The organism is Solwaraspora sp. WMMD406 (assembly GCF_029626025.1).
GTDB lineage: Bacteria > Actinomycetota > Actinomycetes > Mycobacteriales > Micromonosporaceae > Micromonospora_E.
Genome location: NZ_JARUBF010000001.1, coordinates 6857985 through 7088670 on the forward strand (window position 1 = coordinate 6857985; position 230686 = coordinate 7088670).

Sequence of the window (230686 nt, forward strand, 5' to 3'; positions counted from 1 at the left end):
CGAGGGTGGACAGCTTCGTGGTCGCCATCCGGGGCTCGTCCGGCTCGCGGCCCCGTGGGCTGACCCCCGGCGTGGTCACGGTCGGGCCCGTACGGTCGTGATGATCGACGAAGGTACGTTCACTGTGCCGACTCTAGCGGCAGATCCGGTCGCGGGCGCAGATCGCACAGGTCGGCGGCGACCGGTTCGCGGGACAGCAGATCGGTCAGCCAGCCGTGTCCGGGCAGTCGACCGTACGGTTGGATGTCGATCCACGGACGCAGCACGAAGGCGCGCAGGTGGGCCCGGGGGTGCGGCAGGATGAGGTCCGGCTCGTCGCTGTACACCGGTGTGCCGTCGTCGGCCCAGACCGCGACGACGTCGACGTCGAGGCTACGCGGACCGTACGGCCGGTCCGGATCGCGCACCCGGCCGGCGGCCTGTTCGAGGGCCCGGCAGCGGTCCAGCCAGTCGTGGGCGGTGGCCTGCGGGTCGGCGGCGAGCAGGACGGCGTTGAGATAGTCGGGTTGCCCGGGATCGCCCCAGGGCGGTGTCTCGTAGACGCCGGAGACCACCAGCGCGACGTCGTCGAGTTCACGGACCGCCGCGCGCAGCCGCGCGTGGCGGTCGCCGAGATTGCTGCCCAGGGCGAGTACGGCCTGACTCACGTACGGCTCCGGGTGAGCGTGACGGACACGTCGGTGAAGTCGTGCGGGATCGGTGCCTGCGGCTTGTGGACGGTGACGCGGGCCGTCCAGACCCGGTCGTCGGCCAGGCAGGCGGTGGCGATCCGGTCGGCCAGGGTCTCGATCAGGTTCACCGGTGGGCCTTCGACGATCTCGACGATCCGGCCGGCCAACTCGCCGTAGTGCACGGTTCGTTCGACCTGGTCGGTGACGGCGGCCGGAGCCAGGTCCAGCTCCAGCGTCACGTCGACGACGAAGTCCTGGCCGGTGGCGCGTTCGGCCGGGTAGACACCGTGCCGGCCGAACGCCCGCAGGCCGGTCAGCTGAATCTGGTCGCTCGCCGAGGTGATCGGATCGCTCGTCGGCTGGCTCTGGTCGGTCAACGGTGTCCTCCGTCGCTCTCGGCGGGCCCGACCCGGGGACTGCCGCTGGCCTGCCAGACAGCCAGCGCGTCGACGGTGTCCCGCACGTCGTGCACCCGTACCCCCCATGCGCCGGCCGCGACGGCGAGCACACTGGTCGCGATGGTGGCCGCGGCCCGTTGATCGACCGGGCGCGGCGTGCCGGCCGCATCGGTGAGCAGCCGGCCCAGGTAGGACTTGCGGCTGGCGGCGAAGAGCACCGGGTAGCCGAGGCTGATCAGATCGGACAGGTTGGCGGTGAGTCGCCAGTTGTGTTCGGGTCGTTTGGCGAAGCCGATGCCCGGGTCAACGATGATCTTGTCGGCGGCTACTCCGGCGGCGAGCGCGTCGTCGACCCGGGCGGCCAGCTCGGTGCGGACCTCGCCGACGACGTCGTGGTAGTGGGCCAGGTCCTGCATCCGGTCGGAGTGGCCGCGCCAGTGCATCAAGATCCAGGGGCAGCCGGCCGCCGCGACCACCGTACGCATGAGTGGGTCGGCAAGTCCGCCGGAGACGTCGTTCACCACCGAGGCGCCAGCGGCCAACGCGGCGTCGGCGACCGCCGACCGCGTGGTGTCGATGCTCATCGGCACACCGGCGGCGGCCAATGCCCGGACGACCGGCAGCACCCGCGCGGATTCGGTTTCGGCGTCGACGCGCACCGCGCCGGGTCGGGTGGACTCGCCGCCGACGTCGATCAGGTCGGCGCCTTCCTGGTACAGGCGTACCCCGTGCTCGACGGCGGCGTCGAGGTCGGCGTAGCGGCCACCATCGGAGAAGGAGTCGGGGGTGACGTTGAGCACGCCCATCACGACTGGCCGGGTCCCCCGCAGCAGTTCCGTCACGACTAGACCGTACCGACGGGTGGCGTCGGCGGTCCGGGCGAGGCCGGTCGGACCGCCCCGCGGTGGGCCGGCGGCGGGTCCACGGCTGGGTACTCTCGAACCAGACAACGGCCCCACCGGGGCGCCGCCGGTCAGGTTCCAGGCAGCTTGTACCAGACAGGGGTGGCCCGTACGCTTTGCATTTGCGGGCGGGCAGTGAGGCCGAAGGTCGAAGAGAAGGGCCGAAGTTGGACATTAAGCCCATAAAACGTCACCTTACGCGGTGACAGGCAGACGCAGGGTCAACTTCGCGGCGTGACCCGACCGTCCGCGAAGCGCGACCACTGACGTGCCCCGGCCAGGCCGGCCGCACACCGGGGAGGTTCCCAATGATCGACATAGCGCTCGTCGAAACAGCCCGCGACGCGATGGCGTCCGTCATCGACGCGGCGGCCGTACTGGCCGCGCCAGCGGGCGAGCCCGAGCCGGACACCCCGACCGGTTTCAACACCGAGGGCGTCGTCTCCTTTCTCGCCAGCAAGGTCGCACCGATCCTGCTCGCCGTGCTCGGCGTGATCTTCATCGGACGAGCCAGCAAGGGCGAGATCTCCAAAGTGCTGACCAGCTCCGCGATCGCGATCGTGGGTTTGGCGTTCATCGCCGGAGCAGCGACGCTCTTCTTCGTCGGCGATTATCTGATCAATCTGATGTTCGAATAGAGCGCGGGGCACGAGATGCGGCTGCGTACCGACGACGACATCTACCGGGCTCGCCTGGTCTACCTCGGCCCGCCCGGCTACACGTTGCCGATCCACCTGCCGTATGCGCAGTACGGGGTTTTCATCCTGTTGGTCCCGTTCTACATGTTCGTGCACTGGCTCTTCACCTTCAACGTGGAGCTCTTCCCCGCCTGGGAGATCGCGCTGGCGATCGTCACGACGTCGTTCATCTTCCGGTACGTGGATCCGGACCGGCCAGCGCGAATGGTCGTCCGGACCGCCCTCACCGACTGGCGCCGCACCCGGGAGCCCGCTACCGAACAGCGGGATCCGCGCCTCGTCGCCAGCCACATCAGGATCCGGGAGGAGCTGGCATGACCCGCACCCCGATCGCCCGGCCGGGAGCCCACGGGACCGGCGGCACCACCGCCGCGCGCCCACACCCCGGCGACCACCGCGACGGCCGCTCCGGCGAGGCGATGGCATGAGCCGATCATTCCCGCCGGGCTCCGCTCGCCCGGCCGGTCAACCGGGCGGCAACAGCGGTAACGTTAAGCAACCGATCGACTACCATTCCTCCGAGCCGGAGGACGAGTCGGCGGCCGAGGCCGAGCTGGTGACCAGCCCTCGCCACGGTGCGGTCGCCGTGTTCCAAGCACCGCAAAACGCCCGCGCCGCCCGCACCGCGCCGACCCCGCAGCCCACCACCGGGGCAGGACCGGTCCCCGGGCCACGATCGGGTCGTACCAACGATCCGACCGACATCGACTCGCCTTTCCTCGACCTGTTCGCCGGAACCAACCCAGGTGGTACGGCGTCCCGCGCCCCACGGGCCGTCGGCGGACCACCCACCCGGGCCGCCATCCGCCCGCCGGAACCCAGCCCGCGCGAGGTCAGCACACCCGAGGCCAGCGCGCGCGAAGCCAGCGCGTCCGAACCGCCACCGGTTCGGCCTGCGCCGCCCTCGCCCCCACGCCAGGCCGGACCGGTGCCCGACCCGGCCGCCGGCAACGGCAACGGCAACGGCAACGGCAACGGCAACGGCAACGGCAACGGGGCAGTGTCGTCCAATTTCCCCGCCGCCTCCCGTCAGCGACCGGACGGCGCACCGCCCGGACCACGGGTCGGCCACTCGATGCCTCATCCTGCGACTGACCTGACCACGCGGCCCGGCACCCGACCCGTCACCAGCGCCGATTCCGGTGCCCCGGCATCCGGGCCGCCACTCGCCGCTTCACCGGCTTCCGGCTTCCCGGCATCCGGTGTCTCCGCACACCGAGACGGCAGTGACCTGGCGGAGCCGGCGTTCCCGTCACCCGCCGAACGGTTTCCGGCCGACGCCGCAGCACCACCCGCACAGCGCCCACCCGCGCAACACGAATCCGCGCAGCACGAATCCGAGCAGCACCCACCCGCCGAACGCGCCGAACGCGCCATGCGGCGGACCGCACCGCCGCAGCGCACCGAGAACGCCGCCGACATCACCGGACATCCGACGCAGACCGCCGCCGCCCACCCGGCGGGACCGACGCTCGCCGGCGAACACCCGGGCGGACCTGCTCCGGCGGCATACCCGGTCGACCCGGCCACCCCGGCTCCGGCGCCCACCCGGCCCGCCGTACGGCCACTGTCGACCCCACCGGGGATCGACCGCTTCGACCACCCCGAGTACCTCGACCGCCCGGCACCGGCCGCCGCCCGGACGACCGCCGACCTGCCTCCGCAGGACCGGGCGGGTACCGACCCGGCGCCACCAGCCAGAGACCGGGACAAGCGGGCGGCCAAGGCCCGGGAGACGTCGTCGGTCACGATCCGGGACAAGCGGGCGAGTCGGCGGGCCAGGGCCGAGGCCGGCAAGCCGATCAAACCCGCGCCGATCAAAGCCCCGAAGGTCAAGTTCACCGACCGGGACCCGGCGGCGGAGCTGGCCATCACCGAGATCGCCGGCCACCTGACGTTCACCCCCAACACCGTCACCGCCTGGTACTGGCTACCGGAAGTGCGCTGGGCGTTCCGGCCGGACGCCGAGCGGGAGGTGCTGCTGTCGGCCATCTCCGAGCAGTACGCCGGGCTCTCCGGCTTCCGCCTGCATCTGCGCCGCACCACCCGGCCGTTCCCGGCCGACGAATGGGCCCGCACGATCGACTCGCTCACCGGCAGCCCGCTGCCCCAGGTGCCCGGTGCCGCCTCCTGGTCGGACCATCTGGTCGCCGCCCAGCGGCACCTGATGTCGGTCAACCACGCCGAAGGACAGACCTACCTGGGCATCACCTTCGCCCGCCGGTCCCTGGGCGACTCCCTGACCGAACGCGTACTGCGGGTCTTCGGCCGAGGCGTGGCCGAAAGCGAACGCCGCCGGCTCGGTCGGATGGTCGAACAGTTCGACGAGGTGCTGGGCGCCTTCGGGATGCGCGGCCGGCGGGTCACCGCCGGAGAACTCGAATGGCTGCTCTACCGCTCGGTCGCGCTCTGCATGGCCCCGCCGACCATGCTTTCGCCGGTCCGCGACGGCAACTGGGACCGTGGTGACCTGCTCGCCCTCACCGAACAGATCGAGCGCTACCGCACCCCGTACGGCTCCACGCTGAAGCTGGTCAACCGGATGACCGGCGAGGAACGCCACGTCGCCGTACTGGCGGTCGGCCGGATGGAGCCACTGGAGATCCCCGAACGGCACGAGCCGTGGATGCACTTCCACGAACGCCTGCCCTGGCCGATGGAACTCTCCTCCCGGGTCGACCTGCTCGGCTCGACCGACTCGTTCCGTAATCTCGAACACCGGCTGCGGATGATCCGCTCCCAGCAGCTCGACTACGCCGAACACGGCATCGACGCCCCACCCGAGCTGGAGCGGCTGGCCAAACGGGCGCTGCACATCGGCGACGAGATGACCACCGGGCTGCCGGTCGAATCGGCCCGCGCCCACGGGTGGCACCGAGTCGCGGTCGGTGGGCGTACCCGCGAGGAATGCCTCGAACGGGCCCGGCGGCTGATCCAGCTCTACTCCCGGGAGATGCGCATCTCCCTGCAGCACCCCAAGAACCAGGACTGGCTGGCCCGGGAGTTCATCCCGGGTGAGCCGGTGGCCAACACCGGCTACATCCGACGGATGCCGGTCAAGTTGCTGGCCGCCGCGCTGCCCCAGGCGGCCTCGACCGTCGGCGACCGGCGCGGCGACCTGATCGGACGGACCGCCGGCACCTGCCGCCGGCCGGTCTTCCTCGACCTGCACTTTCCGATGGAGGTCCGGGAACGATCAGGGCTCGCGGTCTTCGTCGCCGAACCCGGCGGTGGCAAGTCGACGCTGCTCGGCGCGCTCGGCTACCTGGCGGCCCGCCGGGGTGTGCAGGTCACTCTGCTCGACCCGTCCGGTCCGCTGGCCCGGCTGTGCGCGATGCCGGAGCTGCGGCCGTACTCGCGGGTGTTGAACCTGACCGGTTCGGAACAGGGCACGCTGGCGCCGTACTCGCTGATTCCGACCCCGATCCGGACCGAGTTCGCGGCCGGCACGGCCGGCGACCGGGAGTACGAGATCGCCGTCTCCAACTCCCGCGCCGAACGCCGGATGCTGGTCCAGGACATCTGCATGATGCTGGTGCCGCCGCAGGTCGCCCGGGAGTCGTCGACCGCGACGCTGCTGCGACACGCGGTCCGGCAGGTGCCCGCCGAGGAGACGTCCACCCTCGACGACGTGGTGGCCTGCCTCAACGGGCTCGACGACGACGGTCGGGAACTGGCGAACCTGCTGCTCGACACCGCCGAGATGCCGCTGGCGCTGCTGTTCTTCGGCTCGCCGGAGCCAGGCCTGCTCGGCGCGGACGCCGCGCTGACCGTGATCACCATGGCCGGGCTGCGGCTGCCCGACCTGAAGATCGAACGAGAGTACTGGTCGGCCGAGGAGGCGCTCGCGCTGCCGATGCTGCACACCGCGCACCGGCTGGCGGTACGGCGCTGCTACGGCGGCTCCATGGGGTCACGCAAACTGGTCGGCCTGGACGAGGCGCACTTCATGGAGGGCTGGCGGTCCGGCCGGTCGTTCCTGGTCCGGCTGGCCCGCGACTCCCGGAAGTGGAACCTGGCCGCGCTGGTCTCGTCGCAGAACCCGAAGGACATCCTCGGCCTGGACGTGCAGAACCTGGTCTCCACCGTCTTCGTCGGCCGGATCGCCGAGGACCAGGAGATCGCCGCCGAGGCGCTGCGGCTGCTGCGGGTGCCGGTCGACGACGGTTACGAAGCGACGCTCGCCTCGTTGTCCAGCGTGGACAGCTCATCGGCGAGTCGGCTCGGCTTCCGGGAGTTCATCATGCGCGACGTCGACGGACGGGTGCAGAAGGTACGGGTGGACGTCTCCTACGTCGACGGCCTGCTCGACCATCTGGACACCACGCCGGGAACACCCCAGGCGGCCCCGGCCGGTCTGCCGTCCGCGCTGAGCGACCTGGAGGTGTGACATGGCAAGGACCGCGAACCGGTGCGCCGCACTCGTACTCGCCGTCCTGGTCACCGCCGTGGCGAGCATCTCCTGGCCGATGCTGGCCGCCGCCCCGGCCCAGGCCGCGCCGATCGGGCCGCTGCCGGCACAGGCGGCGAACGATCTCTGCTCGGTCGAGGCCTGGCAGGCCGACTTCCGGTCCTGCCTGGATCGGTTGCAGGGGGTCAGCGCGGCCCGCGCGCAGTGCCTGAAGCCACCCGCGCCCAGCGCCCCCGACTCCGGCTTCGGCGGCTGGTTCGCCACCCAGCCGGAACAGGTCGACGGCCCGATCGGGCTGTACACCACCTACGGGTACGCCGGCTACCGGTTTCCGACCTACGACCTGGACGGCGGCTGCGCGTCCGGGGTGGTCAACGCCGACGTCAGCGCGTTCAACGGCGTCGCCAACTTCGAGATGATGGTCGCCACCGCGATCATCGGCGCGTCCAACGCGATCCGGGAGCGGGCCTGGGATCCCGGCACCATGTACGCCTGGGCCGATCCGCTGGTGGAGCAGGCCACCACCGCCATCTACGAAGAGGTGTTCACCGTCTTCGGCCTGATCACGATCTGTGTGGTCGGGCTCTACCTGATCTGGCGGTCCCGTCAGTCGGACATGAGCAACATGATCACCACGGCCGGCTGGGCGGTCCTGATCATGGTGGTGGTGACGGCGATCGCCGCCTGGCCGGTCCGCTCGGCGAACCTCGCCGACGGCGCGCTGACCAGCACCCTGGGCGTGGTCCACGAGGCGGTCGGTCCCCGGGCCGTCGAGCTTCCGGCGGAGGACTGCCTCGACGAGGACGAAGAGCAGTGTGCCGACCAGCGCCCGCCGGCGGTACGGGCCAGCGACACCATCACGTCGTCGATGCTGTACCGCAACTGGCTACGCGGGGTGCTCGGATCGGCAGACAGCCCCACCGCGCAGAAGTACGGCTACGCCCTCTACGACGCCCAGGCGTTCAGCTGGTTCGAGATCGAGACCATTCGGGCCGACCCGGAGCGGCGCGAGGCGATCATCGCGCAGAAGAACCGGCAGTGGATGGTGGTCGCCGAGCAGATCCGCACCGAGGACCCGGAAGCCTACGAGCACCTGCAGGGCGTCCGGGACATGGACCGGGTCGGCACCGGACTGATCGCGATCTTCGCGGCGGTCATGTTCGCGATGTTCGACCTCGCCGCCTCGCTGCTGGTGCTGCTCGGCTTCCTGCTGTTCCGGTGGGTCGTGGTGGCCGCGCCGATCCTCGGCACCATCGGCCTGCTCCGCCCGGCCGGCGCCGGGATGCGCCGGCTCGGCAACGCGGTCGTCGCCGCGATCTTCAACATCGCGATCTTCGGCACCGGCGCCGCCGTCTACCTCTTCGCCGTCGACCTGATCATGAGTACGCCGACCCTGCCCGGCTGGCTGCAGGTGGTGCTGATCTGGCTGTGCGGGATGGTGGGCTGGCTGCTGCTGCGCCCGTACCGCCGGATCACCGACCTGGGCGGCGGCTCGGATCGCAGCGGCGGCAACTCCTGGCACATCCGCTACTTCCGGGGGAGCCGGGAGACCCGTGAGAGCCGCGAGCCCGAACAGGTCGTGGTGAAGTCCAAGGATCGGCAGGGCGTCACGGTGACCTCGCAGTCCACGGTGCGTCCCGAAGCCCGGCTGGAGGACCCGAGCAGCGACCGGCCGCGCACCGAGGAGACGACGACCGCGCCGGCTCGGGAACGCCCGGACGGGCGCGAGTCGGGCACCGACCCGGCCCCCGAACCGGCGACGACCCGGCCGGCGAGTCGCCCGCGCCGGTCGCCGACCTGGACCCCACCCGACGTGCCGGCGGAGGAACAGCAGTACGCCGTCTACCGCCCGGACAGCGCCCGCAAGCGGGACGAGGCACCGGCGCCCCGGATCCGGTCCGAGGCACGGTGACGTCACATGAAAGCGATCATCGCCTTCGCCGTCCGGTTCCTCTTCCGGTCCCGGCTCGGGTTCGCGGTCCTGCTGCTGGTCGTGGTGGTCAGCGTGGTCGGGGTCGGACAGGTGGCCGGGCAGGTCGGCGGCACCACTGGAACGGTTCTGGGTGACCCCGCGCCGGGACCGGCGCTGACCGTCGACCCGACCGAGGGTGACGACGGCATCCAGTCGCTGCGGCCGGAGCCCGAGCCGGTCACCGCCGCCGACGCGGACCGGCCGGAGGCGGTCGCGTTGGCGTTCGCCACCGCCTGGATCGACCGCTCTCTCGACCCGGACCGGTGGCACGCCGGGCTGCGCCCGTACATGACCGACGACCTGGCGGACAAGCTGACCGGGGTCGATCCGGTCGTGGTGCCCGCCGAACGGCTGACCGGCGAACCGGCGCTGATTCCCTACGCGACGAACCTGGTCGAGGTGGTGATCGAGGTGGACTCCGGCAAGCTACGGTTGCGACTCAGCGGCCCGGACGGGCACTGGCTGGTCGACGGCGTCGACTGGGAGCGAGGTTGACCGCCCCGCCGCCGAGCGTCCGGTCCCGCGCCGCCCGGCACGTCGCCCTCACCTTGGCCCTGACCGCGACCCTGGTGCTGCTCTGCTGCACCGGTGGGATCGGCGCGGTCCTGTTCACCGACGACGAGCCGGACCAGTCGGCGTTGTTCCGCGCCTTCGGCTGTGGTCGGGAGGGTCCGGTCCGGGCCGACGACATCGACTTCCGGATCGGCCCGTACGGTCCGGAGCAGCTTGGCAACGCGGCCGTCATCATCAACGTCGGCGCCGAGATGTCCGTCTCGCCCCGGGGCTGGGTGATCGCGGTCGCCACCGCGATGCAGGAGTCCACCCTGCGCAACCTCGGCCATCTCGGTTCCCGCAACGACCACGACTCGGTCGGGCTGTTCCAGCAGCGTCCCAGCCAGGGCTGGGGTACGCCGGAACAACTCCAGGACCCGGCGTACTCGTCGCGGAAGTTCTACGACAAGCTGCTCACCGTCGACGGCTGGGAGACGATGACGCTCACCGCGGCCGCGCAACGGGTGCAGGTCAGCGCCTTCCCGGACGCGTACGCCAAGCACGAGCCGCTGGCGACCAGGATCGTCAACGTCCTCACCGACGGGGCGGCCCGGGCGGTCGTCGGCCCGGACGGGCTGCGGTGCGCCGGCGACGGCGAGATCGCCGCCTCCGGGTGGACCCGGCCGGTACCGGGCAACGTCGGCTCCGGCTTCCGGACCAACTCCCGACCCGGACATAACGGGGTGGACATCGCCCAGCCGAAGGGGGTGCTGATCCGGGCGGCGTCGGCGGGCCGGGTGATCGTCTCGCGGTGCGACCCCGACCAGTTCGGCAGGCTCGACTGCAACGTCGACGGCTCGCCCCGCAAGGGTGGCTGCGGCTGGTTCGTCGACATCCTGCACGCCGACCAGGTGATCACGAGATACTGTCACATGGTCAGCCGGCCGGACGTGGCCGAAGGCGACCAAGTCGACGCCGGGCAGGTCATCGGCAAGGTCGGCTCCAGCGGCAACTCGTCCGGCCCACACCTGCACTACGAGGTGCACGTGGGCGGCGACCGCAGCAGCCATGGAGCTGTCGACCCGGTGCCGTTCATGCGGGAACGCGGCGCACCGCTCGGTGAAAGCGGTTGACCGAGGTGGAGGTGAACTGCGGTGAGCCCGGAACCGATGCCGGATCCCTTCGCGGACCAGCCCGACTGGGCACCTCGACCGCCTCGGCCGGTGGCCCTGGTCCCGGCCGCGGCCGAACGGGAGCTACGCGGGAAGCGGCTGCGGATCGGGCTGCCCGGCACCGGTTGGCGGGGCGATCTGCGCGGCGACGAGAAGGTGGTGCAGCGCAGCCGGACCTACGTTCCGGTCTTGCCTGAGCAGGAGTGGTACCGGGCGGAGTCCGAGGACGTCGAGGTGTTCGCGCCGCTGGTGCCGGCGGACCGGGTCTGGGTGGAGCGCACCGACGACACGCTGACCGCGCCGGTCCGCGACGACGTGCTGTCCCGGCTGGTGTCGTTGGACGCTCCGGCGCCGCTGTTCCCGGTGCCGGTGGTCGACGCCGGCCCGCTCACCGGGCGCCGTCTGGTGCACATGGACGACGGGATGGAACAGCGTGATCTGCGGGCGGTGACCGAGCTGCACACCGGCGCGGACGGTGACATCTGTGTCCGGGCCGCCCAGGAACTGGCGTGGTACCGCTGGGTCTGGACCGGCACACCGCCGGAGACGATCGAACTTCCGGTCCATCTGCTCTGGGTCGAGTGACGTGGGCCGGACGGTCGAGTGACGCGGTGCTCTGGGGTCGAGCGACGCGGACCGGACGTCAGTCCAGCGGACCGGACGTCAGTCCAGTCGCTCGGCCGCGCAGACCCGCCAGCCGTCCTCGTCCACCGTGCCGAACCGCCAGCGGTCGATCGACCGGTTGATGATCCCGCCGGAACCCATCCGGCGTTCGATGGTGACGACGGAGGTCGCCGCGTCCTCGGTCGTCAGGTCGGTGGTGATCTGCCCGATCGACATCACCGCCGGCGCGTTCCGACGGCGCTCCCACTCGACGATGGCGGACCGGTAGTCGTCGATCGCGTCCAGCGACGGCCGCGCGCAGACATACTGGCCGGCGAGCGCGTCGTCGCGTTGCAGCAGGTGCGCGTCGAGGAAGTTCAGTACGGCCGACTCCGGGGTGCCCCGATCGGGGGCAGTGACGTTGGCGTAGAGGACGAAGGCGACCCCGGCACCGCCCAGGCAGAGCAACACGGTGACGCCGGCGGCCAACACCAGCGCCAGGCGCAACCGCCGGCCGGGCGGGACGGCCGTCGGCGGCACGACGCCCGGAGCGGTCCGCTGCCGGGGCACCCGACCCCGGCGTACGGGGGTCGCCGGTCGCGTCTGCTCCACCCTTCGACAGTATCCGTCCTCAACATGAGACTGAATAGTCGAGCGACGTCCTCATTGGTCACATATCCGGCGAAGTACCCTGGCGGGTCTTGATCATTGACCAAACGTCGGTTGCCCGCCGCGAGCCGTCAGACCGCTGGGATACCGTCTCAGGGCTGAACTCAACCGACGCCCGAGCTCGACGGGCGTCCAGTCGCGCGGTGAGCGGGTGATCACGATGGGCACGGACCTGGAGCGCGCGGCCACACTGCACCGGTCCGCCGCCGCCACGGCCGCCGCACTCGGGCTCGAGTCGACCGGACGCCTCGCCCCCGCCGGTGCCGCCGCCGGCGGCGGCACCGCCATCGCCTCGAACCAGCACGAGATCGCCGAACAACTCCGCAGCCTCGCCGCCCGGCTGGCACCCGGCTGGTGGGGCGCGCCACTCGACGCGCAGACCCCCGCCATGCCGCTCGGCGACCTGGAACACATCGGCTACCTGCGGATCGGCATCGCACAGCCACTCGACGACGCCCGGTTCCCGGTCGTCGTGCCGTTCCTCGGAGCAGGACATCTGGCGATCGACGGCGACGTACGGGACCGGCGGGTGGCCGGGCTACTGCGTGCCACACTGCTGAGGCTGCTGGCCGCCGTACCGCAGCGACGGCTGGTGGTGCGGACCGTAGACGGCATCGCGACGGCCCGCCAGGGTGTGCTCGCGCCGTTCCAGCGGCTGATCGACACCGGTGTGCTGCGCCCGGCGGCCACCGAACTCGTCGGGCTGCGCACCGCGCTGGCCGAAGCCGAACAGTGGATCCGGCCCGCCCGGCCGATGGTGAGCCGCCACCACCGGCAGGGACGCTTCCTGGTCCTGCTGATCGCCTCCCTGCCGGAGTCGACCGATGGCGGCGACCTCCACCGCATCGCCCGGCTGGCCCAGGTCGGCCCGGAACACGGCCTGCACCTAGTGGTCGCCGGCTGGCCGCCACCACCGTTGACTCCCGAGCAGTCCCGCGCCGAACTGCCGCGCGGCACCACCATTCGGCTGCGGAACCCGCACGTGCTGGTCGGCGACCCGCCCGGGGAGAGCTTCACCGATCAATCGGCGGTGGCGGCCGGCCAACCGGGCGGGCTGCACGCGCCGACGTACCTGGACGCCGGGCCACCGCAGCAGCTGATCGACCAGGTCGGGGCCGAACTGGCGGCGGCGGTCGACACCGGGGCCCGCCCGACCCTGGCCGACTCGCTTCCCGACCCGGCGACGCAGTTGTGGACCGAGTCCACCGCCGACGGACTGTCCGCCGGCGCCGGCTTCGACGGGCACCGGCAGGTGGTGCTCAGATTCAACGACCTCACCCCGCACTGGCTGGTCGCGGGGCGGGCCGGGGCGGGCGTCGACGAGTTCGTCACCACCGTGCTGTACGGGCTCGCCGTCCGGCACCGGCCGGCGGAGCTCGCCGTACACCTGGTGGACCTGTCGCCCGGGGAGTCCTTCGCCGGGCTGCTGCCCACCGACGCCGACCCGGCCTGGCTGCCGCACGTGGCCACGGCCGGGGTCGAGGCCGACCCGGAGTACGCGCTGTCCGTGCTCCGGCTGCTCGCCGCCGAGATCGACCGACGCGCCTGGCTGGCCGGCCGCAACGGCACGAACACGTTCGCCGAACTCGCAGCGGCCGTCGACATCGGCCGAATCCTCGGTGTGATCAAGGATCCGGCCCCGTTGTTCGATCCGGCCGCGAGCACCGCCGCCGAGGCGCTCGAACTGCTGCAGCGCATCGCCCGCAGCGGCCGGGGCTGCGGCATACATCTCCTGCTCGCCGACTCGGGCGGCGACCCGGGTGGCCGCCCACCGCCGGACGGCGCCGCCGCCGGCTGGTGGTGGCGCGGCGAGTCCCTGGCGAGTCAGTTCCCGGTACGGGTGGCGCTGCCCGGTGGGGACTGGCTGCTGGAGCCGAACAACGACTCGGCGGTCGGCCTACCAGTGGGTCGGGCGGTCGTCAACACCGCTGGCGGGCTTGGCGGGCCCCGGGGTGCCGTCCGGGGTCACGAACGTACCGTGAGTTTCCCGGACCCGTACGCCGATCTGCCCGGGGCGACCCGGCTGCGTCAACTGATCTGGTCCCACCGGGACACGTCGGCCCGACCGCCGCAGGTCTTCGCCGGATACCGGCAGCCCGATCTGGTCTCGGAAGCCGGCTACCAGCAAGCGCTGACCGGGACCACCGAACCGGCCGGGACCACCGAACCGGCCAGCGTCGACGATCCGGCCGGCGCTATCGATCCACCGGTCTGTCTGCTCGGTGAGGCCGTCGAAGTGCCGCGACGGCCGGCGGAGTTCCGGTTCGAACGTGCCCCCGGACGGCACCTGGCCATCTTCGGCTCCCACGACCGGACGACCGACCTGCTGGCCACGGCAGTACTCAGCCTGGCGGCACACCATCCGCCCGGTTCCGCCCGCCTGCTGTTCGTCTCCTTCGGCGAGCACGATCAGGCGCAGCTGGCCGCACTGGCCGCACTGGTCGGCGGCCGGCAGCCGACCGAGGTGGTGGATCTGGACATCTTGCGCGCGTTGGGGGACGCGACCGGGCCGGCGTACCTGGTCGTCGCAACGGCCGACGTGCTGGAACTCGGGGGACCCGCTTCGGCCCGGCTGCGTAACCTGCTGGATTCCGGGCCGGCCCGGGGCATCCATCTGCTCTCCTGCTGGCAGCAGGAAGCCGCGTTCGCCGCGTTCCTCGGCCCCAGTCCAGAGTTGATCGCCGGCATCGTGCTGCTCGACCTGACGGTGGAGCCGGCGGCCGGCCAGCCCGGGGCCGCCGATCGGCTGCCCCGGTGGCGTCCGCGTGATCAGCGCGGCCTGCTGTACGACGGTCAGACCGACCGACGCACAGTCTTCGTTCCGTTTCGTCCGATAGCGGCGGCCGGTCCTGAACGGGAGGTACGGTGATCCCCGCCGACGCGACCGATGCGACCAGCTCGACCGATGCGACCAGCTCGACCGACTGGGCAAAGTACGCGGCGGCGGCCCGCCGGCTCGCCCGGCTCCGACAGCCGCCATTCCGGGCCAACCCGCCGGGGCACCCCAGCAGCCCGCCGGGGCACCCCAGCAGCCCACCGGGGCCGGTGGACAGCCCGCCGACCGGGCACGCGGGCGGTCTGCCGGCCGACGTCACCGATGACCTGTCCGGCATCGGCGAGAGGCTCGCCGCCGGGCGGCAACGGCTGCTCGGGTTCGGCGTACCGGCGGTCGCGCTCGATCCGACGCCGTCGGAAGTCGCCGCGCGCCAGGCAGCGCTCCAGGCCGGCGGCGCCGCGGCCCGGCGATCCGCCATCGAGCGTGCCGTCGCCGAGGTCGACGCCGCGACCGCAGCGTTGGCCGGGTGGCCGGCCGGACCGCCGGCTGGGCCATCCGCCGGCTGGTCGGTCACGCCGTCGGCACCGAGCGGACATCCGGTGTGGCTGCGCAACCTGCTGGTCTACGGACCGTTCGCGGTGATCGTGCTGGTGATCCAGATTGCCTTGTTCGTCGCGGCCGGCGCCAGTGCCCCGCTCGGCTACGTGCTCGGCTGCGGTCTGATCATGCCGCTGGCCGCGTTCGTACTCGGCTGGCTGGCGGTGGGCTTCGTCTTCGCCGTACCCGGCCAGCGGGTCGACCGTACGCCCCTGGTCGGCGCGGCCGCGTGCGCCGCTCCGCTGCTGCTGACCTGCGTACTGTCCGTCATCGTCGGGCTGACCCGCTGACCCGCTCACACCCGGCGACCCTGGCGACCCGGCGACCGACCCAACGATCCGGTTCAGCCGTGGATGATCAGGCTCATCGCCTCGGCCCGCGACTTGGCGTCCCGCTGAAACACGCCCCGTACGGCGGACGTGATCGTCTTGGCACCGGCCTTCTGGATGCCGCGCATGGCCATGCACATGTGCTCGCACTCCAGCACGGTGACCACGCCCCGGGGTTCCAACCGGTCCATCAACATGTCGGCGATCTGCGCGGTGAGCCGTTCCTGCACCTGGAGGCGACGGGCATAGACCTCGACGAGCCGGGCGAGCTTCGACAGCCCGGTGATCCGGCCGTTGGCGCCGGGGATGTAGCCGATGTGCGCCACACCCCGGAACGGGAGCATGTGGTGTTCGCAGAGCGACATCATCTGGATGTCGCGCACCAGCACCAGCTCGTCGTGGTCGGCCTCGAAGGTGGTGGTCAGCACCTGCGCGGGGTCGGCGCGCAGGCCGGCGAGCATTTCGGCGTAGGCCCGCGCGACCCGGGCGGGGGTCTTGAGCAGACCGTCCCGGTCCGGATCCTCCCCCACCGCGATGAGGATCTCCCGCACCGCCCGTTCGATCCTGGGCAGGTCGACAGCACCTTCGACAGGGCTGCCGTTGAGTCTGCCGTTGATCAGGCGGGCGGCGAGGTAGTCCAGCGCGTCGTCGTCCGGTTCGGTCGACGACGCGCTGGCCGGGGACTGGCCGTTCAGGACGTGCCCTCCGAGTTGGCGGACAAACCGCCGCCGATCGGGGCCTGGGCACCGTCGGTGGCCATCTGGACGTTGAGGCTCTGCTTCTCGGCCGGCGTGAGCACCGGTGGCTCGGTCGACGGCTGACGCTTGCCGAAGCCGTTGAACGGTGCCATCGGCGGCCGCTTGACCACCCGCTCGCAGATCCGCGCCATGTCGGCCGTGGAGAGTGTCTCCTTCTCCATCAGCTCCAGCACCATGTTGTCGAGCACGTCGCGGTATTCGACCAGGATCTCCCAGGCCTCGTCGTGCGCCAACTCGATCAGTGCCCGTACCTCGGCGTCGATCTCGGCGGCGACGGTGTCCGAGTAGTCCCGCTCGTGGCCCATGGTCCGGCCGAGGAACGGCTCGTCACCGCTGGTGCCGTACTTGACCGCACCGAGTTTGGCGCTCATGCCGTACTGGGTGACCATCGCCCGGGCCAGCGCGCTGGCCTTTTCGATGTCGTTGCCGGCGCCGGTGGTGGGCTCGTGGAAGACCAGCTCCTCCGCCGCCCGGCCGCCGAGGGCGTAGGCCAGGGTGTCGATCATCTCGGCCCGGGTCTGGGTGTACTTGTCCTCGGTCGGCAGCACCAGGGTGTGGCCGAGCGACCGGCCCCGGGACAGGATGGTCACCTTGTGCACCGGCGCGGCGTGTGGCAGCGCCCAGGCCACCAGGGCATGCCCGCCCTCGTGGTAGGCGGTGATCTTCTTTTCCTTGTCGCCCATCACCCGGGTCCGCCGTTGCGGGCCGGCGACCACCCGGTCGATCGACTCCTCCAGGGCTTCGTTGGTGATCGCGCGGGCGTCCTGCCGGGCAGTCAGCAGCGCCGACTCGTTGATCACGTTGGCCAGGTCGGCACCGCTGAATCCGGGAGTACGCCGGGCCACCGCGTCGAGGTCGACGTCGGGAGCGAACGGCTTGCCCCGGGCATGCACCCGCAGGATCGCCTTGCGGCCCTCCATGTCGGGGGCGTCGACCGGGATCTGCCGGTCGAACCGACCGGGACGCAGCAGCGCCGGGTCGAGGATGTCGGGCCGGTTGGTGGCCGCGATCAGGATCACGCCACCCTTGGTGTCGAACCCGTCCATCTCGACCAGCAGCTGGTTGAGGGTCTGCTCGCGCTCGTCGTGACCGCCACCCATGCCGGCGCCACGGTGCCGGCCGACCGCGTCGATCTCGTCAACGAAGACGATCGCCGGAGCGTTCGCCTTGGCCTGCTCGAACAGGTCCCGGACCCGGCTGGCGCCGACACCGACGAACATCTCGACGAAGTCGGAACCGGAGATCGAGTAGAACGGCACCCCGGCCTCCCCGGCGACCGCGCGGGCCAGCAGCGTCTTACCCGTACCGGGCGGGCCGAACAGCAGCACACCCTTGGGGATCTTGGCACCGAGCGCCTGGTACTTCGCCGGGTTCTGCAGGAAGTCCTTGATCTCCTGCAACTCCTCGACGGCCTCCTCGGACCCGGCCACGTCGGCGAAGGTGGTCTTCGGCGTGTCCTTGGTGATCACCTTGGCCTTGGACTTGCCGAAGTTGAGCACCCGGGAGCCGCCGCCCTGCATCTGCGACATGAACAGCAGCAGCAGGATCACCAGGATCGCGATCGGCAGCAGGTTGACCAGCAGCGTGAGGAAGATGCTGTCCGAGGAGACCTCGGCCTCCACCGGGCCGTCGATTCGGCCGGCGGCCTCGGCGGCCTGCACGTCGGCCCAGATCTCGGCGCCCACCTCGTAGGGGAACTGTGCCTCGATCCGGTCGGTCTCGGTGTCACCGAACTGTTCCGGCTCCGCGAGATCGAGACGGAGCGTCTGCTCCCGGTCCTGGAATATCGCCTTGGCGATGCCGTCCTGCTCCAGCCGGGCCAGCGCCACCGAGGTGTCCACCTTGTGGTAGCTGGGGCCGTTGGTGAAGAAGGAGCTGAGCGCAATCGCACCGATGATCACCAGGATGATCCAGACCACCGGCCGGCGGAAGAAACGCGTACGTTCCATACGTATGTCGAGCGCCGCAGCGCCCGGACCCTCCTGATCGACGTTCTGACCGTCTAGGTTTCTGACCGTCTTGGTTAGCGACCCCGAGGCGCCAACCTCGCGCCACGGTCATTCGAAGGTACACCGTGGGGGCGTGGTGCGCGCCCGCGAGCCGGTCGGTCCGGTCGGGACGGGTCCCTCGCCGATGCGGTCACTGCTCTCCGCACCACCCGATACCGTAGCGCTGTTTCCTGAGAGTGGACTGTACGTCCCGGCGAGTTCAGCTACACGCACCGCCCCGAAGGGACCGGTCGGCGTACCCGACACCACGGACCGGCGTACCGGACCGGAGTCAGGGGTCCGGTCGGGAGCAGCTCAGGCTCAGGCTCGGGCGTACACCTCGGGCTTGAGGACGCCGACGTAGGGCAGTTCCCGGTAGCGTTCGGCGAAGTCCAGCCCGTAGCCGACCACGAACTCGGTCGGGATGTCGAAGCCGACGTACCGGACCGGCACCCGGACCTTGACCGCGTCGGGCTTGCGGAACAGGGCGACCACCTCGACGCTCGCGGCGGACCGCGATTCCAGGTATTTGAGCAGCCAGGACAGCGTCAGACCGGAGTCGATGATGTCTTCGACCACGACGACGTGCCGGCCGGCGACGTCGCGTTCGAGGTCCTTGAGGATCCGCACCACACCGGAGGACGTGGTGCCCTGCCCGTACGACGAGACGGCCATGAATTCCAACTCGACGGGCGGACCGTGCCGGCCGAGCGCACGGGCGAAGTCGGCCATGAACATGACCGCGCCTTTGAGCACGCAGACCAGCAGCAGCCCGCCGCCAGCGGAGGCGTAATCGGTGGATACCTGCTTGGCGAGTTCCGCAGTCTTCTCGCGGATCTGTTCCTCGGTGATGATCACGTGGTCGATGTCGGCGTCGTACCAGGAGCCGTCAGCCATGCCCTAAGCCTGCCGTATCCGGCTGGCCGGCCGTCACCGGGGCTGGCGGCTACCGTCGCGGCTGGGTCGCCAGTCGGCGGAGTCCCGGCTGTCGCGGGTCAGACCGGCGGCGGAGGCCACGCCGAGCAGTACGAAGAACAGGACAACAACGAACAATTCCATGGCGGCTGTCACCTTTTCGCTGGTGGTTGCGGGTTCTGCCGCCGGTGCGCACCGGACGTCACAGTCAGTGTGCGTCCGTGCTCCCGCGCCCGACAGTGGCAGAAAAGCCACTGACCCTCGAATTTCTGCCACGCTTCGACTAGCCTGGTCGACATGATTCGTACCGTCGCGGTGTCGACATGATCCGTACCGTCGCGGTGATCGCCCTCGACGGCGTCGCCGCCTTCGAGCTCGGCGTGGTCTGCGAGGTCTTCGGTCTCGACCGCACCGCCGACGGTTTCCCCGCCTACCGGTTCGACGTCTGCACCGCCGACGGCCAGCCGGTACGCAGCACCTCGGGATTCGGCATCACCCCGACCGCTGACCTCGACCCGGTGGCCGACGCGGACCTGGTCGCGGTGCCGGCGGCGACCACCCGGCCCGTCGTACCGCCGGCCGTGCTGGACGCGTTGCGCGCCGCCGACCGGCGCGGCGCCCGGATCCTCAGCGTCTGTTCGGGTGCCTTCGTGCTCGGCGCCGCCGGCCTGCTCGACGGCCGGGATTGCACCACCCACTGGAAGTACGCCGACGAGCTGGCCCGCCGCCACCCACTCGCCCGGGTCCAGTGCAACTCGCTCTACGTCGAGGACGGCAACCTGCTCACCAGCGCCGGCACCGCCGCCGGGATCGACGCCTGCCTGCACCTGATCCGCCAGGACCAGGGCTCCGCGCTTGCCACCAAGTTGGCCCGCCGCATGGTGGTGCCACCACACCGGGACGGCGGCCAGGCCCAGTACATCGAGACACCGATCCCGAGCGGCCCGCAGGCCAGTTCACTCGAACCGGTGCTGAGCTGGCTGACCGCCAACCTCGACTGCCAGGTCAACGTCGACGAGCTGGCCGCCCGTGCGCACATGGCGCCACGCACCTTCGCCCGACGGTTCCGGGCGGAGACCGGCACCACCCCGCACGACTGGCTGACCGGACAGCGGGTGCTGCTCGCTCGACGGCTGCTGGAGGAGTCCGCTCTGGGCGTCGAAGCGGTCGCCAGCCGATGCGGATTCGGCGACGCGGCGACCATGCGACATCACTTCAGCCGGCGGGTCGGCGCGACCCCGCAGGCCTACCGGACCACCTTCCGCGATCGACTCGCGACCGGCTGACCGGCGGTATCGCCGACCGCCACCGACCGATCAACCGCTTCGCCGATCGCCACCGGCTCGCCGGTCGCCCTGGTCGCCACCAGCACGCCGTCGCGGCGGACCACCTCGATCGCCCCCGGCAGATACACCGCCTTCTGCCCCCGCCACCGGGTCACCAGCGCGTCGAGGGCGTCGATATGGCGGGCGGCCAACGCCGACCCGGGCGCGCCAAGCTCGCGAGCCCAGCGGTGCAACATGCGGGTACGGACCGCGCTCGGGTGCGCGGCGAGCACCGAAACGGCGATCCCGGACCCGGCGCCGTCGGACCTGGCCTGGTCCAGCGCGGCCGCCGCGAACCCGTCCAACGCCGCGTTGTCGGCCGCCAGCAACGCGGCGGTACGCGCGAGATTGTCGACCACCCCGGCACCCAGCGCGCCGACCAGAGTCGGCAGCACGTCGGCCCGGACCCTCGCCCGGGCGTACGTCGGGTCGACGTTGTGCGGATCGGCCCACACGGTGAGCCCCAACTCGGCGCAGACGGCGTTGGTCTGTGCCCGGCTCACCGCCAGCAACGGCCGGACCATCCGGACACCGTCGTGTTCGCGTACCGCCGGCATGCCGGACAGGCCAGCGGGCCCGGCGCCACGGGCCAGCGCCAGCAGCACCGTCTCGGCCTGATCGTCGCGGGTGTGGCCGAGCAGCACCGCGTCGGCCCCGTGCCGGTGGGCCGCCTGCGCCAACGCGGCGTAACGGGCCGTCCGCGCCGCCGCCTCGGGACCACCCTCGCCGGTCACCCGCACCGCGACAGCCTCGACCGGATCGAAACCGGCCTGTTCCGCCCAGTCGGCGACCCGCCGCGCCTGGTCCGCCGAACCGGGCTGCAGGTCGTGGTCGACTGTCACCAGGCCGGCACGCACCCCGCTGCGCGGCGCGACGAAGGCGACCGTCGCCGCCAACGCCAGCGAGTCCGGGCCGCCCGAGCAGGCCACCAGCACCGTACGGCCGGAGTAGTCGCGCAGCGTCCGGCGGACCGCGACACGCAGCGCCGCCACCGCAGGGGCGAGTCTGGCCACCGGTCGGGTCAGACGACCGTCTGGGTCGACCCGGAAACCGGACCGTGCACCCGGGCCACCCAGGCGTCCGGGTCGGCGAGTTCCTCCAACCGGGGCAGGGTCAACGGTGAGCTGAACACCTTGTTGAAGCCGGCCATGCCGACCCGTTCCACGACGCCGTGGACGAACTTGCGCCCCTCGGCGTACTGGCGCATCTTGACGTCGACGCCCAGCAGCCGGCGGATCGCCTTCTCCAGCGGATTGCCGGCTTCGCGACGCCGGTTGAACCCGGCCCGGATCTGCTCGACGGTGGGGATGACCTCGGGACCGACGCCGTCCATTACGAACTCGGCGTGCCCTTCGAGCAGGGTCATCAACGCGGTCATCCGGTCGAGGACCGCCCGTTGCGCGGGTGTCTGCACGATGTCCAGCACACTCGCCCGGCTCTCCGGATCCCGGATCGCGTCGGCCAACGTGCTGACCCCCCGGCGGATCCGGTCGACCAGCTGGTCACCGCCGGCCTGGGAGGCGTCGACGAACGCCTGCACCTGGCCGAGGAAGTGGCCACGCATCCACGGTACGGCGGTGAACTGGGTCCGGTGGGTCACCTCGTGCAGGCAGACCCAGAGCCGGAAGTCGCGGGGGTCGGCCTGGAGCTTGCGCTCCACCTCGACGATGTTGGGGGCGACCAGCAACAGCTGGCCGGGGTCGCCGGAGAAGACCTCGTACTGGCCGAGCACCCGGCCGGAGAGGTAGCCCAGCACCGTACCGGCCTGCACGCCAGTGACCCGGGAGCCGATCGCGTCGGTGAGCGCGCCGGGTTGCCGGTCGCCGGCCGCCCGGGACACCAGCGGGGTGATGACGTCACGGAGTCCGGCGATGTTGGCGGCGGCCCAGTCCCGCCGGTCGACCACCCGTACGGGTGGGTGCGCGACCTGCGACTGCAGCCCGGTGTAGGCGACGACGTGCCCGGCCGCCTCGTCGGTCAGTCGACGAAGCTCGTTCACCACCTCGGTCGCCTCGTCGAGAGATGCCTTCGGGCCCGACTTGCTCAGCGCGCCGGCGGTAGCGGCGGCCAGATCCCAGTCCACGAACTGCGCCATGAGACCCACCGTACCCGCGCCGCGCCCGTCGACCCCGATGATCATGCCCTGGTACGGCGCAGCGGCCCAGTTCCGGCGCGGTGCTACCGCCGTCACTCGGCGACAGCGGTGCCCCGAGTCAGCTGAGCGACAGCGGTGCACCGCTGTCGCTCAGCGGCAGCCGCAGGTCGCCAACGTGCCCGCTATCCGGTCCAGCGCTGCTTGAGCGGCGTCGATGTACAACGGCACCGCGTCGGCGAGCACCGCGAACGCGAGAAGTCTGCCGTCGGCGGTGGTGACCGTACCGGCCAGGGAGTTGACCCCGGACAGTGAACCGGTCTTGGCCCGGATCATGCCCGCGCCGGCCTGGTCCGGGTCGGCCGATCCCCGGTATCGACCTTGTAGCGTGCCGGACCAGCCGGCCACCGGCAGCCCGGAGAAGATGCTGGTCAGTTCGGGCCGGCTGCCGCCGCCGGCGAGCACGATCAGCTCGGTGAGCAACGCCGGTGACACCCGGTTGAGCCGGGACAGGCCGCTGCCGTCGCGCAGGTCGCTCTGGTCGGCGTCCAGCCCGATCTCGGCCAGTACGGTGTCCATCGCGGCGGCGGCGCCGGCGAACGACGCCGGTTCGCCACGGGCGATGGCGACCTGCCGGGCCAGCGCCTCGGCCACCACGTTGTCGCTGTCGGCCAACATCACCTCGACCAGGCTGACCATCGGCGGCGACTCGACTCGGGCGAGCTCCAAACCAGGTCGTACGGTGTCGGGTCCGCCGCTCGGGTCGGCCGTCGCGGAACCGCCGGGTGCCGGGTTCCCGGTCGGGTTCTGCCCCGGAGCTCCGGCGACCGGTCCGGTACCGCCGGACGGGTCGGCCGTCGGCCCGGCGAGTTGGTCGGTGTATCCGGCCGGCGCCGCTGTCACCGCCTCGGGCGGCAGGCCGAGGGCGCGGGCGAAGGCGCGGCCGGCCGCCAGGTCCGGCGCCGAGGACCGCTGGGCCCAGCCCTTTCCGGCCGTCGGGTTGGACCGCCCGCCGTCGACCATCAGCGCGGTGATCGCGGCGGCGTAGCCACCGGTCGGGATGTCGTCGTCCCAGCCCGGGCCGAAGGCGGGGCCGGTGAAGAGCGTGGCGTCGATCGTCACCTTGGTCGGCGCGACGTCGCCGAGCGCGGCACGGGTGCTGGCCGCCAACTCGTCGAGCCGGGCCGCTCCCGGGTAGAAGGCGGTCTCGTTGATGCCGAGGGTCGGATCGCCCCCGCCCACCAGGACGACCTCGCCGGGTGCCGCACCGGCGACCACCCGGGTGGCGATCCGGTGGGCCGGTCCCACGGCGGCCAGTGCGGTCACCGCCGTCACCAGTTTGGTGGTCGACGCCGGCATGGTCGGCACGGTCGGCCCCGCGCCGAACAGCACCGTCCCGGTCGCCACGTCCCGCACCGAGACGTGCACCCGGCTGCCGAGGCCCGATGCGGCGAGCACCTGCGGCAACACGTCGGCGAGCTGGGCGGGGCTCGGCATCGGGGCGTCCGTGGCGAAGCCAGCGAGCACCGGCCCAGGGGTTGGTTCGACGGACGGGCTGGGACTCGGGCTGGCCGGTGCCGCGCCGAGCCAGTCGGCCACCGGCCCGGGCCGCAGCACCACGACCGTCGTACCGCCCAGCAGCAGGAGGGCCGCCGTGACCAGGGCGACCAGCAACGAGGTCCGCGATGGTCGGGGCGGTCGGCCGGCGGGCGGGGCCGCAGGCGCTACGGGGGCCGCAGGCGGTACGGGGGCCGCAGGCGGTGTCACCGGCGCAGACCGGGAGACCGGGGCGCTCGGCGGCCGTTGAGCGGCGGACGGCACCGTGACCGGTCGAGCGGTACCGCGTACCGGGACCGATGCCCGACCGCGTTGGGTGGCACCGGTGCCGAGTCCCGCTCCGGGCTGGGCGACGGTCGCTCGGCCAGCGATACCGCTTCCTGGACCGGTCACGGCGGCCCGGCCAGTGGCCGGTGACACCGGAGCCGGTGGCGTGGCGGCTGAAGCCGGTGGGGCGGCCGGCGCGGCGGACAGTGGCGGTGGCGGCTCGTGCCTCTCATCCGTCGTCGGCGACTCAGGCGACTCATCTGTCGTCGTCTGCGACGCGGTCCGCGCAGGGTGGTCCGGTGGCGGCGGTGACACCGCGGTATCGACCACCGGCTCGGGTGCCGTCTTGGACGCGGTCTCCTCGGCTCCAGCGGTTTCCGCTCCAGCGGTTTCCGCTCCAGCGGTTTCCGCTCCAGCGGTTTCCGCTTCGGCGGTTTCCGCTTCGGCGGTTTCCGCTCCAGCGGTCCCGGCTTCAGCGGTCCCGGCGGAGACCGGCTCTTCGGTCGCCGCCGGGTCAGCTGGCGGCTGTTCCGTCGCCGAGTCTGCTGCTGGCGTACGCACCGAAGTCGAGTCGACTCGTGGATCGGAATCGGTTGGTTCGGTCGATGGCGGAGCCTCGTCGGCGGCCTGCTTCTCGACGGACGTCGCTTCCGGCTGCTCGGCAGCTGTCTCAGTCGGCACGTCGACCGGCACCTGTCCCGGTTTCTCGGCCGGCTCTTTCTCCGACTTTTCGACCGACTTCTCCGCCGACTTCTCGGCCGAGGGGATCGCGGACATCGGCGCCGACCCACCTTCACTCAGAGTCAAATCAACTTCACTCTCGGGCGATACGACCGGGCTGACAGGGGTGACTGGCACATCCGAGGTCCCCACCGACTGTGAATCATCCCTCCCCACTGGCCCCACCTCCCACGCGGCGAACCGACTACGCGACACTACTTGCGTACACACAACGAGCGGCAGCCGGAACGTGCGGGCGGGGCAACGTCCGCGCGACGGTACCGCTCTGTTTCCGTAGCCAGCGCGGGCGACGAGGGGGCGAGATGGATTTCGACGTCACGGTTGAGATCCCTAAGGGTCACCGGAACAAGTACGAGGTCGATCATGCGACCGGCCGGATCCGGCTGGACCGCACATTGTTCACCTCGACGCAGTACCCAGCGGACTATGGTTTCATCGAAGGCACCCTCGGGCAGGACGACGACCCGTTGGACGCCTTGGTGCTCGTACCAGAACCCACCTTCCCAGGATGCCTCATCCGATGCCGGGCGATCGGCATGTTTCGGATGAAAGACGAAAAAGGCGCCGACGACAAGGTGCTGTGCGTTCCCTACGAGGACCCTCGCCAGGAGCACCTGCGGGACATCCACCACCTCGGCGAGTTCGATCGGCTGGAGATCCAGCACTTCTTCGTCGTCTACAAGGACCTGGAGCCCGGCAAGTCGGTGGAGGGCGCGACCTGGGTCGGCCGGGTCGAGGCCGAGGCCGAGATCCGGGCCTCGTTCCGTCGCCGAGAGGCCGCCCTCGAACGCGGCGAAGCGGCACACTGACCGAACCTCCGGGACCAACGGCGTCGCCCACCGGGTCAGCCGAGCAACCCGGAAGCCCACGAATAGAGCCCCAGAACCGCACCGGCCACCGGGACGACCGACACCACCAGGCCGGTCTCCAGCACGTCGGCGGTGCGACTCAGGTACGGCGACGGCGGGCGGGTGGCGTAGCGACCACCCGCCGCCACCACCGCCAGCGCCAGAACTCCCGCCGCCAGCGCCAGGGACCGGACCGCCTCGGGACCGGCCGGCGCCAGCACACCCACCCCGAGCACCACGACGCCCAGCACGCCACAGGTGATCAGCGGCAACCGTTGCCGTACCGCGACGAAGGTGCGCGACCGCAGCAGCAGCGCCACCGCGCCGACGCCGACCAGCACCCGCCCGGCCGACCCACCGGCCGACACCAGTACGACGCTCGCGCCCACCGCCGACACGGCGTACCCGGCGAGCATGCCGGTCAACAGTTCCTCGGCCCGCGACACCGACCGGAGCACCGACCGCTCCCGAACCGCGAGCTCGTCCGCCGACCCACGACCGGACCGACCCACCACCGGGTCTGGACCGACGTCGTCCGACACCACCGCGAACCCGGTCGTGGCCCGCTCGTCCACGTGCGGCGACACGGCCGGCGACACGCCCGGAACCGGGACCCGGCCAAGCTTGACCGCGAGCAGCGGCAGCAGACCGATGCCGCAGACCACCACGACGAGGAGCAGCGTCGCCGCACCGACCGAGTCGGTGACCGTCGCCGACACCGTGGCCGCGATGCCGCCGAGGACCGCGACGGTCACCGCTGCGGCGAAGACCGGCAGCCCGGCGGCGATGCCGACGATCGACGACAGACCGCCGATCAGGAGCAGCACCGACCCGGCGAGCACCTGCGTCGAAGTCGGCCCCAGCAGGTCGGTCGGCCCGATCAGATCGCCGGAGGATCCGGTCCGGCCGGAACCGCCGTGCAGGACGCCCGCGGCGAAGAAGTACGGCAACGCGTAGCCGCCGAGGACGACACCGACGCTCCGGTCCCCGTACGCCCGAGCGGCCAGCACCCCGGCGGCGGTGAGTCCCGCCGCGATCGCTAACGCCGTCGACGAGGCCTGGGCGAACCCGTTCCGCAACAGGACCAGCCAGGCCACCCCCAGGAACAGGCCCGCGACGGCCAGTGCGCAGACGCGGGTGACCGACGCGGACCAGACTCTGGTGTGCCGCCGGGCGGCGTCGGCGATCGACTCGACGACGTCGTCGTACTCGGGCTCCGGCCACTGGTCCCACCCCGGCACCAGATGCAGCACCTCACCGTCCCGGACGCCCTGCTGGCGCAACGGCCGCGTCACGACGAGCCGGCTGCCATCCGCTCGGCACAGCACCCATCCACCATGCCGTTCGCCCTCGTCGGCGAGCCCGTCACCGGCGTGGCGCAGCATCTCCGGCAGCAGTTCGGCCACCGGGACGTGCTCCGGTAGCGCGAGGTCCAACCGACGCCGGGGCCCACGGATGGTGACCCGGGCAAGCGGCACGCTCATCGATCCTCCGTAAGGCACACTGGACCACCGGCAGCCGAACGCCCGCACTTTACCCACCGTCACGCGAACGCCCCGTACCGAACACGCCGGATTCCGATCGTGGACGGGGTTTCGCGCACACCGTCCGAAGTGTTAACTGGCGCGATGGGTAGCACCGTCCTCAAGCGACCTCAACGCCGGCCGGCCCCGGAGATCCCGACCGGGGAGATCCGGCTCGCGCCACCGCCGGAGCTGCCAGCCCAGACCGGGGCACGCTGGCAGCAACTACTGATGCTGCTGCCGATGCTGGGCGGCTCGGTCGCGATGGCGATGATGTTCGGCCGGGGCGGTGGGACGTACTCGTACGTGGTCGGCGCGGTGTTCGGCGTCTCGTCGCTGGCGATGCTGGCCACCGCGTGGGGCAACGGCACGACCGCCCCCCGCAAGGCAGAGATGATCGCCGCCCGGCGCGACTACCTGCGCCAGCTGGCCGGCCTGCGGCGACAGGTACGGCGGGTAGCCCTCCGGCAACGTGTCGGGCTCTACTACCGGCACCCGAACCCGGACCAGCTCTGGTCCACGGCGACCAGCTTCCGGGTCTGGGAACGACGCGGCCTCGACGACGATTTCGGGGTGATCCGGATCGGCGTCGGGCCACAGCCGCTCGCCACCACCCTCGTCGCGCCACCGACCCCGCCGGTGGAGGACGTGGAGCCGCTGACCGCAGATGCGCTACGGCGGTTCCTGGATTCGTACACGGTGGTGCCGGACCTGCCGGTCGCGGTGGCCCTACGGGGATTCGCCCGGATCATCCTCCTGGCCGGGGCGACGACGGACCAGGCCGGGGCGACGACCGATCGGGCCGGGGCGTTGGCCCGGGCCATGCTCGTCCAGCTCGCTGTCTTCCACGCGCCGGACGACCTGCGGATCGCGGTGTGCGCAAGCCCCGACCGGCGCGGCCACTGGGAGTGGGTGAAGTGGCTGCCGCACGCGCGGCATCCCGGCCGTACCGATGCCGCCGGACCGCTCCGGCTGGTCACCAGCGACGTCGCCGAGCTGGAAGACCTGCTGGAGCCGCTGCTCGCCGGCCGGGGACCGGTCCGGGCGGGGAGCACCAGCACCGGCCCGCACCTGGTGGTCGTGCTCGACGGGACCGCCCTGGTGGATTCACCGGCGGTGGTGGCGGACGCCGGCTCCGACAGCGCGGAGAGCCCGCGCCACGGTGGCGTTCCCGGTGGCGTTCCCGGTGGTGTCCCCGGTGGTGTTCTCGATCGTGAGGGCGGCGTCGAAGGCCTGACCGTCATCCAGGTCGGCGGACCCGCCGCACGCCTGCTCGACCGTGCCACGTTGGCGCTGCGGCTGGGGCCCGACGGTGAGCTGACCAGCCAGAGCCTGGACACGACGACCGACGTCGGCATCGCCGACAAGCTCAGCGTCGTCGAGGCGGAGGTGGTCGCCCGCCAGCTCGCCGGTCTGCGGCTACCCGGACCGGTACGGCCGGCCCCGGCCGCGACGGCGATCGAACCCGACCTCCTCCGGCTGCTGAACAGCCGCACGTCGATCAACGGGCGGTCCGGCGACGCCACGGACCGGCGGCAACTGCGGGTGCCGATCGGCGTCTCGGCGGACGGCGAACCCGTGGAGCTCGATCTCAAGGAGTCGGCGTTCGGCGGGATGGGCCCACACGGACTGGTCATCGGCGCGACCGGGTCAGGCAAGTCCGAGCTCCTGCGTACGCTGGTCCTCGGCCTGGCGATGACGCACTCGCCGGAGGCGCTGAACTTCGTGCTGGTCGACTTCAAGGGTGGGGCGACCTTCTCGGCGCTGGAGCGGCTGCCGCACACCGCCGCGGTGATCACGAACCTGGCGCGCGAGTTGCCGATGGTCGACCGGATGGCCGACGCGATCAACGGCGAGCTGGTCCGCCGGCAGGAACTCCTCCGCCGCGCCGGCGACCTGGGCAGCCGGCGGGACTACCTGCGGGCCAGGGCCGCCGGGGCCGACCTCGGGCCGCTGCCGGCGCTGGTCGTCGTCTGTGACGAGTTCTCCGAGCTCCTCTCCGCCAAGCCCGACTTCATCGAGTTGTTTCTGCAGATCGGACGGCTCGGCCGCTCCCTCGGGGTGCATCTGGTGCTCGCCTCGCAGCGGGTGGACGAGGGACGACTACGTGGGCTGGACACCCATCTGTCGTACCGGATCGGGCTGCGGACCTTCTCCGCGTTGGAGTCCCGCGCGGTACTCGGCGTCCCCGACGCCTACCAGCTTCCGCGCGAACCCGGGCACGGTTTTCTCACGTCCGGCACCGAGCCGTTGGTCCGGTTCAGGTCCGCGTACGTGTCGGGCCGGTACCGACGTCCGGCACCGCGCCGGGCCGGAGACGGTGGCGCAGGCGGTGGCGGCCAGTGGAGGTACCGGCTGCTCGGCTTCGACACCCGGCCGCTGCCGGCGCCGGCACCGGATCCCGAGCTGCCGACCGGTACGGACGACGAACCCGCCGCCGAAACCGCCACGACCGGACCGAGCCTGCTGGACGTGGTCGTCGGCCGGTTGTCCCGGCACGGCCCGCCGGCGCACCGGGTGTGGTTGCCGCCGCTGGCCGACGCACCGAGCCTGGAGATGCTGCTCGGCCCGGTGCGTCCGGTGCCCGGCCGGGGCCTGACCGCCGTCGACGACCGGATCGTCGGCCGGCTACGGGTACCGGTCGCGATCATCGACAAACCGTTCGAGCAACGCCGCGACGTGTCGTGGCTGACGTTGGACGGGGCGGCCGGGCACGTCGCCGTCGTCGGTGGACCGCAGAGCGGCAAGTCCCAGCTGATCCGCACCCTCATCTGCGGGTTGGCACTTACCCACACCCCCGCCGAGGTACAGGTCTACTGCCTCGACTTCGGCGGCGGGACGTTGGCCGGACTGCGCGACCTGCCGCACGTGGGCGGCGTGGTCGCCCGGACCGACACCGCTGCGGTACGCCGTACCGTCGCCGAGGTCACCGCGCTGCTCGCCGACCGTGAACGGCGCTTCGCCGACACCGGGGTGGAGTCGATGGCGGCGTACCGGGCCGGTCCGCACCGCCTCGACGACCCGTACGGCGACGTGTTCCTCGTCGTCGACGGCTGGCCGACGCTGCGCGCCGAGTACGACGACCTCGAAGCGCCGCTGACCGACCTGGCCACCCGGGGACTCTCGTACGGCGTCCACCTGGTCGCCTCGGCACCCCGCTGGGCAGACCTCCGGCCGGCCGTACGGGACCTGTTCGGTTCCCGGCTGGAGCTGCGGCTGGGCGATCCGATCGACTCGGTGGTCTCGCGGCGATCCGCCGCGAACGTACCGGAGGGGACGCCGGGACGCGGAATCACCAGCGACGGACTGCACCTGCTGACCGCGCTGGCCGAGGTTCCCACCGTGGGTACGGGCACCGCCGCCCTGGTGGCCGCGATCGCTGGGGCCTGGCCGGGTCGGCCGGCTCCGCCCGTACGGCTGCTGCCGGATCAGCTGCCGTACGCGGATCTCGACCGGACCGCCCTCGACGGGCTGCGGCTGGCGATCGGCATCGCCGAGGCGGATCTCCGGCCGGCGCTTGTCGATTTCGGCGTCGACGCGCACCTGGTGGTCTTCGGCGACGCGGAGTCCGGCAAGTCGAGCCTGCTGCGGGCGTTGGCGGTCTCGGTGGCCCGGCGGTTCGCCCCGGAGCAGGCCCGCCTGATGCTGATCGACTACCGACGCAGCCTGCTCGGTGCGGTGACGTCGGACCATCTGATCGGCTACGGCAGCTCGGCGTCGCACGCCGCCGAGCTGATCGAGTCGGCCGCCGGCTACCTGCGGGACCGGTTGGCCGGCCCGGACGTCACCGCCGAGCAGCTCAGGGCCCGGTCCTGGTGGTCGGGACCGGAGTTGTTCGTTCTGGTCGACGACTACGACCTCGTCGCCGGCCCGGCCAACCCGCTGACGCCGCTGCTCGAATTCCTGCCTCAGGGCCGCGACGTCGGCCTGCACCTGGTGCTGGCCCGGCGGACGGGCGGCGCGTCGCGGGCCCGGTTCGAGCCGGTGCTGCAGCGGTTGGTCGAGCTTCCGGCCGCCGGGCTGGTCCTTTCCGGAGACCGGGACGAAGGTCCGCTGATCGGCGACGTGCGAGCCACCCGGTTACCGCCGGGTCGTGGCCGGTTGGTCACCCGTCGGGAAGGCGATCGGCTGGTGCAACTGGCCTACCTGCCGCCGGAGTGACCACGCCGCCGGAGAAGACTTCCCAAGTCTGCTTCTGTGGGCCGAATTCGCGGTAACCTCCGTGCAGCATGTGTCAGCTGGGGTGAGAAGGCCGCATTGTGACGTCGTTGCCGCGCCATCCACGCAGCGTCGCCCGGCGGCTGGCCGGGGCGGCGCTGCTGATGGTGTTGAGCGCGTCGGGTGCGGTGCTGGTGCCGGCGGCGGCGCACGCGGCTCCGTCCGGCACCGTCGCCGCGTTGCCGGTCCGGTTCGACGCGATCCGCGACGACCAGTGGCAGCTCCGCTCGCTCGACGCGGCGGCCGCCTGGCAGCATTCCACCGGAGCCGGCGTCACGGTCGCCGTGATCGACTCCGGGGTCGATGCCACTCATGTGGACCTCGCCGGCCAGGTGCTGCCGGGGATGGACTACGTCGACGACGGGGACGGCCGGTCGGATCCGGTTGGGCACGGCACCACGGTCGCCGGTCTGATAGCCGGGCGGGGTGACGACGACACCGGGGTGCTGGGCCTCGCCCCGGACGCCAGGATCCTGCCGGTGCGGGTGTTGGACGAGGAGAACCGGTACGACGACGCGATGGTCGTGGCCAGGGCGGTCCGGTGGGCGGTGGACAACGGCGCACGGGTGATCAATCTGTCGCTCGGTGGTGGCGGCGACAGCCCGGCCCTGGCTGCCGCGTTGGACTACGCGTTCGCCAAGGACGTGGTGGTGGTCGCCTGCACCGGCAACGTCTCGTCGACCAACTCGTCGAGGGTGTGGTACCCGGCCCGGGAACCCGGGGTGATCGCCGTCGCCGGGTTGGAGCGTACGGACGAGCGCGCGGGCGACAGCCTGTGGTCGGGTTCGATCAGTGGGCCGGAGACGGTGCTGACCGCGCCGGCGACCGGCCTGGTCGGTGCCCGGCCGGACGGCTACTGGCGGGTTCAGGGGACCAGCTTCGCCGCCCCGTTGGTGGCCGCGACCGCGGCCCTGGTCCGGTCCCGCTGGCCGGACATGTCCGCCGGCACTGTCGTCACCAGGCTGATCGAGACCGCACGGGATCTGGGCGAGCCCGGACGCGACGACCGGTACGGCTACGGCATGGTCGATCCGGTGGCGGCGCTGACCAGTGGGGTGGCCCCGGCGGCGCGCAATCCGCTCGACGACAACGCGACGCCCGGCGTCGTCGGTTTCGGTCCGGCTCCCGGTCTGGAGTCACCGGCCCCGACGCTGTCCGGTAGCGCGGCCCGGCTGACCGGTCCGAACGGCGACGATCAGGGTGCGGGCTGGGCGATCGGGCCGGTCGACGACGATGCCGAACGGTCCGGGCCGGGGTTGTTCAGCGGTGGCGCGCTGATCGTGGTGGTCGTCGGCACCGGCTTGTGGCTGGCCCACCGGATGTACCGGGTGACTGGGCCGGCGGCTGGCACTGGGCCGGCTCCGCCGCTCACGCCCACCAGGCCGACGCCGCCACTGCGGCCCACCGGCTCAGGTTCGCTGCTCAGGCGCACTCCCCGGTAGCGGTCTGGCGGGTGCTGCCGATCCCCAGGTTCGCCGCTGCCGACGCTTCCTCGGCGGTGACCGCGAACCCGGTGTTCGGGTCGTCCGCCGCGGCGGCGAAGATCACTCCGAGGACCAGGCCGTTGGCCGAGACCAGCGGACCGCCGGAGTTGCCGCTTCGAACGAGGGCCCGGATCGTGTAGACCTCGCGGTTGACGTCACCGTCGTCGTAGATGTTCGGTCCGGTGATCGGACCGATGTCGCGGACCCGGGCGGACTGGGCGTCGTACGGCCCGTCCAACGGGAACCCGAGCACGATGGCGTCGGTCCCGGTCGGTGCCGGTCGGTCGGCGAACGGCATGACCGGGGCCGGCAGGTTGGGAACGTAGACGACGGCCAGATCGCGATCCGGGTCGTAGACGACGACGCGGCCGTTGTGCCGTTCTCCTTGCAGTTCGACCGCGACGGTCTGGGTGCCGGCGACCACGTGGGCGTTGGTCATGACCCGGTCCTCGGCGTAGACGAACCCGGAACCTTCGATCCGGCGGGAGCAGCGCGGCGCGGAACCGAGCACCTTGACGACGCTGCGTTGCGCGCTCGCCACCACCTCGGATCCGGCCAGCGCCGGGTCAGGCGGCGGCACCTCCCGGACCCGGGTCGGCGCCAGGTCACCGAAGACGGTCGGGAAGCCCCGGGTGTCCACCGTGTCACGGAGCGCATTGGACAGGGCCTGCGCCTGGGAGGGCATGACCCGGTCGACGCCGTTGAGCAGGGCGCTGTTGCGGACCGCGCCGGCCAGCCCGGGAAACGACGACGATCCGAGCGGAACCGCGACCAGCCAGGCCACCAGCAGTACCGCCACCAGGGAGATCACCGCTCCGCCGACGTCGTCGGCCCGGCGGCCGGCCGGGCTGGTGATGGCGTGCCGCAGGCGTGAGCCGGCCCAGCCGGCCAGTGTCTGTCCGAGCACGGCGAGGCCGAAGACCGCGATCAGGGACACCACCACGCGTAGCGCGTTGTCGGCGAACTGCTGTGCGAGCAACGGGCCCACCTGCAGGCCGATCAACGCACCGCCGAGGAAGCCGGCGAAGGAGAGCACCCCGATGACGAAACCCTGGCGGTAACCGCTGATGGCGAAGACCAGCATGAGCAACAACAGCACGACGTCGACGGCGGACACCCGTCAAGACTACGGGGACACGCCGGACCCGCCCGGCGGCACACGTGGTTCGACGAGCGGTTCCCGGTCGGGTCGCTCAGCCCGGCCCGGCGACGGGCTCCGGCGAGCTCACGGTCGGCGGCGACGGCGGCAGGTCGATGATCCGGTCGGCCGGCCACGGACCGGACCAACCGGCCATCTCCAGCAGGGTCGACAGCACCCCGGCGGTGAATCCCCAGACGAGCATGCCGCGCAGCTGGAAGGCGGGTCCGACCCAGCCGCTGGCGTGCCGGACCTGCAGCCGGTTGTCCGGGTCGACCAGCTCTCTGATCGGCATCCTGGTGACGTGGGCCACTTCGGCGGGTTCGCGGGGATGCACCGGATGCGGCCGATGCCACCAGGCCAGGATCGGCGTGACCACGAATCCACTCACCGGAATCCACAGTCGCGGCAGGTCGGCGAGCACCGTGACGCTGCTCGGGTCGAGCCCGACCTCTTCCTCGGCTTCCCGCAGCGCGGTGGCCCGCAGGTCGACGTCGTCGGGGTCGGCCGCGCCGCCGGGAAAGGCCGGCTGCCCGGCGTGGTTGCGCAACGTCGCCGCGCGCTGCAGCAGGAGTACGTCCGGTTCACCCGGCTGGTCCTCACCGAGCAGCACCAGCACCGCGCTGGCGCGACCGCCGGCCGACGGGGTGGGCAGCGGCGTGAAATCGGCGGTACGGGCGGAGCGTACCCGGGTCAGCAGTGGCTCCCACCACGATGGTGGTGGCGGGGTCGACGTCACGGCGCCACCGTCACACGCAGCTCGTGTTCCACCAGTTCGGCGAGGGCGGCGTCGTCGAGTTCGCTCTCCTGATGCAGCAGCCGGATGTCGCCTCGGGCGTCGACGACGATGGTCAACGGCAGGCCGACGCGCCGCACCGCCCGGCGCAGCCGCTCCTGCGGGTCGACCAGGTTGGGAAAGCTCAGCCCCAGATCGTTCGCCAGGTCGAGCGCCCGGCCGCGATCGTCGGCGGTGTTGACGCCGATCACGTGCAACTGTCCGGCGGTACGGTCGGACAGCCGCTGCAGGACGGGTAGTTCGTCGCGGCACGGGGGGCACCACGATGCCCAGAGGCTGATCACCGCGGGTCCGCGAAGCGCGGCGACGTCGACCGCCGTACCGTCGGCGAAGCAGGGCAGGCTCAGCGTCGGTAGCGGCGTCGCCGCCGGGCCCGCCGCCCGGCTTGGGTCGGCGTCCCCCGTCGTGGCTGCGGCCACGTCCCCGAGGGCCGCGTCCGCGTCCCCGACCGCCTCGACCGGCGGGGCGGTCAACCGCGCGCAGTCGGCGAACGGCACCGGCTCGGTCGCGGCCGGCGTCACCGGGTCACCGGTGCAGCCGGCGACCAGGAGCACCGGTACGACCAGCGCCAGCAACCGCCACCGTCCGTACGGGCGGCGTCCGTATGGGCGGTGGACTCGTGGTCGCCAGACTCGTGGTCGCCGGATCACGGGACCTCCGCGACGACCGCGTCGGCCGGCACCATATCGGCGGAGACGCCGGCCAGTTCGGCCAGCTCGCGGGCGCGCGGACCCTTCAACAGCCGCGCCGCGTCGGCGGATGTCGTCGGTCCGGTGCCGTACGCGGGACAGAGCGGGGCGAGCGTACAGGTGCCGCAGGCCGGTTTGCGAGCGTGGCAGACCCGCCGCCCGTGGAAGATCACCCGGTGGGACAGCATCGTCCAGTCCCGGCGCTCGATCAGCGCACCGACCGCGTGTTCGATCTTGACCGGATCGGTCTCGTCGGTCCACCGCCAGCGCCGGACGAGCCGCTGGAAATGGGTGTCGACGGTGATGCCCGGCACGTCGAAGGCGTTGCCCAGGATGACGTTGGCGGTCTTGCGGCCGATGCCGGGCAGCGCCACCAACTGCGGCAACTTCCGGGGAACCGCTCCGGCGTACTTGTCGGTGAGGGCCTGACCCAACCTGATCAGCGAGTCGGTCTTGTTGCGGAAGAAGCCGGTGGGGCGGATCAGTTCCTCCAGTTCGGCCCGGTCGGCGGCCGCGTAGTCGGCGGCGGTCGGATAGCGGGCGAACAACCGGGGAGTGACCTCGTTGACCCGCTTGTCGGTGCACTGGGCGGACAGGATGGTCGCCACGGCCAGTTGCAGCGGGCCGTCGTGGTCGAGTTCGCAGTGTGCGTCCGGGTGTGCCTCGGCCAGCAGCCGGGCCATCCGGCGGGCACGGCGTTTGCGCGCCAGGTCGGTTTCGCGGTGCTGCCGGGCGGGCTCCGTACAGGCGACGGGGAACGAACTCACGCCGGCCAGCCTACGTCGCCGCGCGCGGTGGGGGGCGGACCACGACGCCCGTACGGTCGCCGTCGGTGTCAGTCCGACGGGCGGGCGCGGGCAGGTCAGTCCGACGGCGGTGCGATGGTGCCGTCGTCGTCGAACCGCGCGCCGGTCTGCGGGAAGTCGGACGAGGACAGCTCACGCACCAGGTCGAGGCCGCGCCGCTGCTCGTCGAGGGTGGGCAGCCCGTTGCCGTTCATGAAGGTGGCGACGAACTCTCCGTCGACCCAGTCGCCGTCGGTGGTGAGCGAGACCTTGAGCACCCCGCCCCACCCGAGCCGACCGTTGTTGCTCAGGGTGCCGCCACCGCCGGCGAAGTTGCCGAGGCTGTAGGCGATCAGCCGTCCCTGGTAGAACTCCATGCCGCGCAGTACGTGTGGGCCGTGCCCGACGATCAGGTCGGCGCCGGCGTCGATCACCGCGCGGGAGAACGCCATCGGGTCGCCCCGGTTCTCGCCGAGGAACAGTTCGGTGCCGGGGGTCACCCGGGTCATCTCCGACCCTTCGGCGCCCATGTGCACCTGCACCACGACCAGGTCCGCCAGCTCGTCGGCGCGGCGGACGACGGCTGCCGCCGCGTCGAGGTCGATCAAACTGTTGTTGGGCGGGGAGTACGAGGAGAAACCGGCCACCGCGACGGTCACTCCGTCGACGTCCAGTACGGCGATCTGGTCGACCGCGCCGGTGTGTTGCATCCCGTTCTCTTCGATGACCTGCTGGGTGTTGCGGTAACCCGCTTCGCCGAAGTCGTACCCGTGGTTGTTGGCCTGGTTCAACAGGGTGAACCCGGCCTCGCGCAGGTGCGCGGCGTACCGGGGCGGGGCGCGGAACTGGTGGCACTGGGTCGAGTTGGGGCCGCACTTGCCGGTGCCGGTGTCCTCGGTCAGCGGCTCCTCCAGGTTGCCCATCACCACGTCCGCCGCGAGCGCCTCGGTGACCGAGTCGAAGAAGCCTTCGCCGTCGTCGGGGGGCAGCCGGTCCGGGGCGTTGCCGAGCACGATGTCGCCGGTGGCCGACAGGGTGATGATCTCGGGCTCGGGCTCGTGTTCCGGAGTCGGGCTCGGCGCGGCGATGACCCCCGCCGGAGAAGCGGCCGACTGCCACTGCGGCGGCTCCGTGGTTCGCTCCAGTCCGCCGAGTGCGACGATCCCACCGATGACCGCGACCAGCAGTACGGCGGTCATCACGGCGATCGACAGGACAGGGCGGCCGGCGGCGGATGCCTGCCGCCTGCGGCCGCGAGAGGAACGCTGCGCGTCGGTCACTGGCGTGACCCTACCGGCCACCGAGCGGTTCCGACGACCACCGTCCGGCTGGTCTAGCGACGTGTCGTGCTGTCGGCCCCATCGGGGTCTGCCGCACCGGCGTTCCCTGGGTTCGTGCCCCCGTCGCGTACGGCCCGGTGGACCGCTCGGGCCAGCCGCGCCCCCCACGCCGACCGGGGTCCGCCGTACCGCTGCTCCGGCCCGTGTGCCGGGCACAGCAGGACCACCGCGTCGGTGGCCGTACCGGTCGCCCGCAGGCCGAGGTCGGCGATCGCCTGCACCTTCGCCTCGGTGATCGTGGCCACCGCGTTGACCAGAGCGGCCTCGCCGAGACGGACCGGCATGCTCGCCACGATGTTGATCGTGCCGGGTCGGATCGACGACCGGGGTGCCGCCGGTCCGGCCGGCGCGGCGGCCAGGATCGGGGCGCCGAGTCCGACCGTGGCCGAGACGCTCACCCCGGCCTCGGTACGGGTGACGGTCCGCGTCACGTCGACGCCGGTCAACAGCCCGACCCCGGGTCCGCGCAGGTCGATCAGATCGGCCAGGTCGGTGAGGTGCCGGTCGGGGTCGTCTCGCCGGTACGACATGGGCACTGTCGCGTTGAGCACCCACCAGCGCAGCCCGATACCCCCGCCGAGCGGTGCGGAACTGATCGCCAGTAGCGGATCGGCCAGCGACCAACAGGCGACCGGCAACACCAACCCGTCTTCGGTACGGGTGGTGAACCACGGGCGGACGACGTCTGCGGGCACCAGCCGACGATACGGTGACCGGTGCGCGCCGCCGGTCGCGCAGGTGACCCTGTTGGGCGCGGAACGCGGACCGGTCGGCGGTCGGGGCGGTGCATGTTAACGACGGATCCACCCTGTTGGGTTACGCTTCCGGATCAAGATTCGGAGGGTGCGCATCCGGTCAGGGGCGGAGTGCACCTAGACTGACTGCGCGCGGCAGGTCACGGCTGGGTGCCGGGAGCATGCGCCGCGCAGGCGGAGGTGCGCGATGGACGAGGTGCTGGCTCGTAGCGGGATCTTCCAGGGCGTGGACCCGGAGGCCGCCGAGGCGCTCGCCAAGGAGATGGAGACGATCGAGGCCCGTAAAGGCGAGATCGTCTTCAACGAAGGCGAACCCGGTGACAGTCTGTACATCGTACTGACCGGGAAGATCAAGGTCGGTCGACGGGCCGCGGACGGCAGGCAGAACCTGATCGCCGTCATGGGTCCTTCCGACATGGTCGGTGAGCTCTCGCTGTTCGACCCGGGACCGCGTACCGCCACCGCGACCGCGGTGACCGACACCCGGCTGGCCCGGCTTCGCAAGCAGGCGCTGCGACCGTGGCTCAACAACCGGCCGGAGATCGCCGAGCAGCTGCTGCGGGTGTTGGCCCGTCGGCTGCGGCGGACCAACGACGCGCTGGCCGACCTGATATTCACCGACGTACCCGGCCGAGTCGCCAAGAACCTGCTGCAGATGGCGGGTCGGTTCGGCACCCGCGACGGCGGGGTGCTGCGGGTGACGCACGACCTGACCCAGGAGGAGATCGCCCAGTTGGTGGGTGCTTCCCGGGAGACGGTCAACAAGGCGCTGGCGGATTTCGCGTCCCGAGGCTGGCTTCGGCTGGACGGCAAGAGCATCATCATCCTCGATCCGGAGCGGCTGGCCCGCCGGGCCCGGGTCTGATTCGGCGCTCACGACACGCGACGGCACCCGCGATACGCTGCGGCGCTCACGGGCGCTGCGGGCGCTCACGGGGAGACGGACGCCCGGCATGCCGCGTCGACCGGGATTATCGGCCGTACCTTTCGGCCGAGCGCCTGGAGCAGGGAGTCCTCGACGTGGAGGTCGTGCACCCAGAGCCGGTAGCGGGGTAGATCCTCCTCACTCGGGCAGAGCACCCGGGACACGACCGCGTCCGTCGGTACGTACCGAATGCCGCCCCGCTCCTGCAGGATCACCACGCTGACGTCGTCGACCGCGACGACGCTGCCCCGGATGTCCTCGGTCTCGATCGCTTCGGTCTCGTCAGTCGCCGCTTGGACCGGGTCGATCTCGCCGGTCGCCGTCTCGCCCGAGTCGGCGTCCCCGGTCGCCGCCGCGGCGGTTGCCGCCCCGAGCCCGCCGGTCGGGATCTCGACGGAGGTCACGGTACGCGGAAGCACCGGGGCGGTCGCGATCGAGTACGACGCCCAGATCATCATGATCATGATTGCCAGCTGCCCGAGCGCCACCAGCGGCCGGACGGTGACCGGCAGGACCGGCCCGGTCACGGCCAGCGCGAGCAACGGTGGCGCGGCGAGCACCAGCATCGCCACCCATTCCCGAGCGGCGGCCGCGTCGGCCAAGGTGGGTGCCAGCAGCCAGAAGTAGCCGAGCAGCAGGGCCACGACGATCGACACCCGGACCGCGACTCGGTCGTGCAACCGGCGCGGCGACAGCTGGAAGATCGCCGCGACGGCCGGCAGTAGCAGCGGCAGATAGAGGATCTTCCAAGTCACCGCCGCGACCAGGATGGTGACTATGACGAACCAGATCGGGACGATCCGCTTCCACCGCACCAGCAACGGCCGCCGGTCCTGCCAGCGGTCCGGGTCGTTGTCGACGCTGACCGTCAGCACCGCGCTGATCGCGAACAGCGCGACCATCGCCCCGGAGACCAGCCGGCTGGCGGTGATGACGAAGGCGGCGACCAGGTTGACCGGGTTGACGTTGGCCGCCAGCAGCAGAGTCGTCTGGAGTTCGCCGCCGGATTCGACGACGAGGCGCAGCACCGAGACGATGGCGGGCGCACCGACGACCATGCTCCAGAACTGTTGGGCCGACCGGGCCCGACGTTGTTCCTCTTCGGGTGTCTGCCCGTCGTCGGCGTGCCGGGGCGTCCCGCCGGGGAGCCGGCGCTGCGACGTCACCGCGCTCAACGGGCGACTTTGTCATCGTGATCGACGAGATCGGGAACGTCGAGCGGCGGCGGCTGCTCGGCCGGCCCCAGCCAGGGACCGAGGTTGTTGGTGTACGCCGTCTCCCAGGCCGTGGTCCGACCGTCCTGGCTCTGCCGGTAGCTCTTGTCGAGAAAGTAGCTCACGAGGTTGCGCAGGTGTTCGTCCTCCAACGGCACGCCGATCCCGAGCGACTCGTCGACTCCGAACGGCATGTCCACGATCTGCAGCTGATCTGGATACTGCGACTTGAACCCGGCCAGAATCGTCTCGTCGGAGACCATCGCGTGGTATCTGCCAGCGAGGATGCCGTCGCGACAGTCGGGCGGCCCGGCCGCCTCCTCGAACGGGATCGCCCGCTCGGTCAACAACCGCTCGGTCGTCGAACCACCGGCGGCGCAGACCTTGATCTCCTCTTTGCGCAGGTCGGGAATGGTCTGAATCTGGTCGGCGTACTCCGCCGCGATCAGCACCTCGGGGGTCGTCACCAGGTACGGACCGGCGAAACTGACGTCCCTGGCCCGCTCGTCGGTGATCGAGAAGCTGGCGATCACGATGTCCACCCGGCCCTGCCGCAACGCGGTGATGCGCTCCTCGGTGATCAGCGTCACCCACTCGATACGCTGCTCACCTTCGAAGCCGAGTGAGCTGGCGATGTAGCGGCCCACCTCGACGTCGAAGCCCTTGCGTACGCCCCGCTCGGTGTATGACATCAGAGGAAAGGCGTCGTTGATCCCGATCCGCAGCTTTGCCCGGTTGCTGATGGTCGAAAGCTCGCGCAACTCCTGTACGGACCGGCGGGGTGGCTCCTGTTCGCCCTCGCACGTCGCGGCGGTGGTCAGAATCAGGCTGAGTGTGACCACCACTGTGGTCAGCAGCTGGCGTGACCTGCTCGAACGCGTTGCGATCGATTGACCCACGGCATCTGCCACGACTGCCTCCAGCCCTTAAACCGCGATCCCACACCGTCCCGACGTCAATACGACGGCCGTCCACTTTGCCGGCCGTCATCAATGTAGTCGCACAGCGCAATCGACATCGCTCGCCCGTTCAGTCGATTCTCGCCGAAGTGGCGTACGGCAGGTCGCCGCGCGGGACGCGGTCAGCGGTCAGGCCGCCTTGGCGCTCGGCGGTGTGGTCGACCTGGCCCACGCCTGTGGACGTCGACTCGTCGCGATCGCCAGCGACACCCCGCCGACAGTCCACAGGCCGAGCACCGACCACTGGCTCAGCATGGAGGCGTCGGGGAAGTAGGAGATCGTCCGGATGAGCGACACCGACGCTCCCGGCGGAAAGTACTGTCCGACGGTGCCCCACGGGCCGGGGAGGAACTCGACCGGCAGCATGGCGGCGGATATCGGGCTACCCACCAGCATGATCAACACTGTGCCGACGCCGACGCCGTGCAAGCCGATGAGGTTACGCAGTCCGATCACGGTGGCGGCGATCGCCGCGATGGTCAATCCGCTGGCCGCGATGTTGAGCACCAGGGCACCGCTGAGAATCCGAAAGGCCAGTTGGCCGACCACGGCCACCGCGACTCCGGCGACCCCGGCCAGGACCGCGAGGGTGAGCAGTCGTCGGGTGGTGCCCTGGACGCCGAGCGCGATGAAGATCCCACCCTTGAGGCCACCGAGCAGCAGCGGGAAGAAGGACGCGCTCAACCCGGCGCCCTGGTCGTCGTGCTTCGACAGCGGAACGACATCGGTCACGGTGATCCGCTCCGAGGTCGCGGACTCCCCGCCCGCCAGCATCGGGGCCAGCCCGGTCAGCAGCTGGGCTGCCACCGTACTGGCTCCGGAGGCGGCGAGCAGCTCCGGTGGCTCGGCGACGACGACCGCTCCGTACACCTCCCGATGCCGGATCGCGGCGACCGCGGCCTCCCTGGTGGGGTACCTGATCACCGTGAATTCGTGCGGACGCGCGCTTTCCAACGCCGTGGTCATCTCCGCAGCGGCCGACTCGGGGCCGACCAGGCCGACCGGCACGCCACGTGGCTGCGCGTAGACGGCCGGCCAGGTGAACGCCGCCATGATGAGGGTGGCCACGAAGGCCAGCGTCGTCCCGGTGATCAGACACCGGCTGATCCGGGTCGGCTGGTCCTGTCGCGACTGGTCCATCCGCCACCTCGACGCATCAGGGAATTCCTGGCAGAACCACCCTAAGCACTACATCACCCTCGACACGGCGGATAACCGCGAAACCGGCCGTCCCGGTGAGAGGTCACCGCGCGGCGAGCGTGGGTCCGTACAGCCGGCCGGGTCCTTTGCCGGCCAGGCAGCGGAAGGTCCGGTCTCCGTCCCGCAACGCCTCGGCGTCGGGCGGCAGCACCTCGAACTCCCAGTCCCGGGTGTCCAGTACCAGCGTGATCGTACGGAACACCTGTTCGTTGCAGACGGCTTGGATCGCCGGATCCGCGCGCACGGTCGAATGGTCCGCCGTGGTCAGATCCGACGGCAGGTCCCCGATCGCGAAGGACTCCCAGGTGTGCCGGCCGGTGCAGGCGGTGGCAGTGATGCCGGCCGACCGGTCCGGCGCGAACCGCCCCACGAAACACTCCAGGTCGTCGGGGCACCGTAGGTCCGCCAGTACGGGCAGCTGGCAGCCGGGCAGTACGCCCGTACCAGGGTCGGTGGTGTTGCCGGCCTGCACCGGATCCGGGGTGCCCGGCGATCCCGAGGCGACCGGAGGCTGGACCGGACCTCGGGGTGCACCGGTGGCCACCATCCAGGTCCCCAGACTCGTCATCGCCAGCAGCACCAGCACCCCGAGCCCACCGAGCAGGCGACGCAGCCGTGGTCGGTCCACGAGCCCGCCCGGCCGGGCATCGGGCTGGTCGGGAGCCGGCGGTGGATGCCCGGCGCTCCACGGTCCGGATGGTCCCGCTGTGCCGGCTGGCCGGCCCGGCCCGGCCGGCGGCATCGCCGCGCCGGGCGGCACGGCGTGGACAGCGGAGGGCACCCCGGACCATTCCGCGGCCGGCTGGGACGGGACCGGCGGTCCGGCCGGCTGGGACGGGACCGGCGGTCCGGCCGGCTGGGACGGGACCGGCGCGGCCCGTGACGGGGTGCGGAAGTCTCCCGTGGGAGTCGCCGACCAGGCCGGGCCCGGCGACCCGGTCGGCGGCCAGGTCGGCGGCCCGGTGGACGGCCCGCCGGACACCGGCGCGATCGAGAAGGGTGGCCGGTGCGGAGCGGCAGGGCTCCAGTGCTGGCCGAGCGGCACAGCAGCCAGCATGTCGCGCAGGGCCACGGCCGTGGGCCGGTCCTGCGGATCGTTGGCCATCCCCCGGCGCAGTACGTCGGTCAGCGCGGGATGGATGCCGGGCAGGTCCGGTACCGGCCGATCGAAAAGCTCGACCAGCATCATCAGGCTGGGATTGCGATCGTCGTCCCACCTCGGCGGTTTGCCCCGCATGATGGCGTACAGGGTGGCGCAGAGGGCGTACACGTCGGCGGCCGGGGAGGGCGGCCGGTGGTCGAAGGACTCGGGCGGGGCGTACGCGGGGGTGAGCACCTCGAGGGTGACCGAGGCGTCGCGCGCCTCCACCAGTACGGCGAGGCCGAAGTCGGCCAGGGCCGGCTCGTTGAACCGGGAGTACAGGATGTTGGCGGGTTTGACGTCGCGGTGCAGTACGCCGAGGTGGTGTGCGTCAGCCAAGGCATCGGCGATCTTGACTCCGATGTCGCGGGTTTCGAACGCGTCCAGCGGCGAGGTCTTCATCCGGTCGGCGTAGGAGCCGTCGCACATCTCCATGATGAGGTACGGGTGAAGGTCGGCGGTCACCCCGACGTCGAACAGGTCGACCACGTGCGGGTGCGACGACATCCGTCCGGCGGCTCGCGCCTCGCGCATGAAGCGACGCTGGTCCCGCTCGTTGTCCAGCGCGCGATTTTCCACCTTGACGGCGACCTCACGGCCGACCGACTCCTGGACCGCGCGGTAGACGGTGGCATAACCACCTCGGGCGAACACTGACAAATCTGACAGTCCCGGCACCGAAGGGAACGGCAGCGCGCTTGGCCGTCTGTCGTTCACACCGTAAACGGTACCCAGACCTCCGGCGGTCAGCCCAGCCCGGCCCGATCCGACGCGCCCGCCGGTTCAGCGCCGGGTACACCGACAGGCACCCCACCGGGCACACCGGCAGGCGCCCTCCAGGTCGGAGGCAGGCGCCCGCCAGGACGGATCAGCGGCGTACCGCAGCGGTCGCCCGCCGCCGCTCGACCAGCAATGCGACCCCGGTCGCCGCCGCCCCGACCGCCTCCCACAGCGCGACCCCGACGAACCGCGCCGGAGCGACGTCGGTGAGTACCAGGACGGTGAAGACCACCGTCGTCACCAACCGGAACACCACTGTGAAGCGGAAAAACGGCCGCCAGTCGGTGACCGCCGCGAGCAGGTAGTAGACCCCCATGTTGAACGATGCCATCGACGACGCCGCCATGAAGGTACGGGTGTGGTCGCCCGGCGCCCGGTCCGCCGCCGGCACCACCTCGAATCCGAGCGACGTCAAAAGGATGTCCGGCTGCACCAGCCCGATCACGCCCATCACCAGCGCCGTGGCCCCGAAGGCGGCGACGGTCCAACCCGACATCGAACGGGGCAACTTCATAAGGGGTCCTTCCGGCCACAGTGGCACCGGCTCTGGCCCACTGTGCGCTCAGGCTAGCGAGCTGCCCACCACACCGGCATCCTCGGGTCCGGCAGGTTCGGCCCCGCCGGCCGGCCCCCGATCACCCACCGATCGCGCGATCACCGACCTGATCCGCTCGGCGGTCGTCCGTTCGCTGACCTGCTCGGTCCCGTACGCCAGGGCCACCGCCTGATCGGCCGCCTGCCGGGCGGCCACGTCCTCGTCGTTCGCCGCCAACGCGGTGGCCAGTACGCCGAATCCGACCACCGTGCTCCGAACGTCCTCGGCCGGCTCGTCCAGCGCCCGCCTCGCCCAGTGCAGCGCCTGGGTCGGCTGCCCGTCGGCCAGCAACGCCGACGCGTACCGGGCCAGGGCCTGACGCCGGGAGAACAGCAGCGAATGGCTGCCGGCGGCGGCGGCGATCGGCGCCAACAGACCCACGGCGATCCCCGGATCGCCGGCGGCCAACCGGGCCGAGGCCAGCAGAACTCGCGGTCCTACCTGGACTGCGGCCAGCGGGTTGTGCGGTTCGACCGAGGAGAGCACCGCCCGCGCGTCCTGTTCGGCCGCCGCGACGTCGTCGCGTTCGAGCGCGACGAATCCCCGCAGCGTACCGGCCATGCCGATCAGCAACGGGTGCCCGATCCGTTCACCGTGTGCCAGCGCGTCGGACAGCAGATCCGCCGCGTGTTCCGGCTCTCCCAGGCCTCGGGCCACCACCCCTCGGGCCAGCAGCGCGAACCCCCGTCCCCAGTCGTCGGCGGCGCTGTCGAAATCCCGGTACGCCCGGCGCGCCGACTGGTCCGCCTCTCCCAGATCACCGAGTTCGGCGGCGGCGAACGCCTCCACCGCGCGCAACGTTCCCACCGCCCAGACCTCCCCCACCCGCTCGCCGAACGGCAGGAAGACCTGGGCCAACCGGCGGGCCTGCGCCAACCTGCCGGAGAGCAGCCGGGCGAAGGCGGTGGTGCCTCGCAACCACGCCCGGCCCACCGGGTCGTCGAGTTCGGCGAAGAGCCGCGCCGCGCGGCTGAGTACCGCGTCGGCGCCGGCGAAGTCCCCGCGTGTCGTGGTCACCCAGGCCAGGCTCTGCAGCGACCACGCCTGGCCGCGACGGTCGCCGGCCTCCAGATTGACCTGGTACGCGGCGGCGAAGCGGCTACTCGCCTGCCCGAGCCGGCCGGCCAGGAAGTCGGCCATGCCGAGTCGCCGCATCGCCTCCGCCCGTTCGGCCGGCAGTCCCGCCTCGGTCGCGATCCGAAGAGCCTCCCGCCAGACCGCCAGCGCCCGGTCGGCGTCGCCGAGCGCGCGATGCGCGCGACCCGCCACCAGCAGCGCGCCCGAGCGGGCCCGGCTGTCGTCCCCCGCGTTGGCGAGGATCTTCTCCGCGTCGGCCAGCGCGTCGGCGGGTCGCCCGGTCTGCAACAGCGCCCGGGCGAAGACCAGCTGGTCGACCTTGGGCACCGCGTCGCCGCCGAGCGCCGTCGCCCGCTGGGCGCATTCCACCGCGAGCTCGGGTTCGCCGGAGGCGATCGCCCGGCGGGCGGCCCGGCCCAGGGCGAGGATCCCGATTCCGGCGACGGTGTGGGCGGACGAGTCGGGACGGAGCCCCACCGCTTCGGCCAGCCGGACCGCGCGCTCGGCATGTTCGGCGATGAAGGCGTCCCGCAACGCCGGACCCATCCCGCCCGCCGTGCCCGTACCCGCTGCTGAGGACACGTCGGCCGGACCGACCGGCAAGGTGCCGACCGTCACCGGACCGACCGTCACCGGGCCGACCGGCAAGGTGCCGACCGTCACCGGACCGACCGTCACCGGGCCGACCGGCAAGGTGCCGACGGTGACCGGACCGGCACGGCCGGGCTGGCCGGCGTCGATGCTCGCGGCGGCCCACCGGGCCAGGCACGCGTGCCGCTCGGCGAGGTCGGCCTTGCCGATGCCGGCGTACGCGGCCTCGCGCATCAGCGGGGTCGGGAAGGAGAAGCCGGTCCGCGTCCGGCGCAGCATCCGCCGTTGCAGCAGCTCCTCGACGGCTCGGTCCAGTTCGACCGCCACCACGGCGGCCGGCCGGCCGTCGCGGCGTTCCCGCAGCGCTTCGAGGGTGCCGTCGGGGACGTCGTCGCCGACCACGGCGGCGTCGCGCAGCACGGAACGCGCGTCGGCGGGCAAGGCGTCGATCCGGGCGGCCAGGACGGCGGCGAGGTCGCGGGAGAGCAGCCGGCTGCCGAGCGAACCGGGCGCCAGACGCCAGCTGACGTCCTCGCCGTCTGCCTGGCCGGAGCCGCCGGCCAGCGCGAACCCGCCGATGACGGTGGATCCGATGGTCACCGTGGATCCACCGGCCGGTGCCGACCGACGGGTCGGCGCGGGTCCTCCAGCTGAGATGCCACCTGTCGCCGGCACGGATCCGGTGCGGGTCAGCGCGCCCCGTTCGATCAGCAGGGTGACGAGTTCCGACAGGTAGAAGGGATTTCCCTGCGCGGTGGCCAACAACCGGTCGACGTCCGCCTGGGGCAGCCGACCACCATCCAGATAGGAGGCGAGGAGTCGGGCGGCGTCGGCACCCCGCAACGGTGGCAGCGTGTGCACCTCGGCATCGGCGACCCGGGTCAGCGCGCCGGCCGTACGGACCAGCTCCGGACGCCCGAGCAGCAACACCAGGACCGGTCCGGTGATCCGGGACAGGGTTTCGCCGAGCGCGTCGACGGTGTCCGCCGTAGCGTCGTGCAGGTCGTCGACCACGATCAGCAGTGGTGTCTCGCGAGCGAGGGCGCTGAGCAGGTCGGCCACCGCCCCGGGGATCGCCTCGGCGTCGAGGACCGGCGCGTCGGCGGTCAGATCCGCCGGGCCGGACGAAGGATGCGCGGCTGGCGGCTCGGCGTAGCCGAGGAGGGTGAGTAGCAGATCGACGGAGATCGTCGGAGGGTCGGGGTGCAGCCGGGCGAGTCGCTGGTGGAGTCGACGCAGCCGTTCCTCGACGACCGGCGTGGTGACGGCGGTGGCGGTGTCCCGGGGCAGGCCGACCGCGATACGGACCAGGTCTGCCAGGGGGGCGAGACGACGACGTTCGCCGAAGGCCACGCACCGGACCGAGAGCACCCGGGCGCCGGTGGGTGCGGCGTACCGGCCGGTGCCCACGTCGTACCCGGCCGCGTAGCGTTCCACCTCGGCGGCGAAGCGGGACTTGCCGATGCCGGCCTCCGCGGTCAGCACCAACACCCGGGGCTCGCCGTGGTCGATGACCTCGGTGAGCCGGCCGGCGAGTCGTCCCACCTCCGCTTCGCGGCCGACGAACGGCGCCTGGTCGCCGATCCCGGACCGGGTCCCGGGGGCGTCGTGCGGCCCGAGGAGTTCGTACGCCTCGACCGGGGCGCGTTTGCCTTTGAGCCGCAGGGGGCGCAGTTGCCGCCAGGCGGCGACGTGCCGGGTGGCGGAGGCGGTGCTGGCTCCGGCGTACACGGCCCCGATCGCGGCGGCGTCGGCGAGCCGGGCGGCGGTGTTCACCGTGTCCCCGATGACGGTGTATTCGATGGCGGCCTGGATCCCGGCGACGACGTCCCCGGTGTTCAGGCCGACCCGCAGGCCGAGCGGGGCGCCGCCGCCGCGTTCGTCGTCGAGTACCCGTCGGACGGCGCGTTGCATGCTCAGCGCCGCCCGCACGGCCCGCTCGGCGTCGTCCTCGTGGGCGACCGGAGCGCCGAAGACTGCCATGATCCCGTCGCCGGTGAGCTTGTCGACGTGCCCGCCGAAGGTCTTGACCGCTCCGGCGAGGGCGGCGAGGACCCGGTCGGTGACGGCACCGACCCGCTCCGGGTCGAGATCCTCCGACCAAGACGTAAAATCCGACAAATCACCAAATAGTACGGTGACTACCCGGCGCTCGGCTGCCGGCAGCGCGGCCGCCGCCGGCAGCGCCGCGCCGCAGTTGTGGCAGAACCGTGCGCCGGGCACCGCGACGGTTCCGCAGACCGGGCAGGTCACCGCTGGTCCAACCCGCTGACGCCCCCCGACGATTCCCGCTGATCGAGGTAGGCCAGCTGGGCGCGGACCGACCACTGCGCCGCCGGCCACAGCGACCGGTCGACATCGGCGTAGACGACGGCCACCACCTCGGCCGGATCCGTCACCCCGCGCGCCACCACCTGTCGGACCTGATCGAGCCGGGCCCGGCGGTGCTCCAGGTAAAAACGGGCAGCGGCTGCGCAGTCGGTCAGCGCCGGGCCGTGCCCCGGCAGCGCGACCAGTCCGTCGTACGCCGTCAGCCGCTCCAGGCTGGCCAGGTAGTCCCCGAGGTCACCGTCGGGCCAGGCCACGACGGTGGTGCCCCGACCCAGGATGGTGTCGCCGGTCAGCACGGCCCGCTGCCCGTCGGGTCCGCCGACCAGGAGACAGGCCGAATCGCTGGTGTGACCGGCGGTCGCCAGGACGGTGATCTCCAACCCGCCGGCGCGCAGCACCGTACCGTCGCCGACCGGGTCGGGCCACCGCTGGTACGTCTCGACCAGGCCGCGTACCTGCGCGCCGAACCGGTCGGCGGCGGCCGGTGCCGCCTCGACGTGATCCTCGTGACCGTGGGTGACCAGGATCAACGAGTACGGCCCGTGCTCGGCGAGCCGGTCGAGGTGCCCATCGTCCAGGGGGCCCGGATCGACCAGCACGCCGTGGCGTTCGCCGGAGGCCCGCAACACCCAGGTGTTGGTGCCGTCGAGCGTCATCGGCCCGGGGTTGGGGGCCCGCACCAGGGTCGCCCAGCCCGGCAACTGGTCGGCCGGGGCCGTGGCGGGGGCGGTGACGTGCGCGGTCATGGCTGCGATCGTACGACCGCGCGATGACATCGCCGAGACATCTTCGCCTCGGCTTCGGCCCGGCCGGGCCCGACCCACCCCGACTTCGGCCCGGCAGCGGCTGGTCAGGCGACCTCGACGACGACCTCCACCTCGACGGGGGCGCCGAGCGGCAGTTCGGCGACGCCGACGGCGCTGCGTGCGTGCCGGCCGGCTTCACCGAAGACCGCACCGAACAGCTCGGACGCCCCGTTGATCACCGCGGGCTGGCCGGTGAACCCGGCCGCCGACGCGACGAACCCGGTCACCTTCACCACCTGGGTCACCTGGGCGAGCCCGACGAGGGCGTCGATGGCGGCCAAGGCGTTGAGCGCGCACCGCTGCGCCAGCGCCCGGCCCTCGTCGGCGGTCACCTCCGCACCGACCTTGCCGACGGCGAGCAACGCACCGTCGGCCATCGGCAGCTGCCCGGAGACGTAGACGTGCCGGCCGGACCGGACGGCCGGCACGTAGGCCGCCACCGGCGGCACCACGGTCGGCAGGCTCAGCCCGAGATCGGCGAGCCGGGCGTACGGGTCGCCGCTCACGACTTCGGCCGCTTGAGGTACGCCACCAGTTGGTCCGGATTGGGGCCGGGTACCACGGCGACGAGTTCCCAGCCGTCCTCGCCCCAGTTGTCAAGAATCTGCTTGGTGGCGTGCACCAGCAGGGGCACGGTGACGTACTCCCATTTCTGCATCGCGATACGGCTCCTAGCTCAGATGGGTTACCGCGACAGCCTACGACCCGGGCCGGTGCCGTGCGGCGGGTGCGCCACGCCGACCCGCTCGGGTACGCCGGCCAGGTGGTGAATCCGGGTGCGTCGGCCCGCTACCCTGACCGTCGGGTGGCGGCTACCCTCCGCCTTCGACCAACCTGGGGATGACGATGACGCAACCGCCCAGCGGCAGCGCTCAACCGCCCAGCGGCAGCGCTCAACCGCCGGAGGATCAGCCGACGGCGGCCGAGCCGACACCCGCGCGACCACCGGCCGAGCCACCGGTGGGCCGCTGGTCGACGCCTCCCGGCGGTCCGCCGGCGTCCCCGCCGACCAGCGGCCCACCGGTGTCCCCGCCGGCCAGCGGCCCACCGGGATTCCCGTCGCCCGGCCAGCCGTCGTCGCCCCCGCCGGGCTCGCCTCCGCCCGGGTTGGGCTACCCACCACCGGGTCAGGCGTTCCCGCCACCCGGGCCCGGACAGCCGTCCTCGGGGCAACCGTTCCCCCCACCGCCCGGACAGCCGTTCGCACCACCACCCGGGCAGGGCTACCCACCACCGTCAGGTCAGGGCTACCCGCCGCCACCTGGTCAGGGCTACCCGCCGCCACCTGGTCAGGGCTACCCGCCGCCACCTGGTCAGGGCTACCCGCCGCCACCCGGTCAGCCGTTTCCGCCGCCTGGAGCACCGGGCGCGGGCACCCCGCCGGCACCCGGCGACAAGAAGCGCCGTGGGCTGCTGATCACCTCGACGGTCCTCGCGGTGGTGCTGTTGCTCTGCGGTGGCGGTGGGATCGCCGCCTTCCTGGTGATCAACAACCTGGAGACCGGTAACGGTGCGGCCGAACCGGGCACCGCCGTGGACGAGTTCCTGCAGGCGGTCTACACCGACCGCGACGTTCCCGCCGCCGCCGACCTGGTCTGCCGCGAGGCCAGAGACGAACGCGCCCTGATCGACAAGGTGGAGGAGATCGAGGGCTTGTCATCGACGTACCGCAACCCTCAGTTCGACTGGACCGCGCCGAACGTCGAGGAACAGGACGAGGAACGGGCCGTCGTGTCGGTGACCGTGACGATGGTCACCGAGGACGAGCGGAGCGCCGAACAGGAGCTCAGCTTCGTTGTGGTGCAGAAGACCGGCTGGTTCGTCTGCGACGTCAACTGACCGCGGCTGGCTAGTCTCGTTAGGCGTGGGGGTTAGCGAAGAGTCGCCCGGATCGGCGGCGGCCCGGTGGCCGTCGCGTTTGCACGTGGTCACCGGCAAGGGTGGCACCGGCAAGACGAGTGTCGCCGCCGCGCTCGCCCTGGCTCTGGCCGGGGCGGGACGGCGCACCCTGCTCGCCGAGGTGGAGGGCCGGCAGGGCATCGCGCAGCTGTTCGGCCTGGAGCCCTTGCCGTACCAGGAGCGCCGGATCGCCACCTCGGCCGCTGGCGGCGAGGTGCGGGCGCTGGCCGTCGACCCCGAAGAGGCGCTGCTCGAATACCTCGACATGTTCTACAAGCTGGGCGCGGCGGGTCGAGCGTTGCGCCGGTTCGGGGCGATCGACTTCGCCACCACGATCGCCCCCGGCCTGCGGGACGTGCTGCTGACCGGCAAGGTCAAGGAAGCCACCACCAGGATGGTGGACCGGCGTCGGGTCTACGACGCGGTGGTGTTGGACGCGCCGCCGACCGGCCGGATCGGGCGGTTCCTCAACGTGACCGCGGAAACCGCCCGGCTGGCGAAGGTCGGACCGATCAAGACGCAGAGCGAAGGTGTGGCGGCGCTGCTGCGCTCACCGATGACGGCGGTGCACGTGGTGACGCTGTTGGAGGAGATGCCGGTGCAGGAGACGATCGACGCGGTCACCGAGCTGACCGGCCTGGGCATTCCGATCGGCAACGTGATCGTCAACGCGGCCCGCCCGCCGCTGCTGGACGGGCGCCAGGTCACCCAGGCCGAACTTCGTCGAGGGCTCGCGGCGGCCGGCCTACCCACCGACCGGGAGACGGTGGCCGGTCTGCGCCTGGAGGCACAGGAGCATCTGACCCGACGGGCGTTGGAAGAGTCGTTGCAGACCGATCTGCAGGAGTTGGATCGGCCGGTCGTGACGTTGCCGCTGCTCGCCGACGGGGTGTCCCGAGCCGGTCTGGACGCGCTCGCCGACGTGTTACTCGGCCGTTCCGGGCCGGACTGACCGGCACCGGCGAACGGAGCCGGGCCCGACGGAGGTCTGCCGGGCGGGGCGAGGAATCCAGCTCACAGCCACTTGATCGGCGAATCCCCGGTCGGCCCCGATACGCTCGACAGGTGCCTCCTGATCACGCAGCGCCACCACTGGACGTCGACCGGATCCTGGCCGATCCGGGCGTACGGATTGTGGTCTGTTGCGGCGCGGGCGGAGTGGGCAAGACCACCACCGCCGCCGCGCTGGCTCTGCGCGCCGCCGAGCGGCACGGCCGGCGTACGGTGGTGCTCACCATCGATCCGGCCCGCCGGCTGGCCCAGTCGCTCGGCCTGACCGAGCTGGACAACACGCCCCGGCAGGTCAAGGGGATCGACGTGGAAGCCAGCGGTGGCGAGTTGCACGCCATGATGCTGGACATGAAGCGCACCTTCGACGAGGTGGTGCTGGAGCACACCGACGCGGCGAAGGCGGCGGAGATCTTCGCCAATCCGTTCTATCAGGCGATGAGCTCGACCTTTGCCGGTACGCAGGAGTACATGGCGATGGAGAAGCTCGGGCAGTTGCACGCCGGCGGCGAGTGGGACCTGATCGTGGTGGACACTCCGCCGTCGCGGTCGGCGTTGGATTTCCTGGACGCTCCGGCCCGGTTGTCCCGGTTCCTGGACGGCCGGATGCTGCGGCTGCTGATGGCGCCGGCCCGGGCCGGCGGTCGGAGCATGTTCAGCCTGGTCACCGCGTCATTCGGGATGTTCTCCAGAATCGTGCAGAAAGTCCTCGGCGCACAGTTGCTCAGTGATCTGTCCGGTTTCGTCGCCGCGCTCGACTCGATGTTCGGCGGTTTCCGGCAGCGCGCCGAACAGACGTACCGGATCCTGCAGGCCCGGGAGACGGCCTTCCTGCTGGTCGCGGCGCCGGAGCCGGACGCGGTCCGGGAGGCCGCCTTCTTCGCTGGTCGGCTCGGTGCCGAACGGATGCCGCTGGCCGGGCTGGTGCTCAACCGCGTGCATCGGCCGATGCCTGGTTTGTCGGCTGCGACGAGTTTGTCCGCCGCCGCCCGGCTGGACCAGTCCGGCGAACACGGCGCGACGGCCGACGCGCTCCGGGTGCACGCCGCGTTGGCACAGCAGGCGCAGCGGGAGGAGAAGGTGGCGGCCATGTTCACCGACGCCTTCCCGGACGTACCGATGACCGAGGTCCGGGCGCTGCCCGCCGACGTGCATGATGTCGACGGGCTCCGCACGATCGGTGCGGCGATCAGCCAGTCCGGATAGCCGCCGGGTGGCCGCCCGGTCCGGAACCGGACCGTTGTCGACCGGCTCAGGTGGTCGGGACGAGTACCTTTTCGCGGTCGCGCATCGCCGCCTCGAACATCTTGCGCCAGTTCTGCACCTGCGGGTGACGGCGCAGCAGCGCACGTCGCTCCCGTTCGGTCATGCCGCCCCAGACCCCGAACTCGATCCGGTTGTCCAGCGCGTCGGCCAGGCACTCGTACCGCACCGGGCAGCCTCGACAGATGCGCTTGGCCACGTTCTGCTCGGCACCCTGGACGAACAGCGCGTCCGGGTCCCCGCTCTGGCATGCCGCCAGACTGGGCCAATCAGCGATCATGCCCATCGTTCCACGTCCCCCCTAGCAAATCCGCCGCCGACCCGTGGAGTCAGTCGGCAAGCCCTTGGCGAGCAGCGCCACTTCCCCCGTAGCGCAGTGCCGTGCGATCCTCGCCGGACCATCATTATCTGTAGTCACATCATCACGCAACGTTATCGAATAAATCCATATATCCGGACACACCGCTCTTGTCGGTCACCCAGTCCGGCCGAGTACCCGAGGTGGAAACGCGGAAACCCGCCACCGAGGGCTTCTCGACCGGAAACCGGGCGACGAAGACCACAACCGCGAGCCGGACCTCCGCGTTTAACACAACGAGGCCGACGCCGGCAGGAAATGCACCAGTACGTGGCCGGCGACCCCAGCGGCCCCTCACGTACCCTGGCGGGGTGACCTGGATGCGGAAGCGAGACCACAACCTGCTGACCAACGCCGCATCGCTGCTGATCTGTGGGCTGCTGGCCGGCGTGGTGGTCGCCGCCGCCGCGTTCCCCGCAGTGGCGATGTCCGGCCTGGCGGCGAAAGCCGGCGCGGAAACGTTCGACAAGCTGCCCAGCGAGCTGACCGTCAAACGGGCGCCGCAGATCAGCTACCTGTACGCGTCGGACGGCAAGACCCCGCTGGCGACCATGTACGACGAGAACCGCCGCGACGTACCCCTCGAGGACGTCTCCGAGAACATGCGAGCGGCGATCATCGCCGCCGAGGACCACAGCTTCTACGAGCACAACGGCGTCGATGTCAAAGGCGTCGCCCGGGCCTTCGTCGCCAACCAGGGCGCCGGCGAGACCACCCAGGGCGCCTCGACACTGACCATGCAGTACGTCCGGCTGGCGATCGCCTACTCGGCGACCCACCCCGAGGACGTCATCGCCGCCACCGAGGACACCAACGCCCGCAAGCTGCGCGAGATGAAGTACGCGATGCAGCTCACCAAGGAGCTGTCCAAGGACGAGATCCTGGAGCGCTACCTCAACATCGCCCCGTTCGGCAACGGCGCGTACGGCGTCTTCGCCGCCAGCCAGGTCTACTTCAGCAAGCAGCCGGCGGACCTCACCATCGACGAGGCCGCGCTACTCGCCGGGCTGGTGAAGGCCCCGACCTCCTTCGACCCGACCACCCCGGGCGGCTACCCACTCGCGGTGGACCGGCGCAACTACGTGATCGACAACATGGTGACCACCGGCGCGATCACCCAGGAAGAGGCCGACGCCGCCAAGGCCGTCGAGCTGGTCGTCAAGGGCAAGCGCGCGCCGAACGGCTGCGTCGCGGCCAACAAGAACCACTGGGGCTTCTTCTGCGACTTCTTCTACCGCTGGTGGATGGAACAGGAAACGTTCGGCGCCACCACCTACGACCGGGAGCGGCGCCTCAAGAGTGGCGGCTACCACATCGTCACCACCCTCGACGTGCAGACCCAGGACGCCGCGAAGAAGGCCGTCGAGGACGCGCTCAAGACCGGCAGCAAGAACGCGCTGATGGTCGCCGCCGTCGAGCCGGGCTCCGGCCGGGTACGCGGCATGGCCGTCAACCGCAACTACAAGCTCGACGACCCGGACAACCCGCAGAACAAGATCTCCAGCGACCCGAAGAAGGCCGACAAGGGCATCCGGGGCACCTACCCCAACACCACCAACCCGCTGCTCAGCGGCGGCGGTGACATCACCGGCTACCAGTTCGGCTCGACGTTCAAGATCTTCCCGTTGGTGGCCGCCCTAGAAAAGGGCTACCCGCTGGAATACACGATCAACGCCAAGAGCCCGTACGAGTCGAAGTACATCGTCGAACGGGGCAGCCCGGCGGCCTGCCCGAACAGCAACAAGTACTGCCCGAAAAACGCCAGCCCCAGCATGAACGGCGTGCACAACATGTGGAGCGCCTTCGGCGCCTCGGTCAACACCTACTTCATCCCGCTGCAGGAGCAGGTGGGGGCCGCCGCCGCGATCGACGTGGCCCAGCGTCTCGGAATCACCTTCCGCTCGGCCAACGACGCCCGGTTCGCCGCCGACCCGGAGGGCGCCAACCAGTGGGGCGCCTTCACCCTGGGCGTGTCCAACACCACCCCGCTGGAGATGGCCAACGCCTACGCGACCCTCGCGGCGGACGGCAAGTACTGCACGCCGATCCCGGTGCAGGAGATCCGTGACCAGGACGGCAACAGCCTGGACATCGCCAACCCGCAGTGCAAGCAGGCGGTCTCCGTCGAGGTGGCCCGGGCCGCCATGGACGCCGCCCGCTGCCCGGTCGGCGACCGCTCCAGCACCACCCGGTGCCGCAGCGCTACCGCAGGCGGCGTCCGCAGCGCCGTCGGGCACCCGGTGGCCGGCAAGACCGGCACCACCGACGCGGAGAAGACCGCCACGATGGTGGTCACCACCAAGCAGCTCGCGGTCGCCGGGGTGCTGGCCGATCCGGACTGGGCCGACACCAACGCCGAGATGAAGCACACTATCGTGAACCCGGCCGTCTACGAGACGCTGCGCGACGCGATGAAGGGCAAGGACAAGAAGCAGTTCACCCCGCCGAGCGGCAAGCTGGTCCGGGGCGAGCAGCGGTCCATCCCCGGCGTGGCCTGCCAGTCGATCGAGAACGCCCGGTCCCGGCTGGCCGGTGCCGGTTTTCAGGTCGAGGTGGACCGTTCCGGCCCGGTCGACTCCACCTGCCCGGCCGGCACCGCCGCCGGCACCAGCCCGAGCGGCCGAACCATCAAGGGCGGCGCGGTGATCATCCGGATCAGCAACGGCCAGGGTGCCCAGCCGAGTCCCGGCGACAACCCGCCCGGCGGTGGACCGGGCAACGGGCCGGGACGCCCCGGCAACCCAGGCAACCCGGACGACTGACCGACAGTTACAGCGGACGGGCGGGCACCTGAACCACGGTGCCCGCCCGTCCGCTTTCTACCGCCGCTCGCTGGCTGACCAGCGATGAGCACGGCTATCCGGCGGGTACGAGGACTTCCGAGCCGGACCAGTTGATGTCGAGGTTGCCGAGGTCGCTCTCGGGCTGGTCGTCCTCGTCCAGGGTGCTGAAGGCAGCGTGGTAGCAGCCGAACCCGTGGCCGCCAGCGGTCAAGGTCGCGACCGCCCAGCCGCGCAGGTTCTCCCCCAGCTTCTCCGGCTGACGCGGGTCGACGGCGACCCGGATGACTCCGAGCAGGTCGTACGTCTGGTCGCGCGTGCCGGCGTTGTCGATGCGGCACAGCGAGAACCCGTACCGCTCCCCTTCCTCCTGCTGGTAGATCAACTTTCCGAATCGGTACACGGGAACCTCCTCGTCTGCGGCGGGACTGCCGACCGTGACTAGCATCAGGGAAGTCGTTCGTTATATCAACCCCCTAGTCCGTGAAGACTTCCTGAAGTAAGCTCACCCTGCTATCCGGTCCTGTAAGGAGTGAGGAACATGATCCAGTCACCGACGGGCCAAGAGGCAACCGACGGCGCAGACGTCTCGCCCACCGTGCAGGCATGGGAACTCGGCATCAGGCTGCGCCAGCGCCGCGAAGAGCTGGGCATGACAGCGGTTGCCGCCGGCAAGGCGACCGGCATCGCCCAGGCGTACATCTCGGGCGTCGAAGCCGGCCGGGTCAAACTGCCAGCCGGTCGACTTGCTCAACTCATCGAGATCTACGAGATCGACCCGGAGGACGCAGCCGAGCTGGAAGAGCTGCGGGTGGGAGCGACCCGTCGCGCCTGGTGGCACCAGTACTCCCAGCTCTTCCCCGCTGACTTCCTCCGCTTCCTCGGCTACGAAGCCGGCGCGGATCACGTCCGCAGCTACGACAACGAACTACTCCACGGACTGCTCCAGACCGAGGACTACGCCCGTGCCGTGATCCGTGGCGGCAACACCTACGTCCGGCTGACCGAGATGACCAGGCGAGTGAAGGCGCGCATGGCACGGCAGGCTCGGTTGACCGGCCCCAACCCCTTGAACGTGAGCACCGTCATCAGCGAAGCGGTCCTCCGTCAGCAGATCGGCGGCCCGGAGGTCATGCGCGACCAGCTCAACCACCTGGCCGAGCTGGTATCCACGCATCCGGATCAGATCCGGATCAGGGTCGTGCCGTTCACCGCCGGAGCACACCCCGCGCTCGGCGGGCCGTTCCAGATCCTCTCGTTCCCATCGTCCCGGCTGCCTGACCTGGTCTGGCAGGAAGTCCTGACCTCCAGCGACATCATCGACCAGTCCGCTCGCGTAGCCGACTACACGATGACCTTCGCGGAGGCTGAGGAACGCGCGTTAAGCTCGCAGGACTCACTCGCGCTGATCCGCCAGATAGCCAAGGAGATGGGATGACCCCGCAGGTCGGCACCCCTGACCGGGACTGGTTCACGTCGTCGCGCAGCTCCAACAACGCCGCCTGCGTCGAGGTCCGCTTCGCTGGCGACCAGGTGGACGTACGCGACACCAAGGACCGCACCGGCCCCACCCTCGCGTTCGACGCCACCACCTGGACCAGCTTCGTAAATCAGTTGAAGTCCGAATGAGACGGGAAGAGGTGATGGGAACTTCCTGACCCGCTTTGGTCTTCTTCAGCCGACTTCGCCTGGCGCTTGCGCTCAGGCCGGGGCGGAAAGGTGGCAGGGCACTTCCAACCGTGGATCTTCGCGGTCGGTCGGCGATCTCGGAAGCCACCATCGCGAGGTACGTCGGATCCGAGAATCGGAACACCCACGGTTAGTACTCCAGCCGCACCTGGTTAAGTCGGTGTCTTCGCTGGTAATGGGCTGTTCTGGCGCGGTATTGGTGTCGTCGTCGCCATCGTGACCATCGATGGATGTGGTCGAAGGGTCGGGTGGTGGTGATCCGGTGTGCCAGGAGACGGCGAACCTCACCGAGGGTGAGAGGGATGAGGCCGTCGTCGGATCCGCTGCCCCCTTTTTCGCATGGGCGGCGATGACGGCGAGGTAGGCGTGGGCGCACAGAACGAGTGTTATGTGGCGGTACCAGGCGTCGTACCGACGTACCTGGTAGTGATCCAGGCCGACCTCGGTCTTGGCGGTCTGGAAGCACTCCTCGATCGCCCACCGGGTCCCGGCGATACGGATGAGGTCCTCGTCGGTGGTGTCGGCGGGGCCGAAGCACAGGTAGTACGCCAGGTCCGTGGGGTCGGCGATGCCGCGTCGGATCAGCAGCCGGTGGCCGTAGCCGCCGTCACCGCCGGGCAGGGAGGCCACGGCCCAGTCGTAGAGTCGTGGTCCTTTGGCGCCGTCGCCGCAACTGCGGCGCTTCCAGGCCAGGGCTGGCGCGTCGGCGGCGAGGACGTCCGGGCGGGAGTTGCCCGTCACGGTGGGGATCCGCTGGTTGCGGGGCACGGCCAAGACGTAGCCGATGCGTCGCTGCTGAAGCCAGGTCCGGAACTTGGAGTCCTGTCCGTAGGCCTCGTCTGCGGTGACCCATTTCGCCGGCAGGCCGGCGGTGAGGGCGCGTTCGACCATCCGCAGCCCCAGCGCGGGCTTGGTGGCGAACTCGACGTCCGCACCGATGCCGGCTTCGACGCGGCGGGCGGGGTCGTCACACCAGCCGCGGGGCAGGTACAACTCCCGGTCGATCAGTGTGCGCCCGTACGGGCCGGCGTAGGCCAGGAACACCCCGAGCTGGCAGTTCTCCGTCCGCCCGGCCGTTCCGGAGTATTGGCGCTGTACCCCGGCCGACTTGATTCCCTTCTTGAGGAAGCCGGTCTCGTCGACGATCAGCACCCCGTCGTCGTGGCCGAGGTGCTCGGCCACGTAGGCGAAAACGTCGTCGCGGACCGCGTCCGGGTCCCACACGGATCTGTTGAGCAGCCGTTGCATCCGGTCCGGCGTCGTGTCGCCGGCGGCCTCGGCCAGGGTCCAGCCGTTCTTACTCGCCAACGGCGACAGCAACCCGACCAGGTAACTCAGCGCCTGCCGACGTGGCTCCGCCCGCCCGAACCGGTGCGCGAACCGCGCCAACAAATCATCCAACCCTGCCCGCCAGCCCACGATCTCGTCGATCAATACAAGCGTGGGAGCCTGCCCGCTCCTCGACCGACCACAACAGACAGGCGGTGCGACCACGCGACCCAGCAGCCAATTGCATCGACATGTGTAGCTACGCCGCCGGGTGCGACTCGGATGTCGATCATGCTGATGAGCTGCAAGAACCCCAGATCACACAGGTGCGGCTGGAGTATTAAGGGCCGCTAGCAGCCGCGCCTCGGCCCGGCCCGCCAACTTCGTGACCACTAACTTGACCTTCTGGAACAGGCGGATCGCGCGTCACTGGTAGCGCTCCAGAACTCCGAGTGTGGTCGCGAAACGTCTGTCGACCCCTCGATCGTGGGCAAAACACTGTCAAAATCCTGGACAGATGCAGGGCCAAACGAGTTAGCCGAACCGGCTTGCCAGGAATCCGGGTAGCAGCGATGGCCAGCTGCGAGGACGGTACACGCACGGGACCCGCCCGCAATCGGCAGTCAGAATTCGGTATCCGGTTTCATTTGACTTAATGATTCCATCATTAAGTCAACCCAAGATTGGACAACCGAAGTATCGACAGATGTCGACAACCAGGACAATGCATGAAAGACTATCGAAGTCCCAGTAGTTCTTGGCCCTCTCGCTCATGGCATCAACCAAGGAGCAGCTATGAAGAGGAAGACCACCATCACATCCTTACTTTTGGCTGGAAGCATGGCAATAGTTGGCAGTCTCTTGAACCCACAGCCAGCTTCAGCCGATTACTCGATCGCGGCGACGTGCTCACGAACAGTCAGAGTGGTTGGATGGTCGCACGGAACTACCGGAATCCTGATTCCATCTACCGGCGGAACCGCCGCCAGCACAAATTGCAGCATGGCACAAGGCGCACACAGCTCGGCCGTTCGACAGCTTCAAATGAGTCTCAACCACTGTTACGGTGAATCCCTGGTTGTCGATTCGGACTTCGGACCCGCCACCGCAGCCGCCCTACGACGCGCTCAAGCCAGCGAGGGAATTACAGTCGATGGCGTATATGGACCGCAAACCAGGAATGCGATCTGGTTCACAATGGGAGGAGCATGCGATACGGTTTTTCAACCCGTCACCATTACATAAGCCAACAACTCTTAAATGAGACCTACGGGTTTCAACGGCGGACTGAGTCTCAGCGCGTCGTCGACAACGGGTGACATGACCAATCAGTCACCCTGCCACTACCGTTGCAACCGGCGGAAAAACATGATCGAATCCGCTACAGAAAAGTAGGTTGGCATCGAGACGGGTAAGTAAAACGCTCCGATGGATCTTGCGTATTGCGTGGTATTTACCGGGACTGCGGGAACTACTCGCAGTCCCGGTAAACCTGCAAGTTCAAGTACCTATCGCAGCTTCCGGTCAGAGGCCGAGCTGACGGCGTACCTCGGCGGCGACCCGGCCTCCCTCGGCCTGGCCGGCCACCGCGGCCTGGGCCGCCTTCATCGCCGGGCCCATCTGGGTCTTGCCGCTGAACCCGCCCTCGGCCAGCACGGTGGCGACGATCTCGGCCAACGCCACGTCGTCGAGCTGACGCGGCAGGTAGCGGTCCAGCACCTCCCCCTCGGCCTGCTCCTTGGCTGCCTGGTCGACCCGGCCGGCGTCGGCGAAGGCGGTCGCCGCCTCCCGGCGCTTCTTGGCCTCCTTGGTCAACACGGCCAGCACCTCCTCGTCCGAGAGCTCCCGCTTGGCCTTGCCGGCGACCTCGGCGGTTCCGATCGCGGCCAGTGCCATCCGCAGGGTGGAGGTGGTCAGCTCGTCGCGGGCCTTCAACGCGGCCCGCATGTCAGCGGTCAGACGGTCCTTCACGGTGCTCATGGACGGTCAAACTACCCTGGGGAGCATGCGAAAGCGCACCGTATTCCGGCTCGCCGCCGGCACCGCCGCTCTCGGGGCGGCCACCTTGGCGTACGCCTCGCTCATCGAGCGCAACATGTTCACCCTGCGCCGGTTCGACGTACCGGTGCTCGCGCCGGACGCGGAGCCGCTGCGCATCCTGCACCTGTCCGACCTGCACATGATGCCGGACCAGCGGCGCAAGCAGGCCTGGGTGGCCGCGCTGGCCGGCCTGGATCCGGACCTGGTGGTGGTGACCGGGGACAACCTGGCCCATCCGGACGCGGTGCCCGGCGCGCTGCGCGCCCTGCAGCCGCTGCTGGATCTGCCGGGCGCGTTCGTGTTCGGCTCCAACGACTACACCGGACCGGTGTGGAAGAACCCGTTCCGCTACCTGCTGCCCAGAGGCGAACGCCTGCCCGACCACGAGCCGGAAGGTGCCGAGCTGCCGGTCGAGGACCTACGTGAGGTGCTGATCGGCGCCGGATGGCACGACCTCAACAACCGCCGGGCGTCGTTCAAGGCCGGCGGGCGGCTGATCGACGCGGTCGGCGTCGACGACCCGCACATCGACCGGGACGACTACCCGACGGTGTCCGGCGCGCCGGCGGCCGACGCCGACCTGAGTCTCGCGTTGACCCACTCGCCGGAGCCACGGGTGCTCGACGAGATGGCCGCCGACGGGTTCGACCTGCTGCTCGCCGGACACACCCACGGCGGGCAGGTCTGCGTACCGCTGGTCGGCGCCCTGGTCACCAACTGTGAGCTGCCCCGATCGATGGCCAAAGGGCTGCACCGCTGGCCCGGCACCGACTCGTGGCTACACGTCTCGGCCGGGCTGGGCACGCACCCGACCGCACCGGTCCGCTTCGCCTGCCCGCCGGAGGCGAGCCTGCTGACCCTCATCTCCCGCTGAGGAGGAGATACCGAATTTGCCCCGCCGGCACGGTGGGCTAGTATTGCCCAGCAAGCCTCGGGGTGTGGCGCAGCTTGGTAGCGCGCTTCGTTCGGGACGAAGAGGTCGTCGGTTCAAATCCGGCCACCCCGACCAGGGTAAGTGCAGCTCAGGGCCGGTCTCCTGCGATGGAGACCGGCCCTGAGTCGTCTAACAAGGACGTCTGCGGGAGAAACCTGGGAGACGATCATCAGAAACCAGGGCTCCCGGCAGCTCTACCCCTGTGCCCTCAGCAGCCGGTCGAGCGTCGCCACGGGTGAGCCAGGAGCCATCTCCCGACGTGCCGTGAGCGCAGCAGCCCACTGGTCCGTGAGTCCCATCACAAGCCGCTGCCGCATGTCGGACGTGACATGCGAGTACCGGGCCTGGATCGAGCCATCCTCATGCCCCATCCGCTCATCCATGAGCTTCGGAGGTATGCCCAGCTCGACCATGACCGTCTTGTGGGTGTGTCTGAGTCCATGCGGCGTCAGGCGTGGCGCGATGGGCAGCCAGCATGAGTCAGCACGGCCGGTGGCATTTCGGCCCCGCACGGGCACCCCAGGCCATGGGTCCGCGAGCACTGGCACCGGTCGCGCCTCCTGTGGTGCCTTCTTCGCGTACCACCCGGTAGCCGCTGGACGGAACAACCATGTCGTGAAGCTGTTACGCCGCCAATGGGCCGCCAACTCTCCCGACGACCCACCGCCACGGATATAGCCCAACTCCGCGACCGCAGCATCAACCTTGGCGCGCGTCACGTCTCGGACCGCCCCCGAATTGTTCAGGACCGCCGAGGTAGTGCCGACCGATACGCCAGCACGGCGGGCTACGTCCGAGAGCTTTGGCCCTGGCCGCTGCGGCGCACCGTTAGCAGCTCCATATCCGCGAAAGACGTATTTAATCCCGTGGCACTTACAGGGCTTCGGCTGCGTTCGGGTGATGTGCCCTGACACCAGCTCGAATAGCCACACGGGCAAGTCAAGCGTGCGGTGAGAATCATCCTTGGGCGGGCAGCGGTGAAACTCCCCTGTATCGAGTTCATATAACTGCCATTCCACCCGCAGCCCGCTCGGTCGAACATACTGAGACTCTAAACCCACTAGTTCACCCCACCTCATTCCCGTGTAACCCATGAGAACAACCGCAACAAACTCGTCATCACGGCCGGACAGAAGGGCTGCCCGCTCAGCGAGTAACAGAATTCCAAGTGGATTTGTAACCGCCTTTTCCGGGCCACGATTGCGGGAACGGCCGGCGCGCTTTCCTCGCCCACGGCGACGCGTGGCGGGGTTAGCGTCGCGCAACCCCTCGTCTACCGCATCGGCAAGAATGAGGTGGAGGGTCGCCCGCCAGGTCTTGATGCTCGACTCCGCATAGCCAAGCGCTCTCTCTTCCTTCTCCCATGCGGCAACGTCGGTCGCGGTCAGGTCGGCGATGATGGAGTGTTCGAACGTGGGTAGTAGGTGTTCCTCTATGTGGCGCTTGTAGTTTTGCAACGTGGAGGCGGCCAGATCCTGAACCGCATACCAACGGCGCACGAACTGTCCAAAGGTTGTCTGACTCTGGGCAGGATCGCGGCGGCGGCCGGCACGCACCTTCGCCTCTTCATCGTTGGCTGCACGTTCGGCCTCACGCTTGGTGCGAAAGCGAAGGGTATCACCGTAGTCATCTCGAACGGTTCCGTACTTTCCTTGCTCGATTTTGTATCGGCCGCGCCAGTAGTCCCCGCGCTTCTCGGCGTACCCCAATCGATTTCCCTTCCGTAGACAGTGATGCCGCCCGGCCTACACCGGGCGGCATCAGAAAGCGCTAGGCCGCGACGGACGGCCGTTCGGTCGAATTCCGCGCTCGTCGCGGGCGTCGGGCTTTGAGTTGACGTACGGACTTCTCGCTTTCCGGGCTGCCCGATCGGCTAGAAGTCGAGGCGGGCGTTTCCCGGCGCGATGGCGTACCGCTCGACGGGCGACGCTCGCACAGACGCACTATCTCCGTGACGTGCTCGTTGGTGAAGCGATAGCTTCCACCGATCCAGCTGAACGGAATTCGCCCCTTCCGTGCCTGCTCTTTCACCCACCATTCGGAGCAGAGAAGGATTTTGGCGACGTCTGCTGGTCGCAGCAGCCGACCAGGTCGGTCGGCCGGGTCTTGGGGGCGCGGGTTAGGGCTTTGCAGCTTCACTGGCAGAACTCCTCGCGGTCGCGGGGGAACGGCGTCGAGGTGGAACGCACGCTTAGCAGTGCCCGTTGAGGGCCACGGTGAGCCAAGATCGGCGGTGTTGGTGTGGGTGGTGGTGTCTGGGTGGCTTTGAGGGGCCGCTGTGTGGCGGGTGGTGTGGGTCGGTCGCGGTTGTCGGTTGTGGGGAGGGCTGAAACATCTCCGCATCTCCGCATCTCCGCAAACGTGCCTGTGAGCTGGGCGAATGCTTGCGGAGATCTTGAGGGATGGTGGTCGGGCATCTCCGCAATCCGGGGTGCATCTCCGCAGTGGTTGCGGAGATGCGGAGATTGACAGCCGGTGATTTCTGGGATCTCCGCAGTGTGTTTGCGCTGGTCAGTGGCGCTTTCCGGCTGTCTTGCGGAGATGCGGAGATGTTTCAGCGGGTTTCTACTCGCTGCCGTGTTCGACCCGGAACACGGACCGGTCGCCCCGGTCGGACTTCCCGGCTCTGACGACGTACGTGCCGCGCCACCGTCCGGCCTGCCCGGTGAGCAGCCGCCCCAACTGCAGCGGGTTGGGCAGTCGACCAGCGCCGGTGACGATGAACTGTCCGTCCCATGGGTCGTGATCAACCCCGCCGATCTGTACGGGCTCTGCGTCCTTGCGCAGTTCAGCGGCCGTCAGAGGTGTGCTGCCGTGGCGTTCGTGCCAGGTGGCGAGGAACGCACGCCAGCGGGTTTCGTCTTCGTCGATGTCGCGGACGGTCGCGGCGTTGGTGAGGAATCCGTCGATGCCGTGATGGGCGAGGAACCCGCCGAGGTGTTGTGCCCAGGGGGTGAACTGCCGCATCGACACCCCGCCGACCCGTGGCGCGCCTTGCCGGGTCCAGTCGAGGACCAGGACCAGGAGATGCCACAGCACGGTGAGCTGATTACGCGGAACGGTGATCCACTGGTCAAGGTGCGGGATGCCGAATCGGGACTGATCCCGCTGTTCGGGTCGGGGCATGTTCGGGTCGAGGTGCACCCGCACGGTCCGTGACGCCATGTCGCCACCTACCTGCAAGTTATTGCCCGTTGCCATCCACAGCCGGTCGTTGACCGTAGCGAGGGTGCGCGACGCGCCCAACTGCCGGTCGGACCACACCCCGGTGGTGACCAGTTGGGCGAGGATCGCCGAGTCGATGACGGTGCCTTCGGCGAGGTTGTCCCAGATGACGACGCCGACCTGTTCGGCCAACACGGCGGTGATGGACTTGCGGAGTTCTTCGTCGGCGTAGGCCCAGGGGATGATGCGCTGTCCGTAGAGCATTCCCGGTCCGGCGGTCAGGATCGTCTTCCCCGAGCTGGGCATGGTGGCGTCGATCAACGCGAACGGCGTCAGGCTGCGGGTGAAGTGCCGCAGGATCGGCGTAGCGAGTAGCGCGATGTAGTTCGCCCGGTCGGCTGGTCCGGCCCATGGGAAGTCGGACAGGAACCGGTCGAGGAGGAACGTTCGGGCGTCGGCTACCTGCTGCGGGGTGGGTTCGTCCGGGACGGTGGGTAGCGCGACTTTGGAGGCGAGGTAGAGGCCGGTTGCCGGGTCGTAGCCGGGCCGCTGTAGGAGGGTGCCGTCACGGCGTAGAACGGGCGCGCCGATGATCCCGCGTAGGGGGGCGAGTTTCGGCCAGGTCTTGCCGGCGAGGACGGATGACAGGGTGTCGCGGGGCGGGGTGACTTCGTCTTCGACGATTTCCGGGTCCCCGGTGTCGCTCTTGCGGGTCTTCAGTCGGTAGACGTAGGCGTGTTCGGCGAGCAGGGCGGCGAGTACGGCGGGGTTGATCGGGCTGGCGGACACCGGGAGTGGGCTGTCTTCGTCGGCGGCGACGCTGGGCAGGCCACCGGACACGGTTTCCATGTGGACCAGCGCGCCATCAGAGACGTAGGTGTCGGGCAGCAACCCGGAGGCGAGAGCGGCTTTGATGACGCGGATGGTTTCCGGGCCGGTGCCGACCTGCACGCGCGGCTTCTCGGTGTCGGTCACGCGGCCACGCTCCTCGGACGCTTCGCACCGGCCCGCAGCCCGGACGCGATGGTCCGGGCGATCTCCCGGTCGGTGAGCCGCTGGCGGCCGGGCAGGGACCGGGCGGCGGGTTCGAGGACGGCGTACACGTCGCCGGAGGTGATCGCGCCACCGGCCGCGAGTTGGCCGAGAGCGACCGCGGAGACGTAGAGGGCATGGTTCCGGCCGCCTTCGGGGGCGGCGGTGAGGTGGTCGACCTGGCGGCGGATCGCGGCACCGACGTAGGCGGCCCGCCGGCCGCCGCCGAGGTCGACGGCGACCGGCCGTTGCGGCGGCAACGGGGCGGGCCGCAGTAGGGCGGTGAGCCAGTCGGGCAGGCGCGTGGGGTTGGTGTCGATGGTGAGGGTGTAGGGGCGGCGGTCGACCATGCTGCCGGCGGCGACGACGTAGCCACCGGCCGCGCGGGTGTCGACCATCGGCCCGAGTCTGCCGGCGGTGTTACGCAGCGGGGTGTCGGTGTCGGGCTGGCGGTAGTAGAGGTGGGTGCCGCCGCTGCGGGTGCCGACGGTGTAGGTGTCGCACGGGTACGGCTGGTCGTGTTGGTCGGCGAGGTCGGCCAGGACGTCACCGCCATCCCGGATTCCCGGCCGCCGCCACGGGTCGGGCAGCACGGTGTCGGGTTTCGGGGTGTCGCAGTCGACGACGACCAGCCCGGACGGGCCGCACGCGATCCCGACGTTCCAGTTGCCGGCGGTCCAGCAGCGCCGGATACGGTCAGCATCGGTGGTGGCGCGGTGTTCCCAGTCGGTGACGGCGGGCCGCTTGTCGTTCGGCCGTAGCGGGAAGACGTGCCAGCCGCGCGCCGCGAACTGTAGCGCGGCGGCCAGTAACGACGTGGTGTCGGTCATGACGGTCCCTTCCAGATGGCAGGGGCGGGCGGTGGCCAGCGCATCGCGGGCACTGGCCACCAGGACGATCAGCGCGCGAAGCGCGCCTATTCGGGGTTCGGGTGGTTAGGCTGCGCGGCGGCGGTGCCGTTCGGCGGCGAGGTCGATCACCTCGGCGACCGTGTCCGGGGTGGCGCGGCAGGTGTGGCAGAGCGGCCGGCCGTGTGGTCCGTATCGGACGGTGGGTGTGTGGCAGGCGGCGCAGGGTCCGACGACGTGGCCGGCGCCGATCCGTCGGCCGGAGATCGTCCAGCCGGCGGCGCGGTAGACGGCCAGGGCGTGGTCGGTGAGGGTTGGTGCCTGTGATGCGCGGGGCCGGACCATGCCGGCGGGCATCAGACGGCCCGTCTCGGGTTCGGCCGGGCCAGTGGCAAAGCCCTGCGGACCATGGTGCGGGTGTCGGCGAGCAGGCCGGCGAGCTGCCGGCGTGCGGCCGGGTTGCTGTTGGCGAGGGGGACGCGCAGGGTGACGTCGGCGTGTTCGCGCCCGGTGGCGGTCTTGACGCGGGTGAGGACGGCGACGCCTCCGCCGTCGAGGTGGATGGTGAGTGAGGGTGCGCGGTGTTCGGCGAGGTTGCAGCGGTGGTCGCGGGCGCACCAGTCGGTGTGTGGCGTCGGCCGGCGCTTCACCGGGTCACCTGCACGGGCTGGTGCCAGAACGCGGCCGGGCAGCCGCCGGACATGTCGGCGTCGCGCCACTGGGCGGCGACGGTGTGGCGGGTGATGGCGGCTCCGCAGTGGCGGCAGGTCGACGTCTGCGTGGTGTCGCGGTTGGTGGTCATCGGGTCCCCTTGTCGCGGAGGTAGTTCAGGACGTGGCGGCCGGGGCGGATGGTGCGGCCGGTGCCGTCGCAGCGGCGGCAGAGCCGGAAGTGCTTGCCGAGGGGTGAGGGCCGGCGGCCGGTGCCGTGGCAGCGGCGGCAGTGCCCGAACGGGTAGAGCCAGCACAGCAGGCCGTAACCGAGCGTGACGACGGCGAGGGCGGTCAGGATGAGTGCGATGTGGATGGTGTCGGTGGTCGCGGTCGCGGCGAGGGTGGTCACCGGGCAGCCTCCAAGGCGGGTTTTCGGGCATGTGTGCTGGTGGGGGCGACCCGCGACCGGTGGCCGTATGCGCTGACCAGGCCGGTCGCGGGTCGGGTCGCGGTGCCGCGACCGGTCGCGGGCGGGCCGCGACCGGTCAGGCAGCCTTGCGACGCTGGATCGCGGCGTCGATGTCGTCGGTCTTGGCTCCCTTGAGCGCCTTACCGGACCGTTTGACGTCTACGCTGCGTACACCGAAGGCGCGGACCTGAGCGGAGATCGCCTCCGGGGTGGTGTCGGCGTACGCCTCGGGGATGCGGTCGGCGAGGCGGGCGGCGATCTCTTCCCACTGCGCGCCGCTCTCACCCTGTTCGATCACGGTGCGGACGTCGGCGAGGACGTCACGGGACGTGCGGGTGACGTCTTCCCCGGCGGCCATGCCGGTCAGGGTGCCGGCCCGTTCGCGCAGGGTCCGGGCTGCGGTGAGGATCTTCTCGGCGTCGTCGCCGTCGGCGAGATAGGTCCGCACGGTGGGGGTGGCGTCGGTCGCTCCGCGCAGGATGCCGACGCCCTTGTACTGCGGTAGCAGGGTGGACGAGTCGTGGCCTTCCGAGTACGCGCCGGAGCCCAACACCAGGTCGGAGACCTGCCACGATCCGGTACGCAGGGAGAACCGGACCTGGTGGTTGTCGCGGAAGCTGGTGAACTTCGCGGCGACGTCACCGGTCCCGACGCCTCCGGGTTTCTGGGTGGCGTCGAGCACGATGACCCCGGCCGCCGGGGCGACCTTGACCAGGAACACCAGCAGAGCGGCGATCTCCTTGTCGGTGTCCTTGTCGCCGGTGTCGAAGTACTCCTGGCACTCGTCGATCACGACCAGCCGCACCGGCATGCCGTAGCGCGGGTCGCGGGCGATGTCGCGGGTCAGCTTGCCTTCCGGGCACACGTCCACGGGCAGTTCCGACAGCTTCTGGTAGCGGGCCTGCACGTCGTCTTTGAGTTCGCGTAGGGCGTCGAGGAACACCTCGATCGGGTCCCCGTCGCGGGTCACCGCCAGGCCGAAGCCGCACCGGTCGGCGACCAGCCGGAACTTGCGCCAGTCGGGGGAGCCCTTGCCGTCGAAGACGGTCAGCTTCACGTACGGGTCCAACGCCGCGTAGAGGGCCAACGACCGGGCGGCGAACGTCTTACCCTGCCTCGGTTGCGCCCCGACCAGAATCGACGTCCACAGCATCGGCAGGGTGACCGGCATCCCGCGCTGGTCCAGACCGAGCGGGGCCGGTTCCCAGATGTCCGTCGGTTTGCACCGCAGCAGCGGCGTACGGCCGGCGGGCACGGCCAACGGGTCCCGGTCGGCGACCCACAGCGTGTGCCGGCGGTGCGAGGTCGGGTCACGGGTGATGAACACCTGCGACAGGGCCACATCCAGACCGGACGCGATCGCGCCGCGCGCCTTGACCGCGTCGTCGAACGTCTTGCCGTACGGCAGGTCGATCGACACCTGAGAGCCGGTGCCGGACGGGTCACGGGCCATCGTCGACCCGAACCCGACCTGCTGATGCGCCTTGTCCGGGTGGCCGAGCCCGGCGGCGTAGTAGGCGCGCAGGATGATGTCGGGGTTGACCCGCCGCAGCCGGCCCGACACGGTGGCGGGGGTGATGATCGGCCGATCGGCTGGTCGGCCGATCCGGGCCAGCCAGGCGACCGCGCAGCCGCCGACAGCCGCAGTGACCCACGAGGGGGCGGCGGTCCACAGCAGCGGACCGGCCACGCCGACGGTGACGGCTTCGACGACCAGGACCAGGCCGCGCCAGGCGCGGGTGGTCTTCACTTCCCGGTGCAGCTTCTGCCACGCCTGCCAGTCCCCGGCGTCAGCGGCACGCTGCCGCAGCCCGGTCTGTTCGGCCAGCCACCACCAGCGGATCTGCCGGCCGGTGAGGCGGGCCGCGCCGACCGACGCCCAGAACGCGGCCAACACCGCGTAACGCGGGGACCGGATCGCGTGGTATCCGACCCGGTAGGCGACCAGTCCGGCGGCGTCGCGGACGGTGGCCCGGATGTTGACCCAGTTCGACAACCGGACCGGGATGATCGGCCGCCGTCCGTCCGACCCGACCGGTGCCGGCGGGTCGACCAGGGTGCCGCCCGGTTGCGGCGACTCGTCGAGCACCACATCGAAATGGGTGCCGTCCGCAGCCGGAGGGCCGGGGCGGGGGCTACGGCGGTCCCGTGCGGCGTCCAGGTCGACGACGTCGGCGTCCGGCCCGCCAGCGTCGGGGGTCGACAGGTCGGCCTCGTCGGCGGACCGGTTGAAACGATCATCAGCCATTGGGGGTCTCCTCAGCGGTGGGTGAGAGCGGCGTCGATGAGAGCGAGGTCGGCCCGGTCCTTGGGCCGTCGGGTGGTGAGCTTCGAGCGGCGGACCTCGGTCAGGGCCGCGAAGGGGATACCGGCGTGGTGTTCGGCTGTGTCGATGAGGTGGTTGGTGTCGAATCCGGGTAGCCACCGGTCGACCGCTTCGATCTGGAGTCGGACCATTCGTCCGTGTCCGGACGGCGCGGTGACCGGGCGGGCGGCGGCGGTCAGCGCCTGCCAGGCCGCGCCACGCGCCACGATGTCCAGGTCTCCGATGTCGGTGCGGAGTCCGTGAGCCAGCATCGGCCCGGACCCGAACACGACATAGTCGGAGGTGGGCAGGGCCAGCGCGGTCAGCATCCGGACCAGGGGGTGATCGTGGAGGTTCACGCGGCCACCACCACAGCGGCGGCGAACAGGAACAGGACGTGGGCGGACTGGTCGAGCGCGTACAACCCGCCGCCGCGTTCCAGCCATGCCGGGTCCTTGCCCAACCAGTCGGCCAACCGGCGCAACGGAACGCGTCGGTCGATCAGGTAGTGCGACACCCCGGACACGGCCAACCCTGCGGCGGTCTGCCCCACCGGCAGCGGCAGCGAGAGAACCACCGACACAACGACCAGCGCGGCGAGGGCGGCAAGGGTGTAGGTGCCGACATGCGCGGCGCACGCGACACGCCCCGCCCAGCCAGGCAGCCCTTTGCAGCGGGCTTGATGCTGGGTCTGGATCCAGTGATCGGCGACCTGATGCGCGGCGTAGAGAGCGACGAACACAGCGGCGAACACCGCCACCGGATCGGATGAGAACATGGGGATTCCTCCCGAGAGTCTTCGGGCTGATCGGGGATTGGGCCGGCGGCACAGCACGGTTTCCAGGCCGAGGGGCTGTGCCGCCGGGCGGGGCTACAGGTCGTCGTCGGTGGGTGGTTTGCGGATCGCGCGGTCACCGTCGGCGAGGACAGCGCCGTCGATGAGCCGTACGCCGATCAGTCGGGCTTCGTCGGGGCTGAGCGCGACGCCGTCGAGCAGGACCCGTCCGTTGTCGGTGTCGACCTCGATCCGGACCCGTGAGCCGAGGATGTCCGCGTGAAGCTGGCCGGGTGCTCCCTGCCGCCAGCGGGTGTAGTTGCGCAGCATCAGCGCTTGTCCTTCCAAGGGGTGGGGGTCAGGCGTCGGTGGTGCGTTTGCGGCTGGTGACCATGAGGGCGGCGGACGCCATGACCATGAGTCCGTCGACCGCGAGGGGGCCGATGGCGACGGTCAGCGGGTCTTCGCCGAAGTGGGCGAGCAGTCCGGACAGGTGTCGGTAGGACACGACGGCGGCGACCAGGGCGACCGGCAGTACGCCGACGACGCGGGCGAGGAACCACCAAAAGCCGTCGCCCCAGGTGATGCGGGTCAGGATCTCGACCGCGACGAACAGGGCGATGGGCCAGAACACGCTGATGGCGATGGCGAGCGGCGACGGGGACCAGTCGGCCGGGGCGGTCCATCCGTCCGGGACACCTGGCGGTGGTTTCGGCAGGTAGGTGTGGGCGACGTTCGCGGCGATCGACACCAGTCCGCCGAGGGTGACACCGACGTACGCCCAGACTCGGCCGGGGGCGGGTCGGCGTCGACGCGGCCCGCCGTCAGCAGGCATGGTTGCCGTGGTGGGGGTGATCTCCGGAACTGGTTCTACGGCAACCGTGGGCAGCGGCAACAGCGGCGGCGGGGTGTCGACGGCGGGAACCAGCGGGGCCGGGGTGATGCCGACGTCGGGCGTGGTGTCCGGGTCCGGTCCCGGCTCGCCGGGGGTGGTGTCGACGGCCGGTGGTGCCGGGTCGGCGGCAGGCGGGGCGAAGTCGGCGCGCAAGCTGTCCAGGATCACGCCGGCCTTGCGGTGACCCACCCGCAGTTCGGTCTTGATGCGGTTCTGGGAGGGCAGCGTTCCGAGTCGGGCGGTAAGGTCTCGCGCGGCCGGCATCAGGTCGGACACAGCGGGCGGGTAAACACTCGGTGGAGCGGTCATCAGGTACCTCCGATGCGGGTGTGGTCAGGCGGCGGCGAGGGCGGTCAGGGCGTCGGTGGTGTCGGTGTCGAGCGCGGTCGGCTGGGTGTGTTCGGTGGCGTGGGCGTAGATCTCCCAGCCGTGCCAGGTCGGGTAGGCGGACAGCGACCGGTAGGGCCGACCGCTGGTGAGGGTGCCGACGTGTTCGTGTCCGATCAGCTGGTCGGGGGTGTCCAGGCCGGCGGCGGTCAGCCAGGCCCGAAGATCGGCGATCGAGTCGAATTCGACGCTGAGCTTCCCGTCGCCCCGGTCGCGGATGGTGTTCGGCTCGCCGGTCAGCAGCAACGCGGCCATGACCGCGCGGCGGGAGATTCGAGTGGTCACGCGGCAACCTCCGATGGGTAGGCGCAGTCGACGCACTCGCCGAGGCTGCGCGGAATGCAGTAGGGCTTGACGTGGCGGCAGGTCGGGCAGGTCCGGCGGGCGGTCAGAGCGGCGGCGACGGCCCGCAACTGGGCGGGGGTGGCGGTACGCCGAGGGCGGGCCAGGTCGACCCGGTACAGGTAGGCGGTGCGGGTGCCGCCGACGCCGCGCCAGAGGATCTGACCGGCGACCGGCTGACGACCAGGCCGAAGGCCGGCCGCGCGTAGCTGCCGGCGGGTGGCGTAACCGGGCGGTGCGCCCTGCCACCACCAGGTAGGGATGCCGTACCGGGTGCCGTCCGGGTCCCAGTAGGCGGCGCGGATACGGGACATCAGGCGGCGCGACGCGGGCCGGCGGTGCGGGGTGCACCGGGGCAGCCGTCGGCGGTGCGGTGGATGACCTGCTCACCACCGCATTCGGGACAGCGCACGATCTCGCATCGATACACGCACCCGGTCCAGCCGACCACGGCCAACCGGTGCGGCACGCATCCGTCAGCGCTCCACGAGGGACGGGCCACCACCGCAGCGACACGGGTCAACCGGGCCTCAGCACGGCGGTGCCGTCGCCAGTCCAGATCGGTCGGGCCGCCGCTGTCAGCAGCGGCGAGCAGGGCAATCTCAGCGTCGAGCGCGTCCAGTTCGGCGGCGATCAGCGGCCATTCGGCTTCGATCGCCGCAAGGTCGACGTCGGTCGGGTCCAGGTCTTCGAGGTACACGGCGGTTCGGTTCCTTCCATACGCGGCCCGCCACCCCGGTAGAGGAGGGATGGCGAGCACCGTGGGCCGGCCCGGCGGACACCAGGCCAGAGAGCACATACAGCGCGTACAGACGGGCGAGACTCGCTCCGCTCAATCGGGACAGACCGACGTCGACCACCAAGTGGCTCAAGGCAGAGATACCGCCTCACCAGCCCATACGCGGGTATTCCAGTCACTGTGGAGTTCTCAAGGAACAGTCCGGACCCGGCGTCCGAGGCAGGCAGCAACCACGTGCCGCTGTCCCCCAGCCATCCGGCCGGAGCTGCTGGGATGGCGGATCTACCGTCACCCGCAGAAGCACTGTGACCGTAACCCGCAGAGATTCTGTGAGTCAAGGCAAACTGCGAGTGGCAGTGCCGCTGCGGGTCTGTCAAGCTGGAGTGCGACTACTACGGGAGGTGTCGTGAGCAGGGGATTTGGCCTAGTCGTCCGTCATGAGTTGCGTGACGAGACCGCCGCAGAGAGGTTCGACAAGCTCGTGGCCGAGACCGGCCCAGAGATCGAGCGGTTGGAGCCGGACACGTTGGCCTACGTGGTCCACACCGTGCCGGCTGAGCCGCTCGTGCGGGTGTTCTATGAGCTGTACACCGACCGGGCAGCCTTCGACTTCCACGAGGAGCAGGCCCACACCAAGCGCTTCCTTGCTGAGCGTGAGCAGTACCTCAGTGGTCTTCACGTGACGTTCTTGCAGGCCGAATCCGGGAAGGGGCCGTTGCGCAAGTGAATGCCGGAGACAGTCGAGCTTTCGGGCTACGAGTAGCCGAACTGCGCAAGCAGCGCGGCATGAAGCAGGAAGAGTTGGCGGCGGCACTTGGACGTACCGCGAGCTGGCTGTCGCAGGTCGAGCGTGGCGTCCAGCCGGTCAACCGGCTGGACGTCCTCCGGCTACTTGCTGACGGCCTTGGCGTGCCGCTTCAGACCCTGCGGCCGGACACGCCGATAGCAGCGGCCTCGGTGCCGGCCGAATCCATCGATGCGCCAAACGACCTGGATCAGGCTCGACTGACGATCTCGGGTTACCCGGTGCCGGATGTGCTTCTTGCTGGGGACGTAGCCGAAGCGGAAACCGACTTGGAGGCGCTGCAGACCGCTGTCGATGAGGTGTGGAAGTTGACCCACGGAAACCGATTCGCCGAGCTCAGTTCAGCTATCGGGCCGCTCATCCCGCGCCTGGAACGTGCCGCACGAACCGCTCCGGACGCGGTTCGGCCGACCCTGTGGCTTCTGCTGAGCCGGGCCTATCAGGCGCTATCTGCCGCATTCGTGCGCCAAGACGAACCAGATGCGGCATGGCTGGCAGCAGACCGATCGATCAACGCCGCTGAGCGATCCGGCGAGGTGCTGCACGTCTTTACCGGCGTCTTCCGTCTCGCGCAGGCGTTTGTCCGTCTTAAGCGGTTGGACCAGGGCGAACACGCAGCGGCGACGGCAGTCAACGCGCTGCGCCAGCACGTAAGCGGTGCGACTGCCAATCCCGAGGCGCTGTCCGTCCTAGGGTCACTTCACCTGGCGCTGGCGTTGGTCCATGCCCGAGCGGGAAACCGATCGGACGCGCGCAAGGAAGTCGAGAATGCGCGGCAGGTGGCGACTCAGGTCGGCTCCGATCGGAACGACTTCAACCTCGAATTTGGGCCGACTAACGTTGGTATCCAGGCTGTCTCGATCGCGGTCGAGTTAGGCGACGCGGGCGAAGCGATCGATGTCGGCGAGCGAATCAACGCCGAGCGGTTGTCCACCGAGCGCCGCGCGCGACTGGCGATGGACCTCGGCCGCGCGTACGCACAGCGGAGGCAGAGCGGCGAGGCGCTGGCCTACCTCCTCGAAGCCGAGGAACTCGCACCCGAGCTGATCCACACCCATGTAGCAGCCCGAAACGCGATCCGCGAACTGATCCTCGTTGCAGGGCGATCCGCGTCGCCCGAACTGAAGGCACTAGCCGATCGGGCAGACGCTCAACCGTAGGGCTGCGGATAGATGTAAGGGTTTGGTTGGCGTAGGTGCGCCTTTGTTGATTGAAAGACTGCACACTGGCATAATGGTCGGTGTGCGATACGTTGGCAAAGTCGTCGTTATTCTATCCCTATTTGTAGGGGTCGCATATGTTTCGTCCACTTTAGCCGCTGTCTCGATGTTGTATACAACGCCCGCCGGCGTTGAGCCAGCAAAAATCACAGACTGGATGCAGGGGTGGGGAAGTATTGTCGGCGTCGTGGGGGCGCTCCTTGCTGCTATTTTTACGGCGCTACTGTTGCGACACGAGATGAGAGAGGCTAGTCATGCTCGTGCGCAAGCATCCGAGGAAAGACTCGCCGCAGCGAAGGATCGCGCAGAGATTGCCGCACAAAGGGAAGAAGAGCGGAAAGTGCTTGCGCGGTCTATCATATCTGACGTCCCTCGAATTAATGCGGTGCAAGAGGATGTAGGACCAGGTAAGGTGCTGTTAAGTGGGCTCTCCGTACTCATTTGGAACGTTGGAGAGTCTCCGATGCGTGATGTTGTTGTCGAAATCTGGGCAGAGCATGGGTCGAGACTGCTCGCCCAAGAAAAATTCGGAACATTCCTGCCGGAATCGTCGTTAAAACCTCAGGGTGCAATGTTCGGCGGCGGTTCGTCGACTAGCGTCCCTACCCGTAGGGTTGATGCGCGATTCAAGGTGCTTATTGTGGTGAGTGATGAGATTCTTGGGCGCGACGGCTTGCGGGTCGAAATGCGTTTTACGGATGCGAACGGTCGGCGATGGAGGCGCATAAATAACGGCCCTCCCGAAGGAATAAAATTCGATGAGAATGATCGAGAACTGCTCTGTCCCGCAGTTCATTGGAATGATCCAAAAGATTATGCTAACCGTCAGAGGGAAAGGGGGTAGTCGGATCAAGGTGCGCCGGACGATCGGCAATCCGTTCAGGTTCAAGGTCATCGGACCGGGCCCATTAACGGGCCATTGCAGCGGGGTCACATGAGGTCGCTCCAGGCCACTCGATCTCTCGGCGAGCTGCCCGACAAGGTAATCGCTATGGACGCTTGTACGGTTCCCAAGCTGACGGTCCGGGTTCGATGTAAGCGCGCTCGGGAGAATCTTGGGAGACGAACCTTGCAAGTACGGCGTACGCGGCCCTCGGCAAACCAACGAGGCCCAACGCTCTGAGCTGGGCCTACGCCGAAACGCCGAGGTCTATCGTGCAACCGGACCTACTTCGGGACGAAGAGGTCGTCGGTTCAAATCCGGCCACCCCGACCAGGTCAAGGGCCATGTCGATCACATCGACATGGCCCTGTTCTTGCCCCTGAGTGTCTGACCGAGCGTCTCCCGCCCCTGAGTGTCTCTCCGAGTGTTCGAGCCGCTACAGTGGACCAGCCTGGACGGCGGACGGAGGGGCGCGGCCGATGACGCCAGACGCGGAGCCGACGACGCCGGAGACGGTACGAATGCCGGAGCCCGACACCCACCGAATCCCGCTCGACGGCGACTGGGCGCTGTGGCAGTGGTTCTGCCTGCGCGCCACCGGGTTCCCGTTCGAGCTGCTCGACCAGCTCGCCGATCCAGAGCTGGCGCGGCTCGCCGACGAGATCAGCACCGACGACGGCAGCGGCGGCGGCACTGACGACGGCACCGGCAGCGGCGGCGGCACTGACGACGGCACCGGCAGCGGCACCGGTCCGGCTTCCGGCAGCGCGGCCGAGGAGCGCTACCGGGCACTATTCGGCGAGTCTGGTCGCCGGGTCGGGCAGGCGCTGCACCGGCTGGCCGCCGACCCCCGGATCCGGGAAGCCGTCGCCTGGCAGAACCCACAGGCGTTGACCACCGGCTTCGACACGCTGCTACGCCGGGACCCCGACACCGTCGCCCGTACCGGCCGGCACCGGCGCACCGAGGCGCTGATCACCAGCTACCTGCACCGCTACTGCGCCAAGAACGACACGATCGGCTTCTTCGGCCCGCTGCGCTGGGGTCGGATCGACCCACGACAGGCGGCACCGATCGTCCGCACCGACGACGGCACCGGCGGAGACCGCACCCTCTACCTGGAGGGGTGGGCGGTCGCCGCGCTGGGCCGCGCGTTGGCCGCGCCGCTGCGCCCTTGGCTGGTGCCCCGGCTGCTGCCGCAGTTCGACGTACGGGCCGGGCGGCTGACCGCCCCGGGGCACGGCGCCGTACCGCTGGACCCGCTGACGGCGGCGGTCCTCGACGCCCTGGCTCCCGGCCGGACCGCCCGCGAGGTCGTCGACGTCGTCCGCACCACGCGGGCGACGCACGACGCCGGTCCGGAACAGGTCTGGGCCGTCCTGGAGAAGCTGCTGCGCGACCAGCGGATCGAGTGGACCCTGGAGGTGCCGGCCGACGAGTTGGCCGGGCTGACCGCGCTGCGGGCCGCCGTACACCGGGTGGACGACCCGGCGCTGCGGGCCGCCGCGCTGGGCCCGATCGACCACCTCGACACCGCGTTGGCCGCCGTCGCCGACGCGCGGGGCGACGCGACCGCCGTACGGCAGGCCGTCGCCCGGCTCGGTGAGACGTTCACCGAGATCACCGGGTCCGCGTCGGCCCGCCAGGCGGGTCAGCTGTACGCGGGCCGCACGCTGGTGTTCGAGGAGTGCCGCCAGCCCGACTCGGTCACGCTCGGCCCGGCCGCCCTGGATTCGCTGCGGGCGCCGTTGGCGCTGGTCCTGGCCGGCGCCCGGTGGTACACCGCCGCCGGTGCCGCCCTGTACCGGCGGGCGCTGCGGGAGGTGTTCGACGAGGTGGCCGCCGGCCACCCCGGCCGGCCGGTCCCGTTCGTCGACTTCTGGCTCGCCGCCCGGGACCTGCTGCTGAATGCTCCCGGCAGCCTGGTCGACCCCCTCGTCCGGGTCCTGGCGCAGCGGTGGAGCCGCCTGCTCGGGGTCGGTGCCGGCCACGCGGCTGGGGCGGAGGGCTCGCCGCCGCGACGGGTTCGGCGTACCGCCGCCGACCTGGCCGACGACGTCGCCGCCGCGTTTCCGGCCGGGCGGCCCGGCTGGCCGGCGGCCGTGCAGCACAGCCCGGACCTGATGATCGCGGCAGCGGACCTGGCCGCGATCGTCGCCGGTGACGTCGACTGGGTGCTCGGCGAGATCCATCCGGGCTACCACACCATGCGGTACGCCAGCTGGGTGGACTGTCATCCTGACCCGGCGGCGCTGGCCGCCACGATGCGCGCCGACCTGCCCGACGGGGTGGTACGGGTGGGGGCGACCGACGCGCAGGGCGGCACGGCCACCCGGTTCTCGCCGCTGCTGCGCGGCCCCGCCCAGCGTCGTCTGGTGCTGATCGGGGACACCAACGACGGCGGGCCCGGCCACGACGGTGCCAGCCGGGATGTGGCGGCCGGCCAGGACGGCGACCGGGATTTCGTGCTGGGCCGCTGCGATCTGGTCGACCGGGACGGCACCCTGCTGGTACGTCGTCGACTCGACGGTGCCGAGTGTGAGCTGATCGAGGTGGTGGCCGACCTGATCGCGGCCAGCCTGATGCCGCATTTCCGGCTGTTGCCGGCCGCCGCTCATCAGCCCAGGGTGAGCATCGACCGGCTGGTGGTGAGCCGGGAGACCTGGCGGATTCCGGTCGGGGAGGTCGGGTTCGCCGACCTGTCGGACGAAGCGGACCGGTTTCTCGCCGTGCGGCGGTGGGCGGCCGGTCTCGGCCTGCCTCGGCATGTCTTCGTCCGGGTGACCGGGGAGGCCAAGCCGATGCACGTGGACCTGACCAGTTTGGCGTCGGTCGAGGTGCTGTCCCGGATGGTGCGCCGCGCCGGGCGCGCCGACCCCGCCGGAACCACCAATACCACCGGCACCGCCGGGACCGCGCAGCTGGTGGTCAGCGAGATGCTGCCGGGTCCCGATCAGCTGTGGCTGACCGACCCGGACGGCCGCCGGTACAGCTGCGAGTTCCGGTTCGTGGCGGCGGACCGCAGCACGGCAGGCAACGGCAGCGCCGCGGCTTCCTAGCGGGCGGCGAGGTCGCGGGCGATCAGCTCGGCGATCTGGGCGACGTTGAGGGCCGAACCCTTGCGCAGGTTGTCACCGGTGACGAAGAAGTCGATCGCCCGGGGATCGTCCAGGGACCGCCGGATGCGGCCCACCCAGGCCGGGTCGGTGCCGACCGCGTCGATCGGCATCGGGAACTCGGCGTTGGCCGGGTCGTCGACCAGGATCACTCCGGGCGCGTCGCGCAGCACCGCGCGGGCACCGTCGGCGGTCACCTCACTACCGAAGACCGCGTGTACGGCGACCGAGTGGCCGGTCACCACCGGCACCCGTACGCAGGTCGCCGAGACCTTGAGATCGGGTAGTCCGAGGATCTTGCGGGACTCGTCGCGCAGTTTGAGTTCCTCGGTGGACCAGCCGGCGTCGGCCAGCAGGCCGGTGAACGGCACCACGTTGAGCACCAGCGGGGCCGGGAACGGGCCGAGTTCGTCGCCGACCGCCTGCCGTACGTCGCCGGGCCGCGAGCCCAGCGTCCGGTCCTCGGCGACCCTGGCGATCTGGTGGTGCAGCAGGTCGACCCCGAACCGGCCGGTGCCGGACACCGACTGGTAGCTGGCCAGGACGAGTTCCCGCAGCCCGTACTCGTGGTGCAGCGGGGCGATCGCGACGATCATCGCCAGTACGGTGCAGTTGGCGTTGGAGACGATCCCCTTCGGACGCCTGCGGACCTGGTCCCGGTTGATCTCCGGTACGACGAGGGGGACGTCCCGGTCCATCCGGAAGGCAGCGGAGTTGTCGACCACGACCGCGCCTCGGGACACCGCCACCGGCGCCCATCGCTGGGATACCTCGTCGGGTACGTCGAACACGGCGACGTCGACGCCGTCGAACGCCTCCGGGGACACCGCCTGGACGGTCAGTTCCTCGCCCCGGCAGCGGATCCGCTTGCCGGCGGACCGGGGCGAGGCGAGCAGGCGGATCTCACCCCAGACGTTGGCTCGGGCGGAGAGCAGGTCGCACATGACCATGCCGACCACCCCGGTCGCGCCGAACACCGCGAGGGTCGGCAGCGGGTGTGCCGTGGGGGCAGGCACCGGGGCTCACCGCCCGGTGCCCGCGTAGACCACCGCCTCCTGCGTACCGCCGAGGTCGAAGGCAGCGTGCACCGCGCGGACCGCGGCGTCGAGGTCGGTGTCCCGGCAGACCACGGAGACCCGGATCTCCGACGTGGAGATCATTTCGATGTTGACGCCGGCCTCGCCCAGGGCGGCGAAGAAGCTCGCCGCGACGCCGGGGTGGGAGCGCATGCCGGCGCCGATCAACGACACCTTGCCGACGTGGTCGTCGTAGAGCAGGCCCTTGAAGGCGATGTGTTCCTGCACCTTGCCGAGCGCGGCCATCGCGGTCGGCCCGTCGGCCTTGGGCAGGGTGAACGAGATGTCGGTCCGGCCGGTGCCCTCGGTCGACACGTTCTGCACGATCATGTCGATATTCGTCTCGGCGTTGGCCACCGTCTCGAAGATCCGGGCGGCGGCACCGGGTTCGTCGGGCACCCCGACGATGGTGATCTTCGCTTCGCTCCGGTCGTGGGCGACTCCGGTGATGAGTGCTTGCTCCACGGAAGGGTCCTCCATCGATCCGGTGACCATGGTGCCGGTGTTGGTTGAGTAGGACGAACGGACGTGGATCGGCAGCTTGGACCGTCGGGCGTACTCGACGCTGCGCAGATGCAGCACCTTGGCGCCGCAGGCGGCCAGCTCGAGCATCTCCTCGTAGGTGATCTGCTCGATGTGCCGGGCGTTGGGCACGATCCGGGGGTCGGCGGTGAAGACGCCGTCCACGTCGGTGTAGATCTCGCAGACGTCGGCGCGCAACGCGGCCGCGAGAGCGACCGCCGTGGTGTCGGAACCGCCCCGGCCCAGGGTGGTGATGTCCTTGGTGTCCTGGGACACGCCCTGGAAGCCGGCCACGATCGCGATCGCGCCTTCGTCGAGGGCGCTCTGCAGCCGGCCGGGGGTGACGTCGATGATCCGGGCCCGCCCGTGCACCGAGGTGGTCAGCACCCCGGCCTGCGAACCGGTGTACGACCGGGCCTCGTAGCCAAGGTTGTGGATCGCCATCGCCAGCAGCGCCATTGAGATGCGTTCACCTGAGGTGAGCAGCATGTCGAGTTCCCGTCCGGGCGGCAACGGGCTGATCTGCCCGGCGAGGTCGAGCAGTTCGTCGGTCGTGTCGCCCATCGCGGACACCACCACGACCACGTCGTCACCGGACTTGCGGGCGGCCACGATCCGCTCGGCGACCCGCTTGATGCGCTCGGCGTCGGCGACCGAGGATCCGCCGTACTTCTGCACCACCAGTGCCACGGCGGTTCACTCCTTCCACCCGGTGCCGGCTCGTCTACGGCAGTCGGTTGCCACGTGCGCCAACGCCTGGGACGCCAGGCGTGGGTTTGCCCGTCGTCGGGCGTACCAACGCCGCCGGTCGACCCGGCGGCGCCACGAATCCTCCTCAGGGTACCGGCGCGCGCGGCCCTGGCAGAGAGCCGTTCCCACGATCCGGCCGGGCCGGTCACTGCCCGTGTCCGCGTCGGTAGCGCGGTCGGCCGCCGCCGACTCACCCCGTGGGTCGACAAGCCCGCCGGCGGTGGAGCGCGGGTGCCGGGAAATCGGCGTGTCCGGGACCCCGCCGGACGGGAAAACCACACCGGGTACGCAGAATGGGCGGATGCGTTCCGCCGGCTCACCTCCGTCCCAGACGTCACCTGCCGTACTGATGTCCGTGTTGTTCGTCACCCTGTCCGCCGTGCTGCTGGCCGGCTGCGGATCGACCCCACCGGTCACCTCGTCGACGCAGTCGCCGAGTCCGGAGAGCACGGTGCCGGTGACCGATCGGACCCGGTTGGCCGCCGCCGCCGCTGCCGCGAGCGACCTGCGGATGACCGCGTTCTACCGGCTGACCACGGCGGGCCGGCCCGACCGGACGGTGGCGGTCACGATCGCCACCGACGGCAGTTGGCGGGTGGACGTTCCGGGGGGCGCGCTCGGTGGGGCGGTGGACGTCGCCATGGTGCGCGATGCCGGTGGGCTGTTCCAGTGCGTCCTGCCCTCCGCCGGACAAACGGGCCAGACCGAACCGACCGAACAGACCGAACAGACCGAACAGACCGGCCAGACCGGACAGCCGGGGCAGGCCGGTTCGTGCGTACGGCTGGGCGAGGCCGACGCCGAGATCGACCCGGCGGTCGACCCCCGGGTCCAGCACCTGTTCACCGACTGGCCGGCGGTGCTGGCCGACCGACGGGCACCGTTGGCGGTGTCGGAGGCCGAGCCCCTGTCCGGGGTCGACGGCACCTGCTTCTCAGTCGAGTCGACCACCGCTTCGCTGAGCCCGCCGCTGGACGTCGGGATCTACTGCTACCGGGCGGACGGCACGCTGACCGGTGCCCGGCTGGGTCTGGGCACCCTCGGGTTGGCCGGCGCGCCGGGGGCGGCGCCGCCGTCGATCACGCTGCCGGGACCGGTGACCGCCGGCAGCCCGGTACGGGTCGAGAGCCCGCCGGCATCTGCGACGCCCTGATCCGGCCGGTGCCGGCCGGCACCGGCCGCAGCCTGATCGCGGGCGGCGGCCCGGCCCGTCACGGCGCCCGGCACGGAACCCAACGCGAACTCACGATGAGCGCCGTAGTCGACACGCGGGGTGAGGCCCGGTGAGTGCACCAGATGCCCGATCCGGCACACTTCACGTATGGCCGAGCTACACCATCTGCTGGCAGACCGATGGAGTCCCCGATCCTTCGTAGGCACCCACACGATGAGCGAGGACGAGGTCGACTCGCTGCTCGACGCGGCCCGCTGGGCACCGTCAGCGGCTGATTCCCAACCGTGCCGGTTCGTGGTCGGCCACCGTGACGACGAGACCCACAAGCGGATCTTCGCCAATCTCGCTCCGGCCGACCAGCGGTGGGCCGGCCGCGCCGCCGTGCTGATCGTCGCCGCCCGCCTGCGCTTCGGTCGGACCGACGCGGCGCTGCCGTACGCCGACTACGACCTGGGCCAGGCGGTCGCGCATCTCACCGTGCAGGCGATGGCGCTCGGGCTGCACGTACGCCAGGTCGTCGACATCGACGCCGCTGGGCTGCGCGCCGACCTGGATCTGCCGGACGATATGACGCCGAGGACGGTGACCGCGGTCGGGATGGTCGGAGATCCCGCCCAGCTTCCGGCCGATCTGCGCGACCGCGAGGTGCGGCTACGTCGCCGACGGCCGCTGGCCGAACTGCTGCTCGGCCGAGACCGGGCCCGGCTCGCTGAACCGGATCCACAGGTCGGCGCGGCGCGCGGCGAGGACCGGGCCGACTGGTTCCGGGCTCGACTTCCGCAATTCATGATGATCACGTAGGGTGAGTTCCGTCATGTGGCATGCGCTCCTCCTTCGCTGCCGCGACGAGGCCTCCGAGGCCGGCACCTCGTCGCGGGGTTGATTCGCGCCGCCTTGCCGTCGCCCGTGATCGTCGCCCCTGCCATCGCCCGCGATCGCCGTGAGATCCATCTTCGCCGATCAGCCAGGCCCACCCGGGGCAGCACATGAGGTGGCCACCCGTTTTCCGTTCGCCTTCGTCCGCTTCCGTCCGTTTTCGTCCACGGAGCTGACCGCGAACCACGCAGCAACGAACCATCAGCCACGAAATTTCGCAGACACGCAGCAGAACCGCCCGACCGGCGGATCCGCACGTTCCGACCCAGCGGAGTACGCACAATGGCAGACACAGCCGGCCCCGACCCGATCGCTCGGCAGCAGCCGAGCCGGATGCCGTACCAGCGCTATCAGCCCTACCATCAGCAGTTCCGCGTCGATCTGCCGGACCGGCGGTGGCCGGCGCGGCGGATCGAGCAGAGCCCCCGCTGGTGCGCCGTCGACCTGCGCGACGGCAACCAGGCCCTGATCGACCCGATGTCCCCCGACCGCAAACGGCGGATGTTCCAACTCCTGGTCCAGATGGGCTACAAGGAGATCGAGGTCGGCTTCCCGGCGGCCAGCCAGACCGATTTCGAGTTCGTCCGCCAGCTGATCGAGCAGGACCTGATCCCCGACGACGTCACCATCCAGGTGCTGACCCAGTGCCGGGAGCACCTGATCGACCGGACGTTCGAGTCGCTGCGCGGAGCCAAGCGGGCGATCGTGCACTTCTACAACTCGACGTCGGCGCTGCAGCGGCGGGTGGTCTTCGGACTGGACAAGACCGGCATCACCGACATCGCCACCAGCGGTGCCCGGCTCTGCCAGAAGTACGCCGAAATCCACACCCCGGACACCGACATCTACTACGAGTACTCCCCCGAGTCGTACACCGGCACCGAGCTGGACTACGCACTGGAGGTGTGCGCGGCGGTCATCGACGTGATCGACCCCACCCCGGACCGGCCGCTGATCATCAACCTGCCGGCGACGGTGGAGATGGCCACGCCGAACGTCTACGCCGACTCGATCGAGTGGATGCACCGGCGGCTGCCCCGCCGGGACAGCGTGATCCTGTCGCTGCACCCGCACAACGACCGGGGCACCGCCGTCGCCGCCGCCGAGCTGGGTCTGCTGGCCGGCGCCGACCGGATCGAAGGCTGCCTGTTCGGCAACGGCGAACGGACCGGCAACGTCGACCTCGTCACGCTGGGGCTGAACCTGTTCAGCCAGGGCATCGACCCGCAGATCGACTTCACCCAGATCGACGAGATCAAGCGGACCGTCGAATACTGCAACCAGCTGCCCGTACACGAGCGACACCCGTACGCCGGGGATCTGGTCTACACCGCATTCTCCGGTTCCCACCAGGACGCGATCAACAAGGGCTTCGACGCGTTGGCCGCCGACGCCGCGACCGCCGGCGTCGCCGTCGACGACCACCAGTGGGGGGTGCCCTACCTGCCGATCGACCCGCGCGACGTCGGACGCACCTACGAGGCCGTCATTCGGGTCAACTCGCAGTCCGGCAAGGGCGGCGTGGCGTACGTCATGCGCCAGGAACACCATCTCGAACTGCCGCGCCGGCTGCAGATCGAGTTCTCCGGCGTGGTGCAGTCCTACACCGACACCGAGGGCGGGGAGATCGAACCGCAGCGGATGTGGGACATCTTCGCCACCGAGTATCTGAGCGGACACCAGCGCGAACCGGTCGTCACCCTCGACTCGTACGCCACGGCCACCGTCGACGGCAAGGTGGAGGGCTGCGCGGTCGTCGACGTCGAGGGCCACCGGCACACCCTCACCGCCGTGGGGAACGGCCCGATCGACGCGTACGTCAACGCCCTGCAGGAGGTCAACGTCGGCGTACGGGTGCTGGACTACCACGAGCACGCGATGTCCGCCGGCGGCGACGCCCAAGCCGCCGCGTACGTCGAATGCGAGGTCGGCGACCGTACGGTCTGGGGGGTCGGACTGGACCCGAACATCGTCACCGCCTCGGTCAAAGCGGTGACGAGCGCCATCAACCGGGGTCGGCGCACCGGCTGACCAAGCGGGCGTCCTGACCAGCCGGGTGTCGCCGCCGACCGACAGCTTGGGTCGGCGGCGGCACGCGGAACTCGGTCAGTTCGAGCCGGCGGCACGGTCCATCGTGGGTACGGCGAAACGCCGGACGGCGGCGGTGGTTGGCGGCACCGGTGCCGACCCGCGAAGCTGGACGGGTGCAGACCCCTCAGCTCCCCCACGTGCCCCACGTCCCCCAGCTCGCGCGGCGCCGCTCCTGGCGTCAGGTGGTGGCCGGGCTCGCCGCCGTGGTGGCGCTGGTCGCCACCACCGGCTGCGAGGTCGTCGACATCGAGGTGGCGTCCCCGACGTCCGCGCCCAACGACTCTGCCGGCGCTGACGCCGACGCCGACGCCGCCACCGAACTGCTCGATCAGCTGACGGTGGCCACCGCCGGCGGAATGCAGGGCTACAGCCGGGACCGGTTCCCGCACTGGAGCCGCACCGGCGACAACTGCGACGTCCGGGACACCGTGCTGGAACGCGACGGTACGGCGATCGAGCTGGACGGCTGCAACGTGGTCGGCGGGCAGTGGCTCAGCGCGTTCGACGGGCGGTCCTTCACCGATCCCGGCGACCTCGACGTCGACCACATCGTGCCGCTGGCCAACGCCTGGCGGTCCGGTGCCGACGAATGGGACACCGAGCGGCGCCGCGAGTTCGCCAACGATCTGGAACGGCCGCAGCTGATCGCGGTTTCCGCGTCGTCCAACCGGGCAAAGGGAGACCAGGATCCGTCCCAGTGGCAGCCACCGAACCGCGACTACTGGTGTCAGTACGCCCAGGACTGGATCACGGTGAAGCACTACTGGGAGTTGTCGGTGACGGCGCAGGAGAAGACCTCACTGGCGGACATGCTGGCCACGTGCCCGTGACGCCGGTCGGGGCAGGCAGGTGAGGGACGGAGACGCGATGAGCGACGCACCGGAACAGTCCCGGGTCCAGGATGTCACCGCCGGCCCGGGTGGGGTGATGACCGACGAGGTCGGTGTGGTGACCGGTGCGTTGACGCTGCGGACCGAACTCGCCGACGGGCAGGTCACCGTACGGGTGCAGTACAAGGACGCCGACGAGTGGTACGTGGTGACCGGCGGCCGGGCGCGGTTGGCGGACCCGGCCGACCTCGACGCCGTACACGCGATCGCGGTCGGTCTGCTGGACCGACCGGACGGCTAGACGTAGCTTTCCGGCTCGCTCGGCGCGGACACCCTGGCCGGGCCGGGGCCGGCCGCGGCCGGGTGGACGACGTCGGCGGTCACCTCGTGTGGGCGCAGCGCCCCGCTGGCGATCTGCTCGGCCCAGTGACAGGCCACCCGGGACACTCCGATGTCGCGCAGCACCGGCCGTTCGTCGGCGCAGCGGGTCGGCTGCGCCCACGGGCAGCGGGTGTGGAACCGGCAGCCGGTGGGTGGGTTCGCTGGTGACGGCAGGTCGCCGGAGAGCAGGATCCGCTCGCGGCGGTCCTCCACCTCCGGGTCGGGCACCGGTACGGCGGACAGCAACGCCCGGGTGTACGGGTGCAGCGGCTCCCGGTAGAGCGCGTCGCCGGGTGCCTCCTCGACCAGCGCGCCCAGATACATCACGCCGATGGTGTCCGAGATGTGCCGGACGACCGCGAGATCGTGCGCGATCACCAGGTAGGTCAGTCCTCGTTCGGCCTGCAGCTCGTCCAGCAGGTTGATCACCTGTGCCTGGATCGAGACGTCCAACGCGGACACCGGCTCGTCGGCGACGATCAGTTCGGGGCCGAGCACCAGGGCGCGGGCGATCCCGATCCGTTGGCGTTGTCCACCGGAGAACTCGTGCGGGTAGCGCGACAGCGCCCAGCGGGGCAGGCCGACCGCGTCCAGCGCCTCCGTCACGATCTGCCGGCGTTCGTCGCGGTCGGCACCGATGCCGTGTGCCTGCAGGCCCTCGACCAGGATCGACTCGACGTTCTGCCGGGGATCCAGGCTGGACATCGGATCCTGGAAGATCATCTGGAACCGGCGCCGCATGCTCCGGAGCTTGCCGGCGGGCAGGCCGTTCAGCGCGACCCCGTCGAAGATCACCTCACCGGCGGTCGGTGGGGTCAGTTGCAGGATGGCCCGGCCGAGTGTCGACTTGCCGCAGCCGGACTCACCGACCAGCCCGTACGTCTGCCCCCGGGCGATCCGCAGGTCGACCCCGTCGACCGCTTTGACGTGTCCGACCACCCGGTTGAACAGCACCCCTTTGCTGATCGGGAAGTGCACCTTGAGGTCACGTACCTCGACCAGGGTCTCGCTCATCGGTCCGTCCTTCGTCTCCGCTGGTTGCGGCATGCCACGCTCACGCACCCTCGGTCGCCGCCGTCGGCGGCGGACTCCGCCGTGACCTGGGTGGGTGCCGCCGGTGATGCCAGGTCGGCAGGTGACGGCGAATTGACGCAGCGGAAAGCGTGGCCGTCCGGGTCCCGTCGCAGGTCGGGTGCGGCACCGAGGCAGTCGTCGATCCGGCGGGCGCAGCGGGGCGCGAACGCGCAGCCGTCCGGCCAATCGAGCAGGTCGCGGACCGATCCGGGGATCGGCGTGAGTCGCCGCCCGCCGCCCGCGTCGAGCCGGGGAATCGAGCCGAGCAGACCCACCGTGTACGGATGCCGTGGGGTGGCGAACAGCGGGCGGCGGCGGGCCGTCTCCACCACCCGTCCGGCGTACAGGACGTTGATCATGTCGCACATGCCGGCCACCACCCCCAGATCGTGGGTGATCATGATCAGGGCGGTGCCGGACTCCCGTACCAGGTCCTTGAGCAGTTCGAGGATCTGCGCCTGGATGGTGACATCCAAGGCGGTGGTCGGCTCGTCGGCGATCAGCAGCCGTGGCTGGCAGGCCACCGCCATCGCGATCAACGCCCGTTGGCGCATGCCACCGGAGAGCTGATGCGGGTACTCCTTGAGGCGGCGGGTCGGATCGGGGATGCCGACCCGGTCGAGCAGATGCGCCGCTTCCTTACGCGCCGCGTCGCCGCGCATCCCCCGATGCCGGACCAGCACCTCGGTGACCTGCACACCGATCGGCACCACCGGGTTCAGCGACGACAGCGGGTCCTGGAAGATCATCGCCACGTCGCGGCCCCGGATGTCGCGCATCGCCCGGGGATCGAGGCGCAGCAGATCCGTACCGTCGAACGCGGCCTTGCCGTCGACCCGTACCCCCTTGCCGGGCGGCAGCAGCCCCATGATCGCCAGGGAGGTGACGCTCTTGCCGCAGCCAGACTCCCCGACCAGGCCGATCACCTCACCGGCGTCCACATCGAACGACACCCCGTCGACGGCGTGCACCGTACGCTGGCCGCGCCGGGCGAAGGTGACCGCCAGATCATCTACCTCGAGCAGCGTCATGGCTCACTTCCGCAGTTTTGGGTCGAGGGCTTCCCGCATCGCCTCGCCGAGCAGGGTGAAACCCAAGGCGGTGACGATGATCCCCAATGCCGGCAGGATCGCCAGCCGGGGTGCCGCGTCGAGATAACGCTGCGCGTCGGCCAGCATCACCCCCCACTCGGGGATCGACGCGTCCGGGTTACCCAGCCCCAGGAACGACAACGCCGCGACCTCGATGATCGCGGTGGCCAACGTCAACGTCGACTGGACGATCACCGGGGCGAGCGAGTTGGGCACGATGTGGGTCAGCGCGATCCGGGACCGGCGTACGCCGAGCGAGGTGGCCGCCACCACGTAGTCGCTGTTGGACTGGGCGATCATCGAGCCGCGCAGCAGCCGGGCGAAGATCGGCACCGACACCACCCCGACGGCGATCATCACCGTGGTCAGGCTGGCCCCGAGCAACGCCGCGATGCTGATCGCCAGCAGCAGACTGGGCAGCGCCAGCAGCATGTCGACGACGCGCATCAGAAACGTGTCGACCCAGCGACCCCAGCGGCCACCGAGCCCGGCGCACGCCCCGGCGATCCCGCCGATGATCGCGCCGACCGTCAGCCCGATCAGGGTGGCGACCACCCCGACCAGCAGGGTCTGCCGGGCACCGACCACCATCCGGCTGAACTGGTCGCGGCCGAGATGGTCCACCCCGAACCAGTTCTCCGCGCGAGGACCCGGATAGTAGGCCTGCGACTCGCGGATCTCGTCCTTCCACAGCTGCGCCACCGGGTCGTACGGCACCAGGAACGGCCCGACCAGGGCCACCAGCACGAAGACCCCGAGGATCACGGCACCGACGATCGCCGCCGGGTTTCGCCGCAGCCGCCGGAATGCCTCCTGCCACAGGCTGACACCGCGCTCGTCGTCGCGCACCGCCGACAGTTCGGCGAGCCGGTCGAGTTTTTCCTTCTTGCGCCCAGGACTCAGGACGTTACTCACCGCCGGGCCTCCCACTCGCGCACGGACACTCGCTCACCGGACCCGGACTCTCGGGTCGATGAAGGTGTACGAGATGTCGACGATCAGGTTCACCAACACGTAGACCAGGGCGATGATCAGGATGAACCCCTGCAGGACCGGGTAGTCCCGGTTGCTGATCGAGTCGGCGACGAACGCCCCGATGCCGCCGAAGGCGAACACCGTCTCGGTGAGCACCGCGCCGGAGAGCAGACCGCCGGTCAGCAGGCCGATGCTGGTGGCCACCGGCAACATCGCGTTGCGCAGCACATGCCGACGCCGTACCACTCGCTCGGTGAGTCCCTTGGCCTTGGCGGTCCGGACGAAGTCCTCGCCCAGCACCTCCAGCACGCTCGCCCGGGTGATCCGGACGATGATCGCCAGCGGGATGCTGGCCAGCGCCAGACCGGGCAGGACCAGGTGCCAGAGCGCGTTCAACGACGCGTCCCACTCCTGGGTCATCAGCCCGTCGAGGACGAAGAAGTTGGTCACCCGGGTCGCGTCGATGCGGGGGTCCTGCCGACCGCTGGACGGAAACCAGCCGAGGTTCTCCGCGAAGATCGCCTTCAGCACGTACGCCAGGAAGAAGACCGGGATGCAGATGCCGATCAGGGAACCGGCCACCGAGCCGTGGTCGAGCAGCGTGCCCCGGCGGCGGGCGGCGAGGTAGCCGAGCGGGATGCCCACCCCGATGGCGATCACCATCGCCGCGATGGTCAACTCGACCGTACCGGGGAACCGCTGCACGAACTCGGTGGTGACCTCACGCTTGGTGGAGATCGACGTACCGAGGTCGAACTGCAGCAGCCGTTTCATGAACCGGCCGTACTGGATCAGGATCGGCTCGTCGAGGCCGAGGTTACGGCGGATGGCCGCGCGCATCTCCGGCGTGCCGCGTTCGCCGAGGATCGCGGTCTCCGGGCCGCCCGGCAGGCGGTGCAGCCAGATGAACAGCAGCAGGGAGAGCCCGAACAGCGTGGGTACGAGCTGCAGCAGGCGTCTGACGATGAAGCGGAACACGGTGCCTCGGCAGGGGTGTGGAGGGTCATGTGGGCGGGCACCGCCGCTGCCCCGGCTGATGGCCGGGGCAGCAGGTCGATGCCCGCCCGCGTTCCGTTCGGTGGGCCCGGTCGTGAGCTGTCACCAGCTCGCGACCGGGACTCCGGGGCTAGCTCCTCAGGACGTGAACTCGGCCGTGGCGAACCGTTCGTCGGTGAGCGGGCTCGCCTGGACGCCGATCACGTTCTCGGCGAAGACGATCGCCGGCGGCGAGTGCGACACCGGCACACCCGGCAGGAACTCCATGATGTCGGCGTTGAGCTCCTGGTAGAGCTGGTACCGGGCGTCCGCGTCGGCGGTGCCGTCAGCGGCGGCGAACTTGGCGAACAGCTCCGGGTTGTCGTAACCCCACTCGTCCTTCGGCCGGTCGAAGAAGGTGCCGATGAAGTTGTACGCGTCGCCGTAGTCACCGGTCCAGCCCAGCAGGTGCAGGTCGTGGGCGTTGCCGGAGGTGGTGGCGTTGAGGTAGTCCGGCGACCACTTCAGCGGGATCGGCTCCACCGTGATGCCGGCGGCCCGCAGGTCGGCGGCGAGCAACTCGAAGATGTCCTTCGGGTTGGGCATGTACGGCCGGGTGACCTCGGTCGGGTAGTGGAACCGCAGGGTCAGGTTGGCGTGGCCGGCCTCGGCGAGCAGCTCCTTGGCCTTCTCCACGTCGTAGTCGTAGGTGGTGACCGACGGGTTGTGGCCGTCCACCGTCGGCGGGACGAACTGGGTGGCGACCTCGGCGCCCGGCGGCATCTTGGAGTCGACCAGGGCCTGCCGGTTCAGCGCGTGGGCGATCGCCTGACGGACCCGGATGTCGGCCAGCGCCGGGTTGCCCTGCTGGTTCATCGCCAGGTAGAGGATGTTGAACGCCGGGCGGGTGAGCACGTTGAATCCGTCGGACTTGAGCGGCTCGACGTCGGCCGGACCGACCAGGTCGTAACCCTGGATTCCGCCGGTACGCAGCTCCTGCTTGCGGGCGTTCTCGTCGGAGATCGTCCGGAAGATCACACTTCCGACCTTCGCCTTTTCACCGGCGTAGTCGTCGTTGCGGACCAGGGTGAGGGTCTTGTTGGCGATGTCCCAGCTGTCGAACTTGAACGGTCCGGTGCCCGTCGGGTGCTCCATCGCGTACGCCGGGTAAGCGATGTCGTCGGCGCTGCCGCCGACGTCGCTGGCGTTGTACTCCTCCAGCGCGGCCGGCGAGTGGATGGAGAACGAGGGCAGCATCAGCGCGGCCGGGATCTTGCTGGAGACCCGGGTGAAGGCGAGTTCGACGGTGTCGGCGTCGACGGCGGTGCAGGACTCGAAGAGGCTCTCCGGCAGGTCTTCGCTCTCGTTGGCGGCGAAGCCACCCATCACGTCCTGCCAGTAGGCGGTGACGTCGGGGCTCTGCATCAGGCCGGTCGCGTTGTACCAGCGGTCGAAGTTGACGCAGACGGCCTCGGCGTTGAAGTCGGTGCCGTCGTGGAACTTCACTCCGGACTTGAGCTCGAAGGTCCACACCTTGCCGGTCTCGTCCGGGGTCCAGGTCTCGGCGAGGCCGGGCGACACGGCGGTCCCGCCCTCTTCCGGGCGGACCAGGGTCTCGAAGATCTGCCGGGCCACCCGCAGCGATTCGCCGTCGCTGGCGAAGCTCGGGTCGAGAACCTTGGGGTCGCCGGCTACGCCGAAGACCAAAGTGGCATCAGTGGATTCGCCGGTATCTCCGCGTTCGCTCTCGGCGCAGCCGGCTAGGGCCAGCGCCGCGACCGCGACAGCCGCGATGGCGGCCTTCGGCCTGGGTGCACGCATAGGTGCTTCACCTCGTCCTTTGGGTACGGACAACGTAGTGACGGGGGTCACCGATGGCGAGACCTTAGCCGGCGTTCGGCGCGGCCGGAAACCAGCCGGAACGGGGTTGGTACCGGATCGTGTCTTAACTGTCCCGACAGCGGTGATCGGACCCTACAACGAGGATGATAGGCCAGATTTGCCCGGGTTTGGGCTATACCAAGTTGTTACATGTTTCGAGTGTTTCGTCGTCCAGGTGTCAGAGCCCGCACACCACCCGCCGACCGCCCACGGTAGATCACACCGAACGACGACCTTCGAAGGCTCGACCGAGGGTGATCTCGTCGGCGTACTCGAGATCCCCGCCGACCGGCAGGCCGCTGGCCAGGCGGGTCACCGCGATCCCCATCGGCTTGACCATCAGCGCGAGGTACGTCGCGGTCGCCTCCCCCTCGGTGTTGGGGTCGGTCGCCAGGATCAGCTCCCGGACCTCACCCGAACCGAGCCGCAGCATCAGTTCCCGGATTCGCAGATTGTCCGGTCCGACGCCTTCGAGCGGATTGATCGCCCCGCCCAGCACGTGGTAGCGACCCCGGAACTCGCCGGTCCGCTCGATCGCCACGACGTCCTTCGGCTCCTCGACCACACAGAGCACATCATCGGTACGGCGAGAATCCCGACAGATCCGGCACTGCTCGGTCTCCGCCACGTTGAAGCAACTCGTACAGAACCGCACCAGTTCCTTGACCCGGCGCAGCGCGGTGGCGAGGCGGGTGACGTCCGCCGCGTCGGCGGACAGCACATGAAACGCGATCCGCTGGGCACTCTTCGGCCCGACGCCCGGCAGCCGGCCCAACTCGTCGATCAGATCCTGGATGGCGCCTTCGTACATGAGGGGCGGCTCAGAAACCAGGCAGGCCGAGGCCGCCAAGTCCACCCGTGACCGGGCCCATCTTCTCCTCGGTCAGCTTCCGAACCTCGTCGTTGGCGCTGCGTACGGCCGCGAGCACCAGGTCCTCCAGCGTCTCCACGTCGTCCGGGTCGACCGCCTTGGGATCGATCTTCACCGACCTGATCTCACCGGCACCGGACAAGGTCACGGTGACCAGCCCGCCACCGGCGGTCCCGGTCACCTCAGCCTCGGCGAGCTCAGCCTGGGCGGTGGCCATCTGCTGCTGCATCTTTTGGGCCTGCTTCATCATCTGCTGCAGGTTGGGCTGTCCACCGGGGCGCACGGCACCGCTCCTTCGATCAGGCTGGCTCGACTCAGACTCGACTCGGTCGGTCAGGGTTGCTGGACCGCCGCCCAGCCTAGCCGTTGCGACCGTCCCGACGCCGGTACGGTCCGCCCCGGGTCGACCGGTCGACCGCCGCCGGTCACCGGGCGTCCGTCTCGCCGATCTTCTCCGCGCCGAGGGCCTGCCGGAGCAACTGCACCGCCTGCTCCTCGCTGGTCTGCCGAGCGGTCCGCTCGTCCACCACCTCGTCCAGTGGCTCGTCACCGGGGTCGAAACCCTCGTACGCCGCCGTCTGTGGCGGCGACGCGGCGGCGGCACCGGACCCGGCACCGGGGCGGACCGGGCCGTCGTAGTCCGGATCGTACGGTGGCTCCTCGGCCGGCGACCCGTCCGACCAGGTGCCGGCCGCCGACCGGCCGCCGTCGGCACCGGGCCGCGCCGCGCCGGCCGGACCGCGTCCCGCCGCACCCGGCGTCGCGACCGCCGTACCGGCCCGAGTCGCCGTACCGGCGCGACCAGCCGCTGCAGCGCGGGCGGCGGCCAGGCCGCTGCCGACCGGTGCGGACGGTCGACCGGCACCGGTGAGACCGCCGGTGCCGGTGCTGGTGTGGTTGCTGGTACCGGTGCTGGCGCGGTTGCCGTTGCTCGTGTCGTTCGCGGCTGCAGGTCCACCGGCTCCACTCGACGATCCGCCGCCGGGACGGGCCGGCTCAGGCCAGTCCGATCCGTCGTCGTCGCTGGCCGGTCGACGGGCACCGGCTCGGCTCGCCCCCGGCTGCCCGACCGGGCCGCCGTTCGATCTCGGCTGGCCGGCGACGTGGGAGCCGGCTCCACCGGTCGATGCCGGCGAGGCTGACGGGGCCGGCGGCGGCTGAGCCGGACCGGAACGCGGCGGTCCGCCCCGCGCCGGGCCGGCCGGGCCGCCGGCGACCTCGCAGCGGATCTGCCACCGTACGCCGAGGACCTCGTAGATCGCCTCCAGCAGCAAATCAGGCGAGGCGGACAGCATCGTGGCGTGCACACTGTGCCGGAAGGTCAGCACCAGTACGTCGCCGTCGACATCGCGTACGGTCGCTTCGCGGACCACGGCGGCGGCCCGTTTGCTCTTGTGGCTGACCATGCCGAGGACGTCGTCCCAGACACGCCGTACGCCGGCGGCGTCGATGGTTCCCGACGCGGCCGGGACCGGGTCCGGAGCCGGATCCGGGGTGGCCGGGTCCGGCATGACCGCTTCGGCCGGCACGGGTCGCCGTACAGGCTGGGGTGCCGGCTCGGACGACGGCGCGGGAGACACCGGCGACGCTGACATCGGCGCGGCCGGCGGGATAGGCGCTGACATCGGCGCAGCCGGCGCGGCAGCAATCGGTGCCGCAGCCGGCGGCGGGGCGGGCGGGCCCGACGGCGCCGGCGCGACGGCCACACCGGCGGCGAGCCGGCGTTCCATCCGCTCCAGGCGTTGCAGCAACGCGCCGGTCGAGTCCTCCGCGCCGGGCAGCAGCATCCGGGCGCAGACCAGCTCCAACAGCAGCCGGGGGGCGGTGGTGCCGCGCATCTCCACCAGCCCGTTGTGCACGATGTCGGCGCAGCGCGACAGGGTGGCCGGGCCGAGCCGTTCGGCCTGGGCGGACATCCGCTCGATCTGGTCGGTCGGGCCGTCGATCAGGCCCTTGGTCACGGCGTCGGGCACCTGCTGCAGCACGATCAGGTCCCGCAGCCGTTCGAGGAGGTCGGAGGCGAACCGCCGCGAGTCGTGGCCGGCGTCGGCGACCCGGTCGATGGTGGCGTACGCGGCGGCACCGTCACCGGCGGCGAGCGCGTCACACATCTCGTCGAGCAGCGCGCTGTCGGTGACTCCGAGCAGCGCGACGGCACGCTGATAGCTGACCCCTTCCTGGCCGGCCCCGGCGATCAGCTGGTCGAGCACCGACAGGCTGTCCCGGGCGCTGCCGCCGCCGGCCCGGACGACCAGCGGGAAGACCGCCGGGTCGACCTTGACGCCTTCGGCGGAGCAGAGCTGCTCCAGGTACGGCCGCAGAATGCCCGGTGGGATCAGCCGGAACGGGTAGTGGTGGGTCCTGGACTTGATGGTGCCGAGGACCTTTTCCGGCTCGGTGGTGGCGAAGATGAACTTGACATACTCGGGTGGCTCCTCGACCAGCTTGAGCAGGGCGTTGAAGCCGGCCGACGAGACCATGTGCGCCTCGTCGATGACGTAGATCTTGAATCGGCTGCTGGCCGGGGCGAAGAAGGCTCGTTCGCGCAGTTCGCGGGCGTCGTCGACACCGCCGTGGCTGGCCGCGTCGATCTCGATGACGTCGATCGACCCGGTGCCGTCGGCGGCTAGGGCACGGCAGGAGTCACACTTGCCGCACGGCTCGGGCGTGGGGCCTTGCTCGCAGTTGAGGGAGCGGGCCAGGATCCGGGCGCTGGAGGTCTTGCCGCATCCCCGCGGCCCGGAGAAGAGGTACGCGTGGTTGAGCCGACCGGTGCGCAGCGCCTGCGACAGCGGCTCGGTGACGTGTTCCTGGCCGATGACCTCCGCGAACGTCCTCGGCCGGTACTTGCGGTAGAGCGCCAGGGCCACTCTCCCCGCCTCCTTTCGACCGAGCGATTCTGCGCCGGGGGCCATTTTGCGCGGACGGTAGGGTCGCCGCCACCCCGGACCGGGCCGGCGGCTGAGCCGGCGGTCCTGGTGCCGGGTCCCGGCGGCCGGGATGCTTGGTGCCGGGCCGTCTGCCAGGCTGTCACGCCGGACCGACGATTTCCAGGCCGAACCCGGTCAGGCCGCAGGCTACTTGGCCGGGATCAGGCCGGATCAGGCCGTACGGTCGGCTCGGCTCGGCTCGGAGACGAAAGGGCCCCCCGTGCACCCGCCAGAGCTCGCTTATCCTTGCTGCCTTCCGGCCCTGGGGAGGTTCACGAGATGCACGCCGCACGAGGGGTTGGCCTCACTCTACCCCGGCCTGTCCGGGCTTGCCGGCGGCCCCGGCCCGCTGTGGCTGTAGCGATCGTGGCCTGTATCCTGTCGGACGGAGGATTCGCCTAGAGGCCTAGGGCGCACGCTTGGAAAGCGTGTTGGGTTCACACCCTCACGAGTTCGAATCTCGTATCCTCCGCTCTCTGCAGAGCAGCCACGACGACAGGGCCGGCCCCACCGGGGACCGGCCCTGATTCGTCGCGTTCACAGGTGCGCTTCGTCGGGGCGTCCGCCCCAGGATCAGCCTGTCCCAGCTGGTTCCACCTGGGCCTGCGGGTCAGCCGACGGCGACGCCTCGATCACCACTTCAGGCGATGCGGAGGCTGGCACGGGGGGCGCCACGGGCGGCGCGGAGCCCTCGATCGGCGGAGTGTCCAGCGCGGGTGTGGGCGTGGGTGCCGGGCTCGGAGTCGGGCTCGGGACGGGTGGCGGCTCCGGCGAGACGATGGGTGACGAGTGGCCTGGATCGATCGGAGCCGGCTGCTGGCTGGATGACGACGCGCTGACCACACCGATGCCCAACGTCACGACCACGAGTACGGCCAGCCCGCTGCCGGCCGTCGCGGCGATCCGACGGCGACGGCGTGCCCGCCGGCCGGCCGCGATCATGGCGTACGGGGTCAGCTGGTGCGGTGGCGCGCCGGTCGCCCTGATCTCGGCAAACGCCGAAGTCAAGTCGGACTCGTTCACCGGTCTCGCCCCCCTATCGCCACGTCGTCGGGCAGAAGTTCGCGCATCCGTTGCAGGCCACGGGCGCATTGGCTCTTCACGGTAGTCAGTGAGCGTAAGAAGCCAGAAGAATCTGGGATCTACCGAAACCGGTCCTGACCAGCGGCATCCTGCCTGGTGCGACCGCACCCGATGCACAGCTGATGCGGCTGCGCTGTCCGGCAAGGGCTACCGCCCCGGTGCCGCAGGGCGGCACCGGTCGGCACCGGTCCGTCTCGATCTGACCACAGCGATAGCCCTCGCGCCGCAGGCCGGGGAGGCGTATCTGACGCAGGCTCTCGCCCCGTGGCCCTGCGAGACCTATCTCCACATCCAGCACGGTGACAGCGACATCGCGATGACGGTGAGGAACGCGTCGCCGTTGTTGTCCGCGCTGCGGCTGCTCACGACCGAAGCCGAGGCCGAAAGTGGGTGGTCGTGGTGAGGAGCCGTACGGATCGAATCCTGACGGCCGTGACCGTGGTGTGTGTCGCGGGGCTGGCCGTCGTCGCGGGAACGATCTCGTTCGCGCACATGCACGAGCTGGCGACCGAGCACGACCAGCACGGATGGAAGGCGTTCGCGTTCCCGATCAGCGTCGACGGGCTGGAGATCGTCGCCGCTCTGTACATGGTGGTGCAGCGTCGCGCGGGACGGCGGACGGGATGGTTGCCGTGGATCGCCTTGGTGGTCGGCACCGCCGCGAGCCTGGCCGCGAACATCGCGGTCGGCGGTGAAAGCGTGATCGGCAAGATCCTGGCCGGCTGGCCCGCGCTGTCGATGCTCATCGCAGTGAAGCTGCTGTTCAGCATGATCGACCACGGCGAGAAGGATCAGCGGACCGTCCCGGACGATCAGCGGACGTCCGCCGGCCGTCCCGCCGCGCCGGGGACGGTCCCACCAGTCTCCTCGGACACCAGACCGCCGTCGGTGCCGACACCGGACAAGCCTGCCGCTCTCTCCGACGTGCCCCCGAGCGGCGAGATACATGAGTCCGCGAAACTGACCGCAGGACAGTCGGAGGACTTGGCCCCCAACCTTGTCCCGACCGACTCACGCGCCGTCGCCCACCTACTTCCGGACGCACGGGCCGCCTACACGGCGTTAACGATCAAGGGCCGTGCGGTGTCGCGGGACAAACTGGCCGAGGCGATGCGCGACGACGGGCACGGGGTGTCCAACGAACGCGCATCGCTGCTACTGCGGATCATCAGAGCCGAGCAGGAAGTCTCCGTCACCTCGCCTGCTGGGGCGGGAGAACGGACCCAACGATGACAGGCTTGCAGTCCATCAAGGAGCCGCCACCACCGCTGTGCTTGCAGCAAAGCCACACATCGGCAGGCATGCCAAGCGGTGGAGAGTCGCATCGAATCACATAGTCGCATGATTCGGCGACCTGTTGTCGCCCTCCTGACGGATCTACGTCGGATTCAGGTCTGAAAGATCGCCAGGTTCGTCGTCATCTCGCTGCTCCCGCCGAACTACCCGAATGGTCCCGTTCGGCCAATCCAGGCCGGCTACCCTGACTTTCTTCTGCCGATATCGGCGTTTGGGTAGCGCGTACAGTACGAGCACCACTAGGAGCACCACAAGGACACCGATATAGCCAGCAAGGGAAGTTGCTGCACCAAACTGCGTCACGGTTTGCAGTGGAGACGCAAGCAATCCCGCGACGCCACCGTCGGGCACGGCGTCGATCAGCTTCACGGTCTGATCGATGGCGGGTAGCCCGAACGCAATTGCTGCAGCGAAAGCTGCTGCAGCCACAGCCGTCGATCGAGCGGCCGCCCGCTCTGCCCGTTCGGCTGCAACAATCGAACCAAGTTGGTCTAGGCGCTCTCCTAGTAACGCTCGCATGCGTTCGGCACCCGACCGCGCCAGGAGGTCCCTGACTACGTCCTGAGCATCTCCGTATGCAAGCGCAGATCGATAGAACTCCTGCAATTCAAAGATGATCCTTCGTTGAAGATCTCGCGCGACTGCAGCCGTCGGACTGTTGACGGCCGCTTCCAGTGAGGCGCTCACGGCTCGCAGTTGCCAGTGCTGCAAAAGGAAATTTTCGACAAGCAAGAGTGTCCAAAGATGATCGTCGAACCTCTTTCGTTCCCGATTCCAGGAGATCCGCGTAGTGGACGCATAGGCATGCCAGACTGAGTGGTTCAGGTCGTAAGTCCTTCGGGGTTACGCGGCCTGGGCGTGTGCGGCGGGCTGGTGTTGGCAGTCGGCGTGTTGCTCGGGGTGTGGGTCTTTCCGTTCGTGTCGTTCGATCCGGGCCAGTAGGTCGGTGAGGTCGGTCGGGGTGAACTTCCATCTGAAGGGCCGGGCGGTCGCGTTGTAGCGCTGTTCGAAGGCGGCGAGGCGGTATTGCACCTGGTCGAGGCTGGTGAAGTCGTTGGGGGTGACGACTTTGCGTTGCACGATGGAGAAGTAGATCTCGATTTGGTTGAGCCAGGAGGCGTGGACCGGGGTGTGGATCATGACGGCGTTGGGGTAGCGCCTGCGCAGGCGGTCGATCGCGGTCTGGCCCCGGTGGGAGGAGCCGTTGTCGACGATCCAGAACACGCGGCGGGCGGAGGCGTACGGTTCCCGGGTCATGACCTCGTCGACGAGGTCGGTGAACGGGGTGATGCCGGTGGTGTCGTGGCAGAGTCCGATGACGTGGGCGCGGTGCACGTCGTAGGCGGCGAGGTAGGCGAGGGCGCCGCCGCGGTCGTACTCGTGGTTGACCCGCATGGCGCGGCCGGTGCCGGGGGGCAGTGTGGGGTGGCAGCGGCAGCGGGCCTGGATGGAGGTCTTCTCGTCGGCGCTGATGACGTACTCGTCGTCGCCCAGTGGCCGACCGTCGAAGACGCGCTGGTAGAGGTTCAGGACGCGGGTGGCGCGGGTGGCGAAGTCCGGGTCCCGGATGAAGATCCACGACTGGTGTCGCCAGGGTTTGATCGTGTCGGCGGCCAGGATTCTGCGGATCGTGGCCGGTGAGATCGTCTCGGCGATTCCCCGGGCGGCGACCTCTCTGGCGAGGTCGGGGCAGTTCCACTTCGACAGCGGTGTGCCGGTCTCGGCCGGTAGTTGACAGGCCAGGGCTTTGACCTCGGCGATCTGGACCGGGGTGAGACGGGGCGGTCGTCCGCTGCGGGGTCGGTCTGTCAGCCCGGCCATGCCCTCGTCGGCGTACCGACCGCGCCAGCGTCGTACCGTGTCGACGGTGACCTGATGCCGGCGGGCGATCGCCGCGTTGGAGTGGCCACGGGCGGCGTCGCGGACGATCCGGGCGCGGATGACCTGCTGGTAGCCGGCGGCATGTGAGCGGGCCAGGGTTTCGAGCCGGTGCCGGTCGGCGGCGGACACGGTGATCTGGCGGGCGTGGCAGGCGGGCACTGGAGGACTCCACGGTCGATCGACGGCCCCCGTGGCGGATCACGATCCTTGCCGGATGACGGCTCGACAGCGGCACGTGACACGCCGCGAACGGGGAGGATGAGGCCATGCCCACGATCCCCGCGTCGACCAAGGCGTCCTTGATCCAGCGGCTGAGCGGGCACGCCCGCCGGAACTGGCCACAGGTGGCGGGCGTGCACGTGCGGTACCACGGCCAGTTCGCCTACGTCACCGTCGAGCTGACCGACGGTGAACGGCTCCCCCTGATGCGACTGCGTTACGGCGGTTCCGCCCACCGGTGGGGTACCGCCATCCACACCGCCAGCACGAACGACTACGAGAACCAGGTCTGGTTCACCGGCACCACCGAGGAAGCCTTCGACCTGGTCTGCGACCTCAAGCTCAGCCCCAGGACCTCTTGATCACCAACCGCGCCAGGTCCGGACCGTCAACCCCCGAAGGACTTACGACCTGAACCACTGAGTCTTGGCCCCGGATCGAGCTGTCCGACGGCAACTTGCGTCTCGCCGACTCACGGAGTTCACGATATCCTTCATAGCGCATCAATATCCCACCCAGCTCGTCTCGATGGCAGCGAGTCCACGAGGCCTCATTTCCGCAGCACCCCAGCCGGTCGACACACACTACCGCGTGACAAAACCATTCGATGCCCGGATCGATTCCCGAAGCCTCCCCGATCGCATCCTGATAGAGGCGAAATAGATCTACAAGCGATGCCGGATCTGCATGGGCGATGCGTCGCCAGCGAGTTCCCTCTTCAATCCCCTCTAGCCATTCACCAGGCCATCGCCGTGGATCGTATCCTCCTCTCCGGGAAGCGGCCTTTAATACAGGCTCGGCCACTTCGGTCCAGCCGAGCTTGACGCCCGCAGCCAGTGTCTGCGGAATCAGCTGGTCAGTGTCTACTCCTTGTGGCATGCGGACCGCTACCGTCAACTGAAACACGCCAGACCGATGCACTAATAGCAGCACGTCGCCTCGCTGCCCCTGGGCTATCTCATCCCGATCCGGCACCCCTAAAAGCCCGAAGTTTACGTTGCGCAGAGTTAAGCGTAGGTACGGCTCCGATTCGAGGTAGGCAGCTTGGTACATCTCCCGCTCTCGGGCATGCTGGATAGCATTCAGCGCCTGACGGTGCGACACGGAAGAGTTGACGTCATCGATAACACCGAGCATCCTGGCTTCGAGATCATCGTCGCTGCCAGATTCCTCCTCGCCGTTGCCTCCGACGAGCCGTCTACTAAGCCTTCCCACTTTCCGGCTTAGCGCCGATGTTACGATCTTGGTCGCCAATAGGGGGTGCTTGCGTGCCCATCCCGCCAACCGCCCGTCGGCGATCGCGCGACCGGCATCGGCGATCCCTTGAGCGTCACGGATCACCCGAACGAGATCCCTGTACCGGGGTGCCATCCGCACCTCACCGTCGACCGGCGACGTGACCGTCTCCGCAATCTCGGCCGCGAGCAACCGCTCGGCGACGATGTGTGGAGACACAGGCACCGACCCAAACGCAAACGTGAAGTAGACAACGACCTCGTCGTACGTGGCAACATGCGGTCGACCAGCATCTCCCAACGCAGGCTGCAATCGGTCGCGTACCTTACGTAGCGCATCAGCTGCGCGTCGGAGACTCATGGCCGGATGTTACAAGGGTCGACCAAGCCTTTCACCATGGCGCGTGGCAGGCTCCAACCTAATGGACCACAAGATGGCCGCCTACCTTCCGGTGGAACCCTTCGAGCCATTGGCGTGAGTTGTCTTCGTCCGCTTGAGGCGCGGGCGACAGGCAGGAGGAGCCTATCAACGAGAGTGGCCAGTGCTGCTACCTGTAAGGGCTCCAGACTGCCGCCATGTCGCCCACACGGAACGTTGCAAAACGGTGGCTCCATTGGTCCACAAGGCCGGGGTTGCTGTCCAACACCGGCAGGACGCTGGTTACGAGTTGAAGTTCGCGGAGCTTGCGCATCACCACAAACCCTGGCCAACCGAGCACATCTACACCGTAGGATTCGACTACATCTCGATGTGCGTCAGGGGTGTAGTTGAACCGAAGTTTTCCGACAGCGACTGGCGTCAGGTCCCACTCCCGAGGGCCAGATGCGGCGGAGTCGAAGTCGCATATTACAGGACCACGCGGGCTAGGGATAAGGTTGCCGAGGAAGCTGTCTCCGTGAATCGGTCCAGATGGAAGGAAGAACTCCAGGGCGTCGAGCCGCTCCTCCATATCATCGCAGCATTGTTCGAGGAAAGTGCGATCGGTCGACGACAGGCGATCGGCCTCCAGGATCCGTTGTCTAATTGCAGCCATGGGCCGCCATTGAGGAAGGCTGAATCGAGGACCGGGAAGCGAGTGGTAGCGGCGTAGTATTCGACCAAGGTCACGGCCGGTTGGGGTGGAGCCTTCACCGGACACTCGCTGCCAGAGAGTCGCTTTGCGATCTCCCGCCCTCACCGGCTGGTCAATATCATTCAGCAGTCGAACCGACGGCATCTCATGCTCAGCGAGCCATCGTGCGACCGCAATAACCTTCTCGACTCGATCCTGGACCGCTTTTGATCCCGGTATTCGTACGACGACAGGTTCGTTGGCCAACTCGAAGACAGCGTTGTTCGTGAACTTTATGAGCCTGGCCCCTGCCGGGTTCAAACCGGCAAGTGCGCAGACATCGGCGAATATCGACCAGTGCCAGCCCGCCGCCTCACTGGTGCCAGGAGGCGACGCTTCTCTGATTTTCCTCATGTCGCAATTCTTAGCGTCTTGATGTCGTTCGCAATGGCCTGGATGTCGGAGTCGGCGGGATATCTTGTTGCGATCTCCTGCAGGGGTTGCAGCCTGTCAAGTGTGCGAATGGATCGTACAGTCGCCGCCGATGCTACGGCGTCACGGGCCGCCCGCTTTCCGGCCTTGTCGTCTCCTCCGCGCAGGTGTGCGACGGCAAGGGCGGTTGCTTCGAAGATCCGACTTCGGGTCATGTCAGCTCCACGGTGGTCGAGTGCTTGGTTCAGAAATCTGATTGCGTCGGACACGTCGGCGTCGTTGGCGTCAGTCAAGGACGCCATCGCCACTCCGATCGAAGCGTACAAGTCCGCCTCACCGAAGAAGCGCACCCATGCCTGCGCGGTCCCGTGGTCGGCGCGGATGAACTCGTCTTTGGCACGCCCTATTGATCGATCCATCTGCTTGCGGTCGCCGACGAGAGCGTACGCCCAGGCTTCGTTGGCGCATAACATGGAGACGGTAAGTCCGCAGCCAGAGTCCTGGGCGGTGATCTGGCCGAGTTGGAAGAAGCGTAGCGCGTCGCGGTGCATTCCGCGGTGAAGGTGGAGTCGGCCCATCCGGTAGAGGATGTTGGCGGCGAGGGACAGGTCGTTCACTGCTTTGGCTTGTTCGAGGGCGCGAGCGAAGTGCCTGCGGGCTGTGGAGTACATCCCGACGTCGAAGGATGTCCATCCGGCCAGGTTGTGAAGGTCTGCGAGCGCGAGCAGCAGGCGGGTCCGGGTTTCCTGAGAGCAGGTGGCTTCTAACAGCTGTTGTACCCAGCGGACCTGCGCTGCTACCGCGTCACGGCAGGCCCCGCCACCGTGTCGGTAGTCGAGTGCGCGCATCGCGGCAGTCAGCGCTCGGACGTGTTCCACGTCGCATAGGCCGATGCGCGATGGCGCCGGAGCGACTTCCCTGTCGACTGGTTGCCACCATCGGGCGACCTCGCTGACGGAGGTCCCCATGGTGATGTTGGCCGCGTGGGATAGGAGTGCGCGGACTTGGTCCCGCTCGCTTTCCCGCGAGGAGAAGGTTGCTGTGGCCAGGTCGAGGGCGGCTTCTGTCGACTCGTCGTAGGCAAGTCCCATGTAGCCACGTGGCACGCCGAGTCCATCCGCGATCCGGATCAGTAGGTCGTGCGCCATGACGCGGCGGCCTCGGAGGACTTCGTAGATCTCGGACGCGCTCTGACCGGTGAGCCGGGCGATCTGACGCTGGGAGACGCCGACTCGCTGGAGTCGTTCGTACACCGTCTTCAGGTCGCGTGCGGCCAGGGCGCGTCGCATGTCGCGCTGCTCCCACGTCGCAGGAGCGATCCGGTCCGCCGGGTGCTGGTCCAGGTTCACGCTGACGACCCCCGCCTTCGTCTGGGCCCTTTTGGGCAGGCTAGCTGGCCTGACCGGGGTGCGGAATCCTCGACAGGTCAAGGGGACTAGCGCAACTAGTCACCGAGCCGTACATCCAAACCTATTAGTGACGGCGCTTAGACCGTGTGTCAGTAGGGGTTGTTGCTGGTCAACAGGTTGAGTCGGTCGGCGCGGCGGTAGCAGATCAGAGCGCATGCCAGGTGGAGGAATCCGAGGTAGTGGGAAGCCTTGCGGTCGTAGCGGCGGACCAGCCGTCGGAACCGGGTCATCCACTCGAGGCAGCGTTCGATGACGTAGCGGTGCCGGCCCAGCCGCTTCGACGACTCGACGCCCTTGCGCGCGATCCGTGCGACGATGCCGCGTGCGCGCAGCAGGTCGCGGCATTCGGGGTAGTCGTAGCCCTTGTCGCCGTGGAGTTTGGCCGGTCGTCGACGCGGCCGGCCGACCGGTTGACGCACTGGTGTGACGCCGTCGACCATGTCCTCGAGCATCCGGTGGTCGTTGAGGTTCGCGGCGGAGACGCCCACGTGCAGCGGCAACCCGCCCCGGTCGCTCATGGCGTGGATCTTGGAGCCGGGCTTGCCCCGGTCCACCGGGCTGGGCCCGGTCAGGTCCCCCTTTTCACCGCGCGTACGTGCATGCTGTCGACACTCACCCTCGACCAGTCGATCCGCCCGGCCGCGCCGAGGACATCGAGCGTCGCCCGGTGCAGGGCGGTCATCACCCCGGCCTCGACCCATTCGGCGAACCGGCGGTGCGCGGTGCGCCAGTGGACCGGGAACGAGGCGGGCAGCTTGCGCCACGAGCAGCCGGACTCCAGTACGTACAGGATCGCCGCGAGCATCGCCCGGTCATCGGTCCGCCGCCGGCCGCCGCCCTGGTGCCTTTCCGGGTGCGGCGGCAGCAACGGCCGCGCGAGGTGCCACAACGCGTCGGGGCAGTACTTCTCCACGTCATCCACACCACGTCAACGAATGACCTTGAACTTCAACAACCCCAAACGACACACGGTCTTACACGATCAGTAGCTGTCGGTGATGCTGTACCCGTAGCGGCGCACGGTGCCGCCACGGAGGTGGCGGCCTGCTGCGTTGGCGGGTCGGAGCATCGGATGGGGGAGGGAAGATGGTCTCCACTGCCGGCACGGTGAGGGTGTTCCGTGCGGAACCAGGCAGCCGCGCCGATCCGGCCCCCTGTCTCGCACCATTCGGAACTCCGGACCGCGTCCTTGACCGCCGGTCGCGGCCGTTCCCCGTCGGCCGCGACCGGTCCGGAGAGGGCAAGGGGGAAGGCCGGCAGCAGACTCGGCTTTCGGCGTTCCCCGCCGATCTGGCCGACGCCTACCCGCTGTGGGGTCTGCTGCGCTGCGTCTGCGGACGACCCTGTGATCCAGTGCTTCTGGTCAACGGCTCGCGTGCGTACCGCAGCGTGTGTGGGTGCCGCCTGTCCGCCATAGACGCCACGACCGTCGAGTGCCTGGTCTACAACGCTGCCCAGCAGCAGATCGGTGCGCCGCTTGCCGAAACGTCGGCGATGAAGAATTCCGACCTGGCCCACCGGGCATTCGGAGCGATCGTCGTGGCCGGGACGGTCGACGACCTGTCGTTCGTGCTGGCCGGCTGACAGGCACGACCACGATGAGCCAGCCACGACCACGCTCGGTCTGTCCAATATCGATGATCCTGCTGTGTTTCGGGGAGATGAAGTCTCATGCAACTCGCTGACGACTTCTGGAGGCTGGCGCACCACGACGTGACCGGGAAACCGCGCCTGAACGAACGTGCGGCAGGGCTCGGCCTGGCAGCAGCACTCCTGGGCGAGTTGCTGTGGATCGGGAGGATCAATGTTCGCGACGGACGCCTGTGGGTGGTCGACAAAACTCCCCCGGATGATGTCCTCGAACACACCGTGTTGGAGCAGATCATCGCTCAGCCCCAGCACGGCACGATCGGGATCTGGCTCGACTTCCTCGCTCACGATGCGGCCCAGCTCGTCGCTCAGCGACTGTGGCGTGCCGGTCACCTTCGCCGTGAGACCAGCCGCCGGCTGCTGAGGTCGGACGAGGTCCGCTGGGTACCGGTCGACTGGAACGTAGCGCACTGGCCCACCGCGCGGCTGTCGATCTACCTGCGGGATCGAGCCCAGATGAGTACGACAGACGCTTTCCTCGCCGGCCTGGTCGCCACGACGGGCCTCGATGAAGGTCTGCTGCGCACAGCGCCGGCCGCCAGCCACGACTACCTCCGGCACCTGGTCGCCACCGCACCACCGCCCGTGCATGAGCTCCTCACATACACACACATCGCCATAGGGCAATCGGTGCTGTCGTACCGCACCTGAACCCGAACGACATGGACTCCCCACCCCCTTGACTACGGAGGCCCCCTCAATGCCCCTGTCCCCCGCGCCTACCCGCACCAGCCCGGTCACGGCCACCCTCGCGGCTGACCGGCTCGGAGTCGCGGCGGTCGTCTTCTTCGTCATGTCCGCCGCTACCCCGCTCACCGTCGTCGCGGGTGTTATCACCACCGGATACGCGACGACCGGCCTCACCGGTATCCCACTCGCCTTCGTGCTCGTGGGGCTTCTGCTCGGGCTCTTCTCAGTCGGCTACGTGACCATGGCCCGCCACACCGCCAACGCCGGAGCTTTCTACTCCTACATCGCCCAAGGCATCGGCCGGCCGGCCGGAGTCGGTGCCGCCTGGGTCGCGCTGCTCGCCTACAACGCACTCCAGGTCGGCCTCTACGGTGCCATCGGCGCGGCAGCCCAACCGCTACTGCACCAATGGTTCGGCGTCACGCCCCCGTGGTGGTGCATCGCTCTCATCGCATGGGCGATCACCGCTGGCCTCGGTCTGCGGCGAATCGACGTCAACGGCAAGGTCCTCGCCGTACTCCTCCTGGCCGAAGTCGCCATCATCGCGATCTACAGCCTGAGTAGTCTCGCAAGCCCTGCCGACGGCCGAATTGCCCTGGACACCCTCGCTCCCGGCAACCTGTTCGGCCCCGGCATCGGCGCGGTACTCGTCCTGGCAGTGCTCGGTTTCGTCGGCTTCGAAGCCGCCGTCGTGTTCTCCGAAGAGTCCCGGGACCCGCATCGCACCGTCCGGACCGCCACCTACCTGTCCGTCGCGCTCATCGCCGGCCTCTACGCCCTGTCGGCCTGGGCGATGACCGTCGCTACCGGGCCCGGACGGATCGTGGAGGTTTCCAGGAACGAAGGAACCGAGGTCATTTTCAACCTCGCCGCCGCGAACCTCGGCCGGACGATGGTCGACATCGGCCACGCCCTCTTCGTGACCAGCATCCTGGCGGCGATGATCGCCTTCCACAACACCACCGCCCGCTACATGTTCGCTCTCGGCCGCGAACGAGTCCTGCCCGCAACGCTCGGCCGCGCATCCCGGCGCAGCGGCGCGCCCCGCGCTGCCTCCCTCTGGCAGAGTGGCATCGGCCTGACCGTGATCGTCACCTTCGCGATCGCCGGTTGGGACCCGCTCATCCAGCTCTTCTTCTGGGCCGGAACCTCGGGCGGGCTCGGCATCCTGTTCCTCATCACCGCCACCAGCGTCGCCGTCATCGCCTTCTTCAACCAGCACCCCCACGGTGAGACGGCATGGCGTCGCCTGGTCGCGCCAGCCTCCGCCGCCATCGCCCTGGGAATCGTCGTCTGCCTGGCCGTGGCCAACTTCGCTGCCCTCCTGGGAGTGCCAGGCAATCATCCCCTCGCCATTGCGGTCCCCATCGGCTACGTGGTCGCCGCAGTCCTTGGCGCCGCTTGGGGGCTGATCCTGCAACGAGCCCGGCCCGACGTGTACGCCGCGATCGGGCTCGGTGCCCGAAGCACCACAGCCACCAGCCCTCTCACCCAAGCGGACGACTACACCCGCGTTGGTCGGGAGACCTGGCGATGACCAAGCCCTCATCAATCAGCAAGCCCACCTACCGAGACGCCGGACCGATCGCCGAACTCATCGCCGAGGCATTCCAGCCACTTGACCAGGTCGCCTGGCTCGTACCCGACCCTGAGCGACGGCGCGAAGTCCTGGCAGCGAACTTCCGCATCCTCGTGGAACACGCGCTCTTCTTCGGCGAAGTCGACCTCATGCACGACCGCAGCGCGGTCGCCGTCTGGTTTAACCGAACCCGAACCGTGCCGCCTCCGGTCGACTACGAACGCCGGCTCGCCGACGCCTGCCATCCGTACACCGACAGATTCCAACTCCTCGACAAGCTCTTCGACGCCCACCACCCCACGGAACCCCACCATCACCTGGCGTTCCTCGCCGTCTCGCCGAACAAGCAGTGCGCCGGCCGTGGTACAGCCCTGCTCAACCACCACCATGCCCAGCTCGACCACATCGGACTACCCGCCTATTTGGAGGCCAGCAGCAGCGGCAGCCGCGACCTCTACGCGCGGCACGGGTACCAGCAGCGGGACCAGTTCCACCTACCTGACGGAAGCGCCTTCTACCCGATGTGGCGACCGGCCGAATCGTCGGCCACGAACGCCAGCCGACATCCGACCCAACTTCCTGGCCCGGGGCATTCCAGCGTCCAGGGAGCCACATGAATCCTGCCGCCACCACCATGTCGTCTGGACCCGCCGAGGAGAGCGGATCGAGGCTCTCCGTAGACGCCCACGAGCGCTTCGCTGATCAGGTAGAGCGGATCTGCGCCACCCATGTTGCCCTTGGTGACGGATCCTGTGCCGGGTGCCTCACCTTCTGGCACCGGTGGGTACCTCACCCGTGCACGCAGGCGGAGTGGGCAGCTGCGAACCGAAAGAGATGACCGGCCTTGGAGGTCCCGCGTCCATGTCCATCCACACCACGGCAAGCCCGCCGGTCCCGTCGACCAACCCAGAACCTTGCTTGGCATTGCCCACATCGAGTCTGATTCTCGATGTATTCCGAGGCCGGCCTGCCGACGTGCATCCGGCCCTGGCGGTTCCCCTAGGCGCTGCAACCCAGATGGTCGTTCACCATGGCGACCAGTGGGCTGCGGAGATGGTCTCCCGTGACGCAGCCGCAGACGATCACGTCGTGGCTGCGGCGAAGAGGACGATCGACGTCCTCAACGGACTCCGCGTGAACCTGATCGGCCAGATCGATTCGTGGGTCGAGGGTGTTGTACACGTCGGCGAGGAGGTACCGCTACACACCGAGACCGTTGGCTCCGTCATTGATCGACTGGCTATCGCCTGGGTGCGTTGGAAACGTCTGGACAGCAATGACCGGCGGGAAAGCCTCGTGGTTGCTCCATCGCCGGCTCTCCGGCAACTGACCGAACTCGCTGCCGCCTACGACAACCTCGTCCTCGACGTGCACGAAGGAAGGCGACGGCTCCCGAATTGGCGTTCACTCAAGAGCTACCGGGAGCGCCGATGAACATCGCCGTGACCCTCAATGGGGCAGACAACGTCGGCAAGACCACCAACGCACGCTGGCTGGCATCTGCGATACCGGGCGTGCGCTTCACCGGGACGATCGACAGATGGGACCAGCGCTGGGCCCTCGTGTCACAGGGCGACTTCGGCCAATGGTGGTTCATCGACAGCACCACGGCCGAACACGTAGACCTCGTGTTCAGTTCCCACCTCGCGCGGGCCCAGGGCGGAGGGCCACTGGCGCTGGAGGACCGAGGCTGGCCAATGCTCATAGCGACGTGCGCCGCAACCGCAGCGGTCAAGGACGGGATGCCCGCCGCCGACGCCCTGGCGGGGGTGGAGGCCATCGCGGGCGGTTACGCCGTTTCGCGCCGACGGGAACTGCATCTCCTGCTGCGTCACGCCGACCAGCCAGCCGCAGAGGCTAGGCATGCTCTCGCCCGAGAACGAGCTCCCGCCACCGACAGATACGCCGAGTACCAGCAACGATTGGCCGAAGTCATCGAAATCCAGGTCGGCCGCGGAGACTACCAAGCGGTCATCGTGCGTGGCCACCGGCCGCTACTTGATGTTCAACGTCATATCCGCGAACAGCTGGCACAACTTGACGTACCGGTTACCCTTCTTCCGCGCGACGAGGTTGAGCGGCTCTGGATCCTCGCAGGCATGTCCGAGAGCGGCAAAAGCACCGTCGGCGAACTACTCCGCACCGAGCACGCGGTGACCCGGCTGAAGATCGGTTACCTTCTTCAACTCGCCGCCGAGCGGTTCAGAGTGGACGACCCGTACCAGGTATGGGACGAGACCACCCAAGCGCAGATACTCTCGGAGGAGATCCTGCGCTTCGCCGCGCAGAATCCCGGATCTCGCCGTGTCAGCGTGGAGAGCGCCCATCGCTTTGACTCTACGGCGCATCTGCGGCGGATCTGGGGCGATCGTTGCGAGGTCGTATACCTCGACGCGCCGAGTGAGATCCGGATGCGGCGTACCAGCGAACCGGACGCGTCGGTGCGGGAGCGCGACACCATCAAACAGAGCCGTGGCGCGGATGACATCGTGTCGATCGCGGACACGGTGATCGACAACCGTGGCAGTCTTGCTGCCTTGAAGCGGGCTGTGACGGAGGTGGTGAGTCGACACTCGGAGGTCCTGGTTCCGCCGCAGCCAGACGCGGTAGTACCGGCGTCTCTGCAGCCGGTCCTCGCGGACTGCACCGCCGATCTGGTTGATTCCCAGACAGCTCTGGTAGCCGTGACGGGCAGCCTCGCCTACAACGGCTGGCAGCAAGGGTGGAGCGACATCGACCTGCTCGTCGTTCGTGACACGCTGCCGCTGGACTGGCTCAGAAACCGGTCTGTACCCGATCACGGTCCAGCCGGCGAAAAGATCGCTTTGTCCGCGTTCACGACACACGAGGTCCGCACCGGCCAACTGCCACCACGGCTGGTGCACGCCCTACGCCAGATCGCACGCGACGGCAGCGGCCTGCTCTACCGCCGTGACGGTCTCGCGGTCAACGCTCCGGCCCCGGACGTCGACGATCGCGCGGCCCGCGCCGATTTACCGCTTGTCGTCATGGTGCTCCGCCGGCTGGCAGCCAAGCCCGCCTTCGACGTCCGCGCCGTCTACAAGCACATCGTCTTGATCATGAAGACCATCCTGCGGGCGGACGGGGTCGACGCCGACTCCAGCGACGACGTCCGGCGCGCCTTCGTCGCCAACCACCCGACCGCCGCGATCGACCTCCCGACCCTGACCGGCGTCAGCAACCGAAGTTGGCGCCAGGACGAAACCTTCGCCCACCGCGTCCGTGACGCCGCCGCCGACATCCTGCGCTACCACGACACGATTGGCCACCAGCTGACCATCCGCCCAACGCCCTGCACTCGGAAGGATCCAGACGCGCGATGACCACCACCTACGACGAGGTCCTCAACGCCGATCGCATCACTCGGCTGGGTGTCGGAGACACCACCCGCCCGCTCCGCGTCGTGCACGGGCTCGACGGGATCCGAACCGAGGTGTCGGCGGATCAGGTCCTGGCCGCCGGCCACAGCCTGTGGCAACTCTGGCAGGAGCACCCCGCCTACCAGCCGCATGACCTCCTGCTCGGACTGGACGCAGGCGGCATCGTTCCGACGATCGGGCTCGCCTGGGCCAGCCGAAGCCAGTACCGCCTGGCCTGGAAAGTCAACCTCGACCTGCCCGACAAGCTCGTCTTCCACGAGCCACACGCTCGACGGCTGGAAGTGTTCGCCTACGGCGACTTCCAGGGCCAGCGGGTCCTCATAGTCGACGACGAGATCACGACCGGACTCACCCTGACCAATCTCGTCGGCGCTCTCCGTGACGCCGGAGCTGACATCGTCGGCGCACTCTGCCTCGTCGAGGACACGACCGGAGGCGGGCGACACCTCCTCGAACGCAACGAGGTCCCGCTATGCGCGTTGACCACCCTATAGGCGTCGGCGTCGGACCGATCCTCCAGAACGGCGGTCCGACACTCGTACCACGCGAACAGGCTCCGCTCGGTCGGCTCCTCCCGTACCGCCGGGCCAGAGGGCAGCATCCGGCCCCACAGCCAGCGAGCGACGCGGTACGCCAAAACGGCTGGCGCGTCGACTTTGGCTCACGAGGCCTGGGTGACCTGCTGCTCGGCCTCGGCATGGCGCAAGCTCTCCACGACGCCACCCGCGAGCAGTTCACCCGTCTGGAGTACCGCGGCGCCCGAGCAGAGTTGATCTCGCGCTGCACCCTGCCGGTCACCACCACGCCCGGAAGCGGCCATCAACTGGGCACCACCATCAGCGGCAGCGCCCCTGCCTTCAGCGCCATACCGGAGACCCCTCCGACGCTGCTCGACCTCGTCGATGCAGACGTCGTCCAGGTCCACGCGGCGCTGCCGATGCGCTACTACCTCGACATCGAACAAACCCTCGGCGTACGGCTGCCTGCTGAGGCCGACCCGTGCCCACGGTTCCGTTCGGCGGTACCCGTACCGGAGCCTCTCCACGTGGTGTTCGTCTCCACGACCAGCCGTCCGGATCGTAAGGACTACGGAATCGACAACTTCAGCGCTATCGCCCAACTCCTGGTCGCCCGCCACCCCGGCACCTGGCGGTTCACCCTCGTCGCACCGCCGGGTCAACCGCCGCCGGCTCCCTCCACACACATCAGGGTTGTGCCCGGCCTACCGGCAGCGGACTGTATCGACCTGTTCGCCACCGCCGAACTCGTCGTCGGCAACGACACCGGCTTGACCCACCTCGCCGCCCTCACGTCGCGACCGGACGGCAGCGGGCCACAGGTCGTCGGCCTCTACGGACGACACGGCCACGCCAAGTGGATCACCGGCTCGTCAGCCCATCACGCGGTCGCTACCCCCTTCTCCCACCTGATGTCGATCGCCGACGCCTGCCCCGTACGTGACGGCTACGACGACACAATCTGGTCCGCCGCGAGCAACCTACGCGCTCTGCCCGCCGACGTGATAGCTGACTTCGCGGGCCAATGCGCTGGCTGGTGGCCTCAATGATCCGCATAGGCCGCTACCGGCGGTTCACCGCGAACCGTACGCTGCACCTCGACATCGGTGGACGCCGGCTCTTCGTCAAGATCAATCCGAACGTCGCAGAGGCAGCAGCCGAAGCCACGGGCTATCAGCGGATCCGCGACCACTACCGGTTGCCGCACCTGCATGCACATCGCAGGATCGGTCGATGGACCGTCAGCCTGTATCAACGCCACCAACCGGACCTGCCTGACACCGGACTGCTTCTTGACGCCCTCACCGCCTACGACGCCGGCGAGGCATCCCGCCTCCACCACCGCCTCGACGCGATCTTCCAGCACTACAACCTGACCATCGGCGCGACGATCCAACGAACTCCCGCCTCCGACACGATCAGCAAGCTCTACCGCGACCGGACCCGGCCCGGCGGCAGACTCGATCAGTACTACGGCGACAACCCGATCCTGTTCAAGCTCGGTGTCAACGATGGCATCCGATGCACGGACCTACGCGAGACAACCCTCGTGGTCAACGGCCAACCCCAACGGCTGGACTTCTACGCCATCCTCGCCGGGCTCCGCGCAGATTTAGACGCAGGTGGACCCGTATGGGCGGCAATCACCCAAGGCGACCCCACCGATTTCAACATCGGCCTCGACACCTCGGACCGACCCGTCTGGTTCGACTACGACACCGGCGGACTCAACGCGCTACCGGGCGAGGTCGCCTGCTTCCTCTGGTACCAGCGGCTACACGGAGCCTGGCTTGTCCCGCGCTACAACCCGGAAGCCTTCGCTGATCACAGAAAGTCACTCACGGACGCCGCCGAACCCCGGGTGCGACTCAAGAGACTCTCCCCCCGAAGCGTCGCGATCGACTACCGGCACCGACCCTCAGCACCCCGGCGAACGGCGATCGCCCGGTACCTCACGCAAATCGCCAGGCCGCTCGCCGCCAGTACAGGCACTGACCTGCTCACCTGGTTACGTCCCTACCTCGCCATGCGCATTCTCGCCGTCTACCCCGTACATCGCCTCGAACCCCGCGACGCAGCGCTGTCGCTGGGTTTGCTCGCCGAGCTCTACTCGCGAGACACCAACCTGGAACATCTACTCGGCCTTCCCGACCAGCCGTCAGCGGAGACCGTCGCATGAATCGCCCAATCGCCATCGTCACCGGTGCCGGAGGCGGCATCGGAGCCGCTATCGCGACCCGCCTCGCCGCCGACTTCGACCTCGTACTTACCCATCAGCACGACGACAGCGACCTCGCGGCTGCCGCCGACGCCGCCCGCCGTCACGGAGCGCAGATCGACACCATCACCGGGGACCTGACCCTCCCCAACACGCAGGGCGCCCTGCGCGCAGCAATCGAGGTCCGCGCCGCACGGACGGTAGCCCTCATCAGCAACGCCGGAGCATACCCACGCATCCCCTGGCATCGGACGGACCCGAGTACGCTTCGCGGCCAGCTCGAACTCAACCTTGTCACCCACGCCGCCGCTATCCACGCCGCAACGCCCGGAATGATCGCCAACGGATACGGACGCGTCGTCGCCATCTCATCGGTGCTGACCCAGATCGGCCGCGTAGACCTCGCCGGCTACATCGCCGCGAAGAGCGGACTGGAAGGACTCGTCCGCGCCCTCGCCCGAGAACTCGGTCCACACAACATCACCATCAACACCGTACGGCCCGGCTCGATCGAGGTTCCTGCCGAGCGCACCGTGGTTCCCGACCACGCCGCTATGGTCAGACGACAGCTCGATCGCCAGTGCATCAAACGTCGTGGCCAGCCTTCGGACATCGCCGCAGCCGTCGCGTTCCTGGTATCGCCCGCTGCGGGATTCATCACCGGTCAAGCAGTGAATGTCGACGGCGGGTGGGACCTGTCGTGACATACGCGGTTCTCTGGATACGCCACGGCACCAGCCTCGATGGAGCACTCCGGCCCACCGCTCACGCCCGCCCAGACACCCCACTCGCTCCGCACGGCGTCACCCAGATCGCCGCCACCGCACGCCACCTGCAAGCCAAGGGAATCCAGCCAGCCATCGTGCTGACCAGCCCACACCCCCGAGCGGCTGGAAGCGCCGCGATCCTTGCCGAACTGCTCGGTGCACCACTGGCCCCACCGGATCCGATCTATGCCGAATGGCGCGCCCCCGACTGCGTCCTCGGCATCACCCCCGACGACTACCCGCCTGAGTACCGAAGGTGGCGAACGACCCGACTGAACGACCCAGACTCGGCGCTACCCGGCGGCGAAAGCCTGACAGCCTTCCGCGACCGCGCGACGCACGCATCATCCGCCCACCAACGATTCGCGGCCACTGGAGTCACGTTGATTGTGTCTCACCGGGTGCTGATCGGTGCTGTTGCAGCGATCAGCACCGGCCTCCACAGCCCTGCCGATGTCTTCCGACAAGCGTGTGCCTTTCCGCTTGATCCGGCACAGGTCTGGCGACCACACAGCATCACGCAGAAATCAAGGCCTCCGCATTTGAAACGATGAAGTCCTTGAGCGCAGCCGGTTTCAGATCAACGTCAGGGATCCGATCGACGGGCACCCGGTCAAGCAGATAACCGCCACGGGATTGATCAGAAAACTCTGGCCCGCTGCGCTGATTTTCGTCCAACCGCGTCAGGCGACACGAGAAAAAGTGCTGAACTGACACGCCCTCACCTGCAGGTGAACTGAACAGGAACACCTGGCTGAACTGTTCTGCTTCAGCGCCCAATTCTTCGCGCAGCTCGCGGCGCAACGCAGTTTCTAGCGAGGAATCTGTTGACTCGAGGCCACCGCCGGGTGCAGTCCAATAGGGCTCCTGACCAGGTTTAATTCGCTTGATCAGAACCACTTGGTCGTGCTCATCAAGAAGGATCGCCCGCACAGACCTACGCACGATCTCACGCATCCCGACCCCAATCGCAAACCACCACAGGCGAACTAAAGTTACACCGGGCGACGCCCGCGCACAAACTGCCTTCGGACGCGCTCTCCGGACGTCACCGAACAGTCCGAAGCCGGTTCCGGTCGACAAGCGCACGCAACACGGGTGTCGGCCCTCCCGGGGCTGCTGGTTACCCGTGAGCGTCGAGTCGCAGTGGCTGGCGGCGAGCTCAGGTGGTCGCGACCACAACGGGCCGAGCCCTGACGGACAGGTCCACGGGACAGATCGTCGACCGGCCCGCCGACATGACGCCGCAGGTACGTGCGCGTGAGGCTCTGCCAGCGGTCACGGTTGTGCCGCGAAGGCGTCGCGAACCTGAACCTGGTTTGCCGTCCACCAGTGCAGGAACGTCTCACCGGAGAAGAACAGGTGGTCACAGGAGTGGTCGCCTCGGTCGTAATGGAGCACCAGATGCCAGAAGTCCGAGGCCCGCTTCCACCATAGACGGTCCCCCGGCACATCCTCCTTCGGCACCGGAGACGCCAGCGGCGGGGCCGGGGCCGGGGCCGTGTCGGATGGTGTGGGCTCGCTCGGTGGCTCGTCGGAGGACATCGCGGCGATCGCCGGCACCGCGAAGGCCAGCGCGACCGCTACCCCCAGCAGCGCGAACACGACAGGCTTTTCGACAACGTGACCTCCTTGGCGGTCGGACCGGCGGTTGCCGGTCCCTTTCCACCTGTTCCCCACACCGGTCAGCGCTGGGAGGTTGCACGCCGGACGCCACGATCGTCGTGGGTCGCGGTCTGCCGCCGCCCCGGCCGGCCGGCGTCCGTCCCGGCCGGCGGGTCAGATCACAATCCCGCCGGTACGCGATAGCCGAGCAGTTGGCCGTACGTCAGCAGCGGACGCAGGGTCGGTACGAGTGTCGTCGGCTGCGACGACCAGCGATGCCCACGGTTGCCGTCCAACCGCCGATGCCGTGCGGCTGACCGCTCCTGGTCGAGCCGGGCCAGCCGCTTCGACGCCGCCGACCGCCCGTCGCGCCACTCCCGCCACCGCAACACCAGTTCACGAACCATCTCGACGATCATTGTTCTCGCTCCTCTTCACAGTCGTTTGTCGCGCCGGGGCAGCCGATACAGCCCACGACGGCGGACGAATATCTCCCGCCGCTCGGCGGCGTCCCCGGAACTGTCGATCACATACCCCGTCAACCAGACCCAGCCCTCGTACGTCGGCTTGGGATCCACCGAAATCACCCGGAACGTCAGCCGACGCTCACCGGCGAACTGGACACTGGCCGCCCGGCCGACCACCAGGACATCGCCCGGCTTCGGCTCCGGCGTGTGCAGCAGCCGGCTACCCACCACGCCGATCCGCCAACGGGTACGTTGTCCGCCCGCACGCCGGACACCAGCGCGACTTCACCTTGAACGACCACAGCCCGGCGCAGAAGCCAAGCAACGCCGCCCCACACAACGCCCCGATACTCCACATCGATGTACTCCTCTCAGATAGGACGAGGGTTCCGGGCGGTCACGGATCGTCGAGCGACACCGGCTCACCACCGTTGGCCTCCCACCGGGCCAGGATCTCGGCGAGAATCCGCCGCGCACCCGCCTCACCGTGCTCAGCCTTCAAGTCCTCGAAGCTCCACCGCAGCGTGAGCACCATGTCGCCCGCCTCGTCGGTCGCACACTCCCGGGTCACGTCGGCGTCGCCGGTCTCGCCTGCACTCGGCTCCGACTCGGCCCAGCAGTCCTCATCCATCGACATCACGCCTCAAGGTTGACCCAGGATCATCAAATCTGTCAACGGCAGCAACGGGCGCAACTTGCTACTGTTGCTAACCCTGACACCGTAGCGTTCGCTCCATGAGACTGGTGGCTTTGAGCGAGATCCAAGCGCTCATGGGTGGCATCAGCCGTCAACGCACCCAGACCATCGTCAACCGGCCGGGCTTCCCGAAACCGCTCGATACGCTCACCGTCGGCCGGATCTGGGCACGCGAAGAGGTCGTCGCCTGGATCAAGCAGAACCGGCCGTTTCAAGAGGAAGCGCTCTAGCGCTCCCCGACGTACCTGGTCGGTAACGTGACGGACCTGCGCGATCGAGCAGACCGCCACGCCAGCACGCGCCAGGTATGCGATCACGCCGCGCCGACAGTGCAACGGCGTGCCGACCAAGTCCGGCTGCGAGCGGACGGGCCACACCGAGTCGGCCGATCGGCGCGACCGTTGGACCAGCCACGCCCGCAGGTAGTCAACCATCTCGGTGCCGACACGCACCAATGGCACTTCGACGACCATCTCGTGCTCACCTCCCATGCCACAAGCTCTACTTGCAGTGAACGGGCTATGTCTGACGTCCGCTAGCCTTATAGGACACTGCACATGTTGAACGCGTTGAACGCGTTGGACACAGCCTCCATAGGAAGGCCGGCGGATGGCGCGGGCACTCAGACAACGCAACGAGAAGTTGCTGACGGCAATCAAGGCATGCCAATGGTCGTATGACGCCTGCGCTGCGGCGGTCCGCGCCGTGGCACGCGAGCACAACGACGACCTGCCGTCCTGCGATCGATCTCATGTAGGGCATTGGATCGCTGGTGTAAGACCCAGCGGCCAAACCCCCAGATACCTGGCCGAAGCGATCTCCCGCCGGCTCGGCCGTGTGGTTCATCCAACCGATCTCAACCTCCTCGCAGGAGGTAGCCTGGAGTCCGACTTAGGTGGCCTGGACTGGTGGACGCACGACCCAGCCACCGATCTCGTAACGGTCGGGAGGGCCGACTTGGAGCGACGAGGGTTCGCGCTCACCGCCTTGTACTCGCTGGCAGCACTCGCCGTACCCCTCGACTCCTGGCAGGAGATCGCGGACAGGGGGCGGCAGGCGCAAGGCGGGGACGTCGCTGTGGGTCGCAATGAGATCGACGCCGTGCGCGACATGCTGGCGGTGTTCAGTAAGGCTGACGAGCGGTTCGGAGGCGGCCACGCTCGCCTCGCGGTCGTTCAGTACCTCACATCCGATGTCGCGGGTTATCTACGCGGACGATTCGCCTCCGACGATGACCGCAGAGCCATGTTCAGCGTCGCAGCGGAGATGACCTACCTCGCCGGATGGAAGGCGTTTGATTCCTCCCTCCACGGCTTGGCTCAGCGATACTACATCCAATCGCTTCGGCTGGCTAATGAAGCGGATGACCGAGCGCTTGCCGGATTCACATTGCGAGCGATGGCGCATCAGGCCGTTGATCTCGGTCACGGGCAGGAAGCACTTCGACTCGCAAGCTCGTCTCTCGAATGGTCGAAGGGGAGAGCAACCCCCGCTGCGACCGCATTGTTCACGATCCTGACAGCTCGCGGTCACGGTGCGACAAGCGACAAGTCGCGTACGTCATCGGCAATTTCTGCGGCAGAGTCCCATTTAGCCAATGCGTCACCGGAAGACGAGCCGACCTGGATTCGGGCCAGCGGCTTCACGGAAACCTCTCTCGCCAGCCAAGCTGGTCAAGCCCTCCGCGATCTAGGCGATCTACCCGGTGCCGAGACCCAGCTCCGCAGGTCGATCGTCACTCGAAATGCCGATGCGTTCCGTCGAATTCATACCTTGACCCTGGCCAACCTTGCTGACGTTCAGTGCGCACAGGGCCGTCTGCGCGAGGCAACCGAGAACTGGAATCTGGCCATAGACGCGATGCAGGGTGTCAAGTCCGGCCGCGCGCGCGGCGCGGTAAAGAACATGCGCACACGCCTCAACAGCCTCGGACCGCGCCTGCCCGGATTCGCCAAGAAACTCGATCAACGCGCGGCGGCCTTCCTACGACACGGAACTACGCCCGCCGACATCTAAACTCACGCCGCCAGAAAATTCCCCATATCAGGGGTCGTGATGATCGATCGAGGTCGAGCACATGACATCGGGTCGCCCTGTGCTAGTCGTGACCGACATGCAGAAGGGCTTCGTACGCGAGCAATCGGCGCACATCGTTCCTGTCGTTGTCGACCTGGTACGCCGCTGGCAGGCTGCCGGAAACGACACACTCTTCACCCGGTATCTGAACTACCCCGGCAGCCCTTTCGAGCGCTTCTTTGGCTGGCAACAGCTCCAATCATCCCCGGACATTGAGGTCTATTCACAGGCCATCCTGTAGAAGTGCAACCCGATAACACAGGAGATCGTTTCTGTGAAGGTCGCGAGCGGTCTGCGGTAGTCGGTGTGCAGGATCCGCCATGTCTTCAGGTTCGCGACGACCTGTTCCACAACCCAGCGGATCTTGTTGACCTGCCTGTTGTATTCCTTCTGCCATTCCGCGAGCTCGCCACCTTTGGGCTTCTTGTACGGGGTGATCATGCCGTTGCCGACGTAGCCCTTGTCACCGATCCAGTCTCCGGGATTCAGGGTGACGAGGACCCCGGTGTCGTTGATCGCGTACGAGTCGTGGTGGTTGCCGGTGACGGGATCGGAGATCCAGGCGAGCGCGCCGTCGAGGGTGCAGGCGACCTGGACGCTCATGCCCGTGGTCTTGTGCTTGCCGGAGTACAGACAGCGGTGCGTGCGCCATGACCAGCAGGGAAGCAGGGTGCCGTCGACGATGTACTGGTCGGTCGGGCTGAGGTCGTCGGCTGTCGGTACGAACTCCGTCAGCACGCGATCGAGGACCGGGGTGATGCCGGTGACCGCTCGCGAGATCGTCGGCTGGGAGACGCCGTGTGCTTCGGCGATCTCCGCTTGGACGCGGTTGCGACGCATGTAGGTCAACGCGACGACGACAGCGCGGTAGAGACCAAGGACCGGGGGCCACGGCTCCACATCCAGATCCTGGCATTCCGCTCGGACCAGCACGCAGAGGTCGCGGATCTGGTCCGTGGTGAAGCCAGTGGTATGATACATGTTCGGCGGTCCGCTTTTCTTTGTGATGTTGTGTGGTAACTCCATCCTACGGAAGAGCGGATCGTCCTTTTATTGGGGGTCTACTGTAGCGGGTCGGAGGCCTGCTGAATAAGCCTCATTGACTTTGTTTCGGAGTTGCATCCTTACCTAAATCACGGCGCGACACTCGACAAAAGAGTCTACAGCCCCTTCACCTCCGAGGGGATAGCGCTATTCAAAGAGCACGGATGGGAAGAGTTCTACTTCTGCGGCATCGCTACCGAAAGTTGCGTCTTGAAGGGTGCCGTGGACGCATTCGAACACGGCTTCACGCCATGGCTAATCGCGGACGCGTCAGCGAGCCATGCGGGCGCCGGGGCGCATGATGCCGGCCTCTTGGTAGCTCGGCGTTTCATTGGTCCTCACCAAGTCATTAGCCGAGACCAGATCCCAGCGAACCTAGTGTTGGGACGCGTCAAGCGCCATACATAGAATTTGGATGCTTGCCAGCACAGTTAGGGCATACCATTCTGTTAGGTGACCGACTGTGTCCCGAGGCAGTCGCGGACGGGTGCCTGATATGAGAGGAAAGTCGATGTCGTCCCCTCAGCCCAGGCTCAGCCGATCAGAGTCGCTGCACCAGCAGGTGGCCCGGAACCTGCGCAACGAGATCGAAGCGGGCGTACTGCGTGACGGCGAAGTCCTGCCGTCCACGCGCGAGCTCGCTGAACGCTGGGACGTCAGCGTGTTCACGATCTCCGAGGCGATGAAGATCCTCGCCGACGAAGGTCTGGTCATCAGCAAGTCCCGATCGAAGCGGATCGTCCACGCCCCCAACCAGGCACGTGGCGGTGACATCCGCCTCCGTACTCCATGGGTCGTGATGATCGGCGGCTACGCCGGCAGTGGGAAGACCGAACTCGGCCGCGTCCTCGCCAGGGAGACCGGCTGGCCGATGCTCGACAAGGACACCATCACCCGCCCCGTCGTCGAAGCCGCGTTGGAACTTCTCGGCTTGTCACCCTACGACCGCGAATCGGACGCGTACGCCACGAAGGTCCGGCCACGCGAGTACGAGTCCCTCATCGCGGTCGCCCATGAGAACGTCGCCTGCGGCAACAGCTCCATCGTCACCGCCCCGTTCATCCGCGAGTTCACCGACACCGCATGGGTCGACCGTATCCAGGCCAGCCACACCGCGATGAACGCCCAGACCCTGTTCGTGTGGGTGTACTGCGACGCCGACACAATGCACACCTACATCCGCCACCGGGGCGCGGCCAGAGACGCGGCCAAACTCGCCAACTGGCCCGCCTACCTCGATACCGTCGACTTCGACATGCGGCCCACCGCACCGCACACCGTCATCGACAACTGCGCGTCCAGCGCCCCGCTGCAGAAGCAGGCCAAAGACCTGCTGGCGTCCATCCTCAGCGCGCCGGCGGCAACCGCATGAGACAGGGCGTCATCCTGTACGGCCCACCAGCGGCCGGCAAGGACACCATCACCGAACGTCTTGCCGCCATCGACCCCGCCTACCAGCTGTTCGCCAGACTCAAAACTGGCCGGGGACGGACCAGCGGCTACCGCATGACCACCCCCGACCACCTCGCCGCCCTGGCGGCGGCCAGCGGCATCATCTGGCAAAACCAGCGGTACGGAGCGACGTACGTCATCGACCGCGACGGCTTAGACCAGGCGCTCACCACCGGTATCCCTGTCCTGCACATGGGCCAACCCGACGGCATCCACGCCGTCACCGACGCCACCCCATCGGCCCGGTGGCTGGTCGTCTACCTGTGGTGCCCCCGCGACATCGCCGCACAACGCATCCGGGAACGCCACACCGGCGACACCTCCGACCGGCTCACTGCATGGGACCAGACACCGCCCGTCGACGCGGACCTGACCATCAACACCGCCGCCAGCAACCCGCAGGAGGCCGCCTACACCATCCACCACGCCACCCGCGCGCTCACTGACGCCAGCGCGGACTAATCCTCGTCCGGCCCATCCAGATGAGGCCAGTACCGCCTGGTCCACGCCTGTCGGCACCCGCGGATTTACAAGATTGTGGAGGTGCTTGCCACGGAGACGGGATTCCGCCGGCCGCGTGAAGACCAGCCTCACGCGAGTGACCCATCTCACTCTATTAGTTTCGCCGGCTGCCGGCTGCCGCGCGGCGCCAGACCGGCAGGCAGCACCCGACACGCGAGTTGATCAGGGCGGAAATCGTCGCCCTCGACACTGCTTGATTGATCCCTCCTCGGCGATTATGGTGAATTCTATCGATGTGGATAGGCAGCTGGTTCATGACTATGCTGTCGTCCGGCCCGATCGACCGGGAGGTGCACGTAGTGTTCGAGTCCGCAAGATCGTCGGATCTGCGCTCGTCCGGAGTGCGATGGTTAGCCCAGTTGACAGTGTTGGGGCTATTGGTTTTCGGGGCCATGATCCTCAGCAGCTCATCGGCCAGCGCCCAAGGCACGTCAAGTCGAATCTTCAACTGCTACACCCAGTGGTGGAACACGGCGTGGGCACAGAGATGCGCTTCGCCGGGAGCGCAGTGGGCAGGCACGTACCAATCATCGGTGTCTTGCACAGCACAGGGGACTCGCTGGTTGACAGTCGGCAGACCTCAGGGGAGCACGGCAGATGTATCAGGCGCTGACTGCACCTTCGGTGTCTCGAACGGTCAGATTAGCTACTACTAGTGATTGACGCACGTCCGGGGTGGGGGCGGAGTCTTACCCCCCACCTTCAGGACGTCGCCCTAAAGACGAGAAAGCTTCTAAATGCAAGTAGTGCTCAACAGTGTTTCCCAGCGGTACGGTAAGACACTGGCGATCGACGGGTTGAGTCTGACTCTGAAATCGGGCGTCACCGCATTGCTCGGTCCGAATGGTGCAGGAAAGACGACGCTGCTTCGGACCTTGGCCACTATCATGCCGCCGCAGTATGGCTCTCTGCACATCGGCGGTGCCGAGGTCGTTGACGAGCGCGGCGCGCGCCGGATTCGCGACAGAATCGGGTATCTGCCGCAGGCCTTCGGCTTCGATCCGCAGATGAGCGTGGCCGACTTCGTGACGTATGCGGCGTGGCTGCGAGGAGTCCCGTCGAGCCGGTGGCGCGGGGCGGTCGACGAGGCACTGGAGATGGTGGATCTTGTTGATCGCCGCCGGGACAAGATGCGCAAGCTCTCCGGCGGGATGCGGCAGCGGGCAGGAATCGCCTGGGCCGTGGTGGGACGCCCGGGTGTGGTGCTGCTGGACGAGCCGACGGTGGGGCTAGACCCCCGGCAGCGGCTGCAGTTCCGCAAGATCATTTCCGGCCTCGCGGACGCGGTGGTAGTGCTCAGCACCCACCTGATCGACGACGTCGCTGCCATCGCCGATCGGGTCGTTGTCATGCATGGTGGCGTCGCCAGGTTCGACGGCAGCGTAGTGGAGTTGGAAGCCACGGCCCGCGACGACCTGCCCGGTCACACGCCACTGGAACGGGCCTATATGCACCTGTTGCCCGAGGCGGAGCAGGCGGTATGAGGATCCTTTGGCTGCACATCCGCAACTCCCCGATCCGCTGGGCGCTGCCGGTCCTGATCGCGTTGGACCTAGCAGTCCTCTTCCTGCGAACCGACTACTGGGTCGGCGTCTGGCCGGAAACCGGAGCAGCGGCGCAGGTCCCGGCCTATCTGGTCGGGGTTCTCGGCGCTGGCGCGGCGGCGTGGGCGGCCACGGCCACGAGCCGGCACGGACTCGTGGAGCAGGCCGCCGCAGCGCGGATGCGGCCGGCGGCGATCGAGGGCTACCGGATGGCCGCGACGATCGTCATCCTGCTCGTGCCGTACCTGGTCGGTCAGGCGGCGGGCTTTGCAATGACCGCCCGAACCTTCCCGCCGGGGTTACATCTATGGCTGGGCTATTTCGCGGTCGGTGTCTTCGTCACGCTGTTCGCCGCCGCTGTCGGCTGGACGATGGGGAAGATATTCGGGGCGGCACTCGCCCCGCTGGTCGCTGCCCTGTCCTTCCTGGTGCTCCTCGGACTGCTGGATCGACAGGGATCAGCGGTTGTCATCACGGGTCTCCCGTCGATGACCGTCGACCCAGTGATCCTGGCGGTACGGTTCGCCGCCGTGACGGCTCTACTTGCAGCCCTGCTCTGGGCGCCGGCTGGCGTCCGCCTGCGCGGACGTCATCTGCCGATTCCCGTTGCCACCGCCATCGTGCTCATCGGGGTCCTGCTCAGCACCGCCATCGTGGTGCCGCGGGAGCCCGCGCAGGACCGGGCAACCTGCATTCAAGGTCCTACCGTGCTCTGTGTCTGGCCGGAGCACGAGAAGTATCTTCCGCGACTGGAGGAGATGAGCGGGCGGATCGCCGCGCTGCCGGATGCCTTCGTGCTGCCGCCCCGGATGAACGAGCACGGCATCGACCCAGGTTCTCAGTTTGGGAATCGGATAGATCTGCGGGTAGGGAACTCGAACGCGGTACCCTACTTTTTGATCATCGAGGGCAGCCCGTGGTCCTACGCCGGCGGTATCGAGACCGCGATCACCAGCGCGACGTTCAACTTCCAGGGGGCTGACGACTGTGCCTGGCCGTCCGTGACGGAGGCGGACATGGGTCGACTGGAAGTATTCAGTGCGTGGCTGGAAGCGTATCTTGTGGGCGGAGCGATCCCCGACTACCAGACCAACGCACCAGCCGAGATGCAGCAGAACTGGGCTGAGGGTCGCGCCAGGTTGCGGGATCTTTCGCAGGAGGAGCAGTTCCAGTGGGCCGAGGGAGAGGTGCGCGAAATCCGTGGTCGTTACTGCGCGTCGGGAGAGTGAGGCCACGGCGACGGCGGCGCCGATCCGCATCTTCCTCGCCGTACGGCGGACCCGGTCGATCCTGCTGGCCGTGGCCGCCTGCGGCGTCCTGACCGCGTGGCTCGGGACGGTGGAGGTGGCTGTGCCCTCCGCCGTTGACCACGGCCAGGGACGCATCCCGCTGTGGCGCCTGCTGGCCATCGGTGCGGCGGTCCTGCCAGTACTGGGGATGCGGAGCCACCTGGCCGATCTGGAGCAGGGGGTGACCCGGACCCTGCGCCGCGTACAGCGAATCCACCTGGCCGGCATTGCCGTCGCATGTGTGTCGATCTTCCTCGCGCTCGCGGCGCTCACCATCGACCCGGTCATCCTGCTGGTCATGCTGCGGTCGTGGCTGGCGTGGTTCGGACTGGCGCTGCTCGCCGGGGTGCTCCTCGGCTGGCGGCTCGCCTGGACTCTGCCCGCCTTGGTCGCGGTGACCTTCTTCTACTGGGGATACCACTCCGGCGGTGACTACTGGTGGTGGGAGTTCAGCATCCGGCCGTACGCCGATGTTCCTGCTTTGCTGCTCAGCATCGGGCTGTTCGCCGTGGGTCTGGTCGCCTACAGCATGACCCCGTGGCGTCTTCGGCGTCTCCGAACGCTGTTGCGATGACGGCTAGGCCGGGAGCCGGACTACCTCGGCAGGTGAATCACGGGCAGGTCGTCCCCGTACCGCGTTTCCCCGGTCAGGATCCGGTGCCCGGTGCGTCAGGCAGGCCATGACAGTGGTGGCGAGGTCCACCCGGCCGGTCACCTCCCGCCAATAACCCGACTTGGGTCACGTTAATGATCATCTTCCGATCTCAGCGCTGTGACCTGCAGTGTTGCTCGCGACCACGCCGAAATTTGCGCACTAACCGACACCTTGACCTCGCCGAAATGTTCTTTTTGGCGGTTTCTCAACGCCCTCCGGAAAGAGACATAACCATCCGATGTGGATGCTCAAACGGCCCGAAGAGCCGCAAAGTCCCCGACCGCGAGGCGTGCACCACGGTCCACACCAGCAGATGCCAGGTATCCGTCAAGCCGACGCGCCGCCAACCAGTGCGACGCCGTCCCTTCGGTCGAGGCGCCCAACGGGCGGCACCGCGGCCACCAGCGGAAACACTGCGCCGATCGTCGTACGCACTAAATGACCCAAGTCGGGTGGCGAGGTCCACCCGGCCGGTCACCTCCCGCCAATAAGACAACTCCTGCCATGATCCACCGGGGGTGTCCAGGACAGCGCAGGCGTCCAGCTCCAGCAGTCGCCGCAGCAGCTGTCGATCCTTGCCTCCGCTGACCATCACAAGGGTTTCGACCACGCTGACGGCGGTCACCCCGAACCGGACCCCGTCCTGGGTGACCTCGTGAATCGGCGCCGCGACGTGCGCCGACCCGTCCAGGTAGGCGAGCAGCGCTAACCTGTCCAGCACCAGCCGGACCGGACGCCCGTCCCCGACGGTCACGCGGCCGGTGCCGGCGACCCGGTGGACTCCTCATCACGCAGGTGCTGGCGTACCCGGTCCCGCACCAGGTCGTACCGCTCGGCGGGCCATTGCGCTTCGACGGTGGCCCGACGTGCCCGCGCGGCGGCCAGTCCCGGCTCCGTGACCTGGATGCCGGCATGTGCCAACTCGGCGCGCAACGCGTCCATGCGCATCCGGTCACGTACCGCCTCGGTGATGTAGGCGGATGCGTTGGGCTGCTCGGCCAAGGTGTCGGCCACATCCTCCGGAACGGAGATCGACAGCTTCTTTACCCGGCCGATGCTATCCGGAGGGCGATCCGGTAGCACCGATTCGCCTACAGCCCGGCACCAAGTCGTATTACAACGTGTTACGGTCGCTGGGTGGGGGAACGCGAGTACGTGTGGACCGACGAGGGCCTGGCCAACGCTCGCCGCAACGACGTCGGGGTCGATGAGGCGACCGAGGCGCTGTATGCCCCGTCGGGTCTGCGTCACGAACGAGTCATCGGGGACCTGCTGCTTATCGTCATGGGGATGGCCGACAGTGGCCGGGTGGTCGCCGTGTTGTGTGACCGGATCGGTGGCACGGAGACGTACAAGATCATGGGGGTTCGTGCGTTGGGTGGCGCGGACCTGGACGAGTGGAGGAGGCGGGTGCTGTGAGTGAGCCGGACTTCGACCGGATGAGCAAGGATGAGGTCATCACCTGGTTTCAGAACACCGACAGCCTGGCACCGGTGATCAGGTCGATGACCCCGGTGCCGGCGACCGGTCCCGCACCGGATGCACCGATGATGCTGGTGAGCATCCGGCTGCCCGTCGCGCTCGTCGAGCAGCTCGACCGCATCGCCGGGGAGTCGGCGACCCGCCGGTCCGACGTCATCCGCGACGCCTTGACCGGGTACGTAGCGGCCCGTACCGCGCCGGTCGGCCAGCACGAGGCCGAGCAGGCCCTCGATGTGCTCCGCCGCATCGTCACCGCACACACCAGCGAGGGTCACGCCGACGCGGCGTGACCCTCAGCCCGATGCAACAGGAAGACAACGATCAGCGGGCTCCGACGATCGGCGACTCGGGCCGTACGGCTATCGGGCGGCGGTGAGTTGTTGGACGATCGTCGGGTCGGTGATCTGGTCGTCCTTGGCCAGCAGCAGCGCCTTGCTCAGCACGACAGCCAGGACAGCGTCACCTTCGAACGGCAGGAAGCCCGGCTCCGGGCCACGTGACGCGGACCGGCTGGGCACGATGCAGAGATAGGTGTCGTTCGGGCTCATCAGGATGTTCCCCGAACCAAGATGGATCTTGTACGTGCGCAGCTCACCCCGTACCACCAGGAACCGGCCCTCGACGGTGGCCCGCTCGCCGATCGCCAGCCGGGGCAGCAGCCGGACCAGCAGATCCCGCCGGGTCTGCGCGGTCGCCGACAACTCCCCGAAGCTGTACGACGTCCAGTAGTCCCGGTAGCGGCCCTGCGGACCCCCGTCCGACCAGGTCGGATCGTTGCCGACGCTGGCCACCCCGACGAACAGGTCGACGTCGCGCATCACCTCGCTGAACACCAGCGGCGGGATCTGGTCCAGCGGCAGCGGCGCGACCGGTGCCGAATCGGCACCGCCGCGCCACCGATCGTGGGTGTATCCGCCGCCCGAGGCGTGGGCCGAGTTGCCGGCGGCGGCGATCGGATAGAACCGCACCTGGTCGGTGACCAGCCGCAGGTAGGACCCGCTTTCGGTGGTGTCGACGCCGTACTCGTCGCCGATCCCCTCCACCCAGTATTCGGCGCGCAGCCCCCAGCGTGGCAGTTCACGGGTCGTCGGCGGGTACACGTCGTCGACCATCAGCCGCAGCCGGTCGGTCCAGCCCCGGGCCGCGGTCAACGCCCGGTACTGGTGCTGGCGCAGGATGTGTCCGGCGAACCGGTTCGAGTACGTGCCGGTGGTCTCCTCGGCCGGGGTCAGCAGATACACCTCCCGGTGGGCCTGCTTGAACGGCTGGACGATCCGGTGCCGTTCCAGCCAGTCCCGCCAGGCCACCACCTCCGACACCGGCCGGCCGATCGGATGCCAGAGCTGCACCGACGCGTCGTCGGCAGCCGCCACCGGGGCGTCGTCGACCGTACGCAGCGTGTCGCCCGCCCAGCCGCACGGCACCCCGTCGACCAGCCAGATCAGCCGTCGGGCCAGCGCCCCGACCAGCGGATGGTCGAGATAGCGTTCCCGCCACCCGGCCAGGGTCCAGCTGCGCTGGGCGAGGAACATCCGGTCCAGCCGGGCCGACTGGGCGGCCAGCATCCCGGTGATCTCCTTGGCCAGCGCCTTGAGGTCGGCGACGGCCGGCGGGTGGTCCCGCCGTACGGCCGCCGGTGGGCTCTTCACCGGCCGACCCGACTCGTTGTGCCAGGCCAGGGTGGCCGCGCTGGGGCCGAAGGTCAGCTCGACCCGGCAGCCGCCGACCGTCACCTCGTGCCGCCCGACGCCGGACAGGCCGTAGTCGGGGACGGCCAACTCCTCGATCTCGTCGCGGCCGACGCCGAGCGCCTTGGCCCGTACGTCGAGCGCCTTGTCGATCTCGTTGAGCGTGCCCTTGTAGGTGACCCGTGCCGACAGCCGGGCCAGCTGGGCCAGCGCCACCTCACTGTCGACCCGCCCGAGTACGCCGACCGCCGCGTTGGCCACCTTCGGGCAGGCCGGACCGACGTCGGGCAGCCGGCGCAGCATCGTCTCGACCAGCGCGCCGAGCTGGCGGATCTGCTGCGGCGTCGGCCCGATCAGTTCGACCAGCCAGAGCAGGCCCCGCAGTACGTCGGCGTTGGCGGCAACCGGCACCTCCTGCGGCGTACGAGACGTGGCGGCCAGCCACCGGTCGAACACCGTACGAGCCTGTGCCGGGTCGAGCGGGGCGAGCAGGTCCCGAGCGGCGCTCACCCAGGCCGCTGACGGGCGGGGGATGGTGGCGGTGCTGGCGTGGGCGATCAGCCGCGTCCACACTCCGTCGAGTGTGGACAGCTCGGCCAGGATCTCGCCGGCCCAGGGATCCTCGTCGGACAACGGTGAGTTGCCCAGTTCGACGAGCAGCTGCCGCAGCCGTGGGCTCTCCCCAGAACGCCTGGTGATCCACTCAGCCAGGTCGACGGGGAGTTCGCCGAGGGTGGCATACCGGCGGCGGGCGACGATCTCCAACGCGGTGGGCGGCAACCCGAACGGGTCCCGGACGGCGAACGCGGCGAGGGCGTCCGCGTCGTCGTCGGTCAGCTCGGCGGGCAGCCGGCGGGCCAGCTGGGAAATCAGCTCGATCGCCGCCCACGGCCGGTGCCGGTCAGCCATCCGTACGTCCACCAGGGCGCGCACCAGCCGTACCAGATCGGGTCGGGACAGCGGGCGCAGCGCGGCGCGCACCTCCGCGCTGTTGACGGTCTGCTGGGCGTGTGTGTAGAGGTAGCGGGCCAGTTCGGCGGGTGCGTCAGCGGCGACCAGCTCATGGATCCGCTGGACGTGCCAGGCAGGCTTGGCGGCGGTCCGGGCCATCAGCCACCGACCAGGGCGACGAGTTTGAGGAAGGTGACCTCGGTGTCGCGCCGCAGGTCCACCTCGTCGTCGAGGTCTTCGACCTGCCGGTCGCCGACGAGCACCACGAAGCCGTTGCGGCCGAACGCCTCCTCGGCGAGGGCGATCTGCCGCTCGGGGTCGACCCGGGGGCGGGGCCGGACGGTCCGGTCGCCGTTGAGCGCCCGTTCCGTGGGCGTCGGCGTCACCAGCGGCCGGGCCGGCGCCGTCGCGTCGGCGGCGTGATACTCGGCCACCTCCTGGTGGATCCGCCGTCGGATCAGCTCCCGCAGCGTCAACCGTTCCTCGAAGATCCGCAGTGCCCATGCGGGGGTACGGGCACCAGCCGTGCTCTCGTCAACGAAGGTCACCATCGCCATGGCGCCGGAGTCTAGGAGGATCCACCGACAGCATCAGATCCCGCCATCGCGGGCCGGCCGGATCACCGACCGACGGCAATCGACTGCGGTCCATGCAGTCGGCAACGTCGGAGATGTCCGACGAGAGGTATCCGGCTTACGGTCGGAACGTGTTGGTGTACGACATGGTGGTACGGGAGCGGCGGGCGTTGGCCGAAACACTCGGCCGGCTCACCGCCGATGAGCTGCGGCAGCCCAGCCTCTGCGCTGGCTGGACGATGCACGACATCGCCGCGCACCTGACGACCTATCTGACCTTCGGGCAGGTCAAGCTCTACCTGGGCATCATGGCGACCGCCGCCGACATCGACCGGATCAACGTGGTGCTCACCCGTCGGGCCGCCCGCCGGCCGACCGCCGAGTTGATCGACACGTTGCGGCGGCATGCTGACGCCCGTACGACGATCCCCCGGTCCGGGTTCGATCCGGTGCTCACCGACGCGATCCTGCACGACCTGGACATCCGGCGTCCGCTGGGCATCGTGCGCGAGGTGGCCGAGGAGCCGCGTTGGGTCGCCTTCAACCACTTGGCCCGCAACCCGGCGCTCGGCTACGCGAAAGGGCCGCGGCTCGGCCAGCTCGAACTGACCGCGACCGACACCGGCTGGCGGTACGGCGCCGGTGTCCCGGTCCGGGGCACCGCCGAAGCGCTGCTGCTGGCGATGAGCGGACGCGACGACGGCTGGGACGAACTCGACGGCGACGGCGTGCCGCTCCTGCGCGAACGAGTCCGCAACCGTCCACAGTTCCATCCCGTACGGCGGTTGGCGATGGCGGCCAACGTACTGATCAATCCGCCGCCGGCGGACCGCAGGTCACGGACGGCGACCGCACCACCGAGAACCCCGATCACGCCGGGCTGAGCCGGGCGAGGTCACGCCGGGCTGAACCGGGCGAGCGGTTCGACGAGTTCCCGCTCCTCGTAGGACAGATGGGACAGCAGGGTGTCGGTGAGCAGGTCGACGGCGGCCTGCACCTCGCCGATCCGATCCGGCTCGCTGACCAGGGCGACCAGCGCCCGGTCGACGCGCTCCAGGACGTCGTGGATGACGTGGTGTTCCTCCGCGAGCCGGTCGATCACCGGGTCGAGTCCGGGATCGGCCCGGCGCAGCTGGGGGAACATGCTGATGTCTTCGAGCGTGTGGTGGGTGGTGACCAGCCGGCAGTACGACTCGCAGTACGCGCCGAGCGTCCAGTTGTTCTGCCGCATCGTCATCGTGTTGATGTGGGCTCGGGCGGTGCCGGCTCCGATGCTGCCGGCGGCGACCTGGCCGATCAGATCCCGTACGGTGTGCAGCTCACCGCGCAGATGATCGTGTACGTCGATCAGGTGTTTGCCGGCCGCCCGCTGACCGGCGGTGTAGCGCAGTTCCGGGTCGGGCGCCGGGGCGGTGGGGCGGGTCGTCTCGTCCCAGACTCGTTCGGTGCTGAGCCGTACGCCGTCGTCCGGGGTCGGGGTGACGCCCATCGCGGCGGCGGCCGACGCGGCCGATCGGCCGGCGGTGACGAGGTCGCGGACGGCTGGGACCACCTCGGCCGCGAACCGCCGGATGCTGTCCGGATCGTCGCTGGCCAGGATGTATCCGCTGATCCCCTCGGTCAGGGTCAGCTCGGCCAACTGCTCCGCCCACTGCGCCGGCAGACCGGTCAGGAAGCCGGAGCCGACGCGGCCGAAGGTTCCGCTGATGTTGTAGAGGCGGCGGATGGCCGCCGGTTCCCGGCCGGCGGAGCGGGCCGCGTCGTCGATCGTCGCGTTCATCGCCGGCAGCTGCTCCGGCGGCGCGTACGGGCTGCTGGGCAGCCACCCGTCGGCGAGTCGCCCGGTGACCCCGAGCATCCGCTTCTTGTACGCGCCGAGCCAGATGCCGACGTCGTGGGCCGGGGCCGGGCCGGGATGCGCGCCCCAGACCCGGTGGTGCGTACCGTCGATTTTCACGGACGGTCCGTCGGCGGCCCAGATCGCCCGGATGATCGCGATGCCTTCCTCCAAGGCCTGGACACTCTGCGCCGGCGTGAGTCGGCCGCCGCCGAGGGCCGCGATGGCGTCCCAGAACGCGCCGGCGCCGAGGCCGAGTTCGAGTTCGACCCGGCCGCCGCTGAGCAGGTCCAGGGTGGCGACGCTGCGGGCCAGTACGGCGGGCGGGCGCAGCGGCAGGTTGGCGACGTTCGGCGCGACCCGCACCCGGCTGGTGCTGGCGGCGATCACCGACAGCAGAGTCCAGGTGTCCAGGAAGCGGGCCTGGTACGGGTGGTCCTGCACGGTGACCAGGTCGAGCCCGACCTCCTCGGTGAGCTGGGCCAACGCCACCACTCGGTCGGCCTGCTCGGCGACGGGTGTGACGAAGGTGCCGAACAGCAGATCGTGTCCGTAGTCGGTCATGTTCCGCCTCCTGGGATCGGTGACCGGGATCGGCGACCGGATCGTCCGGCGAAACGGTCCAAGCGGCCGAGACCTGCCCGACAGTGGCCAAGATCACCAGCCGGCTTGAGATCCCCTCGACTCAGCCGAAGAGCAGCGACACCGCGAGGGCCGCCATCACCACGGCGATCGACCCGTCCAGGATCCGCCACGCGGCCGGGCGGGCGAGCAGCGGAGCCAACCAGCGGGCACCGAGACCCAGCCCGGCGAACCACAGCAGGCTCGCCGTCGCCGCTCCGGTGCCGAACGCCCACCGGCTCGGGTACTGCTGGGCGACCGCGCCGACCAGCACCACCGTGTCCAGGTAGACGTGCGGGTTGAGCAGGGTGAACGCCAGGCAGGTCAGCAGCGTGGCGCGCAGCGTCGCCGGCGGCCGGTCGAGCGGGGTGAGATCACCGGGTCGCAGCGCCCGGCGGGCGGCGAGCGCCGCGTACGCGAGCAGGAACGCCGCGCCGCCCCACCGTACGGCCGTCAAGATCGCAGGGGTCCCGGCGAGCACCGCGCCAAAGCCGGCGATGCCGGCGGCCATCAGCGCCGCGTCGGTCGCCGCGCAGATCATCACCACCGGCAGTACGTGTTCCCGGCGCAACCCTTGACGCAGCACGAACGCGTTCTGCGCCCCGATGGCGACGATCAGCGCGAAGGACAGGCCGAACCCGGCGAACACGGAACTCATGCCGCAGACGCTAGGACGATCGCTACCTACACTCCAACTAAAGATATTTCAGTACGATCAGAATCGCTTATGTCACTCGACCCGGTGCAGCTCGCGACCTTCCAGGCGGTCATCGAACACGGCAGCTTCGACACCGCCGCGCGGGTCCTGCACGTCACGCCGTCGGCGGTCAGCCAGCGGATCAAGGCATTGGAGCAGGTCGTCGGCCAGGTGCTGGTACGGCGGACCCGACCGTGCGTGCCGACGGCGGCCGGGCTGCCCCTGGTACGCCTCGGCGGGCAGATCGCCCTGCTCGAACACGAGGCGCTGCGGGCGGCGAGCGGCGTACTGGACGGCCCGTCCCGTACCCGGGTGTCCGTCGTCGTCAACGCGGACTCCCTCGCCGGCTGGTTCCTGCCGGTCCTCACCGCCCTACCGGACGTGGTCTTCGAGGTGCACACCGACGACGAGGGACACACCGCCGACCTGCTGCGGGCCGGGACGGTGATGGCCGCGGTCACCACCGAACGGGTCGCCGTACAGGGCTGCCGGGTGCAGCGGCTCGGCGCGATGCGCTACCTGGCCGTCGCCGCGCCCGCTGGTCACCGCGCGTGGTTCGCCGGGCACGATCTCGGTACGGCGTTCGCGGCCGCGCCGATGCTCCGGTTCAACCGCAAGGACACCTTGCAGCACCGGTTCGTCCGTGCCGTCACCGGCCGCAACGGCGAACCGGCAGGAAGCTTCGACCCGCTGGGAAGCTTCGACCCGCCAACGCACTTCGTGCCGGCGTCGGCCAGCTTCACCGAGGCGATCCGGCTCGGCCTCGGCTGGGGTCTCGTGCCCGAGGACATCGCCCGAGTGGACATCGCCGCCGGTCGGCTCGTCGACATCGCCGCCGGCCACCACATCGACGTGCCGTTGTACTGGCAGTACTGGCGTCTGGAGTCCACAGTGCTGTCCACTTTGACGGCCGCCGTACGGACCGCCGCCCTCGCCGCCCTGCACTAACTCGGACAGCAGCAGCAATACGAGCCGAAACGCAGATGGCGCTTTGGCCACCTCGCCGAGGAAAGCAGCCTCGGACGCGCCAGGTAGTTGTCGTCTCGGCTTGCAAGTGCAACGAGCGGCCCAGCATAAACAATCACACATCTTCGAGATGCTGGGCCGATCACTGCGACCTCTCGACGCCACGCACGATTTCCTTTGCCCGTTCGGCAAGATCCGCGTGGCCGCTGCTCAACATGCCGACAAATCCGGGAAGCTCGACTCTCGACTGCTCAGTCGCAGACGATGGGGGCCCACTGTCACCGGCTGGTCCGGAATCGGGCAGAGGAGCCCGCGCCGTCCTGATCCTCTGCGCAGCTCTCAGGGTGGTCAAGGTTCTGTATCTGTCGAGGCGAGGAAGTCCCGCGCGGTGGCGGCGGGTCGGCAGTCCGGCACGCGGCAGACCGGACACCTGCCGTCGTCGTCCGGTTGGTGGTCACGCAGGATCCAGCGGGCCGACAGAATCAGCCGGTTGCGTACCTGGGCCGGCGACAGATCCGGGCCAGTCACCTGCCCACCCCGACCGCCGCCGCCAACCGGGTCAGTCCATTCGGAGCCGCGCCGCTGCGATACGCCGCAGCGAGTACGGTACGCACCGCCGGCCGATACCGGACCTCCGCCGCCGCGACCCGGTCCGCCTTCACCAGCAGCCGCCCCGCTGCGCCGACGTCACCGACTTGGAGATACGCCCGTGCGACATCCACTAGATACGCGGCCCGATACTCGGCAGGCAGCCGCTGCCACTGTTCGTGGCCGATCGCCTTTTCGTGCAGTCGTACCGCTCCCCCAATGTCGCCGAGTTCGGCCGCCGTCACGACCTCGGTCAGCGCCACGGCGACGGGGCCAAAACTGATCTGGTGTCGGTTCGGGTCATCGCTGATTCGCTCGGCTGCCTCGGTCGCCCGGTCCAGCAGTTCCTGGACACGGTGCTGATCGCCGCAACCGGCGGCGGCGTGGGCGGCTTGGAGCAGCAGCGCCCCGCACACGGACCGTTCCTCCGATCCCAGCTGCAGCCTGCCCGCCGACGCGATTCGGTCGGCTGCGGCGATCGTGGTCGTCAACGCCAACTGGTTCCGCAGCAGCGCGCGTAGCGCCTGCCCGAGCTGCACCACCACCGAGGCCGCCCGCACCTGGTCGCCGGCCGCTACCGTCATTGCCCGATCCGCAACCAACCAGGCGAGATCCGCTTCGTCGAGCTTCACCAGCAGCGACGCGGTGATCCGGTACACGTGTACCAGCAGCTCCGCCCCTTGCTCGGGTTCGATCGCGTGCCGTCGCTGGGCGGCGTCTAGCAACTCCGGCAGCGTCCGCACCAACTGTGCGTAGTGCCCGTGCTGGAAGGTCAGCCACGCATGCCCGACGTGTCGCTCCAACTCACCCAAGGACACGCACCAGACCGGCGGGGGGGTCGGTGCGGAACACGTCGTAGCGGGCCACCGCCGCGCGAATCCGGTCGAGCCCGTCTACGCCGGCACCGGACGCCGAGGGTGGGTCAGCGTCGCGGCCGAGGAAGACAAGAGGGTCTATCCGGAGTACTTCGCCGATCTCCTGGATCACCGAGAACTTGTTCAGTGTCCGAACGCCACGCTCGACCTTGTCGACCCAACTCTTCGACTTGCCGAGCCGATCCGCGAACACCTGCTGGGTCATCCGCCGACGAACCCGCCACTGCGCGATCTGTCTGCCGATCGGGATCTCACCGCCGCCCATGACGCCACCGCCGATCCGGCACCGCCCTGGTCGTCTCCTCCACCGGTATCCGCTCCGCGTCGGCGAGTTCCAGAATCCGTTGCCTCGCCGCTTCGTGTTCGGCTGCCTGGATCGCTGCCCCGGACACGGCCGGGTCTGACTGTCTGCGTACCTGCTTGGCCATCGCCGTCCCTCCGCAAGGGTCAGAGGCGACGAGGTGACATCCGCCGCCCACCTGGGCGCATCGGGAAGATCCACCTTGTACGTTGATCAACGCCCCGAAGCGACCGCGTAATCACGCTAGGTATCACCGCAATGGCATCGGGGTACACGATGTACCCAGTGACAGGAGGTACCTACAGGTCGGCGGCACCAATTCGGCGAGCCAGGTCAACCGCCTCGGCGCGTACGGCTGCCGGCGCTTCACGGGCCAGCCGGGTGGCCATGTCCTGCGCCACCGGTGAGTACCGGACCGTCTCCGGCGATGTGGCCTCGGCCCGCGTCAGCAGGTGCAGCGTCGCTTCCCGCGCGCCCTCCAGGTCGGCCGAACGCGCAAGCTCCACATAATGCCGACCCCGGCGTTCCGTCGACGGAATGGCCGCCGGATCCAGCGCGTGCGCGCGGCGCTGTGCTTCGTCCGGATCGCCCAGGTCCACGGCGCACATGACCGCATACACGTCGACCAGCGGCCGGGAGACCCGGGTCCGCAGGCCGACGAACCCGTCGGGCAACGCTCGCTCCACGACCGCACGCGCGGCGTCCCAGTCTGACCAGGCGCCCTGGTCTCCGGTACGGGCACGGGTCAACGCCGAACACAGATGCAGATCGGCCAGCATCTCCGCCCACTCGGTGCCGCCCTCGGCGACCCGAGGCTCGATCAGTCCTCGCGCGTCCCGAAGCCGCGCCAACGCTTCATCACCCCGGCCGACCGCCCGCAGCAGATGGGCGGCGTACCAGCTCGCCTGGGCGATCGCCAGCGGGTCGTCGGCGTCGAGCGCTGCGGTCATCCCCCGGTCGACCGTCAGCCACACCAGCTCCCGTTCCCCGTGCCACGCCAGATACGCCTGCGCCAGGTGGTAAGCCTGGGCGAGCAGGGCGAGACTCACCCGCCGGTCCTTGCCGGTGTGCAACCGCGCCGCCCGTTGGGTGGCGTCGAGCAGACCCGGCAGGATCTCACCGGCAGCTGTGCGCTGGTGGCGCGAGGTGTGCCAGGTCTGCCAGGCGGAATCGACAGCTCCACGCAGGTAGTCGGTGTTCTCGGGTGCACCGTCGATGGTGATGTGCCATGCGGTCAGAGCGCGACGAACGTCATCGACGGCGGGGTGGGACGCCCGCGCGTCGAGCGACATCGTCACCGCCGGACCGAACAGGTCCCCGAGATCCCTGACCCCGAGGTGCGGGGCCAGTTGCTGCGCGGCTCGCAGCGTCAACGATCGTCGACCGTTTTCGATGAACTTCACGGTGGTCGAAGACAGTCCGCTCAGCCCGGCGAGGCGTTCACGAGACAGGCCAGCGGCGCGCCGGAGCCGCTGCACACGCTCACCCGGAGTGGATTGCGGTTGACCGGTCATGAGCCACCTCACTTGACTGGGTACATCGCGTACCCCACCGTACGCGCGACGACCTCGCAGGGGAAGCGCTGCCGTACCAGCCGCATCACTTCAGGCCGGGTGCCAGCCCTGGGCGGTCGACCCTTCGACGGAGCAGCAATGTCGACCGGACTAACGGACGAACCGCCTACGCTAGGTTGGCACTTGGGAACGACCCATAGCCGAGCGGAGGGCCAGCGCCAGGCAACTGCGTCTCACCCGACTGAGACCACGACGCAGAACGCCCGGCTGGTCCGTGCGGACCGGCCGGGCGTACGCCCTGCTAGCTGGCGGTGGCGGCGGGATTTGAACCCGCGGAGGGCGTGAACCCTCACACGCTTTCGAGGCGTGCTCCTTAGGCCACTCGGACACGCCACCGCCGAGTAGGCTACCCGACCGGCCGGGGCGCTGTCGCGCGGCATCCGCCCGTACGCGGCCACCCCCGCCCGACCTGGCAGGATCACGGCCATGAGCACGCACATCGGAGCCAAGCCCGGCGAGATCGCCGAGCGGGTCCTCATGCCGGGCGACCCGCTTCGCGCCAAGTGGATCGCCGAGAACTTCCTGACCGACGCCACCTGCTACTCGACCGTACGCGGGATGCTCGGCTACACCGGCCGGTACGGCGGGACCACGGTGTCCGTACAGGGGTCGGGGATGGGCATGCCGTCGGCGTCGATCTACGCCCACGAGCTGATCAACGAGTACGGCGTACGGACGCTCATCCGGGTCGGCTCCTGCGGTGCGCTCAGCGAGGACCTGCGGCTGCGGGACGTCATCGCGGCCAGTGGCTCCTCCACCGACTCGAACATGAACCGGGTGCGCTTCGCCGGCCTGGTCGACTACGCCCCGGTGGCCGACTTCGGGCTGCTCCGTACGGCGGTCGACGTCGCCGAGCGGCACGGCGTCGACATGCGGGTCGGACCGATCCTGGCGGCGGACGCCTTCTACACCGACCGGCCGGACCTCTTCGACACCCTCGCCGATTACGGGGTGCTCGCGGTCGAGATGGAGTCGGCGGCGATCTACACGATCGCGGCCCGCTACAAGGCCCGCGCTCTGACCATCCTCACGGTCAGTGACCACATCCGGACCGGCGAGAAGATGAGCTCCGAGGATCGCGAGCAGACCTTCAGCGAGATGGTCCGGATCGGGCTGGACACCGTCATCGCCTGAGCGAGCCGACACCGGCGGGCGTACGGCCGGCGGGAGCGACGACGGCGATGGTCAGCGAAAGAACTCGCGCATCATCGCCGCGCACTCGTCGGCCAGCACCCCGCCGTAGACCGCCGGTCGGTGGTTGAGCCGGCGGTCGCGGACCACGTCCCACAGGGAGCCCACCGCGCCCGTCTTGGGCTCCCAGGCCCCGAACACGACGGTGGAGATCCGGGCGAGCACCAGCGCCCCGGCGCACATGGTGCACGGTTCGAGCGTGACGACCAGGACGCAGTCGTCGAGCCGCCAGCGGCCCAGTGCCGCACCGGCCCGCCGCAACGCGAGGATCTCGGCGTGCGCGGTCGGGTCCGTGGTCGACTCGCGCTCGTTGCGGCCGACGGCCACCTCGGTGCCGGCCGCGTCGTAGACCACCGCCCCGACCGGCACGTCAGCAGCGCCCGATCCGCCGACCGCGACCGGCCGGTCAGCCGCGACCGGCGGGTCAGGCTGCCCGGCGACCGCGAGCGCCCGGCGCATCCACTCCTCGTGCCGCAGGTCGCGGTGACGTCTCGCCGCCGGCACCGGAGCCGCCCGCTCGGTCACGCCTCCCGCAACTCCTCGACCTCGTCGCCGCAGCCGATCGTCTGGCACACCTCGGCGGTCACGTCCGCCGGCAGCATGCCGTCGCGGCCGCAGAGGGCCAGCAGCCGGCGGGCGGGCAGGCCGAGGTCGGCGAGCAGGTCGGCGTCGCCGACCGGTTCGGCGTCCGGATCGGCGGCGGGTTGCTCGTCGTCGTCGGATTCCTCGTCGGCCAGCGTGTCGACGTCGTCGAAGTCGTCGAGCTGGTCACCAGCCGGGTAACCGGCGCCGCCACCGGCCGCGAAGCCGCCACCGCCACCGGCCGCGCCGGCCCGGGCGCGGCCCGAACCGCCGGCGCCAGCGCCGACGCCGACCGCCACCGGTTCCAGATCGACCTCGACCGCAGGTGTGCGCAGATCGCCCACCAGCAGCGCGCCGAGCCGGGACTCCTCGGCGAAAGCGGCGTCCGAACTGAACACGCGCAGATCCTCACCTTCGTCGAGGCGGAGGATCACCAGGTAGCTGTCATCGGACTCCACGAAGAGCAGCGACACGTCGGCGTCCGGGTCGACCTCGCGAAGCCGGTCGGCGACCTCGTCGATGTCGGCGACCCCGCCGAGATCGAGCTCGGCCCCGGACCAACCGGCCGGGCCGCGTACGGCAGCGGCAGCGAAATAAGGCACGGTCCCCCCAATGGTCCTGCGGATGCGGTGGCGGCACCCGTGGCACCACCGTGAGCAACCGCCGATTCTGTCGTCACAGTGACGGTATCGGGTCAGGCGGGGCGTTGAGTCCACAACGCCCCGAACGCTGCGCGCCGGGACGCTTCTACGACAGAAATGCCTGGTCAGCCGGCAAGCCGACGAGCAATGCCTGGTCAGCCGGCAAGCCGACGAGCAATGCCTGGTCAGCCGACAAGCCGACGAGCAATGCCTGGTCAGCTGGCAAGTCGGCGAGCGGCGATCAGCTCGCGCAGCCGCTGCCGCCGCACCCTACGGGGCCACTCGCACGTACGCCCGACCTTGGCACCAGCCAGCTCGGCGAGGATCTGCAGTCGGCGGCGGTTCCGCTCCGGGTCGAGCGGATGCCCATTTTCGGCCATGCCGCCGAGAGTGCCGATCCGAATCTGGTTCGTCAAGCCCTCGCGACCTCGTCGATCGGAACCCGATTCACAATGGCCGACCGGCCATCGGCCGGCAACATCGGCGCAACGCGATCGTCATCACAGACAGCCCGTCGCCACGGACGACCCGTCACCGCAGACGACCGTCACCACAGCGGCCAGTCGCCGGTCGCGATCCAATGGGTGGCCACCGCCACGGTCGCGATACTCCAACCGGCCGAGACGGCGAGCGCGATGCCGGCCGCGACTCCTCGGTCGCCGATCCGGCCGAGCAGCACGGCCACTCCCCAGGCGACACCACCGGCGGCGAGCGTCGCTATCGCGTACCCGCGCAGGTCCTGCCCGAGGAGCCCGGTCAGCAGCAGCCACAGGGCGGTGGCCACCGCACCGATGGCCAACGCGCCGGGCCGGACCGGGTGCGGCTCCCGGTAGGTCGGCCTGGCCGGCGCGACCGGAAACGGCCCGGCGACCGACGGGAACAGCCCGGACGAGGAGGACTGCGGTGGTCTCGGCGGCACCCATCCCGGTGGCGGTGCGGTCCACGCCAGCGGTCCGGACGGCGGGAGGGGCGGCGGGCCGGGCGGCGGTGCCGTCGGCGGCCAGTTGATCGGGCGATCCGGCATCAGGTCGCTTCCTCCCGTCCCGACTGGCTGGCTGTCCGCCAAGCGTACCGACCGCTCTGCGAGGATGGCCCGATGTCCGGCACTGCCTGGTACCGACGCCAGCGGCACCAGCATCGGTGCCCCGACTCCGTCGGCGGCGTGCCGATCCGCCGGCTCCGGGCCAGCGCGGCGCGGCTTCCGGCGGCGCTGTTTCCAGCGGTGCTGGTTCGGGCGGTGCTGACTCTCGTACTGCTGGCCGCCAGCGCCTGCGGCGGCGGTGACCTCCCGACGGCTGGCCCGGACCGCCAGGTGGACCACCCGGCCGACACCGCCAGCGGCGAGGGCCGGCCGACAGTGGGAACGTCGACACCGGAGGTGCCGACACCGGAGACACCGACCGCGCCGGAGACACCGACCGCGCCGGTGACCCCGGCCGCCACCGCTGACCCCGCCACGGCCAAGGACTCGAACCAGACCACCGCGACGCCCGAGGACCAGACCGCCGTGACGCCGGCACCTCGACTTCGGTACGCGTTCCCGGTCACCGGACGCCCGATCTCCTACCATCCGACCCACTCGGCGTACCCGGCGACCGACATCTTCGCCGACTGCGGAGCACCGGCGGTGGCCGTCACCGACGGCGTGGTCCTGGAGGTGAGCCGGGTCGACCGGTACCGGCCCGGTGGACCGGCGGGCCCGTTCAACGGCGGCAAACTGGTCTCGCTGCTCGGCGACGACGGCGTGCGGTACTACGGTTCCCATCTGGACACGGTCGACGCCGGCATCGATCCGGGGATCCGGGTACGGGCCGGTCAGCGGCTGGGCACGGTCGGCCGTACCGGCAACGCCAACAACGTCTGCCACCTGCATTTCGGCCTGTCCCCGCCGTGCACGGGCCGCGACGACTGGTGGTTGCGTCGGGGGGTGATCTGGCCGGCGCGCTACCTGGACGCCTGGCGTACGGGCACCCACCGGTCGCCGGCCGGCGAGGTCACCGAGTGGCGGGACCGGCACGGCTGCCCGACCGCGCCCTAGCGAGGTCCACCGCGCCCTAGCCGCCCTAGCCAGGTCCACCGCGCCCTAGGTCGACCGGGCCTGCGGTCGATGTGGGAGAGTCACCGCGTGAACGTGGCGGTGATCGGGCTCGGGCTCATCGGTGGCTCCGTGTTGCGGGCGTTCGCCGTAGCCGGCCACCGGGTGTTCGGTTACGACGCCGATCCGGCGACCCGGGCGACCGCCCGGACGGCCGCCGCGCAGGCCCCGGCCGCCGCCCGCTGGCAGGTCGTCCCGACGGTACGCGACGCGGTGGCCGCCGCCGAGCTGGTGGTGGTGGCGGTGCCGCTGCCGGCCGTCGGCCAGGTGCTCGACGAAGTGGCCGCCGTCGGCTACAGCGGTCTGGTCACCGACGTCACGTCGGTCAAGGGCCCGGTCCGCCAACTCGTGGAACGTCACCTGCATCGCCGCCACGACCGGCTGGCGAGCTTCGTCGGCGGGCATCCGATGGCTGGCCGGGAAACCTCCGGCTTCACCGCCGCCGATCCCGATCTGTTCGCCGGGTGCGCCTGGGTGCTCTGCCTCGATCCGTCGGTCACCTCGGTCACCGACTGGTTGGCGGTGGCGGCGGCGGTCACCGCGTTGGGTGCCCGGGTGGTGCCGGCGACCGCCGACGAACACGATCGAGCGGTCGCCGCGATCAGTCACGTACCGCATCTGCTGGCCGCCGCGCTCGCCGCGACCGCCGCGACGAGTCCGCTGGCCTGGTCGTTGGCGGCGGGTTCGTTCCGGGATGGCACCCGAGTGGCGGCCAGCCGCCCGGAGCTGGTCGCGGCGATGTGCGGGGGCAACGCGCCAGCCGTTCGGCTCGCACTGGACGACGTGCTCGCCGCGCTGGCCCAGGCCCGTGACGCCCTCGACGCGGACGAGCCGGACGCGCTCGACGCCGACGAGCCGATCGCCGACCTGACCTCGTGGCTCGCGGCGGGCAGCACCGCGCGGTCGGGTTGGCCGCCGCAACCGGGCAAACCGCTGGAACTACCGGCCCGGCCGGACGCCCTGCTGCGGCTCGGCCGGGCGGGCGGCTGGGTCACGGCGGTCGCCGACGATCGCCGTACCGTGACCGCTGTGCGGCCGGCACCCGTCGACGACGACCCGGACGACGACCTGTTCGGTTGACCTTTGGTCAGGCGCGGGTCACGCGGCCGGCGGCCCGGCTGACCCATCGGGGTACCTCACTCGTCCGGGCTGACTCATGGCCGCTCGCCCCGATCGAGCCGTACCACCCGGCGGTCGGTGACGATAGCCGTCACCAGGTCGGCCGGCGTGACGTCGAAGGCTGGGTTCACGGCGGCGGCCCCCGGCGGCGTGGTGGGCGTACCGGCGAAGGCCACCACCTCCGCGTCGCCCCGGTCCTCGATCTCGACGTCGGTCCCGGACGCGGTTGTGGAATCCACTGTCGACTCCGGCGCCACCACGACGAACGGGATGCCGGCCCGACGGGCCCCGAGCGCGTGCGCGTACGTACCGATCTTGTTGATGGTGTCGCCGTTGGCGCAGATCCGGTCGGCTCCGACGATCACCGCGTCGACCTGCCCCCGGGCCATCAGGAACGGACCGGCACCGTCGACGGCGACCCGAAAGCCCACCCCGAGCCGGTCCAGCTCCCAGGCGGTGAGCCGGGCACCTTGCAGCAGCGGTCTGGTCTCACTCGCGATCACCGCGCCGAGCGCTCCCCGCCGGTGCAGTTCGGCGACCACACCGAGTGCGGTGCCGCCGACCACGGTGGCCAGCGCCCCGGTGTTGCAGTGGGTCAGCAGCCGGGGGCGCGGCGGGCAGACCCGCGTCAACAGGTCGGCACCGAGGTTGGCCATCGCGGCGGAGGCGGCGCGTTCCTCGTCCATCACCGCGACGGCTTCGGCGAGTACGGCGTCGGCACCGGCCGGGATCCGGGCGGCGACCCGGTCGACGCCACGGGCCAGGTTGACCGCGGTGGGCCGGGCGGTGCGCAGCCGGTCGACGGCAGCCGCCAGGCCGGCCGGGTCGTCGGCATGGGTGTGCACGGCGAGGGCGACGCCAAGCCCGCCGGCCACGCCGATCGCCGGTGCGCCGCGTACGGCCAGGGACTGGATCGCGCCGACCACCTGATCGACGGTGGACAAGGTCAACTGGGTGATGCGGTGCGGCAAGGCCGTCTGGTCGATGATCACTACGGCGCCGTCAACCCAGTCGATCGTCCGCATGGGCCAAAGTCTATCGCCGCCAGCCGCCCGTCAGGAGTCCCCCAGCGCGGCCGCCGGACACGTCCTATCGTGACCGGGTGACTGCCGCCCGGGATCCGATCGCCGACCTCCGCCGTATCGCGTTCCTGCTGGAACGCGCCAACGAGGCGACCTACCGGGTACGCGCGTTCCGGTCGGCGGCGAACGCCCTGGCTGGGTTGCCCGCCGCCGAGTTGTCCGACCGCGCGGCCAGCGGCACGCTGACCGAGCTGGCCGGGGTCGGCGAGGTCACCGCCCGATGCGTGGCGGAGTCACTGGCCGGTACGGAACCGGTGTACCTGCGGCGGCTGAACGCGACCGAGGGCGCCGACCTCGACGCCACGGCGACGGCGCTGCGGGCGGCGCTGCGCGGCGACTGCCACACGCACTCAGACTGGTCCGACGGTGGCTCACCGATCGAGGAAATGGCGCTGGCCGCGGTGGAACTCGGGCACGAGTACCTGGTCCTGACCGACCATTCACCCCGGTTGACGGTGGCTCGTGGGCTGACAGCGGCCCGGCTCCGCCGCCAGCTCGACCATGTCGACGCGCTCAACGCCGCGCTGCCTCCTGGATTCCGCATCCTGACCGGTATCGAAGTCGACATTTTGGCCGACGGGTCGCTCGACCAGTCCGACGAGTTGCTGGACCGGCTCGACGTAGTGGTCGGTTCGGTGCACTCCAACCTCCGGGACGACCGGGCCAGGATGACCCGCCGGATGTTGGCTGCCGTAGCGAACCCCCGCCTGGACATCCTGGGTCACTGCACCGGCCGGATGGTGACCTCCCGGCCGCCCGGGGTCACCGGTCCGGGTGACCGGGGTCACCGGACGCGGTCCCGGCCGCCGAGCGACTTCGACGCCGAGGCGGTCTTCGCGGCCTGCGCCGAGCACGGCAAGGCGGTGGAGATCAACTCCCGGCCGGAACGGCAGGATCCGCCGAAGCGGCTGATCCGGCTAGCGGTGGAGACGGGTTGCCTGTTCGCCATCAACACCGACGCCCACGCGCCGGGGCAGCTCGACTGGCAACGGTTCGGCTGCGCCCGCGCCGCGCTGTGCGGTGTCGACGTCGACCGGGTGGTCAACTCGTGGCCGGCTGATCGGCTCGTCGCGTGGACCGCGTCCCACCAGCCCACCCGGACTGGATGATCCCGGACGCGATGGTCCCGGGCTCGTTGATGCCCGACGCGGTGCTCCCGGGCGCGGTACTCGCGGCAGCCGGACGCCCTGCGCGATCGCGACACCGGCGAGCACGATCAGCGCCCCGACCGGCTGGTGCCAGACCAGGTGTTCGTCGAGGATCCCGACGCCGACCGCGACCGCGACGACCGGGATCACGTAGGTGACGGTCGCGGCGGTGCTGGCCCCGACGAGGCGGATGTTGCGCAGGTTGATGACGAACGCGACGCCGGTGCCGACGGCACCGAGGACCAGCACGCCGGCGATCACCTGCGGCGAAAGCTGAGCGGGTGCGGGTGGCGCGCCGGCGACCAGCGGCGCCACCACGGCCAGCTGGGCGGTGGCCAGCACCAACTGCACGGCGGACAGCGCCAGGCCGCTCTCCGGCCGACCGGCGACGAACCGCTTCTGGTACGGGATCGACACGCCGTAACACGCTGCCGCGCCCAGGCACATGAGCTGCCCGGTGAGCTCCGCCCCGCCCAGCCCCTGCCAGGCGCCGAGCACCACCAGCACGCCGACGAACCCCAACCCGGTGCCGACCAGCCGACGGCCGGTCATCCGCTCGGTACGGAACACCAGCACCGCCACCGGCAACGCGATCAGCGGAGTGGTGGCGTTCCAGATCCCGGCCAGCAACGACGGGATCCGCTGCTCGCCGTAGCCGAACAGGGTGAACGGCAACGCCACGCCGACCGCCGCGATGACGAACGAATGCCCCCACAACCTCGGATCGTGGGGCAGCCGGGCCCGCAGCAGCGGCAGGATCAGCAGCAACGTGAGCGCCCCGGACGCCACCCGGGCCAGGGTCACGTACAGCGGGTGCAGCTCGGAGACGCCGATCTTGATGAGTAGGAAGCTGGCTCCCCAGATGACCGCGAGAAGCAGGAATCCGGGTAGCCAGCTGCCGAGGCTCGCCCGGGTCGCACCATCGGTCACGCGCACGGTTGACACTCTGCCTCCGGGGTACGACACAACCCTTGCTTCGGATACGACACGACGACGCCTTCCGGGTACGACACGACGACGCCTTCCGGGTGGGGACACGACGCTGTCCAGGTATGCCGCGACGGCCGGGCCGCCACGTAGGGTCGTCAAGCATGGGACGTGTGGATGACATCAGCAACCGCTATGTCGAGCAGTGGGCGGCTCTCAACCCGATCGGCGCCACCTACGCGGGGATCGCCGGGCACGACGACCAACTGGACGACCTCTCCGTCGACGGCTACGCCGAACGCGCCGAACTGACCCGCCGTACGCTGCGGGAACTGGACGTCGTCCCGCCCGAGTCCGAGGCCGAACGGGTCGCCTGCGACGCCATGGCCGAACGGCTCGGTCTGGAGCTGGCCCGCTACGAGGCCGGCGAGGAGACCAGCGAGCTGAGCGTCATCGGCAGCGGCCTGCACCACCTGCGTCAGGTCTTCGACCTGATGCCGACCGACGGTACGGAGGCCGTGGACAACATCGCCGCCCGGTTGGACCGCTATCCGCAGGCGCTGGAGCAGGTCCGGACGACCCTGCTGGCGGCGGCCGCCGACGGACACGCCGCTCCCCGGGCACAGATGCTCAAGGTCGCCGACCAGTGCGACGCCTGGACCGACCCGGACGCCGACAACTTCTTCCACGCCCTGGTGGACCGGCTGACTGCCAGCCCGGCCGGCACCGCCGAACTCCGTCGGGGGGCGGCTGCGGCGACCGCGGCCACGGTCGCGTTCGGCCAGTTCCTGCGTACCGAGCTGGCGCCGCTGGGTCGGGACAAGGAGGCCGCCGGCCGGGAACGCTACGAGTTGGCCTCCCAGTACTTCCTCGGGGCCCGCGTCGACCTGGACGAGGCGTACGCCTGGGGGTTCTTCGAACTGGACCGGATCGAGCAGCAGATGCGGCGGGTCGCGGCGGAGATCGTCGGGCACGGCGCCCGGATCGACGACGCGGTGCGCGCCCTCGACGCGGACCCGGCCCGCAACATCGCCGGTGGGGAGGCGTTCCGCGACTGGATGCAGGCGCTGGCCGACAAGGCGATCAGTGAACTGCACGGCGTCCACTTCGACATCCCCGAGCAGGTCCGCCGGATCGAATGCTGCCTGGCGCCGACCAGTGACGGCAGCATCTACTACACCGGGCCGAGTGAGGACTTCTCCCGGCCGGGTCGGATGTGGTGGGCGGTGCCGCAGGGGTTGACCGAGTTCTCCACCTGGCGGGAGGTCACCACGGTCTACCACGAGGGCGTGCCGGGACACCATCTGCAGATCGGGCAGACCCAGGTCCGGGCCGATCTGCTCAACCGTTGGCAGCGTCTGCTGTGCTGGTGCTCCGGGCACGGCGAGGGGTGGGCGCTCTACGCGGAACGGTTGATGGAGGAGTTGGGCTACCTGGACGATCCGGGTGACCGGCTCGGCATGCTCGACGGGCAGGCGCTGCGGGCCGCCCGGGTGATCGTCGACATCGGCATGCACCTGGAGTTGCCGATCCCACCGAACTCGTTCAACTTCCATCCGGGCGAGCGGTGGACCCCGGAGCTGGGCTGGGAGTTCCTGCGCGCGCACTGCCGGGTGCCCGACGAGATCCTCCGGTTCGAACTGGACCGCTACCTCGGGTGGCCGGGCCAGGCCCCGTCGTACAAGATCGGGGAACGGATCTGGTTGCAGGCGCGGGCCGACGCCCAGGCCCGCAAGGGCGCGGACTTCGACCTGAAGGAGTTCCACCGGGCGGCGCTGGATCTCGGCGTACTCGGTCTCGATCCGCTGCGGGCCGCGCTGGGCCGGATCTGACCCCGGTGACCGGTGGCTGGGCCCGGCGACGTCGGGGACGCGACGTAACGGCACCTGGTCGCAGCGGTACGGCGCGTACCGGTGCCGGTGGTCTGGGCCGTTCCGGTCCGGCGGTCGCGGCGGCCGGGATCGTCGCCAACGGGCTGGCCTACCTGGCGCCGATGCTGGGTGGACGGGCCCTGCCGGCGGCCGAGCTCAGCGCGTTGGCGACCGTACTGGCCCTGGGCGCGATCAGCTCCGTTCCCGGGCTCGGGCTCCAGCTCGCGGTCGCGGTGCATCGGGCCCGTGGCGGTCGGGAGCCGGCGGGCCGGCTCGCCTGGGTGAGCGCGGGGCTCTGCGGCGCGGCGGTGCTGGTCGCACTGCCGTTGCTGGTCGGTGCCCTTGATCTGCCGCCGACGATGGTCGTCCTGCTCGCGTTGTCCACGTCGACGGTGGTGCTGGGCTGCCGGTGGCTCGGTGAGCTGCAGGGCGACCAGCGGTTCGGATCGCTCGCCGTCGCGATGGCGTTGGTCGCGGTGGCCCGGTACGGCGGGGTGATCGCCGGGCTGCTCATCGGGTTGGAGGCGACCGGCGCGCTGGTGGTCGGGGTCGCCGTCGGGTTCGCCGCGCTGCCCCTGCTGGCCCGCCTCGCCCGGCCCCCGGAGGCCGGCGCGCTGCCGGTCCGGGCAGCGCCGGACGGGACGACGCCGGCCCGGACCGGGCCCGGCGGTGGCGGTGGCGGTGGCGGTGGCGGTGGCGGTGGCGGTGGCGGTGGCGGATTGTCGGCCCGCCAGGTGCTGACCGCCAGCAGTGCGACCCTCGCCATGCTGGTCGTCTCCTACGCCGACCTGATCATGGCCCGGTACCTGCTCACCCCGGCGGACTCCGGCGGCTACGCGATCGGTTCGGTACTCACCAAAGGCGCGATCTGGGCACCTCAGGTGGTGACCATCCTCGCCCTACCCCGGCTCGCCCGAGGCGACCGGCGGACCCGTGGCATCGCGCTCGGGCTGGTCGCCGGCTGCGGGGCGGTGGCCGTCCTGGCCGCCATGGTCGCCGGCGGGTTGGCCTTCCGGCTCGCCGGCGGACCCGACTACGTCGACCTCGGCCGGCACGCACCGTACTTCGCGGCGGTCGGAGCGCTCTACGCCCTGGTCTTCGTCATGATCAACGCCCAGGTCGCGGCGGACGCACGCTGGCCGTCCGCCCCGCTGTGGCTCGCCATGGCGGGGCTGTTGGGCGCCCTGGTCTTCGTCGCCCCACGAACGATCGAGGGAATCGTGACCACCGCGCTGGTCGCCGCCGTGTTCGCTGTCGTCGGGAGCGCGATCGCGATGCGGCGCACGCCGATGCCGACCGTGGGCTGAACCGTTTCCGCCGGACTGTTCCCGCCCGGCTGTTCCCGCCGACTGTTCGCCTGGTCAGCCCAGGGCTGCCATCAGGTTCTGGCAGGCTTGTTCGCAGCGACGGCACGCCTCGGCGCACACCCGGCAGTGCTCGTGCATCTCGGCGTGTGCCGCGCATTCCTCGCCACACGAGCGGCACGCCTGGATACAGGCCGCGAGCATGGTACGGGTGGTGTTGGCGTCGTAGCCGGTGTGCCGGGACAGGACCCGACCAGTGGTGGCGCAGATGTCGGCGCAGTCGAGGTTCGTCCGGATGCACTTGACCAACTCGGCGACCATGTCCTCGCTCAGACACGCGTCGGCGCACGCCGTACAGGCCTGGGCACAGTCGAAGCACGCGTCGATGCACTCGGCGAGAACCTCCCGGTCGACCCGGCCGAGGTCCAGTGGGTACGTGTCGAGCATCGCGGTTGCCTGTGTCATGACGACCTCCAGAGAAGTGACCGTTGTTCCGACTGGTACCCGATCCGCGTGCCGGCTAACGCGTGAGCCGCGCGGCGGTCAGTCTGGCAGGCGCAGTGCCGCCCAGACCGTCTTGCCGTCGTCGGCGGTGGCATATCCCCAGTCGCTGGCGAGCGCCTCGACGATCGCCAGCCCACGCCCTCGGCGGGCGCCGTGGTCCGGGACGACCCGACCAACCGGCTTCGGCGGGCTGGCTGCCCGGTCCCGGACGCTGATCCGGATCGCGCCGGCCTGCCGGGTGGTGGTGAGATCGAGCTCGGTGCCGGCGTGTTCGACGGCGTTGCTGACCAGCTCCGATCCGATGACCATCGCCTCGTCGGCCAGCGCGGCCAGCTGCCAGGATCGGCAGGCCGCGTCGATCAACCGCCGCGCTCGGTTGGGAGAGCGCGGGTGCGGAGCGAGATATTGGTGCCACCGGTACGCCGAGCGCGGTCCCGTTTCGACCATCTTCGCCGCCTCGACCAGACTGTCCTGGACGCTGACCAGGCCGCTGACTCCGTACCGGGCAATCCGTCCGGCTGGGGTGTCGGGTCGGGCACACAGGTGCAGGGCCGGGCGATGACCGACCCCGCCGCCCTGCAGGATCGCGAACACCCGCAGGCCGATCGGGCTGGCGATGTCGACCTCGTCCAACTCCACCAGCAGCGCCAAGGGTTCCTCGACGAGGCAGCGGCGCAGGACCGGAGCCAGCCGGACGAGCGCGGCGTCGGTCAGCGCGCCGGCCAGCCGTACCTGTGTGATGCCGCTGACGAAGTCCCGCGTCACCATCCAGGTCAGCGGGGTCACCCGGGCGTCCCGGGCCGCCGAGTCCCACCGCCGTGGTAGACCGTGCCCGGCCGATCCGCCGCTGGCACCCCGAGCAGCGCGGCGACGCCGGTCACCCGCAGCACTCGGGCGACGATCGGCCGTGGGTCGCGGACGATCAGGATCTGACCGTGTGCGGCGGCGGTGTGATGCGCGTCGACGAGCTCCTTGATGGCGCTGGAGTCCACGAGGGTGACCGCTCCCAGGTCCACGATGATCCATCTGGCGGCGGCGGCCGGCACGGCCCGGACGGCGGCGTGAAATTCGCCGGTGGCGGCCATGTCGAGCTCGCCGGAGGCTCGGATCACACACTGCCCGGCTTCGGGTGCCGACACCCGGATCTCGTGCATGCTGATCTCCGTATGGCGACCGGCCTGCCTGCGGCCGGTCGCGGTAGCGGGGCTGCTCGAAGGAACCAGCCTACGCGACCCCGTCGCGGCACGAGAGATCGGCCGCCAGGATCGGGGGTCAGGTCTAGGCGGGACACCACATTGCCGCGCCGAAGGTCACCCAACGAACCGATGATGATTGACGTTAATAAATGTTACTCGTTACGATCCAGTTGCCGTGGGGACCAACATCCAAGATCTACAAGGGAGTTACAGATGTCCCCTGTCCGCTTGCCCGAGCTCGTCACCGCCATGTTCCGCGTGGTGGTCGGCCTACTCTTCGCGCTGCACGGTGCCGCGACCCTGTTCGGCGCCTTCGGCGGCCACCGTGGCAGTGGAGCCGCGGCCGAGATCGGCGCGTGGCCGTCGTGGTACGCCGCCGTGATCCAGTTCGTCGGAGGCCTCCTGGTCCTCACCGGCCTCGGCACCCGGATCGCCGCGCTGATCTGCTCCGGCTCCATGGCGTACGCGTACTTCGTGGTACACCAGCCGACCGGACTCCTGCCGCAGAACAACGGTGGCGAGCTGTCAGCGCTGTTCTGCTGGTCGTTCCTGCTGATCGCCGCGATCGGGGCGGGCCGTTACTCGCTCGACGCGCTGCTGAGCCGTCGCCGGTCGGTGCAGCTCGCTCCGGAGCCCGCCACCGTCTAGCCGCCAGGCCAGGAGGCCAGGAGGCCAGGAGGCGACACGGCCCGGCAGACCAGGTACGGTCCGCCGGGCCGTTCGGGTTGACACCCGACCGATAGGCGCTACTCGATCAGGTCCGCGTCAATATAGGTCAGAGCTTCGCGCACTGCCCGGAAGCCGGGCCATGCACCGTGTTCGGCCGGTCCTCGTTGACCGGTTTCGGGCTGTTGCCCTGGCAGTGGATCGGACCACGGATCGTGTTGCCGGCCACCACCACCGGTGCCTCGTCGTGCTTGTTGTTGACCAGGCTCACCGGACCCGAGATGTCGGCACCGTCGATCCGCAGACCGCCGTCGCCGCCGGTCACCTCGACCGGACCACGGATGGTGGCCCCGACGATGTCCACCGCTCCGGTCGCCCGCAGCAGGGTGAGCGGTCCGGAGATGCTGGTTCCGACGAAGCTGATCGACTCCGGACGGTTCGCGATGAGCGGGCCGTTGATCGCACCGTCGGTGGCCAGCAGCACCGCGCCGGGCCGGACCGTGACCGGACCGTTGACCGTCGCCGATTCCAGGCAGTAGGTCAGCCCGGCCTTGACGATCAGCTCACCGTCGTACCGGCCGGTGATCGTCTCGTCACAGGTCGGCTCGGGCTGACCGATCGCGGACCGCGACTCGGTGTCGGCGGTGATCGGCGAGTTCGCCGCGAAGTACGCGATCAGCATGGTCAGGTCGTTGTCGCCGGTGGTCGAGGTGTCCGTACCGTCGGCCAGGGTGGCGAAGTTGTCGCCCCCCGCCGCCAGGAACGAGTTGACCGTCACCCGGTAGGTCCCGGACGGCGAGATCGGCTCGCCGTTCAGGCTCATCGAGGTGATCCGTTCGCCCTGCGGTGCCTCCGGGTCGTAGGTGTAGAAGAAGCCCTCCGACACCCCGAGCCACAGCAGCGGTCGGGACGCCCCGGCCGGCTGCCACTGCTCCTCCAGCACCTGCTTGATCTGGGCACCCGTGTAGGTCCGGGTGACCATGTCGTTGGCGAACGGCTGGGTCGAGAACGCCTCCGCGTACGTGATCACGCCGTCCTCGCCGTACAGCAGATCCGCCCGCAGACCGCCCGGGTTCATGAAGGCGATCTGCGCGCCACCACGACCCGGCTCCCGGGTGCCGGCGAGCTGTACGTCGGCGATGAAGTTGCCGAGCGTCGACTCCTTGCCCCGGTCCTCGTTGCCGTCGGTGTACGCCCGGCGGATGTCGGCGGTGATCGAACCCAGCGGCTGCTGGCCGAGAACGTCGGCGTTGGCCTTCGCGGCCGCGACGATGTCGGCGACCTCCTGGTTGACCGGTGCCCCGACCACGTCGATCAACTCGACGGTCCCGGTGCTGATCTCCCCGGAGACGGTGTCCACCTGCAGCACCACCCGGCCGATCTTCTTGCCGTAGTCCTCGGCCTGCAGCACCGGACGGGTCTCGTCGGTCCCGGGCACCGGCACCTCGAAGGCGTACGGCTGGTGGGTGTGGCCGCTGAAGATGACGTCGATCTCCGGCACCGTACGGGTGTACGGGCCGAACACCGGGTCGCTCATCAGCGCCTCGGGCGAGTCGATGTTCTGGGTGGCCGCCCCCTCATGGGTGAGCAGCACCACGACGTCGGCCTCGCCGTTGGTCGGGTCGCCGTCCTTGAGCTGCGCCGCGACCAGGTCGGCCTCGGCCGCCGCCGGACGGAAGGTGATCCCGGCGATCCCGTCCGGGCTGACCATCACCGCGGTCTGTTCGGTCACGACACCGATGTAGCCGACGTCGATTCCGCCGATGGTCTGCACGTGGTAGGCGGGCAGCGCCCGCTCGTCGCCCCGGTAGACGTTGGCACCCAGCTGCGGGAAGTCCGAACGCGGGATCACCCGGTCGGTCAGGTCCGCCATGCCCTTGTCGAACTCGTGGTTGCCGACCGCCGTCACGTCCAGCCCGGCCGCGTTGAGTACGTCGAGCGTCGGGTTGTCGTCGTCGATCGCCGAGACGAACGTCGACGCGCCGATGTTGTCACCGGCGGAGACGAACGCGGTGTTCGGGTTGGTCGCCCGGTACTGGTCGACCAGCCCGGCGACCTGCGCCGCGCCACCGACCGGCTGGCCGTTCGAGGTGCCGACCGATTCGAGCCGGCCGTGGAAGTCGTTGATCCCCAACAGCTGCAGCTCGACCGGGCCGGCGTCGCCGGTGTCCAGCCCGATGATCATCGGGTTGTGGTCACTGGCCCGGTACGGGCCCGGGTCGAACAGCGCCGGGAACCCGTCGTACTGGAACGCGTACGACTCGACCGCGTTGATCTGCCAGACGTCGGCACCGGTCACCCGGGCCGCGAGCGACGGCGAGGCCAGCGCGTGGTCCAGGGAGCCCGACTCGCCACCGAACACGTACGTGCTGCGTCCCGTGTCGTTGAGGTTGACGTAGTCGGCACCGTAGAGGACCTGCATCGGGTCCTCCTGGGTGTACGAGTTGAAGTCACCCAGCAGCAGCACGTCCTCGCTGCCGCTGTCGGTGACCAGCCCGTCCACGAAGGCGTCCAGCGCGGCGGCCTGCCGGGTCCGGTCACCGTTGTACGCGCCCTGGCCGTCACCGGCGTCGGCGTTGTCGCCGGTGGGTGAGCCGGACGCGCTCTTGGACTTGAAGTGGTTGACGACCACGGTGAACGTGTAGTCGCCGGCGGTGAAGGTCTGCGCGATCGGCTCGCGGGCGTTGAACCAGACCGTCTCGTCGTCGATCGAGCGGGACGGACCGGCCGGCGTGACCACACCCGGCTTGAAGATGATCGCGTTGCTGATGACGTCCTGCTGGGCGGCACCGGGCAGGTCCGCCGGAGAGCGGACGTAGTCCCAGGTGTCGGCACCGTCGACGGCGTTCAGCGCGGCGACCAGCCGCTTGAGCGCCTTCTCCGGGTCGGTCGGTGCGAACCGCACCGAGTTCTCGATCTCCTGCAGACCGACCACGTGGGCGTCCAGCGCGGTGATCGCCGAGACGATCTTCGCTTCCTGCTTGGCCAGGGCGGCCTCGTCGGCGGCACCCCGCGCGTCGCCACCGAAGTGGACGAAGTAGTTCAGCACGTTGAAGCTGGCCACCCGCACGTCGCCGCCGACCGGCTCGGGCGCGGCGGTACGCGGGTTGGTCACCTTGAACGTGGTCCGCTCGGCGGCCGGGGTGTCGGCGCTGACCGGCAGCGCCGGCTGCAACCGCCACTCGTCGAAGCCGTACGAGAGCACGCTGGCCCCGAACGTCTCCACCGAGTCGCCGACCCGCAGCGGCTGCGCGGCCGACAGGTACGGCGGCGCCAGCCCGGCGCTGGCCAGGTTGGTGGTCCGGCCGTCGTCGACGAGGATCCGCATGAGCTGGTTGTCGGCGGCGATCTGCAGGGCCTCGGAGCTGCCCGGGACGGCCAGGTCGGTCGGGATGGGCGCCGGGGCGTCACCGGCGGTGAGCACGACCTCGCCGTACCGGTTGGTGTTGTAGACCTCGGAGACGGCGTACGCGCCGACCGGAGCCACCAGCATGGACTCGACCGATTCGCGGGCGTCGGCGGCCAACGGCAGGGTCAGCGGCACCGGCGCGGGCAGCGGGTTGTCCCGGTCGCAGATCTGTACGTCGGCCCGACCGGCGATGCTCACCTGGGTGAGCCCGAAGTACTCGCTCGCCGTACCGCTGACCCGGACCCGGTCACCGAGGGCGACCGCCGGGTGGTTGGCGGGGTTGCTGGTCAGGTAGACGAACAGCGCGTCGGAGGCGGTGCCGGCGGTCACCGGACGGTCGCCGCCGCTGCCGGGGGTCTGCAGGTAGACGCCGTTGTAGCCGCCGACGCGGTGGTCGGCGGTGACGATGCCCTCGACGGTCACCGCGGTGCCGGCGAGCGGGGTGCTGTCACCGGTGCCCTGAACCGTCGCGAGACTGTGCGTGACGTCGACGTCGCAGCCGATCTCGGGATCGGGGTCGGGGTCTACCCCGCCGGTGCTGTTGCGGACGCCGAACGTGTTGGCCGCCGGGGCCTGCCAGGTGCCGTCGATCTTCTGCAGCGAGTGGCCGACCGGGGTGCTCGACGACTCGGCGACGCCGATGTCCACGCTGGTCTGCCCGTTGGCCGGGCCACCGACCGCGTCGACGGTGCCTTCGTAGCTGAGGAACTCGCGTACCGTGCCGTCGGGGTCGACCAGGGCGATCCCGTCGGGTGAGCCGTTCTGGATGCCGTCGGTCGGGTACTCGGCGACCAGCACGCCGGCGGCCGGGACGGCACCGGTCAGCGTACGGGTGTCGTAGACCGTGTCGTTGGAGCCGTTGTAGAGCACGATCTGCCAGCCGGTCAGGTCGTACTCGGGGGGCGCTTCGATCTCGATCGCCTCGCCGGTGTCGGTGCCGGCGTTGTCGTAGTGAATTTCGCTGATGAACGGATCACCGGCCGTCGGGGCGGCCATGGCCATGGTGCCGCCGGTCACGCTCAGCGCACCGGCGCCCACGACCGCAGTAAGGATTTTCCAGGTGGATATGCGTCTGTTCGGGCGCATGTATGTGTGCCTCCGGTCAGAGGGTGAGTCCAGTAAATCTAGGAGACGTCGGTGTCGAAGCACAGACAGCCAGGGGGTGACCCGTTAAACATTCAGGTCCCGTTACCAGATCGTGACTGGAGTCGGCACCCTCGCATTCCACCTGAGACACCGAGGGTTCATCTGAGCGTCGCCGGCCGGCCGCCAACACGTCCGTCAGCCGTCTGGGTTCGCTGCTTACCGTCCCGGTGCCAGTGACCTGCCGTCCAGCCCGGATCGTCGCCCCGGCGGCTCCGGGCCGAGCGCGGATGCGCCACGGACCGGTTGGCCGCTTCGACCGAGCGAGGATCGACATGTCAATCGACCATGACAGCCACGTCCAGACCGACCCGGACGACATCAGCTCGAACAATTCCGGCAACCGGCCGTTCCACGAGGTGCTGGCCGCCCGTGCCGCCCGGCGGGACGTCGTCCGTGGCGGCACCGTGCTGGCGGCCGCCGCGTTCCTCGGGATGGCCGGCGCCGTCGGTGCCGCCGACCCGGCCGTCGCCGGCGGCGGCCACGGACCGGGCCACGGCCACGGACCGGGGCACGGCCACGGACCGGGGCACGGCCACGGACCGGGGCACGGCCACGGACCGGGCAAGCCCGGCAAGCCGCGCAAGCCGCTGCTCGGTTTCACGCCGGTACCGGCCAGCACCGCCGACGCGATCATCGTCCCGCCCGGCTACACCGCCGAGGTGCTGATCCCGTGGGGTACCCCGCTGCGCCGCAAGGGCCCGGCCTGGCGGCCCGACGCCTCGAACACCGCCGCCGAGCAGGCGCAGCAGGTCGGCAGCCACCACGACGGCATGTCCTTCTTCCCGCTCGGCCGTGGCCCGCTGGGCAGCCGCCGGGGTCTGCTGGTGCTCAACCACGAATACATCGACCGCACCCTGCACTACACCGACGGTGACGCGGCGATGACCAAGGAGAAGGTCGACAAGGCCCTGGCCGGCCACGGTGTCACGGTCGTCGAGGTCGAGCTGCACGGCCGTACCTGGCGCAACGTCGACTCGAAGTTCAACCGGCGGGTCACCGGCACCACTCCGGTGGCGTTCTCCGGGCCGGTGTCGGCGAAGCACCCGGCGCTGCGGGCCGACAACCCCGCCATGGGTACGTTGAACAACTGCTCGAGCGGTCACACCCCCTGGGGCACCTATGTGACCTGCGAGGAGAACTGGAACGGCTACTTCGGCACCGAGGACCCGTCCTGGACCCCGACGCCGGAGCAGGCCCGGTACGGCGTCAACGCGAGCGGGTTCGGCTACCGCTGGCACCTGGCCGACCCGCGCTTCGACGTCGCCCGCAACCCCAACGAGCTCAACCGGTTCGGGTGGATGGTCGAGATCGACCCGATGAACCCGAGGTCGACGCCGGTGAAGCGGACCGCGCTCGGCCGGTTCAAGCACGAGGGCGCCACCTTCTGGGAGTCCAAGGGGCGGGTCGTGGTCTACTCCGGCGACGACCAGGACGGTGACTACCTCTACAAGTTCGTCGGCGACGGCCCGTGGCGCAGGCACCGCGCGCTGGGCCGCAGCCCGCTGGACCACGGCACCCTCTACGTGGCCCGGTTCGACGACGACGGCAAGGGCACCTGGCTTCCCCTCACGTACGGCAAGGGGCCGCTGACCAAAGCGAACGGCTGGCAGGACCAGGCCGATGTGCTACTGCGTACCCGTCAGGCGGCCGACGCGGTCGGCGCCACGCCGCTGGACCGGCCGGAGTGGGTGGCGGTCAATCCCAGGAACAACGACGTCTACCTGACGCTGACCAACGGTTCCGGCTGGCCGGGCGAGGTCAACCCACGCACGCCCAACCCGTACGGGCACATCGTCCGGTGGCGCGAGCGCGGCTGCGACAACACCGCCACCAGCTTCGAGTGGGACATCTTCGTGCTGGCCGGGGACCCCGCGTACGACCCGCAGGTGGAGTTGGACGAGACGAACATCTTCGGCTCGCCTGACGGCATCTGGTTCGACGGGGACGGGCGGCTCTGGATCCAGACCGACATTTCCAACTCGACCCAGAACCGCCCGGACCGAGGGCACGACAACCTGGGCAACAACGCCATGTTGGCCGCCGATCCGAACACCGGTGAGATCCGTCGGTTCCTCGTCGGGCCGCGTGGCGCGGAGATCACCGGGGTGAGCGCCACGCCGGACCAGAAGACGATGTTCATCAACGTGCAGCACCCCGGCGAGTCAACCACGTTCTGGGGCAACCCGACGCCGGAGAACCCCCGGGCGGTCAGCAACTGGCCGGACTTCGACCCGGCCGGGCGTCCCCGTTCGGCGACTGTCGTGATCCGCAAGGTCGACGGCGGTGTGATCGGCACCTGACCCGCCTCCTCACCACCCGAGCTCGTCATCAGAGCCCGCCACGCGGGCTCCGGGAGCCGTGGCCGATCTCGCCGACCGGCCACGGCTCCCGTCATCTCGCCAGCCGCCCGTCGCCCGCGCGCGGCGAGCGCCGGCAGCTCCCTGTCCACACCGTGCCCAGCCACCTCTCGACAGCCCAGGAGTCCCGACATGCGTTCCCGACGACACCCGGCGGTGCTGGCCACCGCCGCCGCCCTGAGCGCCACCGTCGCGCTGACCGTGGCGGTGCCCGGCAGCGCGGCCGGCCACCGTACCGGTGAACACGGCGGGCACGGACCCGCCGTGTTCCACCGCACCGCGACGTACCCGGTGTTCCACAATCGACCGGCCGGCGACGACCCCACGGCCGAGACCGTCGCGGAGATCTCGGCGGTGAGCCCGGACGGTCGGACGATGATCTACACCGACGCCGCCGGCCGGCGGATCGGCTTCCTCGACATCAGCGACCCCCGGGCCCCGCGCGGTCTCGGCACGCTGTCGCTGGCCACGCTCGGCAGCGCCGACGACGAGCCGACGTCGGTGGCGGTGGTCGGCCGGTACGTGCTGGTCGCGGTCAACACCAGCACGAGCTACACCGCGCCCTCCGGCCGGCTGGACGTGATCGAGTTGGCGACCCGGACCCGGGTCCGCAGCTTCGAACTCGGCGGCCAGCCGGACGCCATCGAGGTCAGCGACGACCAGCGGTACGCGGCGATCGCCATCGAGAACGAGCGGGACGAGGACGCCACGCCGATCGGCGGCGAAGAGGGCGACCTGCCGCAGGCCCCGGCCGGCTTCCTGCAGATCGTCGACCTGGTCGGTCGGTCGCCGGCGACCTGGTCGGCGCGCCTGGTGCCGTTCACCGCACCCGACGGCGGCCCGTTGCGCGGCTTCGTCGCCGCCGGTTTGGACACCCCGGTCGACCCCGAGCCGGAGTACGTTTCGATCAACAGCCGCAACCAGGCGGCGGTCACCCTGCAGGAAAACAACGGGATCGTTCTGGTCGACCTGCCGACCGGCCGGATCACCAAGGTCTTCTCCGCCGGTACGGCGACGGTCACCGGGATCGACACCGCCGACGACTCGGCGATCGACCTCACCGGCACAATCAGTGACCTGCCCCGCGAGCCCGACGCGGTCGGCTGGATCGACGACCGCTACCTGGCCACCGCCAACGAGGGAGACTGGAAGGGCGGCACCCGAGGCTGGTCCGTCTTCGATTCCCGGTCCGGTCGGGTCGTCTGGGACGCCGGGAACTCGTTCGAACACCTCGCCGTCGAGTACGGGCTGCACAACGACAACCGGGCCGACAACAAGGGCACCGAGCCGGAGGGCCTGACCGTCGCCACGTTCGGTCGCACGCGGTACGCCTTCGTCGGCTCCGAACGGAGCAACTTCGTCGCGGTCTACGACGTCTCCAGGCCGACCCGGCCGGTGTTCCGGCAGCTGCTGGCCACCACCAACGGTCCGGAGGGTCTGCTGCCGATTCCGGCGCGGGGGATGCTCGCGGTCTCCAGCGAGACCGACGAGGCGGATGCCGGGGTCCGGTCCGCGGTGACCCTGTTCCGGCTGGGTGCCGGCCGGCCGTCGTTCCCGACCGTGGTCTCCGGCCCGACCGGCCGTACGGGTGCGCCGATCGGCTGGGGCGGGCTCGGTGCGCTCACCGCCGCCCCGGGTAAGCCACATCTGCTCTACACGGTCAGTGACAACCTGTACGCGCCGACCCGGATCTATCCCGTCGACACCCGGCACCGGCCGGCGCGGATCGGCACACCGCTGGTGGTGACCGATGTCGACGGGACGCCGGTCGGCTACGACGCCGAAGGGATCTTCGCTCGCCCGCAGGGCGGGTTCTGGCTGGTCTCGGAGGGCGCGACCGGTGCCGACAACCGGTTGATCCGGTTGGACGCGCGAGGCGTGACCCGCCAGATCGTCGGCCTGCCGGCCGCGATCGCCGACGGACTCGGCGGTCAGGGTCTGGAGGGCGTCACGGCGATCAGCGACCGCCGTGGACGCGAGAAGGTGTGGGTGGCCCTGCAGCGCGGGGTCGCCGGGGATCCCGCCGGGGTGGTCCGGATCGGCCGCTACGACGTGTCGGGTGACCGCTGGACCTGGTTCGGCTACCGCATCGAGTCCACCAGCACCGCCGGGGACTGGATCGGCCTGTCGGAGATCGCGGCGGTCGGCGACGGTCGGCTCGCCGTGATCGAACGCGACAAGCTCAACGGTCCGGCGGCCCGGATCAAACGGATCTACACCGTCGAGGTGCCGGCTACCGATCCGGCGCCGGGCACGCTGCCGGTCCTGTCCAAGCGGCTGGCGTACGACGTGCTGCCGGACCTTCGCGCCGGTGGCGGGTGGGCGCAGGAGAAGCTGGAAGGGCTCACGGTCGGCGGCGACGGTCAGGTGTACGTGATCACCGACAACGACGGGGCGCAGGACGCCACCGGTGAGACGGTCCTCCTGCGGCTCGGCCCCGCCGGGCGGATCTTCGGCCGGCACTGGTAGCGGGCACCGGTCGAGACGTGAGCCGGGGCGGCCGTTCGGGTCGGTCGCCCCGGCTCACCCGCAGCGGCTCACCCGCAGCGGTTGCTCCAGGACGCGCGTACGGCATCCCTGGGGCCGGCGGACTTCTCAGTCCAGGTCGCGGCGGCCTTCTCAGTCCAGGTCGCGCAGGATCCGCGTGAGAATGTCCGGGGTACGGGCGGGTGGTTCGGCCTCGACACAGAGCCGCTCCATCGCCGCGGCGTAGTGATCGACGTCCTCGCGTTTGTCGAGGTAGATCGCGCTGGTCAACTGTTCGATGTAGATGATGTCGGGAAGATCCTGGTCGGCGAAGCGCAGGATGCTGAAGGCTCCGCCGGCGGCGGCGTGTCCGCCGGCGTCGAAGGGAACGATCTGCAGCCGGATGTTCGGCGACCTGGTGGCCTCGATCAACGCGGTGAGCTGGTCGCGCATCACCGCGGCACCGCCGATCGGTCGCCGGAGCACCGCCTCGTCGATCACCGCCCACAGGTACGGCGGGTTGGGTCGGCGCAGGAGTTCCTGGCGTTCGATCCGCAGGGCGACCCGGCGCTCCACTTCATCCGTCGGGGCACGACCGTGGCCGAGCAGCACGACGGCACGGGCGTAGTCCCGGGTCTGCAGCAGACCCGGGACGAACTGGACCTCGTAGGTCCGGATCATCCTCGCGGCGGCTTCGAGTCCGAGATAGGACTGGAACCACCCGGGCAGGATGTCGCCGTACCGATGCCACCAGCCCGGTGTGTTGGCCTGGCGGGCCAGGCCGAGCAGCGCGGTGCGTTCCCGGGAATCGGTCACGCCGTAGAGGGTGAGCAGATCGGTGACGTCGCGTTCCTTGAAACCGACCCGACCGAGTTCCATCCGGCTGATCTTCGACTCCGAGGCACGGATGTGCCAGCCTGCGGCCTCCCGGCTCACGCCCTGGCTTTCCCGCAGCCGGCGCAACTGGGCGCCGAGCAGCATCCGCAGCACGGTCGGGCCGGTGGCCGAACCGCCATCTGACTGGGCTGTCATCGTCACCCGCCGACCTCCGGACACCCTCAAGTTCGCTGGCAACTACCGCTGGCGAGTAAGCATGCCATGACCTGAGGGTGATCTCTAAGGTCCGTCGGTCCGATTCCGGCCAGTGGACCGTCTCGGGGATCAGGGCTCGGCGCGATCGATGCTATCGAATAAAGTGGTCGAAGTCACCATCGCGTGCGCCGAGGATGAAGGCTTCGATCTCGGCCGGGGTGTAGACCAACGCCGGCCCGTCCGGATAGCGAGAGTTGCGCAGGACGATCCCACTGCCACCCGGCAGGCGGGCCAGCTCCACGCAGTTTCCACTGGGGTTGCTCCGGCTGCTCTTCTGCCAGCTGAGCAGCGGCAGTTCGACGCCCGACAGGTCATTTTCTGGTTTTTGCATTTAGTTGATCCCAAATCGGACATTATTCGCTGAACTGGTTTACCCGACAGTCCGACCGCCCGGGCGAACGTCCAAATGCACGTGCATCCGCTCTTGCGCCTGCAAGGTATAGCGAGCATGATAGCGCACGTGAAGGTGTATCCAGTGGTTTACTTAACGTGATGAAGAAACGGACATATCTTGGCGAAGGCTCCCACGAGCTCTGGTGTGAAGTAGAGATTCAGTCACCAGCAGTAGTCATTCTCGGATCAGCCGACCCGCTCCGGTGGCCCTGCGACGGCACCGCGCGCAACGAGACAGGAGGGCGATGAGCCATGCCAGCTCCCATTCTCAACCCCAGCCAACGGGACCCCAGGGACGTCTACCCGACCGACCGCTACCAGCCGTCGGACCCAGTCTGGGTGTACCGGGGCGGCACCTGGTGCGCAGGAGTCGTCGAAGCCGCCTCAGCGGGCGCGGCGACGGTCACCTACCGACCGAGCGGATCCCGGGGCACCGGAGTGGACACCATCACCGCCCCGTACGTCCTGCCTCGCTCCGAGTCGGACCCGATGCTGGACAAGGTGCGCCACTGAGCGCCCGGCGGACCTTGCCCCACCGGCACCGCCCCACCGGCACCGCACCACCCGCTCGCTGACGCGCCGGTAGCGCGCCGCCGTCCGGCCGGAGGACAAGCCGCCGTCCGGCCGGAGGACAACCGGCCGGCAAAGGCGGTAGCCCCGCAGGGCCGACCGCTCGTCAGGGCGCGAGACGTTGACGTCGGACCCCGACACGACCACACACCGCAACCGCACCCGCCGCCGGGCCTTCGGCGGCGGGGCGTCACGTCGCGATGCCCGCCGATGCGCATGGCCCGCACCGGCGCGAAACCGCGGCGTGCCACCGGCCCCGGGGTGTGACAGTGACAGCAGTACCCCACGAACACACCTCGGACCGACGCCACCCGCATTGACGTGCAAAAATGCCGCCTTCAAGAACTAGACATCCACTCGGGGATTGACAGAGATCACGGCTGCCGCAAGAATTTGCCGCATTGTTAATGCCCGACGGACGGGGGTAGTTCGTCCTGTTCGTCGGCAAGTTATCGCGATACCACCCCCTGCCCGGAAAGCCACCAGAAGGGCTGACCCTGTGTCTGATGGCTCACTGTGTCTTCCGTACCCGGAACTGTTGCCGTCGGATCGGCAGCAGCTTCACCTCGCAATCCTCGGCGCAGAGGACCGCACGAACGTCACCGGCGACAGCGGCGGACCGGAACACTTGAACACGCAAGGACTTCCGGGCGAGCGGCCAGACCTTCCCGAACAGCCGGAGCGGTCCGACACCGACACCGCGCAGTCGTCGACCACCGCCGAGGTCGGCTCGCCTGAGGCCGACTATCAGGAACACGACCGCTACTTCCGGGTCGTACGGACCCGTAGCCAACCAGGCGTGACCTTCTTCAAGGGCCTACGAATGGCACACCTGGCGGTATCCAGTAATGCGCAAGAAAACGGCCTTTCTGCTCTCAGCTTCGAGGAATTCGCGCGCCTGTCCGACGGACTGGATAGCCTGCTGAACTACGCGGCGCATGGCAGCCAATCAGGTATCGGTGCTGATCAGGCCGCGCTACCGGCGGCACCGGCCGGGCCGACCACCCCGCAACTGCTCGACGAGGTGTCCACCACGGCGGGCGAGCGGTGGCTCGTCGGACACCAGCTCTTCTTCGCGCTGATGCAGGGTTCGATCGTCGGGCTCACCGGTTTCCTGCGGGCCAGCGCCGACGGCCGGGCCGCCGACGCCCGGGACGCGCTCGGTGTGGCCGCCGCCTTCATGCGCAGTTCGACCGCCGCCTTCCGGTTCACCTGCGACTTCACCCCCGTCGACTACGAACGGTTGATCCGGCCGGCGATGGCCCCGCCAGCGGTCCGGGCCGGCTTCAGCGGTCTGCAGACCCGCGACCACGCCTACCTGATGAGCCTGTTCGCCGAGGTACGAGTGATGCGGTCGAAGATCGGCACCGACATCGTCGACAGCGCGTTCGAGGAGTTCGTCGACGCCACCGTCGAGGCGTACGAGGCGCACCAGCTCATCTGCTCCCGGTTCGGTGGCGACGTCCTGCCCAGCCTGCGGATGGCGGCCCGGTCCGCCGGGCGCCACAGCCAACCGGGTGTCCACGTGGTCCGCCAGATGATGCGGGCCCGGTTGTTCGCCCTTCGCGGCCACACCACCACCGACCACGTCAGGGGGCAAGGTTGACCGAGCAGACGCGGGTCGGCATCGTCGGTGCCGGCCCGGCCGGCATGCTGCTGGCGGTGCTGCTGCGCCGGGCGGGCATCGAGTGCGTCGTGCTGGAACGGCGGGACCGGGAGTACATCGCCAACCGGGCCCGGGGGGCGACGGTGGAGCACCGGGTGGTGGAGCTGCTCCGCCGGCACGGCCTCGCCGACAACCTGCTGCGTACCGGCGCGGTCGAGGACGCCGTCGAGTTCCGCTCGGCCGGCCGCCGCCACCCCGTCCGGTACGAACCGCTCGCCGACGGACGCAGCCACTACATCTACCCGCAACAGTTCCTGGTGCGCGACCTGGTGGACATCTACCTGGCCGAAGGTGGCGACCTGCGGTTCGACACCCCGGCCGAGGCGATCACCGACCTCACCGGACGACCCCTGATCCGCCTCGCCGACGGCCGGGGCGAACTGCGCTGCGAGGTGGTGGCCGGCTGCGACGGCGAGTACGGCGTGGCCCGGTCCGCCGTACCCGGCAGCGCCCTGCGCAGCTACGACTACCAGTACGACTACGCCTGGCTGTCGGTGCTCGCCGAAGCGCCGCCGTCGAGCGACTGTGTGATCAACGCGTTGCACGAGTCGGGTGCCTGCGTCCACGTCCGGCGGACCCCGACGGTCAGCCGGTTCTACCTGCAGTGCGGCCGGCAGGAGACCCGGGCGGACTGGCCGGACGACCGGATCTGGAAGGAGATCGGCATCCGGTTGGCGGTCGACGAGCCGTGGACCCTGCACACCGGGCCGATCACCGCCACCGGCACGGTACGGATGCGCAGCCTGGTCTGCGCACCGATGCGATACGGCTCGCTGTTTCTGGTCGGCGACGCGGCGCACATCGTGCCGCCGGTCGGCGGCAAGGGTTTCAACCTGGCGCTGGCCGACGCCGAGGAGTTGGCGCTGGGGCTGATCGACCGGTTCACCTCGGGCGACCACAGCCGCGCCGACGCCTACTCCGACCTGCGGTTGGCCCGGATCTGGCGGGCACAGGAGTTCGTGCACTGGATGATGGACCTGGTCAACACGCCCGGCTACGGTACGCCGGCGGCAGCCTTCCTGCATCGGGTGCAGGCGGCGCGGCTGGCCCGGCTGGTCGACTCGCCGGCCTATCTCGCCGCCTTCCTGGAGGACTACGTCGGCTGGTGGTGACTCAGGATGTTGGTCGCCCGCCACCGGTCGCCGGTCAGCAGCGTCACCTCCTGGCCCTCGTCTACCAGCCGGGCGGTGGCGAGCGGGCTGTACGACTCGCTCGTCCACAGTGGCTGTCCGGCGTACCGCAGCTGTTGGGTCCAGATGACCCCGGTGAGCCGGCCGGCGGTGGTGGCGACCAGCCGTACCTCGTCGGGGAAGCCGGGGAAGGTCGCCGCCTGGTAGTCGAAGCTGACCCAGTCGTGGGCGGCGGTGAGCAGCCGGACGTCGCCGCGCGGAAAGCGCAGCGCGCCCGACCTGGTCGGCGAGCGCCACGCGTGGGCCACCGCCTTGGCCGGTCGGGCCCCGCGCATCGCGACCCCGTGGCGGACGGCGTCCACCAGCGGCCCGAAGTCCCGACCGTACGCGCCGCGCAGCGCTTCGCCGGCCTGGTCGAGGTCGGTCAGCTCGGTGGCCAGGTCCCAGTCCAGCCGCTCGCAGCCGGTGGCCTGGTAGCGCACCTCGCCGGGAATCACCACGCAGTCCGGGGTGCCGAACCGGTGCCGCAGGTCGAGGACCAGCCGGGACCGTTCCTCGTCGATCAACGGGTGGTTGGTGTGGATCATCGCGATCAACACGTCGAACCGGCCCCCGAGGTCGGCCGGCCCGAGTGCGGCGAGGTCGGCCTCGTGGAAGGTGATCCGGTCGGCCAGGCCGTTGTGCGCGGCGACGGTCCGGGCCAACGTCACGTGGTGGCGGTCGACGGCGACCACGTGACCGGCCCCGGCTCCGGCGGCGATCATGGCCAGCAGGCCGCTGCCGGTGCCGGCGTCGAGCACCCGCGCGCCGGGCGCGACCGCCGCCCGCACGGCCCGCTGCACGTTGTGACCACGGTCGATGCTCAGCAGCAGACGCAGGTGCAGGTCCGGGGTGAAGGGCACATCCGCCGCTGCGGCCATCCCAGCTCTCCATTCTGGTGGAACCGGGACGACACGGACGCCACACCCGCATCGTCAAACCGGCATCAATACCGATAAACTATCCATTGTCGACATCCTGTGTCAACCATGGAAAGGACGCGGTGATGCGCGTACTGTTCGCCAGCCCGCCCGGCGCCGGACACCTCTTCCCGACCGTCCCGCTGGCCTGGGCCCTGCGCGCCGCCGGACACGAGGTACTGGTCGCCACCACCGCCGAAGGAGTCAACGGCGCCACCCAGGCCGGCCTACCGGTGGCCGACGTCGCCCCGGGTGCCCCGGTCGGCGCGGTGTTCCGCGCCGGCCAGGGCACCCCGGCCGACCGGGCCGCCTGGATGCGCGCCCGAGGCCAGCGGATCGCCGCCGCCGGCAGCCGCATCGACACCCTGCTGCTGGAGAGCTTCAGCCGGATCGCCGACCTGATGGCCGACGGCACCCTCGCCCTGGCCCGACGCTGGCGACCCGACCTGGTGGTGCACTCCCGGCTGCATCCGGTCGGGCCGCTCACCGCCCGCGCGCTGCGGGTACCCGCCGTCGAACACGGATTCAACCTGCTGCGCGAGGACGACCTCGCGGCCCGTTTCCTGCCGCACCTGACCGATGTGTACGCCCGGCTCGACGTACCCCTGGAACTTCCCGACCGGGTCGTGCTGCACCTGGCACCGGCCGAACTGATGAGCGGCGACGGCGACGGCTGGCCGATGCGGTACGTGCCGTACAACGCCGGCGGCGCCCTCCCCGACTGGCTGTGGCGCCTCCCGGACCGCCCCCGGGTGCTGATCACCCTGGGCACGGTGGTGCCGGCCCTGGCCGGGCTGGCCGGGCTGCGGCGGACCCTCGACGCCGCCGCCGAGGTCGACGCCGACTTCGTCCTCGCCGCCGGAGAACGACCCGATCTCTCCGCGCTGGCCACGCTACCGGCCAACGTACGGGTGGCCGGCTGGCTCCCGCTGCTGCCGGCACTCGCCGGCTGCCACGCCGTCGTACATCACGGCGGATCCGGCACCATGATGACCGCGATCTGCGCCGGTGTCGGCCAACTCGTCCTCCCCCACGGCGCCGACCAGTTCGGCAACGCCGAACTGGTCGGCCGGCACCGCCTCGGGATGTGGTGCGACCCGGCGGCGGTGACCCCGGCCCACCTCGACGCGCTGCTCGCCGACGGGCCGGCGACCAGCGGGGTCGGTCGGGCCGCCGCACTGATGGCCGACCTACCGACACCCGTCGATGTCGCCGGACAGCTGGCGGCGCACCGCAGCCACCAGCGGGTGTGAGGTGCTTTCATTGGTGCCGTGACCAACCCGGCGATCCTCACCGTCGACGACGACCCCAGCGTCTCCCGCGCCGTGGCCCGCGATGTCCGCCGCCGCTACGGCGACCGCTACCGCGTCGTGCGGGCCGGCTCCGGCGCGGAGGCGCTGACCGCGCTGCGGGAGATCAAGCTCCGAGGCGAGCAGGTGGCGCTGCTGCTCGCCGACTACCGGATGCCCGAGATGAACGGCATAGAGTTCCTGGAAGCGGCGATGGACCTGTTCCCGCAGGCCCGCCGAGTGCTGCTCACCGCCTACGCCGACACCGACGCGGCCATCGACGCGATCAACGTCGTCGACCTCGACCACTACCTGCTCAAGCCCTGGCATCCGCCGGAACTGAAGCTGTACCCCGTCTGCGACGCCCTGCTCGAATCCTGGCTGGCCACCCCGGCCGGCTCGGCCGACGAGCTGCGGGTGGTCGGCCACCGCTGGTCGGCACCCTCGTTCGAGGTACGGGACTTCCTGGCCCGCAACCTGGTGCCGTACCGCTGGTTGTTGGCCGACGACCCGGAAGCGGCCCGGCTGCTCGCCGCGGCCGACGCCAGCCCGGCCGACATCCCGGTGGTGATCTGCCCCGACGGCACCGTGCTGCGCTGCCCGTCCCAGCACGAACTGGCCACCCAGGTCGGTCTGCGCACCACCCCGGCGCAGGAGTTCTACGACCTGGTCGTGGTCGGCGGCGGACCGGCCGGGCTCGGCGCGGCGGTGTACGGGGCCTCCGAAGGCCTCCGTACCGTGCTGATCGAACGGCAGGCCACCGGCGGACAGGCCGGACAGAGCAGCCGGATCGAGAACTATCTCGGCTTCCCCGACGGCGTCTCCGGCGCCCAACTGACCGACCGGGCCCGGCGGCAGGCCCTGAAATTCGGCACCGAACTGCTCACCACCCGCGACGCGGTCCGCCTGAGCACCGCCGGCGCCACCCGCCTGCTGCACTTCGCCGACGGCAGCACCATCGCCGGACACACCGTGGTGCTCGCCACCGGGGTGTCGTACCGCCAGCTCGACGCGCCGGGTCTGGCCGAACTGACCGGCCGGGGCGTGTTCTACGGTTCGGCGGCCACCGAGGCACCCAACTGTCACGGCCAGGAGATCTACATCGTCGGCGGTGCGAACTCCGCCGGGCAGGCGGCGGTCTACTTCTCCCGGCACGCCGACCGGGTGCACATGCTGATCCGGGGCAAGGACCTGAGCCGGTCCATGTCGCGCTACCTGATCGACCAGATCGACCGGATCGACACCATCGAGGTACACCCGTACACCGAGGTCGTCGCCGGTGCCGGCGACGGACACCTGGAGAAGCTGACCCTGCGGGACGTGGCGACCGGCACCACCCGCGACGTCGACACGTCCTGGCTGTTCGTCTTCATCGGGGCCGAACCGCGTACCGACTGGTTGAGCGACACCGTGGTCCGCGACGATCGCGGCTTCATCGTCACCGGGCCGGACCTCACCGCCGGCGGACGGCGACCGCCTGGCTGGTCGCTGCCACGCGAGCCATACTTGCTGGAATCGAGCGTGCCCGGAGTGTTCGCCGCCGGCGACGTCCGATCCGAGTCGGTCAAGCGGGTCGCCTCGGCGGTCGGCGAGGGCGCGCTGGTGGTCACCCTCGCCCATCGATACCTGGCGGCCCAGTGAACGACGACGACCACGACGGCGGTACGGCGGGCGATCGACTCGACCCGGCGCGGCTGCGCGAGCTGTTCCTGTTCGAATCGCTCACCGAGGAGCAGCTGGCCGAGATCTCCGCCCTCGGTCGGGTACAGCACCGCCCCAGCGGCTCGACCGTCTACGTCGAGGGCGACCCGGCCGAGTGCTTCTTCGTCCTGCTCGCCGGCTCGGTGGCGCTGACCCGCCGGGTCCGGGGCGCCGACGTCGAGGTGACCCGCAGCGACCATCGGGGCGCGTACGCGGGAGCCACCCAGGCGTACGCCGGCGACCGGATGGAGCAGGTGTATCCGAACACCATGCGGGCGCTCACCGACGTCTCGCTGTTCGCGTTGCCGGCGCAGGCATTCGCCACCGCGATCCGGCAGTGGTTCCCGATGGCGATGCATCTGCTGGACGGGCTCTTCGTGGCGATGCGCACCAACCAGACGGTGATCGGCGAACGGGAGCGGCTGCTGGCGCTCGGCTCGCTCACCGCCGGGTTGACCCACGAGCTCAACAACCCGGCCGCCGCCGCCGTCCGCGCCACCGCCGTCCTGCGGGAACGGATCTCCGGGATGCGGCAGAAGCTGGGCATGGTCGCCGACGGGCGGCTGGACGGCGCCCAGCTGCGCCGGCTGGTGGGGCTGCAGGAAGCCGCCGTGCAGCGGGCCGCCAAGGCACCGAAGCGGTCGGCGCTGGAGGCCAGCGACGCCGAGGACGAGCTCACCGACTGGTTGGACGACCACGCCGTACCGGAGGGTTGGGAGATCGCGCCGACGCTGGTGGCCGGCGGGTTCGACGCCGACGGCCTGGCGGAGGTGGCGGCGGCGGTCGACGCCGCCGACCTGATGCCGGCCGTACGCTGGCTGGCCTACACCGTCGAGACCGAGCTGCTGCTCGGCGAGATCGAAGACGCCGTCGGTCGGATCTCCGGGCTGGTCGGCGCGGCCAAGCAGTACAGCCAGCTCGACCGGGCGCCGCATCAGACGGTGGACGTGCACGAGCTGCTCGACGCCACCCTCGCCATCTTCACCGGCAAGATCCCGGCCCAGGTACGGGTGGAGCGCGACTACGACCGCTCGCTGCCGCCGGTGGCGGCGTACGCCGCAGAGCTCAACCAGGTGTGGACCAACCTGATCGACAACGCCCTCGGCGCGATGGCGTCGACCGGCTTCGACACCTCGCCCGGTGTGTTGACCGTGCGCACCGGGCGGCTCGACGACCATCTGTCGGTCGAGATCGTCGACACCGGGCCGGGCATCCCGGCCGAGGTCCGACCCCGGATCTTCGAGCCGTTCTTCACCACCAAGCCGATCGGCGAGGGCACCGGACTCGGCCTAGACATCTCATACCGGATCGTGGTGAAGAAGCACGGTGGCGATATCCGGGTGGAATCCGGACCCGGGCGGACCACGTTTCGCGTGCTGCTCCCGCTCACCGCCGGATAGCCGCACACTGGTGAGGTGGGCGACGTCGCGGCGGTGCTGTTGGTGGACCAGGCAGGCGCGATCCTGCTACAGCTCAGGGACGGGCAGGCACCCAGCCATCCGCACACCTGGTGTGTGCCTGGTGGCCACTGCGAGCCCGGCGAGACACCGGAACAGACCGCCTGGCGGGAACTGTGGGAGGAGACCGGGTTACGACCGGAGCGAGGACTGCGGCTGTTCTGCCGGCGTGAGCTGACGCCCGGGCGGACCGGGCACTACTACTACGGTTCCACCCGGGCCCGGCAGCGGGACGTGCTCCTCGGCGAAGGAGCGGCCATGCTGTTCCTGCTGCCGGACCAGATCACCGACGGCCGCCCGCTCGCCCCGGGCTCGGCCAGCCTACTCGCCGAGTTCCTCGCCTCCCCGCAGTATGCCTGGGGCCCGGCCGCCGATCGACGCGAGTCAGCCGAGGGCGGTGGGTATGATCCGGCCCATGATCGGGTCCGGCGGCAGATCCACGAGTACCACCACCGCGCCGGGTAGGTCCTTTCTCAAGTGGGCGGGCGGCAAGACCCGGTACGCGTCGACGATCGTGGCCGCCGCCCCCGACTTCACCGGCGTCTACCGGGAGCCGTTCCTCGGTAGTGGCGCGGTGTTCTTCGAACTGTCGCCCCGCCGGGCGGTGCTCAGCGACGCCAACCCCGAGCTGATCGTCTGCTTCACGATGGTTGCCAAGGATCCGGAGGCGGTGATGCGGCTGCTGGACGAGCAGCCCAACACCCCCGAGCACTTCGCGGCGATGCGCCACCGGTCGCCTGCGGACTGCTCGGACCTGGAGCGCGCGGTACGGGTCATCTATCTGAACAAGACCGCTTTCCGCGGGTTGTGGCGGGTCAACCGCCGGGGGCAGTTCAACACGCCGTACGGCGCCTACGACCGCCCTTACTACAACCGGGCGATCCTGCTGGGCGCCGCGAGCCTGCTGGCCCGGGCCGAACTGCGGGTGGCGGACTTCACCACACAACTCGACGAAGCAGACGCGGGCGACTGGGTGTACCTGGATCCGCCGTACGTGCCGTCGGGTGGGTGGGCGGATTTCAAGCGGTACACCCCGGAGCAGTTCGGCGAGGCCGACCACGTACGGCTGCGGGACGCGATGCGGCGGGCCGCCGGCCGTGGCGTGTGGCTGACGCTGACCAACAGCGACACGCCGTTCGTCCGGGAGTTGTTCGGCGCGGACTTCATGATCACGCCGATGCCGACCCGCCGCGACATCAACCTGCGGGCGGCGAACCGGGGCAGCCGGGACCTGATCGTCACCAACTATCCGCTGCCGCCGTCGGCCCCCGCGACGGCGGCCGCGCCCGCCGGCTGAGGCTGGTCGGTCAGCCGGCGTGGGCCAGGGCCGCCAGTCCCCGGCGGACCGCTTCGGCCAGCGAGGTGGTCGGTCGGCCGATGAGCCGACTCAGGTCACCGCTGTCGGTGGTCAGTTCGCCTCGGGCGATGCCGACGTCGGCGGCGGCGAGGACGGTCGCGAACCCTTCCGGTACGCCGGCCTCGGTCAAGGTCTTGGCGTACGTCTCGGCCGGTAGGTCCTGGTAGGTGACCTGACGGCCGCTCTGCCGGCTGATCTCGGCCGCCAGTTCGGCCAGGGTGAAGGGCTCGTCGGCGCCGAGTTCGTACACCGTGCCGGCCGGGTTCGCGGACGCGGAGTTGGCGGACGCGGAGTTGGCGGACGCGTCGTTGACGAGGACGGCGGCGGCCGCGCTGGCGAAGTCCGCCGGGTGGCGGCGGCGACCCGGCCGGTGCCGGCGGCACCGAGGATGGTTCCGCTGTCCACGGCGGGGCCGAGGGCGGCCTCGGTGTAGTTCTCGACGTACCAGCCGTTGCGCAGCAGGACGAACGGCAGCCCGGATGCCCGGATGAGCCGCTCGGTGGCCAGGTGTTCGACGGCGAGTGGAACGCTGCTGGTGTCCCCTTTGAGGATGCTGGTGTAGGCGAGTAGGCCGACGCCGGCCGCTTGAGCGGCCTCGACCACGTTGCGGTGCTGCTCGATCCGTTGCCCGACCTCGCTGCCGGAGATGAACAGCAGCTTGCTGGTGTCGGCGAGGGCCGAGGTGAGGGTCTGCGGCTGGTCGTAGTCGGCGAACCGGACCTGGATGCCCCGGCTGGCGAGGTCGTCGACCTTCTCCGGTGTTCGGACCGCTGCGACGATCTGCTCTGGTGGCACTCCCCGGTCGAGGAGTTCGGTCAGGACGAGCCGGCCGAGGTGGCCGGAGGCTGCGGTAACGGTGATCATGATGACTCCCTGGTCGACGTACTGCTTCACCTGCCCCCTGAACGATTGCACTAACTTTTGGAAGGTGCCATCAGACGGTGAGTACGGTCAGCAGGTAGGTGCCAGCGGACGGTTACGCTGGAGGAATGGTTCGCCGGTCCAGCACGAGCGACGCCCCGTTCACCGATCCACACACGCCCGACCCACGCTCGCCCGACCCCACGGACGAGTTGATCGCCGACGTGTTCGCCCGAGGATGCCCGTCCAGAACCACCCTGGACCACGTATCGGGCAAATGGGGCATACTCGCACTTAGTGCGCTGCTCGCTGGTAGCTACCGCTTCAACGCGCTTCGTCGACGGGTCGACGGCATCAGCGAAAAGATGTTGGCCCAGACGCTACAGGCGCTGGAGCGGGACGGCCTGGTCCTCCGGGATGTGCAGGCGACCATCCCACCCCGGGTCGAATACAGTCTCACGCCGCTCGGCCAGCGGATCGCCGGCAAGCTGACCGAACTCATCGAACTGGTGGAAGCGGAGATGCCGACGGTGCTGGCCGCACGGGCCCGATTCGACCAGCCTGCCTGATCCGCACCGACCGACCGGCGCGGACATCTTCCCGCGCGAGGCCGGCTACTGCAGCAAGAGGCCGGCTACTGCAGCATGCTGGCCACCGGCGACAGCAGGGCCCACCCGATGAAGGCGGTGTGCTTGTCCAACCGGGCCCGCTCCCGCTCCATGGTTTCCGGGTCGTGCCGAGTCGGCCACATCCGCGCCGCGTCGCGCCAAGCGATGTCGCGGGTGAACTCGACCAACCGGTTCTGGTACCAATCGTCGATCTTGCCGTTCAACCGATCGATGCAGATCTGCCACGTGCTCAGGTAGCTACGGCGCAGGTCCGGGATCCGGTCGAAGAAGATCTCGTTGATGTACAGGTAGTCCCGGTGCTGCTCGTCGTTGTCCGGTCCCGACCCGAGTTTGTGCCAGGTGCTGAGCAGGGCGAACGGCAGGTCGTAGTTGATGTGTGCGTTGACCCCGGCCGCGGCGGACGGCAACGATCGGATGCTCTCGTCCCGCAACCGGCTGAACAGCACCTGCCAGGCCATCGGCGTGTCGGTCCGGTTGCCCCAACACCGCAGAGCGGCGAAGTAGCGCTCGGCGAACTCGATGTCGAGCAGAGTCAGGAAATCCGGGTCAGCGAACGCCCCCTCGTCCAGCCGGTCCCGGATCGTCTTGGTGATCACCCAGTAGAGGTGGTTGAAGTCGGCCACCGGGTTCTCGCTGTCGTCCGGAGTGGCCGCCTCCAGCAGGACCTGCAGCTGGGCAAGGTCCTCGACGACACCGGCGACGTCGGTCGGTCGATGGGTGAGGATCTCGAGGATGTCGTCGTGTACGTGGCCCCAGCGAAGTTCGGGCATCGAACACCTCCGGTCTGCAGTGGCCCTGGGCCCTCGGGCGGGCCACCCGGCGAGACAGGACACTACCGGCGCGGCCGGTCCCAGGGTGCCAGGCCGACGCCAGCCCGAGGTATCGGCGCAATGACGCATGTGGACTGGCCAAACCCGGCAGGCCCGGTGTTCGCTTCTCCGGGCGGCGCCGTCGTCCGGTTGGCCCGGGTTGGCCGGACGGCGACGCGAGCGACCCGGACTGGCAGGTTACCAGTCAGATTTCCGCCACTACGGCGACAATCGCCACCGCTATCCACGAGGCTGATTACGCATGTACACCCGGGTCGCTTCGACTCGGGTCTTGACCTGCAGCTTGTTGAGGATGTTCGAGACGTGCACGCCGACCGTACGCTCGCTGATGAACAACGCCTCGGCGGTCGCCCGGTTGGTCCGTCCCTCGGCAACCAGTTCCAGCACCTGACGTTCGCGGTCGGTGAGCACCGCCAACTCGTCGGCCGCGCCGCTGGACAACGCCCGACTGGTCCGCTCGGTCATCGCGGACCGCCCGACCCGTTCGTTACCCAACGCCCGCGCGACCCGCTCGCCGACGGTCGAGCCGGCGGTCGAGCCGGCGGTCGAGCCGGCGGTCGAGCCGGCGGCCGGCCGGCTGGTCAGCCCGGTCCGTAGCGTCACCGGCTCCTGGCTGTCCACCTCGGGCATCGGTTCCGGATCACCGGCCGACAAGGTAACCCTGGCACGCGCGGCAAGCGCCTGGATCTCCTCGGTGAACGGGCGCGCGCCGAGCCGACGGGCGGTCCGGAATGCCATCTGCAGCGCCCGAGTCGCTTCGGCGTTGCGGGTACGGACGGCGTACATCGCCTCCGCCTGCCGCAACCGCGCGTACGCCGCCGGGTACGGATGACTGCGCCGTTCCCAGACCTCGGCCGCCCGTGCCCACAGTGCCGGATCCGACCTGCCCTCGATCCGGCTGATCTCCGCCGCGCACAGCTCCCGGTAGCCGATCACCGCGTCGCGCACCGGCGCGGCGGTGTCCGTGGTACTGCTGCGCTCCATCCGCTCGACCACCCCGACGAGCCGCCGTACGGCCTGAGTGTCGGCCGGCTCGCCATTGGACCGTGCCTCGGCTTCGGCCCGCAGCCCGTGCCACACCAGTGGTGCCTGCAACCAGACGTCGTCCGACCGGCTCTCCGCCAGCTCGATCCCCTGCTGCACCGCCTCCCGCGCCTCCGGATACCGGCGACGCCACATCGCCAGCCCGGCGCGCAGCGTCAACAACGGCAGCATGTGCCGGACCCCGCCGCCGGCCGCCAACAGCGTCTCGATCGCCTCCAGGTCGGCTTCCGCGCCGTCGAGATGGCCGAATCCGACGTGGATCCGGCACCGCGCCAGCAGCAGTTCGACCGCGTCGGCCCCGGACGGCCGGTGCCGCAACGCGGCGGTGATCACTTCTTCGGCCTCGGCCCACCGGCCGAGCCGGAACAACCCGTTGGCCGCGACCGACAACAACCGGGTGCCGTACGTCCGGGCCAGACCGACCCGTTCGGCCCGCTCGGCACCCTGACGGGCGACCGCGACACCGTCCTCCAATTCGTTGAGCGGTCCGCTGAGCAGCTCGGCCAGATGCAGGTCGGCGACAGCCACGTCCGCCGGGCCGCCCGCCGACTCCGCGGTGCACCGGGCCTGCCGTACCGCGTGTTTGCCGGCCTCGGGATCGTTGAGATAGGCCTGGCTGTAGCCGAGCGTGACCCCGGCGAGCACCATCGCCGATGCGGCGTCCGGCACTCCGGCGGCCAACTCCAACGCCTCCCGGGCCCGCCGGCCGGCCTCGCCGTACCGGCACAGTTGCAGCAGCAGGTCGGCGGAGTGGGCGGCGGCAGCCACCCGCTCGCTCGGCGACACGTCCCGCGCGGCCAGGGTACGGTCGTACTCGCGTTCGGCCTCGGCGAGACGACCGACCGCGGTCAGGTAGCGGGCCCGCAACGTGTAGAGCCACGACGGCGGCGGACCGAACAGGTTGGTGGCCAACTGCTCCAACAGGGCCAACGCCCGTTCGTGCTCGCCGCTGCGGTGCGCCGCCTCGGCGGCCCGACGCCCCAGCGTTGTCGCGTCGAACTCCACCAGCCAGGCCGGCGGGACATGATTGGCCAGATCGACCGCGCTGGCCCAGTGCTCGAACGCCTCGGCGAAACCGTACAACCGCTCGGCCTCCTCGGCCGCCGCGACCACCGCCGGCAGCGCCCGGGTCGTCTCGCCGGCTTCCCGCCAGTGGTGCGCCAACCGAGCGTGCTGCAGGTCACCGGAGGGGCCGGCGGCCAGCGCCTCGGCGTAGCGCCGGTGTAGCCGCACCCGCTCCCCCGGCAGCAACCGGGGCTCCAGCACCTCCCGGATCAAGGGGTAGCGGAAGCGGTAGCCGTCCGTCTCGGACAGCAGCACCCGCTGCCCGACCGCGTCCCGTACCGCCGTCAACAGTCGATCCTCGGCGAGCTCGACCACGCTCGCCAGCAGCTCGTGGGCCACCGGCTCGACGCCGGCCGCCACCGCGTGCGACACGAGCTGGGCGTCGGCCGGTAGGGCGTCGATGTGCGACAGCGCGATCTCCCGCAGCGTCTCGGACAGACCGACCCGGCCGTCGCGGGCGTCGCGGGCCAGCTCCTCGACCACGAACGGCACCCCGCCGCTGCGCCGCCACACCGAATCGGCCACGTCGGCGTCCACCTGGTCACCGGCGATCTCGTCGACCAGCCGCGCCGTTTCCGCCCGGTCCAACGGCGCCAGTTCCAACACGTGTACGGCGCCCGATCGCGACCGTGACCGGCGTAGCTCCAACAGCATCCGCCGGATCGGATCGTCACCCTGCAACGTCTCGGTGCGCGCCGCGCCGAGCAGCAGCAACCGTACGTCGCTCAGCCCCGCCAGCAGGTAGAGCAGCAGGTGGCGGGTGGTCAGGTCGGCCCATTGCAGATCGTCGACGACCAGGACCAGGGTCCGGCCGTCGGCCACCGCGCCCAGACCACGGGACAGCCGCTCCAGCAGCGCACCGGCGCCGTCCGGGTCCCGGGTGTCGCCATCGAGGACCGCCATCAGGTCGCGCACCGCCGCGGTGGACAGCGCGCCCCGGCGCCCGGGATCAGGCTGATAGCGCCGTAATGCCTGCCGCAACGGATGCAACGGGGACGCGTCCCCGATGTCCAGACATGCACCAGTGAGCACCAGGGCGCCGGCGGTACGCAGCCGATCGCTGGCGGCGGTCAGCAGCCTCGTCTTGCCGATGCCGCTCTCGCCCATGACGAAGACAGCGGCGGTGTCTCCCCGCTCGACCCGGCGGAGCGACTCGTGCAGGATCCGCAGCTGCTCCTGACGCCCGACGAAGGGGACCTCGTCGGAGCTCCAGGCGAGCGAGCCGCCATCGCGTGACTGTGTCAATCCGATCACCGACATAAAGGGTGTGAGTATCTGACATACGTCGTTCTACAGATCCTAGGCCGATCCCCCGCTGGGACCGTTTCAGCCATCCGTTCCATACGTCGGTCCGCTTGGTCCGGACCAGATCCACCCCGGAGCGGAACAAGGCACCGCCCCAGCGCAGGAGGCGATCATGCAGACGCTCCGCCGCAACCACTACCGCCGCCGTACCGCACCCACCGCCTCGACGACCCGCGCCAGCGGCTACCGCTGTTCGGCGAGTGCCCCACTGACCTGCCCCAACTGCCGTGCACCCAGGAGGTCCACACACCGTTACTGTGCCGGCTGCGGGGTACGCCTGGCACCGCCGACCGGGTGGACCGACCCGTCTCCCCGGACGGAACGACGTACCGTGAGCGTGCTTTTCGTCGACATGGTCGGTTTTACCGAGTTGTCCAGCCGGCTCACCCCCGAAGAGGTACGCCAGGTGCAGCTGGCCTACTTCCAGGCCGTCCGCGCGGTGATCCGCGACTGGCACGGTGTCGTCGAGAAGTACGTAGGAGACGCGGTGATGGCCGTCTTCGACCGTGCCGGGCCGACGGTGCGGGGCTCGGCGAACAACGCCTCGGGCCTGACAGACCACATCTCGTGTCTGACGGACCGCGCCCCGGACCTGACGGACCACTACACGTCGGGATCCACGGGTGCGGATCTTGACCGATCGGGCGGAAGCGCCTACCGCGCGGTCCGCGCGGCGATGGAACTCGCCCCGGCCGTACGGCGGATTGATTTCCCCCCCGGGGTACGGGTGCGCATCCGGGTCGGCGTCGCCACCGGAACGGCCGCGGTCGACGTCACTGGTCCGACCGACGGCGGAGTCGGATTCCTCACCGGTGACGTGATCAACGTGGCGGCACGGCTGCAGGCCCGGACCGCCCCCGGGACGGTCGCCGTCACCGTGGACACCTACCAGGCCACCCGTGGCCGGATCAGCTATCGGGAACTGCCGCACCTGCAGATCGCCGGCCGGACGGAGGCGGTACGGGTGTGGCAACCGGTGCGTGGGGTGCCGGGCGGCGGCACCCCACGCGCGGAACAGCTGGTGTCAGACTCCGGTGACCGACGCGATCCAGCTCCGGCTGGCCGCGACCGACGCGTAGTTCTGGTACGTGGACCCGTTGCCGGTCGAGCAGACGCCGACCTGCCGTCCGTTGTAGAACTGCGGGCCGCCGGAGTCGCCCCGCCAGGCGACACCGTTCACACCCGTGCTCCGGATCGCCGGGCCACCGTACGCGTCGGTGGCGCTGTTCGTCGTCGTGCGGACCGAGGCCGTCTTCAGCTGGGGAGAGGCGTCGCAGGTGCTGCAGGTCCGGCCCCAACCGTAGATGCTGTTCGTCGAACCGACCGGCGGGTTGCTGGTGGCCAGCGTCACGTACGAGGTGGAGATCGAGCTGCTCAGATACAACAGTCCGAGGTCGTAGCGACCGTAGGTGGCGCTCACTGCGCTGGTCGCACCGCCGGACGACCGGTAGACGCTGCCGACCCGTACCGACATCGTGCCACCCAGACAGTGCCGAGCGGTCAGCACCCAGCGGGACGCGATGATCGAGCCAGAGCAAGCGAACGAGCCGTTCTGGAACACGGCCGCCGCCCACGGCGCGGACGAGACGGTGCCGCCGCCGATGATCTGCTGCGGCGCCGCGGCCGCTGTAGATGGCGCCAGGAACGCGCCGACGAGAGCGGTGGCGGCGATCGCCAAGGTAAGACGGATACGCAAGACGGGCTCCTTACCGAAGGGGTCCACCCGGGGTTCCGGGTCGGCTGGGCCGGTGTCCCGCGACAGGTTCCACCGCAGGACACACCGTGTCTGGCAACGCCGGGTACGGCGCTGCTCACCGCGCTGCGGAATTGCACCACGGTGAGGCCAGAGATTAGGCCTACGACGTTTCCGCGACAAGTCCTTGGCGTGATGTTTTCTGATAGCGTGCGACAATCTAATAATGACGACTGATAATATGATTCAAATCGTATGCATTATTGTCGGTCGATCACGTCGAGGCATCCGACCGACCGTCCCACTGGGACCCGATCCGGTCGGACTGGGACCCGACCCGGGTCGGCGCGGCGACCACCCGGAGCCGACGTTCCGGCGTATTTGACTGGGTACGGCGTAAAACGACTGTCGCGCTCTGGAACCATCGGATTCCGGACGGAAGGGGTGCCGTCGCCCGGTCGGCCACCCTCCTGCCACACCAGCTGTGATGCGCCGCACCGTCGACCAGAGCTGGGAATGTCCGACGGCGACCTTAGATTGGTCCTGACACCCGCGCCGCGACCGTGGCGCCCGACGGACCTTCGAGATCCACCCGACTCGGGATCCGGCCGACACTCGCACTGCCGCGCAGCCGCGCGCCCTCGCGGAAGAAGCACTATGACCACGCTCGCCCGACGGCCCGACGAGTCGGCGACAGCCGACGCCGGGACCGAGACCGCGATCTCCGGGGAACAGCTCGGCCGTTGGCAACGGATCCGACTGATCCTGGTACTCGGCACCCTGATCGCCATCGGCCCGTTGACCATCGACATGTATCTGCCTGCGCTTCCCGCCATCAGTGACGACCTGCGGACCACCGCCGCCGGAGTGCAGCTGACCCTCACCGGCACCCTCGCCGGACTGGCGATCGGTCAGCTGATCATCGGTCCGTTGTCCGACGTCTTGGGACGGCGGCGACCGCTGCTGCTCGGTATGGCGCTGCACGTACTCGCCTCGGTGTTCTGTGTCGTCGCGCCGGACGTCGCCGTGCTCGGCACCCTCAGGGTCGTTCAAGGGCTCGGTGCCGCCGCAGCCGCCGTGATCGCCATGGCCGTGGTCCGCGACCTGTTCAGCGGGCTGGCGTTCGCCCGCGTCTTGTCGCGACTACTACTGGTGATGGGGGTGGCACCGGTCCTCGCCCCGACCCTCGGCAGCGCGCTGCTCAACTGGACGCAGTGGCGCGGCGTGTTCGTCGCGCTGGCGGTACTCGGGCTCGGACTGATCGCCATCACCGCCTTCGGGCTGCCTGAGACCCTGCCGCCACGTCGTCGCCGGGCAGCCCGCATCGGCGACACCCTCCGGGTCTACGGCTCGCTGCTGGCGGATCGGACCTTCATCGGACTGGTGCTGGTCGCCGGGTTCGCCATGGCAGCGCTCTTCGCGTACGTCGCCGGTTCGTCCTTCGTTCTACAGGACCAGTACGGCCTCGACGAGCAGGAGTTCGGCATCGCCTTCGGGGCCGGTGCGGCCGGCATGATCACCGCCACCCAGCTCAACGTACGACTGCTGCGCCGCTACTCTCCGCAACAGATCCTGCTGGGCTCGCTGGTCGCTGGTACGGCCGCAGGGACGCTGCTACTCGGCTTCGCGGCCACCAACGTCGGCGGCCTGGCCGGCGTACTGATCCCGCTGTGGGCGGTCCTCGCGGCGTCCGGGTTCGCACTGCCCAACGCGCCGGCACTAGCGCTGGCCGGACACGGAGAGGCGGCCGGAACAGCCTCCGCGCTCCTCGGAGCGGTGCAGTTCGGGGTGGGCGCGGTCGCCGCGCCGGTCGTCGGGCTGCTCGGCACCGGCAGTACCGCGATGGCGTCGGTCATCACCGGCGGCATGCTCTGCTCGCTCTTCATCCTTCTGGTCGTGGTCCGGCCAGGCCGGCTGCCGGCGCCAGAGCCGGATGTCGTACCCGTCAACGTGCACTGAGCCGAAGCCCTTGGCCTGCCCTCCGGGCTGGGAGGAGATCACTGGCCGACCGGCGCCGTAAGGCCAGGCCGCCGAGCCGGGCCGGGTGCTTTGCCGCGACGCCGGCCGGCCCTGTATCCTCGGTCGGCGGTGGTCTACAAGACCGCCGGGGAGACTTCGCCTAGTCTGGTCTATGGCGCCGCACTGCTAATGCGGTTGGGGTCTTAAAGCCCCTCCCGGGTTCGAATCCCGGAGTCTCCGCGGTCCGGCAAGGTGTGTATGCTTGCCAGGCACCTGCGCCCGTAGCTCAACGGATAGAGCATCTGACTACGGATCAGAAGGTTAGGGGTTCGAGTCCCTTCGGGCGCGCGAGATCAACAGGGGTCTGACCTGCCAAAACGGCAGCCAGGCCCCTTCGCATATCCATCCCTTGTGGTCGGTTGGGTGCTCGGTGGGTGCTCGTACGACGAACATCCCTCACGTCCCGGCCCGTCCAGCGGTGACCCGTCCTGTCCCGATGCGTTTTGATCATGGTTGCCCACGTCGGGCCGAAAGTCCAGATAGTGGGACAGCGTTGCTGAAGGGTAAAGCTGGCGGTCCTTCTTGGGAGCCTCGCCGGGCTGCTGTGGAGGTCCGATTCAGCCGGAATCACGTGGTCATTCCAGTCCGCCGTTGACACCACGTGCGTGGGGAGGACGTGTGCAGCCGCTTGGCGAACCGGTCCGCCGGCGGAACACCCCCACGTGCGTGGGGAGGACCGTCCACTGGGGGCGCTGGCGAAACCTGCGGCCGGAACACCCCACGTGCGTGGGGAGGACCGGGACCTGTCCCTCCTGGTCGACGCCAAGAGCGGAACACCCCCACCTGCGTGGGGAGGACCAACGGTTCGTCTCGCCATTCCCTTTTCCTGCCGGAACACCCCCACGTGCGTGGGGAGGACCCGTCATCCTCGCGCCTCCGTCGTCTCTGTCGCGGAACACCCCCACGTGCGTGGGGAGGACGCCGCGCCGCCCGCTTTGATCTTGTCCCAGCACGGAACACCCCCACGTGCGTGGGGAGGACCACAGAAGACGAAAGTTGTTCGCCCTGTCCGACGGAACACCCCCACGTGCGTGGGGAGGACGCGATCATCTCGTCGCCGGGAATAATTCCAGCGGAACACCCCCACGTGCGTGGGGAGGACCGCCCATGGGACGACGGCGAACACGCACCCCACGGAACACCCCCACGTGCGTGGGGAGGACTAACAGGCCGGGAGAGACCCTATGCCGAACACCGGAACACCCCCACGTGCGTGGGGAGGATGTGGACGGCTTGACGCCGCCCTGACTGGCCGGCGGAACACCCCCACGTGCGTGGGGAGGACCCCACACCGCGACCACCTGAAGTGTTGCAACACGGAACACCCCCACGTGCGTGGGGAGGACTCGGCGACCGCCGCCCGGTGCTCGAGGATCTCCGGAACACCCCCACGTGCGTGGGGAGGACAGCTGCGGATCGGTCGGCGCGGGCTTGCCCGTCGGAACACCCCCACGTGCGTGGGGAGGACCGAAGAAGGCTCGCGACGGCTGGCCGAAGGTCCGGAACACCCCCACGTGCGTGGGGAGGACGCTCCCAGAGGCTCTATCGAGCACCAGCTCTTACGGAACACCCCCACGTGCGTGGGGAGGACATCGCCGCCACCGCCCGGTCGACCGCCTGCTGCGGAACACCCCACGTGCGTGGGGAGGACTACGACGTGCTCATGTGAAGATGAGCGAGTACCGGAACACCCCCACGTGCGTGGGGAGGACGTCGGAGTGTTCGGACCAGGCCCGGGCGAACTCGGAACACCCCCACGTGCGTGGGGAGGACTTCGCACCCAGCGGCACCGATCTGCCGCTGACCGGAACACCCCCACGTGCGTGGGGAGGACGATGCCGGTCTCACGCGAGATCTGGTTGCGGCCGGAACACCCCCACGTGCGTGGGGAGGACGCGGACCCGCCGATGATGAAGACGTTCCCATCCGGAACACCCCCACGTGCGTGGGGAGGACTCGTCCGCCGCGCACCAGGCCGCATTGAGAGACGGAACACCCCCACGTGCGTGGGGAGGACCTGACGTGGCGGTCTCCCGTGTGGCCCTGCAGCGGAACACCCCCACGTGCGTGGGGAGGACCGCTCGGTCTCGGCGATCTCCTTGTCGAGCTTCGGAACACCCCCACGTGCGTGGGGAGGACGGCACGCAGATCATCCAGGGTGAGGCTGCTGTCGGAACACCCCCACGTGCGTGGGGAGGACGACTTGGCGCGCGCCGAGCAGGCCGTGTTCGACGGAACACCCCCACGTGCGTGGGGAGGACGACAACCCGAGAGAGAAGGGAGGAGTCTTCAACGGAACACCCCCACGTGCGTGGGGAGGACGATGGTCCTGCCTGCCCCATAGTTCGTCTTGCCGGAACACCCCCACGTGCGTGGGGAGGACCCATGCCTGCAGCCGGTCCAGGTCCAGGGCGGCGGAACACCCCCACGTGCGTGGGGAGGACGCGGCTGCCACCGGTTGACCTGGTACGACCGCCGGAACACCCCCACGTGCGTGGGGAGGACAGGTCAACGGTCAGGCCGAGCTTCGCCGCTTTCGGAACACCCCCACGTGCGTGGGGAGGACCCTTCGCGACCTGGGGTTCTACCAGTCGTCCGGCCAGCTTTCGTCAGCGGTGGTGTCGAGGTTCTGTGGTTCGAGGGGGGTCATGGCGACGAGGGTGAGTCCGTCGAAATCGATTGGGCGGCGTCGGCGTTCGCCTGCGGTGCGCAGGGTGAAGCCTTGTTCGGTGTTGTCGGGGTGGATGAGGACGGCTGCGCCATCGCCGACGACGGCGCTCGCTGCTTTCCACAGTTCGTCGCGGACTTTTGCTGACAGGGTGCCGACGAACATGCCGGGGGTGACTTCCATCATCCAGCGGCTGAGGGCGCCTCGGAGGTGGTCGGGTACGGCGGTGGTGGCGAGGACGACCATTGACGCCATGGTTCAGTCCCAGGGGTCGGTGCCGTAGTTGACTCCGGAGGGCATGGAGCCGGTGTCGGGGTCCCAGAGGGAGGTGATCTCGGCTGCGGGTTGCCGTTGTGCGACGGCGTTGTCTGGGTCAAGGAGCTGCTGGATGTCGGTAACGATGGTCGGCATCAGTTTCAGCAGGCGGAACTGGTCGCGGAGTTTGCGTCGGACGTCGCGTTCGGGTTGGGCTGAGGTGCTCATGGAGAAGGCGAGTGGCACGGTGACCTTCGCCTTGTAGAGGTCGGCGACGTCGTAGACGAAGGCGTGTTGGGTGCCGCTGTGGACGAAGCCAAGTGCTGGTGAGCATCCGAGGGCGAGGACGACGGCGTGGACGACTCCGTATAGGCAGGCGCTGGCGGCGGACAGGGCCAGGTTCACGGGGTCCTGGGTGTCCCAGGCGTCGGGGTCGTAGTTGCGGCGAAATTTTCCGGTGCGGTACTTCTGGGCGAGGAGCCGGTAGAGGGCTTTCATGCGCTGGCCTTCCATGCCGCGCAGTTGTGCCAGGGTGGTGCCGTCGGGGACGGGTTCACCGAATCGGCGTTCGTACATGTGTGTCGCGACTTGTAGTCGTTGGCCGTCGTCGGCCCAGCAGCGGACTTGTTTCTCGAGCCAGGTGGTGGTGAGGGAGGTGGGGGTGATGCCTGCGTAGGAACGGACGACGCCGGAGCCGACACAGACGATGGTGGTGCCGTGTCGGGCGAGTGTGGACATGGCGCGGTGGGTGATGGAGGTGCCGGGGCCGAGGAGGAGACAGCTGATGGCGGCGGTGGGCAGGTAGACGCGTTCGACGCCTTTGGGGGTGTCGACCTGGGCGAGGACTCCGGTGTCGTCCTGGACGATGCGGACGATGTCGGCGTACAGGAAGCTGAGGGAGTCCGCGACCCTGGGGAGCATGGCCAGGGTCGGGGCCGCGAGCCGGCGGCGTGCGGTGGAGGTCATCGCGCGGGAGCCAGGCTGAGTAGTCCGCAGCCGAAGGAGCGACCGCGTCCGATGCCGGACATGACGGCGGCGCGTGCCTGGTCGGGGTCGGAGATGAACGCGTGGCCTTCGAACAGGGTGATGGCGTGGCGGACGGGGATCGTGCGGCCGACCGCGGCGGGTTGTGGTTGGGCGTTGATCAGGCGCAGGGTCAGTCCGTGGGCGTCGGCTTTGCGGTGCCACCACTGTTCGGCGTGTGAGCCGGACAGAGCTACTACTTTGCCGGCGTTGTCGCCTTTCCACGCGCGTTTCGACGCGTTGGCGGCGATCCGGTAGTGCACGGCCATCCCGGTGGTCAGGGCGTCGAGCAGTGGGGAGATGTCGCGGGTCTGGACGGTGCCGTAGCCGTCGGGCAGCCGGCCGGGGTCGGGTGCCATGGTGGTCTGGATCAGCAGTGCCGGGCCGGTGGTGGTGTGGTCGAGCCGGAACAGCACGCCGGCCTGGTGGCGTGGCTGGTCGCCCAGGTTGTCCGGCACTAGTGACATCACCCTGCGGTGAACGGCGGTGACGTCGCGAAGGTCGCGGCGTGCAGCAGGGTGTCGCAGGTCGGGTGAGATCCGGGTCAGCCAGGCGGTCACGTTCCGGCTCCTTGCAGGTATGCGTCGAGAGCGTCCAGATAGTGGGCCCCGGTGCCGGCGCACAGATCGGCCGGCAGGGCGCGGGTGGTGATGTGAACCTGGCGGGTGAGGTATCGGCGCCGGTGGGGGTGCAGGTCCACGGGGACATCGTTGAGGGTCATCCGGCTCGCGGCGCCGTCGCCGCCGGGTGTCTCGGTGACGAAGTCGACCGGCACGGTGGCCTCGTCGTCCGCCGGGCGGCGGCGGTGCAGTGGGAGGTCGTCGAGGCGGTCGGCCGCGTCGCTGATCGGGCCGGTCAGGAGGAAGGGGTGTTCCACCGGGCAGGACCGGCGTCCGAGGTAGGGGGCCCAGACGGGGTTGGTCAGCGCCTCGTGTATGCGGGTGATGAGGGTGTCTGGGCCGGTGACAGCGACGGTGAACACGGCGTCGGCGAGGTAGTAGCGGCGGGAGACGATCGTCGCGGTGCCGGGTTGGCGTCGTTTGCCCTCGGCGGTCGGCACGGTCCGGTCGGTGGGCAGGCCGCCGCCGACGGTGTGGAAGTCGTACATGAGTGTTCCGGGCCGGTCGACGCGGATCGTGAAGTGCGTCGCGGCGAGGTCGTCGATCGGCTCGCCGCGGCGTCGTCCGAGGGCGGCGGCGATGAGGCCGGTCATCGCCGAGCGGGTGGGGACGGTGGCGGTGTCCCGGACGCTGAAGGTGCTGTGGTCGCCCCAGGACTGCATCGGTCCGGCCAGCCGCAGCAGCAGACCGGTCACCGCGTCCTCACATGGTCGACGGCGGCGGTGATCAGGCTGTCGAAGCTTGGGCAGGCGTCGCCGAGGTGTTCCAGCCCCTTGTCGTCGATCGTGGCGTGGCCGTGGAAGATCCGGCCGCGCTCGCCGAGGAGCCGGTGGATCCGATTGGCGTAGTCGGCGAGTCGTTGGCGCGACGCGTCGGCGTAGCCGCTGTCCCACGATGCGCGTACCGGGGTCTCGAAGGCGGCGGCCAGGGATACCGGCCGGTCGGCCCGGACCGTGATGTAGGCCAGGTCGGGGACCGTAAACGGTGCGGTGGAGTTTTTCTTGGCCTGCGGCATGGCGGTGATGAACGCCGACAGGAACGCCGCGGTGAGCTCGATCGCCGTGGCACGGTCGTCGAGGTTGGCGACGAGGTCGTCGAGGTTGACGCTGGCGTACCGGTAGAACGTACCGGCGCTGAACTCGGCGCTGTTCATGTGCCCGCTGCCGGTCTGGTCGGCGTCGGCTTTGAGGTCGTCCACTGCGGTGAAGAAGTCGACCTGCGGGTCGGTGGCGTGGGTGGTGAACGCGTGGGCGACCTGGACAGCGCCGTCGACGTTGGTGCCGGGCAGCTCCGCCAGCATCCGCCCGAACAGGTTGATCACGTCGTTGCGGCGGCCCATCACCTCGCGGACGCCGTCGGCCGGTAGCGGCGCTTCCCCCTTCTTGAGTTTGACCGTCCCCGCCCGTAGACCGGTGAGCCGTTCACGGTGCTCGACACACAGGTCGGCCAGCTCGTCGAAGGCCCGCTCGGGCAGGTAGAACAGCACCTGCGCCTCACCGGTGTCCTTGTCGACCTTGAAACCGTCGACCTTAACCGCGATCGTGGTGAGTGTGGCCATGACCTGCGCCGCCGCGTAGGTTGCCAGCTCGGGCTCCCAGCCCCGATCGGTCAGACGCGTCTGCACGGCCTGCGGCAGGCGCCGGGTGCGCTTGGCCGCGTCGCCCGAGGAGGCCTCCAGCTCTTCCCGGACGGCGCGTTTCCAGCATTGGCTGGACACGCGGGTCCGTTCGGCGTATCCGAACCGCACCGTCTTCGGCGAGCCCAGGTCATCGCGGTTGAGGTTGGCGTACGGAACGGTCTGCAGCAGGTGGATCTCGACGTATCGGGCGGTCATGCTGATTCCTCCAGGTTGGGGTCGCGCCGCGCGGCGCGGCGGTCGGCTTGGTGCAGGACGCGGTAGAACGACTGAAGCCACCGTTTGGCGACCCAGTCACGGCGGTACCGCCACTGGCAGAGATCCTCGAGAAGCTGTGCCCAGTTCACCTCGACCTCGACCGCGCCGATGTAGCGGACGACGCCGGCCAGCTGCTGGTACACGCCCGGATAGCCTTGCCGGACCAGCAGATGCAGCCGCTTCTCGGCGGCGGCCCGGTTCATCGCCCGACGGCCTGTGCCCGGCCGGCACACCGCCCACGCCAGCGACGCCCCCAGATTGGCCCTGGTGGGCGGCCCGCCGTCAGCGCCCGGCCCGTCGGTTTCCTCAGTGACCTCATCGACGTCCTGTCCAGAGGTCTCACTAGCCGTGTCGGTGTCCGCCCGGTCCCGGGTGGCCCCGGCGATCATCGCCGCCACCGCGTAGTAGGCGTACTCGTGCTCTCTGGACACCCCGGCGGGTAGCAGCGGCGCGACGACCGCGTGCATCGTGTGTGCCTGCTCCGGGGGGCGACGCAGACCGCGCCGTAACGCGGCCCGCTGGCCGCGGTCACGGGCGCACCGCTCGGTGACCCTGCTGACGAACCTGTCAGACGGCCGTTGTTCGACATCTGTGGATGTCACGTGGCGGATCCTTTCTTCGCTGGAGTGGACAGCAGCCGGTGCGCCGTCTGAACGGCTCGCACGATCCGGGGTGGACTCGCCTCACCGTCCGCGGCGTAGTCGATGGCCTCGTGCCCGAGGCGGGCGAACGCCCGGCCGCCGTCGGTGAACCGGCCCTCACCGACGTGCTTCCAGAACACCGCCTCCGCGCGCGCCCAGTAGTACGCCTCGCCCGTGCGAGCCCACGGGCCGTCGCGGTCCTTCACGTTGGCCACGTCCCGCCACGCCTGCCGCAACGACGTGCCCACCCGCCGGCCGATCGTCTCCGCCGCCCGGGTCAACACGGCCACCCCGTCAGCCGTGACCGGGTCACGCTCCCGAAGCCACCCCAGGACCGGTGGCGTCACCGCCGTGAACCACTGCCGGTCCTTGGCCTGCCCGTCCTGGTCGAACCCGTACGCCCGTATCCGCCCGTCCAGCCCGAGATCCGCCGCGGTGATCATGATGTCGGGGCGATGAGACGTGATCTCGCTGCTACCGCCCAGCAGGGCATCGACGTCACGCCACAACGCCCGGGAGCCGTCGGCCGGAAGCTGATACCAGCCGCCCTCCTTTTTCTGCCGCCGCACCACATACGGGTCGTCCTGCTCCGGGCCGGGAAGACGCCACGACCAGGTCACGTAGGCGTCCGTCACCGCCTCCCCAGCCCCGTCGGGCACAAGCAGCACCGCGTGCCGTGCCCGACCGGTCAACGCCCCGCACGGCCACGACGCCGACCACGGAACAGCGAGCGGATCCGGCAGCTCATCCCGCTCCCAGGGACACAGATCGGGCTCCTCGTTCTGCCCCGTCCTCCCGGGCGGAACCCCCACGACCAGTGACTCGAACAAGTTCTCGCCGAGCGGGTGGTACGACATGGCACCCCGCAACGGCCCAGCGTTGCTGTTGGCGAACCGTTGACCCGCCACCTCACGACTGCTGCACCGGCCCGACGCGCCGTAATACAACTGCGCGATCAGATACCAGGCAGCCTCCCCCGCCGGCAGCGCCACCGCGTCAGCGTCCGTGTGATGTCCGAACCACACCTGCGTGTTCCCGGCCGGTCGGTCGAACACCAACTTGTTCACACCCGACGACCTCGGACACTCCACGGCCAGCCGAGGATCCTGCAACCACGGCCGGACAGAGTCGAACAGATCGAACCGTCCCCGGTACTTCGCGAAATAGGCGTCCACCTCCTCCGCGACAAACGCCCCCTGATCCAGCACCAGATCCTGACGCCGCCGCCACTGCGCCCCGCCCACAGAGTCCAGCCCGGTCACCCGGGCAGTGATCGCGTACAGGATCCGCCACAGCCCCGACGCCGCCGGCGGCACCGGCAACACCATGTCCTCGAAGCACGCCGCGCGGACAAACAACTCCCGGAGCCCGACCAGCACGGACTCACCGCGGGCCACCACCGGAATCCACGGCCGATCGACCAGATCGAACGATTTCGTCATTGATGTGATCGCTTTCAGTTAGGAAGCGCGTCGAGGTTGCCGAACTCACGTCCCGATGCGAAGCGCCGTGTCGGCTGTTTGACATACAGTCCCTGCGGAATCTCACTGTGGGGGTGCTCCAGTCGTCGGCCGGGCCCTGGTCCAATGGCGATCGACCTCCTCACTTCCGTGAGGTGGGGTTGCCGGCGGGTCTGACCCGCCGGCAACCCCGCTCTTCCACTACTGGACGATGGCGGCCCATGTCACGAACAGGTGCACGACGATCACCACGATCGCCAACACCGACGCGGCCGGCAACCGCACCGAGATACCGAGCCCTGCTCCGCAGTCTTCCACACGCACTCCTGAAGGTCGTAGGTAGAGATTCAGGAAGAGAGTACGCTGACGGTGCGTAACCATGGGTGCGACGCCCCGGCCGCTTCACTGGGAGGTGGGCACCGAAGTGCTGAAACGTTGATGATCTGTGACGCACCGCATACTCTTCAAGATCCAATCAGTGTCTCCGATGCCCGTTTGAGGAGTTTTGCACTTCTCAATCTGAGCTCTAATCCGATACGGAGACGACGAGGCCGAGTTCTTGGTCGAGGTGGGCCGTCCTGTTGCCCCAGACAGCCGGCTGCGCACCGTCCGTGCCAATCTGGAACCACAGCGGTCGCAGGTCCTTGAGCCAGCCGTTGTCACCCCAGCTCGGCGGCAGGGCCAGAGCGGGCTCGTAGCCCCGCAGAAGGTCCGCCCGTACCGGGATGGTCTCCTGCAGGATGGTCCTCACCTCGGTGTTCCTGAACCGACCGCCAGAACCGGAGCCTCGCCGCGGCAGCGCGACCCGTCGGTGTGGATCCAGCCATTGCTGGCCGTCCTCGTCGAGGTAGCAGCAGAGGATCCGGTCGGAGTCGGCTCCCAGACGGGTCGTCGCCCGCCACTCAGGGGTCTCGTTGTGGCTCAACACGGCCAGGTCGGCGACCTCCGCCGGGTGCGGGATGACCCCCAGCTCCGCCACCCCTTGCTTCGCCCTTCCCTGCGCCCAATACTCGTCGTACTCCGCGCTCAGCACCGGGTCGTCGACGATCAGCCCTGGAACGTACACCGCCTCCACATGCTCCTGCACCGACTCCGGAACGGCGATACTGTCGATCCCCGCCAGACGAAGATGCGTGGCCCGCAGCAGGTACCGCGAATACACCTCGCCCCACGCCGCCGGCCGGACATGCCCCTCACCGGACGCGTCCCGCGGGTCGAGCACCACCACCCGCGGCCCCGCGGCCCACGACGGCCTCACCCGCAGGTGACGCTGACACCGGCCCGCCCGCTGCAGCAGCTGGGCCATCGGCGCGAGGTCGGTCACCAACAGATCGAAGTCCAGATCCAGAGACTGCTCGATCACCTGAGTCGCGACCACGATCACCGGAACCGACCGGTCCCCGTCCCTGCCCAACCTGCCGGTGATCTGCGCCGTGATCTCCTCTCGCCGACGAGCCGGGAACCGGGAATGCAACAGCAGCACATCCACGCCGGTCGGCGCCCAGTTCCGCACCAGACGCCAGGTCCGCTGAGCGTCGTTGACCGTGTTACAGACCACCGCGGCGCAGCCACCGACCGACGCCACCGGAGCCAGCACCTGCCGTAGAACATCACGACGATCCAACGGATTCGCGTCCGGCCCCGTGACATGCCGGACCGCACGGACGTCAACGCCGAACCGCATCGTCCGGCCCGCCACGACCCGCTCACGCGCGGCCGAGGAGATCGTGACCACGCCACCCTTCGCGGCGGGCACGAACGACCACCCCGGATACGGCACGGCCACCCGCTCCGGCTCCGTGCCGGCACCCTCCTGATACGCCTGGACAAGAGCGGCCGCCTGCGACGACGGCAGCGTCGCCGACAGCAACACCACCGGGCAGCCGTACCTACCCAACCAGTTCAACAACCGCCGCAACAACGCGCTCATGTACTCGTCGTAGGAGTGCGCCTCATCGACGATGAACACCTTGCCCGACAGGCCCAACAACCGCAGCGCGTTGTGCCTGGTGGTCAAAGCGGCCAGCAGCGCCTGATCGATCGTCCCCACCGCCATCGGAGCCAACAGGCCACGCTTACGGCCACGCAGCCACTCCGGCGCCACCACATGACCGCCGGGGTCGTCGGACACCACCACGCCCGACTCGTCGACCTCAGCAGCCGCCCGTGCCTCATACTCGGCGTTCAGCCACGACATGCTGTGCAACAGCGTCACCGGTGCCGGACCGTCAGCCAGCTTCACCGCGAACTCCCGAACCCGGCGATACATCTCGTCGGACGTCGCCATCGTCGGCAACGCGAAGAAGAAGCCACCGGCCCCGCACACCTCAGCCAACCGGCGAGCCGACACCAACCCCGCTTCCGTCTTGCCGTCCCCTGTCGCCGCCGTCACGACCAGCAGCCCCGGACCATTCACCACGGGCAGCAACTCGTCGATGATCGACCGTTGAAGCGCATTCGGACGATGCGGGAACAAATCGGCGAACCCGGCCGCGCGATACGAGGGAATCCCCAACCCGGCCTCATCGACCAGAGCCACAGCCGGATCGGTCAACTCCGATAGATGAGCCGCTGCGGACTCCACCGTCGCCAACTCCGGCACCCGCGACAACTGCCGACGTAGAAAGTGCTCCTGACTGGCCAACCAGTCCGCCAAGATCACAAGCCCTGTGATCAGGACACAGGCCGCAGCGTCCGCTGCCGCTGGCGGCGTCGGCGAACCCACCGCACCATGAACCACCCGAACCAAAGCCTCACGCTGCCGAGCCCAAGCGCCCCCACCCAACTGCAGACGCCCACCATGAGGACCACTGGTCTGATGAAAACGACCATGGTGCCCACCGACGACCTGCCCCACCCGGTACGCCATACGGTCACTGGCCCGGCGCCCCGACTGCGGATACCCAAGCGCCCCCAGAAGCCCCGGCAACGCCAGCTGACCAGCGACGTCATGCGCCAACGAGCAATCAACGCGACCGTCCCCATAGTCGCCGCCTCGGCACAGCGCGGTGAACGCCGCCTCGTTCTTTTCCTGGAACCCAGGTATCGCCTTACCGACATCATGCAACCCGGCCCAGAACATGATCAACGACCTGGCGTGACCCTCATCAACAGCCAACCCCTCCACGATGATCCTGCGCTGATTCGCCGCCAGGTATCGATCCCACAACACACCCGCCACCGCAGCCGCATCGATCAGATGCCAGACCACCGGGTACGGCCGCACCAGCCCCTTAGACTTCCCCCAGATCCCAGCATCGACCCACTCCCGATCGGCGCTCACTCCAATGTCCCCCACTCACGATCACGACAGCAGCCGCATGCAACCACAGCCCTACGACACTTCCACCACACCAAACAAAAACCGCACCCCCGCCCGCTAACACCGCAGGTCACGAAGTGTCCTCCCCACGCACGTGGGGGTGTTCCCTCACCACCTCGCTCGGGTGGTCGGGGATCCTGGTCCTCCCCACGCACGTGGGGGTGTTCCGCAGCCGGTAGCGGCCAGCCAGCGACGGCTTTCGTCCTCCCCACGCACGTGGGGGTGTTCCGGCGTGGGACACCCGCTCGGTCAAGTACGGCGCGTCCTCCCCACGCACGTGGGGGTGTTCCGCCGACGCACTACGGGCCGGACCCCGGCCACGGGTCCTCCCCACGCACGTGGGGGTGTTCCGCTGCTGTACGAGGTGCCGATTGACCCGGCCTGGTCCTCCCCACGCACGTGGGGGTGTTCCGATCGCCCCGCCCGCCGGCGACAAGCAGCCGAGAGTCCTCCCCACGCACGTGGGGGTGTTCCACGTCCACGAGTTGCTGTTGAACCAGCGTTGTGTGTCCTCCCCACGCACGTGGGGGTGTTCCCGCGTGCCAGGTGCAGCCGATCGCGTTCGCGGCGTCCTCCCCACGCACGTGGGGGTGTTCCGCTCCGGTGCGGCCGGCGTTCCTCCGGTAGCCAGTCCTCCCCACGCACGTGGGGGTGTTCCTTCGGCCAGCAGGTCGCCGGTCGCGGCAGACCCGTCCTCCCCACGCACGTGGGGGTGTTCCGACACGGGAGCGGTTCCCGAAGGGCGCTCAGGTGTCCTCCCCACGCACGTGGGGGTGTTCCGGCTATCTGTCGGGGCTGCCCGGTCGCGGACGCGTCCTCCCCACGCACGTGGGGGTGTTCCGCCCTGGACGGTCCGGAGGACCGCCGCCGGCTAGTCCTCCCCACGCACGTGGGGGTGTTCCGGCGGGGTCGCCTAGTCGATCCACTCCGGGTCAGTCCTCCCCACGCACGTGGGGGTGTTCCGGATTCCTCGTCCTCCGAGGTCGCCCACGGCACGTCCTCCCCACGCACGTGGGGGTGTTCCGATCGTCAAGCACAGGTCGGTGTGGTCGAGCACGTCCTCCCCACGCACGTGGGGGTGTTCCCTTGGACGCTGGCAACCGGACTGGCACCGGGGCGTCCTCCCCACGCACGTGGGGGTGTTCCGCTGGCGCAGATGCTGGGCATCCCGCCGCAGGAGTCCTCCCCACGCACGTGGGGGTGTTCCGGTGGTGTCGGAGACGCCGTTGACGGCGGCGAGGTCCTCCCCACGCACGTGGGGGTGTTCCGCCGCTCCGGTAGGCGGCCCGGATCAGTTTCGCGTCCTCCCCACGCACGTGGGGGTGTTCCGTACTGGTACAAGGCCATCGGGTCGCTGTCGTTGTCCTCCCCACGCACGTGGGGGTGTTCCGCCTTGGACAAGACGTGCACCAGGTGTGGAGAGGTCCTCCCCACGCACGTGGGGGTGTTCCGCGTCACCGGCTGCGGATCCGTCCGGAGTGGTCGTCCTCCCCACGCACGTGGGGGTGTTCCGGCCGGCTCCTACCCGCTGGAACTGCTGGTGGGGTCCTCCCCACGCACGTGGGGGTGTTCCGCACACGCCCTGGCCGCAGCCGCCGGGGTGACAGTCCTCCCCACGCACGTGGGGGTGTTCCGTCCACCGAGTACGGCATGCCCAGGTACTGCTGTCCTCCCCACGCACGTGGGGGTGTTCCGGCGACCAACTGATCGCCAGCCTCGGCGGCCTGGTCCTCCCCACGCACGTGGGGGTGTTCCGCTGGCTGCCGAAGCTGCTAAACCAGGCGCTGAGTCCTCCCCACGCACGTGGGGGTGTTCCCGACGCGAATGAACGATTGCTGGTGGAAGTGCACGTCCTCCCCACGCACGTGGGGGTGTTCCCGGCGCGACGCCGCCCGGCGGTCTCCGTGACGCGTCCTCCCCACGCACGTGGGGGTGTTCCCACGGCCGACGTCGACACCACGTCACTGGCTGTCAAGCCCCGGGTTTGATGGAGAGTTGGTTATCTGGTTTTCAGGGGTGTGGTGACCGGTCGGGTCATCGCGTGTAGCGCTTCGTACTCGGCGGGCGGGACGTGTCCGAGCTCGCCGTGGAGCCGTCGGTTGTTGTACCAGTCGATGTACTCGACGGTGGCCATCTCCAGGTCGTCGAGACCGCGCCACGGACCGGTGTTGCGGACGAGTTCGGCCTTGTACAGGGAGTTGAACGCCTCGGCCATGGCGTTGTCGTACGAGTCGCCCCGGGAGCCGACCGAGGCGACGGCGCCCGCCTCGGCGAGCCGTTGGCTGTAGCGAATCGCTCGATACTGGACTCCCCGGTCGGAGTGGTGCACGAGTCCGCCCAGGTCAGCGCCCTGATTCTCGCGGCGCCAGATCGCCATTTTCAGCGCGTCGAGCGCCAGATCCGTGTAGAGCGACGTCGAGACCTGCCAGCCGACGATCATCCGGGAGTACACGTCGAGGACGAACGCGGCGTACACCCAACCCACGGCGGTACGCACATAGGTCAGGTCGGCGACCCACAGCCGATTCGGGCCCGCCGCGGTGAAGTCGCGTTCGACCAGGTCAGCGGGCCGGCTGGTCTCGGCGGCGGGCCGGGTCGTGCGCGGTGACCTGTCGCGCAGCAGCCCACGCAGCCCGGCGGCGCGCATCAGCCGCTCGACCGTGCACCGGGCCACGTCGACGCCCTGCCGGTGCAGCTCGTGCCAGATCTTGCGGGCCCCGTAGACGCCGTAGTTGGCAGCGTGGACCTGTTCGATCATCGCGGTCAGCTCTTCGTCGCGCCGTGATCGGGCCGAGGCGGGGCGGGCCTTGGCGGCGTGGTAGGTCGATGGTGCGATCCCGGCTGGCGTGTCTTCAAGCGCCCGCAGGACCGGCTGGACACCGTGTTCGGCCTTCTGGGAGTCGACGAACTCCACTCTCATCGCGACGGCCGGTCCAGCTCCGCCGCGAAGAAAGACGCTGCGGATTTCAGGATCTGGTTCGCCCGCCGCAGCTCACGGACCTCCCGTTCCAGCGCGGCGATGCGGTCGGCGTCGCCGCTGGTGGTGCCCGGACGGTCGCCGGCGTCGGTCTCGGCCTGCTTCACCCAGACCCGCAGCGCCTCGGGGTGCACGCCGAGCTGGTCGGCGATCCGCCGGATCGCGCCGACAGCGGACGCCGGGTCCCGGCGTGCGTCGAGGGCCAACCGGGTCGCGCGCTCACGCAGCTCGTCGGAGTACTTCTTCGGTGCGGGCATCGCTGGTGTTCCTCCCAGGTTTCGATGTCTCCATCAAACCCGGTGCGGGACAGGCGTCGTCCTCCCCACGCACGTGGGGGTGTTCCCGGCACCTGCACCTGCTGCCGGCTGCTGGACGCGTCCTCCCCACGCACGTGGGGGTGTTCCGCCGGTCGTCGGCCGGGCCCGGGTCCGCTCCAGGTCCTCCCCACGCACGTGGGGGTGTTCCGGACGCGGTAGAGGTGCTGTGGTACCGGTCTCCGTCCTCCCCACGCACGTGGGGTGTTCCCCACCTGCGGCTGGGCGTGGTCCTGGGCACGGGGTCCTCCCCACGCACGTGGGGGTGTTCCGCAGCCGTCGTGTTGTCGTCCAACCCCATCGCCGTCCTCCCCACGCACGTGGGGGTGTTCCGCTCCACGCCATCGAGGCCCACCAACCCGGCTCGTCCTCCCCACGCACGTGGGGGTGTTCCGCTCTCCGGCTACGCCGTCGGCATCCTCCGCACGTCCTCCCCACGCACGTGGGGGTGTTCCGCACCTGACCCTGTCGCAGCGGATGCTCGGGTCGTCCTCCCCACGCACGTGGGGGTGTTCCGGTTGCCGCCCGGCCCGTTGCGCACGTACTTCAGTCCTCCCCACGCACGTGGGGGTGTTCCGCTCGCCAAGCGCGTGTGCCGGTCGGCGCACCCGTCCTCCCCACGCACGTGGGGGTGTTCCAGCGCGGTGACGGTGGTCGGCTGGGACGGCTACCGTCCTCCCCACGCACGTGGGGGTGTTCCGCTGCGCGAGTGCAAGGCGCGGGCGCTGGAGGCGTCCTCCCCACGCACGTGGGGGTGTTCCGTCGAGGTCTTCCATCCGGCGCTGCCGGTCGCGGTCCTCCCCACGCACGTGGGGGTGTTCCGACGCGGCACTGCACCTTCGCGGTCTCGCCCCCGTCCTCCCCACGCACGTGGGGGTGTTCCGGAATCCGCGAGTGCTCATGCGATCCGCTCCATGTCCTCCCCACGCACGTGGGGGTGTTCCGGTCGCGTAGAAAACGCACGCCGGCGCGGTCGTGTCCTCCCCACGCACGTGGGGGTGTTCCGCCGAGATCCTTGGCCATCCAGAACAGGCGGTCGTCCTCCCCACGCACGTGGGGGTGTTCCGGGATCGCACCTGGTGCTGGTTTGATCAGCGACGTCCTCCCCACGCACGTGGGGGTGTTCCGTCGTCGTGACCCCCGCCCGAGACCACCTCCCAGTCCTCCCCACGCACGTGGGGGTGTTCCGCCGACATGCACAGCGAGTACGGGATCGACCTGGTCCTCCCCACGCACGTGGGGGTGTTCCGCGGCGGCCGGCTCTTCGGCCTGCTCGGCGGGCGTCCTCCCCACGCACGTGGGGGTGTTCCTCCTACCCGACACCACTGGCGTGGGGGGCCGCCGTCCTCCCCACGCACGTGGGGGTGTTCCGCCCGAGCGCCTTCGCGGCCTCGGCGTACTCGTGTCCTCCCCACGCACGTGGGGGTGTTCCGCCGGGCAGGTGTTGGCGCGAACAGGTAGGTGGGGTCCTCCCCACGCACGTGGGGGTGTTCCGACCCCGCTGATTCACCCGCGCTGGCGTCACCCGTCCTCCCCACGCACGTGGGGGTGTTCCGCCCGGCCAGATGGTGTCTGGTCGGGCTTCCGGGTCCTCCCCACGCACGTGGGGGTGTTCCGCCCGGCCAGATGGTGTCTGGTCGGGCTTCCGGGTCCTCCCCACGCACGTGGGGGTGTTCCGCACGTCACCGGCGACATCCCGGCCATCACTCGGTCCTCCCCACGCACGTGGGGGTGTTCCGATGATGCGGGCGGTGATCGGGCCGTTGATACGTCCTCCCCACGCACGTGGGGGTGTTCCGGTAAAGGCGGCGGCGGCCTGGTCGTACCTGGCGTCCTCCCCACGCACGTGGGGGTGTTCCGACATTCAGACGTGCACCACGGACGGCTCACACGTCCTCCCCACGCACGTGGGGGTGTTCCGGCGATGATGTTGGCAATTGCGGGGTCGACGTCGTCCTCCCCACGCACGTGGGGGTGTTCCGGATGCCTGACGAACATGTCCGAAGGCGCATCCGTCCTCCCCACGCACGTGGGGGTGTTCCGAAGTCGTGCATGTTGTGGGTGGAGAACACCCGGTCCTCCCCACGCACGTGGGGGTGTTCCGTCAGTACGTACGGATTCTGCGTCCGTACGTACGTCCTCCCCACGCACGTGGGGGTGTTCCCCTCAGGGACCACGCCACCGACGACATGATTCGCGTCCTCCCCACGCACGTGGGGGTGTTCCGCTCCTCGGCGGCATCGAGTCGCTGACCGAAGAGTCCTCCCCACGCACGTGGGGGTGTTCCGTCAGTACGTACGCGCCAGCGGCCGCCTGGCCGTCCTCCCCACGCACGTGGGGGTGTTCCGCAGGGCGGCGACCTGGCCGGCGGCATCGACCCGTCCTACCCACGCACGTGGGGGTGTTCCGCACTCGACCAGGCCCGCGCCGCCGCCCAGGCCGTCCTCCCCACGCACGTGGGGGTGTTCCGATCGGGCCACCCGTCGCCCGGCGGTCGAGCCGGTCCTCCCCACGCACGTGGGGGTGTTCCGCCGAACGGCGGTGGCCAGCGGTGACCGCCATCGTCCACCCCACGCACGTGGGGGTGTTCCCCGGTAGACGGTCACCCCGGTGCGGGGTCCGCGGTTCTCCCCACGCACGTGGGGGTGTTCCGCCGCCAACGGACTCGGGGTTCCCGCATGAGCAGTCCTCCCCACGCACGTGGGGGTGTTCCGTCCAGTCGGCGGTGCGGGGCCGGTTCTCGTTCGTCCTCCCCACGCACGTGGGGGTGTTCCTAGCGGGTCGTGTCCAAGCCGTGGTCATCCCGCGTCCTCCCCACGCACGTGGGGGTGTTCCGAAGTGGGAAGAGTCGATGTGGCTGAAGTGCGCGTCCTCCCCACGCACGTGGGGGTGTTCCGCCGGAGACGACCAGCAGCACATCCGGCCACCAGTCCTCCCCACGCACGTGGTGTCAACGCTCCGGCAATCTGAACCCTGCATGAGTCTTCGAATTTTGACCCGTGGTTGGTCAGTCAGTCGCGGCTGGTGCGGTTTTCCTTGGCGAGGAGCTCGCGGCGTTGGCGGGTGCGGTAGGAGTCGCCGGTGAGGGTGAGGACCTCGGCGTGGTGGACGAGGCGGTCGATCATCGCGGCGGCCACGACGTCGTCGGAGAACGTCTCGCCCCAGCGGCCGAAGGGCAGGTTCGAGGTGACCATGACCGAGCCGACCTCGTAGCGTGAGGCGATCAGCTGGAAGAACAGGTTCGCGGCGTCCTGGTCGAACGGGATGTACCCGACCTCGTCGATGATGATCAGCCGGTAGCGGCGGATCTTCTTCAGCTCTGCTTCCAGACGGTTCTGTTGGTGGGCGGCGGCGATGCGGGCGATCCAGTTGCTGGCGGTGTCGAACAGGACCGAGTAGCCGGCCTGGCAGGCTTTGACGCCGAGTCCGATCGCCAGGTGTGTCTTGCCGAGTCCGGGTGGACCCAGCAGGATCACGTTCTCCGCCTTGGGGACGAACGTGCTGGTGGCCAGGTGGGCCAGGACGTCGCGGCGGAGCGACGGCAGGTGGTCGAGGTTGAAGTCTTCCAGGGTTTTGACCTGGGGGAAGTGGGCGGTGCGGACCCGCATCGTGGTGCCTTTGGACTCCCGGTCGGCGACCTGACGTTGCAGCAGGGCGGCCAGGTACTCCTCGTGGGACCAGTTCTGGTCCCGGGCCTGTTCGGCCAGTTCCTCCCAGACGGCGCCGATGGTGGGTGTCTTCAGCACTCTGGTCAGGTAGGAGATCATCGACGGCATCCCGTCCCTGGGTGTGCTGGTCCGTGGTGGCGTGGTGGTGGTCACTGGTGGCTCGCTTTCGTCGTGAGGTTGGTGAAGTCGACGCCGAACAGGGCGTCGTAGTCCGGTAGCGCCCGCAGCGCGACGGTGTGACCGTCGCTGTGGTGGCGCACGGACACCTGGCGGCGGTGGCGTTCCTCGGTGAAGGCCTGACGCAGGCGTTGCGCGGTGTCCTTGTGGACCGGGTCGGTGACGAGGCCGTGTCTGGCCCAGGACCGGTCGTGGTGGGCGACGGCCTGGCCGTCGCAGGACACCGTCACGGTGTCCAGTGAGGCGTTCACGTCGACGAGGCGGCCGATCGAGCGCGGGTCGACGGAGTAGTCGACGGTGTCGACGCGGACGTAGTAGTCACGTCCGAGCCGGACGCGGTTGGTCAGCCCGGTCGGGGGTTGCACCGGCGGCAGCGGGATCATCGACAGGTAGTCGGTGGCCAGCAGGTCCACCGGGCGGCCCTGGACCGAGCGGACGGTGCGGGCGTTGGCCCCGGCCAGCCAGTCGTCGAGCTGGGTGTTGAAATCGGCGGGTGAGGTGAACAGCCGGCCGGGCATGAACGAGGTCTCCAGGAATCCGTTGGTGCGTTCGACCATGCCTTTGAACTCCGGATCGCGGCGGGGAGCCAGCCGGATGCGCGTGGCCAGGGTTCCGGCGAACGCCGCCGCCGGCGCCGAGACCCGTCCGGTCCCGCCGATCGCGGATTCCCGGTCCCACACCAGGGTTTTCGGCACCCGCCGCAGCTGCGAGATCAGCCGCCACATCCCGGACAGGATGTCGCCGGCCTGCCGGGACGGGATCATCACGGCGGTCATGAACCGGGAGAACCCCAGGGTGATGACCAGCACCGGTAGCTTCGTGCGTGACTGGCCCGCCGCGACCGGGATCGCGGTGTCGGGAAACCACAGGTCGCACTGGGCGATCTCGCCCGGCTCGTAGACGGTCCGGTCGACCGGGTCCACACCGACGTACTCCGGCCGGATCACCGCCAGCCGTCTGCGTAACGGCGGCATCGAGTAGGGCCACTTGATCCGCTCGGCGATCACCGGCCCGGGCATCCGTGGCCACTCGGTCAGCAACGCCCTGATCCGTGGCTCGTAGGGGTCGACGACCGAGCCTCGTGGCTCACGTTCGTACTTCGGCGGCCGGTCGCTGGCCAACGCCGCCCGGACCGTGTTGCGGGCCACTCCCAGCCGGCGGGCGATCTCCCTGATGGGTACGCCCTCCGCACGATGCAACCGGCGTATTTCAGCCCAGTCCTCCACTTTCAGCACCCTCCTCACATACAGCAGGATGGGTCAGTTTTCGGAGACTCCTGGTGGGTCAGTTTTCAGGAAGCGACGACACGTGGGGGTGTTCCGTTGAACTCCCAGTCGCTCCCGTGCACGAAGATGTCCTCCCCACGCACGTGGGGGTGTTCCGCCGGCTGCTACGAGGCCACCGACAAGACCGAGGTCCTCCCCACGCACGTGGGGGTGTTCCGATGGCATCCCGGCTACGCCACGCCGCCTCGGCGTCCTCCCCACGCACGTGGGGGTGTTCCGTGCTGGCAGTGCGGGGCCGAACCGACCGACGTGTCCTCCCCACGCACGTGGGGGTGTTCCGGTCTCCGGGGTCTCGTTGTAGACGCAGTTGCCGTCCTCCCCACGCACGTGGGGGTGTTCCGATTGCGGTGTTGCGGGGGCACGGGTGGGCCAAGTCCTCCCCACGCACGTGGGGGTGTCGGGGTACAGATTGGAGTGCAGAGCTATGTACAGCTGATCTTGCAGAGGTGCACACCGTTTGTCCGTCGTCTGCGGGTGGCTGGGGGTGAGGCTGCCCGGGTCGTGATCGGACCGGCGTGGGACGGCTGGCGGTGAGGGCGTTGGATGAGCAGCGGTGGCTGGACGTGCGTCGGTTCCGGGCGCTGCACGAGGCTGGTGCGAGTGTCTCGGAGATCGCCCGTGAGACGGGTCTGAACTGGCGGACGGTGAAGAAGTACCTGGCTGCTGGCAGCGGCGAGGTGGTGCCGCCGGTTCGGGCGCGGCCGGCTCGTGGGCAGCTGATCGATGTGTTCGCGCATGTGGTCGATGCGTGGTTGCGGGCGGAGTTGCTGCTCAAGGGCACGGTGGTCCATGAACGCCTGGTCGAGCAGTACGGGTTCACCGGTAACTACCAGCGGGTGAAGCTGTATCTGCAGCAGGCCCGTCCCCGGATCGCCGCGGAGCTGGGGATCAGCCCGGATCAGCTGGCGGGGCTGCATCGCCGGTTCGAGGTCGTTCCGGGTGCGCAGGCGCAGGTGGACTGGGGTGACGAGGGCGGCATCCTGGCTCACGTCGGGATTCCGAAGGTGTACTCGTTCCACATGGCGCTGTCGTACTCGCGGGATCCGTTCTGCTGCTTCACCACCAGCCAGGACCTGGCCGCGTTCTGGGAGTGTCACCGGCGGGCGTTCGCGCACTTCGGGCGGGGTTCCCGGGGCGATCGTCTACGACCGGACCAAGACCGTGGTCCGCCGGCACGTCGCCCCGGGCCTGGCGGTTCCACTGCACCCGGAAGCGGTCGCCTTCGCCGGACACTACGACTTCGACATCGATGTGCTTGCCGCATACCGGCCGACCGGCAAAGGGCGGGTCGAACGGCAGGTCACCATCGTCCGTGATCACGTCCTGGCCGGACGGGCGTTTGCGTCGCTGGCCGAACTCGATGCCACGTTCCTGGCCTGGGTTCCGCAGCGGCGGGCCGTGCGACACCGCACCCACGGCGAGATCATCGGCGTGCGGGCGGTCCGGGACCACGCCGCGCTGCGACCGGTCCCGGCCAGGGCGTATGTGGTCGCCGACCGGCATCTGCGGCACGTCGGCAAGGACTGCCTGGTCGCCTACGCCGGCAACCTCTACTCCGTGCCGGCCCGACGGGTCCGCCACCGCCAGCTCGTGGAGGTCCGGGCGACCGCCGCCACCATCACCATCCACGCCACCGCGCCCGGCCTGGACGGCACCTCCCTGCTCGCCACGCACCAACGGGCCGTGGGCCGAGGCGCCCGCGTCGTCGACGAAGCCCACTGGGACGGACTGCCCGACGGACACACCCGTGCCGTCACCACCGGCGACCCCGACGGCGGGCAGCCGACCACACGCCGACCGGCCCGCCACGACAGCGGCCAGGGACCGCTGCAAGCCCTGCTCAACCGGGCCGCCGCCGCCCAGATCGCCGTCGAGGCCCGGCCGCTGTCGGTCTACGAGCAGATCGCTGCGGCCAGCCCGTTCACCAACCGCCCACACCTGAAGGACGTCTCGAAGTGAGTGAGCTGGTCACCAACCGCATCCACGCCAGCGCCACCAAACTCGGCCTGCCCCACCTGGCCAAGACGCTGCGGGAACTCACCGGCCGGGCCGACACCGAGGCCATGGGCTACCTGGAGTTCCTCGACCTCGTCCTGGAAGAGGAACTCGCCGTCCGCGACGAACGCCGCTTCCGCGCCGGGCTACGCCTGTCGAAGCTGCCGCACCACAAGACCCTCGACGACTACGACTTCAGCTTCCAACCCGACCTGGACCCCCGCAAAGTCCGTGACCTCGCAACCCTCGCGTTCGTGCAGGCCAAAGCCAACGTCGCTCTCCTCGGCCCGCCCGGCGTCGGCAAGACCCACATCGCCGTCGCCCTCGCGGTCGCCGCCTGCCGAGCCGGATTCACCGTCTACTTCACCACCCTCGACGACATGGTCCGCCACCTCACCGCCGCCGACGCGATCGGCCGGCTGGCCCGCAAGCTGCAGACCTACCTACGCCCCACCGTCCTGGTCATCGACGAAGTGGGCTACCAGCCCCTCGAACGCCCCGAGGCCAACCTCGTCTTCCAGGTCATCTCGAAACGCTACGAAAAGGGCTCCACCCTGCTGACCTCGAACAAGGGCTTCGGCGAATGGGGCCAGGTCTTCGGCGACGAGGTCCTGGCCACCGCCATCCTCGACCGGCTCCTGCACCACTGCGACGTCGTCCCGATCAACGGCCCCAGCTACCGGCTCAAGAACCGCCTCACCGCCATCGAGAACGTCGCCTGATGCCCACCCCGGCCACCCCGGACGACTCACCAACCACCACAGACACCAACCACGGCGACCTGCTGCAACTCCTGCTCCAGATCTGCGAGGACTTCCTCGCCAACACCGGACCGGCGACCCACCACGAGGTCGACATCCTCCTACGCGCCCGCGGCATCACCGGCGGACCCGGATGGCTGATCGACATGCTCGCACTCACCCGCCTACGCCTGCAGAAAGCAACCCACCACGACCAGACAAGCCCTCAGCCCAACACCTGACCTCTGCAAGATCAGCCGTACCTACCTCTGCACTCCAACGAGTACCCCGACACGCCGTCGACCGCACCCAGATCGACATCACCACAGCCCGACTGGTCGAAGCCATGGTCATCGGCTTCGCCCGCCAGAACGCCATGATGCGCCAACTCGACGTCCGCCAGGACCGCCTCGAAACCACCATCGCCGCGTTGACCGAAACCACACACGGCACCGCCACCCGCGTCGAAGAGACAGCCGCCCGCGTCCACGCCACACAGACCCACCTCGCCCACCTCAGCCAACGGGTAGCCGAACTGGAAAACGCCAGCGGACACCACACCCACCACCATCCCGGCGGGCACGCCCCGCGACCAAGCTTCCTGCCACCCGACACCGGGTCGTAGGAAGGCCAGACCACGGCCGGTCACGACACACCACGACCAGCCACGGCAGGTCTCGGCTGGGCAAGGCCGGGCAAGGCCGGTCTCGGCTCACCGCGGCACGCCTCGGCTCGACAGGCCAGGTCACGGCTTATCAGGGAAGCCCTGGGGCGCGACACGCCCCCGCGCATCGCGCCCCAGGCATCGACACCACCCCACCCCGACAGCGCGGACACCGACACACCGACCCGCGCGGCGACCACCCGCACCAACACAACCGGCACGGGCCCTACCACACCCAGCCAGGAGGGAGCACCAACGTGACCACCCCACCGCACCCCGACACCACGAGTGCGCCCCTCGGCGAACCCCACCCCCGTCGCCGACGCCATCCTCGCCGCCCACACCCCCGACGACACCCACATGTGCGCGCAATGCCAATACGAAGGACGACTCGTCCCACACCCCTGCGCCCACCGCCGATGGGCCGACGCCGTCAACCGCACCACACCCACCCGCGACACCCTCATCGTCCTCGGACTCCTCCACACCCCCGACCAGCCACCGCACGGGTAGGCCCACCGCACCCCACCAACCCGCCCCGACAAATCCCGTTGACACCCCCTGGCGCCCATGGCACGGCGGCCGCCGCAGGCCCGACCCGACCCGCCAGCCAGGGCCACCACCAGAAAGACCCGCCATGGCCGAGCAATACCTCCTGATCAGCGCCGCCACCGCCACCCCGACACACGTGCTCGACATCCTCCGGCCGCTCCTCGACGCCATCCCCGTCGAGATCGGACTCGCCAACCAACGCCGCCGCCTCACCGTGCACGCCTGGCACGTCGACCACCCCGACGACCTCGAAACCGCCAACACCCACCACATCCCCGACGCCCACGTCATGGCGGTCATCCGCTACAGCCCCACCACCAGCAGCTGCCCACCCGACGACCCCCACGGCGACAACATGCGACGCGACATCATCACCGCCGCCCTCACACTCATCCACACCACCACCGCCGACGCCGTCCTCACCGCCGACGACACCGTCGTACTCCGCAACCGACAACCAGACGGCATCACCCTCAACACCACCTGGCCCGGCTGGACCGACATCCCCACCCTCACACCAATCTCCACCCAGCACCCCCGAGTCGCGGAACGCCGCTGACCCGCCACGACAACCCCATCCCCGCCATCCCCACCAGATAGGACCCCGGAGACGTGATCAGATCGTCGCGCACCTCAACCCGAGCGCCCTTGGCGGCATCCCACCCCGGATCAGACCAGTGCCACCGCCCACGCACGCAGCTCATCACTCCCGCAGGTCCGGGCGGGACCACCCCGCTCAGCAGCCACAACGGAAGCCCGCCCATGACCATCTCTGCCGCCGCCGTCGGCATCATCGCAATCGCCATCGCCATACTCCACACCGGAAACAGCGTGACCTGGGCATACACCAAATACCGCGCCAGGCGGCTACTCACCACCGGACTCCTCATCCTCATCGCCGTCGCCATCCTGTGCCACCACACCGGCGACGGACCCGAATGAACAGACCTACACCGACACGACAACCCACCGCTCTCGATCGCACCACCGACCAGCCCTGGGCGATCGCAACACCACACAACTCCCCAGACGCCCGCCCGAACCACCACACCCAACCTGGGAGCACCGGCCTCAGCACCGGACTTGCGGTAGCTCCCCCATCCACCCGCTGGATACTCCACACCCACCCTGCCCCAGGAACGCGACAGCCGCCGGCAACCCGCCCGATATGCTTCGTCCGGGCGGGCGGCGCGGCACCATCTCCATGTCGATCTCCCGCAAGAGTCGACCGCGCCGCCTGCACACCTCTAGGAACGCCAGACGTTCGCTGACGCGCTGGTGTCGAGTCGCACCGGATGTCAACGGTCTCCCCCGGTGTGCGGGGACGACTCGTGGACCAGCTGCCCCCGGTCACGGCAGGCCGGAAGACCCCCGCGCGGGCGGGGACGACTGCGCCATGACCTGCATGCCGGCGTTGTAGCCCGGAAGACCCCCGCGCGGGCGGGGACGACGGCTACGGGCAGCGTCAGGCGGAGCAAGAAGTGGGAAGACCCCCGCGCGGGCGGGGACGACCGACCGGCCACCAATCGAAACGATCCTTGAGCAGGAAGACCCCCGCGCGGGCGGGGACGACGTGAGGGTTCGAAGCTGCACCCGGGCCGGGCGCGGAAGACCCCGCGCGGGCGGGGACGACCCCGGCCACCGCCACCCTTGCAGCTCGGTGGAGGGAAGACCCCCGCGCGGGCGGGGACGACGCGTGCCGAATGCCGTCGAACGCCAGGTAGTGCGGAAGACCCCCGCGCGGGCGGGGACGACCCGGTGGGCTGGACATACCACGTGTCGACCCGGGGAAGACCCCCGCGCGGGCGGGGACGACGCCGATGGTGAGGGCTTGTTGAAGGGCTTGGGCGGAAGACCCCCGCGCGGGCGGGGACGACGGCGGCAAAAGCACGGCTGACCTGGTCTTTCAGGGAAGACCCCCGCGCGGGCGGGGACGACCTCCGCAACGGCCTCGTCGGCCGGGCCGCGGGCGGAAGACCCCCGCGCGGGCGGGGACGACGAGCAGGCGACGGTGCGCGGCGGGCACCGCGAAGGAAGACCCCCCGCGCGGGCGGGGACGACTCCTGGTTGCGGCGGCGGCGCTGGTCGCTGCGCGGAAGACCCCCGCGCGGGCGGGGACGACCCCGCACCCGCCACGACCAGCGGTTATGGGCTCGGAAGACCCCCGCGCGGGCGGGGACGACCAGGCGGTCAGGTCGTCGGCCATGTGCTGGCTGGGAAGACCCCCGCGCGGGCGGGGACGACCGACCTCGGGGTTCGGGACCGCTACGCTGTTCGGGAAGACCCCCGCGCGGGCGGGGACGACGACGGCGAAGCCCAGCGGCCCGGAGCTGACCAGGGAAGACCCCCGCGCGGGCGGGGACGACGTGGCGCAGTTCGTCGCGGATGTTCGGCACCCAGGAAGACCCCCGCGCGGGCGGGGACGACACCCAGCAGATCCCCGTCGCTCGACGCCTCGAAGGAAGACCCCCGCGCGGGCGGGGACGACCGGTACGAGGACGTGGATTTCAGCCTGGACGAGGGAAGACCCCCGCGCGGGCGGGGACGACATCCGTTCGATGGTGGTCAGTGTGACGCTGTCGGGAAGACCCCCGCGCGGGCGGGGACGACCGTTGCCGCAGGTGGGGCAGACCAAAATCGGCAGGAAGACCCCCGCGCGGGCGGGGACGACCCGCAGCGGATCGCCGACGCCGAGGCGAGGGGAGGAAGACCCCCGCGCGGGCGGGGACGACGTCAGCGGCTCCATCGACCTCGAGGACGCCCGGGGAAGACCCCCGGCGCGGGCGGGGACGACTCCGACCGTGGCCTCCAAGCTTGCCGTCCGCTGGGAAGACCCCCGCGCGGGCGGGGACGACTTGCCCGGTGAGAGCGGCGCGAATGGAAGACCCCCGCGCGGGCGGGGACGACCGACCAGACGTAGGCGGCGATCGACCGAGGAGCGGAAGACCCCCGCGCGGGCGGGGGGACAGCGGTCCGAGGACGCGTATCCCGCCAGCAGCCAGGAAGACCCCCGCGCGGGCGGGGACGACGGGCTGAGCGGGTGACTGTCCGGCCCGGACGCGGGAAGACCCCCGCGCGGGCGGGACGACCGGGTGCTGATCAGCGCCGGGCTGGACTGGTCCGGAAGACCCCCGCGCGGGCGGGGACGACCCGGCGCCGGACCGCAGGGCCTGCAACATGGTCGGAAGACCCCCGCGCGGGCGGGGACGACTCCCACCGGGTCGCCACGCCGCCGCGCCAGTAGGGAAGACCCCCGCGCGGGCGGGGACGACCTTGGCTCCACCGCGCTCCACACATGGCGGAAGGGAAGAGCCCCGCGCGGGCGGGGACGACTAAATCCACACCTCGGCGATCGGCGCGCTGGCGGGAAGACCCCCGCGCGGGCGGGGACGACGGCGTCTCGCCGCAGATGCAGCAGGGCGACGAGGGAAGACCCCCGCGCGGGCGGGGACGACTTGACGAGTCGGCGGGCCTGGTCTGCGGGCGGCGGAAGACCCCCGCGCGGGCGGGGACGACGTTCCGCCGGATCGGGTGCCGGTAAGAGCGTTCGGAAGACCCCGCGCGGGCGGGGACGACACCGCCTCGGCGTAGCCGGGCGCGCCGGCGTACGGAAGACCCCCGCGCGGGCGGGGACGACCCCGAGGGCATGGCCCCGACCGGCAAGAGGACGGGAAGACCCCCGCGCGGGCGGGGACGACTAGGTGCGCCTGGTGAGTTTCCGGACGCTGGCGGGAAGACCCCCGCGCGGGCGGGGACGACGTGCGAGGGTGTACGGCGCGGTCCGTGAACGCCGGAAGACCCCCGCGCGGGCGGGGACGACTCCCTCGAGGCGCGGACGAGCAGCATGGCGGCGGGAAGACCCCCGCGCGGGCGGGGACGACCCGTCCATGATGGCAATCGGCCAGGGTGGACAGGGAAGACCCCCGCGCGGGCGGGGACGACGGTGTACAGCCACCTGCGGCCGTTGATGTGGCCGGAAGACCCCCGCGCGGGCGGGGACGACCCCGCCCCGGTCGGCAGCACCACCGCCGGGCGCGGAAGACCCCCGCGCGGGCGGGGACGACGGCGTCGGCGTAGGCAGGGGGTGGCCAGGCGCCGGAAGACCCCCGCGCGGGCGGGGACGACCGGACCTGTCCGGCGCTGACCGCGTCGAGCAGCGGAAGACCCCCGCGCGGGCGGGGACGACCCGACGCACGCCGAGTGGTCACCCGTGACGTGCGGAAGACCCCCGCGCGGGCGGGGACGACGAGCCAGTCGGCGGTGATGGCGGCGTTGGTGACGGAAGACCCCCGCGCGGGCGGGGACGACGTGGCGGGTACGGCGGCGATCAGGTCGCCGATGGGAAGACCCCCGCGCGGGCGGGGACGACTGCCGGGTGTCTCCGGCGAACGTGAGGGTGACGGGAAGACCCCCGCGCGGGCGGGGACGACCGATCGGGGTCGTACTGGCCCTTGATCTCAGGCGGAAGACCCCCGCGCGGGCGGGGACGACGACCGGGTCCTGGCCGACATCGACGCCGCCTCAGGAAGACCCCCGCGCGGGCGGGGACGACCCGAGCGCCACCGACGACGCAGCCGCGGCGACGGGAAGACCCCCGCGCGGGCGGGGACGACCGTGCCCCGGATTGGCGCGAGCACCCCGGTCGCGGAAGACCCCCGCGCGGGCGGGGACGACGTCCCGGCTGACCTTGCCCAGCGAAACACCCCAGGAAGACCCCCGCGCGGGCGGGGACGACGACCTGGCCCTCGGGCGCGACGTCGCCCCACTGGGAAGACCCCCGCGCGGGCGGGGACGACGCTGGCGGCGATGAGATGAAGCCCAGTGTCGTCGGAAGACCCCCGCGCGGGCGGGGACGACCTCAACCAGCTCGGCACCGAACAGCTGCAGCAGGGAAGACCCCCGCGCGGGCGGGGACGACCGCGAGCGAGATCGTCCGCCTGCACTGGGGCGGGGAAGACCCCCGCGCGGGCGGGGACGACTACTCCACCCGGTACAGCAGCTGCGGGTTCATGGGAAGACCCCCGCGCGGGCGGGGACGACCGGGCGGCGATCGAGCGCATGGGCTGGGCCGAGGGAAGACCCCCGCGCGGGCGGGGACGACGACCCGCGGTTCTTCGAACTTCCGGGTCGGATGCGGAAGACCCCCGCGCGGGCGGGGACGACTGGGTGGTGGCGTCCGGCCGCTGCAACCACGCCGGAAGACCCCCGCGCGGGCGGGGACGACCCGCTGGTGGATCGGTTGCTGGCCAGTCCGGTGGGAAGACCCCCGCGCGGGCGGGGACGACGGGCGCGGCCGACGCGTCAAGTTCCGCGATGAGGGAAGACCCCCGCGCGGGCGGGGACGACGTCGAGCTGTGGGAGGACGACGCCGGGAACCTGGGAAGACCCCCGCGCGGGCGGGGACGACCGCAACGGTTCCAAGATCATCATCTGTTCCTGGGGAAGACCCCCGCGCGGGCGGGGACGACTTCAGCAGCTCGTTGATGGTTTTCGCGTTGACCGGAAGACCCCCGCGCGGGCGGGGACGACGTTGCTGCCCCGGTGTTGGGGGCATTCGGTGGTGGAAGACCCCCGCGCGGGCGGGGACGACGGCCAGCCCTCATCCGGTGGCGTGCCGGTGCCGGGAAGACCCCCGCGCGGGCGGGGACGACACCACGTGGGTTGGGAGGGGCACACCTCGGAGCGGAAGACCCCCGCGCGGGCGGGGACGACCGTCGAAGGCTGGCCGTACACGACGATCGAGCGGGAAGACCCCCGCGCGGGCGGGGACGACTCGGTGACCGCAAGGCCCGGGTTCACACGGTCAGGAAGACCCCCGCGCGGGCGGGGACGACTCTCCCGCCTCCGGGGTGTCCGACGGATCCACCGGAAGACCCCCGCGCGGGCGGGGACGACGTCGCCATGAGCGTGGCCGACACCCTCAATGACGGAAGACCCCCGCGCGGGCGGGGACGACGGCGAGACTGCCGCTGAGGTTGAGCTACCGGAGGGAAGACCCCCGCGCGGGCGGGGACGACCTGTAGAGCCCCGACTGGCGGGCGTCCATCCTGGGAAGACCCCCGCGCGGGCGGGGACGACGATTGTCATCGCTCACGATTTCACCTCCTACTGGGAAGACCCCCGCGCGGGCGGGGACGACCACCACCCCGCACCTGCCCCAGCCATCGCCGGGGGAAGACCCCCGCGCGGGCGGGGACGACGACCCGCCGGAGGTGTCGAACTGCCGGATCCGGGGAAGACCCCCGCGCGGGCGGGGACGACGACCCGGTCGGTGACCCCGACCGGTCGATCGAGGGAAGACCCCCGCGCGGGCGGGGACGACAGGCACACAGCCCGGTTGGCCTTGGCCGTCCGGGGAAGACCCCCGCGCGGGCGGGGACGACAGCACGACCTGGCGGCCGCGTTCGATCTCCGCGGGAAGACCCCCGCGCGGGCGGGGACGACTCATGGTCGACCTGAGAGGCATCCCCCGCGAGGGGAAGACCCCCGCGCGGGCGGGGACGACACCGGCCCGCACCGGCCGTCGCACATCAGGAGGGGAAGACCCCCGCGCGGGCGGGGACGACGTCAGGCCGTCCGCCGTGCACGTCTTCGTCTCGGGAAGACCCCCGCGCGGGCGGGGACGACAGCCGTGAGCGCCGATGCTGTTCTTGTCGACCGGGAAGACCCCCGCGCGGGCGGGGACGACCCCGGGAGTCGTCGATCACCATGGCCCGCGTCGGGAAGACCCCCGCGCGGGCGGGGACGACCGGTTCGTAGGTGGCGATCGCCTCGGCGTTGGGGGAAGACCCCCGCGCGGGCGGGGACGACACTTGTTGACCTGGGCTTTTAGGAGGCTGTCTGGCTGTTTTGATTCGGTTGGAAGTTGTTCCTGGTCGCTGTGGGTCGGAGTTGGCGGATGTTCAGATGCTGCTCGCTCACGTAGGGGACGTTGGTCTGCGGTTTCGGGCTGTGAGGATGAGTCCGTCGAGGTCGACTGGGTGCCAGCGGTCTCGTCCGGCGGTTCGGATGGCCCATCCTTGTTCGTTTTGGGCGGGTTCAGCCATGATGGCTTGGCCGTCGCCGACGCGGTCGGTTAGGAGGTTCCAGAGGCGGTCGCGGACGCGGGCGCTGGGGTTACCGACGAAGACTCCTGCGGTGACTTCGATCATCCAGCGGGTGAGGTGGCCGCGTAGTCCTTCGGCGGTGGCGATGAGGACGATGACGGTCAAAAGTCCACCTTGATGTCGTCGGTGGGTGGTCCGGTGACGGCGATGAAGTCGTGTTCGGTGAGGCTGTCGGCGTAGTCGGTGGCCCAGTTGATGCCGCCGGGTACGGAGCCGAGTTGGTCGTCCCAGAGTTCGTGGGGGTCGTCGTCGGTGAGTTGGTGGCCGTCTTCGAGGAAGAGGGTCTTGATGTCGTGGACGATCCGGGTCATGAGTTTGCCGTCTCTGACTCGGTCTCGGAAGGCGGTGCGGGCGTCTCGTTCGGTGGTGAGGTGTTTGGCGGCGAGGTCGAAGGCGATGGGGATGGTGTAGTCGGCTTTGTAGAGGTCTGCGATGTCGAGCACGAAGGAGGTGGCGCCGCCGGTGTGGATGAATCCGAGGGCGGGGCTGGCGCCGAGACCGACGATGGCCGCGTGGCAGATGCCGTATAGGCAGCTGTGCGCGGCGGAGAGGAGTCGGTTGACGTCGTCGCCGGCGTCGAAGGGTTGGCCGGGTTTGTAGATTCGTCCGTCCCAGGTGACGCCGGTGCGGGTGGAGTGTTCGCGGTAGAGTTTTTTGATGCGGGCGCCTTCGCGTCCGCGGAGTTGTTGCATGGTGGCGGTGCTGACGTCTTCGCCGGGGAACCGCATGGCGTACATGCGGCGGGCGACGGAGAGTCGTTCCTTGGTGCGGGTGACGAGGTAGGCCTGTCTGAGGAGGAGTTCGCCGCTGCGGCTGGGGCCGAGTCCGTTGGCGTAGAAGCGGACGCCGTACTCGCCGACCCAGCAGATCGCGGTGCCGGAGTCGGCGAGGAGGCGTACGGCGGCGTTGGTGATGCGGGTGCCGGGGCCGAGGAGCAGGGTGGCGACCATGGCGGCGGGGACGCGGATGGTGCGTTCGCGGTTGACCAGGACGACGGCGTTGTCGTCGCGGTCGACGTGGCATCGGTCGACGTAGACGGAGGACAGCCGGTCGCTGACGCGGTGCAGGTCCTGCGGGTTCGCGAGCCACCACATGTCAGGCTCCCCGGTGGATGGGGTGTGGTGGTGCGAGGGTGATCAGGCCGAGTCCGTAGGCCTTGCCGGGGCCGACGCCGTCGAGCAGGCTGCGGCGGGCCGTCGGTGGGTCGATGATCTCGATGAGGCCTTCGAAGGTGCCGGTTTCCAGGGTGACGTGGCGGGTGTGTTCGTCGTCGCGTTTTTTGAAGCTGAGTCGTTGTCGGGCGACGAGGTTGGCGGTGGGGCCGTGGTCGCCGGTGAGTGGGCGGAAGCCCCACCGTTCGAGGCGGTCGTGGAGCCAGGTGAGTTGGTGGCCGGCGGTGCGGTGGGGCATCCGGAGGCCTCGTGGTTTCTTGTCGTCTTTGAGGTCGGCGGCGAGCCTGTCCTGTTGTGTCTGGGATGGCTTCACGGGTTTTTTGGTGGAGCCGACGGTGTTGGCGTGGAGCCGGAAGGCGAACTGTCGGCCGAGGGTGATCTGGTCGAGTAGCGGCTGGTAGGCCTTCACCGTGGCTTGTGGGTCGTCGGAGGCCGGCCAGCCGGCTTGTTCGATGAGGTGTTCCCACGACGGTCGGGATGCGGTGAGCACGAGCAGGCCGAGGCGGTGGCGGTCGGCGGTTTCCAGGCGCCACAGGACCCGTTCGGTGACGGGTTGTCGGCTGAGTCCGCCGAGGATCGCGGCGTGCAGCGCCTGGCGGTTGCGCACGAAGCTCTGGGTTCGGGTCCGGAGGGGGTTGAGCCAGATCCGGGACAGGTAGGTCATAGGTCACCGCCCAGTAGCGCGAACGGGTCGTGGTCGTGGTTGTTGTCGGTGTCGGCCGGTGGCGGGGTGTGATCGTCGGGGGTGAGGTCGACCCAGTCCTGGCGGACGCGGCGGGAGGTGAAGGCGCGGTGGTGGGGGTCGAAGCTGGTGGGGACGTCGTCGCGGACGTCGTCGCCGTGCGGGTCGTCGAGGGTCACGGGCAGGATGGTGCGGGACGCGCGGTGGCGGAGCCTGACTTTCCACGCGTCACCGGCCGCCCAGGGCACCCGGGTGAGGACGTCGAGCAGGCTGGTGCCGGGCCACAGCGCGTACGGGTCGTCCGGTGACGGCCGCAGTATCAGTGGCTGGGTGGGTGGGCACGCGCGGCGGCCCAGGCAGAGCGGGAACTCGGGGCTGCGCAGCGCGTCGCGTAGGTTTTCCAGCACGTCGCGGGGGCCGCTGACGGCGGCGACGAAGACAGCGTCCTGCAGGTAGTAGCGGTGGGTGACGTGGGTCCACTTCTGCGGCGACGTGGTTTTCTGGACGCCTTTGGCGTTGACTGCTGCCGACGGCAGCGGCCGGCCGCGCAGGTCGCTGACGGTGTGGTAGTCCCGCAGGGTCGAGCCGGGCTGGTCGACGCGGATGCCGAACGACAGACGCAGCAGGTCCTCGATGGGGTCCTGACGCCGTCTGCCCTGAGCGGCGGCGATCAGGCCGATGATGCCGCTCTTGGTCGGCTCAGGTCGGGTGTCTCGGCGGTTGAACTGGCTGTGGCCGCCCCAGGACTGCAGGGGTCCGGCGAGTCTGAGGACCAGGCACCAGCCGGAGAAGTCGGACGGTTCGCTCATCGCGGCGTCGTCTCCGACAGCCGGGCGCGGACGTCGGCGTCGACGGCGGTGACGACCTCGTCGAGGGTGCGGGGCTGCCCGAACGCCTCGTGCAGGGTTTGTGTGTTGTCGGGGTTGTCGTAGGCGGTGGCGATCAGCGACGGGGTGCAGCCCCACCGGTTGCTGACGGTGGTGAGTTCGGTGGCGAGTCTGGAGACGGACTCCGCGACGAGTCCGTCTCGCCGGGACACGGGCTTTTCGAAGGCGGAGACGAGGTTCACCGGCTGGTCGTGGCGGACCGTGACGCAGAGCAGGCTGGGTGAGGTCCGGTGGGCGAAGGTGTTCTGGTGCCCGGTCGGCATCGACTTGGCGAACGCCCGGATGAACACGTTCAACGCGTCGGCGGCGGCGTCGGCGTCTCCGCCGAGGTTGCCGCGCAGGGTGTGCAGGCCGACGGTGGCGTACCGGTAGAGGGTCGCGGAGGTGAACTCGACCGTGCCGATCATCGACGCGCCGGCGTCTTCCCGCTCCGGGTCCGGTGCGTCGTCGACGGCGGTGTAGTAGTCGAACTCGATCTCCGCGGCGTGGGTCGACAGCGCGTGGGCGACCTGCGCGGCGGCGTCGACGTTGAGCGTGGACAGGTCTGCGACCATCCGGCCGAACAGCGCGACGTCGATCGGGTGCCCGACCGTGAGGGTTTCCCGCACGGGCAGGTCCGCCACCGCCTTGGGTAGCGCGTCGGCGGCGATCCCGGCTAGTTCCTCGGCCTGTCCGGCGACCAGGTCGACGATCGCGTCGAGTTGCGCGAGCCCGAAGAACAGCAGGTACGCCGTTTCCCCGGCGTTCTTCCCGTCGGTGACCTTCAGGTCCTGCAGCAGGGCGGTCGACAGCCGTCCGGCGGCGTCGGCGTCGATACCGGTACGGGTGGCGAGACGGTCGGCCAACAGGCTGGAGATCCGCTTGGTGCGTACGCCGAGCTGGTCCGCCGGAATCGCGAGTTCCTCTCGGAACGCGAGGCGCGTCGCGCGCTTCCAGGCCTGTGACGACACGCGGGCCCGGCGGGCGCCGCCGTAGACGGCCTGCTTCGGGCTGCCGGCGTCATCGCGGTTGAGGCACGACGGCGGAACGGTCTGGATGACGTGCACGTCGACGAACAGCTTGTTGCTCACAGTGACTCCTGAACAGTGATAGCGGTGGGGTTGAGATGCGGTTGGCGTGGAAGCGGGCGGGATCCGGGTTTCCCGGCGGAGGAGCCCTTCACGGTGTTGTCGTCGGATGCGCTGGTCTTCTTCGGCGCGGTGAAGTACTGGCGGCCCCAGACGCGGCGCACCGACGCGACCCGTGTCGGGTCCTGCCAGGCGATCAGGTCCTGGTACAGGCGGGTGTAGTCCACCGGCTGGTCGATGCCACGCAGCTGGGTGACCAGGCCACGCAGATGCAGGCAGACTTCACCGAAGCTGGTGGCCGTGGCCGCAGCCGTGAACCGACGGTCGATGGCCTCCTCGCTGTACTTGCCGCTGGACCTCAACGCCCGCATCGCGGCGCCGAGACCGATCCCGGCCACGTGCATCGGCCGGTGCTTCGACTGCTGGTGGATCCCGTACAGGGTCAACGCGGCGTGCTCGGCCTTTAGCCACGGCAACCGGCGACCGTCATGCTGCAAGGTCGTGTAGAACCGCCACATCTCGGGGACGTCCCCGGCGTCGCGGCCCGCGCCGCGCCTCAACGCGGCAAGGTCACTACCCGCCACCTCGGTCGGCTTTCCGTCGCCGTCGACCTGCCGTTCCCAGAAATGCCGGGTCTTGGATTCGCTGTCGGCCACGTCAGGCAGCTCCTGTCATCGTCGGTTCACGCTCAAGGTTGAGGATCTTGCGGACGCTGCCGCGGAACCACGCTTCCGCGGCGCTGGCGTTGACCGGTCCACCGTCGCGGCGGGCGCCGTCCGACGCCTTGTCCTTACGGGCGCGCCCACGGAAAGCCGTCGGCGGCACCGACGCCAGCGCCGGCTCCGCCGCGTCGAACGCCAGCCGCAGCGCGTCGGTGCGCCACCGCAGATGGACGCGGTCGACATCCTCCGGGTCGCGCTGCAGGTCTTGGAGGATGCGGGACACCAGCGGCGTGAACTGGATGATGAGAGCGTCGCCGATGCGTTGTCCCTTGTCCCACGGCAGCTTGTCGGCACCCACCGCCTGACGCAGGTCGTCCCCGAGCCGGTTACCGGCGTTACGCAACGCCTCCGCCTCGGCCACGACATCCATCAACAGTTTGCGGGCCGGCCCCTCGGGATCCAGCGCGGCCACCGGCAACGCGATCCGGTCAGCGATGACGTCCTCGATGACCGCCGACTGATTGCCGTACTCAACACCGACGGTGACGACCTGCACCGGCATGTTCCGCGCCACGACCCGCCGCGCCCGCAACACGTTCAGCTGCCGAAGCAGCTCACTGCTGGTCACCGACGCCCCCGCGTCGAGGCGGGTCGCCAGCAACGGCTCCATGCCCCGCCACGCCGCCCGACCGGACACGTGCCGGATCGGCCGGTTCGGCGGCTCACCCGCCTTGGGCTTGTCCACCCGCCGCCACGCCGTGTGCGGCTCGTACTCGGGCAGCCTGTCGATCCGGTCCCCTGCCGTGATCACGACCCGACGGACCACCGTCACCCCGTCGACGGCCTCCGGGATCAGCCGGATCCGGCGGGACTGCCACGTCAGCAGGTCAAGGATTCCCTTGACCGGCCGCCGCGCCCACCTCGGACCACCCGGCCACGGATCGTTGACACCGCTGTCGGCCTCCCCGGCCGCCCACTGCGGCCGGTCGCCGTCCTGTGGCTGCGGCAGGATCAACGTGTTCAGCAGGATCGTCTCGAACACGTTCCGCCCGGCGGGCACGACCACCCCGAGACCGCCCACCGGGCCGGTGGGATTACCCGTCGTCTTTCCGCTCTTGACCTGCGGGTCACCCGCCGCCCCTGACTTGATCGCGGCCGTGTCCCAGCACTGCGCCGCCAGCACCGCCCGGGCGGCCTGGGCGCACGCCAACGTCGGCGGGTCCGCCTCCGTCCTGGAGGCGAACAACGGCACGTTGTTTCCCGTCGCCGCGGCGGCGAGCAGCAACGACACGGGTTTCGTCTCATCCTTGCCGGTACGCAACCCCGCCACCTGCGCGAACGGACGCCCCCCGAACAGATCGAACCTGTCACGATGCCCGTCGAGATAGCGATCGAGCACCCCGTCGGGATCCAGACAGCCGGCCTTCCACCGCCGCCCCCACTCCCGATCATCGACCGGGCTGCCACACGCGTGCAGATACACCGGCAGCAGCACCTGCCGCAGCACCGCGACCATCTCCAGAGGATGACCCAGCGCCAACCCGTCCACCTCGTGCCCGCGGGTCAACGCGTACCGCAACGACACATCCCGCGACCGACCCCCGTCAACCACAGGGATCCACTCCTCATCGACAAGATCAAAAGACGCTTCCACAGTCCTCCTCGTGGTAGGCACCCAGTCACTTCTCAATCGCGAACGGGCAGATATTCAGCCACCACCCGTACGACCGCCCCGACAACCACCGCCGTGAGCAGGCGCCACCCGTGCCGCGAGACCGCTCCTTCCGTCGGAGCGGTCAGAGCGGAGGGGATTTCGCCGAACGAACGGATCGCAAGATGACCGACCGGCGTGACACCCGGTGATCGCCAGCACGTGGCCGTCGTGGTCGAGGATCGCGTGGACGTAGCCGACACGATCTCGAACCACTGCGTCGAGAGCTAGGCCCACTTCCTCCGGCGTGCGGCCGGACATCTTGGCCAGCTCCGAGGGCTCCACCAGTTCTGCTCCTGCGCCGAACGCTCCAGCCAGCAACCACAGAAGCCCGATGGCAAGACGGGGTGATGTCATGGATGCAGAGTAGCGCCCAAGGGGTAATCCAAACGCCATGCCCGCTTCGACACGCCGGGGTGGTTCGTGCCGTACGTGGGCGGACGATGACCAGGTACGGTCGACCTGCCCAGCTCACGCTGGGGTAGCCCGGGGTAGTCCAACCGGCAGGGCCGAGGCCGACAGTTGTCCCCGCCGCGCGGGGTTCCCTCATCGCCGGCCCCTCGCTGGCCGCTGCCACAGCAGCCCTAGGTCGTGGTCGTAGGTCAGCTCGTGCCCTGACACGGTGGCGTGGTTGTCGGCGTCGAGGACCAGTGCCCGAGCGTGTCGGAGCCAGCTGTCGGTGGCCCAGCCCGCGAGGGGTCGGAGCTCGGCCTTGACGGCGGCGGTCAGGCCTTCGTCGCCGGGAAGACGCAGCGTCGCCTCGATGACCTCGTTGGCGATATCCGGATCGCTGACCGCCTCGCCGTTGACTCCCAGCCGGCGGCCGGCCAGAGTCAGGTAGCCCTCGTCGGTGCGGCGGATCACGACGACTTCGGCCGACTCCGGGCCGTCGCGCACGACCGCCGCCACCGCGTCGTCGTCCGGCAGTTCACCGGTGGCTTTGTCATGCAGTCCGGCAAGATTCGCCAGTCCGAGCTTGCCGGGCCCGGCAAGGAGGAACGGCTCGGCACGGGACCGACGTACGCCGGCCGCGGCTGTCCATTCCGCCCGCGCGTCCTCCACAGCCGACCGCCAGGCATCGGGCACACGCTCGTCGGCGCCGTAACCGCGGTCAACCAGATCAGGGACATCGGCAGGGACACTCCATCCCGCGCCGTCCGCCGCGTCGATGGTCAGGGCAGCCGCGCGCAGGAGCGGATACCGGCCGTAGACCAGTTCGCTGCCCCGGGGGAAGACCGGCGCCTCGCCGGGCCTGGTCCGCACTCCGGTCACGACCGCTGCCGGCCGGCGCAGCGACTCGGGTCGGGCATTCTCCGGCCGTTCGTGGCGGTGGACCCGTCCGATGCGCTGCAGCAGCAAGTCGATCGGGGCCAGGTCGGTGACGAGAATGTCGGCATCGACGTCGAACGACTGCTCGGCGACCTGCGTCGCAACGAGGATCAACCGCCGCGGCCGCTCGACCCGATCGTCGTCGGGAGCGCCCAGCACCCGCAGTGCCCTTTCCGTCCGGTCCGCGCGCTCACCGGCGGTCAGCCGGGCGTGCAGCAGCCGGACATCGCCGCCGAACACCGTCGCCAGTGCCCGGTACGTCTGCTGCGCCCTCCGGACCGTGTTGCGGATGACCAGCGCGCAACCACCCTCGCGTAGCCGGTCGGCCAGCAGCGCGACCACCGCGGTCGTGTCATCAGCCGGAATCGCGTCGAGGACCTCGACGCGCACGTCGACGGACGGCCGCCACGGGGCGGTCGCCGCCACATCCACCTCGGTTCGGCCGTCGACGACCACAACCGAGCGGATCACCGGGTAACCCGCGCCGGGGTCGGGACCATCGACGGAAACCCGCTTCCGACCCGACGCGCCCTGCACCCACGCCTGCTCAAGCTCCGCCCGCGTCCCCGCCGGCAGTGTCGCCGACAACAGCACCGTCGGCACGCCCGCGCCCGCCAACCACCGCAACGCCTCGAACAGGAACTGCGAGGTGTACACGTCGTAGGCGTGGACCTCGTCCAGGACCACGACACGGCCAGCCAGACCCGCGTGACGCAACATCACATGCTTGGTGCGGGTCGCGGCGTGCAACAACTGATCGATCGTGCCGACCGTCAACGGCATCAGCAGGCCCCGCTTCGGGCCGAGGAACCACTCGGCAGCCACCACATCCGGGACCCGCTGCCCGCTGCCGGCAACGCCGAAGATGTCGTCACATCCGTACTCGTCCTGCCCGTCCTCGTCGACACCACCGAAGGCGAGACCACGAAGCGCGGCCCATTCCTTGTTGAACCTGCGCTTACCGTGCAACAGACCGACCGGAATACCCTCCTCGATCGAGCTCGACCACCCGCGCACCCGCGTGTACATCGGATCGCACGTCGCCTGCGTCGGCATCCCCACGAAGACCCCGTCAGCGCCGAACCGCCGAGCCAGAACCTCCGTGACCGCCAACGCGCCCTCCGTCTTGCCCTCACCCATCGGCGCCTCGATGATCACCAGACCCGGTCCCGGCATCCGTTCGGCGATCTCGACCGCGGCTGTCTGCGACGGCCGCGACACACGCCCGAACCGGTCGAAGACCAGATCCGGCACCCGACGGTACGGCTGCGACGACCAGCCGCCCCGCACCCGCAGCCTGTCCATGGCGTCCGCCGCCCGCCGCCGGGCCAAGCCGATCGAGACCCGCGAGATGTCAGAAACACCGGGAAAGCCCTGACCACTGGCGATCCAGTCAGCCATGATCACCAACCCGGAGACCGCGAGCTGGGTCGACCTGCTCAGCGGACGCACCGGGGCGCAACCGGCAAGGTCTACATCCAACGCCGCCGCCACGGCATACACCAGCGCGTCCTGGACAGGATGCCAGTCACTGCCGCCCTGTCCCCGGTCGCGCGACAAACTGGTACTGGTCAAGATCGAATCGTCGGGGATCAGCCCGTGGTGGCCCGCGACCATCGGCCACACAAGAGCCACCGCCTCGGGATCCCATCCGACTTCGCCGAGAACCCGATCGACGATCACCGCACCCGCACAAGAGTGATGCCACCGCTTGGCCTCCGGACTCAACGGCCTCCACACCAGCCCCATCGCCTGAACAAGACTTGCCAACCCTGGTTCCTTGTCCTGGAACGCCGGAGTCGCCTTCCCGACATCATGAATCGCGCACAGCCATGCGAAGAACGCCCTCCCACGCCCACCCGCGCACGCGTCGATCCTTTCCCGCACCGCCGGCGCGAGGTACCGGTCCCACAGACACTCACCCACCGCCGCCGCATCAAGCAGATGCTGCAGCAACAGGTTCACGCTGCCCTCGGCTTTAGACTTTCCCCACAGGACACCGAACGCAGGATGACTGATCTCTCGCGACACGCAACGGACAGTAGACGCAGCCACCGACACTTTGCACCGACCAACGGCCGACAGCGCCGACCCATCACCACGCCGGTACGACAAACAGACAACCAACCGACCCTCACCGCCGAGGCAAGCGCACCGAACGGCCGAGAGAACCACAGAGAACAAGATTAGGTGAATATGAATTAGACCTCGCCTTCGCTGGCCGACCGCAGCACATCGACAAACCAACTCGCAAGCTCGCCGTGTAGGTTCCAGCGATAGACAGATAACCCTCAGCCAAGCCGACCGGAAGCTGTCATGTCACACACGCCGCCTACGATCGAACCGATCAAAAATCACCAAGACCACCGATAGAGTCGCAGGTCAGCAAGTGTCGTCCCCGCCCGCGCGGGGGTCTTCCCCGCATCCGCACGGTCTTCCCGCGCGGGTCCTCGTCGTCCCCGCCCGCGCGGGGGTCTTCCCAGTAGGTCAGCTAGTCGACGGCTAGAAATCAGGTCGTCCCCGCCCGCGCGGGGGTCTTCCCCGGTGGTGGGTTGACGAGCCTGCTACCTGCGGGTCGTCCCCGCCCGCGCGGGGGTCTTCCCTCGGACCTGGCGGACGCGGTGCTGGCGGCGATGTCGTCCCCGCCCGCGCGGGGGTCTTCCCTGGTCCGACTTCGAGTACGAGCGCGGCTTCCAGTCGTCCCCGCCCGCGCGGGGGTCTTCCAGACGTTCAGCTCCGCGCCCTGCTCGGTCGTGTCGTCCCCGCCCGCGCGGGGGTCTTCCCCTTGCTGTCGATGACCCGCTCCCGGGTCTCCGGTCGTCCCCGCCCGCGCGGGGGTCTTCCGCCGTCACCGATGTTCGTCGGGCATTCGGCCGCGTCGTCCCCGCCCGCGCGGGGGTCTTCCGGCCGCCGTCCGGGCACGCGACGGTGACGTCTGGTCGTCCCCGCCCGCGCGGGGGTCTTCCCTGCTGTTACTGACTGGGCTGGACTGGATCGGGGTCGTCCCCGCCCGCGCGGGGGTCTTCCCTCTCTTGGAGAGCTGTTGTGCGTGGACGTGACGTCGTCCCCGCCCGCGCGGGGGTCTTCCGACATAGACCGGAACAACCGGTCAGTACCGCCGGTCGTCCCCGCCCGCGCGGGGGTCTTCCGCTGGAGAAGGAGACCGACCCGGGGGTCACGTTGTCGTCCCCGCCCGCGCGGGGGTCTTCCCTTAGAGGACGTCTGATTCACGTATTTTGTCGGTTATGAGGGTTTAGCCGTATCGCCAGGTTGGGGTGGTTTCGGCGGTGAGTCGTTTGGCAAGGTTGTCGATCACCGCGATGGTGATCATGCTGGCGGAGTTGTCGGGTCGGGCTTCGTAGTCGCGTACGAGTCGGCGGTGGTGCATGAGCCAGCCGAGGGTGCGTTCGACGACCCATCGGCGTTTCACCACGCTGAAGCCCTTGGCCTGTGGGTCCTTGGCGACGATCTCGACGTCGACGCCGAGTGCGGCGCCGTGTTCGACGACGCGGTTCTTGAAGCCGGCGTCGGCCCAGGTCTTGGTCAGGGTGGGGTAGGCGCTGGTGGCCTGGTCGAGCAGGTCTGCGCCGATGGCGTTGTCGCTGGCGCTGGCCGCGGTGACGATGACGGCGAGGAGCAGTCCGAGGGTGTCGGTGATGATGCCGCGTTTGCGGCCTACGATCTTCTTTCCGGCGTCGGTGCCTTGTGTGGACAGTGGGACGTTGGTGGAGGTCTTGACGCTTTGGCTGTCCATGATGGATGCGGTGGGTTGGATGGTGCGGCCGTGGTGGTCGCGGACGAGGCCGGTGAGGTGGTAGTTGAGTTCGGTGAAGATGCCTTCCTTGCTCCAGGCGGCGAAGTAGCCGTAGACGGTGCGGTGGGGCGGGAAGTCGTGGGGCAGGTAGCGCCATGCGATGCCGGTGCGGTTGACGTAGAGGATGGCGTTGAAGATGTCGCGCAGGTCGTGGGTGGGGGTGCGGCCGCTGACGCCGGCGTCGGTGCGGGCCTGCCGCCAGGCGGTCAGGCGGGGTGCGATCAGGGCCCAGCGGGCGTCGGACAGGTCGGACGGATAGGCTCGCCGTTCGGTCATGCGGTAGGCGTACGGTGTCTGGGCGTCGACGCGGCGGACGTCATGTCCGTCGATGTGGGGATCAAAGTGAATCAGACACGATCCCGGGGTGAAATGCGGCGAAGCCGGGCGGGCATGCGGCTGCCGGTATGCTGCCTTTCTGGGTCTAGTCGGGCATTTTGCGCTGCTGGGGCCGGTATGTGAATCGGCCGCTACTGGCGCGAAGATGAAGCAAACGTCCAGTTAGACCGTGTGTCAGTAGGGGTTGTTGCTGGTCAACAGGTTGAGTCGGTTGGCGCGGCGGTAGCAGATCAGAGCGCATGCCAGGTGGAGGAATCCGAGGTAGTGGGAAGCCTTGCGTTCGTAGCGGCGGACCAGCCGCCGGAACCGAGTCATCCATTCGAGGCAGCGTTCGATGACGTAGCGGTGCCGGCCCAGCCGCTTCGACGACTCGATGCCCTTGCGGGCGATCCGCGCGACGATGTTGCGTTCGCGCAGGAGGTCGCGGCATTCGGGGTAGTCGTAGCCCTTGTCGCCGTGCAGTTTGCCCGGTCGTCTACGCGGCCGGCCGACCGGTTGACGCACCGGCGTGATGCCGTCGACCATGTCCTCGAGCATCCGATGGTCGTTGAGGTTCGCGGCGGAGACGCCCACGTGCAGCGGCAACCCGCCACGGTCACCGACGGCGTGGATCTTGGAGCCGGGCTTGCCCCGGTCCACCGGGCTTGGCCCGGTCAGGTCCCCCTTTTCACCGCGCGCACGTGCATGCTGTCGACACTCACCCTCGACCAGTCGATCCGCCCGGCCGCGCCGAGGACATCGAGCGTCGCCCGGTGCAGGGCGGACATCACCCCGGCCTCGACCCATTCGGCGAACCGACGGTGCGCGGTGCGCCAGTGCACCGGGAACGAGGCGGGCAGACTGCGCCACGAGCAGCCGGACTCCAACACGTACAGGATCGCCGCGAGCATGGCGCGGTCATCGGTTCGCCGCCGGCCGCCGCCCTGATGTCTTTCCGGATGCGGCGGCAGCAACGGCCGCGCGAGGTGCCACAACGCGTCGGGGCAGTACTTCTCCACGTCATCCACACCACGTCAACGAATGACCTTGAACTTCAACAACCCCAAACGACACACGGTCTTAGAG

At 69.7% G+C, this 230686-nt stretch carries 198 protein-coding genes, 5 tRNA genes, 1 other RNA gene, 6 pseudogenes and 6 CRISPR repeat arrays (1 of these 216 running past the window's edge); of the genes and pseudogenes, 88 read left to right on the forward strand and 122 right to left on the reverse strand.

All coding sequences use genetic code 11. The features are described from left to right. The 4 genes from O7632_RS30815 to folP form a co-directional block, all read right to left on the reverse strand. On the reverse strand, positions 1-28 hold the beginning of the coding sequence (locus tag O7632_RS30815) for a DUF3180 domain-containing protein (protein ID WP_278119448.1). It extends 440 nt beyond the left edge of the window; 28 of the gene's 468 nt are visible here — the first part of the coding sequence; it begins with the start codon at positions 26-28; its stop codon lies off the left edge, out of view. A gap of 91 nt (positions 29-119) precedes the next feature. After that, complete coding sequence (gene folK / locus O7632_RS30820) at positions 120-647, reverse strand: 2-amino-4-hydroxy-6-hydroxymethyldihydropteridine diphosphokinase (RefSeq protein ID WP_278119449.1); 528 nt, start codon at positions 645-647, stop codon at positions 120-122. After that, on the reverse strand, positions 644-1048 hold the full coding sequence (folB, locus tag O7632_RS30825; RefSeq protein ID WP_278119450.1) for a dihydroneopterin aldolase: 405 nt from the start codon (positions 1046-1048) through the stop codon (positions 644-646). The genes folK and folB overlap by 4 nt, the downstream gene beginning before the upstream one ends. Continuing rightward, entirely contained in the window at positions 1045-1911 is an 867-nt protein-coding gene (folP, locus tag O7632_RS30830) for a dihydropteroate synthase (RefSeq protein ID WP_278119452.1), read from the reverse strand. The genes folB and folP overlap by 4 nt, the downstream gene beginning before the upstream one ends. 368 nt (positions 1912-2279) lie before the next feature. Between folP and O7632_RS30835 the strand changes: the two genes are divergently transcribed. The 7 genes from O7632_RS30835 (at position 2280) to O7632_RS30865 (ending at position 11301) form a co-directional block, all read left to right on the forward strand. Beyond that, positions 2280-2609, forward strand: coding sequence for a hypothetical protein (locus tag O7632_RS30835; protein WP_278119454.1), 330 nt, complete (start codon positions 2280-2282; stop codon positions 2607-2609). 15 nt (positions 2610-2624) lie between these two features. Beyond that, positions 2625-2987 carry a hypothetical protein gene (locus tag O7632_RS30840; RefSeq protein ID WP_278119456.1) on the forward strand — a complete coding sequence of 121 codons (363 nt, stop codon included), beginning with the start codon at positions 2625-2627 and terminating at the stop codon, positions 2985-2987. Between the two features lie 106 nt (positions 2988-3093). After that, positions 3094-7059 (forward strand): ATP-binding protein, encoded by a 3966-nt coding sequence (locus tag O7632_RS30845; RefSeq protein WP_278119458.1) that lies wholly within the window; start codon positions 3094-3096, stop codon positions 7057-7059. 1 nt (position 7060) lies between these two features. Further along, complete coding sequence (locus O7632_RS30850; RefSeq protein ID WP_278119460.1) at positions 7061-8992, forward strand: MFS transporter; 1932 nt, start codon at positions 7061-7063, stop codon at positions 8990-8992. 6 nt (positions 8993-8998) lie between these two features. After that, complete coding sequence (locus O7632_RS30855) at positions 8999-9547, forward strand: hypothetical protein (protein ID WP_278119462.1); 549 nt, start codon at positions 8999-9001, stop codon at positions 9545-9547. Positions 9548-9600: 53 nt separating this feature from the next. Further along, positions 9601-10677 (forward strand): M23 family metallopeptidase, encoded by a 1077-nt coding sequence (locus O7632_RS30860; RefSeq protein ID WP_278120536.1) that lies wholly within the window; start codon positions 9601-9603, stop codon positions 10675-10677. Between the two features lie 36 nt (positions 10678-10713). Further along, positions 10714-11301, forward strand: coding sequence for a hypothetical protein (locus O7632_RS30865; protein WP_278120538.1), 588 nt, complete (start codon positions 10714-10716; stop codon positions 11299-11301). 78 nt (positions 11302-11379) lie between these two features. Here the strand turns inward: O7632_RS30865 and O7632_RS30870 are convergent, their stop codons facing one another. Continuing rightward, positions 11380-11931 (reverse strand): hypothetical protein, encoded by a 552-nt coding sequence (locus tag O7632_RS30870; protein ID WP_278119463.1) that lies wholly within the window; start codon positions 11929-11931, stop codon positions 11380-11382. A 217-nt stretch (positions 11932-12148) separates the two neighbouring features. Here O7632_RS30870 and O7632_RS30875 point away from each other — a divergent pair, with 217 nt between their 5' ends. Next, a complete protein-coding gene (locus O7632_RS30875; RefSeq protein ID WP_278119465.1) occupies positions 12149-14857 on the forward strand; it encodes an FtsK/SpoIIIE domain-containing protein in 2709 nt (902 codons plus the stop codon). After that, entirely contained in the window at positions 14854-15651 is a 798-nt protein-coding gene (locus tag O7632_RS30880; RefSeq protein WP_278119466.1) for a hypothetical protein, read from the forward strand. Before O7632_RS30875 ends, O7632_RS30880 begins: the two co-directional genes overlap by 4 nt. Positions 15652-15704: 53 nt before the next feature. Here the strand turns inward: O7632_RS30880 and folE are convergent, their stop codons facing one another. From folE to O7632_RS30900, 4 genes are all read right to left on the reverse strand, one after another. After that, positions 15705-16331 carry a GTP cyclohydrolase I FolE gene (gene folE, locus O7632_RS30885; protein ID WP_278120540.1) on the reverse strand — a complete coding sequence of 209 codons (627 nt, stop codon included), beginning with the start codon at positions 16329-16331 and terminating at the stop codon, positions 15705-15707. 50 nt (positions 16332-16381) lie between these two features. Next, the gene (ftsH, locus tag O7632_RS30890) at positions 16382-18397 is read right to left on the reverse strand and encodes an ATP-dependent zinc metalloprotease FtsH (RefSeq protein WP_278119468.1); all 2016 of its coding nucleotides are present in this window, start codon (positions 18395-18397) and stop codon (positions 16382-16384) included. Positions 18398-18757: 360 nt separating this feature from the next. Further along, a complete protein-coding gene (hpt, locus tag O7632_RS30895; RefSeq protein WP_278119470.1) occupies positions 18758-19333 on the reverse strand; it encodes a hypoxanthine phosphoribosyltransferase in 576 nt (191 codons plus the stop codon). 33 nt (positions 19334-19366) lie between these two features. After that, positions 19367-19495, reverse strand: a complete 129-nt coding sequence (locus O7632_RS30900; protein WP_278119472.1) for a hypothetical protein — start codon at positions 19493-19495, stop codon at positions 19367-19369. A 179-nt stretch (positions 19496-19674) separates the two neighbouring features. On the opposite strand from O7632_RS30900, the gene O7632_RS30905 reads away from it, so the two are divergent. Beyond that, on the forward strand, positions 19675-20637 hold the full coding sequence (locus tag O7632_RS30905) for a helix-turn-helix domain-containing protein (RefSeq protein WP_278119474.1): 963 nt from the start codon (positions 19675-19677) through the stop codon (positions 20635-20637). Positions 20638-20717: 80 nt separating this feature from the next. On the opposite strand, the pseudogene tilS reads toward O7632_RS30905, so the two are convergent. The 3 genes and pseudogenes from tilS to dacB form a co-directional block, all read right to left on the reverse strand. Then, positions 20718-21689, reverse strand: a pseudogene (gene tilS, locus O7632_RS30910) (tRNA lysidine(34) synthetase TilS); the annotation flags it as partial. 8 nt (positions 21690-21697) lie between these two features. Further along, entirely contained in the window at positions 21698-22771 is a 1074-nt protein-coding gene (locus tag O7632_RS30915; protein WP_278119476.1) for a zinc-dependent metalloprotease, read from the reverse strand. 150 nt (positions 22772-22921) lie between these two features. Then, entirely contained in the window at positions 22922-24442 is a 1521-nt protein-coding gene (dacB, locus tag O7632_RS30920; RefSeq protein WP_278119478.1) for a D-alanyl-D-alanine carboxypeptidase/D-alanyl-D-alanine-endopeptidase, read from the reverse strand. 1193 nt (positions 24443-25635) lie between these two features. Between dacB and O7632_RS30925 the strand changes: the two genes are divergently transcribed. After that, positions 25636-26142, forward strand: coding sequence for an inorganic diphosphatase (locus tag O7632_RS30925; protein WP_278119480.1), 507 nt, complete (start codon positions 25636-25638; stop codon positions 26140-26142). Between the two features lie 35 nt (positions 26143-26177). Here O7632_RS30925 and eccD read toward each other — a convergent pair whose 3' ends face one another. Then, positions 26178-27665, reverse strand: a complete 1488-nt coding sequence (gene eccD / locus O7632_RS30930; protein WP_278119482.1) for a type VII secretion integral membrane protein EccD — start codon at positions 27663-27665, stop codon at positions 26178-26180. 144 nt (positions 27666-27809) lie between these two features. Here eccD and eccCb point away from each other — a divergent pair, with 144 nt between their 5' ends. Both eccCb and mycP read left to right on the forward strand, forming a co-directional pair. Then, a complete protein-coding gene (gene eccCb / locus O7632_RS30935; protein ID WP_278119483.1) occupies positions 27810-31865 on the forward strand; it encodes a type VII secretion protein EccCb in 4056 nt (1351 codons plus the stop codon). Positions 31866-31963: 98 nt separating this feature from the next. Next, entirely contained in the window at positions 31964-33364 is a 1401-nt protein-coding gene (gene mycP, locus O7632_RS30940) for a type VII secretion-associated serine protease mycosin (RefSeq protein WP_278119485.1), read from the forward strand. Here the strand turns inward: mycP and O7632_RS30945 are convergent. The 6 genes from O7632_RS30945 to O7632_RS30970 all read right to left on the reverse strand — a co-directional run bounded on the left by O7632_RS30945 (position 33345) and on the right by O7632_RS30970 (position 38798). Next, positions 33345-34523 carry a MarP family serine protease gene (locus tag O7632_RS30945; RefSeq protein WP_278119486.1) on the reverse strand — a complete coding sequence of 393 codons (1179 nt, stop codon included), beginning with the start codon at positions 34521-34523 and terminating at the stop codon, positions 33345-33347. The genes mycP and O7632_RS30945 overlap by 20 nt on opposite strands. 76 nt (positions 34524-34599) lie before the next feature. Further along, complete coding sequence (locus O7632_RS30950) at positions 34600-35283, reverse strand: CoA pyrophosphatase (RefSeq protein WP_278119488.1); 684 nt, start codon at positions 35281-35283, stop codon at positions 34600-34602. Continuing rightward, positions 35280-35915 (reverse strand): TlpA disulfide reductase family protein, encoded by a 636-nt coding sequence (locus O7632_RS30955; protein ID WP_278119489.1) that lies wholly within the window; start codon positions 35913-35915, stop codon positions 35280-35282. Before O7632_RS30955 ends, O7632_RS30950 begins: the two co-directional genes overlap by 4 nt. 71 nt (positions 35916-35986) lie before the next feature. Next, positions 35987-36796, reverse strand: a complete 810-nt coding sequence (gene nth, locus O7632_RS30960; protein WP_278119491.1) for an endonuclease III — start codon at positions 36794-36796, stop codon at positions 35987-35989. A gap of 95 nt (positions 36797-36891) precedes the next feature. Beyond that, the gene (locus O7632_RS30965; RefSeq protein WP_278120542.1) at positions 36892-38013 is read right to left on the reverse strand and encodes a CapA family protein; all 1122 of its coding nucleotides are present in this window, start codon (positions 38011-38013) and stop codon (positions 36892-36894) included. A 134-nt stretch (positions 38014-38147) separates the two neighbouring features. After that, positions 38148-38798, reverse strand: a complete 651-nt coding sequence (locus O7632_RS30970; protein WP_278120544.1) for an adenosylcobinamide amidohydrolase — start codon at positions 38796-38798, stop codon at positions 38148-38150. Positions 38799-39096: 298 nt separating this feature from the next. Here O7632_RS30970 and O7632_RS30975 point away from each other — a divergent pair, with 298 nt between their 5' ends. Next, positions 39097-39774: a Crp/Fnr family transcriptional regulator gene (locus tag O7632_RS30975; protein ID WP_278119492.1), complete on the forward strand. Its 678-nt coding sequence runs from the start codon at positions 39097-39099 to the stop codon at positions 39772-39774. 65 nt (positions 39775-39839) lie between these two features. Here O7632_RS30975 and O7632_RS30980 read toward each other — a convergent pair whose 3' ends face one another. Next, entirely contained in the window at positions 39840-41009 is a 1170-nt protein-coding gene (locus O7632_RS30980) for a hypothetical protein (RefSeq protein ID WP_278119493.1), read from the reverse strand. Continuing rightward, positions 41006-41740, reverse strand: coding sequence for a transporter substrate-binding domain-containing protein (locus O7632_RS30985; protein ID WP_278119494.1), 735 nt, complete (start codon positions 41738-41740; stop codon positions 41006-41008). Before O7632_RS30985 ends, O7632_RS30980 begins: the two co-directional genes overlap by 4 nt. Here O7632_RS30985 and O7632_RS30990 point away from each other — a divergent pair. Beyond that, positions 41730-41942 carry a hypothetical protein gene (locus O7632_RS30990; protein ID WP_278119495.1) on the forward strand — a complete coding sequence of 71 codons (213 nt, stop codon included), beginning with the start codon at positions 41730-41732 and terminating at the stop codon, positions 41940-41942. The two genes, O7632_RS30985 and O7632_RS30990, sit on opposite strands and share 11 nt — an antisense overlap. A 194-nt stretch (positions 41943-42136) precedes the next feature. On the opposite strand, the gene O7632_RS30995 is transcribed toward O7632_RS30990, so the two are convergent. From O7632_RS30995 to O7632_RS31025, 7 genes are all read right to left on the reverse strand, one after another. After that, positions 42137-43147, reverse strand: coding sequence for a hypothetical protein (locus O7632_RS30995; RefSeq protein ID WP_278119496.1), 1011 nt, complete (start codon positions 43145-43147; stop codon positions 42137-42139). A gap of 103 nt (positions 43148-43250) precedes the next feature. Next, complete coding sequence (locus O7632_RS31000) at positions 43251-45026, reverse strand: serine/threonine protein kinase (protein ID WP_278120546.1); 1776 nt, start codon at positions 45024-45026, stop codon at positions 43251-43253. A 190-nt stretch (positions 45027-45216) separates the two neighbouring features. Further along, the gene (locus tag O7632_RS31005; RefSeq protein WP_278119497.1) at positions 45217-45642 is read right to left on the reverse strand and encodes a hypothetical protein; all 426 of its coding nucleotides are present in this window, start codon (positions 45640-45642) and stop codon (positions 45217-45219) included. A gap of 48 nt (positions 45643-45690) precedes the next feature. Next, entirely contained in the window at positions 45691-49644 is a 3954-nt protein-coding gene (locus O7632_RS31010; protein WP_278119498.1) for an adenylate/guanylate cyclase domain-containing protein, read from the reverse strand. Then, positions 49641-50468: an MBL fold metallo-hydrolase gene (locus tag O7632_RS31015; RefSeq protein ID WP_278119499.1), complete on the reverse strand. Its 828-nt coding sequence runs from the start codon at positions 50466-50468 to the stop codon at positions 49641-49643. Before O7632_RS31015 ends, O7632_RS31010 begins: the two co-directional genes overlap by 4 nt. Before the next feature lie 104 nt (positions 50469-50572). Further along, positions 50573-51034, reverse strand: a complete 462-nt coding sequence (locus O7632_RS31020; protein ID WP_278119501.1) for a RidA family protein — start codon at positions 51032-51034, stop codon at positions 50573-50575. Further along, entirely contained in the window at positions 51031-51186 is a 156-nt protein-coding gene (locus O7632_RS31025) for a hypothetical protein (protein ID WP_278119503.1), read from the reverse strand. The genes O7632_RS31020 and O7632_RS31025 overlap by 4 nt, the downstream gene beginning before the upstream one ends. A 182-nt stretch (positions 51187-51368) precedes the next feature. On the opposite strand from O7632_RS31025, the gene O7632_RS31030 reads away from it, so the two are divergent. The 3 genes from O7632_RS31030 (at position 51369) to O7632_RS31040 (ending at position 54641) form a co-directional block, all read left to right on the forward strand. Then, complete coding sequence (locus tag O7632_RS31030) at positions 51369-52367, forward strand: hypothetical protein (protein ID WP_278119505.1); 999 nt, start codon at positions 51369-51371, stop codon at positions 52365-52367. A 25-nt stretch (positions 52368-52392) separates the two neighbouring features. After that, entirely contained in the window at positions 52393-53379 is a 987-nt protein-coding gene (locus O7632_RS31035) for an ArsA-related P-loop ATPase (protein ID WP_278119506.1), read from the forward strand. Between the two features lie 113 nt (positions 53380-53492). Continuing rightward, positions 53493-54641: an ArsA-related P-loop ATPase gene (locus O7632_RS31040; protein ID WP_278119508.1), complete on the forward strand. Its 1149-nt coding sequence runs from the start codon at positions 53493-53495 to the stop codon at positions 54639-54641. Between the two features lie 46 nt (positions 54642-54687). Here the strand turns inward: O7632_RS31040 and O7632_RS31045 are convergent, their stop codons facing one another. After that, positions 54688-54984 carry a WhiB family transcriptional regulator gene (locus O7632_RS31045; RefSeq protein WP_278119510.1) on the reverse strand — a complete coding sequence of 99 codons (297 nt, stop codon included), beginning with the start codon at positions 54982-54984 and terminating at the stop codon, positions 54688-54690. A 392-nt stretch (positions 54985-55376) separates the two neighbouring features. On the opposite strand from O7632_RS31045, the gene O7632_RS31050 reads away from it, so the two are divergent. After that, positions 55377-57818, forward strand: a complete 2442-nt coding sequence (locus tag O7632_RS31050; protein WP_278119512.1) for a transglycosylase domain-containing protein — start codon at positions 55377-55379, stop codon at positions 57816-57818. Positions 57819-57912: 94 nt separating this feature from the next. Here O7632_RS31050 and O7632_RS31055 read toward each other — a convergent pair whose 3' ends face one another. After that, positions 57913-58239 carry a hypothetical protein gene (locus O7632_RS31055; protein ID WP_278119513.1) on the reverse strand — a complete coding sequence of 109 codons (327 nt, stop codon included), beginning with the start codon at positions 58237-58239 and terminating at the stop codon, positions 57913-57915. Between the two features lie 138 nt (positions 58240-58377). Between O7632_RS31055 and O7632_RS31060 the strand changes: the two genes are divergently transcribed. Both O7632_RS31060 and O7632_RS31065 read left to right on the forward strand, forming a co-directional pair. Continuing rightward, positions 58378-59274 (forward strand): helix-turn-helix transcriptional regulator, encoded by an 897-nt coding sequence (locus O7632_RS31060; protein WP_278119515.1) that lies wholly within the window; start codon positions 58378-58380, stop codon positions 59272-59274. Continuing rightward, on the forward strand, positions 59271-59465 hold the full coding sequence (locus tag O7632_RS31065) for a DUF397 domain-containing protein (RefSeq protein ID WP_278119517.1): 195 nt from the start codon (positions 59271-59273) through the stop codon (positions 59463-59465). The genes O7632_RS31060 and O7632_RS31065 overlap by 4 nt, the downstream gene beginning before the upstream one ends. Positions 59466-59655: 190 nt before the next feature. On the opposite strand, the pseudogene O7632_RS31070 reads toward O7632_RS31065, so the two are convergent. Together O7632_RS31070 and O7632_RS31075 are read right to left on the reverse strand one after the other, a co-directional pair. After that, a pseudogene (locus tag O7632_RS31070) lies at positions 59656-60914 on the reverse strand (IS701 family transposase). 1404 nt (positions 60915-62318) lie between these two features. Beyond that, positions 62319-62774, reverse strand: coding sequence for a GatB/YqeY domain-containing protein (locus O7632_RS31075; protein WP_278119518.1), 456 nt, complete (start codon positions 62772-62774; stop codon positions 62319-62321). Between the two features lie 25 nt (positions 62775-62799). Here O7632_RS31075 and O7632_RS31080 point away from each other — a divergent pair, with 25 nt between their 5' ends. Further along, positions 62800-63708, forward strand: a complete 909-nt coding sequence (locus O7632_RS31080; protein ID WP_278119519.1) for a metallophosphoesterase — start codon at positions 62800-62802, stop codon at positions 63706-63708. Positions 63709-63766: 58 nt separating this feature from the next. After that, a tRNA-Pro gene (locus O7632_RS31085) sits at positions 63767-63843 on the forward strand. 119 nt (positions 63844-63962) lie between these two features. Here the strand turns inward: O7632_RS31085 and O7632_RS31090 are convergent. The 15 genes from O7632_RS31090 to O7632_RS31160 all read right to left on the reverse strand — a co-directional run bounded on the left by O7632_RS31090 (position 63963) and on the right by O7632_RS31160 (position 75339). After that, the gene (locus O7632_RS31090; protein WP_278119520.1) at positions 63963-65477 is read right to left on the reverse strand and encodes a LacI family DNA-binding transcriptional regulator; all 1515 of its coding nucleotides are present in this window, start codon (positions 65475-65477) and stop codon (positions 63963-63965) included. A gap of 856 nt (positions 65478-66333) precedes the next feature. Then, positions 66334-67908, reverse strand: coding sequence for a hypothetical protein (locus tag O7632_RS31095; protein WP_278119521.1), 1575 nt, complete (start codon positions 67906-67908; stop codon positions 66334-66336). Next, positions 67905-68795: a bifunctional DNA primase/polymerase gene (locus tag O7632_RS31100; RefSeq protein WP_278119522.1), complete on the reverse strand. Its 891-nt coding sequence runs from the start codon at positions 68793-68795 to the stop codon at positions 67905-67907. Before O7632_RS31100 ends, O7632_RS31095 begins: the two co-directional genes overlap by 4 nt. Before the next feature lie 105 nt (positions 68796-68900). After that, entirely contained in the window at positions 68901-69170 is a 270-nt protein-coding gene (locus O7632_RS31105; protein ID WP_278119523.1) for a hypothetical protein, read from the reverse strand. After that, positions 69170-69463 (reverse strand): hypothetical protein, encoded by a 294-nt coding sequence (locus O7632_RS31110; RefSeq protein ID WP_278119525.1) that lies wholly within the window; start codon positions 69461-69463, stop codon positions 69170-69172. Before O7632_RS31110 ends, O7632_RS31105 begins: the two co-directional genes overlap by 1 nt. Continuing rightward, complete coding sequence (locus tag O7632_RS31115) at positions 69460-69615, reverse strand: hypothetical protein (protein WP_278119526.1); 156 nt, start codon at positions 69613-69615, stop codon at positions 69460-69462. Before O7632_RS31115 ends, O7632_RS31110 begins: the two co-directional genes overlap by 4 nt. Next, positions 69612-69875 carry a hypothetical protein gene (locus O7632_RS31120; RefSeq protein WP_278119528.1) on the reverse strand — a complete coding sequence of 88 codons (264 nt, stop codon included), beginning with the start codon at positions 69873-69875 and terminating at the stop codon, positions 69612-69614. Before O7632_RS31120 ends, O7632_RS31115 begins: the two co-directional genes overlap by 4 nt. A gap of 136 nt (positions 69876-70011) precedes the next feature. Next, the gene (locus O7632_RS31125) at positions 70012-72183 is read right to left on the reverse strand and encodes a cell division protein FtsK (RefSeq protein WP_278119530.1); all 2172 of its coding nucleotides are present in this window, start codon (positions 72181-72183) and stop codon (positions 70012-70014) included. A gap of 11 nt (positions 72184-72194) precedes the next feature. Then, positions 72195-72599 (reverse strand): hypothetical protein, encoded by a 405-nt coding sequence (locus O7632_RS31130; protein ID WP_278119532.1) that lies wholly within the window; start codon positions 72597-72599, stop codon positions 72195-72197. Then, positions 72596-73018 (reverse strand): DUF3307 domain-containing protein, encoded by a 423-nt coding sequence (locus tag O7632_RS31135; RefSeq protein ID WP_278119533.1) that lies wholly within the window; start codon positions 73016-73018, stop codon positions 72596-72598. Before O7632_RS31135 ends, O7632_RS31130 begins: the two co-directional genes overlap by 4 nt. A gap of 93 nt (positions 73019-73111) precedes the next feature. After that, complete coding sequence (locus O7632_RS31140) at positions 73112-73345, reverse strand: hypothetical protein (protein ID WP_278119535.1); 234 nt, start codon at positions 73343-73345, stop codon at positions 73112-73114. A gap of 28 nt (positions 73346-73373) precedes the next feature. After that, positions 73374-74219: a DUF2637 domain-containing protein gene (locus O7632_RS31145; RefSeq protein ID WP_278119537.1), complete on the reverse strand. Its 846-nt coding sequence runs from the start codon at positions 74217-74219 to the stop codon at positions 73374-73376. A gap of 24 nt (positions 74220-74243) precedes the next feature. Continuing rightward, positions 74244-74552 carry a hypothetical protein gene (locus O7632_RS31150; protein ID WP_278120548.1) on the reverse strand — a complete coding sequence of 103 codons (309 nt, stop codon included), beginning with the start codon at positions 74550-74552 and terminating at the stop codon, positions 74244-74246. A 26-nt stretch (positions 74553-74578) separates the two neighbouring features. Continuing rightward, on the reverse strand, positions 74579-74953 hold the full coding sequence (locus tag O7632_RS31155; RefSeq protein WP_278119539.1) for an RRQRL motif-containing zinc-binding protein: 375 nt from the start codon (positions 74951-74953) through the stop codon (positions 74579-74581). After that, positions 74953-75339: a DUF6284 family protein gene (locus O7632_RS31160; protein ID WP_278119541.1), complete on the reverse strand. Its 387-nt coding sequence runs from the start codon at positions 75337-75339 to the stop codon at positions 74953-74955. The genes O7632_RS31155 and O7632_RS31160 overlap by 1 nt, the downstream gene beginning before the upstream one ends. 481 nt (positions 75340-75820) lie before the next feature. Between O7632_RS31160 and O7632_RS31165 the strand changes: the two genes are divergently transcribed. The 4 genes from O7632_RS31165 to O7632_RS31180 all read left to right on the forward strand — a co-directional run bounded on the left by O7632_RS31165 (position 75821) and on the right by O7632_RS31180 (position 81345). Further along, entirely contained in the window at positions 75821-76105 is a 285-nt protein-coding gene (locus O7632_RS31165) for an antibiotic biosynthesis monooxygenase (RefSeq protein ID WP_278119542.1), read from the forward strand. Next, positions 76102-77343: a helix-turn-helix transcriptional regulator gene (locus O7632_RS31170; RefSeq protein WP_278119544.1), complete on the forward strand. Its 1242-nt coding sequence runs from the start codon at positions 76102-76104 to the stop codon at positions 77341-77343. Before O7632_RS31165 ends, O7632_RS31170 begins: the two co-directional genes overlap by 4 nt. 82 nt (positions 77344-77425) lie before the next feature. Beyond that, entirely contained in the window at positions 77426-78247 is an 822-nt protein-coding gene (locus O7632_RS31175) for a hypothetical protein (protein WP_278119545.1), read from the forward strand. A 518-nt stretch (positions 78248-78765) separates the two neighbouring features. Beyond that, entirely contained in the window at positions 78766-81345 is a 2580-nt protein-coding gene (locus tag O7632_RS31180) for a lantibiotic dehydratase (RefSeq protein WP_278119547.1), read from the forward strand. Here O7632_RS31180 and O7632_RS31185 read toward each other — a convergent pair. Both O7632_RS31185 and O7632_RS31190 read right to left on the reverse strand, forming a co-directional pair. Next, complete coding sequence (locus O7632_RS31185) at positions 81342-82418, reverse strand: aspartate-semialdehyde dehydrogenase (protein ID WP_278119549.1); 1077 nt, start codon at positions 82416-82418, stop codon at positions 81342-81344. The genes O7632_RS31180 and O7632_RS31185 overlap by 4 nt on opposite strands. Positions 82419-82424: 6 nt before the next feature. Next, entirely contained in the window at positions 82425-83690 is a 1266-nt protein-coding gene (locus O7632_RS31190) for an aspartate kinase (protein ID WP_278119551.1), read from the reverse strand. Between the two features lie 361 nt (positions 83691-84051). Between O7632_RS31190 and O7632_RS31195 the strand changes: the two genes are divergently transcribed. The 5 genes and pseudogenes from O7632_RS31195 to O7632_RS31215 form a co-directional block, all read left to right on the forward strand. Further along, the gene (locus O7632_RS31195) at positions 84052-84903 is read left to right on the forward strand and encodes a hypothetical protein (protein ID WP_278119553.1); all 852 of its coding nucleotides are present in this window, start codon (positions 84052-84054) and stop codon (positions 84901-84903) included. A gap of 168 nt (positions 84904-85071) precedes the next feature. Continuing rightward, positions 85072-85725 (forward strand): nitroreductase family protein, encoded by a 654-nt coding sequence (locus O7632_RS31200; protein ID WP_278119555.1) that lies wholly within the window; start codon positions 85072-85074, stop codon positions 85723-85725. Between the two features lie 357 nt (positions 85726-86082). Beyond that, positions 86083-87831: a 2-isopropylmalate synthase gene (gene leuA, locus O7632_RS31205; RefSeq protein ID WP_278119556.1), complete on the forward strand. Its 1749-nt coding sequence runs from the start codon at positions 86083-86085 to the stop codon at positions 87829-87831. A 197-nt stretch (positions 87832-88028) separates the two neighbouring features. Beyond that, positions 88029-88721, forward strand: a complete 693-nt coding sequence (locus O7632_RS31210; protein WP_278119558.1) for an HNH endonuclease family protein — start codon at positions 88029-88031, stop codon at positions 88719-88721. An 82-nt stretch (positions 88722-88803) separates the two neighbouring features. Continuing rightward, a pseudogene (locus O7632_RS31215) lies at positions 88804-89022 on the forward strand (hypothetical protein); the annotation flags it as partial. Here O7632_RS31215 and O7632_RS31220 read toward each other — a convergent pair. The 9 genes from O7632_RS31220 to ffs all read right to left on the reverse strand — a co-directional run bounded on the left by O7632_RS31220 (position 89019) and on the right by ffs (position 99199). Beyond that, positions 89019-90116: an oligopeptide/dipeptide ABC transporter ATP-binding protein gene (locus tag O7632_RS31220; RefSeq protein ID WP_278119560.1), complete on the reverse strand. Its 1098-nt coding sequence runs from the start codon at positions 90114-90116 to the stop codon at positions 89019-89021. The pseudogene O7632_RS31215 and the gene O7632_RS31220 overlap by 4 nt on opposite strands. Further along, entirely contained in the window at positions 90113-91207 is a 1095-nt protein-coding gene (locus tag O7632_RS31225) for an ABC transporter ATP-binding protein (protein WP_278119561.1), read from the reverse strand. Before O7632_RS31225 ends, O7632_RS31220 begins: the two co-directional genes overlap by 4 nt. Positions 91208-91210: 3 nt before the next feature. Continuing rightward, positions 91211-92170 (reverse strand): ABC transporter permease, encoded by a 960-nt coding sequence (locus tag O7632_RS31230; protein ID WP_278120550.1) that lies wholly within the window; start codon positions 92168-92170, stop codon positions 91211-91213. 45 nt (positions 92171-92215) lie between these two features. Next, complete coding sequence (locus O7632_RS31235) at positions 92216-93220, reverse strand: ABC transporter permease (protein ID WP_278119562.1); 1005 nt, start codon at positions 93218-93220, stop codon at positions 92216-92218. 156 nt (positions 93221-93376) lie between these two features. Continuing rightward, positions 93377-95038 carry an ABC transporter substrate-binding protein gene (locus O7632_RS31240; protein ID WP_278119564.1) on the reverse strand — a complete coding sequence of 554 codons (1662 nt, stop codon included), beginning with the start codon at positions 95036-95038 and terminating at the stop codon, positions 93377-93379. A gap of 277 nt (positions 95039-95315) precedes the next feature. After that, positions 95316-95909, reverse strand: a complete 594-nt coding sequence (gene recR, locus O7632_RS31245) for a recombination mediator RecR (protein ID WP_278119566.1) — start codon at positions 95907-95909, stop codon at positions 95316-95318. A gap of 10 nt (positions 95910-95919) precedes the next feature. Continuing rightward, positions 95920-96228, reverse strand: a complete 309-nt coding sequence (locus tag O7632_RS31250) for a YbaB/EbfC family nucleoid-associated protein (protein ID WP_278120551.1) — start codon at positions 96226-96228, stop codon at positions 95920-95922. A gap of 166 nt (positions 96229-96394) precedes the next feature. Then, a complete protein-coding gene (locus tag O7632_RS31255; RefSeq protein ID WP_278119568.1) occupies positions 96395-98839 on the reverse strand; it encodes a DNA polymerase III subunit gamma and tau in 2445 nt (814 codons plus the stop codon). Between the two features lie 269 nt (positions 98840-99108). After that, an RNA gene (gene ffs, locus O7632_RS31260) (signal recognition particle sRNA small type) lies at positions 99109-99199 on the reverse strand. An 87-nt stretch (positions 99200-99286) separates the two neighbouring features. On the opposite strand from ffs, the gene O7632_RS31265 reads away from it, so the two are divergent. Further along, a tRNA-Ser gene (locus O7632_RS31265) sits at positions 99287-99371 on the forward strand. Between the two features lie 101 nt (positions 99372-99472). Here O7632_RS31265 and O7632_RS31270 read toward each other — a convergent pair. Beyond that, positions 99473-99907 (reverse strand): hypothetical protein, encoded by a 435-nt coding sequence (locus O7632_RS31270; protein WP_278119569.1) that lies wholly within the window; start codon positions 99905-99907, stop codon positions 99473-99475. A gap of 507 nt (positions 99908-100414) precedes the next feature. On the opposite strand from O7632_RS31270, the gene O7632_RS31275 reads away from it, so the two are divergent. Next, positions 100415-101215, forward strand: coding sequence for a DUF2637 domain-containing protein (locus tag O7632_RS31275; protein WP_278119571.1), 801 nt, complete (start codon positions 100415-100417; stop codon positions 101213-101215). A 144-nt stretch (positions 101216-101359) separates the two neighbouring features. Here O7632_RS31275 and O7632_RS31280 read toward each other — a convergent pair whose 3' ends face one another. Beyond that, positions 101360-101965, reverse strand: a complete 606-nt coding sequence (locus tag O7632_RS31280; protein ID WP_278119573.1) for a hypothetical protein — start codon at positions 101963-101965, stop codon at positions 101360-101362. Between the two features lie 156 nt (positions 101966-102121). Beyond that, entirely contained in the window at positions 102122-103318 is a 1197-nt protein-coding gene (locus O7632_RS31285; protein WP_278110295.1) for an IS630 family transposase, read from the reverse strand. A 107-nt stretch (positions 103319-103425) separates the two neighbouring features. On the opposite strand from O7632_RS31285, the gene O7632_RS31290 reads away from it, so the two are divergent. Further along, positions 103426-103740 (forward strand): PH domain-containing protein, encoded by a 315-nt coding sequence (locus O7632_RS31290; RefSeq protein ID WP_278110294.1) that lies wholly within the window; start codon positions 103426-103428, stop codon positions 103738-103740. Here O7632_RS31290 and O7632_RS31295 read toward each other — a convergent pair. The 4 genes from O7632_RS31295 to O7632_RS31310 form a co-directional block, all read right to left on the reverse strand. After that, entirely contained in the window at positions 103721-104974 is a 1254-nt protein-coding gene (locus O7632_RS31295; RefSeq protein WP_278119575.1) for a hypothetical protein, read from the reverse strand. The two genes, O7632_RS31290 and O7632_RS31295, sit on opposite strands and share 20 nt — an antisense overlap. 187 nt (positions 104975-105161) lie before the next feature. Then, complete coding sequence (locus O7632_RS31300; RefSeq protein WP_278119576.1) at positions 105162-106079, reverse strand: aminoglycoside phosphotransferase family protein; 918 nt, start codon at positions 106077-106079, stop codon at positions 105162-105164. Beyond that, positions 106076-107446 (reverse strand): helix-turn-helix transcriptional regulator, encoded by a 1371-nt coding sequence (locus tag O7632_RS31305; protein ID WP_278119578.1) that lies wholly within the window; start codon positions 107444-107446, stop codon positions 106076-106078. Before O7632_RS31305 ends, O7632_RS31300 begins: the two co-directional genes overlap by 4 nt. A 149-nt stretch (positions 107447-107595) precedes the next feature. Continuing rightward, positions 107596-108419 (reverse strand): IS5 family transposase gene (locus O7632_RS31310; protein ID WP_278119771.1). Its coding sequence is split into 2 segments (ribosomal slippage): positions 107596-108080 and positions 108080-108419, totalling 825 coding nucleotides; the frame shifts between segments, so codons are not numbered across the junction. A gap of 440 nt (positions 108420-108859) precedes the next feature. Between O7632_RS31310 and O7632_RS31315 the strand changes: the two genes are divergently transcribed. From O7632_RS31315 to O7632_RS31365, 11 genes are all read left to right on the forward strand, one after another. Then, on the forward strand, positions 108860-109090 hold the full coding sequence (locus O7632_RS31315) for a hypothetical protein (RefSeq protein ID WP_278119580.1): 231 nt from the start codon (positions 108860-108862) through the stop codon (positions 109088-109090). Positions 109091-109177: 87 nt separating this feature from the next. After that, on the forward strand, positions 109178-109807 hold the full coding sequence (locus O7632_RS31320) for a GPP34 family phosphoprotein (RefSeq protein WP_278119582.1): 630 nt from the start codon (positions 109178-109180) through the stop codon (positions 109805-109807). 49 nt (positions 109808-109856) lie between these two features. After that, complete coding sequence (locus O7632_RS31325; RefSeq protein WP_278119585.1) at positions 109857-111383, forward strand: APC family permease; 1527 nt, start codon at positions 109857-109859, stop codon at positions 111381-111383. After that, entirely contained in the window at positions 111380-112042 is a 663-nt protein-coding gene (locus tag O7632_RS31330) for a GNAT family N-acetyltransferase (protein WP_278119586.1), read from the forward strand. The genes O7632_RS31325 and O7632_RS31330 overlap by 4 nt, the downstream gene beginning before the upstream one ends. Positions 112043-112286: 244 nt before the next feature. Continuing rightward, positions 112287-112859, forward strand: coding sequence for a DUF4254 domain-containing protein (locus tag O7632_RS31335; RefSeq protein WP_278119588.1), 573 nt, complete (start codon positions 112287-112289; stop codon positions 112857-112859). Beyond that, entirely contained in the window at positions 112856-114769 is a 1914-nt protein-coding gene (locus tag O7632_RS31340; RefSeq protein ID WP_278119590.1) for a hypothetical protein, read from the forward strand. The genes O7632_RS31335 and O7632_RS31340 overlap by 4 nt, the downstream gene beginning before the upstream one ends. Continuing rightward, positions 114766-115320: a phosphoribosyltransferase gene (locus O7632_RS31345; RefSeq protein WP_278119592.1), complete on the forward strand. Its 555-nt coding sequence runs from the start codon at positions 114766-114768 to the stop codon at positions 115318-115320. Before O7632_RS31340 ends, O7632_RS31345 begins: the two co-directional genes overlap by 4 nt. A 203-nt stretch (positions 115321-115523) precedes the next feature. Next, positions 115524-116393 (forward strand): glycosyltransferase family 9 protein, encoded by an 870-nt coding sequence (locus O7632_RS31350; RefSeq protein ID WP_278119594.1) that lies wholly within the window; start codon positions 115524-115526, stop codon positions 116391-116393. Beyond that, positions 116390-117523 carry a hypothetical protein gene (locus O7632_RS31355; protein ID WP_278119595.1) on the forward strand — a complete coding sequence of 378 codons (1134 nt, stop codon included), beginning with the start codon at positions 116390-116392 and terminating at the stop codon, positions 117521-117523. Before O7632_RS31350 ends, O7632_RS31355 begins: the two co-directional genes overlap by 4 nt. Continuing rightward, complete coding sequence (locus tag O7632_RS31360; RefSeq protein WP_278119597.1) at positions 117520-118266, forward strand: SDR family oxidoreductase; 747 nt, start codon at positions 117520-117522, stop codon at positions 118264-118266. The genes O7632_RS31355 and O7632_RS31360 overlap by 4 nt, the downstream gene beginning before the upstream one ends. Continuing rightward, on the forward strand, positions 118263-118883 hold the full coding sequence (locus O7632_RS31365; RefSeq protein WP_278119598.1) for a histidine phosphatase family protein: 621 nt from the start codon (positions 118263-118265) through the stop codon (positions 118881-118883). Before O7632_RS31360 ends, O7632_RS31365 begins: the two co-directional genes overlap by 4 nt. Here the strand turns inward: O7632_RS31365 and O7632_RS31370 are convergent. From O7632_RS31370 to O7632_RS31390, 5 genes are all read right to left on the reverse strand, one after another. Beyond that, positions 118846-119286, reverse strand: coding sequence for an NUDIX domain-containing protein (locus O7632_RS31370; RefSeq protein WP_278119600.1), 441 nt, complete (start codon positions 119284-119286; stop codon positions 118846-118848). The two genes, O7632_RS31365 and O7632_RS31370, sit on opposite strands and share 38 nt — an antisense overlap. Before the next feature lie 321 nt (positions 119287-119607). Next, entirely contained in the window at positions 119608-119934 is a 327-nt protein-coding gene (locus O7632_RS31375) for a hypothetical protein (protein ID WP_278119602.1), read from the reverse strand. A 179-nt stretch (positions 119935-120113) separates the two neighbouring features. Further along, on the reverse strand, positions 120114-120353 hold the full coding sequence (locus O7632_RS31380) for a hypothetical protein (RefSeq protein WP_278119604.1): 240 nt from the start codon (positions 120351-120353) through the stop codon (positions 120114-120116). 15 nt (positions 120354-120368) lie between these two features. Beyond that, positions 120369-120617, reverse strand: a complete 249-nt coding sequence (locus O7632_RS31385; protein ID WP_278120553.1) for a hypothetical protein — start codon at positions 120615-120617, stop codon at positions 120369-120371. A 181-nt stretch (positions 120618-120798) separates the two neighbouring features. Continuing rightward, a complete protein-coding gene (locus tag O7632_RS31390; RefSeq protein WP_278119606.1) occupies positions 120799-121041 on the reverse strand; it encodes a hypothetical protein in 243 nt (80 codons plus the stop codon). 95 nt (positions 121042-121136) lie between these two features. Here O7632_RS31390 and O7632_RS31395 point away from each other — a divergent pair, with 95 nt between their 5' ends. From O7632_RS31395 to O7632_RS31405, 3 genes are all read left to right on the forward strand, one after another. After that, on the forward strand, positions 121137-121328 hold the full coding sequence (locus O7632_RS31395) for a hypothetical protein (RefSeq protein WP_278119607.1): 192 nt from the start codon (positions 121137-121139) through the stop codon (positions 121326-121328). A gap of 379 nt (positions 121329-121707) precedes the next feature. Then, the gene (locus O7632_RS31400; protein WP_278119609.1) at positions 121708-123114 is read left to right on the forward strand and encodes a Tat pathway signal protein; all 1407 of its coding nucleotides are present in this window, start codon (positions 121708-121710) and stop codon (positions 123112-123114) included. Positions 123115-123211: 97 nt separating this feature from the next. Beyond that, complete coding sequence (locus O7632_RS31405) at positions 123212-123415, forward strand: hypothetical protein (protein ID WP_278120557.1); 204 nt, start codon at positions 123212-123214, stop codon at positions 123413-123415. Here the strand turns inward: O7632_RS31405 and O7632_RS31410 are convergent. Next, on the reverse strand, positions 123394-124155 hold the full coding sequence (locus O7632_RS31410) for a transposase family protein (RefSeq protein WP_278111118.1): 762 nt from the start codon (positions 124153-124155) through the stop codon (positions 123394-123396). The genes O7632_RS31405 and O7632_RS31410 overlap by 22 nt on opposite strands. Before the next feature lie 117 nt (positions 124156-124272). Between O7632_RS31410 and O7632_RS31415 the strand changes: the two are divergent. From O7632_RS31415 to O7632_RS31440, 6 genes and pseudogenes are all read left to right on the forward strand, one after another. Beyond that, positions 124273-124626, forward strand: a pseudogene (locus tag O7632_RS31415) (isochorismatase family protein); the annotation flags it as partial. Between the two features lie 103 nt (positions 124627-124729). Then, entirely contained in the window at positions 124730-125590 is an 861-nt protein-coding gene (locus O7632_RS31420; RefSeq protein ID WP_278119611.1) for a GntR family transcriptional regulator, read from the forward strand. Continuing rightward, a complete protein-coding gene (locus tag O7632_RS31425) occupies positions 125587-126132 on the forward strand; it encodes a kinase (RefSeq protein ID WP_278119613.1) in 546 nt (181 codons plus the stop codon). The genes O7632_RS31420 and O7632_RS31425 overlap by 4 nt, the downstream gene beginning before the upstream one ends. Positions 126133-126929: 797 nt before the next feature. Next, positions 126930-127676 (forward strand): ATP-binding cassette domain-containing protein, encoded by a 747-nt coding sequence (locus O7632_RS31430; RefSeq protein WP_278119615.1) that lies wholly within the window; start codon positions 126930-126932, stop codon positions 127674-127676. Positions 127677-127891: 215 nt separating this feature from the next. Beyond that, a complete protein-coding gene (locus tag O7632_RS31435) occupies positions 127892-128965 on the forward strand; it encodes a hypothetical protein (protein ID WP_278119617.1) in 1074 nt (357 codons plus the stop codon). Beyond that, positions 128937-129599, forward strand: a complete 663-nt coding sequence (locus O7632_RS31440; RefSeq protein WP_278119618.1) for a hypothetical protein — start codon at positions 128937-128939, stop codon at positions 129597-129599. Before O7632_RS31435 ends, O7632_RS31440 begins: the two co-directional genes overlap by 29 nt. Before the next feature lie 286 nt (positions 129600-129885). Here O7632_RS31440 and O7632_RS31445 read toward each other — a convergent pair whose 3' ends face one another. Both O7632_RS31445 and O7632_RS31450 read right to left on the reverse strand, forming a co-directional pair. Then, positions 129886-130401: a hypothetical protein gene (locus tag O7632_RS31445; protein ID WP_278119620.1), complete on the reverse strand. Its 516-nt coding sequence runs from the start codon at positions 130399-130401 to the stop codon at positions 129886-129888. Positions 130402-130430: 29 nt separating this feature from the next. After that, positions 130431-130694, reverse strand: a complete 264-nt coding sequence (locus tag O7632_RS31450; protein ID WP_278119622.1) for a hypothetical protein — start codon at positions 130692-130694, stop codon at positions 130431-130433. Positions 130695-130817: 123 nt separating this feature from the next. Here O7632_RS31450 and O7632_RS31455 point away from each other — a divergent pair, with 123 nt between their 5' ends. Both O7632_RS31455 and O7632_RS31460 read left to right on the forward strand, forming a co-directional pair. Next, entirely contained in the window at positions 130818-131099 is a 282-nt protein-coding gene (locus O7632_RS31455; RefSeq protein ID WP_278119624.1) for a hypothetical protein, read from the forward strand. After that, positions 131096-131452: a ribbon-helix-helix domain-containing protein gene (locus O7632_RS31460; RefSeq protein WP_278119626.1), complete on the forward strand. Its 357-nt coding sequence runs from the start codon at positions 131096-131098 to the stop codon at positions 131450-131452. Before O7632_RS31455 ends, O7632_RS31460 begins: the two co-directional genes overlap by 4 nt. A 69-nt stretch (positions 131453-131521) precedes the next feature. On the opposite strand, the gene O7632_RS31465 is transcribed toward O7632_RS31460, so the two are convergent. Next, positions 131522-133960, reverse strand: coding sequence for a DUF4132 domain-containing protein (locus O7632_RS31465; protein ID WP_278119628.1), 2439 nt, complete (start codon positions 133958-133960; stop codon positions 131522-131524). Then, positions 133960-134358, reverse strand: coding sequence for a hypothetical protein (locus O7632_RS31470; RefSeq protein WP_278119630.1), 399 nt, complete (start codon positions 134356-134358; stop codon positions 133960-133962). Before O7632_RS31470 ends, O7632_RS31465 begins: the two co-directional genes overlap by 1 nt. Before the next feature lie 149 nt (positions 134359-134507). Here O7632_RS31470 and O7632_RS31475 point away from each other — a divergent pair, with 149 nt between their 5' ends. Next, complete coding sequence (locus O7632_RS31475) at positions 134508-135260, forward strand: maleylpyruvate isomerase family mycothiol-dependent enzyme (protein ID WP_278119631.1); 753 nt, start codon at positions 134508-134510, stop codon at positions 135258-135260. Positions 135261-135271: 11 nt separating this feature from the next. On the opposite strand, the gene O7632_RS31480 is transcribed toward O7632_RS31475, so the two are convergent. Both O7632_RS31480 and O7632_RS31485 read right to left on the reverse strand, forming a co-directional pair. After that, positions 135272-136777: an LLM class flavin-dependent oxidoreductase gene (locus O7632_RS31480; RefSeq protein ID WP_278119633.1), complete on the reverse strand. Its 1506-nt coding sequence runs from the start codon at positions 136775-136777 to the stop codon at positions 135272-135274. A gap of 121 nt (positions 136778-136898) precedes the next feature. Next, positions 136899-137492, reverse strand: coding sequence for a LysE/ArgO family amino acid transporter (locus O7632_RS31485; protein ID WP_278119635.1), 594 nt, complete (start codon positions 137490-137492; stop codon positions 136899-136901). 69 nt (positions 137493-137561) lie between these two features. Between O7632_RS31485 and O7632_RS31490 the strand changes: the two genes are divergently transcribed. Beyond that, positions 137562-138479, forward strand: coding sequence for a LysR family transcriptional regulator ArgP (locus O7632_RS31490; protein ID WP_278119637.1), 918 nt, complete (start codon positions 137562-137564; stop codon positions 138477-138479). A 366-nt stretch (positions 138480-138845) separates the two neighbouring features. Here O7632_RS31490 and O7632_RS31495 read toward each other — a convergent pair whose 3' ends face one another. The 6 genes from O7632_RS31495 to O7632_RS31520 form a co-directional block, all read right to left on the reverse strand. After that, on the reverse strand, positions 138846-139025 hold the full coding sequence (locus O7632_RS31495; protein ID WP_278119638.1) for a hypothetical protein: 180 nt from the start codon (positions 139023-139025) through the stop codon (positions 138846-138848). After that, positions 139022-139897, reverse strand: a complete 876-nt coding sequence (locus O7632_RS31500; RefSeq protein WP_278119640.1) for an XRE family transcriptional regulator — start codon at positions 139895-139897, stop codon at positions 139022-139024. Before O7632_RS31500 ends, O7632_RS31495 begins: the two co-directional genes overlap by 4 nt. After that, positions 139890-140165, reverse strand: a complete 276-nt coding sequence (locus tag O7632_RS31505) for a helix-turn-helix domain-containing protein (RefSeq protein WP_278119641.1) — start codon at positions 140163-140165, stop codon at positions 139890-139892. Before O7632_RS31505 ends, O7632_RS31500 begins: the two co-directional genes overlap by 8 nt. A 46-nt stretch (positions 140166-140211) precedes the next feature. Next, positions 140212-140388 carry a hypothetical protein gene (locus tag O7632_RS31510; protein ID WP_278119643.1) on the reverse strand — a complete coding sequence of 59 codons (177 nt, stop codon included), beginning with the start codon at positions 140386-140388 and terminating at the stop codon, positions 140212-140214. 172 nt (positions 140389-140560) lie between these two features. Next, positions 140561-141775 carry a helix-turn-helix transcriptional regulator gene (locus O7632_RS31515; RefSeq protein WP_278119645.1) on the reverse strand — a complete coding sequence of 405 codons (1215 nt, stop codon included), beginning with the start codon at positions 141773-141775 and terminating at the stop codon, positions 140561-140563. A gap of 306 nt (positions 141776-142081) precedes the next feature. Beyond that, positions 142082-142171, reverse strand: a tRNA-Ser gene (locus O7632_RS31520). A gap of 90 nt (positions 142172-142261) precedes the next feature. Between O7632_RS31520 and deoD the strand changes: the two genes are divergently transcribed. After that, entirely contained in the window at positions 142262-142969 is a 708-nt protein-coding gene (gene deoD / locus O7632_RS31525; protein ID WP_278119646.1) for a purine-nucleoside phosphorylase, read from the forward strand. A 51-nt stretch (positions 142970-143020) separates the two neighbouring features. On the opposite strand, the gene O7632_RS31530 is transcribed toward deoD, so the two are convergent. The 4 genes from O7632_RS31530 to O7632_RS31545 all read right to left on the reverse strand — a co-directional run bounded on the left by O7632_RS31530 (position 143021) and on the right by O7632_RS31545 (position 145273). After that, a complete protein-coding gene (locus O7632_RS31530; RefSeq protein ID WP_278120558.1) occupies positions 143021-143485 on the reverse strand; it encodes a nucleoside deaminase in 465 nt (154 codons plus the stop codon). Between the two features lie 62 nt (positions 143486-143547). Next, entirely contained in the window at positions 143548-144210 is a 663-nt protein-coding gene (locus O7632_RS31535; RefSeq protein WP_278119648.1) for a tRNA adenosine deaminase-associated protein, read from the reverse strand. 254 nt (positions 144211-144464) lie between these two features. Then, positions 144465-144665, reverse strand: a complete 201-nt coding sequence (locus O7632_RS31540) for a hypothetical protein (protein ID WP_278119650.1) — start codon at positions 144663-144665, stop codon at positions 144465-144467. Between the two features lie 131 nt (positions 144666-144796). Then, positions 144797-145273: a hypothetical protein gene (locus O7632_RS31545; protein ID WP_278119651.1), complete on the reverse strand. Its 477-nt coding sequence runs from the start codon at positions 145271-145273 to the stop codon at positions 144797-144799. A gap of 72 nt (positions 145274-145345) precedes the next feature. On the opposite strand from O7632_RS31545, the gene O7632_RS31550 reads away from it, so the two are divergent. Together O7632_RS31550 and O7632_RS31555 are read left to right on the forward strand one after the other, a co-directional pair. Then, on the forward strand, positions 145346-146287 hold the full coding sequence (locus tag O7632_RS31550) for a M23 family metallopeptidase (protein ID WP_278119652.1): 942 nt from the start codon (positions 145346-145348) through the stop codon (positions 146285-146287). A gap of 87 nt (positions 146288-146374) precedes the next feature. Then, the gene (locus O7632_RS31555; RefSeq protein WP_278119654.1) at positions 146375-147424 is read left to right on the forward strand and encodes a prephenate dehydrogenase/arogenate dehydrogenase family protein; all 1050 of its coding nucleotides are present in this window, start codon (positions 146375-146377) and stop codon (positions 147422-147424) included. A gap of 74 nt (positions 147425-147498) precedes the next feature. On the opposite strand, the gene mtnA is transcribed toward O7632_RS31555, so the two are convergent. Continuing rightward, entirely contained in the window at positions 147499-148488 is a 990-nt protein-coding gene (mtnA, locus tag O7632_RS31560; RefSeq protein ID WP_278119655.1) for an S-methyl-5-thioribose-1-phosphate isomerase, read from the reverse strand. A 77-nt stretch (positions 148489-148565) separates the two neighbouring features. Between mtnA and O7632_RS31565 the strand changes: the two genes are divergently transcribed. Next, a complete protein-coding gene (locus O7632_RS31565; protein WP_278119656.1) occupies positions 148566-149654 on the forward strand; it encodes a PHP domain-containing protein in 1089 nt (362 codons plus the stop codon). 144 nt (positions 149655-149798) lie between these two features. Here O7632_RS31565 and O7632_RS31570 read toward each other — a convergent pair. Then, positions 149799-150731: pseudogene (locus O7632_RS31570) on the reverse strand (DMT family transporter); the annotation flags it as partial. A 53-nt stretch (positions 150732-150784) separates the two neighbouring features. Between O7632_RS31570 and O7632_RS31575 the strand changes: the two are divergent. Both O7632_RS31575 and O7632_RS31580 read left to right on the forward strand, forming a co-directional pair. Next, positions 150785-152452 (forward strand): DUF885 domain-containing protein, encoded by a 1668-nt coding sequence (locus O7632_RS31575; RefSeq protein WP_278119658.1) that lies wholly within the window; start codon positions 150785-150787, stop codon positions 152450-152452. 5 nt (positions 152453-152457) lie between these two features. Further along, positions 152458-153798, forward strand: coding sequence for a polysaccharide biosynthesis protein (locus tag O7632_RS31580; protein WP_278119659.1), 1341 nt, complete (start codon positions 152458-152460; stop codon positions 153796-153798). A gap of 54 nt (positions 153799-153852) precedes the next feature. Here the strand turns inward: O7632_RS31580 and O7632_RS31585 are convergent, their stop codons facing one another. The 3 genes from O7632_RS31585 to O7632_RS31595 form a co-directional block, all read right to left on the reverse strand. Further along, the gene (locus O7632_RS31585) at positions 153853-154260 is read right to left on the reverse strand and encodes a four-helix bundle copper-binding protein (protein ID WP_278119661.1); all 408 of its coding nucleotides are present in this window, start codon (positions 154258-154260) and stop codon (positions 153853-153855) included. 78 nt (positions 154261-154338) lie between these two features. Then, positions 154339-155085, reverse strand: coding sequence for an ATP-binding protein (locus O7632_RS31590; protein ID WP_278119663.1), 747 nt, complete (start codon positions 155083-155085; stop codon positions 154339-154341). Further along, positions 155082-155453 carry an STAS domain-containing protein gene (locus tag O7632_RS31595; protein WP_278119665.1) on the reverse strand — a complete coding sequence of 124 codons (372 nt, stop codon included), beginning with the start codon at positions 155451-155453 and terminating at the stop codon, positions 155082-155084. Before O7632_RS31595 ends, O7632_RS31590 begins: the two co-directional genes overlap by 4 nt. A 255-nt stretch (positions 155454-155708) precedes the next feature. Here O7632_RS31595 and O7632_RS31600 point away from each other — a divergent pair, with 255 nt between their 5' ends. After that, positions 155709-156143 (forward strand): DoxX family protein, encoded by a 435-nt coding sequence (locus tag O7632_RS31600; protein WP_278119667.1) that lies wholly within the window; start codon positions 155709-155711, stop codon positions 156141-156143. Between the two features lie 127 nt (positions 156144-156270). Here O7632_RS31600 and O7632_RS31605 read toward each other — a convergent pair whose 3' ends face one another. Then, positions 156271-160608: an ExeM/NucH family extracellular endonuclease gene (locus O7632_RS31605; protein WP_278119669.1), complete on the reverse strand. Its 4338-nt coding sequence runs from the start codon at positions 160606-160608 to the stop codon at positions 156271-156273. Between the two features lie 380 nt (positions 160609-160988). Here O7632_RS31605 and O7632_RS31610 point away from each other — a divergent pair, with 380 nt between their 5' ends. Both O7632_RS31610 and O7632_RS31615 read left to right on the forward strand, forming a co-directional pair. Beyond that, positions 160989-163016, forward strand: coding sequence for a PhoX family phosphatase (locus O7632_RS31610; RefSeq protein ID WP_278119670.1), 2028 nt, complete (start codon positions 160989-160991; stop codon positions 163014-163016). 189 nt (positions 163017-163205) lie between these two features. Further along, positions 163206-165542 carry an esterase-like activity of phytase family protein gene (locus O7632_RS31615; RefSeq protein ID WP_278119671.1) on the forward strand — a complete coding sequence of 779 codons (2337 nt, stop codon included), beginning with the start codon at positions 163206-163208 and terminating at the stop codon, positions 165540-165542. A 150-nt stretch (positions 165543-165692) separates the two neighbouring features. Here the strand turns inward: O7632_RS31615 and O7632_RS31620 are convergent, their stop codons facing one another. Further along, positions 165693-166520 (reverse strand): helix-turn-helix transcriptional regulator, encoded by an 828-nt coding sequence (locus O7632_RS31620; protein ID WP_278120560.1) that lies wholly within the window; start codon positions 166518-166520, stop codon positions 165693-165695. 202 nt (positions 166521-166722) lie between these two features. After that, positions 166723-166962: a DUF397 domain-containing protein gene (locus tag O7632_RS31625; RefSeq protein ID WP_278119673.1), complete on the reverse strand. Its 240-nt coding sequence runs from the start codon at positions 166960-166962 to the stop codon at positions 166723-166725. A 314-nt stretch (positions 166963-167276) separates the two neighbouring features. Here O7632_RS31625 and O7632_RS31630 point away from each other — a divergent pair, with 314 nt between their 5' ends. From O7632_RS31630 to O7632_RS31640, 3 genes are all read left to right on the forward strand, one after another. Next, positions 167277-167537: a hypothetical protein gene (locus O7632_RS31630; RefSeq protein WP_278119674.1), complete on the forward strand. Its 261-nt coding sequence runs from the start codon at positions 167277-167279 to the stop codon at positions 167535-167537. Between the two features lie 685 nt (positions 167538-168222). Then, the gene (locus O7632_RS31635; RefSeq protein ID WP_278119675.1) at positions 168223-169200 is read left to right on the forward strand and encodes a hypothetical protein; all 978 of its coding nucleotides are present in this window, start codon (positions 168223-168225) and stop codon (positions 169198-169200) included. Next, positions 169197-170372: a 4-hydroxybenzoate 3-monooxygenase gene (locus O7632_RS31640; RefSeq protein ID WP_278119676.1), complete on the forward strand. Its 1176-nt coding sequence runs from the start codon at positions 169197-169199 to the stop codon at positions 170370-170372. The genes O7632_RS31635 and O7632_RS31640 overlap by 4 nt, the downstream gene beginning before the upstream one ends. On the opposite strand, the gene O7632_RS31645 is transcribed toward O7632_RS31640, so the two are convergent. Continuing rightward, positions 170354-171310 (reverse strand): 50S ribosomal protein L11 methyltransferase, encoded by a 957-nt coding sequence (locus O7632_RS31645; RefSeq protein ID WP_278119677.1) that lies wholly within the window; start codon positions 171308-171310, stop codon positions 170354-170356. The genes O7632_RS31640 and O7632_RS31645 overlap by 19 nt on opposite strands. Before the next feature lie 125 nt (positions 171311-171435). Between O7632_RS31645 and O7632_RS31650 the strand changes: the two genes are divergently transcribed. Genes O7632_RS31650 through O7632_RS31670 form a run of 5 tightly spaced genes read left to right on the forward strand, consistent with a single transcriptional unit; the run spans position 171436 to position 177093 of the window. After that, complete coding sequence (locus tag O7632_RS31650; RefSeq protein ID WP_278119678.1) at positions 171436-172602, forward strand: nucleotide disphospho-sugar-binding domain-containing protein; 1167 nt, start codon at positions 171436-171438, stop codon at positions 172600-172602. 18 nt (positions 172603-172620) lie between these two features. Further along, the gene (locus O7632_RS31655) at positions 172621-174279 is read left to right on the forward strand and encodes an FAD-dependent oxidoreductase (RefSeq protein WP_278119680.1); all 1659 of its coding nucleotides are present in this window, start codon (positions 172621-172623) and stop codon (positions 174277-174279) included. Next, positions 174276-175739: an ATP-binding protein gene (locus O7632_RS31660; RefSeq protein ID WP_278119681.1), complete on the forward strand. Its 1464-nt coding sequence runs from the start codon at positions 174276-174278 to the stop codon at positions 175737-175739. The genes O7632_RS31655 and O7632_RS31660 overlap by 4 nt, the downstream gene beginning before the upstream one ends. Positions 175740-175754: 15 nt before the next feature. Further along, complete coding sequence (locus O7632_RS31665; protein WP_278119683.1) at positions 175755-176261, forward strand: NUDIX domain-containing protein; 507 nt, start codon at positions 175755-175757, stop codon at positions 176259-176261. Continuing rightward, on the forward strand, positions 176212-177093 hold the full coding sequence (locus tag O7632_RS31670) for a Dam family site-specific DNA-(adenine-N6)-methyltransferase (RefSeq protein ID WP_278119685.1): 882 nt from the start codon (positions 176212-176214) through the stop codon (positions 177091-177093). The genes O7632_RS31665 and O7632_RS31670 overlap by 50 nt, the downstream gene beginning before the upstream one ends. A 10-nt stretch (positions 177094-177103) precedes the next feature. Here the strand turns inward: O7632_RS31670 and O7632_RS32335 are convergent, their stop codons facing one another. Together O7632_RS32335 and O7632_RS31675 are read right to left on the reverse strand one after the other, a co-directional pair. Then, positions 177104-177283, reverse strand: coding sequence for a hypothetical protein (locus O7632_RS32335; RefSeq protein ID WP_347403616.1), 180 nt, complete (start codon positions 177281-177283; stop codon positions 177104-177106). Then, positions 177280-178017, reverse strand: a complete 738-nt coding sequence (locus O7632_RS31675; protein ID WP_347403617.1) for an NAD(P)H-binding protein — start codon at positions 178015-178017, stop codon at positions 177280-177282. Before O7632_RS31675 ends, O7632_RS32335 begins: the two co-directional genes overlap by 4 nt. Positions 178018-178142: 125 nt before the next feature. Here O7632_RS31675 and O7632_RS31680 point away from each other — a divergent pair, with 125 nt between their 5' ends. After that, positions 178143-178583: a helix-turn-helix domain-containing protein gene (locus O7632_RS31680; protein ID WP_278119688.1), complete on the forward strand. Its 441-nt coding sequence runs from the start codon at positions 178143-178145 to the stop codon at positions 178581-178583. A gap of 65 nt (positions 178584-178648) precedes the next feature. Here O7632_RS31680 and O7632_RS31685 read toward each other — a convergent pair whose 3' ends face one another. Both O7632_RS31685 and O7632_RS31690 read right to left on the reverse strand, forming a co-directional pair. Next, positions 178649-179413 (reverse strand): DUF5995 family protein, encoded by a 765-nt coding sequence (locus O7632_RS31685; protein ID WP_278119689.1) that lies wholly within the window; start codon positions 179411-179413, stop codon positions 178649-178651. Between the two features lie 279 nt (positions 179414-179692). Next, positions 179693-182836, reverse strand: a complete 3144-nt coding sequence (locus O7632_RS31690; RefSeq protein WP_278119690.1) for a helix-turn-helix transcriptional regulator — start codon at positions 182834-182836, stop codon at positions 179693-179695. A 163-nt stretch (positions 182837-182999) separates the two neighbouring features. Between O7632_RS31690 and O7632_RS31695 the strand changes: the two are divergent. Beyond that, positions 183000-183836, forward strand: a pseudogene (locus O7632_RS31695) (adenylate/guanylate cyclase domain-containing protein); the annotation flags it as partial. Between the two features lie 75 nt (positions 183837-183911). Here O7632_RS31695 and O7632_RS31700 read toward each other — a convergent pair. Continuing rightward, positions 183912-184583, reverse strand: coding sequence for a DUF1986 domain-containing protein (locus O7632_RS31700; protein WP_278119692.1), 672 nt, complete (start codon positions 184581-184583; stop codon positions 183912-183914). Between the two features lie 654 nt (positions 184584-185237). Between O7632_RS31700 and O7632_RS31705 the strand changes: the two genes are divergently transcribed. The 3 genes from O7632_RS31705 (at position 185238) to O7632_RS31715 (ending at position 186887) form a co-directional block, all read left to right on the forward strand. Further along, a complete protein-coding gene (locus tag O7632_RS31705; RefSeq protein ID WP_278119694.1) occupies positions 185238-186539 on the forward strand; it encodes a multidrug effflux MFS transporter in 1302 nt (433 codons plus the stop codon). Between the two features lie 149 nt (positions 186540-186688). After that, positions 186689-186779, forward strand: a tRNA-Ser gene (locus O7632_RS31710). 35 nt (positions 186780-186814) lie between these two features. Continuing rightward, positions 186815-186887: transfer RNA gene (locus tag O7632_RS31715), tRNA-Arg, on the forward strand. 309 nt (positions 186888-187196) lie between these two features. Further along, positions 187197-189165: a CRISPR direct-repeat array (repeat unit 19 nt; unit sequence CCACGTGCGTGGGGAGGAC). A gap of 18 nt (positions 189166-189183) precedes the next feature. Here the strand turns inward: O7632_RS31715 and cas2e (O7632_RS31720) are convergent. The 11 genes from cas2e (O7632_RS31720) to istA all read right to left on the reverse strand — a co-directional run bounded on the left by cas2e (O7632_RS31720) (position 189184) and on the right by istA (position 206853). Further along, positions 189184-189522 (reverse strand): type I-E CRISPR-associated endoribonuclease Cas2e, encoded by a 339-nt coding sequence (gene cas2e / locus O7632_RS31720; RefSeq protein WP_278119695.1) that lies wholly within the window; start codon positions 189520-189522, stop codon positions 189184-189186. A 3-nt stretch (positions 189523-189525) separates the two neighbouring features. Next, a complete protein-coding gene (gene cas1e, locus O7632_RS31725) occupies positions 189526-190488 on the reverse strand; it encodes a type I-E CRISPR-associated endonuclease Cas1e (protein WP_278119696.1) in 963 nt (320 codons plus the stop codon). After that, positions 190485-191105 (reverse strand): type I-E CRISPR-associated protein Cas6/Cse3/CasE, encoded by a 621-nt coding sequence (locus O7632_RS31730; RefSeq protein ID WP_278119698.1) that lies wholly within the window; start codon positions 191103-191105, stop codon positions 190485-190487. Before O7632_RS31730 ends, cas1e (O7632_RS31725) begins: the two co-directional genes overlap by 4 nt. Next, complete coding sequence (cas5e, locus tag O7632_RS31735; protein WP_278119700.1) at positions 191102-191860, reverse strand: type I-E CRISPR-associated protein Cas5/CasD; 759 nt, start codon at positions 191858-191860, stop codon at positions 191102-191104. Before cas5e (O7632_RS31735) ends, O7632_RS31730 begins: the two co-directional genes overlap by 4 nt. Continuing rightward, positions 191857-192999 (reverse strand): type I-E CRISPR-associated protein Cas7/Cse4/CasC, encoded by a 1143-nt coding sequence (gene cas7e / locus O7632_RS31740; protein ID WP_278119701.1) that lies wholly within the window; start codon positions 192997-192999, stop codon positions 191857-191859. The genes cas5e (O7632_RS31735) and cas7e (O7632_RS31740) overlap by 4 nt, the downstream gene beginning before the upstream one ends. Further along, a complete protein-coding gene (gene casB, locus O7632_RS31745; protein WP_278119703.1) occupies positions 192996-193661 on the reverse strand; it encodes a type I-E CRISPR-associated protein Cse2/CasB in 666 nt (221 codons plus the stop codon). Before casB (O7632_RS31745) ends, cas7e (O7632_RS31740) begins: the two co-directional genes overlap by 4 nt. Beyond that, positions 193658-195142, reverse strand: a complete 1485-nt coding sequence (gene casA, locus O7632_RS31750; protein WP_278119704.1) for a type I-E CRISPR-associated protein Cse1/CasA — start codon at positions 195140-195142, stop codon at positions 193658-193660. Before casA (O7632_RS31750) ends, casB (O7632_RS31745) begins: the two co-directional genes overlap by 4 nt. A 544-nt stretch (positions 195143-195686) precedes the next feature. Further along, positions 195687-198443 carry a CRISPR-associated helicase Cas3' gene (cas3, locus tag O7632_RS31755; protein WP_278119706.1) on the reverse strand — a complete coding sequence of 919 codons (2757 nt, stop codon included), beginning with the start codon at positions 198441-198443 and terminating at the stop codon, positions 195687-195689. Positions 198444-198561: 118 nt separating this feature from the next. Continuing rightward, a CRISPR array of direct repeats spans positions 198562-200422; the repeat unit is 28 nt; unit sequence GTCCTCCCCACGCACGTGGGGGTGTTCC. A 59-nt stretch (positions 200423-200481) separates the two neighbouring features. Next, a protein-coding gene (locus tag O7632_RS31760) for an IS3 family transposase (protein ID WP_278119708.1) occupies positions 200482-201716 on the reverse strand; the annotation gives its coding sequence in 2 pieces (ribosomal slippage) (positions 200482-201437 and positions 201437-201716; 1236 coding nt in all). Between the two features lie 58 nt (positions 201717-201774). Continuing rightward, positions 201775-204731: direct repeats of the CRISPR family, unit length 29 nt; unit sequence GTCCTCCCCACGCACGTGGGGGTGTTCCG. A gap of 53 nt (positions 204732-204784) precedes the next feature. Beyond that, positions 204785-205594 carry an IS21-like element helper ATPase IstB gene (gene istB / locus O7632_RS31765; protein ID WP_278119709.1) on the reverse strand — a complete coding sequence of 270 codons (810 nt, stop codon included), beginning with the start codon at positions 205592-205594 and terminating at the stop codon, positions 204785-204787. After that, entirely contained in the window at positions 205591-206853 is a 1263-nt protein-coding gene (istA, locus tag O7632_RS31770; protein ID WP_278120562.1) for an IS21 family transposase, read from the reverse strand. The genes istB (O7632_RS31765) and istA overlap by 4 nt, the downstream gene beginning before the upstream one ends. A gap of 58 nt (positions 206854-206911) precedes the next feature. After that, positions 206912-207306: a CRISPR direct-repeat array (repeat unit 29 nt; unit sequence GTCCTCCCCACGCACGTGGGGGTGTTCCG). Positions 207307-208065: 759 nt separating this feature from the next. On the opposite strand from istA, the gene O7632_RS31775 reads away from it, so the two are divergent. The 7 genes from O7632_RS31775 (at position 208066) to O7632_RS31805 (ending at position 211797) form a co-directional block, all read left to right on the forward strand. Further along, positions 208066-208863, forward strand: coding sequence for a hypothetical protein (locus tag O7632_RS31775; RefSeq protein ID WP_278119711.1), 798 nt, complete (start codon positions 208066-208068; stop codon positions 208861-208863). Beyond that, on the forward strand, positions 208860-209621 hold the full coding sequence (istB, locus tag O7632_RS31780; RefSeq protein WP_278119713.1) for an IS21-like element helper ATPase IstB: 762 nt from the start codon (positions 208860-208862) through the stop codon (positions 209619-209621). The genes O7632_RS31775 and istB (O7632_RS31780) overlap by 4 nt, the downstream gene beginning before the upstream one ends. Further along, complete coding sequence (locus tag O7632_RS31785) at positions 209621-209881, forward strand: hypothetical protein (RefSeq protein ID WP_278119715.1); 261 nt, start codon at positions 209621-209623, stop codon at positions 209879-209881. Before istB (O7632_RS31780) ends, O7632_RS31785 begins: the two co-directional genes overlap by 1 nt. Before the next feature lie 104 nt (positions 209882-209985). Next, entirely contained in the window at positions 209986-210264 is a 279-nt protein-coding gene (locus tag O7632_RS31790; RefSeq protein WP_278119717.1) for a hypothetical protein, read from the forward strand. Between the two features lie 327 nt (positions 210265-210591). Further along, positions 210592-210816 carry a hypothetical protein gene (locus tag O7632_RS31795; RefSeq protein WP_278119719.1) on the forward strand — a complete coding sequence of 75 codons (225 nt, stop codon included), beginning with the start codon at positions 210592-210594 and terminating at the stop codon, positions 210814-210816. A 124-nt stretch (positions 210817-210940) separates the two neighbouring features. Further along, entirely contained in the window at positions 210941-211414 is a 474-nt protein-coding gene (locus tag O7632_RS31800) for a hypothetical protein (protein WP_278119720.1), read from the forward strand. A gap of 203 nt (positions 211415-211617) precedes the next feature. Further along, complete coding sequence (locus O7632_RS31805; RefSeq protein WP_278119722.1) at positions 211618-211797, forward strand: hypothetical protein; 180 nt, start codon at positions 211618-211620, stop codon at positions 211795-211797. Positions 211798-212156: 359 nt separating this feature from the next. Next, positions 212157-217665: direct repeats of the CRISPR family, unit length 28 nt; unit sequence GGAAGACCCCCGCGCGGGCGGGGACGAC. A gap of 107 nt (positions 217666-217772) precedes the next feature. Here the strand turns inward: O7632_RS31805 and cas2e (O7632_RS31810) are convergent. The 10 genes from cas2e (O7632_RS31810) to O7632_RS31855 all read right to left on the reverse strand — a co-directional run bounded on the left by cas2e (O7632_RS31810) (position 217773) and on the right by O7632_RS31855 (position 230619). Continuing rightward, positions 217773-218066 carry a type I-E CRISPR-associated endoribonuclease Cas2e gene (cas2e, locus tag O7632_RS31810; protein ID WP_278119723.1) on the reverse strand — a complete coding sequence of 98 codons (294 nt, stop codon included), beginning with the start codon at positions 218064-218066 and terminating at the stop codon, positions 217773-217775. Next, a complete protein-coding gene (gene cas1e / locus O7632_RS31815; RefSeq protein ID WP_278119725.1) occupies positions 218063-219055 on the reverse strand; it encodes a type I-E CRISPR-associated endonuclease Cas1e in 993 nt (330 codons plus the stop codon). Before cas1e (O7632_RS31815) ends, cas2e (O7632_RS31810) begins: the two co-directional genes overlap by 4 nt. 1 nt (position 219056) lies before the next feature. Beyond that, positions 219057-219797, reverse strand: coding sequence for a type I-E CRISPR-associated protein Cas6/Cse3/CasE (locus tag O7632_RS31820; RefSeq protein WP_278119726.1), 741 nt, complete (start codon positions 219795-219797; stop codon positions 219057-219059). Continuing rightward, positions 219794-220624, reverse strand: coding sequence for a type I-E CRISPR-associated protein Cas5/CasD (gene cas5e, locus O7632_RS31825; protein WP_278119727.1), 831 nt, complete (start codon positions 220622-220624; stop codon positions 219794-219796). The genes O7632_RS31820 and cas5e (O7632_RS31825) overlap by 4 nt, the downstream gene beginning before the upstream one ends. Further along, entirely contained in the window at positions 220621-221772 is a 1152-nt protein-coding gene (cas7e, locus tag O7632_RS31830; protein ID WP_278119729.1) for a type I-E CRISPR-associated protein Cas7/Cse4/CasC, read from the reverse strand. Before cas7e (O7632_RS31830) ends, cas5e (O7632_RS31825) begins: the two co-directional genes overlap by 4 nt. Beyond that, entirely contained in the window at positions 221769-222425 is a 657-nt protein-coding gene (gene casB, locus O7632_RS31835) for a type I-E CRISPR-associated protein Cse2/CasB (RefSeq protein ID WP_278119730.1), read from the reverse strand. Before casB (O7632_RS31835) ends, cas7e (O7632_RS31830) begins: the two co-directional genes overlap by 4 nt. Before the next feature lies 1 nt (position 222426). Further along, positions 222427-224085, reverse strand: a complete 1659-nt coding sequence (gene casA / locus O7632_RS31840) for a type I-E CRISPR-associated protein Cse1/CasA (RefSeq protein ID WP_278119732.1) — start codon at positions 224083-224085, stop codon at positions 222427-222429. Positions 224086-224688: 603 nt separating this feature from the next. Beyond that, positions 224689-227502: a CRISPR-associated helicase Cas3' gene (gene cas3 / locus O7632_RS31845; protein ID WP_278119734.1), complete on the reverse strand. Its 2814-nt coding sequence runs from the start codon at positions 227500-227502 to the stop codon at positions 224689-224691. 360 nt (positions 227503-227862) lie between these two features. Beyond that, a CRISPR array of direct repeats spans positions 227863-228681; the repeat unit is 28 nt; unit sequence GTCGTCCCCGCCCGCGCGGGGGTCTTCC. A gap of 43 nt (positions 228682-228724) precedes the next feature. Then, the gene (locus tag O7632_RS31850; protein ID WP_278119736.1) at positions 228725-229561 is read right to left on the reverse strand and encodes an IS5 family transposase; all 837 of its coding nucleotides are present in this window, start codon (positions 229559-229561) and stop codon (positions 228725-228727) included. 234 nt (positions 229562-229795) lie between these two features. Beyond that, positions 229796-230619, reverse strand: a protein-coding gene (locus tag O7632_RS31855; RefSeq protein WP_278120564.1) for an IS5 family transposase whose coding sequence is annotated in 2 segments (ribosomal slippage) — positions 229796-230280 and positions 230280-230619 — 825 coding nt in all. Because the reading frame shifts where the segments join, the coding sequence is not laid out codon by codon here. Positions 230620-230686: the final 67 nt, after the last annotated feature.

Bases quoted from the DNA above. Each gene is read 5' to 3' on its own strand.
- O7632_RS30835 (WP_278119454.1), top strand. From the start codon at position 2,280: ATGATCGACATAGCGCTCGTCGAAACAGCCCGCGACGCGATGGCGTCC.
- O7632_RS30840 (WP_278119456.1), top strand. From the start codon at position 2,625: ATGCGGCTGCGTACCGACGACGACATCTACCGGGCTCGCCTGGTCTAC.
- O7632_RS30845 (WP_278119458.1), top strand. From the start codon at position 3,094: ATGAGCCGATCATTCCCGCCGGGCTCCGCTCGCCCGGCCGGTCAACCG.
- O7632_RS30850 (WP_278119460.1), top strand. From the start codon at position 7,061: ATGGCAAGGACCGCGAACCGGTGCGCCGCACTCGTACTCGCCGTCCTG.
- O7632_RS30855 (WP_278119462.1), top strand. From the start codon at position 8,999: ATGAAAGCGATCATCGCCTTCGCCGTCCGGTTCCTCTTCCGGTCCCGG.
- O7632_RS30865 (WP_278120538.1), top strand. From the start codon at position 10,714: ATGCCGGATCCCTTCGCGGACCAGCCCGACTGGGCACCTCGACCGCCT.
- O7632_RS30875 (WP_278119465.1), top strand. From the start codon at position 12,149: ATGGGCACGGACCTGGAGCGCGCGGCCACACTGCACCGGTCCGCCGCC.
- ftsH (WP_278119468.1), bottom strand. From the start codon at position 18,397: ATGGAACGTACGCGTTTCTTCCGCCGGCCGGTGGTCTGGATCATCCTG.
- hpt (WP_278119470.1), bottom strand. From the start codon at position 19,333: ATGGCTGACGGCTCCTGGTACGACGCCGACATCGACCACGTGATCATC.
- O7632_RS30900 (WP_278119472.1), bottom strand. From the start codon at position 19,495: ATGGAATTGTTCGTTGTTGTCCTGTTCTTCGTACTGCTCGGCGTGGCC.
- O7632_RS30905 (WP_278119474.1), top strand. From the start codon at position 19,675: ATGATCCGTACCGTCGCGGTGATCGCCCTCGACGGCGTCGCCGCCTTC.
- O7632_RS30915 (WP_278119476.1), bottom strand. From the start codon at position 22,771: ATGGCGCAGTTCGTGGACTGGGATCTGGCCGCCGCTACCGCCGGCGCG.
- O7632_RS30925 (WP_278119480.1), top strand. From the start codon at position 25,636: ATGGATTTCGACGTCACGGTTGAGATCCCTAAGGGTCACCGGAACAAG.
- eccD (WP_278119482.1), bottom strand. From the start codon at position 27,665: ATGAGCGTGCCGCTTGCCCGGGTCACCATCCGTGGGCCCCGGCGTCGG.
- eccCb (WP_278119483.1), top strand. From the start codon at position 27,810: ATGGGTAGCACCGTCCTCAAGCGACCTCAACGCCGGCCGGCCCCGGAG.
- O7632_RS30965 (WP_278120542.1), bottom strand. From the start codon at position 38,013: ATGACCGCCGTACTGCTGGTCGCGGTCATCGGTGGGATCGTCGCACTC.
- O7632_RS30975 (WP_278119492.1), top strand. From the start codon at position 39,097: ATGGACGAGGTGCTGGCTCGTAGCGGGATCTTCCAGGGCGTGGACCCG.
- O7632_RS30985 (WP_278119494.1), bottom strand. From the start codon at position 41,740: ATGTCATACACCGAGCGGGGCGTACGCAAGGGCTTCGACGTCGAGGTG.
- O7632_RS30995 (WP_278119496.1), bottom strand. From the start codon at position 43,147: ATGGACCAGTCGCGACAGGACCAGCCGACCCGGATCAGCCGGTGTCTG.
- O7632_RS31005 (WP_278119497.1), bottom strand. From the start codon at position 45,642: ATGAAGTTGCCCCGTTCGATGTCGGGTTGGACCGTCGCCGCCTTCGGG.
- O7632_RS31015 (WP_278119499.1), bottom strand. From the start codon at position 50,468: ATGACCGCGCACGTCACCGCCCCCGCCACGGCCCCGGCCGACCAGTTG.
- O7632_RS31025 (WP_278119503.1), bottom strand. From the start codon at position 51,186: ATGCAGAAATGGGAGTACGTCACCGTGCCCCTGCTGGTGCACGCCACC.
- O7632_RS31030 (WP_278119505.1), top strand. From the start codon at position 51,369: ATGACGATGACGCAACCGCCCAGCGGCAGCGCTCAACCGCCCAGCGGC.
- O7632_RS31045 (WP_278119510.1), bottom strand. From the start codon at position 54,984: ATGGGCATGATCGCTGATTGGCCCAGTCTGGCGGCATGCCAGAGCGGG.
- O7632_RS31050 (WP_278119512.1), top strand. From the start codon at position 55,377: ATGCGGAAGCGAGACCACAACCTGCTGACCAACGCCGCATCGCTGCTG.
- O7632_RS31060 (WP_278119515.1), top strand. From the start codon at position 58,378: ATGATCCAGTCACCGACGGGCCAAGAGGCAACCGACGGCGCAGACGTC.
- O7632_RS31065 (WP_278119517.1), top strand. From the start codon at position 59,271: ATGACCCCGCAGGTCGGCACCCCTGACCGGGACTGGTTCACGTCGTCG.
- O7632_RS31075 (WP_278119518.1), bottom strand. From the start codon at position 62,774: ATGAGCACCGTGAAGGACCGTCTGACCGCTGACATGCGGGCCGCGTTG.
- O7632_RS31080 (WP_278119519.1), top strand. From the start codon at position 62,800: ATGCGAAAGCGCACCGTATTCCGGCTCGCCGCCGGCACCGCCGCTCTC.
- O7632_RS31100 (WP_278119522.1), bottom strand. From the start codon at position 68,795: ATGACCGACACCACGTCGTTACTGGCCGCCGCGCTACAGTTCGCGGCG.
- O7632_RS31105 (WP_278119523.1), bottom strand. From the start codon at position 69,170: ATGCCCGCCGGCATGGTCCGGCCCCGCGCATCACAGGCACCAACCCTC.
- O7632_RS31115 (WP_278119526.1), bottom strand. From the start codon at position 69,615: ATGACCACCAACCGCGACACCACGCAGACGTCGACCTGCCGCCACTGC.
- O7632_RS31125 (WP_278119530.1), bottom strand. From the start codon at position 72,183: ATGGCTGATGATCGTTTCAACCGGTCCGCCGACGAGGCCGACCTGTCG.
- O7632_RS31135 (WP_278119533.1), bottom strand. From the start codon at position 73,018: ATGTTCTCATCCGATCCGGTGGCGGTGTTCGCCGCTGTGTTCGTCGCT.
- O7632_RS31140 (WP_278119535.1), bottom strand. From the start codon at position 73,345: ATGCTGCGCAACTACACCCGCTGGCGGCAGGGAGCACCCGGCCAGCTT.
- O7632_RS31145 (WP_278119537.1), bottom strand. From the start codon at position 74,219: ATGACCGCTCCACCGAGTGTTTACCCGCCCGCTGTGTCCGACCTGATG.
- O7632_RS31150 (WP_278120548.1), bottom strand. From the start codon at position 74,552: ATGGCCGCGTTGCTGCTGACCGGCGAGCCGAACACCATCCGCGACCGG.
- O7632_RS31155 (WP_278119539.1), bottom strand. From the start codon at position 74,953: ATGTCCCGTATCCGCGCCGCCTACTGGGACCCGGACGGCACCCGGTAC.
- O7632_RS31180 (WP_278119547.1), top strand. From the start codon at position 78,766: ATGACGCCAGACGCGGAGCCGACGACGCCGGAGACGGTACGAATGCCG.
- O7632_RS31195 (WP_278119553.1), top strand. From the start codon at position 84,052: ATGCGTTCCGCCGGCTCACCTCCGTCCCAGACGTCACCTGCCGTACTG.
- O7632_RS31200 (WP_278119555.1), top strand. From the start codon at position 85,072: ATGGCCGAGCTACACCATCTGCTGGCAGACCGATGGAGTCCCCGATCC.
- leuA (WP_278119556.1), top strand. From the start codon at position 86,083: ATGGCAGACACAGCCGGCCCCGACCCGATCGCTCGGCAGCAGCCGAGC.
- O7632_RS31220 (WP_278119560.1), bottom strand. From the start codon at position 90,116: ATGAGCGAGACCCTGGTCGAGGTACGTGACCTCAAGGTGCACTTCCCG.
- O7632_RS31225 (WP_278119561.1), bottom strand. From the start codon at position 91,207: ATGACGCTGCTCGAGGTAGATGATCTGGCGGTCACCTTCGCCCGGCGC.
- O7632_RS31240 (WP_278119564.1), bottom strand. From the start codon at position 95,038: ATGCGTGCACCCAGGCCGAAGGCCGCCATCGCGGCTGTCGCGGTCGCG.
- recR (WP_278119566.1), bottom strand. From the start codon at position 95,909: ATGTACGAAGGCGCCATCCAGGATCTGATCGACGAGTTGGGCCGGCTG.
- O7632_RS31290 (WP_278110294.1), top strand. From the start codon at position 103,426: ATGCCCACGATCCCCGCGTCGACCAAGGCGTCCTTGATCCAGCGGCTG.
- O7632_RS31295 (WP_278119575.1), bottom strand. From the start codon at position 104,974: ATGAGTCTCCGACGCGCAGCTGATGCGCTACGTAAGGTACGCGACCGA.
- O7632_RS31300 (WP_278119576.1), bottom strand. From the start codon at position 106,079: ATGAGGAAAATCAGAGAAGCGTCGCCTCCTGGCACCAGTGAGGCGGCG.
- O7632_RS31320 (WP_278119582.1), top strand. From the start codon at position 109,178: ATGCAACTCGCTGACGACTTCTGGAGGCTGGCGCACCACGACGTGACC.
- O7632_RS31325 (WP_278119585.1), top strand. From the start codon at position 109,857: ATGCCCCTGTCCCCCGCGCCTACCCGCACCAGCCCGGTCACGGCCACC.
- O7632_RS31330 (WP_278119586.1), top strand. From the start codon at position 111,380: ATGACCAAGCCCTCATCAATCAGCAAGCCCACCTACCGAGACGCCGGA.
- O7632_RS31335 (WP_278119588.1), top strand. From the start codon at position 112,287: ATGTCCATCCACACCACGGCAAGCCCGCCGGTCCCGTCGACCAACCCA.
- O7632_RS31340 (WP_278119590.1), top strand. From the start codon at position 112,856: ATGAACATCGCCGTGACCCTCAATGGGGCAGACAACGTCGGCAAGACC.
- O7632_RS31345 (WP_278119592.1), top strand. From the start codon at position 114,766: ATGACCACCACCTACGACGAGGTCCTCAACGCCGATCGCATCACTCGG.
- O7632_RS31350 (WP_278119594.1), top strand. From the start codon at position 115,524: ATGGCGCAAGCTCTCCACGACGCCACCCGCGAGCAGTTCACCCGTCTG.
- O7632_RS31355 (WP_278119595.1), top strand. From the start codon at position 116,390: ATGATCCGCATAGGCCGCTACCGGCGGTTCACCGCGAACCGTACGCTG.
- O7632_RS31360 (WP_278119597.1), top strand. From the start codon at position 117,520: ATGAATCGCCCAATCGCCATCGTCACCGGTGCCGGAGGCGGCATCGGA.
- O7632_RS31370 (WP_278119600.1), bottom strand. From the start codon at position 119,286: ATGCGTGAGATCGTGCGTAGGTCTGTGCGGGCGATCCTTCTTGATGAG.
- O7632_RS31380 (WP_278119604.1), bottom strand. From the start codon at position 120,353: ATGATCGTCGAGATGGTTCGTGAACTGGTGTTGCGGTGGCGGGAGTGG.
- O7632_RS31395 (WP_278119607.1), top strand. From the start codon at position 121,137: ATGAGACTGGTGGCTTTGAGCGAGATCCAAGCGCTCATGGGTGGCATC.
- O7632_RS31400 (WP_278119609.1), top strand. From the start codon at position 121,708: ATGGCGCGGGCACTCAGACAACGCAACGAGAAGTTGCTGACGGCAATC.
- O7632_RS31405 (WP_278120557.1), top strand. From the start codon at position 123,212: ATGCAGAAGGGCTTCGTACGCGAGCAATCGGCGCACATCGTTCCTGTC.
- O7632_RS31410 (WP_278111118.1), bottom strand. From the start codon at position 124,155: ATGTATCATACCACTGGCTTCACCACGGACCAGATCCGCGACCTCTGC.
- O7632_RS31420 (WP_278119611.1), top strand. From the start codon at position 124,730: ATGTCGTCCCCTCAGCCCAGGCTCAGCCGATCAGAGTCGCTGCACCAG.
- O7632_RS31425 (WP_278119613.1), top strand. From the start codon at position 125,587: ATGAGACAGGGCGTCATCCTGTACGGCCCACCAGCGGCCGGCAAGGAC.
- O7632_RS31430 (WP_278119615.1), top strand. From the start codon at position 126,930: ATGCAAGTAGTGCTCAACAGTGTTTCCCAGCGGTACGGTAAGACACTG.
- O7632_RS31465 (WP_278119628.1), bottom strand. From the start codon at position 133,960: ATGGCCCGGACCGCCGCCAAGCCTGCCTGGCACGTCCAGCGGATCCAT.
- O7632_RS31470 (WP_278119630.1), bottom strand. From the start codon at position 134,358: ATGGCGATGGTGACCTTCGTTGACGAGAGCACGGCTGGTGCCCGTACC.
- O7632_RS31480 (WP_278119633.1), bottom strand. From the start codon at position 136,777: ATGACCGACTACGGACACGATCTGCTGTTCGGCACCTTCGTCACACCC.
- O7632_RS31485 (WP_278119635.1), bottom strand. From the start codon at position 137,492: ATGAGTTCCGTGTTCGCCGGGTTCGGCCTGTCCTTCGCGCTGATCGTC.
- O7632_RS31490 (WP_278119637.1), top strand. From the start codon at position 137,562: ATGTCACTCGACCCGGTGCAGCTCGCGACCTTCCAGGCGGTCATCGAA.
- O7632_RS31505 (WP_278119641.1), bottom strand. From the start codon at position 140,165: ATGACCCAGCAGGTGTTCGCGGATCGGCTCGGCAAGTCGAAGAGTTGG.
- O7632_RS31510 (WP_278119643.1), bottom strand. From the start codon at position 140,388: ATGGCCAAGCAGGTACGCAGACAGTCAGACCCGGCCGTGTCCGGGGCA.
- O7632_RS31515 (WP_278119645.1), bottom strand. From the start codon at position 141,775: ATGACCGGTCAACCGCAATCCACTCCGGGTGAGCGTGTGCAGCGGCTC.
- deoD (WP_278119646.1), top strand. From the start codon at position 142,262: ATGAGCACGCACATCGGAGCCAAGCCCGGCGAGATCGCCGAGCGGGTC.
- O7632_RS31530 (WP_278120558.1), bottom strand. From the start codon at position 143,485: ATGCGCCGGGCGCTCGCGGTCGCCGGGCAGCCTGACCCGCCGGTCGCG.
- O7632_RS31545 (WP_278119651.1), bottom strand. From the start codon at position 145,273: ATGCCGGATCGCCCGATCAACTGGCCGCCGACGGCACCGCCGCCCGGC.
- O7632_RS31550 (WP_278119652.1), top strand. From the start codon at position 145,346: ATGTCCGGCACTGCCTGGTACCGACGCCAGCGGCACCAGCATCGGTGC.
- mtnA (WP_278119655.1), bottom strand. From the start codon at position 148,488: ATGCGGACGATCGACTGGGTTGACGGCGCCGTAGTGATCATCGACCAG.
- O7632_RS31575 (WP_278119658.1), top strand. From the start codon at position 150,785: ATGGGACGTGTGGATGACATCAGCAACCGCTATGTCGAGCAGTGGGCG.
- O7632_RS31585 (WP_278119661.1), bottom strand. From the start codon at position 154,260: ATGACACAGGCAACCGCGATGCTCGACACGTACCCACTGGACCTCGGC.
- O7632_RS31595 (WP_278119665.1), bottom strand. From the start codon at position 155,453: ATGCACGAGATCCGGGTGTCGGCACCCGAAGCCGGGCAGTGTGTGATC.
- O7632_RS31600 (WP_278119667.1), top strand. From the start codon at position 155,709: ATGTCCCCTGTCCGCTTGCCCGAGCTCGTCACCGCCATGTTCCGCGTG.
- O7632_RS31610 (WP_278119670.1), top strand. From the start codon at position 160,989: ATGTCAATCGACCATGACAGCCACGTCCAGACCGACCCGGACGACATC.
- O7632_RS31615 (WP_278119671.1), top strand. From the start codon at position 163,206: ATGCGTTCCCGACGACACCCGGCGGTGCTGGCCACCGCCGCCGCCCTG.
- O7632_RS31620 (WP_278120560.1), bottom strand. From the start codon at position 166,520: ATGCTGCTCGGCGCCCAGTTGCGCCGGCTGCGGGAAAGCCAGGGCGTG.
- O7632_RS31625 (WP_278119673.1), bottom strand. From the start codon at position 166,962: ATGCAAAAACCAGAAAATGACCTGTCGGGCGTCGAACTGCCGCTGCTC.
- O7632_RS31630 (WP_278119674.1), top strand. From the start codon at position 167,277: ATGCCAGCTCCCATTCTCAACCCCAGCCAACGGGACCCCAGGGACGTC.
- O7632_RS31645 (WP_278119677.1), bottom strand. From the start codon at position 171,310: ATGGCCGCAGCGGCGGATGTGCCCTTCACCCCGGACCTGCACCTGCGT.
- O7632_RS31650 (WP_278119678.1), top strand. From the start codon at position 171,436: ATGCGCGTACTGTTCGCCAGCCCGCCCGGCGCCGGACACCTCTTCCCG.
- O7632_RS31670 (WP_278119685.1), top strand. From the start codon at position 176,212: ATGATCGGGTCCGGCGGCAGATCCACGAGTACCACCACCGCGCCGGGT.
- O7632_RS31675 (WP_347403617.1), bottom strand. From the start codon at position 178,017: ATGATCACCGTTACCGCAGCCTCCGGCCACCTCGGCCGGCTCGTCCTG.
- O7632_RS31680 (WP_278119688.1), top strand. From the start codon at position 178,143: ATGGTTCGCCGGTCCAGCACGAGCGACGCCCCGTTCACCGATCCACAC.
- O7632_RS31685 (WP_278119689.1), bottom strand. From the start codon at position 179,413: ATGCCCGAACTTCGCTGGGGCCACGTACACGACGACATCCTCGAGATC.
- O7632_RS31705 (WP_278119694.1), top strand. From the start codon at position 185,238: ATGACCACGCTCGCCCGACGGCCCGACGAGTCGGCGACAGCCGACGCC.
- cas2e (WP_278119695.1), bottom strand. From the start codon at position 189,522: ATGGCGTCAATGGTCGTCCTCGCCACCACCGCCGTACCCGACCACCTC.
- cas1e (WP_278119696.1), bottom strand. From the start codon at position 190,488: ATGACCTCCACCGCACGCCGCCGGCTCGCGGCCCCGACCCTGGCCATG.
- cas7e (WP_278119701.1), bottom strand. From the start codon at position 192,999: ATGACCGCCCGATACGTCGAGATCCACCTGCTGCAGACCGTTCCGTAC.
- casA (WP_278119704.1), bottom strand. From the start codon at position 195,142: ATGACGAAATCGTTCGATCTGGTCGATCGGCCGTGGATTCCGGTGGTG.
- O7632_RS31785 (WP_278119715.1), top strand. From the start codon at position 209,621: ATGCCCACCCCGGCCACCCCGGACGACTCACCAACCACCACAGACACC.
- O7632_RS31790 (WP_278119717.1), top strand. From the start codon at position 209,986: ATGGTCATCGGCTTCGCCCGCCAGAACGCCATGATGCGCCAACTCGAC.
- O7632_RS31800 (WP_278119720.1), top strand. From the start codon at position 210,941: ATGGCCGAGCAATACCTCCTGATCAGCGCCGCCACCGCCACCCCGACA.
- O7632_RS31805 (WP_278119722.1), top strand. From the start codon at position 211,618: ATGACCATCTCTGCCGCCGCCGTCGGCATCATCGCAATCGCCATCGCC.
- cas1e (WP_278119725.1), bottom strand. From the start codon at position 219,055: ATGTGGTGGCTCGCGAACCCGCAGGACCTGCACCGCGTCAGCGACCGG.
- O7632_RS31820 (WP_278119726.1), bottom strand. From the start codon at position 219,797: ATGACCTACCTGTCCCGGATCTGGCTCAACCCCCTCCGGACCCGAACC.
- cas5e (WP_278119727.1), bottom strand. From the start codon at position 220,624: ATGAGCGAACCGTCCGACTTCTCCGGCTGGTGCCTGGTCCTCAGACTC.
- O7632_RS31850 (WP_278119736.1), bottom strand. From the start codon at position 229,561: ATGACCGAACGGCGAGCCTATCCGTCCGACCTGTCCGACGCCCGCTGG.